This window comes from Cloacibacterium caeni (assembly GCF_907163125.1).
In the GTDB taxonomy this organism is placed as follows: Bacteria; Bacteroidota; Bacteroidia; order Flavobacteriales; family Weeksellaceae; genus Cloacibacterium; species Cloacibacterium caeni_B.
This window is the reverse complement of record NZ_OU015319.1, coordinates 1,672,474-1,903,159: the sequence shown is the minus strand read 5'-3', so window position 1 is coordinate 1,903,159 and position 230,686 is coordinate 1,672,474. Positions and strand designations below refer to the sequence as shown.

Here is a 230,686-nt window from a genome sequence, read left to right as displayed (position 1 = left end):
CCTTCTCATCACGGTTTGGTAGATAATTTTTTCTATGATTACTCCAGAAAAAAAGCCTATGCAATGAATAAAAAAGAAAATGCAGAAGATGGTTCTTGGTACGGCGGAATTCCGCTTTGGAGTTTGGCAGAGCAACAAGGAATGGTTACCGCTTCTCTGCAATGGGTTGGTTCTGCAAGTGACGCTGGAAAAACAAGACCAACTTACTATTATCACTATCACGAAAAATTTTCACCTGAAGAAAAAATTAATAAAGTAGTGAACTGGTTAAAATTGCCAGAAAATGTTCGTCCGCACTTTATTTCACTGTATTTTCCAGAAGTAGATGGAGCAGGTCATCGATTTGGACCAGAATCTCCAGAAGCCGAAAAATCTGTACAATTGGTAGATAACGCCATCGGTAATTTGGTGGAAAAAGTGAATCAATTGGGTTTGAAAAACGTGAATTTCATCTTCGTTTCAGACCATGGAATGATTAAAGTAGATAAAGAAAATCCGCTTTCTATTCCAGAAATGCTTCTCAATAAAGAAAGATTTGATATTTATAATTCTCAAACCTTACTCAGAGTAGTGGTTAAAAATCCTGATGAGGTAAAATCTACATATCGTGAATTGAAAAACTCAAAAACTGAAGATTACCAAGTTTTTTTGACCAAAAAATTTCCTAGAAAACTGCATTATGGAACAAAAGATGACCAATATAACCGCATCGGTCAGATTTTATTAGTTCCGAATGCACCAAAAATATTTTTAGAAAAAGGAAAATCTACTTCTGCAGGAAAACATGGCTACAATCCTAGAAAAACACCAGAAATGAAAGCCACTTTTTACGCTTGGGGAAATGTTTTCAAAAATAATTTAGAAATCGATGAATTTCAGAATGTGAGTGTTTATCCTTTGGTTGCGGAAATTCTCGGTTTAAAAATTTCAGAACCTATTGATGGGAAATTTTCAGAGGTTAAAAAAGCTTTGAAATAGACTATTCAGGAACCCAAACGCTTACATTTCCAGCGGGAACAGTGAAATTTCCCCAGCCATTTTCATCAATTTGAACAGTATGTTCGAATCTTCCTAATGCGTCATAAAAATACTGACCAGTATATTGCGTTCCCATTTCCATAGGTTTTTCGTATTGGTCTTTATTGCTTATCACTACTGCACAACCTTTATGTTCTTCATCACCTTCTCGAGTCCAACCGATGCAATTAGCATCTTCGAAATAATCTCTTTGCATTCCGTAAGCATTAGTTTTTCTCAATTTCAAAAGTTCTTCTATTTGGTCTACTTTTTCTAAGAAAATTTCGTGTTCATTGCCATCACTTCCATAATCTTTGTAAGTGGCTCCAAATAAATCTGGATAGAAAACACAAGGAAAACCTTCTTGTCTCAGCAAAATTAATGCATAAGCAATCGGTTTAAACCAAGGTTCTACAGGAGCTTCTAAAGCTTGCAAAGGTTGAGTGTCATGGTTATCAACCACTGTAACTGATAAATTGGGTTGAGATTGAACCAAAGTGTTGTCGAAAATAGTTCGCAAGTCAAATTCGCTTCCCGATTGTGATGCAGTATGCAAATTATGATGCAAAGAAGCATCAAAAAGGCTCATACAACCTTCGGTTTCTTCAATATATTTTTCTAAAAGTGGCAATTCACCGGGAGCCCAAAATTCTCCTACTGCAAAGAGGTTTTTACCAGTATTGGCGCGTAATAACTGAAGCCATTCTTTATAAAATTCTGGAGATTGATGTTTCACAGCATCTAAACGAACACCTTCAAAACCTACGGTTTCATGATACCATTTTCCCCAATAATTGAGTTCTTCTCTTACATGAGGATTTCGATGTTCGATGTCATTGTACATCAAAAAATCGTAATTTCCTTTTTCATCGCTGGTCATTTCTTCCCAACCATCACCATGTTCGGTAATAATTTGATAAATGAAATCTCCTTCTTCACCTTCGGCAAAATCTACGCCTGTAAAACAAGTGAAATTCCATTCGAAATCCGAATATTTTTTATTTCTTCCCGGAAAAGTGAATTTAGTGTAACTTTCTATTTCAAAAGGCTCAGAAATGAAGTTCTGTCGATTGTTTGGATCTACTTTGTACACTTGAAAACGTTCTTTTTCATCACCGCCAGCTTTGTGATTCAGCACAATATCTACAATTGTTCCAATTCCTTTTTCACGAAGCGCATTGATGGCAGAAATATATTGTTCTTTAGTTCCATATTTGGTGGGAATTCCACCTTTTTGGTCAAATTCTCCCAAATCAAATAAATCATAGGGATCATAACCCACAGAAAATCCGCCACCATTAGCTTTGTAAGCAGGTGGTAACCAAACCATTGTAATGCCAAGTTCTGCTAAATATTCTGCGTTTTGTTGTACTTCTTCCCAAAGTTTTCCATCGCCTTCTGTGTACCAATGGAAATATTGAATCATAGTTCCGTTCATCATTTCTGTTTTTGATATTGCAAAATTAGAACGATGACCAGAAATTAATTTACAGATTTTCAGGGAATTATTTTATAATTATTCTTTTTCGAATTCTTCAAAAGGAATTTTGAGTTGTACAGAAATTTGTTTTTTCTCTTCTGTGTTGAGGTTAGAAAGCGATAAACCTAACAAACGAATCGCTTTATTATAAGGTCTTAGTTCCCAAAGTTTCTGGGCGGTTTCGTAGAAATCTTCAGCGTTTTCATAATATACTTCTTGTGTTTTGCTACGCGTATATTGAGAAAAATCCTTGTATTTTATTTTTAAAGTCAAGGTTTTGCCCTTAATTTCTCTTTTCGAAAGTCTAGATTCTAGTTCTTCGCTTAGTGATTTTAGTTTTTGGTAAAGTTCTTCATCTTCGTTGATGTCATCCCAAAAAGTATGTTCTACACCTACACTTTTTTGAATTCGGTGGGGTTTTACTTCTCCATGATGAATTCCACGAACCACATTGTAATAATAAATTCCAGATTTCCCGAAAAGTCTTGCCAATTCTTCCATAGATTTTGCCTTCAAATCTTTGCCTTTGAAAATCTGTAAACTGTACATTTTATTGGCCGTAACTTTTCCGATTCCGTAGAATTTTTCAATCGGAAGTTCTTCTAAAAAATCTATAATCTGAGTAGGATGAATGGTTTTTTGTCCGTTGGGTTTATTGATATCCGAAGCTACTTTGGCCAAAAATTTATTCACCGAAATTCCTGCAGAAGCAGTGAGCCCTGTTTCTTCAAAAATTTTTTGACGAATTTCTCTTGCTATTTCATTGGCAGATTCTATGTTTTTTTTGTTTTCGGTAACATCTAAATAGGCTTCGTCAAGAGAAAGAGGTTCTACCAAGTCAGTATATTCATGAAAAATTTCTCTGATTTTCTGTGAAATTTCTTTGTAACGATGAAATCTTGGCTTTACAAAAATCAGATGCGGACATTTTTCTTTGGCAATTTTGCTCGACATTGCAGAACGTACGCCAAATTTTCGGGCTTCGTAACTTGCTGCGGCTACCACACCTCTATGTTCACCGCCTACTGCAATGGGTTTTCCTTTAAGTTCAGGATTATCGTGCTGTTCCACAGAAGCGTAAAACGCATCCATATCTACATGTATGATTTTTCTCTGTGGAATTTGCATACACAAAGATAAGGAATTGGGGATTTTAGAAAATTATTATAAAAATGAAACCTTAAAGGATTTTAAATCCTTTAAGGTTTGAAAATATTATAAATATTTTAAGAAAGGTTTTACTTTTTCTATTTGTTTGATATATTTAGTTTGGGAGATAATACTAAAAAAACTAATTAATGTAAGAGTTAATGTTCCAATTATTAATAGTATTATTTGTTTTGTTTCAAAATTAGTTTTCTCCGAAATAATTAATTTTTGAACTTCATCAGAATAGTCGAAAAATTTTGCCGTAAATTGTAATGATAAACCAAGTATTCCTAAGAATAAAAAGGAGCCACCTTGATGAAGTGTTAAAATATAATTGCTATATTTTCTCGCTAGCTGAAATTTTTTAAAATTTTTAATATAAACAAATAAAGGAAATATTGAAAAAGATAAAAATGTTAAAAGGCAAAAGTATTTAAAAATATTTTTATTAAATATCAATGCAGATATAATAATTAAACTGATTGTTAAAATTGTATATTTTGATGCTGAAATAAGATTTTCTATAGCAAGTTGTTGTCTTACATCTCTAATAAATGGATTCGTATCTAATAAGTCTATGCTTCCGTTCCAAGAAAGTGTTAACTCTTCTTTCCAATTTTCTTTGGTTTTCTCAAAAGCCTCCTCAAAACTCAAATTTTCTTCTCTCTGCAAATCAGAAATCTGGGAAACAAAATGGTCATTTACTTCGATGAGAATATCAATCGGCAGTTTTTTTGAGAGCAGATAATTGCGGATTTCTGTGAGTTGAGAATCTGTAAACATTTTATAAATATTTTAAGAAAGGTTTTACTTTTTCGATTTGTTTTAAATAATTTTTTTGAGCTGATAATGAATAAAATACACCAAAAATAATTAAGTAAATTGACATAAAGATGAATGCGATTTCTATGAAAATTGGTTTATCACTTTGGAAGGTGATGATTTTTTGGTATTTCTCTGGATTGTCTATTAACCTTGTATTAATATTCATTAAAGGAGAAAAAATAATTACAAAAATAACAACAGAATGTTGATGTAAAGTGAGAACATACTTTTTATATTTTTTAGCTAATTTGAAATCTTGGGAATTTGAAAAATATTTTATTAAAGTATAAAACGTCAATCCAAATACTATTGACAAGGTTAAATATCCAAAAGTTTCTGCTTTAAAATTGAAAGCAATGATAAAAATTAAAAGGGTAGGAATAGTTGAATATTTTAATGCGAAAAACAAATTAGTCTTGTCAATTTCCTTTTTAGTTTTAACCATAAAATCAGAAATATCCTCAAGATTTAAATTTCCTCTCCAATAAGGTTTCAATTCTTTCTCCCAACTTAATTTTGTTCTTTCAAAAGCTTCCTCAAAACTCAAATTCTCTTCTCTCTGTAAATCTGAAATTTGAGAAACAAAATGATCATTTACTTCTATTAAAATGTCAATAGGCAATTTTTTAGAAAGTAGATAATTACGGATTTCTGAGAGTTGAGAATCTGTAAACATTTTATAAAACAAATTGGTTATATTTTTCAAGTTTTTTTACATTTTTTTCAAGTGAAAGAAAGGCATAAACATAAAATGTAAGAATTATTATTCCAAAAAATAGATTAGAAACAAACATTGCTGTGCTTACTTTTTCATCAGCTCCAAAATTTATAAAATCATAAATAAGATGTTTGGTATTTTTTGGATAATGCATCATTTGATCTAAAGAAAAACCAATAACAAATGAAAGCAAAGGATGTATAAAATTATTGATAATCGGATTTTTTCTTCTGTTTTCAAAAAGCAATCTTTGCTGTTTTATGTATAGAGATATCATTCTTAAAGGGTAAATCGCTATTACTATGAATAATAATGACAAGATAAGAAGATAAATATTTTCTGGGAAAAGTTTTGCAGTAATGAATTCTAAAGCAATAAAAGAGAGAACAATATAAAAACTCTTTTTAAAGTTATTAATATTTTGAGTTTTATTGATTTCGTAAATTATTTTTGGGATTTTTTTTGAAGAAAAAAAGTTTTTTCTAACCATAATAAATTCAAAATTCCATCTTGTTTTTACTTTTAAAAAAGCCTCTTCAAAACTCAAATTTTCTTCTCTTTGCAAATCTGAAATTTGAGAAACAAAATGGTCATTTACTTCGATGAGAATATCAATTGGCAGTTTTTTTGAGAGCAGATAATTGCGGATTTCTGATTCTTGTTGTTCGATAATCATGGTTGTTGTTTTTAAATATTAAAAATTGCATTCAGATTAAATAGGTAAGATTTCATTTCTTCTTCTTGTAAGGCTTGTTGTTTTTTGCCTTTTTCGGTTAGCAAATAATATTTTCTATCTCTACCATTTACTTGTTGCATTTCTGAGTAAATAACTCCTTCATTTTCTAATTTGTGTAACAAAGGATAAAGCGCACCTTCTGTCATTTCCAGTTCACCTTTTGTAAGTTCTTTAGCACGTTGCGTCAACTGATAACCATACATTTTTACTTCTGAAGCGAGAAGTTTCAGAATAATATTTTGTAAAGTTCCTTTATATAATGCGTTTTTCTTCATACCTAAATAAATTATGCATTACAAATATATACATAATTTTCTTATGTATGAAAATTTTTTTTAAAAACTTAGAAACAAAAAAAACACCTCGAAAATCGAGGTGCTTCCTATGAAAAATATTTAGATTAGGTATAGTTATCTTTCCTCTTGAGAAGGAAATAGGCTACTTTAAAGGCAACTAATCTAAATGTATTTATTTTTTCCCTTTTTTACTTTAAAGCAAAATTAGGCTAAGACTGCCATTAAGTTTTTACAGAATTTTATAGTAACGTTATAGAATTTTCATAAAAAAACGCTTCAAAAAAACTGAAGCGTAATATTTTAAAAATTCACTGCGAAGCAAAAATTCATTTATTGATAATTTTTCACCAAGCCTTTTACAATTTTAATCACATTTGGCATTGCTTTATTGGCAGCCTGTAAAACCTCTTCGTGAGAAACGGTGAAAGCGATTTCTGGTCCGCCAACATCCGTAATGATAGAAATTCCGAAACAATCCATTCCCATGTGTTTCGCTACAATCACTTCTGGAACGGTACTCATTCCTACTGCATCTCCGCCAATTGCTCTTACCATTCCGTATTCCGCAGGCGTTTCGAAAGTTGGACCTTGAAGTGCAACATAACAACCTTTGTGCACTTTAATTTCTAAATTTTTTGCCACTTCTTCTGCTACAGCAATCATTTTTCGGTTGTAAGGTTCGCTCATATCTACGAATCTTGGTCCCAATTCATCAATGTTTTTACCACGAAGCGGATGTTCTGGCATCATATTGATATGGTCTTCGATAATCATAATATCTGCCACTCTGAAATTAGGATTTACTCCTCCAGAAGCATTAGAAACGATTAAATTCTGAATTCCCAACAATTTAAAAACTCTGAAAGGAAAAGTTACTGTTTCCATAGAATGACCTTCGTAATAGTGAAATCTGCCACTCATCATCAATACTTTTTTGCCTTCTAAAATCCCGTAAATCAATTTTCCACCGTGTCCTACTACTGTAGTTTGCGGGAAATTAGGAATTTCGTGATATTCTAAAGTGTGAATAGCCTCTACTTCTTCTTGTAACTTACCTAAACCAGAACCCAAAACGATGGCGAAATCAGGAGTTTCTTGAATAATATTTTGGATGAATTCGGCGGTTTGTTTAATTTTTTCTAACATAATCTTGAATGATTTGATTAAATTCTTCTGCGCGGTCTATTTCTACATTAATCGGCCAATAATATAATTTTTCTCTTAAATAATCGAAACCTTTTAGGCGAACATAATCTTTTTCTGTGGTTAAAATCAATTTATATTCTCCAAGTTTTTCGTATTCTTTTTTGATGAGAGAAATATCTTCTGTGGTGAAACTATGATGATCCTTGAATCGTAAGTGTTTTACATTGGAACTGTATCTTTTTACTTCTTCCACAAAGGTTTTGGGGTTGGCAATTCCTGTTATGAGGAGAATGTCATAATAACTCATGTTGTTATCTGGAAGTTTCAATTTTGGGTCAAAACAGAAAATTTCTTCATCATAATTGATGGTAGAGAAGAACACTTTTTGGTAATATCTAGGTTTAATTCTAGAAATATAGAATTGTTTTTTTTCTTCGGTAATATTTTCTGGACACTTGGTTACTACAATGATGTCAGCACGTTTTGCGCCACGTCTTGATTCTCTAAGATTTCCTGCAGGTAAAACAAAATCTTTAAAATATGGATCATTATAATCCGTCAAAAGAATATTGAAACCTGGTTTTATTCTACGGTGTTGGTAGCTGTCATCTAATAGAAGTACATCTAAATCCATGTCTTCGATGATTTTTTTTGCCCCAAAAACGCGGTCTTCACAAACGCCGATGACAAATCTGTTTTTAAATCTTTCAAAGAGTTGCATGGCTTCATCACCCACCATTTTAAAATTACTGTCGTAATTTACAATAACATAACCTTTGGTTTTTCTTCCGTAGCCACGAGATAGAACGCCTGTTCTAAAATTTTTAGCAAGAAAATCTGCCAAATACATTACCATAGGTGATTTTCCACTGCCTCCAACAGATAAATTTCCTACGCCAATCATAGGAGTTTTAAATTTCGTAGAAGAAAAAATTCCCCAATCGTACATTCTGTTTCTGAGGGCAGTAACAAAATGATAAACCAAGGAAAAAGGGTAGAGATACCATCTTTTCATGCAATAAATTTTCTTTCTGACGACTGAAATTCGCCATTTAATCAAGGGGCAAATTTACGAAATTTTTAAGGATTTTTTGGGACTATTTCATCTACTTATTAACAATGAGAAGTCTTAGCCTTTTTAAGTTTTAAGAAAAAATTAACTTTCAGCATCTTTTCTTATCTTTGTGCTTACATATACACATTATGATTTTATCAATGACAGGCTTCGGAAGAGCCGAAGGTATTTTTGAAGGAAAAAAAATTAGCATCGAACTCAAATCGCTTAACAGCAAATCATTTGACTTGAATCTTAGAATTCCGCTTCGTTACAAAGAGAAAGAATTCGAAGTAAGAAAATTGTTAAATGACACCATTCTCCGTGGAAAAGTAGATTGCTATATCAATTGCGAAACCATCGATGACTGCAATGATGTAAAAATCAACCAAGACATTGTAAAAGCATACATGAATCAGCTGCGTGAGATTTCTCCCAATGCAGAAGAGTTCGAATATCTGAAAATGGCCATCAGAATGCCTGAAGCAATAAACGGTAAACCTGCAGAATTAAATGAAGAAGAGTGGAAATCTTTGGAAAACTTGATTAAAGAAGCTTTAGCAAAATTTGTAGATTTCAGAAAGACAGAAGGCGCAATTTTACACGAAGAACTGGCTAAAAATCTTAAAAATATTGAAGAAAATCTTCTCAAAGTCATTCCTTACGAAGACGACAGAATGGTAGCGGTAAAAGAACGTTATCAGAATACTTTGAAAGAATTTGAAAACGTAGATGAGACAAGATTCTATCAAGAACTGGCATATTACACCGAAAAATTAGATATTTCCGAAGAAAAAGTACGTTTGACACAGCACTTGAAATATTATCTTGAAGTGATGCAAAACGAAACTTTCAACGGGAAAAAATTAGGATTTATCTCTCAAGAAATCGGCAGAGAAATCAATACTCTTGGTTCAAAAGCCAATCACCACGAAATCCAAAAACTGGTAGTGATGATGAAAGACGATTTAGAAAAAATTAAAGAACAAACGTTAAACGTATTGTAATGATGAGTTATAAGTCATGAGTTATAAGTTGTTTTTTAGTCTCTAAATAACTCATCATTCATAATTCATCACTCATAACTATTAAAAATGAACAAAGTAATTATATTTTCAGCACCTTCAGGAAGTGGAAAAACCACTCTGGTAAAATATTGTTTAGGTGTTTTTCCTGAACTTCAATTTTCCATTTCTGCTACAACCAGAGCATTGAGAGGTGAAGAAATTCATGGGAAAGACTATTTTTTTCTTTCGGTAGAAGAATTTAAAAATCTGATTGCAGAAGATGCTTTTGTAGAATACGAAGAAGTTTATCAAGATAAATTCTATGGAACCTTAAAATCTGAAGTAGAAAGAATTTGGCAAGAAGGAAAAGTGGTCATCTTCGATGTAGATGTAAAAGGTGGCGTAAATCTGAAGAAAATTTTCGGAGAAAATGCCCTTTCTATTTTTATTGCACCACCTTCTATAGACGAATTGGAACGAAGATTGATATCTAGAGCTACAGATGATTTAGAAACCATCAAAACCAGAGTAGCAAAAGCTAAAGAAGAAATGACGTATGCTGAAGAATTTGACCAAATTATCATTAATGATGATTTAGAAACAGCTCAGAAAGAAATTGAGCGAATTGTAAGAAATTTTATTGAAGAATAAAACCAACACCAAATACGATTACATTATGGAGAAAATATTAGATATAGCAAAAAATAACCTTCCAGTAAAAGGATTTTTGGATTTGAAAGATATTCAAATTCCGCAAGGTCAAGATTTAATTGATGCGATTTTAAAGCTCAAAAAAGAAAAAAATGCCGTGATTTTGGCACATTATTATCAGCCAGGAGAAATTCAAGATATTGCAGATTATTTGGGAGATTCTCTACAATTAGCCAGAGCTGCAAAAGATACAGATGCAGATATGATTGCTTTTTGTGGGGTACATTTTATGGCTGAAGCTGCAAAAATCCTTAATCCTACAAAAAAAGTAGTTCTTCCAGATACTTTGGCTGGTTGTTCACTTGCAGATGGTTGCAGTGGAGAAGGTCTTAGAAAAATGCGTGAACAGCATCCTGGAGCTTTGGTGGCAACTTATATCAATTGTAACGCAGAAACCAAGGCAGAATCTGATATTATTGTTACCAGTTCTAATGCAGAAACCATTATCAATGCATTGCCAAAAGATCAACCGATTATTTTCGCACCAGATAAAAATTTGGGAAGATATTTGATGAAGAAGACAGGAAGAGATATGATTTTGTGGGATGGAAGTTGCATTGTTCACGAAGCATTTTCTATGGAAAGAATAGCGAAACAATTGGCAGAAAATCCTGATGCTAAATTAATTGCACACCCAGAATCTGAAACTCCAGTACTAGAATTGGCGCATTTTATTGGTTCTACTTCAGCTTTGCTAAATTATGTAGAAAAAGATGATTGTCAGAAGTTTATCATCGCTACAGAAGAAGGAATTCTTCACGAAATGAAAAAGCGTGCTCCTCATAAAGAATTGATTCCGGCTTTGGTTTTTGACGAAAGTTGCAACTGTTCAGAATGTTTCTTCATGAAGAGAAATACACTAGAAAAGTTGTATTTGTGCATGAAATACGAATTGCCAGAGATTACTATGGACGAAGAACTTCGTTTAAAAGCTTTAAAACCAATCGAAGCTATGCTGGAGTTGAGTAAAACGATTAAGTAATTTGAAAATTTGAAAATGAGATAATTTAAAAATTTTAAAGAATGAACGTTCAGAATTTTTCTGGACGTTTTTCTTTACATTTGTGGATAGTAATCGAAAATCAATAGGAACGGACTTTAGTCCATTTTAGAAAAAACGAAAATCTAATTGGCTTTAGCCAAAATTTATTAAAATGAAAAGTAAAATCCTTTTAGAAGATATTAAAATCTACGCATATCACGGTGTTTTGCCAGAAGAGAAAATTTTGGGAACGTATTACATTGTGAATGCAGAGATTGTAGCAGATATTTCCAAAGCTGCAGAGACCGATAATTTGAATGATACCATTAATTACGCTTTGATTAACGATATTATTCATGCAGAGATGAAAATTTCTTCAGAATTATTAGAACATGTAGCAGGAAGAATTATCAAAAAAATAAAATCAGAATTTCTTCAAGTTCAGAAGGTTAAAGTAAAAATAACCAAAACCAAACCGCCAATGAAAGGCGAAATGAAAGGCGTAAGTGTAGAATTTGAAGAAAATTTTTAAAAAATCTATTTCTAAAATTTTTAAAAATCTGAAAAATCCCTATATTTGCACTCCGAAACACATGGTACTTTGGCCGAGCGGCTAGGCAGTGGTCTGCAACACCATCTACAGCGGTTCGAATCCGCTAGGTACCTCAACAAACAACAACACAAATCCTGAAAATTTAAATTTTCAGGATTTTTTTTATTTATATTCACATAATGCTTAAAATTTTACTTTCTTTATTGGTTATTTTTCCTGTTTTAATGGGTTTTGGTGAGATTTTCCAAAAGTTGTTTGGGAGGATTTGGTCTGGTCTTTCTGCAAAGCTTTTTTCAGGGATGTTTTTACTAGCAATAATTTGGCAAGTATTAGCTTTTTTTGTTCCTTTAAATATTTGGATAGAAAGTATAAGTATCCTAATTGGGGTCTTGTCATTTCTTTACTTTAGAAGTTATAAAGATTTTCTTAATTACAGAAAGGAAGAGATTGTAAAATTTTCGATTCCTAGTCTTATTATAATTTTTGCAGGAACTTATTATCCTTTCATTATTGATCATTTTGGGTATTACGTTCCAAGTATTCACTGGTTAAGAGAGTTTGGTTTAACTAAGGGTTTGGCTAATATTGAGTTGATATATGCGCAAATGTCTGTTTGGCATATATTTCAAGCAGGACTCTCTAATTTTTCAGATGTTTTTCTAAGAATAAATGTCATTTTTTTACTAGTTTTTTTACTTTATATTTTAGAAAAAAAAGCTTGGGCAATGTTGTTTATTTTGCCTGTATTTTTATTTTTTATACAGTCTCCCAACTCAGATTTACCTGCTATTGCATTATCGCTTGTTATTTTAAATGAAGTAATGAGTGGAAATAAAAATGTTAAATTACTTTTTGCTTTTTCTGCTTTTGTTTTTACCATAAAACCTACTATTGTTTGGGTATTGTTATTTGTTGCTATATATTTTTTTAAAAAGGAGAATTTTAAATATGCAGGATTAGGGATTGTGGTTCTCGGGATTTATATTTTTAAGAATATTCTAGTCTTTGGTTATCCTTTTTTTCCTATTCAGATTGGTGATTTAAAACTTTATTGGATGCCACACAGCGAGGTTCTAAAAGAATCTGCTGAGCTTGCAATAATGAAAGCATATGACTTAAAATTTTCTATTTCAGAAATTGAAAAATTTACAGTTTGGGATTATGTTTACAATTGGTTCACAATAAATTCATATAAAAAATATATCCATTTTGCATTTGTTTTGGTGATGCTATCATTCGTTGTGTTTACTTTTATTAAAAAAGATAGATTAACTACTGCTTTATTTGTTTCTATCGTTATAAAAAGTTTTTTAGTGCTAATGTTCTCTGCGCAATACCGTTTTTTCATGGGAGTGTTTTTTGTTTTTTTTCTCATTAATTTCAAATCTATTATCCAAGAAAAAATATCTTATATTGGTTTTTCTTTAGAAATTTTTTTAATAATTATATCATTATCATTTCCCAAATTGTTGCAGAATAATTTTATTTCTTTTAAATCAGGATATTATATGCAAGGCTTTACTCAAAAACAGATATATAGACCAGCTTCTTTTGCGTCTTTTAAATATTCTGAGTTTAAAATAGGTAACCTTAAATTTTACGTACCACATCATCATTTGGCTTATGATACGCCACATCCATCGATTGCTCCATATTCAGTAAAAAAATATTACGAAGCAGGAATTTTTCCGCAAAAAATATCAAAGAACATAAAAGATGGTTTCGTTTGGAAGAAACTGTCAACTAAAGATAAAGAAAAATTGAAGGGAATTATCTCTAAATTTTGATATGAGTTACGTGATACGAGTTCTTATGTTTCAAAAATCTCACAACTCGCAACTCGCAACTCGAACCTTTTCATTAACTTTGCTTTTATGAACAATTTAGGAAATTTTCTCACGCTTTCTACCTTTGGCGAAAGTCACGGAATAGCTTATGGTGGAATCATCACCAATTTTCCAGCAGGAATTGAAATTAATTTTGAAGAAATTCAGCATCAACTTGACCGCAGAAAACCTGGTCAAAGTTCTATCGTTACCCAAAGAAAAGAAAGTGATACTGTACAGTTTCTTTCGGGAACTTTTGAGGGGAAATCTACAGGAACTCCGATTGGATTTGTGATTTATAATGAAAATCAAAAATCGAAAGATTACGAACATATTGCCGCAGCTTACAGACCTTCTCATGCAGATTTTACCTATGATCAAAAATTTGGAATCAGAGATTACAGAGGTGGTGGAAAATCTTCTGCGCGAGAAACTATCAACTGGGTTGCTGCAGGAGCTTTGGCGAAACATATTTTACCCGAAAATGTTGAAATTCATGCTTATGTTTCTTCAGTGGGAGATATTTTTTGCATGAAACCTTATCAGGATTTAGATTTTTCTAAAATTGAAAGCAATGATGTTCGTTGTCCAGATGAAGAAACCGCCGAAAAGATGATTTCTAAAATCAAGGAAATCAAAAAAGAAGGAAATACCATCGGTGGAACCATTACTTGTGTCATCAAAAATCTTCCTGTAGGAATTGGCGAACCTGTTTTTCTAAAATTACAGGCAGAATTGGCAAAAGCGATGATGAATATCAATGCTGCAAAAGGTTTTGAGTACGGAAGCGGTTTTTGTGGAGCAACGATGACCGGAAAAGAGCATAATGATTTGTTCAATGAAGATTTTACTACGAAAACCAATCTTTCTGGAGGAATTCAAGGTGGAATTTCAAACGGAATGGACATTTATTTCCGTGTAGCCTTTAAGCCAATTGCTACGATTCTTAGACCTCAAGAAAGTGTAGATAAAGACGGAAATTTAGTTATTGTAGAAGGAAAAGGAAGACATGATCCTTGTGTTTTGCCAAGAGCAGTTCCCGTAGTGGAAAATTTGGCAGCATTTGTTCTTGCGGACTTATTTTTGATGAATCAGATTAGAAGAATTTGATACGAGTCGCGAGACACGAGTTTTTTACGTACAGTTGTCATTCTGAAAGAATCTAAATTTGGATAAAAATGAATAGAGTATTTGATAAAAATCTTTTTATTCTTGAAGAACTTTTTGGTAAAGAAGAAGTTTCAGTGAAGTTGGATAGATTAAAATATATTTTTGAAAATACAGAAGAAAAATGGGCGGAAAATTTGAAGTTGTTGAAAAATTCCGAAATAAGATATTTGTTAATTTGTGAAGCACCACCTTTTAGCGAAATAAAACCTCCAAAATATTTTTACAACTATCACAATAAAAATTTTAATAAAGAAATATGGAAGACCTTTTATCCAAATGAAATATTTCCAAATGATAAAGAATATTATTTTAATAAATTAGTAGAAGTAGGTTTTTTAATTATTGATACTCTACCTTATTCGATGTTTTTTCAAAATAAGAGGAAGAATAAAAATTATTATAACTTATTAAAAAATTCTTTTGAATGGTTTATTGAAAAATTAAATCAAGAAGAATTGAGGTTGTCGAAAAATTTAAAAATTGCTTTTGGATTTAAAGTAAATGCTGAAAGATTCATTGAATTTACTAAAGGAAACCTGAAATTAAAAAATAATATAACTTTAAATTTTAATAAAGATAACATTGCTTATGATGGTTCAGGAGTTCCTCATGCTAAAGCTCTAAGAAAGATTTTTTTCAATGAGAGTGATTATTCAATTTATAAATATTTCAATGGTGAGGAAGAAAACCCTTATAAATTGGAAAATGATTTTGAGTTGAGTTTTCTAAATCCAAAATCTCTTTTTTGGCATTATGAAAAAAAACATTTTGTAGGTGAAAGAAATGGTGATAATGAAGATTATAAAAATTTTATTGAAGATTTAATACATAATAAATTAAGTGAATATCATAGAAGTGATTATGAATTATGGCAAATGTATTTTGAAAATGCGGTAAAATAATCTCTGTCAAAAAAAACAATCTATATTTAAAATGAAAAATTACTGGCAAAACGCAGTCACTTTTGACGAATATATTAAAGAAACTGAACGCAGAATTGAAGTTCAAAATCCTGAAGACGACCATAATGAATATTATGAATTGGGGCTTCAGAGAATGAACAGAACTTTGAAAACCTATAAAGTAGATGAAGAGCAATTAGAAACGCTGAAATCTAAAAACTTCAATGGTAAAATCCTTATCATCACAGAACCTTGGTGCGGAGATGCAAGTGCAACCGTTCCTGCGGTTTCTAAATTTTTTGAAGGGCATAATGACGTGAGAATTTTCTATCGTGATTCTGATATTTCTTTAATTGACCAATTCCTAACGAACGGAACTCAATCTATTCCTAAAATTTTAATCTTGAATGAAGATTTTTCTCTGAAAAATGTTTGGGGACCAAGACCACAATATGGAACAGAATTGTTGAAAAAATTCAAGGAAAATACAGAAACATATCCTCGTGAAGAGTTTTATAACGATTTACAAGTGTATTACGCTAAAAATAAAGGAAAAGACGCGATTCAAGAAATTTTAGAACTACTGTAGTTAGAAGAGTTCCCCTCTTTTAGAGGGGTGGCTTCGCAAAGCGAAGTCGGGGTGTCAAAATAAATATTATCACATCAACAAATTATCACATCAACACATCAATTTATGAACTTTTTAAGAAAAAACTGGCTCACATTATTGCTTTCGGTGTTTCTTGTTTCTATGTTTTTGTTTCCAGATTTTAGAGCGTTTGTTCAGCGACAAATTTTGATGAAACCTTCTTTAGAAAAAGTAGAAAAAGACGTCACTTTTACAGCTGAGGAAATGAATATTCAACTAAAAGGAGTGAATGTTCCTGATGCGAATTTGGCAGATTTTAAGGACAAAGTCGTTTTCTTAAATTTTTGGGGAAGTTGGTGTCCTCCTTGTAGAGCAGAATATCCGAGTATTCAAAAATTGTACGAAGCCAAAAAAAATAAAGTGGCTTTCGTACTGATTGCCATGCAAGATGAGGAGGAAAAAGTCAAAAAATTCTTAGCAGATAACAATTATACTACGCCGGTTTATTTTGCTACATCGCCACTTTCTGAAAAAATGTTACCAAAAGTATTTCCTACGACTTTTATTTTGGGCAAAAATGGAAGGATTTTGATGAAAGAAGACGCGGCAAAAGATTGGAATTCAGAATCTGTGCATCAGTTTTTAGAATCTGTAAATCCTTAAGAAATATTAAATAAAGTTAAAATCTATTAAAATAGAATAAGCAAAGAGTTTTTAATTTAAATTGGCAAAGATTTTGAAATCTAAATTACAACACCTAAAAACTCAAAATATTAAAATGAAAAAAATAGCATTGCTGTTTCAAGCATTTAAAAAAGACGGATTGCTTTCTAAGTTTCCGAAAATTTTAAAAATGTTTAAAGCGTACAAAAAAGGCGAATTTCAAATGGACCTTAAGAATGTAATCATTCCACTGGCAGCATTTGTATATATCATTTCGCCATTAGATTTTTTACCAGGAATTTTCTTAGATGATTTAGGAATTCTAGCATTGGTTTTACCAATGGTTTTAAAAGAAGTAGACCGATTCATCATTTGGGAAAACGAAAAAAATGCGGTAAAGAAAGATAATAAAGTTATCGATGCAGAAATAATAGAGTAAATAAAATAATTTCATTTGTGTTTTTTTTAATCGTTCCGAGATTTTCTTGGGACGATTTTTTTTGAATAAATTTGCACTATGCAGAAAACACTCATTTCTATCATTGGCTCTACAGGAATTGGCAAGACAAAACTGGCCATAGAAATGGCAAAACATTTCGGTACAGAGATTATTTCTTGTGATTCTAGACAGTTTTTTAAGGAAATGAAAATAGGAACTGCAACTCCTACAGATGAAGAATTAGCACAGGTTAAACATCATTTTATTGGTCATCTTTCGGTTCAAGAATACTATTCCATAGGTCAATATGAAGAAGATGCTTTGGAAAAGATTGAAGAAATTTTTGAGAAAAATGATTTTGCAGTTTTAGTTGGGGGAAGTATGATGTATGAAAAAGCAGTTGTAGAAGGACTGAATGATTTGCCTGAAGCCAACGCTGAAAACCAAGAAAAGTTACAGAAAATTTTGGACGAAGAAGGTTTGGAAAAACTCCAAGAAATTCTCAAAAATCTAGACGAAGAATATTATAATGTAGTTCACAAAGAAAATCCCAGAAGATTATTACGAGCCATAGATGTGATTTGGCAAACAGGCAGAAAATATTCTGAAATTATTGCAGAACCTAAGCATAAAAGAGATTTTAAAGTAATACGAATAGGAATTACCGCACCTAGAGAAATCATGTACGAAAGAATTAATCTTCGAGTAGATAAAATGCTGGAAAATCGGTTGATAGATGAGGTGAAATCTTTGACGGAATATCAAAAACTTGTTCCGCTACAAACCGTAGGTTACACCGAAATTTTTAAATATTTAGAAGGAACTTGGGATTTAGATTTTGCTGTAGAAGAAATCAAGAAAAACTCTCGCAGATATGCAAAACGACAGGAAACTTGGAATAGAAAAGTAGAAAATGTGACTTGGCTTCCGTATGATTATTCAGAAGAGCAGCTTCATGAGATTTTATCGAAGATAGAAAAATAAATTCCGTAATTTTGCAGTCAATAAATTAATGATAAATCAATAGTTATGGCAAATACACCTTCCAATATGCTCGCTTTAGGAACTAGAGCTCCTTTTTTTGAACTCCCAAATCCTTCTCACAGCAACGAAATTCAATCTTTAGAAGATTTAAAAGGAGAAAAAGGAACATTGGTGATTTTCATGTGCAATCACTGTCCGTTTGTGTTACACGTTATCGATAAATTGACGGAATTATACGAAGATTATCATACGCAAGGGATAGAATTTATCGCAATTAATGCGAATGATGTAGAAAAATATCCAGCAGATTCTCCAGAAAAAATGATAGAATTTCAAATCGAAAGAAAATTTGAATTTCCTTATTTGTTTGACGAAAGTCAAGCAGTAGCAAAAGCTTATGACGCAGCTTGTACGCCAGATTTTTATTTCTTTGATGAAAAATTAGACTTGGTTTACCGTGGACAAATGGATGATTCTAGACCAGGAAATCAAAAAGAAATCACAGGTGAAGATTTGATTATCGCTTTTGAAAATCTACTGTCAGGAAATCCACAGGAAGAATTACAAAAACCAAGCATGGGTTGTAATATCAAATGGAAATAATTAAAATTACCTCATAAAAAGCAAAGAGTCAAGCATTAAACTTGACTCTTTTTTATTTTTTAGAAAAACGGATTGTGATTTTTCTCAAAGCCGATTTGTGTTGCGTTTCCGTGACCGCTATACACTTCTGTTTCTTCGGGTAAAGTAAAAAGTTTCGTTCGAATGCTTTCTAACAATTGCTCATGATTTCCTCTGTATAAATCTGTTCTGCCAATGCTTCCTTGGAAAAGCGCATCACCTGAAATAATAAATTTCTGCGCTTCATTGTAGAAGGCTATGCTTCCTGGAGAATGTCCAGGAACATGGAAAATTTCAAAAGAATCTTCGTCTATAAAATATTTTTCGCCTTCGTTTATAAGTTCGATGTCGCCAACAAAAGGTTTGAAGTCAAAGCCATAATTTCTGGCAGACATCGGATTTCTTTCGAGTACATCTTTTTCTTCTTCGTGCATTTTTACTGCAACTTTATAGGTGTCAAAAGCCCATTGTAAGCCTAAAACATGGTCTATGTGAGCGTGAGTCAGTAAAATATTTTGAATAGAAATCTCTTTTTCTTTGATGAAATTTTCTAGAATTTCATTTTCTTTTTCGTTCCAGTTTCCCGGGTCTATAATGACGCCGTTTTTTTGGTCATTAAACAAAACATAAGTGTTTTCTGAAAAAGGATTGAATCGGAAAATATGAATGTGGAGCATGTTTTGAAGTTTAGATTTTAAGTTTTCAAATTTAATCATTTTCAGCGTTTTAATTTTCAATATTTTGGCTCGATTTTCGTTATCTTCGTGATATGAAATTTCTAAAATTTACTTTTTTATTGCTTTCTGTTTTGGTTTTTGGTCAAAAAATTAAAAGTGTTCAGCTTTTTAATCCTCAAACCAATGATGAAACACCTGTAATCAAATTTGGGGAGCAATTGGTTTTGAATTTTGATGATTTAGAAAATAAATCTACCGTTTATCGGTATACATTTAAACATTTTGATAGGAATTGGAAAGATGACGGTTTGTTTTTTACAGAATATGCAAAAGGTCCTGTGAATTCTTACATTCAAGATTTTAGATACTCTTTTAATACGGTTCAAAAGTATACGCACTACACTTTAAAATTCCCGAATGAAAAAACTCAACTGAAAATATCTGGAAATTATGAAATCATCGTTTTTGATGAATCGGTGAATAAACCGCTTTTTAAGAAAAGGTTTTGTGTGGTAGAAAATGGTGCGAATTTGGGAATTAATGTAACCAGATTTGCAGATAGCAAAGCGCCAACTCTTAATCAAAGAATAGAAGTTTCTGCGACTTCTAATCAAGCAAGTTTGTTTTCTAACCTCAATTCCATTAGTCTGAATGTGATTCAAAATAATAATTTTGGACTGGGAATTTATAATCAGAAACCTAATGCAGCGATGGGAAATAAATTGCTTTTTCAGCAGATGAATTTGGTTTTTCCGGGAAATAATGAGTTCTATTATTTTGATAATAAAAATATGAATCAACCTTTTGATATGGTAGCTGCAACGAATAATAATGACGAAGGAAATCATACCTATTTGCATTCGGTTTGGGCTTTTCCGCTTAACTATCAATATCAGCCAGATGTAAACGGAGCGTTTTATTTCAGAAGAAATGATTTAGGAATTGAAAGAAATGCAGATACAGAAGCGGATTATTCTTGGGTGTATTTTTCTTTGGATTCAGAAAAAACAGAAAAGGAAATTTATGTTTTAGGCGCTTTTAATGATTTCATTCCTTCAGAAGAAAATAAAATGTCTTATGATGAAAATGCTAAAAAATACATTGCCAGAATTTATTTGAAACAAGGTTTTTACAATTATATTTTGGCTACCAAAGATGCGAAAGGCTTCATTGATTTAGGTGAGATTAATGGTAATTTTTGGCAAACCGAAAATTTATATCAGGCATTTTTATATTACGCTCCTTTTGATAGAAATTATGACGGTTTAATTGGCTACGGCGAAACCAGAAAAAGATAAATTTGTTTAATTTTCTATATTTTTCTTGACGAAAACAGCGGTGATAAAAACGGTCTCTGTTTCTTTTTCGAACGTATAATGCAAATTAATAGGAAAACTGTCGAGTTCTATGATTCTGATGTTTTCGTAGATGATTTCAGATTGTTCTGGATTTTCAGAAATTTGAATGGCTTTTAGTTTTATTTCTTCCAAGAATTTTTGACCTAATGAAGAATCATCAGATTTATATTTTCTGGCGTAAAGTAAAATATCGTTTTTAGCGATTGATGAAAGTTGTATTTTCATAATGATGCGTAAAGATAATGTTCCAGTTCTTTTATGTTTTCAAAAAAATCTAGTCTACTTTTAGGATTTTCTCTATGAAATTCTAACCTTTCTTTTACTTCGTCTATTTGATAATTGCAAATTCCTGAATTTTTTTTAGGTTCTAGGTTTTCAAAGTAATTTGAAATCATTTCTAAAAACTCAGCAGGAAGTGAGTTGATTTTGCTTTTTAAAGAATCTAAATTATTTTCCATTTTTTATTTATTTTTTTATTGCCCCTTATTTTTAGTCAAAAATATGAATAAAAAACGTAATAAAATAAAAATACCCCTATTTTTTTAGGGGTATTTATTAAAAAATGTATTTATTTTTTATAATTCTTCTTCGCAAAGTTGTTTTACGACTTCTATCCATCTGTCTTCGTCGTTCAGACAAGGAACGTAATGGAAGTTTTCTCCACCTGCGTGTAAAAATTCTTCTTTTCCTTCTACAGAAATCTCTTCTAAGGTCTCTAAACAATCGCTTACAAAAGCTGGACAAACAATCGCTAGGTTTTTTACGCCATTTTTAGGTAGATTTTCTAACGTTTCATCGGTGTAAGGCTCTATCCATTTGTCTTTTCCTAATCTAGATTGGAAAGTAGATTTCACTTGGCTGTCTTCCAAACCTAATTTTTGTCTTACCAATTCGGTGGTTTTCAGACATTGGTGTCTATAACAATATTGATGTGAAGGATGATCTTCTTTGAAGCAACAATCGCCTATTTTGCAAGTTTTGGTAGGGTCTGTTTTGTAAATATGTCTTTCTGGAACTCCGTGATACGAAAACTGAAGCAAATCAAAATTTTCTGGCAATTTTTCTTTAATGCTTTCAGCCAAACAATTGATGTAAAGGTCTCTATTGTAGAAAGGTTTTACATAATTGATTTTGATGTTTGGGAAGAGTTTCGCTTGAACTTCTTTCGCTTTTTCTACTACGGTTTCTGTAGTACTCATCGCATATTGCGGATAAAGAGGGAAAAGAGCTATTTCTTCTACGCCTTTTTCCACCAATTTTCTGATTCCGGTTTCTATGCTTGGTTCAGCGTATCTCATCCCGATTTCTACAGGAATATCCACTAATTTCTGCAATTTTTGTTGAATCTGTTTTGTGATGACAATCAATGGCGAACCTTCATCAGTCCAAACGGTTTTGTAAGCTGCCGCAGACTTTTTAGGACGAGTATTGAGGATAATTCCTTTTACTAAAAGCGCTCTAAAGAACCATGGATAGTCTATCACGCGTTCGTCCATCAAGAATTCATCTAGATATTCTTTTACGTCTTCTACTTTTGTAGATTTCGGCGAACCAAGATTTACGAGGAGTATTCCTTTTTTTATGTTGTTGGTTGTTGGTAGTTGGTTGTTGGTATTCAAAACTTTGATTTTTTTATATTATCGAAAGTTATCAGTGTAAATACTATCAACTGACAACTATCCACTAAAAACTAATTATCCGTTTACAGCTTCTACTTTCTCTACTAAATCTGGCAAGAAATTTTTCAGCACTTGCTCAATTCCTCCCTTTAACGTAGCCGTAGAACTTGGGCAACCGCTGCAAGCACCTTGTAAAAGCATTTTTGCGGTTTTATTTTCTGCATCATATTCTAAAAGTGAGATTTTCCCACCATCGTTTTCTACAGCTGGTGAAACATATTCAGTTAAAATATCAGAAATTTTTTGCTCAACATCTGTATATTCTCTATTGATAATTTTTTCTACAGGACTTTCGTGTTTCTGAGGTTCTTTGTTGGTGATTTTGTGGCCATTTTGTAAAAACTCGGCAATCACATTTCTCACTACAGTCATCACTTCATGCCATTGTACAGAATCATCTTTGGTTACTGCCACGAAATTTTCTGAGACAAAAACTTCTTTTACAAATTTGAATTCATCATAAAGTACTTTTGCTAAAGGAACTTCATCCGCTTCTTCTTTAGATTTTACTTCTACGAAACCATCCAATAATAATCTGTTCCCACCGAATTTCATCACAGCAGGATTCGGAGTCATTTCGGCAAAAATTTCATATCTCTGTTGAGGTTTTTGTCTATAAATTCTAGGATTTGCTAGAAGCTCGTCTTCGATGACGTTTTTAAGACTTTCTGCAATATGCTCCCATTCTACATGGTCTTCTTTAGCAACTGCTACAAAATTAGCAGAGATAAAAACCTTAGAAACAAAAGGATAATTAAAAAGTTCTTGAGCCAATGGAATTTCAGAAATATCAGAAGTTCTATCCAGTTCTAATGAACCTGGAATCAGGGTATAATCAGCTACAAACTTCATTACATTTGGGTTTGCAGTAGGTTCTATAATAATTGTATGCATTTTTTACTTAAATTTGAGAGTACAAAAATAGGGATTAGGTTTTAGGTTTTAAGAATCAGATGTTAGATTTTCTCTATCTATAGAATTTTTTAAAAACATTTTCAATTTTCAACCTATAATTTTCAATTAAAATATGGCTTTAGTAAGAGAACTTTTAGGAAAAACTCCCAAAATCGGGGAAAATACTTTTTTAGCAGAAACTGCAGTCATCATAGGTGATGTAGAAATGGGAAAAGATTGCAGTATTTGGTATAATGCGGTAATCAGAGGAGATGTACACTATATAAAATTAGGTAACAAAGTCAATGTGCAAGATAATGTGATGCTGCATTGTACGTATGAAAAATTTCCTTTAGTGATTGGCAATAATGTTTCTATTGGGCATAACGCTTGTGTTCATGGTTGTACGATTCATGATAATGTATTGATTGGGATGAGCTCTGTTGTAATGGATAATTGTGTGATAGAAAGCAATTCTATTGTAGCTGCTGGTTCTGTAGTTACACAAGGAACTCACATTAGAGCAGGTGAATTATGGGGAGGTGTTCCAGCAAAAAAAATAAAAGACGTTTCGCAAGAACTTATTTCTGGTGAAATAGATAGAATCGCAAATAATTACGTGAAATATTCTTCTTGGTATAAAGAGGAGAAATAGAGTGGTAGAGTTGGAGAATGGTAGAAAAATAGAGAATCTTCATCATACTACAATTTGTTAAAATATTAAAAAAATCGGAACTCGGAACTAAAATGCAAAACTTCACCACGTTTTCCACTGCCAGATTAGTGCTTTCTTTGCCTACGATTTCAGATTTGGAGGACATTATTTTTCATGCCAATTCTACTTCGGAAATTGCAGAAAACACGATTACTTTTCCTTATCCTTATGAAGAAAAGCATGCTCATTTTTGGCTAAAAATGGCTGAAGACGGTTTTGCGAAAAAAGATGCTTACATTTTTGCTATTCGTGAAAAAGAAAATTTAAAACTAATTGGTGCGATTGGTCTTCATGTGGATTTTGCAAATCGAAAAGCAGAAATTGGATATTGGCTCGGGAAATCTTTTTGGAACAAAGGCTATGTTTCTGAAGCATTACAAAGAATTCTACAATTTGGCTTCGAAGAGTTACATCTTAATAAAATTTATGCTTCTCATTTTCCGCACAATCCTGCTTCGGGAAAAGTATTGCAGAAAAGCGGTTTTGAATTTGAAGGAATTTTGAAGCAAGAAGTTCTTAAAAATGGTCAATTTTTAGATTTACACCGATATGCTATTTTTCAAGACAAATATTTAAATTCAGAAAAATAAATTCAAAAGCCTGACTCGTGGAGAATCAGGCTTTTTTTTACTGTATTTTCTTTGTCACAGAGTGCCAACTAAATTTGAACAAAGGATAGAGTAGCGCTATCAGTGCCAAAAGAAGTACAGCGCCGGAACTGGTGAAAATTTTGAAATAAATGCTCAAGGCGTTAATCATGTCATAAAAACTCTTGTTTTGCAATTTTTCAGAAATTTTTTGTAGTCCCATTCCGACTAAACAAACCCAAAATATAACCAATGATAAATTGAAAATCAAAAGACTCCAATTGTATCTTTTCCAATTTAAAAAATGCGGCGCCATATCATCTACAATTAAAGTGATTGAAGCTAATAACAGTAAAGTATTGATGCCAATTGTAGAACCCATTGCATGCGCCACTGTAATATGTGTTCCGTGCGTATAGAAATTTATAGCAGGGATAGATATAGAAATAGAAAGAACCAAGTTGAGCAAAATCCAAATTTCCGCATAAGTAAGAATTTTAAACGAAAGCTTGTGATTTTGGTGGTTCGCTTTTAGATAAGTTTTTCTAAAAGAGTAAATAATATTCGCCAAAATAAGCAATTCTGTCATACTGATACTGTAAGCAATCAGTTTCACCGTTGGCGAAGCAGGAACAATGTAAGTATGATGTCCCCAGTTGAACATGAGATTCGTTAAGCCAAGAAAATAAAAGAAAAATGCAATTTTAGATTGATTGATTTTTTGGTCTCCAGAGATTTTTTCCATAGCAAACATAGCGGTTCCGTAGACCAGCATATTCCAAGAACCTACCATAGAACCCATTGCTTTCCATTGAATGGTTACATCTCGAATGATATTGTCATTAAAAAATGATAATTGCCAAAGTTGAGCTTCTATTGTAGTAATCAAAAAGAAAATTAAACCTGTACTCCAACTCCAAATGTAAACAGGAACGGTCTTGTAATTGGGTTTTACCGTCATGAAGAAATTATACATGAAAATCAACCAAGAACTCACAATCAAAATCACGATATATGGCGGGAATTCTAAATATTCTCTTCCTCCGAATTTTCCTAGTACAAAGAAAACCGTTACCAAAACTAGTATTAAAATTTGTAAAGCGATTTGTAATTTTGCCAGTTTTTCAGAATAAATTTTTCTACCCGAAACTTCTGGTAAATAATAATAAATAATTCCTGTTGCTGCTGTAAAAATCCAGTTGATAGAAAGATAAGTATGAAGCGGTCTCATTTTTTGGAAAGACAATGTATCTTTCAATAAATTAGGATAAAGATGTTGTAATCCTCCCAAGATCCCAAAAACAAGTCCTAAGAAAAGCGAAAAAATGGCAATGATAATAAACCAGCTTCCGATGATGTTATTTTTCAGTTTCATTTGGTGTAGTGTTTTTATAAGAAAAAGCATTTGCGTCTACATATTTTAAATAATCTACCAATGCTTCTGTTTGTTCTTTACTGAAATGAAAATTAGGCATTCTGGTTCCGCCTCCATTTTCTATAAAAGCTTTTACGTAGGCTTCTCCACGAGTTTTATCTGAAATAGCAGTAGTAAGTTCTGGACCTAAATAACCTCCTAAACCAAAAATCTGATGGCAAGATTGACAATTGTACTCTTGATATATTTTTTTACCCAATTGTTGTTGGGTAGTCATTACGGTTCCGTAGTCTGTTGCGCCTGTATAAATCCAAGAAGAATAAGTGGCAAACGCAAAAAAGAGCGTTAAAAAAATCCATATCTTTTTCATATGTAGATATTTATTGTTTTTTTAGAGGTCATATGCAATCGCTTAATCATTATTAGAATTGGTGTTTTCTAATCATGGCGATTTCATAAGATTTTTCTTAAAAATTCTGGTGCAAAGTTAATTTCTTGGTCAATATCTTTTTTATGATTTATGTCATCTATTAACTTGATAGTTTTTATATATCGTTAAATCTTTCTCCATTTTTTACATCAATAATTTTAAAAAATTAGATTTAAAATATTCAGAATGCTAAATTCTCAAATCATCACATCTTGATTTTTTTTTCACTATTTTTGAGCCTAGAATGAATAACCAACTTTTTGACCTCGTAGAAAACACTTCACGAAATATTTTCCTCACAGGAAAAGCAGGAACCGGTAAAACCACTTTTCTGAATAATTTCGTTAAAAAAACTCGTAAAAAACACATTGTAGTGGCGCCTACTGGAATCGCTGCTATCAATGCTGGTGGTGTTACCATTCATTCTATGTTCGGGTTTCCACTCAGAACTTTTATCCCAACTTTAGACCGAATTAATGAAAATCTGGCGATGAATATTCCAGATTTAATGCAGCATTTTAAGTACAGAAAAGATAAACTAAAATTGCTAAGAGAAGTAGAAGTCATCATTGTGGATGAGGTTTCTATGCTAAGAGCTGATGTGTTGGATATGATGGATTTTTCGCTGCGCCATATTCGCAGAAATCAAGAAAAATTCGGAGGTGTTCAGATGCTTTTTATTGGTGATTTGTACCAACTTCCGCCTGTGGTAAGAGACGAAAATGAATACATTATGAAGCAATTTTATGCTTCGCCATTTTTTTTCGATGCTTTTGTTTTAAAAAACACCAATCTTCTCACGGTGGAATTGACCGAAGTTTTCAGACAAAAAGATGAAGATTTTCTAGAAATTTTAAATGAAATCAGAGACGGAAATCTTTCTAGGGAACATTACGAAAAACTTCACGAAAGATACATTCCAGATTTTGAACCAAAAGAAGAAGCCTACGTTTATCTCACTTCTCACAATAGAATTGCAGATGATATTAACACGAAAAAGCTCAATGAATTAGGTGGAAAAACGTATCAGTTTAAAGCTAAAATTGTTGGTGATTTCAAGGAATCTCAATTTCCAAATGAAGAAGTTCTAGAGCTCAAAGTAGGCGCGCAAGTCATGTTCATCAGAAATGACGCTACTCAAGAAAAAAAATATTTCAACGGAAAATTAGCAGAGGTGCTAGACTTGTCTGCTGATGAAATTTGGGTGAGAATAGATGGAGATGATGAAGATTATAAACTGAAAAAAGAAAACTGGGAACAGAAAAAATACTCTCTCGATGCAGAAAAAAACATCGAAGAAGAAGTGTTAGGAAGTTTCGAGCAGTATCCCATTCGTTTAGCTTGGGCGGTAACGATTCATAAATCTCAAGGACTTACTTTTGACCGATTAATTGTAGATGCTGGGAAATCTTTCGCTTCTGGTCAGGTTTACGTGGCACTTTCGCGCTGTAGAACTTTAGAAGGAATTGTTTTGAAATCTAAAATTTCTAGCGATGTGATTTTCAGCGACAGAAGAGTGGCTGAATTTCAAGATGCGACTCATGCAAATGACCGATTAGAAGAAATTTTGCATGCCGAAAAATACGATTACAGCATCAGAAAAGTGCTTCGTTATTTAGATATTTCTTGGGCTAAAGAATCTTTGGAAACTTGGAATAAGGCTTCTAAAGAAAGCAAATTTGTAGACAAAGAAAAAACTCAAAATTTATATTTTCTCATCAAAAAATCGGTCGAAAATCTCACGGATATTTACCTGAAATTTGAAAAATTTATTTGGCCAAAAACCAGAAAATTCATTCAAACGCAAGAAAATTGGGAAGAAATAGAAACCAAATCATCTGGAGCGGTAAATTTCTTTTTTACCAAGGTAAATGAAGAGATTTTTAAACCATTTAGAGAATTTTATGCCGAAACAAAAGGCGTAAAAGGAATGAAAAAATACAATGAAGACACGCGACTTTTTCTGGATGATTTAGAAGATTATTTGAACGATTTAAAGCAGGTTCACTTGTTAGAGAAACCTCTTTTTGACGAAAAAAATGACGAAAAAATTTCGGTGAAAATTGCCAAAGTTCCTTCTCATTTTTTATCTTATCAATTATTTGAACAGGGAAAAACGCTTAACGAAATTGCTTTGTCAAAGGGAGTTCTAGTGTCTACTATTTTTTCACACATGGCAAAAATTGCAGAACAGGGAGTTCTGGATTTTGAAGATATGAAAAGAATTTATCCTATCGAAAAAATAGAAACATTCAAGAAAGTTTTTGATGAAAATCCTCAAGAAGAATTGAAAGATTGGCTAAAAGTTTTACCAAAAGATTTTGAATTTCACGAAATCAGATTGCTTTGGAATTTCTTTTTGAAGAAGCAAAATTAATTTAGAATTTCCTGTAATTCCAGCCAACGCATCTCGTATTCTTCTAGTTTTTCAGAGACTTTTTCCAGCTCTGCAGAAAGTGTCGCGATTTTCTCATAATGAGCTTGATTATTGAGTTTTTCTAGAATTTCAGCACGTTTTTTTTCTAATTCAGGCATTTCTTTTTCTATCGTTTCCAGTTCGCGCTGTTCTTTGAAAGAGAGTTTCTTTTTTGGTTGCTGGTTGTTGGTTGTTGGTTGTTGGTTTGTCACACTGAGCGGAGTCGAAGTGTCAGACTTTGGACTTCCAATTTCAGTCTTTTTCCATTCTCTATATTCCGAAAAATTCCCTACAAAATCTTTGATTTTCCCATCGCCTTCAAACGCCAAAACATGGTCTACAATTCTATCCATAAAATAACGGTCGTGAGAAACAATGATGAGACAACCTGCGAAATTCTGTAAAAAGTTTTCCAAAACCGTCAATGTTGGCAAGTCTAAATCATTGGTAGGTTCATCAAAAATCAAGAAGTTAGGATTCTGATACAACACATACATTAAGTGCAATCTTCGTTTTTCGCCACCAGAAAGTTTAGAAATCGGCGAATATTGCGTTTGGTCGTCAAACAAGAAAATTCTTAAAAACTGCGATGCAGAAATGGTTCTTCCGTTCGCTAATGGGAAATTTTCAGAAATATTTTTGATAAAATCAATCACTCTTTCTTCTTCATTATATTGAAGCCCTTTTTGCGAAAAATAACCAAATTTTATGGTTTCTCCCGTTTCTATTTCGCCAGAATCTTTGGGTTCTAAACCTTGAATAATATTGAGAAGTGTAGATTTTCCTGCTCCATTTTTTCCTACAATTCCTACTTTTTCGCCTCGTTGAAATGAATATGAAAAATCTTTGAGCAAAACCAAATCTCCATAACTTTTATTGATATTTTTGAGTTCCAAAATCTTTTTTCCCAATCTTTTCATCTCAAAATCGAGTTCCAGAGATTGCTTTTTGGTATTGGTTTTCGCAACTTTTTCGGTGTCGTAGAACGCATCAATTCTAGATTTTGATTTGGTGGTTCTCGCTTTTGGTTGACGGCGCATCCATTCTAATTCTTTTCGGTAAAGATTGTTGGCTTTGTCAATCGTAGCGTTCAGATTATCTTCTCGAATCATCTTGTTTTCCAGATAAGTTGCGTAACTTCCGTTATGAACATACAGATTTTGGTCTTCCATTTCCCAAACGGTGTCGCAAACAGAATCCAGAAAATAACGGTCGTGCGTTACCAAAAGCAAAGTAATCATGGCTTTAGAAAGATAATTTTCTAACCATTCTACCATTTCTACGTCTAGGTGATTGGTAGGTTCGTCCATAATCAGCAAGACGTGTCTGTGTTCTGCTCTGGTTTCGGTGAGAAGTTTTGCAAGGGCAACTCTTTTGATTTGTCCTCCAGAAAGCGTTCCCATTTTCGCCTCTAAATTGGTGATTTTTAGCTGCGAAAGAATTTGTTTCATTTCGGTTTCTAAATCCCAAGCTTTGTGAATTTCCATTTCTGCCAAAGCTTTTTCTATGAATTTTTGGTCAGTAGAATGAAGCGATTTGTGATAATTTTTAAGCGCTTGAATAGGCTTAGAATCTAGTGTCATCATGAATTCTTCCACAGTAAGTTGAGATTCAAACTCAATTTCTTGGTCGAACAAAACTACCTGAACATCTTTATTAATCACTACTTCGCCAGAATCTGCAATTTCTTTTCCTAAAAGGATTTTCAAAAGCGTAGATTTTCCAGTGCCGTTTTTGGCGACAATCGCAATTTTGTCTCCTTCATTAATATGGAAAGAAATATTCTTAAAAAGCGTTTTGATGCCGTAAGATTTGGTCAGATTTTCTGCGGAAACGTAGTTCATTAGATTGCTGGATGATGGATGTTAGATGATGGATGTTTTTTCTGTTGCGAAAGTACAAAAAATGAAATGGGAATAAATTTTATTGTGGAAAGATTTATTTTTTCTTCAAAGCTTCTCCTTCGAAAACAATTCCTTCCCAGCCAAATTTCATGAAATTTCTAATATTTTGGTGGTCTGTTCCTTCTGGATTTTTCAAAACGTCTTCTCTGTAAAACTCGCTAAATAATAAAAGCGTCTCTTCTTTAGAAAGTTGGTTGATTTTGGCAAAACTGAAAACCTTGCAAGAACCATTGTTTTGATTGGCTTCGTTTACCGTATTCCCGTTAGTGAATTTAGTGGGTGTGAATTCGTAATGCTCATCTATATAAGCAATTACGTTGCTGAAAACCAATTCTTCTGGTGTATTTTTTAATTGTTCTACTATCATTTTATTTTTCTTTAATCAAGTTTTAATTCGCTGAAACTCCAAGAATTTCCGTTGTAAATATTAAGGTCTACTTTTACATTAATTCCTTTTACGATGCCTTTTTCCGTGAATTGCCACATTTTCCATGAGTCTTCTTCCGAAGGAACTAAAACATCATTGTAGTTGGCTAACCAAAGTGGATAATCATCAAATTCGCCTCGCAAATAATCTTTATAATAATGGTAATAGGTGTAAATAATGGGTTTTTCACCGTATTTTTCTTCTATGATTTTGCACCAAACTTTCAAATCTTCTATCAGTTTTTCCTTAGATTTTCTTCTGGGAATTCTTTCGATGTCTAAAACAGGTCGTAAATCTCCGCTTTCTAGATTTACACTTTCTAAGAAATTATTGGCTTGTAAAATCGGGTCTTCGTCTGCACGATAAAAATGATAAGCACCTCTTGTAAGATTATTTTCTTTGGCTAATTCCCAAAAATCATCAAAATGTTTATCTTTTTTTCGGTTTCCCATAGAAGCTCTCATAATCACAAATTCCAACGGGATAGAACCATTAGCTATAGTGAGGCTGTCCCATTTTATGTCTCGTTTGTGCTGATAATGAGAAATGTCGAAACCAAAAATTTTGTCATTATATTCCGTGACTATTTTGTTGATTCTTGCGGTTTCTTCTTCAGAATTTTTTAAATTTTTATGTACAAATTTCTCAAAATACATGGCGTAATAAAATGCCACTTTGTCTCTGAGGTAAAGCCCAGTTCCGAGCAAGGTTAATCCTAAAATAGCCAACAAAATATATCTGCGAAAAAGATAATTTTTTCGTCTGGTTTTATAGATTTTTTTTCTTTTGGTAGCTTTTGGATTGGTTTTTGACATAAGTTTTGCAAAAGTAAAATTTTTAGAAAATAAATTCAGTAATTTTGCCAGAATCTTATGGAAATTAGAGATAAAATAATCGTCATCGGTGGTGGTTTTGCAGGATTGCAATTCGCTAAAAAACTTAATGGCAATCGTACCAAGAAATTGGTGATGATTGACAAAGCGAATCATCATATGTTTCAGCCATTATTTTATCAAGTAGCTTGCGGAAGAATTGAGCCTTCTAATATTTCGTTTCCGTTTAGAAAGATTTTTCAGCGTTCTAAAAATATTCAATTTAGAATGACGGAAGTGAAACAGATTATTCCTTCAGAAAATAAAATTATTACAGAAGACCATGTTTTTCACTATGATAAATTGGTGATTGCAACTGGCTGTAAAACGAATTTCTTTGGAAATCAAAAAATGGAAAATTTGGCTTTTGGGATGAAAAATACTCAGGAAGCGATTTCTATAAGAAACCATGTTTTGCTTACTTTCGAAAAGCTCATCATTGAAAAAAGCAGAAGTGATGATGGCAATTGGAACATCGTAATCGTAGGTTCTGGACCAACTGGTGTGGAATTGGCGGGTGCTTTTGCCGAAATGAAAAGAGAAATCTTGCCGAGAGATTATCCTAGAATGAATTTTGATGATTTAGAAATTATTCTGGTGAGTTCTACCGAAAAACCTTTGGCGGTAATGAGCGAAGAATCTCAAGAAAAATCAGAAAAATATTTGAAAGATTTGGGCGTGAGATTTATCTCAAATGATAGAGTTACGGATTATGATGGTGATAGAGTTTATCTAAGTTCGGGTAATATCATTCCGAGCAATAATGTGATTTGGGCAGCAGGTGTTACTGGTAATATTATTGAAGGATTAACCGAAAATTCCATTAAAAACAACAGGTACATTGTAGACCGATATAATAAAATAGTAGGATTTGATGATATTTATGCGATAGGAGATATTGCCTACATGGAAACCCCAAAATATCCAAATGGTCATCCTCAGGTAGCGAATGTAGCGATTAATCAAGGGAAAAATTTGGCTAAAAATTTCTTAAAAAAATCAGAGAATGAATGGCAACCATACGAATATGATGACAAAGGAAGCATGGCAACCATCGGGAAACATAGAGCAGTAGTAGATTTGCCAAAATTTAAATTTCAAGGGATTTTTGCGTGGTATTTTTGGATGTTTCTTCATTTAATGTTGATTTTAAGTGTGAGAAATAAACTTGCCATTTTCTTCAATTGGATGTGGAGTTACATTAATAGAGATTCTTCGCTTCGCTTAATCATCATCCCGAATAAAAAAAATAAAACCGAACAATGAGAATAGATATTATAAGTGCAGTTCCTGATTTATTAGAAAGTCCTTTCAAAACTTCCATCCTGAAAAGAGCAATGGAAAAAGGTTTGGCAGAAGTTCATTTTCATAATGTTCGTGATTTTGCATTTAACAAACATCGTCAAATAGATGATACTGTGTATGGTGGTGGCGCTGGAATGGTAATGATGTGTGAACCATTAGACTTATGTATTTCTCAGTTGAAATCTGAGAGAGAATATGATGATATTATCTATCTAACTCCAGATGGAGAAACTTTTAACCAAAAAATAGCGAATTCTTACTCGCTGAAGAAAAATTTAATTCTGCTTTGTGGTCATTACAAAGGAATAGACCAAAGAATTAGAGATTTACACATTACCAGAGAAATTTCGATTGGTGATTTTGTGCTAACTGGTGGCGAACTGGCAGCTTGTGTAGTTGCAGATGCTGTTATTCGTCTTTTGCCAGGCGTTTTAAATGATGAACAATCTGCTTTGACGGATAGTTTTCAAGATGATTTGCTTTCTCCACCTATTTATACTAAACCAGAGGTTTACAAAGGAATGCGAGTTCCAGAAGTCCTTTTGAGCGGTAATTTTGGGAAAATTGAAGAATGGAGACATCAGAAAGCAATAGAAATTACCCAGCAGAAAAGACCAGACTTATTAAAAGATTTTTAATCATAATAAATTATTTTTACTAAATTTACAATCCGAAAAATTGAGGCAAGGCTATGGAGAATTTTTTGAAAAAAGAACTTGTCATGTTCTATAATGTAGAAAACTTGTTTTCTCCAGACCCTAAACCAAAACATTTTTTAGATCCTACCATTTCTGGATTAAGGAATTGGGACGAAAGAAAGTATCAGAATAAACTTCGAAAAATTGCCAATGTTTTTAGGCTTATCGAAGAAAAAGAAGAGGTGCTTCCGATGATTGTAGGTTTATGTGAAGTGAATAATGAAGAGGTTTTACAAGACTTAATTCAACAAGAGCCCCTACAAAATTATGATTTTGTTCATTATAATTCTTTAGATGAAAGAGGCGTAGATACAGCGCTTCTGTACGATAAGAGAAAAATAGAATTAGTAGATTCTGAAGCCATTTCTTTTATTTTCGAAGGAGTGAATGAAGAACAAGATGAGTATTATGATACAACCAGAGATGTTCTTTTTTGTAAATTGAAATACAATGATGAATTGCTCAATGTTTTTGTGGCACATCTTCCTTCAAAAAGAGAAAAAGATGTAAACAAACCCAAAAGAGATTACATTCTTCATTCAATTAAAGAAAGAGTTCTTACATTATTAGAAAAAGAAGAACCTGTAATAATTTGTGGAGATTTTAACGATGACCCGATTGAAGAAAATCTAAATAATTTATTATATGACAATGGAGTTGATAAAATCTTAGTGAATCCATACATAGAATTATACAATAATAAAATCTATTCTACGTTTCACTACAACCAAGGACTGTTGTTCGATCAGATTCTATTTTCTAATCATTTCTTTTTGCCTATTTCTTCATTAGCATTTAAAAGTGCTGTAGTCTTTAATTCAGAAAAATTAAGTAATTGGGACAAAAAGTTTAAAGGAAGACCTTTTAGAACTTTTGCAGGGACCAGATATCTTGGTGGGTATAGTGATCATTATCCCGTTTATACAATTTTAGAAACAAAAGACAATTAAATTAAAAATGAAAAGCGTTACAGAAGTAGGTTACAAGCTAGATGCAATAGATAAAAAAATAATCTATATGCTCATGGACAATGCCAAAACATCTTTGGCTCAAATTTCTAAAAACATTGGTATTTCTACCACTGCTGTACATCAGAGAATAAAAAAACTAGAAACCGCAGGCGTAATAGAAAATTCTGTATCTTTTCTTAATCCAAGAAAAATAGGTTACAAAGTAGTTTCTTACATCGGCGTTTACATGGATCAACCAAGTCATTTCCAAGAACTGATTAAATCTCTGAACGAAATTAATGAAATCGTAGAAGCTCATTATACTACAGGAAACTGGACGGTTTTCCTTAAAGTACTTTGTATTGATAATGATCATCTCATGCAAATTTTAAGCAAAATACAGAAGCTAAAAGGCGTTACAAGAACAGAAACTTTCATATCTTTGGAGCAAAGTATTAACAGACAATTAAAAGTGTAACATTATGAAAATCAACACTTATTTAGATTCTACTTATCTAAAAACTCCAGCTCAATCTGGTCTTACCGAAGAACAAACGCTAGAAACGGTAATTAATCTTGCCAAAGAAGCCATCGAAAATGACATTTTTGCAGTAATGATAAGACCTGATTATGTTAAAAAAATGAAGCAATTCCTTACAGAACAAAATTCTAACGTAGTAATCGGTACTGTAATCGGTTTCCACGAAGGAACTTATTCTAAAGAACATAAATTAGCTGAAGCTCAAAAAGCAATCGAAGACGGTGTAGATGAATTAGATTTCGTAATCAATTATGAAGCGTACAAAAATGGTGAAGTAGATGCTGTGAAATCAGAATTTTTAGATTGTACAAAACTTTGCTTAGATAATGGTAAAATTGCAAAATGGATTATTGAAATCGCAGCGCTTACCGATGAGCAAATTGCAGATATTACCAAAAACATCTCAACTTGGGCTGAAGAAAACTTCAAAGCAGAAGATTTACACAGAATATTTGTGAAATCATCTACAGGTTTCTACCAAACTGAAGGCGGAAAACCAAATGGAGCAACTGTAGAAGGAATTAAAATCATGCTAGAAAACGCAGGTTCACTTCCTGTAAAAGCTGCAGGTGGTGTTAGAACGCCAGAAGAAGCAGAATATATGATTAACCTAGGCGTAAAAAGAATAGGAACATCTTCTGCAAAAGCATTAATTAAAAACGAAGAAGTTTCTGGAGGTTACTAATCTTTAGAAATTTCCAAAAATAAAAAACCATCGAACTTCGATGGTTTTTCTTTTTTATGATTAAAAAAATTATTGCTGTTTTACCACTTGCGTTACCTTTTGGGTATTGTCTGATAAAGTGTATTTCATTAAATATTTGCCAGGTTTCAGTTTGTCTAATCTAATTTCGGCGGTATTCATGTTCACCATTGTTTCTGAAACTTGAGTCCCGATAATAGAGTAAAAAGTTACGGATTTTACCTTTAGCATTGGGTTTTTAGCTTTTACAATGATAAAATCTCTTGTAGGATTAGGATAAGCGACTAAAACTCCATCATCAGATTTTTGAGAATCAGAAAGAGGTTCTCTTAATGTTTGTTGAGCTTTTGCTTCGCCCGAAAACATTAATAGACCTACCGAAAATAATATAAAATATAAAGTTCTTTTCATTTTACTTAAAACATTCTTATCTCAAAGAATATACAAATTTATTTAAACGAATTGATATACACAATAGTTATAAATAACTAAATTTGCAGAGTATAAAACAAACTTTGTTCCAAAAATGATAATTTTTTCAAGAAATAGAAGATTACGTACTAACGAAAGCATCAGAAGTCTTGTGAGAGAAACAGTACTCACTACCAATGATTTTGTAATGCCAATGTTCGTAATGGAAGGCGAAAACGCACAAGAAGCTATTCCATCAATGCCGGGAATTTTCCGCAGAACAGTAGACTTAACGGTGAAAGAATGTAAAGAACTTTTTTCACTGGGAGTGAAAGCGGTGAATATCTACATGAAAGTTCCAGAAAATTTAAAAGACAATCTCGGAACCGAAGCTTGGAATCCGCATGGTTTGATGCAAAGAACCATCAGAGAAATTAAAAATGCCATTCCTGAGATGATTGTAATGCCAGATGTTGCATTAGACCCTTATTCAATCTATGGTCACGACGGAATTATTACCAACGGACAAGTAGACAATGATGCTACCAATGAAGCTTTGGCTAGAATGTCGGTTTCACTTGCAGAAGCTGGTGCAGATATTGTAGCGCCAAGTGATATGATGGATGGTAGAGTTGCTGCAATTCGTCAAGCTTTAGAAGAAACGGGTCATACCAGCGTAGGAATTTTGAGCTACGCTGCAAAATACGCAAGTTCATTTTACGGGCCTTTTAGAAGTGCTTTAGATTCTGCTCCAAAAGATTTACAAGAAATCCCGAAAGATAAAAAGACCTACCAAATGGATTTTCATAATTCTAGAGAGGCCTTAAATGAAGTGTACAAAGACATCGAAGAAGGCGCAGATATTATTATGATAAAACCGGGTCTTCCGTATTTAGATATTGTAGCAAAAGTTCGTCAGGAAATAGATTTGCCCATCGCAGTTTATAATGTAAGCGGAGAATACGCAATGTTGAAAGCGGCTGCTCAAAACGGTTGGTTAGATAATGACAAAGCCATTATAGAAAGCCTTACTTGTATTAAAAGAGCTGGTGCAGATATGATTTTCACCTATGCTGCCAAAGAAGCTGCCATTTTATTAAATAATTAGGGCGCCTTAATCCGCCTTCCGTTCCCGCTTTTTTGTTTTTTTGTCATTCTGAGCGAAGTCGAAGAATCAAAAAAAAACAAAAAGAGCTCCACTCAAGTCGGGGCGCAAGTTCAGGATTTTTAGAACCTATTTTTCTAAAAATAACTTACAGTAAAAAAATATAACCAACCCTTTCTGCGTTTTATGCACATACAAAAAACGCAGAAAGGGTTTCGTAATTTGAAAACTTCCATTTTTTTAACTTAAGATTTGCAATTTTAAGACTTCCAACATCCAACATCCAACATCCAACATTTTTCATATCTTTGTCTCTATGATTTTACGTGGCGAAAATTTAATTAAAGAATACGGACCCAAAAAAGTAGTAAAAGGCGTTTCCGTAGAAGTAAAAAAAGGAGAAATTGTAGGTTTACTCGGACCAAATGGTGCAGGAAAAACTACTACTTTCTATATGATTGTGGGATTGGTAAAACCTACTTCTGGCAAAATTACGCTTGACGGAAAAGATATTACCAATGATGCCATGTATAAACGTGCGCAAAAAGGAATTGGTTATTTGGCTCAGGAAGCATCTGTTTTCAGAAAATTGTCAGTAGAAGATAATATTTTAGGCGTTTTGCAACTCACCAATAAATCTAAAGAAGAGCAAATCCGCAGAACCAACGAACTGATTGAAGAATTTTCACTAGAGCACGTTCGTAAAAACCGTGGAGATTTACTTTCTGGTGGTGAAAGACGTAGAACCGAAATTGCACGTTGTCTCGCAACAGACCCAGATTTTATTCTTTTAGACGAACCTTTTGCAGGAGTAGACCCAATTGCTGTGGAGGATATTCAGAAAATTATCAGAAGTTTGGTGAAAAAAGATATCGGGGTTTTGATAACCGACCACAATGTTCAACAAACTTTAGCGATTACCAATAAAACTTACATCATGTTCGAAGGAAACATCCTAAAAGAAGGTGTTCCAGAAGATTTAGCTAATGATCCACAAGTAAGACAAGCTTATTTGGGTGAGAATTTTAGATTTGAAAAATTCTAAACATCCATCATCTAACTTCCAACATCCATCAATTTTATGAAAATATACACCAAAACTGGCGATAAAGGCGAAACTTCTTTATACGGAGGAACTAGAGTTTCTAAAGCTGCTGCAAGAGTAGAATCTTATGGAACTTTAGACGAACTCAATGCGTTCATTGGTTTGGCAAAAGCCGAAATTTCTGATGAAAAAGTATTGAATCAACTGCAGAAAATTCAGTTTGATTTATTTACCGTAGGTTCAGAAGCAGCAACGCCAACAGATAAACTGATTTTAGCCAATGGTAAAAGTCGCTTAGATTTAATGATTTCCGAAAAGGAAATATCAGAATTAGAACTTTGGATGGATGATTTAAATGCAGAATTAGAACCTCTAAAATTCTTCATTTTACCAAGCGGCGGAAAAGCAGCTGCATCTATTCACGTTTGTAGAACAGTTTGCAGAAGAGCAGAACGCGCTATGGTTCATCTCAATGAAACTGAAGAAGTAAGACCAGAACTCATCAAATATCTCAATAGATTGTCTGATTATCTTTTTATTTTGGCAAGATATATTTCTAAAGTTTCTGGAGAAAAAGAAGAATACTGGAATCCTTCGGAAAGATAATCCCGCAGATTACGCAGATTTTTATTTTGCTTTTTATGATCTGCTTAATTTGCCAAATCAGCGAGAAAATATGAACGCACTCCTTTTCATCAACGGAACTCCTCCAGAAAACCTTCCCAAAACGGAAGATTATGATGTGATTGCTTGTAGTGATGGGGCTTTTCATTATTTAAAAGACAAAAATTTCCCGCTAGATAAACTAGATTTTATTTCAGGAGATTTTGATTCTCATGAAGGCAGTGACGAAAATATTTACCACGAAAAATTCATTCATACTCCAGATCAAGATTTTACCGATTTTCAAAAAGCTTTAGATATTCTCAAAAATCATGGTGTACAAAAAGTAGACGTTTACGGAGGAAGCGGTGGTGAACAAGACCACTTTTTAGGAAATCTTCACGTAGCTTTTCTCTTTAAAAATGAAATGGAAATCACTTTTTTTGACGAGTTTTCCAGATATTTTTTCATCCCAAAAAATTTTAAAATTCACGAGGTAGAAGGAAAGATGATTTCGCTTTTACCATTTCCTTTTGTAGAAAAAATTTCGACTAAAGGTCTTAACTGGGAGCTCTTTAACGAAGAATTGAGCTTAACCAAAAGAGTAGGAACCCGAAATTTTGCCCGAGAAAACACTGTAGAAATCACGTATGAAAAAGGTGATGTATTGATTTTTATCGGAAACTAAATTTGTGATTTTTTAACTTAAAAAATTCAATCTTTTTTCGCATTTTTGTAGTCTTAAATTTTTGCAATAAATGAAGATAAAATATGCTGAACTTATTGACCAAACACTTTACTTTCCGCAAGAGGAATTTAAGTATGAGGATCAACAGTTGTACTTTCATGATATTCCTTTGATGGACTTGGTAGAAAAATTCGGAACTCCTTTGAAGTTCAGTTATTTACCAAAGATTTCGCAAAACATTCAGCGCGCAAAAACGTGGTTTAAAGATGCCATCAAAAAGAATGAATATAAAAATTCTTACAGATACTGTTACTGTACCAAATCATCGCATTTTTCTTTCGTATTAGAAGAAGCACTTAAGAATGATATTTCTATTGAAACGTCTTCTGCTTTTGACATGAACATTGTTAAAAATCTATTCGAAACAGGGAAAATTGACAAGACGATAGAAGTGGTTTGTAATGGTTTCAAAACCGATGATTATTTGGCTAAAATTTCAGATTTAATCAATAATGGTTTTGAAAATGTGATTCCTGTTTTAGATAATTACAGAGAATTAGATAAACTGACCGAAAGTATAGATACTACCTTTGACATTGGAATTAGAATTGCTTCGGAAGAAGAGCCGAAATTCGAATTTTATACCAGCAGATTAGGAATTGGGTACAAAGATATTATCCCTTATTACAGCCAAAAAATTGCAGAACACCCGAATGCAAGGTTGAAAATGCTTCACTTTTTCATCAATACCGGAATTAAAGATACTGCGTATTATTGGAACGAGCTTTTCAAATGTTTGAGAGTATATGCAAGATTGAAAAAAATTGCTCCTGAAGTAGATTCACTAAATATTGGTGGAGGTTTCCCAATTAAAAATTCTCTTCAATTTGATTATGATTATGAATACATGGCAAATGAAATCGTGTATCAAATTAAAAAATTCTGTGAAGAAGAAGGAGTAGAAGAACCAAACATCTATACTGAATTTGGTAGTTTTACCGTAGGTGAAAGTGCTGGGAATTTATACAAAATCATTTCTCAAAAACGCCAAAACGATAGAGAAAAATGGAACATGATAGACTCTTCTTTCATGACTACACTTCCAGATTCTTGGGCAATTTCAAAGCGTTTTATTATGTTTCCGCTGAATCGTTGGGAAGATTCTTATGAAAGAGTTTTCTTGGGCGGATTAACTTGTGATTCAGATGATTATTACAATTCTGAGCAACATGCCAATGCGATTTATTTGCCAGTGTTCAGCGATACCAAGCCTTTGTACATCGGTTTCTTTAACACAGGAGCTTATCAAGAGAGTATTGCTGGTTTTGGTGGTGTTCATCACTGTTTATTGCCTCAGCCGAAACATATTCTCATCCAAAAAGCTAAAAACGGAAAATTACAATACGAAGTATTTTCGGAAGAACAAAAACCTGAAGATGTTCTAAAACTTTTAGGTTATAAATAAAAGAAAAGGTTCAGAAATTTCTGAACCTTTTTTATTGCTATTTTCTTTTCAAAATCCAAGAACTCATCTTTTCTAACACTTTCGGAGAAATAGTTTGTTCTATGTCTGCATATTCTGAAAATGCTCCCGTTTTACATTCTTGGAAGAGATGATTAAGACCTTCCATTTCTGCAATTTCAAAGTTTTTGTTTCCTGCTTTTGTTAAAGATTTTTTGATGGCTGCTAAATTATCTTTTGCAGGAACTTGAAAATCTTTACTTCCATTCAATGCTAAAACAGGAATTTTAATTTTAGATAGATAATGATCAGGATTGAATTTGATAAAATATCTGAACCAATTTTTCTTGGTTTGATTTACAGTTTGATTAATTTCTGCATCTGTCATCTTTCCTTTGAAATTTTCTGTCATGAAATTTTTCAAATCTGTTTCATAGTTGTTTCCTTTGTAATTTTTGATGAAATTATATATTTTTTGATTACCGATTTTTGCTTCAGCCAAATCTTTGTCAGACATTCCTGCTAATTTTCCAGCCGATTCATTTTGTTTCAATAATAGTTCATCTAATTGAGTTCCAGGACCTGCCATTAAAACTAAAAATTTCACATTTTTATTTGTAGTTGAAACTATTGGTGCAATCATTCCACCTTCAGAATGACCAATTAAACCAATATTTTTATACCCTTTTTTCACCAAAAAATCAACTGCTGTAGAAATATCGGTTGCATAATTTGCAGAAGTGTCGTCATCTTTTCCCTTGGAAGAACCACCAATTCCTCTGTCATCTAGTCGCAAAGTAGCAATTCCTTTTTTGGCAAAATCATCAGCAATTACAGCAAAAGGTTTGTGTCCGAAAAGTTCTTCGTCGCGGTTTTGTTTTCCAGAACCTGTAATCATTACCAAAATTTTATCAGAATTTTTAAAATTTTTAGGGATTGAAATCGTTCCAGCCAAAGTATTTTTATCGATTGGATTCACGAAAGTTACTTCTTCTGTCTTATAATCAAAAGGTTCTTTTGGAGTTTGTGGACGATTGAAAACGGTTTTGTTTTCGCCAGTTGATTTTACAAAAGTTAGAGGCAATTGCATTCCGCCTTGCGAAAAAGTGCCTTCAATTTTTCCATCTTTTAGAGTTCCTTTGTAAGAAACTCCAAGATTGGTTGCTTCAAATTTTAGTTCATTGTTTACAAATTCGGTTTTAGAAACAGGTAAATCTTTTGCGCCTTGTTTTGGACTGTCTAGAGTAGATTTTAAATTTTCTCCATCTTTATTAACATGCAGAATTAGAGGTAGTTTCATTCCTTGAATATCTAATTCGCCTTGCCAAGGACCTATGATTTCTTGGGCGTAAAAAGTCTGTGCTAATAAAATTAGCACCATAGAAATAAGTGTTTTCATTGTATTAAATTTTTGTGATTATAATTTAAATTGAGGTAAGAATGTTTGACAGATTAAAATTCCGACAAGCAAGACAAAAGCGAAAATAACAATGTGTTGCCATTTTTTAATGTTCGTTGCAGTTTTAAAACCATTGAAAAGCAATACAAAACTGTATATGATGAAAATTAAACTTCCGAAACTGAATACCATTAAGTACATTAGGTCAAAAATGTTAATGTCCAAAACTTTATTTTGGGCAGATGTTTCTGCAATTTGTTTAGAAATTTTGTCAAGTTTAATAAGTTTTGTACCCAATACAATGACGATTACAGGAACTTGAGAAACTAAAACTGCATTTACAATATCAATAATTCTAGTTTTACTATTGAAAATTTTACCCAAAATAAATAGCAAAACAATGGCGTAAATCAAACTGATTATTGTATATAAAGCAATGGAATTAAAACTTAAATCTTTTGCAGGAGAAAAATGCAGTAAACTGTCCATTTTGGTATCGGTGAAATAACAAGCAATGATTAATAATATACTTGCCAAAATACCAATTGCCAATAGTGTTTTTTCTGAAAATTTAGAAAACGGATTGAATAGAGTTTGCCAGTTCATAGTTTATTCTTTTACGATTATGTTTGGATTCATTTTTAATAATTCATTTTTAAATTCATCAAAATTTCTGGGAGAAATCACGATGCTGTTGTTTTGGTAATAAACTTCAACTCTTCCGAAAATACTTGGCGCAGGTGAAGAAAACAAATTTGAAGTTTTTTCAATTTTAGTAATGCTTTGTATGTCAATCTTCAAATTGTGAAAAGGACTTTTGATGTGTAAATATTCATTTTCAAAATAATATTTTATACCAAAGAAAATAATGTTCACAAAAATCATAACAATAACACCAATAGTAATTGCCGAAATTTTATTTTCTGCAATGCCTTTGAATAAAATCCAAAGAAATATAATATTAATCGGGATTAGCAATTCCAATCCAATTTTTACTGCAACTTTTTTCATTTTAAATTTTTAATTTTTTCAATTAAATCATCCATTTTATTTCTCATGGTAGGATAAGAATTTCCTGCTTTAGAAGCCATTTCTTTAATGCTTCCGCTGGTTAGAAAAAAATCAAGAATAAAATCTTGGTCTTCTCTTGAAAGTTTCAAATAAAGCGGAAGTTCATAGTTTCCGTTCACTTCGGTTTCGCAATGGTTGCATTTCATTTGGCTCACATTGAGCGCATTTTCGCAACTCGGACAAATTATTGGAAGTTTCATCTCTTAATATTCTTAATTTGTTTTTTCTAATTAGTAATACAAATATATAAATTACCGCAATATGTTTTTAATAAAATTAAAAATATTTTTAATAAAGTTAAAATTTGTTTTCAAAAATGTGAATTTTAAAAGGTTTTTGATGATGAAAAAAAAATCAAGATTTCATTATCTTTGTCAAAATTATTTATCAATTATGAATACATACCCATGAATTCCAGAAGAGAATGCACAGTTAGAAACATCTAAAGTAATGTTGGTTACTGTTCCTTAAGATGGAACTTCAACTTGGGGAAAAGGTGCAGATAAAGGCCCGGAATTGTTTTTGGACGCTTCAGAAAATATGGAATTGTACGATATAGAAACCGGAACAGAACCTTATTTAGAAGGAGTTTGGATTGCATGAGAAGTTTCAGAAAATTCTACATCTGAAGCAATGACAGAAGCAGTTTATCAAAAAACCAAAGAAATGTTGAAAAATGAATGGAAATTGTTTACACTTTTTGACGGAGAACATTCTGTTTCTATTGGCTCTATAAGAGCAGTAGGAGAAAAATATCCAGATTTAACGGTACTTCAGTTTGATGCGCATACAGATTTGCGTCCAGATTTTCACGGTTCTACTTCAAATCATGCTTGTGCAGTTTTTGAAGCAAGTCAGAAATTAAATTTGGTACAAGTTGGGATTCGTTCTTGCGATTTAGAAGAAATGCAATACGTTCCAAAAGGTCAATGTTTTTGCGCTCACGAAATTGCCACAAATCCTAATTGGATAGATGATGTTTTGGCAATAGTTTCAGGAAATGTTTATATAACAATAGATTTAGATGCTTTTGATCCGAGTTTTGCGCCAAGTACAGGAACTCCAAATGGTATCCAACTTTAGAATTATTGAAAAAAGTATTTGAAAAATGTAATGTTGTTGCTTTTGACATTGTAGAATCAATGGATTCTCCTTACGTGAAACCTACTGCGTTTTTAGCAGCTAAGTTGTACTATAAAATGTTGGTTTACTATCATATCATTTAAGCAAAAAAATAAAAAATTGATTTATTCAAAATAAATTTAAAAAGCATCAGAATTCTGGTGCTTTTTTGTTGGAATCTCATTTGAATTTTTAAAAATTTAATAAAACTTTATAAAAATTGTATAAAGCAGACCTAGTTTTTATCTTTACATTTGGAAACAATAATCATTAAAATCCTCTCATTATGAAAAAAACGATTAAAATCACTGTTTTAGCTTTTGTGTTTTCTTTTGCAGCCATCTCATGTCAAAAATCTGTTTCAGATGCAGAACTGACTACACAATCTACTACAGCTATCTCTGCGTATCCTGAAACTTCCGTTGAGGTAAAAGATGGAGTGGCACATTTAAGCGGAACTTTTGCTGCTCAAGGAGATAAAGATGCTGCCATTGCTGCGATTAAAAATATTAAAGGAGTAAGAGATGTAATGGATATGGCAAGTGTAGAAGCTGCTGATCCTGTAATGGAGACGATTACAGCGATTGACCAAGAAACTCAACAAAAAGTAGCAGATGCTATTAAGGATTTTCCATCGGTAAAAATGGACGTGGTGAATGGCGAAATTACTTTAACTGGAGAAGTTACAGCAGAACAAGCAAGAAAAATTAAAATGTCTGTAGATGCCCTGAAAGTAGGAAAAGTAAATTATGATTATAACGTTAAAAAATAATTATCATGTCATTACAAGATAAATACTCAAAGGTAGTTTCGGCTGCGCAGTCGGCTGAAATTAATGGTTTAAAGGTAGTGGAGCAAGATGGCATTCTTTACATTTCTGGAAATACTTCTACAAGCGCTGCAAAAAATAAAGTTTGGGATGCTTATGGAGAGATAGATGCCTCTTATTCAGCTTCTGATATCAATATAGATATAGAAATTACAGGTTTAGCTAAAGGAACTCCATTAACTGTAGATACAGAAAATTCTAATTTGAACATCAGACAAGAACCTTCTATAGAAGGAGTAATTTTAGGAAAAGCTGCAAAAGGCGAAGTAGTAACTCTAGTAGAACAATCTTCTAGCGATTGGTGGAAAATTAAAACCCAAGACGGAGAAGAAGGTTTCGCTTATTCTAGATATTTAAAAGCTTAATTCCAATTCTCAAAAATATAATTACAGTCCCGATTTTAGACTGCACCCAAAAGTTTAGACAAAATTAAACAATATTTTCAAAGGAAAGAGTTCGGTACTGTACCGGACTCTTTCCTTTGAGATTGAGTCTTATTCTATCATTGTTGTAATAGTGAATGTACTTCACTATTTCCATCTTAAGTTCCTGAATGGAACCAAACTTTCTGGCATAAAACATTTCTGATTTTATCGTTCCAAAAAAGTTTTCTATCACCGCATTGTCCAAACAGTTTCCTTTTCGGGACATACTTTGAATAATACCTTTTTCTTTTAACAAGTTTTGGTAATGTTTCATTTGATATTGCCAACCTTGATCAGAATGTAGAATGATGTTTTGTGTAGATTTTACTTTTCTGAATGATTTCTTTAGCATTCTGATGATTTGGCTAAACACAGGTCTTTCAGATAAGTCAAAACTGACAATTTCACCATTAAATAAATCGATGATTGGAGATAGATAAAGTTTATTACCCGATACATTAAACTCTGTAACATCGGTTGCCCATTTCTGATTAGGAGTGTCCGATTTGAAATTCCTCTGTAGAACATTGGGCGCAATTTTCCCTTGCTCTCCCTTGTAAGATTTATATTTCTTCACTCGGATAATACTCTTTAAACCTAATATTTTCATAAGTCGTAAAACAGTTTTGTGATTAATCAAAATTCCTTTTTCTTTCAAAAGCAAAGTAATTCTTCTATAGCCCAACCTTCCTTTGTGACGATGATAAATCTGCTTAATCATTTCTTTTATTTCCGCATATTTATCTTTCATTTGAAAGCGTTTTTGATAGTAATAAAAACTGCTTCTTGCCATCGATGTACAATGCAGCAGTACTGCTAAATCAAAGTCCTGCCTTAACTCTTCGATGGCTTTGGATTTTTCCTTTCCTGAATTAAGGCGTCTAACTTTTTTAAAATGGCGTTCTCGGCTTCTAAATAATAAATCCTCTCCAACAGTTCTTCCTCCCTTGTTAAGGGCTTGCCTGTTTTCTTTTTTTTTCGCTTGTAATTACTCATGGTTTTAGGTCTTCCCCTGGGTCTGTTTTCTAAACCTAAAATACCATTTTTTTTGTAATTACGCTGCCAACTAAGAATACTGGACTCCGCAGGAATATTAAACCTTCTCGACGCTTCTTTTAAACTTAAATTCTCTTTCTCAATTACTGATAAAATCTTTAATTTAAAATCTTTTGTGTAATGCGTATTGGAAAGCCGAACAAGTCCTGAAACTCCATAAAGTTCATAAAATTTTATCCATTTACGAACCAAGGAACCACAAACTCCAATGCGTTTTCCTAAATCGTCTGTTCCAATATCCCCTTTGTGATATCTCTTTATAGCTTTTAATTTAAAGTCTACTGAATATTTACTTTTCCCCATAAAAAATGCCCCTAAAAAGTGTCTAACTTTTTGGGGGCAGTCCAATTTTTCGGGATTTTTTATTTTGGGCCATCCCGAAAATTTCTCCAAAGTTTTTGCCATTCAAGAAATTTCGGGACCGCGCTATTCGTTACAATCTTTTTAGTGGCGGCAGCAAAGCTGCCGCCACTAAAAAGGATTTCCACTGCTATCGCTTGTCCAGAAATACCGCTTCAAAACAATTACCAATATTTCATTAAAAAAACTATATTTGTATTCTATAGAAAATCAATATATGAAAGGACAAAACAAACTTTTCTTTGCAATTATCATTGCTTTAGTTTTAGGGGTAATTATTGGTGGAGTAGTACACACTCAGTTTCCAGAAAATACAGAATCTTTTTCTAAAAATATAAAACTTCTCGGAACCATTTTCATCAGATTAGTACAGATGATTATCGCACCATTGGTTTTCACTACATTGGTTGTGGGAATCGCGAAAATGGGAGATACTGCAATGATTGGTAGAGTAGGAGGTAAAGCCATGCTATGGTTTATTACTGCTTCTTTGGTTTCGCTCATGTTAGGTTTGGTTTTGGTAAATTGGTTAGAACCTGGTCACGTTACCAAATTGCCTATTCAAGATGCCAATTCTGCTAAAGAAATCTTGGATAACTCTAAAGGATTTTCTCTGGAAGATTTTGTAAAACACGTAGTTCCAAAAAGCGTTTTCGAAGCTTTTGCTACCAATGAAGTTTTACAAATTGTATTATTTTCTATTATGTTTGGTATTGCCCTTTCTCATTTGGGTGATGAATATTCTAAACCTGTAATCAAATTTTTAGATGTTTGTGCACATGCTATTCTAAAAATGGTAGGTTATATCATGTGGTTTGCTCCACTTGGTGTTTTGGGAGCTATTGCAGCAGTTGTTGCCACCAATGGTTTTGAAATTTTCAAAGTTTATGCGATTTATCTTCGAGATTTCTTCTTTGCACTAGCTATTTTATGGTTGATTTTATGTATTGTAGGTTATCTCATTTTAGGAAATAGATTATTCGAATTATTAAGAAGAATAAAAGAACCTTTGCTTATCGCTTTTTCTACCACCAGTTCAGAAGCCGTTTTTCCGAAGTTGGTAACAGAATTAGAGCGTTTTGGTTGTAATAACAGAATAGTATCATTTATTTTACCACTAGGATATTCTTTCAATTTAGATGGAAGCATGATGTACATGACTTTTGCCTCTATTTTCATTGCTCAGATTTATGGAATCGATATGACGGTTGGTCAACAAATTACTATGCTTTTAGTATTAATGCTTACATCGAAAGGAATTGCAGGAGTTCCAAGAGCGAGTTTGGTGATTATTGTAGCGACTTGTTCTATGTTCGGAATTCCGCCAGAAGGAATTGCACTCATTTTACCGATAGACCATTTCTGCGATATGGGAAGAAGTATGACCAATGTTTTAGGAAACGCACTCGCTACTTCAGCCGTTTCTAAATGGGAAGGACAGCTCGATAATCACGGTGGTGAGTTATAAAAATTTAAAAAATATAAAATTAAAAACTTCGGAACTATCTGAAGTTTTTTTTATTGTAAATCAATTCTATCAATTACCATTATTGTTATTTTTATTCATTCCAAATTAATTATTTTTACGTAAATTTGTATCTCAAAAAATTTCAATAAATTATGTTGACGAAAACCAGAGTTCAGGAGTTTCTGAAAGAAATAGAAGTTGATGATTTAGTACAAAACTTCCAAGTAATGGGTGATGATGTGTACATTGATATGATTGCACATTCCCCAGCAATGCACGAAAAGAAGAAGCTGGAAGCAGCGATGAAGCAGGCTTTTGCTACGGAATTTGGTGACCAAGTAGTGCTGAAACTTAAAATCACTTCACCTGAACCTTCGCAAGTTCAACAAAACCAAATCAAAGGAAAAGAAATTCCGGGAATTCAAAATATCATCGCCATAGCTTCTGGTAAAGGTGGTGTAGGAAAATCTACGGTAACTGCAAACTTAGCCGTGACTTTACAAAAAATGGGATTCTCTGTAGGTGTTCTAGATGCAGATATTTACGGACCATCTGTTCCTACCATGTTTGACACCGAAGCAGAAAAACCAATTTCTATAGAAGTAGATGGTAAAAATATGATGAAACCTATTGAAAATTACGGCGTGAAAATGCTTTCCATTGGTTATTTCTCTGGAGCGAATCAAGCAGTAGTTTGGAGAGGACCTATGGCAAGTAAAGCATTGAACCAAATGCTTCGTGATGCAGCTTGGGGAAATCTAGATTTCTTATTGATTGACCTTCCTCCAGGAACAGGAGATATTCACCTTTCGATTATTCAAGAAGTTCCTGTAACGGGTGCTGTAATTGTTTCTACACCGCAACATGTAGCTTTAGCAGATGTGAAAAAAGGAATCGCTATGTTTACGATGGAAAGCATTAATATTCCAGTTTTAGGTTTAATTGAAAATATGGCGTATTTTACACCTGAAGAATTGCCAGAAAATAAATATTACATCTTTGGAAAACAAGGTGCTCAGTTTATGGCAGAAGATTTAGGAATTCCAGTTTTAGGTGAAATTCCTTTAATTCAAAGCATTAGAGAAGCGGGAGACGTTGGTAGACCAGTAGCATTGCAAGAAGGTTCTAAAATTGCAGAAATCTATAAAGAAACTGCACAAAAAATGATAGAAAGTTTAGTAGAAAGAAATAAAAATCTACCACCAACTGAAGCGGTGAAAATTACAACAATGGCAGGTTGTTCGCCTAAGAAATAATTGGATGAATTACAATTTTTGAATACAAATTTTGAATAAATTATGAATAAAGATAAACTCACTCACGAAGAAATAGTAACCAAAGTAATGGAAGCTTTGGAAAGTATTCGTCCGTTTCTAAATAATGATGGTGGTGATATAGAATTGGTAGATGTTATTGACAATAGAGTAATGGTAAAACTGCAAGGAAACTGTTCTGGTTGTCCTATGAGTTTTTCTACCATGAAACTAGGTGTAGAAAATACCATCAAACAATTTGTACCAAGCATCAAAGAAGTGGTGAGTGTAGACTAATCTTTTTACAATAAAATAAACGAAGGCTGCAAATTGCAGCCTTTTGTTTTTGAATATTTCGATTTATTTTTTGCCTAACCCGAGTTCTTTAATTGCCATTTCGCGCATTTCTACTTTTCTTACTTTTCCTGAAATGGTCATTGGGAATTCTTGCACGAATTTCCAGTATTTTGGAACTTTATAATGGGCAATTTGTCCTTTGCAGAAGTTGACAAGTTCTTCTTCGGTTAAAGAAAATCCTTCTCTTACTTTAATCCAAGCCATTACTTCTTCCCCGAATTTTTCACTCGGAACACCAATAACTTGAGCGTCTAAAACATTAGGATATTGATATAAAAAATCTTCAATTTCTTTAGGAGAAATGTTTTCTCCACCTCGTATAATCAAGTCTTTAATTCTTCCAGAAATATGAATGTAGCCTTCTTCGTCCATCATTGCAAGATCGCCAGTATGCATCCATCTTGCGCTATCTAAAACTTGATGGGTTGCTTCTGGATTATCCCAATATTTCAGCATTACAGAGTAACCTCTAGTACAGAGTTCACCATTTTCGCCTCTGTTCACGATTTTACCCGTTTCTGGATTGATGATTTTAATTTCTAAATGGTCATGAATGGTTCCTACTGAGTGAATTTGTTTTTCAAAAGGAGTTCCTATTTTAGTCTGAGTAGAAACCGGCGAAGTTTCCGTCATTCCATAGCAAATGGTCACTTCTTTCATGTTCATTTGGTTTTCTACTCTTTTCATTACTTCTGGCGGACAAACCGCTCCTGCCATCACACCAGTTCTAAGGCTTGAAAGATCATAATTTTTTAAATCTAATTCATGCAAAGTAGCGATAAACATCGTAGGAACGCCATATAGTGAAGTGCACTTTTCTTTTTCTACCACTTCTAGCGTAAGTTTTGGGTCAAAACTATCATTAGGAATCACCATGGTAGAACCGTGAGCGGTACAACATAAATTTCCGATGACCATTCCGAAGCAATGATAAAAAGGAACAGGAATACAAACCCTGTCTTTTTCGGTATAATGAAGCCTGATGCCAATGAAATATCCGTTATTCAAAATGTTATGATGAGAAAGTGTAACTCCTTTTGGGAAACCTGTAGTTCCAGAAGTATATTGAATATTTACAGGGTCGTCAAATTGAATTTGGTTTTCATAATTTTGAAGTTCTTCATCAGAAATGTGAGTCGCACCTTTTAGAAAATCATCCCAGTTTTCATCAAAAAAGACTTCATCTACTAACGTAGAGGTAAATTCTCGAGCATCGTCTACCATTTTTTTATAATTGCTGGTTTTGAAACTCAAAGACGCAAACATATATTTGATTTGAGATTGATTCAATACAAAAATAAGTTCACTGGTTCTGTAAGCAGGATTAATATTAACCAAAATTATCCCAATTCTGGCAGTTGCATATTGCAGTAAAACCCATTCATAACGATTGGGAGACCAAATTCCAACTCTATCACCTGGTTTTGCACCTAGATGTAAAATTGCTTTGGCAACTTGTGAAGTTTGCTCATAAAATTCTTCGTAGGTTGCTCGATAATTTTGGTGTGAGCAAATCAGAGCATCATTTTTAGGAAATCTTTCTACTGTTTTTTTTAGATTTTCGCCAATAGTTTCTCCTAAAAGTGGAATAGAAGAATCGCCGTGAACATAGGATAATTGAGTATTCATTCTTTATATTTTTGTAAGAAAAAAACCTTTCTTTTCAGAAAGGTAGAATAAAGGTATAAAGAATTCTTAAATGATTTTTAAAATGTATATTAATTTAGCAAAAAAAACAATCTTTATTTTGTATTCCAATTCTTTTTAAAATTTTTAATCAAAGAATCTTTCTCTTTTTTATCAAAAATTAATTTAGCAGTTTTTTGACTATTTAAATCAAATTCTAAATTGATTAATTCATCTTCACTGTCTTCAAAATTTTTATTTCCATTGATATCTTTTCTAGCATTGATGATAATCTTATTGGTTTTTGGAATTAATTTCCAATCAACTACATTAAGATTGCTTGGGGAAATTTGTTTTAAATTTTTGCCTTCTTTGTCAGTAATAAAAAGATAAGTTGGATCGCTATAATTTAATTTTTTATCTTGGTTAAAATCCTCTGTAATCATATTATAGAAAATATAATATTTAGAAGAATAATTATCAATTTTTGGAGTATCGGAATCCTCAGAAGAATAATAGCTACTATTATCGTAATTGGTTTCATAATTAAGGATTAACATTTTTTTGTCACTTAACCAATGTTTCTTTCCAGTATTTGTATTGTAGAAAATCATGTTCCAATAAGCATCTCTTTTTCCAGACTCAAAAGAGCCTTTTAATCTAGAATCATCAGTTTCTCCAATTTGTAAAGGGAATATTACAATTCCACTGCTATCAATTTCAAAAGATTCATGAGTTTGAATTTTTAAATTGGAAACTTTTTCCTCTTCTTTATTTTCTTTTCTCTCAAATGTTTCCTGATTTTCTGAACAAGAAATTAAATGTACTAATAAACCTAATATAATTATTTTTTTCATGGTTAAAATGTTTTTATAAATTATCATTTACGAATTTTATCATAAATACTGTGAATTAATCCATCTGCAACAGAAATTTTAGGAACGAAAATTTGTGAAATTTCTGCCCAACCTAATACTTTATTAAAAATCTCAAGCGCTGGAACAATTACATCTGCTCTGTCTTCTCTCAAATTATGTTTTAGCATTCTTTCTTCAACGGTAAGTTCTTTTAAATCTTTATAAAATGTTTTGAGCATATTCGCAGACATTGGTTTTCCATCTTTGGTTTTGCTCATGCTGAAAATTTTGTTGATGTTTCCACCAGAACCAATTGCAACCATAGGTTTTTTGCTCACGATTTTGGTTTTTATTTCAGTCTTCATTTCTTCCCAGTTTTCTTTGGTAACCAAATTATTCAGCAATCTAATCGTACCAATATTGAAAGAATGTTCATATTTCATTTTGCCATTTTCGTAGTATGTTAATTCTGTAGAACCACCACCTACGTCTATGTATAAATATCCAAAATTTTTGTCAAGTCCTTCTGCTACGTGATTTTCGTAGATAAGTGTAGCTTCTTCATCACCAGAAATAATTTCAATCTGTATTCCTGATTCCTTTTTGACCAAATCTATAATTTCTTTGCCATTTTTAGCATCACGCATTGCACTGGTAGCACAAGCTCGGTAATGTTCAACGCCATAAATTTCCATCAATTGAGAGAAAACTTTCATAGATTTAATGACCATTTCCTTTCTTTCTTTGCCAATTTCGCCAGTGGTAAAAACGTCTATTCCCAATCTGAAAGGAATTCTCAGAAGATTCAATTTTACAAATTCTGGTTTGCCTTTTTTAGGTTCTTTTACTTCATTAATGAGCAATCTTGCTGCATTACTCCCGATGTCTATTGCTGCAATTTTCATGTTTTATATTTCTTTTGGGTTGTGGAAGAATAAGAAATTTTTCTCTGCATTTTTAAACTCTTTCCAACTTTCGGCAGAAATTTTAAAAGCTACCACAGAACAAGTTGGCATGTGTTCTATATTTTCATTGGTTAGAGAATTAGCAAAATAAGTTATACCGTTATTGTGAGAAAAAATGGCAACATGATCTAAAGAATCGTTCAGATGTTCTATTACTTCTAGAAATTCTGTAGGCGAAGCATTGTATAATTCTTCTATTTTTTGAATGTTTTTATTTTCATACACTTCAGCAAAATATCTACAAGTAGTCAATGCTCTTTTTGCAGGACTGGTCACAAATGCATCTATGGTTACAGAAATTTCTTTGAGGAATTTCGCCATTTTAGGGGCATCTTTGTGTCCGCGCTCATTCAGTGGTCGGTCAAAATCATCTATGTTGGTTGGCCAATCACTTTTGGCATGTCTTACTAAAAGAAGTGTTTTCATAGGCAGAAAAGTTTCTGAGTTTAAAATTAGCAAAAATTTGAATTTCTACAAGCTGAAAAATTTTAGTAAATTTGCAAACTATGAGTCAAGTAGTTGCTATTGATTACGGAAAAGTGCGTTGCGGAATTGCAGCTACAGATGATATGCAGTTGATTGCTAGCGCATTAACTACTGTAGAAACCAAAAATATTTTTTCTTTTTTAGAAAAATATTTTTCAGAAAATAAAGTTGAAATTTTGGTAATAGGTTTACCTACTGATTTGAAGGGGAATTTATCAGAAATTGAGACTGATATTTTAAAATTTATAGAAAAAGTGAAAGAACTTTTTCCCGAAGTAGAAATTCATCGGTTTGATGAACGTTTTACCTCAAAAATGGCTTCGTTTTTTATCTCTCAAAGTGGGAAAAATAAAAAGCAGAGACAAGAAAAAGCGCTTATTGATAAAGTGAGTGCTACCATAATTTTACAGAATTTTTTAGAACAAAAACAAAGATGATTTTACCAATCAGAGCATACGGAGACACAGTTTTAAGAAAAAAAGCCCATGATATTTCACCAGATTATCCTGAGCTTAAAGAACTTATAGACAATATGTTCGAAACCATGAACGCAGCACATGGAATAGGTCTTGCTGCGCCTCAAATTGGCTTAGATATTCGTCTTTTCATCGTAGATGTAACCCCATTAGCTGATGATGAAGACTATGAAGATATTGCAGATGAATTGCAAGATTTCAAAAAAGTATTCATTAATGCTAGAATTTTAGAAGAAAGCGGTAATGAGTGGAAATTTAATGAAGGTTGTCTTTCGATTCCAGATGTGAGAGAAGATGTAAGCAGAAAAGAAACGATTTTGATAGAATATTTTGACGAAAATTTCGTTAAACATACCGAAACTTTTTCAGATATTAGAGCCAGAGTAATTCAGCATGAGTATGACCATATTGAAGGCGTACTTTTTACGGATAAACTCAGTCCTCTAAAGAAAAAAATCATCAAAGGAAAATTGACTAAAATTACTTCAGGAGATATTCATGTAGGATATAAAATGAGATTTCCTAAGTAACAAACGCTTCAAGTTCGAGACTCATTGAATCACCAAAAATCTTGAACACAACTCTATTGAACTTAAAAAAATAAAAATAAAATGCAGTTAGAAAAAATAATTTCGATTTCTGGGAAACCAGGTTTGTTTACCCTAGTAACGCAATTAAGATCAGGTTTTATCGTAGAAGATATTTCTACAGGAAAAAAAGCAAGCATTTCTAATACTTCTCAAGTAAGTTTATTAGACAATATTGCGATTTATACTTTTGACCAAGAAGTTCCACTTTTTGAAGTAATGAAAAACATTGCTGAAAAATTTGACTATAAAGAAGCGATTAATCACAAATCTTCTGATAATGAATTGAAAGCATTCATGTCTTCAGTTTTACCAAACTATGACGTAGATAGAGTTTATGGTTCAGATATCAAGAAATTGGTACAATGGTATAACTTATTGCAAAAAGCAGGATATATTAAGCCAGAAGCTTTTGTAAAAGCAGAAGAACCAGCAGTAGAAGACGCTGAAATAGTAGAAGAAAAATCTGTAGAAAAGAAAGCAGCAGCTAAAAAAGCGGCTCCAAAAGTAGAAAAACCAGCTGCGCCAAAAGCGAAAGCATCTTCATCTGCTAAAACTACCGTAAAATCTACGCAAAGAAAACAAGGGTAATCTCACTTTTTGCTTTTAGCAATAAGTAATTTGCATAGCTTTGTCAAAGTTCCGAACTTTGACAAAGTTTTTTTTATCACATAATCTCATCTACACATCATCATGAATTCCAAAGAACAAAAACTAGAAGCTTTCTCTAAATTACTCGATATAATGGACGATTTGAGAGAAAAATGTCCTTGGGATAAAAAGCAAGACTTGCAATCTTTGAGACATTTGACGCTAGAAGAAGTCTACGAACTTTCTGATGCTTTGCTCGAAGAAAATCTTACAGAAATTAAGAAAGAATTGGGTGATGTTTTGTTGCATTTGGTTTTTTATGCTAAAATTGGTTCCGAAAAGAAGAGTTTTGATATTGCAGATGTGATTAATTCACTTAACGAGAAACTCATTTTCCGTCATCCTCACATTTATGGAAATATAGAAGTGAAAGACGAAGAAGAAGTGAAGCAAAATTGGGAAAAACTTAAGCTAAAAGAAGGAAACAAGTCTATTTTAGCAGGAGTTCCGAAAAGTTTGCCACCGATTATTAAAGCTTATAGAATTCAGGAAAAAGTAAAAGGAATTGGTTTTGAATTTGCTTCTGCCGAAGATGCTTGGAAAAAAGTAGATGAAGAACTAGCCGAATTTCATGCCGAAACCAATCCAGAAAAAAAGGAACAAGAATTAGGAGATGTTTTCTTTTCGCTGATTAATTATGCTAGAATTTCTGGGCTTAATGCGGATTCTGCTTTGGAACGAACCAATCTTAAATTCATCAAGCGTTTCCAAACGCTAGAAAAATTGGCTTTAGAAAAGAATCTTAACCTTGCAGAAATGCCTTTAGAAGAAATGGATATTCTTTGGGAAGAAGCCAAGAAAACGGTTTAATTATTTCGCATAAGATTCTACGCTGGTGATCAAATACCAAATGAGAATCAAGGTGAAAACAATCAATATAATGGTTGAAAGCCCGATTAAAAAAGAATTATTTTTAAATGAATCTTCATTAATTTGTTTTTCAGTTTTTTTATAAAGGAAGTATCCAAAAATGGAAATTATAAGTCCAAAAACGACCAGTAAAATCCCAATTTCTGCCGAATAACTTTTGCTGTGAATGATGTTTTGGTTTCCAAATATCAGTGAAAATTGTTTCAAAAAAAGAGAGAATTTTACCACTACAAAACCGAACGCCATTACTCCAATTCCCGTTCTTAACCATGCTAAAAAAGTTCTTTCATTAGCAAGATGGTCATTAAGATTTTTAGGTTTTTCGGGTTGCATAACCAATTTTTCTTGACAAGTTAGCTATTATTTTTTGATTGAAAATAAATTGGCAGAAGATTTCTTCTGCCAATTCTACATTTTTCTTATTTTAAAATCTCCACTTCAATTACTGAGTTGTTGAAGATTTTTTGGAAAGCTTTAGTATAATCAGATTTTTCTGCTTTGTAAGGATTTTCTAAAAATTTCTGAGGATTTACGGCAAATAATGGATAAGCTGTACTCTGCACTTGAATTTGGATTTTGTGACCTTTTTTGAAAGTGTGTAATACATCTTGAAGGTTAAAAACCACTTCTGTTTCTTGATTAGGAACCAATGCTTCTGGTTTTTCAAAAGAATTTCTAAATCTCGCCGGCATAATTTCGCTTCTTACCATTTGGTGATAATTTCCGTAGATTACGCCCGGTTTTTCTTTCATTCCTTTTTCGTCTGCAGGATAAATATCAATCAGTTTCACGAAGAAATCTGCATCTGTTCCTGTAGTCGCTATTTTTAATTTTACTTTAATTTCTCCAGCTAAAGTAAGGTCTTCTGCAAGGATTTCTGTAGTGAAAGAAGCTACATCTGGTCTATTTTCAGCAAATCTTTGGTCTTCACTCATGTAATTTCTAGGCGTAAAACCATTGAATTCTTTCAAATTAGTACTGCTCGGAACTGGTTTGTTTGGGTCAGAATAATATTCTGTGAAAGAAGCAGAACTTGGAGATTCTGAGCTAAATTGTCCGTTTTCTCTTAAATAAAAAGCAGTTTTTTGAGCATTTTTCGGTGGCCATTCTGCAAATTGTTTCCATTCTTTTTTCCCAGTATCAAACATATAGGCTTCAGGAAGTTCAGTTGCAGATTTAGTATTCTTTAAATGATGATTAAAGAACGGAGTTTCTATATTTTTTTGATAAAAAGTAGCAATGCTATCCCCGAAATATACTTCATTATGAAAATGTTTTCCCATTTCATAAGACCAACCACCATGAGAAAAAGGCCCCATTACAATAGAGTTTTTAGCTTTAGGATTGTTTTTTTCGATGGTTTTATAAATGTGAAGCGGACCTCTTAAATCTTCTGCATCAAACCAACCGCCAACTGTCATTACCGCGTGTTTTATGTTTTTGAGATGAGGTAAAAGGTCTCTTTTTTTCCAAAAATCATCATAATTAGGATGGTCTACAATTTCATTGATGAAAAAATTATCTCTTCCGTAATATTTGTCAATGCCTTCTTTTAACGTTCCCATTTCATTGAAGAAAAGTGAACCATCTTCAGATTTTGCACCTAATTTTTTGCTTTGTTCTGTATACCAAGCAGAATTCTCAGGTTTAGATTTTTGTACTCCAAAAACAGGGAAAGTTCTAAAATATCCCATCATAAAAGCACCATTGTGATGAAAATCGTCAAACCAAAAATCAGAAATTGGAGCTTGAGGAGAAGAAGCTTTCAATGCGGGATGATTTGCTAAAGCGCCAACTGCAGCATAAAAACCAGGATACGAAGTTCCGTATTGACCTACATTTCCGTTATTGTTTTCAATATTTTTGATGAGCCAATCAATCGTGTCATAAGTATCAGTACTTTCGTCTACGTCTTTTTTGGTTTTATGGTCTACTTGAGGTGTCATGTTGGTAAATGTACCTTCGCTCATGTATCTTCCGCGAACGTCTTGATAGACGAAAATATATTTATCGTTTTGTAAAAATTTATTCGGACCAAGGCTTCTTTTATACTGATCTTCACCATAAGGTGCTACAGAATAGCAGGTTCTCTGCATTAAAAAAGGATATTTGTTTTTAGGAGAAATATCTTTTGGAATGTAGATGGAGGTGAATAATTTTACACCATCTCTCATGGTGATATACACTTCTTTTTTGGTGTAATTGTCTTTTACAAAAGTGTTTTGAGCAGAAAGCCAAACAATACTAAAAATTGCTAAAAGCGCAAGTATTTTCTTCATAAGCCAAATAAATTTAAACAAAAATAATAATTAATCGTTATTATGATTGCTAAAACTGAATTTTATTTTAAAAAGATGAATTCTTTACCCTCAAAAAATGAAAAAGAGTAAGAAAATCTAGATTTTTTCCCAAATTATGACGTCTTTCTGTAATTCCAAACTGCCCAAGAGTTAAAGAAAACGGCCATTCCTAAAATGGAGATAAACTGTGGAATTAAATCTTTGAATCCAGAATTTTTGAGCATAATTAATCGAATCACTTCTATTAAATACGTAAGCGGATTAAGAAGCGTCAGTTTTTGAGACCATTCTGGCATGCTTTCAATGGGCGTGTATAAACCGCTCATCATTATAAAAATCATCATGAAGAAAAATATGGTAAACATCGCCTGTTGCTGCGTTTCACTATAGGTGGAAATCAATAAGCCGAATCCTAAAATGGCTAAAAGATAAACTCCCACAAAGAAATAAAGTAGTGGTAAACTCCCATAAATTTCTATTCCATAGACAAATCTGGAAACCAAAAGTCCCATGGTAAAAGCTACATTTGCCAAAATCCAAAAGGGAATAAGTTTCCCTAGGATGAAAGTAGATTTTTTGATGGGCGAAACATTAATTTGTTCAATTGTGCCAATTTCTTTCTCAGAGACAATGTTTAGCGCAGAAAGCATTCCGCCAACTAGCGTCACAAGAAATGCCAAAATACCTGGAACCAGAGCCAATCTGTAGTTGTAAAATCTATTGAACCAAAGGGTAGCATTAACTTCTAGACCTGCATTTTTTTGAAATTCTACCAATTGTGGGGAGAGTTTCGTTTGGATATTTTGGTTATAATCTTGTAAAATTTGTGCTAGATAACTTCCTCCCAAACCCGCTTTAGTGCCGTTTATTGCATTAATAGCAACCAATACTTTTTGTTGATTTTCCCTCACTAAATTTTGTTCAAATTTTGGTGGAATTTCTAGAATAATATCTGATTTTTCGCTTTCTATGGTTTCAAAAGCTTTTTGGTAGTCTTCGCCGTAATATTGTAATTTGAAATAGTTACTTGCGGTAATTTTTTGAATTAATTCCCTTGAAAAACTAGAGTGGTTATGGTCTACTACAGATAGATTGATGTTTTTTATCTCATAACTTGCAGCTAAAGGCAAGATAATGAGCTGCATCATCGGCGCAACAAAAATAATGGCCAATATAGATTTGTTCCGAAAAATTTGTCGGAATTCTTTACGAAGTAAGAAGAGTAGCTGTTTCATAATTTTTCAATTTTGCGATGCATGTGAATCATCATTCTAACCTTATTTTAAATTTTTTCACAGCAATCGTGAAAAGAACCATCATCATTCCTGTTAAAATTAAAAGGGATTTCCAGATTACGGCGAGTCCTGTTCCTTTGATCATAATATTTTTAATCATGATATAATACCATTTTGCAGGTATAATATTAGACATCACTTGTAGTGGAATGGGCATATTTTCGATAGGAAACATAAATCCGCTCAACATGAGTGTGGGAAGCATAGTTCCCATCATCGAAAAAAGCATAGCTTGTTGTTGAGTTTTTGAAAAAATAGAAATTAAAATCCCGATAAGTAAATTGGTGATGATGAAAATAGTACTCACAAAGAATAGCAAAATAATGCTTCCTTTTATGGGTAAATCCAGTAAAAAATAACTTAAAAGTAGAATTACTCCAAGAATTCCCATCGCCAAAATAAAGTAAGGAATTGCCTTAGAAATAATAATAAATTGGGGTTTCATAGGCGAAACCAATAGGATTTCCATCGTTCCAGTTTCTTTTTCTTTTACGATGGCAATTGCAGTCATCATTACGCAAACAATCAATAAAACGAGTGCAACAACTCCCGGAACGAAATTAGGCGCTCCTTTAAGTTGAGGATTATAGAGCATTCTAATTTCTGGAGAAACAGAAAACGTTTGCAACGTTTCTTTTTGTTGATTTTGATAAAAGTCTAGGACAATATTTTGGAAATAATTGGCGATTTGGTTTCCTAGGTTTACATCTGTTCCGTCAACTAAAATCTGCAATTTTGCTTTTTTCCCTTGCGTTAAATTTTCTGAGAAATCAGAAGGAATGACGAGGAGTAGCTTTGTTTTTCCGTCTTTAAAAGCGTTTTCAAAGTCTTTGTTAGAAGTCAGATTTTTTTCAATGTCAAAATATTGATTTTCATGAATTTTAGAAACCAATTGTGCTGAGATGATGCTTTTATCTTGGTCAAAAACAGCTGCTTTGGTGTTTTTAATCTCCGTAGAAAGTGCAAAACCGAACAGCAATACTTGTATAATTGGCATTGCGAGAAGTATGAGCAAAGTTCTTCGATCACGCAGAAGGTGATAAAATTCTTTTCGTATAAAAGGGAATAACTGTTTCATTTTTTATTTTGTCATTCTGAATGAAGCGAAGCGTAATGAAGAATCTCTTATTTAAACAGATTCTTCACTTCATTACATTACGTTCAGAATGACAAGTGTTTATTTTATTTATTAATTTTTAATTCTTCATTAATCAGCACTTCTTTTTGCGCCTCTGGCTAATTGATAAAATACTTCGTCCATTGTTCTGGCTTGAAAACTTTTTTTCAAATTTTCAGGAGAGTCAATTGCTGCAATTTTTCCGTCAACCATGATGGAAACTCGGTTGCAATATTCGGCTTCGTCCATATAATGCGTAGTGACAAAAATGGTAATTCCTTGTTCTGAAGCATCATAAATTAAGTCCCAAAATTGTCTTCTGGTAATAGGGTCTACACCACCAGTTGGTTCGTCTAGAAAAACAATTTCTGGCTGATGAAAAATAGCGACTGAAAAAGCCAGTTTCTGTTTCCAACCCAGCGGAAGTTCGGATACCATTTTGTTTTTTTCTTGTTCTAAACCTAATTTCTCAATGAGTTCTTTGCTTTTTTGTTTGATTTCCTTCATGCTTAATCCATAGATTCCGCCAAAGAATTCTAAATTTTCTAAAATGGATAAATTTTCATACAAAGAAAACTTTTGACTCATGTATCCAATATTTTTTTTGATTTCTTCAGTGTTTTTGTAGACATCAAATCCAGCAACCATCGCTTTACCAGAAGTGGGTGTGGAAAGTCCACAAAACATCCGCATTGCAGTGGTTTTTCCCGCTCCATTTGCACCTAGAAATCCGAAAATCTCTCCTTTTTTTACTTCAAAGGAAATATGGTCTACCGCAGTGAAATCTCCAAATGTTTTGGTGATTTGTTCGGCTTGTATGGCGATTTCTTTATTCATGATTTGAGAGTTCATTTTGTCATTCTGAATGGAGCGTAGCGTAATGAAGAATCTATTCTATTTCTTTATTTAAAAATTTCCAATCAGGATTAAAGTCTTTTATCAAATTTTCTTTTTTTAATCTTGTCCAACCTTTGAGTTGTTTTTCTCTTGCTATTGCAATTTCAACATCTTGAAAATGTTCATAATAAACTAAAAAGAAACATTTGTATTTTGAAGTAAAATGTTTAATCATAGCATCGGGATTTTGATGCCAATACAATCTTGCTTTCAAATCATTTGTAAAACCGATGTATAAAACGGTTTTATTAAGATTTGTAAGTATATAAACATAATAATTATGTGTTCATAAAGTTTTCATTTATTTCATTTAACAGATTCTTCACTTCATTCGTTCCTCATTTCGTTCAGAATGACATACAGCAATTTATTGTGATAATAGTAATATAAAACTATCTTCTATGGTAGCTTCTATTTTGTTGATTTCAATTTTGTTAAATCTTTTTTCTTGTAAAAATTTCTCAAGAGTTTCCTTTTTAAAATCTTTTTCTTTTTTAATCACCACATGTACAAATTCGCCAAAGGCATATGTATTTTTAGTGGTTTCGTATTCTTTGAGGATTTTGATGAGAGCAGGAATATTTTCGGTTTTTACTTCGTATAAATCTTCAGGGAAGCTATTGCAAATGTTTTGAGGAGTGTCAATTTTTAAAATTTTCCCGTTTTGCATGAGAGCAACTCTGTCACAGAGTGTGGCTTCATCCATGTAAGGAGTTGCTACCACGATGGTGATGCCTTGTTGTTTTAAGCGTTTCAGCATCTCCCAAAATTCTTTTCTCGAAACTGGGTCAACTCCTGTTGTAGGTTCATCTAGAAATAAAACTTTTGGCTTGTGAATCAGAGCACAAGAAAGCGCTAATTTCTGTTTCATTCCGCCAGAAAGTTTCCCTGCTTTTCGGTCTTTAAATGGTTCAATCTGCTGATAAATATCTTTGATTAAATCGTAATTTTCTTGAATACTTGTATTGAACACACTAGCGAAAAATTCTAGATTTTCTTCTACAGTTAAATCTTGATACAGAGAAAATTTTCCTGGCATATAACCAAGAATCTGTCGGATTTTTTTGTAGTCTTTAACCACATCAAGTCCTTCAATTTCTGCAGAACCAGAATCTGGATGTAGAAGAGTAGTTAACATTCGGAAAATAGAGGTTTTGCCACTTCCATCAGGACCAATCAACCCGAAAATTTCTCCATTTTCTACCGAAAAGGAAATGTTATCTACTGCCAGAATTTTCTGATTTTTTTCGCCGTAAGACTTTGATATGTTTTCTACTTTAATCATTGTTTTTAACGCAAAGTGCGCAAAGATTTTTTTTACAACTTTGAAAATATTTTTTAAGTTCGCAAAGAATCATCAAAGATGATTTGCAAAGTCTACAAATTTTTTTAATTCACTATTCACAGTGAAGCAAATTCACTATTCATAATTAAAGTTTCACTTCTCCGTACATTCCAATTTTTAGGAAACCATCATTTTTAACATGTATTTTGGTAGCGTATACTAGATTGGCTCTTTCATCTTTGGTTTGAATGGTTTTGGGAGTGAATTCAGATTTTTGTGAAATCCAGTAGATTTTTCCGTTCATTTCTTTGGTTTCGCCATTTCCTGCGTCAACTAAAATTTTTACATTTTGTCCGACTTTTACTTTTGCCAATTGGTCTCCTGTAATGTAAGCTCTGAGAGTCATTTCATCTAAATTTGCCATTTTATAAATTGGTTTTCCGATGGTGGCAAACTCACCTTTATTCATGTATTTTGTAAGTACAATTCCTTTAATGGGCGAAGAAATAACATTATGTTTTAGTTGTTCATCTATTTGCAAAACTTTCTTCTCGGTAGGATTTTTTTCACTTAAAATAGCTCTATTCTGAATTTTTACTTGTTCTAGTGTAGAAGAAATCTGTTGTTTCAAAATTTCTGATTGTGATTTTGCCGTTGCAATTTGTTTTTGAATCACCACAATATTTCCGTTTAAATCATCTAATTGTTTGCGCGTTGCAGCATCTGATTTTACGAGATTTGCGGTTCTGTTTCTTTCTCTCACTGCATTGTTTAATTGTTCATTCAGCACAGCAGTTTGAGCATTTTGTGTAGCCAACTGAGATTGCAGAACTGCAATTTGAGGTGCTGCATCATTGGTTTTTTGTTCGATGGCATTGATAGAAGCCAAAACCTGTTCTTTTTGTAATTCTACGCCTTTTCCGTCAATAAGACCTATGTTTTGATTGGCTTTTAATGCATCTCCTTCATTGATATTGATTTCAAGAATTTTTCCTGTAGCTTCCGCTGTAACGATGATTTCATCTGCTTCGAAAGTTCCAGAAGCATCATAATCTTGGTCTGCTCTTTTGCAAGAGAAAATGGTCAAAACTAGGAGAGGAAGAATATATTTTTTCATTTTTTATTTTTTGTAAAGTTGTAGAATCGTGAAGTTGTTAAGAAGTTTTATTTTCCCTTTCCATTTTCAATTATTTAGTTGAGCTTTCAAATTATATTGGGTCAATAAATATTGAATTTCGTGGGTAATTTTTGTGAGGATTGCTTGTTCTTCGGCGGTTACTTCTCGCAGATAATCATTGGTATTGATTACGCCGTTTTCTAATTGGGCAAGACTAGCTGTTTTGATATTTTTTCTAAGTTCAATCAGTTCATTGTCTTTGTCGATTAAATTTTGAATCTTTTCAAGGTCATTTCTTTGTTGAATTTCAATAAAATTTTGGTTAAACAAGAAGTTTTCTCTTTGGATTTCGATTTCTTGTGACTGATTTTCTAACAAAGCCAAATCGTTTTTCTGAGTGTAAAATCCAGAAATTGGGATGTTAAGTCTAATTCCACCAATATAGAAGAGGTCAAACTCATTTTTCAGCATATTGAATCCCGGTTTTCCGTATCCACCTTGGAAAAATGCTCCTAATTTTGGAGTGTTTTTAGTGTTGATGATTTTTCTTTGCGTTTCTAGTAGTTGTTTCTGTACATCAAAAAGTTTTAGTTCTGAACGGTTATTATTCTTACTTAATAGAATTTTTTCAGGAGTTTCTAATTGAGTATTTTCGTCGATATTTTTCTTGATGAAGTAAGAAAGCATTTGCACGAAATTTTGCTTTATGGCTTGAAGTTCAATTTCTTTTTGTTCAATTTTCACCAATTCTGCTTTTAAAACATCTAAATTACTTCTGAAAATAGCGCCATTTTTCAATTGAGCTTCTGCTTTTTTGATGCCTTCTTTGATGTCAAGTTTTGTGAATTGCAGTTGAGTCCATTGTTTATTGGTTTGAAGAATCCCAAAATAGAGTTGATTAATTCTCTCTTTCAGTTTGTCTAATTCCACTTCAGTTTGTATGGTTTGAACTTCGGACTGTATTTTTGCTAAATTTTTCTGATTTCTAATATTTCCACCATCGTAAATGGTTTGTGAAACGTCTGCAAAAACTTTGTATTGGTCTTTGCTGAGAGGTTCTACATTCACGTTTGGCAATTTCACGGGAAATTGAGTCACATCATTTTGGTAAGTAGCTTGCGCCGTAATGTTTACTTGAGGAAGCCAGCCTTTTAGGGCGTTTTCTGTAGTGTATTGCTCTGTTTTTTTAATCAATTCTTGCTTTTTGATTAAAGGATAATTTTCTCGCGCCAATTGATAACATTGCTCTAAAGTCAATGTTTCTTGAGCAGAAAATAATCCTGCAAAAAGCAAAAAAAATACAATTTTTATTTTCATTGGAATTATTTTATTAAAAGAAAATTACTGTCTTCAAGAGCATATACTTTATGTTTTATATTTTCAGGAATGTTATAATAAGTTCCCGATTTTAGTTCCACTTTTTTTCCGTTTTCATCACTATAAACGGCGTATCCTTTTACACAAACTAAGAGTGCAGGAACTTTGGTAGTATGTTCTGCCAATTGCTGATTTTTTAGAATTTGTAGTGAGATTACTTTTCCTTCTTTAGTAAGAAAAGCGACTTGTGTAGAAACAGGTTTTTGACTGTTATTAAGTTCTGAAAGAGATTTTGCGGATTCCATAGTCGTATTTTTTTGTGGAGTACAAGAAATAGTAGCCAAGGCTAAAATGATGAATAAAATATTTTTCATGATGTTTTATTGATTAAGTAAAGTTTTAATCCAAATAGGAACAAGCCTTTTTCTTTCTTCAACAAATTGTTGAAATTCAGTTTCATTCATTAAATCAAAAGTGTTAAAAACAGGTTTGGTAATGAAAGGGAAAATAGTCATACTCAAGAGATTGATTAAGAAATGAGAAGGATTCAGTTCGGGTTTTCTCTCTTTAATTTGTTTTAAAATCACAGAGTTTTTAAAAATTTTATTGACAGGAATAATGCTTTTTACTTCTGAGTTTTTTTTCTGCATTTCACTCAAAACAAAAAGTGGGAGATTAGGGTTTTTAGAAAGAATTTCAAAATATTTATTACTTACCAAATCTATTTTTTCTTCTAAATTGGTTTTTTCATTGGTGAGAATTGGAACAATTTGGCCAAAAAGCAATACCATTTTCACCTTCATTACTTGCTCAAAAAGTTTTTCCTTGCTTCTGAAATAATAGTTAAGTAATGCTAAATTTATACCTGCTTCTTCTGCAATATCACGGGTTCTGGTTCCTGCAAAGCCTTTTTCTGTAAAGACTTTAGAAGCGGAAAGCAAGATTTTTTCTTCTGTGGTTAGTTCTTTTTCAATCATTTAAATGAATTTGATGAAACAAAGTTAAATTAAATTTTTGATTTAAACAAATTATTTAATCATTTGATTAAATAATTTTTTTGTTAGCGCGAGCATTTCGACAAGCTCAATGTAAACTTCACGAGCGTCGATTGTTTTCAAAGTAGAGAACGCTCACAAAAATTCCCCTGTAATTGCGAGGAACGAAGCAATCTAAGGTGGCGAAATTTTCGTAGAAAATTTTGACGGGGTAGTTTAGAAAAGTGAAAAGAAAAACTGTCCGTGAATTTTAGCCACGATGGAAATGGAAATCCCGCAACAAGCGTTGGCAATTGCTTTGGCGTGAGGAATTGTAATGAACAGCGTGTCTGCAAGTGAAAGAATTTCCACATTTCTGCTCCTAAAAAAACGCAACTCATTGCTGAATTGCGTTGCTTTTATTTATATTCTTCCCACCACTTAGGATAAATTTTTTCATCATCTTGCCAAAAAATTTTCTCACCAATTTTTGGAGTGATTACTCGTAAATTTTCTTTATTGAGTTCGTGGAGTTTTTCCATAGGTTCATACCAAGAATGAAGTGCTAGTTTGAATTTAGAATTATGAACTGCAATCATTCTGTCGGCATTTAAATCTTTCATCGCCTGTAATTGTTCACCAGGAAGCATGTGAATGTATTTCCAAGCAGCGTTATATTGTCCGGTTTCTAGAATGGCTAAATCTAATTTTCCATACTTTTCTCCAATTTTTTTGAAGTGATTGTCGTAACCAGAATCTCCGCCGATATAAATTTTAGAATTTGGTGTTTCTAAAACAAAACTTGCCCAAATTGCTTGGTCTCTTTTGAATCCTCTACCAGAAAAATGTCTGGCTGGTTCTGCATTAATTTTAAAACCGTTTCCTAAGTTAGAACTTTCGAACCAATCTAATTCTATAATTTTGGATGGTTCATAATCCCAAGATTCTAAATGCGCGCCAGTTCCTAAACCGGTAATGACTTGTTTTACTTTTGAACGAATTTTAGTAACCGTTTCGTAGTCCAAATGATCCCAATGATCGTGGGTAATCACCAAATAGTCTAATTCAGGAATATCATTTGCGGTGTAAATATCCGTTCCGTCAAAAGCTTTATTGGTGATTTTTAAAGGAGAAACGCTACCGCTGAAAACAGGATCAACTAATATTTTTTTGCCCTCGATTTGTAGAAAATAAGAGGAATGTCCCATCCAAACGTAGATGTTTTCGTTTGGTTTTAAATTTTTTAAATCCGTTTTGGTGAAATGTAATTTCTTTTTTGGACTTGCATTTTCAACTTTAGAAAAGAAAAAATTGAAAAGAACTTGTGTCATAGAAGTTCCTTCTGCCAATTGTGGAGTAGGATTGAGGTTTTGGAATTTAGCGTTTTTGTAATGAGGTGATTTTAGAATTCTTTCTAATCTTTTTCCAGAAGGTAACTCTCCAAATTGTTTGCCTTGCATAAAAAGATAAGTTCCTATTGCAATAGCTGCAATGAGTATAGTAAATGTTATTATCATTTTTTTTAAGAATTTCATATAAATATTGATAAGCTAGAGTTTTTTATTTACTTTAATATTAATAAAATAAAAACAAAAACACAACTCATTTCTGAATTGTGTTTATTTTATGATTAAGACTTGCCAATTAAAGTCCGAATTGTACTTTGAAAAGGTCTGGATAAATACCTATTGCAAGAATTGCTACAATAATGAAAACTGCAATAATATTATACGTAATGCTTACTTTTTCTGAACTTTTAAATGTAGTTTCTGTATGGAAAAACATTGAAATAATCAGTTTTAAATAATAAGCGATACTTAGTGCAGAACCAATGACAGCAATCAAAACTAGGAAAGCAGCTCCATTCATCGCTTGAGCAAAAATGTTAAATTTCGCTACGAATCCAGCAGTTAATGGAATTCCTGCCATTGATAATAATGAAACCGCAGTTACAACTGCTAATAAAGGTTCAGATTTTGCCAAACCTTTGAAGGCTTCAAATGAAGTTTCTCTTTTTAGTTTTTCTACCCAAATTAAAGTCATAAATACTCCAACTGTAGCGAGTGAATATGCGAATAAGTAAAATGCTAAATTATATACAGATAAGCTGTTTGCTCCGAAGAAAATTAAACCTAAATAACCTGCATGAGAAACAGAAGAATAAGCCAACATTCTCTTAGCATTGGTTTGTGCTAATCCCATTGCATTGGCTAATAAAAGCGTGATGATGACTAAAACACCAAGAATGTTAATCCATTCTTTGATGCTTCCTGAAAAAGCAAGATTCATAACTTTGAAGAAGGCAAAGAATGCAGCAATTTTTACTACAGAAGCCATGAATGCTGTAATCAATGATGGAGCACCTTGGTAAACATCTGGACTCCACATGTGAAAAGGAGCTAGAGAAACCTTAAATGCCATTGCTACCAACATTAACATAATTCCCATTACAAACATTAAGTCTTTAGGATTTGCAACGCTGAAAGTATTGATTACATGAACATCAAAACTACCTGTGCTTCCATAAATTAATGCAATTCCGAAAAGAAGGAATCCTGTAGCAAATGCTCCCATTAAGAAATACTTAATTGAAGCTTCGTTTGAGCGTAAATCAGTCTTGTTGCTTCCAGCCATTACATATAGCGGAATAGATAAGATTTCGATTCCTAAGAATAGCGTTACTAAATTTGTAAAACTGAAAAGAATTACTGCTCCAATTAATGAAAATAACATTAAAGAATATAATTCTGATTGGTGACTACGGTGATTGTTAAATGCAAAACCTCCTAAGAAGAAAATTAACAATGTAACCACTAAAGAAATTTTGGTAAATAAAGCCGCATTTTCATTAAAATCAAACATAGATTTGTATTGATTAAAAAATGCTAACTCAGGAGAGAAGCTTACACAAAGTGCAACCAAAAGTCCCAAAATTCCGATATATCTTGCAAATTTTCCTTGATTATAAACACCAGAAAATAATGCTAATACTGCCGTAAGGAATAAAACTACTAAAACACTCATTATTTATAGATTTGAGATTTAAGATTTGAGATTTGAGATTCTCAAAAAACAAATTCTAAAATTTATTATTTTTTTAACCCTTAATAGAAGAGTAGATAAACTTCAACGAACTATTCACCATTTCTAAAACACCGCTTGGGAAAACTCCTAATACAATTACCACTACAGCCAAACTTGCCAATACTACAAATTCTACATTAGAAATGTCTTTTAAGGTACTTACCACTCTTTCATCACCGGTTCCAAACATGGCTTTTCCATACATTCTAAGCAAATAAACTGCGGCTAGAATAATAGTAAGACCTGCAAAAACGACTACCACTTTATCATAATCAAAAATAGATTTTAATAAAATAAATTCGCCGATGAATCCATTCGTTAATGGAACTCCCATAGAACCAAGTAATAAAATCATGAAAAGCGTAGCAAATTTAGGAGCCGCTTTAGCATAACCTCCCATTTGTCTGATGTCTCTTGTTTTGAATTGTTTGATTAAAATATCTGCACAGTAGAATAAACCTACCACATTAATACCGTGTGCAAAAGTTTGAACCAAAGCTCCTTGTGCTCCTTCGAAAGTGAAATTTCCTTGAGCAGTAAGAATAGCAGAAGCAAAAATACCTGCCACCATTAGTCCAACGTGTGAAAGCGATGAATAAGCGATAATTTTCTTAATATCATGGTGTACAATCGCAATAAGCGCTCCGTAAACCACTCCAAGAATAGAAAGAATCATCACTACTTGTCCAGAAGTTCCGAGTAAAGCAGTTGGCGCAATTGGTAATAAATATCTTAAAACACCATAAATCGCCATTTTAAGCATGATACCAGAAAGTAGCATCGTTCCTTGAGTAGGAGAGAAGGTGTAAGTGTCTGGTTGCCAATTGTGAAGTGGGAAAATCGGTAATTTTACAGCAAAAGCTAAGAAAATTAACCAGAAAACCACTACTTGTTGTACTTCGTTTAAGTTAGCGTTGTATAAATCTGTTAGTTCAAAAGATGCAGCATGGTTGTATACATAAATTAAACCAATGAACATAAATAATGAACCTACAAAAGTATATACGAAAAACTTGGTGGTAACTTTAATTCTCTTTTCTTCGTCTCCCCAAAGTCCTGCGATGAACCAAATTGGGATAAGCGTTACTTCCCAGAAAACGTAGAATAATAATCCGTCTAGAGCGGTGAAAACGCCTACTAAACCAAACTGCATTAATAGAATTAACGCATAGAAATTATTATTGTATTTCTTGTTTTCATTGAAAGAAGAAAGAATAATTAATGGAACTAATATGTTTGTTAATAATAACAAAAGCATACTCATTCCGTCTACACCGAAGTGTAATGTGCTTTTAATATAGGATGACCACGGTTTTATAATCTCAAATTGTAATGGAGAGTCTACCGTAGGTACATTATTAAATAGTGATAGCATGTAGAATGTTAAAAACATCTGCACGAAAGCAATTCCTACTGCTAAATATTTGCTATTAGAGTTTCTAAACGCAAAAACTAATCCTGAACCAATTAAAGGTAAAAGTAACAGTGCTTCTAACATTTGCTATTGTAATAAAAAGTTAACAATTAAAATTAAACCGATTGCCAAAGACATAATGAGAACATAATTTTCTACATTACCGTTTTGGAATTTTTTAAACGCTCTTCCAGAATCTACTGCTCCGAAACCTACAAAATTGAAGAATCTATCCATCAGTTTATCAAACATTCTGGTGCCTTTTCCAAGACCTTCTACAGGTTTCACTACCGTAGCATTGTAAAGTTCGTCTATTAATAATTTTTTAGCTGAAAGTCTTTCCCAGCCTTTATAATTTTCTTCTGGTTGAGCCATTTTGTTTTTAGTAACATAGATATTTCTTACGATGAAGAATACCGCTGCTACCATTACTAAGGTAATCGCCAAAAGAATCATTTCAATATTAAATGGAACTTCTGCATGTTTCGCTCCATATACGTAAAGTGGTTCTAACCAATGTGCTAAATTTTGATATTCTCCATGACCTATGAAATGAGGTAAATTAATAAAACCTCCAACCACTGATAATACAGCTAATACTACTAATGGTAAAGTCATAGAGATAGGACTTTCGTGTAAATGATGTTTTTGTTCTTCTGTTCCTCTGAAATTTCCGAAGAAAGTTAAGAATAACAATCTAAACATATAAATTCCAGTTAATGCAGCACTGAACAATGTTAAGCCCCAAATTATTGGAGATTTTGCCCAAAGTGCAACTAAAATTTCGTCTTTAGAAATCATACCAGACAATGGCGGAATTCCAGCAATGGCTAATGTTCCGATTAAGAAAGTCCAATACGTTACAGGAATTTTAGATTTTAAGCCTCCCATAAATCTCATATCTTGTTCTCCACTCATGGCGTGAATTACCGAACCAGCTCCTAAGAATAACAATGCTTTGAAGAAAGCGTGCGTCATTAAGTGGAACATAGCAGAAGTATAAGCTTCTACACCTAGTGCTATAAACATAAGACCTAACTGAGAAACAGTAGAATATGCTAACACTTTTTTGATATCATTTTGTCTTAAACCGATGAATGCTGCAATTAATGAAGTTGCAAGACCTATTACAAGAATAAAGTCTAAAGTACTCGGTGAAAGATGATATAAGAAGTTAGAACGTACAACTAAATAAATACCAGCCGTAACCATGGTTGCCGCGTGAATTAACGCTGAAACCGGAGTAGGACCAGCCATCGCATCTGGTAGCCATGTAAATAAAGGAATCTGTGCAGATTTACCCATAGCTCCAATGAATAAACTAAGCGTGATAAACATAATCACTACTCCGTCAAATTCAAATTTTGAAGCGTTTTGTGCTACAGAAAGATAATCTAGTGCATTGGTTTGTGAAGCGATTAGGAAAATACCAATCAATAAACCAAGGTCACCAATTCTGTTCATAATGAAAGCTTTTCTAGCAGCTTTCCCATATTCTGTATTTTCGTACCAGAAACCAATCAGTAAGTAAGAACAAAGACCTACACCTTCCCAACCGATGAAAAGAATAAGGTAATTGCTTCCCATTACCAAAAGAAGCATGGAGAAAATAAATAAATTCAGATAAGTGAAAAACTTGTAGAAACCTTTGTCATGGCTCATGTAACCAATAGAGTACAAGTGAATCAAAGAACCAATTCCTGTAACAATCATCATCATCATTAATGATAATTGGTCTATTTGGAACCCGAAATTCACTTGAATTCCACCAATGGTGAACCATTCAAATGCTTTTACAATAACTGGTGTTCCTTCTGCAGGAAAACCTATAAAAATACTTACAGAAATTAGAAAAGCCGCGAATACTACTAAAGTAGCTAATCCGCCAACCAAAGCTTTTGGTAAGCGCTTTCCGAATAATCCGTTGATTACAAATCCAATTAAAGGAAGTAAAACGATTGTGTATACTAAATTTTCCATCTGCATTATCCTTTTAATTTGTTAAAAATACTTACATCTACATTTCTGGTATTTCTATACATCATAGTGATAATCGCTAGACCTACTGCAACTTCTGCAGCAGCCACTACCATGATAAAGAATACCAAAATTTGTCCGTGTCCATCTCCTTTATAAGCAGAAAATGCAGCCAAAAGTAGATTTACAGAATTAAGCATTAATTCTACACATCCTAAAATGATGATGGCATTTTTACGAACGAGAACTCCTAAAACTCCTAAACAAAACAATGTAGTACTTAAAATAATGTACCAATTGAGCGGTATGTTTTGTAAAAATGAATTGACTTCCATAATTCTATAAATCTTTTTTACCAATTAATACTGCGCTTACAATACCTGCTAAAATCAGGATAGAAGCGAGTTCGAATGGTAATACATATTCGTTAAACAATAATTTTCCAAGGTTTTTAGTCAAACCGATGCTGTTATCAATATTTTGAACAACATTCGATTGAGAAAGACCTTTATAAGCTCCTAACATTCCTACGAAAAGGATTCCGGCAGAAAAAATACCGATAAATTTCGTAAGGTTTTGTTTTTTGCTTTCGTCTTTAGCATTAAGATTAAGCATCATTAATACATAAAGGAATAACACCATGATGGCTCCTGTATACACGATAATTTGTACAATTCCTAAGAACTGCGCATTCAGTAAAACATATAATGCGGCAATGCTAAAGAAAGTAACAATTAATGATAAAATTGCATACAAAGGATTTCTTGCAAATACAAAGTAAACAGCACTTGCAACCGCTACTAAAGCGATAAAAAAGAATAAGAACTGTTCCATTTATTTAAGAGCTTTTTTTTGTGATTCTGTTTGTCTTTCAGAAATATCTATTCTGTTTTCCATGCTTTCTACCAAAAGATCTTTGCCGTAGATAAATGAGCCTCTGTTTTGTTCTGGTTTTACAATTCTATCGGTAAGATAAATTGCAGATTTAGGACAAGCTTCTTCGCATAATCCACAGAAGATACATCTTAGCATATTGATTTCATATACTTCGGCATATTTTTCTTCTCTGTAAAGATGTTTTTGCTCTTTGGTACGTTCTCCCGCAGTCATGGTAATGGCTTCAGCTGGACAAGCTACCGCACATAATCCACAAGCAGTACATCTTTCTCTGCCTTCATCATCACGCTTCAGAACGTGTAAGCCACGATAAATTTTAGAAAATTCTCTTTGCTCTTCAGGATAGCTTACCGTAGGTAGTTTCCCAGTAAGAGTCATTATCGCATGTTTGCCGGTAATTCCCATTCCTTTGATGATTGCAGGGAGATAAATTTTCTCTGCAAAAGTCATCTTTTTGTTAGAAGCTACCTTTGATCTATTGGTTAGTTTCATATAAATTAGATTTGAGATGTGAGATTTGAGATGAGATTTTTCTCTACTCAAACTTTATCTTAAATTTTTAATTTTTTTATAATTTCAAATTTCAAATAATCAATTTCAAATGATTAAATCCATTGATAATGTTGGTTCAAAAGAACTAAAGCTCCAGTTACCAACAAGTTTACTAATGCAAGCGGAATTAATGATTTCCAGCCAAGGTGCATTAATTGGTCATATCTAAATCTTGGTAAAGTCCATCTAATCCACATAAAGGTAAGGATTACGGCAATGGTTTTAGCCAAGAATGCTAAAATACTTGCAATTCCAGCCGCGTTTTCTCCCCAGTTTTCACCAATCCATGCTAATCCAGGGAAATTGTAACTTCCTAAGAAAAGGGTAGTGATTAATGCTGAAGAAATAAATAAGTTTACATATTCACCGAATAAGAAAAGTCCTAGTTTCATCGCAGAATATTCTGTGTGGAAACCTCCTACTAATTCTGTTTCACATTCTGGTAAATCAAAAGGAGCTCTATTGGTTTCTGCTAATGCTGCTACAAAGAAGATGATAAATGCTAATGGTTGGAAGAAGATATTCCATTTCATACCATACCATCCACTTTGAGATTCTGCAATTACCTTAAGGTCTAGAGAACTGTTCATCATGATGATCGCTAATAGAGATAATCCCATTGCTAATTCGTAAGAAATCATTTGAGATGAAGCTCTAATTGCTCCGATTAATGAATATTTATTGTTAGAAGCCCAGCCTCCAATCATAATTCCGTAAACACCGATAGAAACCATTCCCATTAAGTAGAGAACGCCTACATCTAGATTGGCTACTTGTAAATCAAAAGATTCTCCACCAATATTTAGAGATTTTCCCCAAGGAATTACAGCTCCGGTAATAAGTGAAATAAACATTACTAAACCAGGCCCGAAGAAAAATAAGAATTTTTCTGCTTTTTCTGGGATAAAGTCTTCTTTGAAGAAGAATTTTCCACCGTCAGCTAATGGTTGAAGTAAACCGAATTTCCAGCTTCTGTTGGGACCAATTCTGTCTTGCATAATGGCAGCCACTTTTCTCTCTGCCCAAGTAGAGTAGGCTGCTACAGCCATAGAAAGGGCGAAAAGTGATACTACAAGTATTGTTTTGAAAAGTATTAAATCCATTTCTTTATGAGATTTTAGATTTTAGATTTTAGATTTTAGATTTTGAGAATCTTTAACCATTCATCTTTCTCCAAATTATTCTAAATTATCTTTTTTGCTAATTTCTTTAGCGTTTTCATATTCTAATTTTTCCACTTCAGCATCTTCTGGTTTCTGATAGTGGTTAAGAGAAATTACAGAATGTCTGCTGATGTGTCTTGGTCCTTCTATGTTCCAGTGTTTTACATCTTTTTTCTCGAATCTACATTCGTTGCAGATAAATTCTTCTACTTCTCCGTATTGATCTTTTCTGGCAGTTACTCTTACGATTTCGTCTCCTTTCATCCAAAGAACTGCTTTACCAGAACATTTAGAACAAGTACAAGTTGCGTCTACTGGTTTTGTAAACCAAACTCTGCTTGCAAATCTTGCAGTTCTATCTGTTAATGCTCCTACTGGACAAACGTCTATCACGTTTCCAATAAAATCATTATCTAAAGCTTTATTAAGATAAGTAGAGATTTCTGCATGTTCACCTCTGAAAAGAATTCCGTGTTCACGAGTATTCGTCAATTGATTAGCCACCAAAACGCATCTTGCACACAAGATACATCTGTTCATGTTTAGCTTAATGTTTGGTCCTAAATCATCAGCATCATATGTATTTTTTTCAAAATCATTTCTGGTTTGCTGAAGACCATGTTCGTAACCTAAATCTTGAAGGTGACATTCACCAGCTTGGTCACAAATAGGACAATCTAGTGGGTGATTGAGTAATAGGAATTCGGTAACGGCTTTTCTTGCTTCTTGCGTTTTTTCAGAAGTAAGGTTTTTCACTTCCATACCGTCCATTACTGTAGTTCTACAGCTTGCTACCAATTTTGGCATAGGACGAGGATCTGCTTCAGAGCCTTTAGAAACTTCTACTAAGCAAGTTCTACATCTACCGCCACTGTTTTCTAATTTGCTGTAATAACACATTGCTGGAGGTACAGATTTTCCACCAATCTGGCGCGCTGCGTTTAGAATGGTAGTTCCTGGTTCTACTTCCGTAGTTTGTCCGTCAATGGTTACTTTAAATTTTTTAATTTCTTCGCTCATTTCTATGTATTATGAATTAAGCTTTAGCTTTATTAATGTCTAATATTATTGTTTTTCAACTACCGGAAGTGGATCTGCATAATGTGCAATTCCATAATTTCTGGTTAAGCATTCTGGATTATTGATATGCCATTCGAATTCATCTCTAAAATGACGAATTGCTGCTGCTACAGGCCAAGCTGCGGCATCACCTAATGGACAAATGGTATTTCCTTCAATTTTTCTCTGAATATCCCATAGCAAGTCGATATCTTTCATTTCGCCTTGTCCTGATTCTATTTTTTTCAGAATTTTATACATCCATCCTGTTCCTTCACGGCAAGGTGTACATTGTCCGCAACTTTCGTGGTTGTAGAAATGTGCTAAGGTCATGGTATGTTTTACCACACATTGGTCTTCATCTAAAACAATGAAACCACCAGAACCCATCATAGTTCCTGTAGCGAAACCGCCATCAGAAAGAGATTCGTAGTTCATGTATCTTGGTTCGCCAGAAGCTGTTTTAAGCAATAAATTTGCTGGAACAATTGGAACTGAAGAACCTCCAGGAATACATGCTTTTAATTTTTTACCGTTCGGAATTCCTCCACAATATTCATCAGAGTAGATAAATTCTTCTACAGTGATGGTCATATCTATTTCGTAAACTCCTGGTTTATTGATGTTTCCACAAGCGGAAATTAATTTAGTACCTGTAGAACGACCTACGCCAATTTTAGCGTATTCTGCTCCTGTAATGTCTATAATTGGAACTACTGCAGCGATGGTTTCTACGTTATTTACCACAGTTGGACATTGCCAAAGACCTTTTACCGCAGGGAAAGGTGGTTTTAATCTAGGATTTCCACGTTTTCCTTCTAGTGATTCTAGAAGTGCAGTTTCTTCTCCACAGATATAAGCACCAGCTCCTCTTTGAACATAAATTTCTAAATCGAAACCACTGCCTAAAATATTTTTACCAAGGAAACCTGCTTTTTTAGCTTCGTCAATAGCTTGTTCTAAAATATCTGGAATCCATGCATATTCTCCTCTGATGTAGATGTAAGAAGTGTTAGAACCTAGTGCATAAGATGCTATAATCATTCCTTCAATCAAAAGATGAGGAAGAAACTCCATCAAATATCTGTCTTTAAAAGTTCCAGGTTCTGATTCGTCTGCATTTACGACCAAATATCTAGGCACACCTTCTGGTTTTGCTAAGAAGCTCCATTTCATTCCTGTAGGGAAACCAGCACCACCACGACCTCTAAGACCAGAAGTTTTTACTTCTTCTACAATTTGGTCCGGAGTCATTTTCAATGCTTTTTCTACAGATTGGTAACCACCATGTTCTCTGTAAGTATCAAAATATCTGATACCTTCTATGTGTGCGTTTTTAAGTAAAAGTTTTTTACTCATAACTGTTATTTATTAATCAAGAGCGATTTGTCCTTGTCTGCAAAGCTCAAGGATTTCGTCTACTTTTTCTTTAGTTAAATTTTCGTGATAGAATTTTCCAAGTTGCATCATTGGTGCATAACCGCAAGCTCCAAGACATTCTGCAGGTTTTAGAGTAAATAAACCATCTGCAGTAGTTTCGCCAGCTTTGATGCCTAATTTTTCTTTGATATAATTTACGATATCATCACTTCCTCTTAACATACAAGGTCCTGTAACGCAAACTTCTAAAACGTATTTTCCTACAGGTTGTATATTAAACATGGTGTAGAAAGTAGCTACTTCATACACTTCTATTGGAGTAATTTCTAAAACACTTGCTACATAATCCATCACAGGAACGTCTAACCAACCTCCAAATTCTTTCTGCGCTAAGTGAAGCACAGGAATTAATGCAGATTTTTGTTTTCCTTCTGGATATCTTGCAATGATTTGTTTTACTTTTTCTAAAGTTTCTGGTTTAAAAGCAATTGTTTCGCTCACTTCTTTAAAATTTTAAATTTTAAATTCTGAATTTTAGATTTTAAATTTTAAATATCTTTAATTCAAATAATTAACTATGGATTTTTTAGATTAATAATTTTAAATTTATAATCTAAAATTTATATCTTTTTATCCGTCTAATTCTCCAGCAATCACGTTCATGCTACTCATCGTAACGATTGCATCAGAGATTACGGCACCTTTAATCATTTCTGGATACGCTTGGTAATAAATAAAACAAGGTCTTCTAAAGTGCAATCTGTATGGAGTTCTACCGCCATCACTTACTAAATAGAAACCAAGTTCACCGTTTCCACCCTCTACAGAATGATAAACTTCACCAGCAGGAATATCAGTTTCGCCCATCACGATTTTGAAATGATAGATTAATGCTTCCATATTATTGTACACTTCTGCTTTTTCTGGTAAGAAAAATTCTGGTACATCTGCATGGAAATCTCCTTCTGGTAAATTATTATAAGCTTGGTTAATGATTTTCAAACTTTCCCAAATTTCCTGTTGACGAACCATGAATCTATCATAAGTATCTCCTGCAGTACCAATAGGAATATTGAAATCAAAATCTTGGTATGATGAATAAGGACTTGCGACTCTCACGTCATAATCTACACCAGCAGCTCTTAAGTTAGGGCCTACAAAACTGTAGTTTAAGGCACGTTCTGCACTGATAGGACCAGCACCGATGGTTCTGTCCATGAAGATTCTGTTTCTTTCTACTAAATTTGAAAATTCTTGGAATCTTGCAGGGAAAGTTTTTAAGAAATCTTTTAATAATTCGTGGAATTTAGGAGTGAAATCTCTGTCGAAGCCACCAATTCTACCCATGTTTGTAGTCATTCTAGCGCCACAAACTTGTTCATAGATATCGTAAATTCTTTCTCTGTCTTGGAAAACGTAGGTGAAACCAGTTAAAGCCCCAGTATCTACTGCAATTACGGAGTTACAAACCAAGTGGTCAGCAATACGAGCCAATTCCATCATTATAACACGCATGTAATCTACTCTTTTTGGCATTTCAATCCCTAGAAGTTTTTCTACTGTCATGTGCCAACCAATGTTATTGATAGGTGCAGAACAATAATTTAAACGGTCTGTAAGAGTGGTAATTTGCGTAAAATTTCTACGTTCAGCAATTTTTTCAAAAGCTCTGTGAATATAACCTACGGTTTGTTCAGAATGAAGAATTCTCTCACCATCCATGGTTAAGACATTTTGGAAAATTCCGTGTGTAGCAGGGTGAGTAGGACCAAGGTTCAGTGTATATAATTGACCATCTATTTGCTCTTGAGCATCGTATTGGTTAAGTATATTGGATAGTTGATTGTCTTTCATAATAATTTAGATTTCAGAATTTTTATCTACCGAACATAGAGTCGTCTTTGTCAGTTCTTGTTCCATCTTCTAGCGCATATTCTTTTAGAAGAGGGTGATAACCTAGTTCTTCCATGTTTAGAATAACTCTTAAATCTGGGTGACCTTTAAACGTAATTCCGTAGAAATCATATGTTTCTCTTTCCATCCAATTGGCTCCTGAATACAAGTCTGTAATAGAATCTACCTCGGCGTTATCTTTTGGGAAAAAGCTTTTGATTCTTATTCTAAAATTTTCTTGTAAATTATGAAGGTGATAGATTACTCCAAGTTCCTTCTCCTTATGGTCTGGATAATGAATGCCACAAATGTCTGTAAGGAACATAAAATTAAGAGAAGACTCTTTAAGGTGATGAATCACTTTTTTAAGCTCTTCTTTTTTTACTTCTACAGTTAGAAATCCATAAGGTTCAGACGAAGAAATCAATGCTTCTGGAAATTCTCTATTGATGGCTTCTAAAACAAATTCGCTTGTCATATTATTAATTTGAAAATTTGAAATCGAGGTAAATTACATCGCCTTCAAAAATTTGTTTCTATTATTGTTTCAAATTTATTTTTGATAAACGCAAGACTTGAAATTCAAATCTTTACATTTTCAAATTACTTAATTCCGTAGCTTTCTAATAAAGCTTTGTATTCTGGTAAGTCTCTTCTTCTTAAGCTTTCGTTTTCTGCCAAAGCTTGTACTTGCATGTAACCTTCTAGAATTTGTTCTGGTCTTGGTGGGCATCCTGGAACATATACATCTACAGGAATAATTTTATCAATTCCTTGTAAAACAGAATAAGTATCAAAAATACCACCGCTACTTGCACAAGCACCTACAGCAACTACCCATCTTGGTTCTGCCATCTGTGTATAAACTTGTTTAAGAACTGGAGCTAATTTTTTAGAAATAGTACCACAAACCAGTAGGATATCTGCTTGTCTTGGCGAGAAACTCATTCTCTCTGCCCCGAATCTAGATAAATCATAGTTAGGAGCCATAGTTGCCATAAATTCGATACCACAACAAGAAGTAGCAAATGGTAATGGCCAAAGCGAAAACTTACGCGCCATACCAATAATATCGCTTAATTTTCCTGCGAAAAAACCTTCACCTTCAATTCCTGGAGGCGCTGGTGCATTAGTATTGATTACAGGTTTATTATCTGACATTTTTAATTTTTTTAAAGTTTTTTTTGAAAAATCTTACTCTAATGTGTAAAACACTTTAGCGGCATAAATTTACTTATTCCAATCTAAAGCTCCACGTTTTAGTACATAGAAAAATCCTATGAAGAAGATTGCTATAAAAGTAGTTACAGCAAGGAATCCTTCAAATCCTAATTCTTTAAAATTTACAGCGTAAGGATAGAAAAAAACAATTTCTATGTCGAATAAAACGAATAAAATAGCGGTAAGAAAATATTTTACAGAAAACGGAGTTCTTGCATTTCCTTCTACTTCAATTCCACACTCGAAAGTGTCATCTTTAGTAGCTCCAGAAGTGTGTCTTTTAGGACCCCAATTGTGTGATGCGTATAAAGTAAATAACACAAAACCTAAACCTACTGCCGCCTGAATAAGAACAGGGATATAATTATCAGGTAAATTCATCTCTATTAAGTATTTCTAACTGGCAAATTTACGAAATATAAATAGAAACGAGAAGTATTTTTAAACACTTTTCTTTCTAAAAAAAGGTTTTCTCTAATTTAGAATTAATAAAAATAACTACTTGTTCTTGAGGTTTTTTAAAACCTTAAACGCAATGAATGCAATGTACCCAAAAAGAAAACTCGCAAACAAAATATTAATAATAGCATTAGTTTTCTCATCTTTTACTTGGAAAAACTGATTGTACATCACATACATGATGATAATGCCAATGTAATAATAAAGTTGAGTTTTCATTTTTAAATTTTTAAAATTCTAAAGTGTAAGTTCTTCTTCTCTTGTGGTTTACAGGATTGTAATCTTGCCAAAGTAATTGGATGTTTTTGTTCTCTTCTAACTCTGGATTGGTCTCTAAAAATTTCACCCCTTTTTTCTTAAAAGTTTTCCAGATTTCTTTAAAAATAATAGCGGTAACTCCTCTTCTTTGGTATTCTGGATGAATTCCTATCAAATAAAAGTTAGCTCTTTCGTTTTTTCTGCCAGCGTTTAGTAAATGATACCATCCGAATGGTAATAAACTACCATTGGCTTTTTGCAAAGCTCTGGAATATGAAGGCATGGTAATCGCAAAAGAAATCAACTTGTCATCCTTGTCAGTTATGCAGATAATGTAGTCTTTATCTATAAAGCCGAAGTATTTTTCTTTGTAATGCAAGATTTGCTCGTCGGTAATAGGAGTGTAAGTAGAAAGATTTTTGTATGTTTCGTCTAGTAACTTAAACATCGGTTCTACTAAAGGAAGAATTTCTTCTTTAGAATTGAATTTTAAGGTTTTTAGTTGATATTTTTCTGCGATGAGTTGGCTGAATTTTTCAACTTTATCTGGTAAAACATCAGGGAACATAATTTCGAATTCTACCCATTCTTTTTCTTTCACCAATCCCAATTTTTCTAAATGTTTTGGATAATAGCTGAAATTGTAAATCCCAATCATCGTTGCCAATCTGTCAAACCCGAAAGTGAGCATTCCTGCCTTGTCTAGATTGGTAAAACCCATCGGTCCTTCTATTTTTTTGATGTTTTTTTCTTTAGCATAAGCTATAGCCGTGTCAATAAGTGCTTTAGAAACGGCTTCATCATCTATAAAATCTAACCACCCGAATCTTACTTTTTCTATGCCGAGTTCTTGGGCTTCATTGTGATTAATCATCACCGCAATTCTTCCTACGATTTCATTGTCTCTGTAAGCCAAAAATTGCTTAGCTTCGGAATAGGCAAGAGCAGGGTTTTCTTCTTTGTTCCAAATGCTTTTCTCATCTTTGATTAAAGATGGTACATAATTTTGATTATTTTTGTACAGATTCATCGGGAATTTGATAAAATCTGATAATTGTTTTTCGGTAGTAACTTGAATGATTTTTACTTCAGACATGTTTAGATAATTAGAAAAACAAAGATAGTGTAAAAGATGACAATGCCCAAGTTTGGCACAGTTTTTACTTCAAAAAGAATAAACAAAAAAAACAAAATAAAAATATGACAGGTTATTATTTAATTTTAGGAGTGTTAATGCTCGTGAGTTGGTTGGTTTCGGCTAGATTGAAGTCGAAATTTCAACATTATTCCAAAGTCCATCTCAGAAATGGAATGTCTGGGAAAGAAATTGCCGAAAAAATGCTTCGCGATAATGGAATTCATGATGTGCAAGTGATTTCTGTTCCTGGTCAATTAACGGATCATTATAATCCAGTAAATAAAACAGTAAATCTTTCTGAAGGAGTTTACATGCAGAGAAATGCAGCAGCAGCAGCGGTTGCAGCTCACGAATGTGGTCATGCTGTACAACATGCAGTTGGTTACTCTATGTTGCAACTTCGTTCTAAATTGGTTCCGTTGGTAAATATTAGTTCTACGCTTTCTCAGTTTGTAATTTTTGCAGGGATTTCTGTGATGATTGCTTCCAGAAGCATTCAGAATCCTCAAGGAAATACTACAGTTTTAGCGATTGGTGTTTTACTTTTTGCGGTAACTACACTTTTTGCGTTCATTACTTTACCAGTAGAGTATGATGCGAGTAAAAGAGCGTTAGCTTGGTTAGAAAATTCTGGAACATTAGGCAGAGAAGAACATGCTGCGGCTGAAGATTCTCTAAAATGGGCGGCGAGAACTTATGTTGTGGCAGCGCTAGGTTCATTAGCACAATTGCTTTATTGGGCGTCAATGCTTTTCGGAGGAAGAAGAGAGTAATCTTATTCTAAAAATTTAAAATTTACATATTGAATCTCGGACAAAAGTTCCGAGATTTTTTCTTTTTCGGACAAATTGAGCCTTGCTGTTATCATACAATCTTCTTGTGTATCGAAATTCAAGACTTTCGCATCAAATTTATTGAGAAGAGAAAAAATAATGTTTTGTTGAGAAAATTTAAAATGAATTTCGAGTTCGGTTTCTAATTCTTTGGTGATAATTTCGGCGTGTTCCAAAGTATATTTGGTGCTTTCTTTGTAGGTTTTTACCAAGCCAGAAACGCCTAATTTGGTTCCGCCATAATAACGAATGATTACCACTAAAATATTGGTAAGATTGTGAGCGAGAAGTTGATTGTAAATAGGTAAACCAGCACTTCCTGAAGGCTCTCCGTCATCATTTGCGCGGTAATTTTCACCATGAATTCCTATTCTGAAAGCATAACAATGGTGCGTAGCTTTTGGATGTTCTTCTTTTAAGCTTTCTAAAGCAATTTTGAGTTCCTTTTCGTTATTGACAGGAAATGCAAAGCCGATAAATTTGCTCCCTTTTTCTTTGAGCAAAATATCTCGAACTTCAGATTTTATGGTGGTGAAATTGTATTGCATTACAGATTTCTATAAATAGAAACTACATTATCTCTCATTGTCTTTTCTTGAGTCAGTTTTCCATTAAATTTAGGAGCTTTTGTGCCATTTTCTAATAGGATATTTTCGTTTTTAATGATAATGGCTTCATCCCAAAGATTTTGGTCAATAAAAGTTTGTAAAGTTCTGCTTCCACCTTCTACTAAAACCGATTGAATCTGATTTTCGTAAAGTTTCTGCATTAATTCTTCCATGAAATTTTCTTTAGAAATTTTAATGAATTTTACATTTTCTTCTTCTGTCTCTTTTTCTTGATTGAAAACCAAAGTAGTAGCTTCATCATTATAAATTTTAAAATTTCTGGGAACTTTTAAATCAAAATCAATCAATATTCTCACAGGATTTCTGCCTTCCACTAATCTGGTTGTTAAGCTAGGATTGTCATTCAAAGCAGTTTGAGTTCCTACTAAAATAGCATGCTCCTCGCTTCTGATTTGATGTACAAATTGAGAATCCAATTCGTTGGATATTTTTGTAGGTTTAAAATCTTGGTCTATAAAACCGTCTTTACTTTCTGCCCATTTCAGAATCAAATAAGGACGCTTTTTCTCATGGAAAGTGAAAAACCTTTTGTTTAAATCTCTGCATTCTTCTTCCAAAATTCCAGAAACGGTTTCTATTCCTGCATCCATAAGGATTTTTTTGCCTTTTCCGCTTACTTTATCATGGCTGTCCATTGCACCAATCACTACTTTCTTAAAACCAATTTCTTTTAATTTTAATGAACAAGGTGGCGTTTTTCCGAAATGTGCACAAGGTTCTAGAGAAACATAAATCGTAGACTCTGGTAAAAGTTCTGGATTTTGTACAGAATTAATCGCATTGATTTCTGCATGAGGTTCACCCGCTTTTTGGTGAAAACCTTCTCCGATGATGACATCGTTATGAACAATTACAGCGCCAACTAAAGGATTTGGATATGTTTTTCCAGTCGCTTTTTTGGCGAGTTCTATACAGCGTTTTATGTAAGTTTCGTGATTCATTTTATTTGAAAAAAAATTCCGAAAAAAATTCCGGAATTAGTTTGTTTTTAGAGTTACAGAAGGAATGGTCATGGTGATGATTCCTTCTAAAAGTTTATTTCTTTTTTTACCTATTGATTTTTGAAAACCTTTAGCATCTTCAGTAGATTTTTCTTTGTAGGCAATAATCATAAATGTGCTTTCTTCGCCTAACAGAGTGTTTCTAAATCTATAGATGTTATAATCTGCCAATTCTTGTTCTGGAACTTCCGTTTTTTTATCTTTTGGAACATTGGTGGTGATAAAATCTACTACGAATTCGGTTCCATTAGGATTTTCGGTAACATTGTAAGTGCAATATTTATCCGTTTCGGCTCTTCGGTCGAGTTCTTCTGTTTTTTGATAAGTAGCTTCTTTAGCGTCTATATTTTTATTGAAAAAATAAATGGTAATGACCGCAGAAGCATCTTCTATTCTTTCGTCTTCTAAAATGTATTCTTGTACAAATTGGACTTTAGATTTTTGTTGTGCAGAAGCCAATACATATTTACTTTCGTTAAAGGTAATTTCTGGCACACCAATTAAGTCTTCGGTGTTTTGTGAATAAAAAATCCCCGAAAATAGTAAAAGTACAACAATCGAAAACAGTTTACGAATCATCTTATTCTCCCGAAATAATGTGGTGAAGGCTTTGTTTCAACATTTCTAACTGAGCTTTCTTGTCATCAATTTTATCAAAAGTATCTTTCAATAAAGGATTATCACGAGATACTTTGCCAAAGAAGCCTAAGTTGTTTTCTAATTTTACAATTTCTGCTTCTAAATCAGCTACTTGATTTTTAATTTTTCTAGCTTTATCAGTTAATTGAGATTCAGTAAGACCTTCTTCTTTCAAATCAAATTCATTGATTTTGTTCAGTCTTAATTTCTCTCTCATCGTTTTATTAAACTCTGTATTGATAGCCATTTTATCTCTTGGTACCTTTCCGATGTTGTTCCAAGCAGTTTTAATGTTTTCAATTTTTTCTATGCTTCCTTCTTCGTCGCCAATTTCTTTTAATTCATCTAAAAGCGCGCGTTTTTGTTTGTGATTTTCTTTCCAATCGTCTGTTACAGCATTGTTTTTAGTTCTGTAATTGTTAAAAAACGTGTTACAAGCTTCACGGAAATCATCCCAAACTTTATTGGTCATACTTCTAGGAACGTGACCTATTTTTTTCCAGTCTTCTTGTAATTTTTTGAACAATGGAACTGCAATTTCCCAATCTTCAGAATTCATATTATCCTGAGCGGTTTGTATAAGCTTCAGTTTTTCTTCTAAATTAGTATGCTGAGAGTTTTTGAGTCCTTTGTAGAATTCATTTTTCTTAGCATTGAAAGCTCTAAGCGCTAATTTGAATTCGTTCCAGTTTTGGTTAGAAATTTTTCTAGGAACGCTTCCTAATTTTAAGAAATCTGCTCTTAAACTTTCTACGGTGTTTATGGCGTTTTGCCAGTAATTATGATTCGGAGCTTTATCTGGAGAAGTCAGTTTTTTAATCGTTTCTATGATTTGATTTTTCTTCTCAAGAGTAGCTTGCTGTTCACCTTCGATTACGGTTAATAATTCTGATTTTCTTTCGTGAATTTTGTTCGAAATTTCTTTGAATTCTTCCCAAGTTTTATCACGGAATTCTTCAGCAACTGGTTCTGCTTCTTCTTTCCAAAGTTTGTGCAAAAACTGTAATTCGTTTAATGCTTTTTGTACTACAGGTTCGTTTTGTAATTCTTTGGCTCTGGCAATAATATGCTGTCTTTTTTCTAGATTATGTGCATATTCTTGCTCTCTGTATTCTTTATTTAAGTCTAACATTTGATAGAAATTATTCAAATGGTAGAAATAATTATTGTTAAGATTTTTGAATTCTGATTTTGCTACTTGTCCAGCGTTGCTCCATTCTTCTTTAATTTCTCTGATGGCGCGGAAAAGATTGGTGTTAGGTTCAGAATGCGTGTAAAGATTTTTTAATTTTTCTATGATTGAGATTCTCTTTTCGAGATTGTCTTTTTGCTCAGATTCTTGTTTTCTGTGGAAAACATCATATTTTTCTTTGAAAATATTGCTCAGTGCAGAAACTTTTGATTGAAGAGGATGTTCATAATGTGCATCTGCTTCTTTTTGGTCTTCACTTTCTAGGTTTATTTTGTGAAGAAGCATTTCTTTTACTGCATTAAATTTTTTATGATTAGCTCCTGCATCTTCAGCATTAATCAGTGCTTCTAACTTGGTCATTAATTCACCCGAAGTCATTTTTTCATGTTCGTGGTGTTCTACCATATCATGAGTTTCTTCTTCATGAACTTCTGAATCATGGCTTTCTTGAGGAGCAACAGATTGATTAGCAGTTTCTTCGTTTGGATTTACAATGTTCTCTTGAGCTTCAGAATTAGGGTTATCTGTAATCATAGCAAATTAATTTTAAAAGTAATATGCTTTTTCAAACACTTTTTTTGAATGTTTGAACGCATTTCGGCACTAAATTAAGGGTTTTTTATGAAATATGCAATTTTTTTGAAAGCGATAATTGTGCTCACTTTTAAAAAAATACATCAGTCTAAATCTTTGATGGCTCAGAAGTGTTTACAGTTTTTCATTCCAAATTTCCCAAGCTTTTTCGGCTTGTTGTTCTAGCATGAAATAACCGTTAATGGTTTTTGCGCCTTTTTCGGCAGCGTTTTTTAGAAATTTAGAAAGAGTAGGATTGTAAATTAAATCGATAACGAGATGATTTTCGGTAATAAATTCAAATGGGAAGACAAGGGTTTCTTCTACATTAGGAAAAGTTCCTACAGGTGTACATTGTATGATGATGAGGTTTTCTAAAACTTGATTTTCAGTGAGATTCTGATAATTAATTTCTGTAGTTCTAGAAACGGTAATAAACGGAATATTATTCTTTTTTAACACAAATTGAACGGCTTTTGCAGCACCACCATTTCCTAAAACGATGGCAGATTTTTGGTGTGGCTTCTTGTGCAGAAGAAGTGTTTTTTCAAATCCAAATGCATCAGTATTAAACCCTTTTGTTTTTCCGTTCTTGATGGAAATACAATTGATGGCGCCAATTTCTTTGGCTTCTTCGCTCAGTTCGTCTAAATAAGGAATAATTTGTTCTTTGTATGGAATAGTCACATTAAGTCCTACAAGATTTTCAGTTTGAAAAATAGTAGCAATATTCTGAAGATTTTCGATGTCAAATACTTCATAGGAATGGTTTTTCAAGAAAAGTTTTTGAAATTTCTGTTCGAAATATTTTTTTGAAAACGAGTAGGAAATATTTCTTCCTACCAAACCTAATTTTACTGATTTTTCCATAGTTCAAAGGTAATAAAAAAGGCTGGAAATGTTTCCAGCCTTGCAATGATTTGTATCAAGTTTATTCTACTACAAATTTCTGAGCATTATCATCAAATTTTGCAAAATAAATTCCTTTTGGTAAGTTTTTAAGAACTAAGTAATTTTTATTCAAAAAGGGTTTTTCTGCCACTTGAACTAAAACCCCGCTCGTGTTGTAAATCTCTACTTTTTTAATTTTACTTAAATTTTCACTTTTAACAAAAAGCATGTTGTTCTTAATAGGATTCGGATAAATGCTGAATTTGTTAGATTTTATTTCTGAGGTAGCTAAATCGTTATAGCAAGTCCAACTTAAATCATCAAAAGCCACTCTGTTAGAGGTTGTGCTATTATTTTGTATACTAATCGTTACATTTCCTGAAACATTGATGTTTGAAATGGTAGTGGTAGTTACAGTGTCTGAGTATGGGATTGTTCCTTTTTCAACACCATTAATAAATAATTTAAAACTTCCATTTGTTCCAGAGAATTTAAGTTGTGTAGTTACTGTTAAACTTCCTATTCCTCCTGAAATAGGTGAAGAACTTAATTTGCCATTTCTTAACGTAATTGCTTTATTATTAATTGTTTGGTCGGATCTAGAATCCGTTGCTGTCCATGTAATTCCAGCGCTGGTCCAATTTATGGTTTCATAGGCATTAGGAGTTCCGCTAATTTCCTCGAAATTTTCTGTGCCACAAGTGGTATTATTGTTATTTCCACCGCCACCAGTATTTTCTGTGGTAGTTCCAGTAGCAGTATTACTTTGATTGGATGTATTTCCTGCAGCGTCTTTGGCTTTTATATAAAATGTATATGTTGTAGACGGATTAAGGCCAGTCACGGTTGCACTATTAGTAGCTGATGAAGTTTTAAGCGTTCCGTCTAGATAAATATCATATGTCGCTACAATTATATTATCCGTAGAAGCGGTCCAAGATAAAGATATTGTGCTAGAAGTACTTCCCGTAACGGCTAGGTTTGTTGGTGTGGTTGGTGCTACTGTATCAGGAGTTGTTGTTCCCCATATTAAAGCTACATATTCTGGGTGGTCTATAAATGGGTTTCTATTTCCTTGATAAGTATAAGCTGCATTGTTTCTGTCAATTTCTCTTTGAGAGACTGGGTCATTTGTGTGCCATTCTTTTAGAACCGCCAATTCCCAAGCTTCTACACCTGGAAATGCGGTATTAGTGAGAATATCATTGTCGCTAAAAGTTGACAGTTTAGATTCATATCTTGTTGCAAAATATAAAATCATCCTTGCGACGTCTCCCTTAAATTCATCAATGGGTTCAAAAACAGTTCCACTATAATTAGGTGATGCGCTGGTTCCTCTTTTAGAGCCGTTTGCTGAAACAAAATTGGCAGTTCCCACTTTTCCAAAAGGAAAATTACTTCTATTTCCGTTTACTTTTCCATCAGTTGGTACAATGTGATGAATGTCCGAAACCATTGGAGATGCAGAATTGAAATATCCTTGTGGAAAAACGTGCTCTCTATTATAGCAGTCTCCTTCTACTTTATAACTACCACATTGTTTAGAGCCATGTTGATAGACATAAGGGTCTTTTCCGCTAGGATTTTCTGAATAAATGTCTAATACAGAGCCGTCTTTTTCGTAGTAATTATCTGAATCCGTTGATGGATATCCGTTGTATAGGTTATCATAAGACTTCGTCTGGTGACCATTTGTAATGATTTGGCTTAATTTTGTTTTAAGAGCAGCTCCAGTTAAACCAGCTGTTCCGTCATAGTAACCTGTAGGTATCTGTGCGAAAATGTTTGCAGCAGAAAATAATAATCCTACAATTAGTAAAGTTTTAATCTTCATAATGTTAAAGTAATAAAAAGGGACACAAAGTTATAATAATTATCAATAAGATAATTAATTATTTTCAATAATGTTCTCTTTATTAATTTTTGAGAAGATCCAAGAAACAGAAATTCCGAAGAAAAGTCCTATTAAAGCCACATAGAAATAATTAGGCCAGAAAATTTTTACAGGGAAAGGTAATGTTTCAGTAGCTTTGAAAATGCCAGTTTGTATTTGAATGACACAAATAATAGTCCCCAAAATCAAGCCCGAGATCACTCCAAACAATACAATAAGTAGACCAGTGTTGAAATAAGTCTTTCGTAAATCACTAATTGTAAAACCTAAAGAAATCAATGATTTAGCTTGGTCTTTTTTATCCAATTGAAGAATAATAATAGCACCAGCAAGGTTAAACGTAGTAATAAAAATCACCAAAGCAAAGATGAGGTAAATCATCAGTTTTTCGGTGTTAATCATTTTCCAGAAGGCAGCGTTTTCTTCTGCTTTTGTTTTTATGGTAACTTGATTGCCGAGTTTATTTTGTAAATCTTCTTTTATAGCATTTGCTTTTTCAGGATTTTTCAGTTTTATGGCAATCTCGTAAGCTGAGTTTTTAGGCAAGTTCAGTAACTCCGAAGTCAGTTCAAGCGGAGCGATAATATAATTGTTCAGCTGGTCATTTCCAGGGAAAATTCCAGTAACATAAATATCTCTTTTATTGAAAATATCTTCTTCTTTATTGATGATTCCTTTGCCAGGTTTTGGCATGAAAAGAGTTGCTACGTTTACATCATTAGCTACGGGAATTGCCAATCTGTTGTTCAGTTGAGCTTCCATAATCACTTCATTGATAAATTTAAATGAAGGATAACTTCCGTAGAAAATATTTTTGTCAATAGGGTTTACTTTTACATAAGCCGAGTCTACGCCTCTTATGTAAGCTATTTCGCCCGTATTGTTATAGTCTATGTACACTTTTTCTTCAATCAATTTAGAAAAATGACTGATTTCGTTTTCAGATTTTAGGGTAGAAGTTACTTTTTGAATATTAGGGATAACTTTTCCTTGAGCGCTTTTCAGTGTAAGATCAGCATGTAGATTAGAAATAAAATCTTTGTTGAGGTCTTCTAATCCAGAAAAAACCGAAATAATAATAAACATGGCGGCTACCGCTACCATCATAGCAAAAGCAGCCAATCCTGTAATAAAACTTACAGCTTGGCTTCCTTTTTTAGCAATGAGATATCTTCTCGCGATATAAAAAGCGGTATTTCCTTTGGCCATTTTTTATAAAATAGGATTGTCTCCCAGACCTTTTAGTTCTTTTTCTATACGTTCTACATCATCTAGTGTAGTGTCTAAATAGAAATTAAGTTCAGGAATAATTCGCACTTGTTTTGCCATTTTCTGACCAATAAAATTTCTGTAGAAAGACTTATTTTCGTCTATCTCCTTCATGATTGGCGTTCTAAATTCTTGCGGAAAGATGCTCAAATAAATTTTAGCAATGCTTAAATCTGCCGTTACCTTTACATCAGAAACGGTGATTAGAAAATTTTGTTTGCTCTCTGAAGCGAGTTTTCTAAAAAGTTCAGCAAAATCTTCTTGAATAATCTGTGCTACTTTTCTTTGTCTGTTACTTTCATTCATGTTGCAAATTTAGTATTTTTGTTTGAGATTTTGGGCGTGTCCTTTTCTTTTTGCCAAACGCAAGGTCTTGACCATAAAAAGAAAAGGTCGGTATTCGGCTCACACTTTTTTCTAAATTTTTTATCAAAACCTATGCCCTTGCAATAAAAATTTAGAAAAAGAGTTCCGCCTACTCCCTCACGCAAACTAAGATTTTAATAGAAATTAAGTAAACAATTACCACATCATCATGAAAATAGAACACTTAGGAATCGCCATTAAAAGTCTAGAAACTTCAGACAATCTTTTTGCAAAACTTCTTGGGAAAAGCAATTACAAACAAGAATCGGTAGAAAGAGAAGGTGTAACTACCTCTTTTTATCAATTAGGAGAAAGCAAAATAGAACTTTTGGAAGCCACCAATCCAGAAAGTCCAATTGCTAAATTTATCGACAAAAAAGGAGAAGGAATTCACCATATTGCTTTCGGAGTAGAAGATATTAGAGCAGAAATAGAAAGATTAAAAGCAGAAGGTTTTGTTTTTATTTCCGAAGAACCAAAAGATGGCGCAGATAATAAGTTGGTGGTTTTCTTGCATCCTAAATCTACAAATGGAGTTTTGGTGGAATTGTGTCAAGAAAAACCGTAAATTTTTTTTTGAATTTTCCGAAAAAATCTTACATTTGCACACCCAATTGAAATAAAGATATTTTATCATAAATATTTGGCCTTGTAACTCAGTTGGTTAGAGTAGCTGACTCATAATCAGCAAGTCCTTGGTTCGAGCCCAAGCTGGGCCACAAAATCCTCAGAATTTCTGAGGATTTTGTTTTTTATGTGAAAATTTTTTCAATCTTAATTGTAATTAAATCTGTTACAATTAAAAATTTACATATTTTTGCATCAGAAATGAACAATACTCGATTTTCCACAGCGCTTCATATTATGACTATTCTTGGTAGTAAACCAGAAGAATGGCATACTTCTGATTGGTTAGCTGGAAGCATCAATGTAAATCCTGTAATCGTAAGAAAAGAAATATCTGTGCTTAGAGAAGCAGGTTTGGTAGAAAGTAAAAAGGGTAAAGAAGGCGGTACTAGATTAGGAAAAAATATTGATCAAATTACAATTGCTGAAATTTACAATGCCGTAAAAAACTCAGAGGTTTTAGGTAAAAAAAATCAACATCCTAATCCGCAATGTGAAGTGGGGAAGGTGATTAATCAGAATTTGGATCTTCTTTTTTCTGAAACAGATGAGGTAGTGCTGAATTTCTTAAAAGAAAAATCTTTGAAAAATTTTATAGAACAATTCAAATAAAATTTTTTAAGCATAAATGTAACAAAAATTATTACAATTTAAATTATAGAAAAATGAAAAAAGTCGCAGTCATTGGTGCAACAGGTTTTGTAGGCACTCAAGTAGTAAAAGAATTAGCAAATAGAGGATATTTTGTAAATGCTTTGGCTAGAAATACTTCTAAAATCGAAGAATCAGAAAATGTAAAAGCTATAGCTGTAGATGTTTACAATACTTCTGAATTATCAGAAATCCTAAAAGGAAATGACGCTGTGATTAGCGCATTTAATCCAGGTTGGACGAATCCTAATATTTTCGAAGATTTCTTAAAAGGAGCGACTAGCATAGAAAAAGCGGTAGAAGAATCTGGCGTAAAAAGATTTATTACCGTAGGTGGAGCAGGAAGTTTATATATTGCTGAAAACCTTCAATTAATAGATACTCCAGAATTTCCAGCGGAAATTAAACCAGGCGCAGAAGCAGCCAGACAATATTTAGAAATTATTAAAAAGAATGAGAATCTAGATTGGACTTTCTTTTCTCCAGCCATAGAAATGCATCAAGGAACAGCAGGTGTAAGAAAAGGAACCTATAGAACTGCACTAGAAAATCCGGTTTTTGATGAAAGCGGAAGAAGTATCCTTTCTGTAGAAGATGTAGCGGTAGCTTTGGTAGATGAATTAGAAAATAATCAGTTTGTGAGACAAAGATTTACAGCGGCTTATTAATCCATTAATATTTGAAACTGACTCATTAGAGTCAGTTTTTTTTATTGGTATTCGTCTCTTATTTCTTTACTTTTTGCAAAGCAAACTGGCGAAGAATTTTCATTGATGATGATTTCCTTCTTTTCCTTGGAATTCTTTTTTGTAGACTTCTCTTTAGCTTTTTTAGGAACTTTGTCTTTTTTCATAGCTCAAAAATTTCACTAAAGTTAAATAAAAAAAGCATCCAATCAAGTGGATGCTTTCTTCAAATTTTATATTTCAATTTTATAAATTTAGAAATAATTTAGGGTTTACAGGCGTGTTGTTTTTATGAACTTCGTAATGTAAATGCGGGCCAGTGCTTCTTCCAGAATTGCCAGATTGTGCAATTACTTCTCCTGCTTTTACATTTTGGTTGGCTTTTACATTAATTTTAGAAAGGTGAGCGTAAAGCGTTGCTAAACCATTGCCATGACTGATGATTACACAGTTTCCGTAACCACTTTTCTGACCTGCAAAAATCACTTTTCCAGTAGCAGTACACATTACATCACTTCCGTAACTTACACCATAATCTATTCCTTTGTGGAATTGCATTTGGTCTTTTTCAGCAGGAGCAGCGTTTTTTGATGCTACGTTAACGTTACTTTTGTTGATTACATTTCCAGCGCTGTCTTTTTCTATTTTTTCAGATGAAATAGCAAGAGGTCTTGCAGAAGCGAGTAGGATTTTCTTAGACGGAATAGGATTTTTTCTCATCCCGAAATTAGAAGAAAGAAAACCGTTATTTATTGGGTGACCAACTGGAACTTGCTGTAAACGTTTTTCTAATTCTACAAGATATTCAGAATATCTAGAACTCTGATTGGACAGATAAACCGAACTAGATAAGCTGTCTCTAGATAGAGCTTCTATACTTAGATTAGAGGCGTTTTTTGCCTTTAAATAATTGTTGATTGTTCTTACTGTATTGTCTACAGCGGCTAAATCATTTTTTAATTTAAAGAAATCTAAGCTGTCTTTTTGGGTGTTAATTTTTACTAAATTGACTTGATAGTTTTTGTCATCTTTTTCTGAATATAATTTTGCAATAACAAAACTTTGCAGAAGGATAACGAAAAGAAGAGCGCCCATGAATAGCTGAACATTCTTCTTTTTTATAAAAAATTTCTTCATTACTTTTTTCTCAGTTTTTCAATTTTTAGCGACGCCAAAATTAATTAAAATATTTTAAATCAATGTTTTTGCACATCCAAAAACGATGAATTATGATAAAAATTATGCCAAAGTATTGTTAATAAAAGTATAAATTTGTTAAAAATAATGGATTATTATTGCTTTTATTATACTTGAAACTCAGTAGGTAAAGTCAATCTGTGAAATCTATTTTTGTTAATATGATTTTTTTAAGGTTTAGCTTCTCACTATAATTTGTATCTTTGTTTTTCTACCAAATTTTTTAAAATGGCTAAAAAGAAAGGCAAAACATTGCCAACTGTTGGGGTTGTAGGAAGCGGCAGTTTCGCTACGGCAATTGTAAAAATGCTATTAGAAAATGCGAAATTGGTGCATTGGTGCGTAAGAAATGAGTTTGTAAAAGGAGCTCTAGAATTGCGCGGTCATAATCCTAATTACCTTACTGCGGTTGCTTTTGATGTAAAAAAACTGAAAATCACTACAGGTATTAATGAGTTGGTTTCTGCGTGTGATATCGTAGTTTTGGCAACTCCTTCTATCTATCTTGCAGATGCAATAGAAAAAATGACTTGCGATTACGAAGGAAAATTATTCGTTTCTGCAATCAAAGGGATTATTCCTAAACATAATGATGTAGTAGCACATTATTTAAGAGATGTTTTTAAAATTGGTTTCAGAAGTCAAGCGGTAATTGCAGGACCTTGTCATGCAGAAGAAGTAGCGATGGAAAGATTGTCTTATCTTACCATTGCAGCAGCAGAAAAAGAACATATTGATGCGCTTAGAGAACTTTTTACTTCGGATTATATTAAGGTAAGCTGTTCCAAAGATATTCTAGGAAATGAATACAGTGCTATTCTTAAAAATATTTATGCTATTGCAGCAGGAATTGCAAGTGGATTAGGTTATGGTGATAACTTTAATGCGGTTTTGGTTTCTAATGCAATTAGAGAAATGGAATTGTTTTTAGATGCAGTTTATCCAGAGCATAGAGAAGTGAATGATAGTGCATATTTAGGAGATTTATTGGTAACTGCTTATTCTCTTTTTTCTAGAAATAGAAACTTAGGAAATCTTATCGGTAAAGGATACACTGTGAAATCTGCGGTACAATCTATGAGCATGGTTGCAGAAGGATATTACGCCACTCGTGGGATTTACGAAATTGCTTACGAAAAGAAACTCAAAACGCCAATCATCAACACAGTTTTCAGTATTTTATATGAAGGAAAAGATGCCGAAAAACAATTTAAAAAATTAACGGAAAAATTAACGTAAAATTAATGGTGCTAAAGCCTTATCGCTTTTTTCAAAATTCATTAACTTTACCACACTTTCTAATTTTCATACAATGACAACTAAATACGAACAAATTTCTAGTTCACTTTTTATCAAAAATCGTAAAAAGTTTGTAGAAAAAATGCAGCCTAATTCTTTGGCTATTTTTAATTCTAATGATATTTATCCAATAAGTTCAGACTCTACGATGCCTTTTGCGCAGCACAGAGATATTTTTTATCTGAGCGGAGTAGACCAAGAGGAGAGCATTTTGTTGATTTTTCCTGATGCTTACAATGAAGAGCACCGCGAAATTCTTTTCTTAAGAGAAACGAATGAACATATCGCTGTTTGGGAAGGCGAAAAATTAACCAAAGAAAAAGCAACTGAAGTTTCTGGAGTGAAAACGGTATTTTGGCTATCAGATTTTGATAGAATTTTCTACAATCTGATGAACGAAGCCGAAAATATTTATCTCAATAGAAATGAGCATTATAGAGCTGTTTTAGAAGTGCAAACTCGTGAAGACAGATTCATCGAAAGAGTAAAAAGAGAGTTCCCGCTTCATGAAATTTTAAGAAGTAATCCTATTCTTCAGCATTTGAGAAGTATCAAAGAGCCAGAAGAAATAGAATTATTACAAAAAGCATGTAACATCACCGAAAAAGGAGTGAGAAGATTGCTTTCTTTCGTGAAACCTGGAGTTTGGGAATACGAAATTGAAGCAGAACTCATGCACGAATTTTTGAGAAATAGAAGTAAAGGTTTTGCGTATACACCAATTATTGCAAGTGGCGAAAACGCAAATGTACTGCACTATATTGCCAATAATATGCAATGTAAAGATGGAGATGTAATTTTACTAGATGTAGGTGCAGAATATGCCAATTATTCATCTGACCTTACCAGAATGATTCCTGTGAATGGTAAATTTACGGCGAGACAAAAAGAGATTTATAATGCAGTATTAGACATGAAAAACTTTGCAACCTCTCTATTAGTTCCTGGAAATAATTGGTATGATTATCATAAAGAATGTGGAGAATTCTACACGTCTAAATTCTTAGAATTAGGACTTCTTGACAAAGCTGATATTCAAAACCAAGATAAAAATTGGCCAGCTTACAAAAAATACATGATGCACGGAACATCTCACCATTTAGGTCTTGATACACATGATTACGGAATTTTAAAAGATAAATTTGTGGAAAATATGGTGTTTACTGTAGAGCCGGGGATTTATCTTCCTGCAGAAGGTTTTGGTGTGAGAATAGAAGATGATATGGTGATTCAGAATTCTGGACCTGCTTTTAATCTGATGAAAAACATTCCGATTGAAGTAGAGGAAATAGAAGAATTGATGAATTCTTAAAAAATAAAAAGGTGTTTCTAAGTCAGAAACACCTTTTTTTATGATTTAAAGAAGTTAATTAAATCCATGTAGTTTTTTTGATTTACGCCATGTCCGTTCATATATTCTCTAAAAGTGAAGAATGCGCCCAGTTCATATAAGAAATCTGCTGCTTTTCTTCCCCATTCTAATGGGATTACAGCATCTTCAGTTCCATGAGAAATAAAAAATCTAAGATGCTGAATTTCTTTTTTGCCTTTAATGTTTTTAAGGATTTTAGGTTCAGGATAAGCACTTAAACAAGCTATTTTCTGAAAATATTCTGGATAAGTAAGCGTCATGGCATACGTAAGAATTCCGCCTTGCGAAAATCCCATCATATTCGTTTTCCCTTCTAATTGATAATGATGTTTAATGTTATCAATAGATTTCATAATCGCTTTCATAGAATCTACCGCCTGTTCTACATCTATAAATTTTTCAGCATCGTTAAAATCAATGTCATACCAAGAAAAACCATTATAATCGGTCATTTTTGGAGCTCTATAACTCACGATAATCCAATCTTCTGGCAAATCATGACGAAAAGAAAATAAATCTTCTTCATTACTTCCATAACCATGAATCATCACCAAAAGTTGAGAATTTGGCGTAATATTTTCGGGTTCTCTTACGATAAATTGTAAATCCATATTGCAAAGATAATTTTTTAAAATTTGATAAGGAGCAAGACGTTTTGTAAATTCTTTCAAACGCAGTCCAGCTTTTCGCTACAATCTTTTTTCAAGAAAAAAAAGGATTTCCGCTGCAATCTGGGCTAGAAGTTTGCTTCCGTTTCTTTTCACTTTACCAATATTTTGCCAAATAAAAAAAACTGACACAAGGTCAGTTTTATAAATTATCAAAATTATTTTTTTAGATGAATGAAGATGGAAATTGCGTTCCTACGGAACGAAAAATCACCAAATTATCGCATCATCACATCATCAAATCACCAAATTATCGCATCATCAAATTATCACATCAACATCCCCACTTTCACCATACAAGCTTTCATTTTTTGGTAAGTTCTTTCAATGTCATGGTCTAAACCAATTGAAAATCTAATCAATCCATCAGAAAGTCCCATGGAAATTCTTTCTTCTTCAGGAATTTCAGATGAGGTAGAACTTCCGCTGCAAGAGAATAATGTTTTATAAAAACCTAAACTTACGGCAAGGTAGCCTAAGTTTTCCTGTTGCATCATTTCCATCAATTCATTGGCTTTGTCTACGGTTCCAGCGTCTAAAGTTAATAAACCACCAAAACCATATTCTTGGTGCGTCATAGATTTCATAAGTTCATGATTTCTGTGAGATTTTAAACCAGGATAATTTACTTTCAGACCATCTTTTTCGAATTTTTCAGCGAGATACATTGCATTTTCGCTGTGTTTTTTCATTCTGATGTGCAAAGTTCTTAGGTTTTTCAAAATACTTGCCGAACGAAAACTGTCCATAGTTGGACCGAGAAGCATACAACTTCCGTTATTTACATTTTTAGTATCGTCTATAAATTGTTGAGAAGCGCAATAAACGCCGCCAACTGTATCGCTGCTTCCGTTGATGAATTTCGTTAAACTGTGAATCACAATATCTGCACCTAAATGTATTGGCGAAATCTGCAACGGAGAAAACGTATTGTCTACAATTAATTTTAAATTATGTTTTTTACAAATTTCAGACAGTTTTCTCAAGTCTGCTACTTCTAATAATGGATTGCTCACGCTTTCGCAATAAATCACCTTCGTATTAGGTTTGATGGCGTTTTCTATCGCTTCAAAATTATTAATGTCTACAAAACTTGTCTCAATGTTAAAAGGAGGCAGGAAGTTTTTCAAAAACGCGTAAGTTCCGCCATAAATCGTTCTGGCTGAAACAATGTGGTCGCCACTTTTACAGATTTGAAGTAGAGTAGAAGTAATTGCGCCCATTCCAGATGCGGTAACATTCGCTGCTTCTGTTCCTTCCATTTTTGCTAAAGCTTGAGCTAAGTATAAATTCATCGGAGATGAATGTCTGGAGTACAAATAGCAACCTTCTGCATTGCCTTCGAAAGTATCAAACATGGTTTTTGCAGATAAAAAAGTATAAGTAGAACTGTCAGAAATTGAAGGATTTACCCCACCGAATTCCCCAAAATATTGTAAGTCTTGAATGGCATTTGCTGCATCGAAATTTTCCATAATATTGAATGTTAATGTAAGAAATTTTCCGTCCTTTAGGATTGAGGAAAAGAAAATTTCTAGTAATAAAATTCTAAAAATTCCAACTTTTTTACAATAATTTTTTTTAATTATAGAAAATAAATCTACTTAAATTTAAATTAATAGAAAAATTTATGATTATATTTGATTTTTGCAAACTTTTGCCAAAAAATAATCTATGGAACTGGACTCAATTGATAAAAAATTGCTCTACTTTCTTCAGGAAGATAGCAAACAAACGACTAAAGAATTGTCTCACAAGTTAGATTTGTCTGTGACGGCGGTTTATGAGCGCATCAAAAAATTAGAAAAGCAAGGCGTTATTTCTAAATATGTGGCGCTGATTGATAAACATAAAGTGGAGAAAAACTTCATCGTGCTCTGTCATGTGAAATTAACGCAACACAAGAAAGAATACGTGTTACAGTTTGAAAAAGAAATTATGACTTTGCCAGAAGTCACAGAATGTTTCCACGTGAGTGGCGATTACGATTATATCTTAAAAATCTGTGTAAAAAACATGGAAGAATACCGAGATTTTATGGTTAAAAAACTCACAACTTTACAACACATCGGTTCTACACACAGTTCTTTTATGATTGCAGAAGTGAAAAATACTACAACGATTGAGGTGTAAAGAAACCTTCAAGGATTCAAAATCCTTGAAGGTTTGGTTAGATAAAAAAAACACGCAAATGGACTGCCCCCAAAAAGTTAGACACTTTTTAGGGGCATTTTTTATGGGGAAAAGTAAATATTCAGTAGACTTTAAATTAAAAGCTATAAAGAGATATCACAAAGGGGATATTGGAACAGACGATTTAGGAAAACGCATTGGAGTTTGTGGTTCCTTGGTTCGTAAATGGATAAAATTTTATGAACTTTATGGAGTTTCAGGACTTGTTCGGCTTTCCAATACGCATTACACAAAAGATTTTAAATTAAAGATTTTATCAGTAATTGAGAAAGAGAATTTAAGTTTAAAAGAAGCGTCGAGAAGGTTTAATATTCCTGCGGAGTCCAGTATTCTTAGTTGGCAGCGAAATTACAAAAAAAATGGTATTTTAGGTTTAGAAAACAGACCCAGAGGAAGACCTAAAACCATGAGTAATTACAAGCGAAAAAAAAAGAAAACAGGCAAGCCCTTAACAAGGGAGGAAGAACTGTTGGAGAGGATTTATTATTTAGAAGCCGAGAACGCCATTTTAAAAAAGTTAGACGCCTTAATTCAGGAAAGGAAAAATCCAAAGCCATCGAAGAGTTAAGGCAGGACTTTGATTTAGCAGTACTGCTGCATTGTACATCGATGGCAAGAAGCAGTTTTTATTACTATCAAAAACGCTTTCAAATGAAAGATAAATATGCGGAAATAAAAGAAATGATTAAGCAGATTTATCATCGTCATAAAGGAAGGTTGGGCTATAGAAGAATTACTTTGCTTTTGAAAGAAAAAGGAATTTTGATTAATCACAAAACTGTTTTACGACTTATGAAAATATTAGGTTTAAAGAGTATTATCCGAGTGAAGAAATATAAATCTTACAAGGGAGAGCAAGGGAAAATTGCGCCCAATGTTCTACAGAGGAATTTCAAATCGGACACTCCTAATCAGAAATGGGCAACCGATGTTACAGAGTTTAATGTATCGGGTAATAAACTTTACCTATCTCCAATCATCGATTTATTTAATGGTGAAATTGTCAGTTTTGACTTATCTGAAAGACCTGTGTTTAGCCAAATCATCAGAATGCTAAAGAAATCATTCAGAAAAGTAAAATCTACACAAAACATCATTCTACATTCTGATCAAGGTTGGCAATATCAAATGAAACATTACCAAAACTTGTTAAAAGAAAAAGGTATTATTCAAAGTATGTCCCGAAAAGGAAACTGTTTGGACAATGCGGTGATAGAAAACTTTTTTGGAACGATAAAATCAGAAATGTTTTATACCAGAAAGTTTGGTTCCATTCAAGAACTTAAGATGGAAATAGTGAAGTACATTCACTATTACAACAATGATAGAATAAGACTCAATCTCAAAGGAAAGAGTCCGGTACAGTACCGAACTCTTTCCTTTGAAAATATTGTTTAATTTTGTCTAAACTTTTGGGTGCAGTCTAAAATCTGCGTGTTTTCTATTTTGTAAATTTTAGATTTCTCTTTTTGGAGTGGCCATCACTCGGTTCATTTTAATCCAACCTAATTTTTCTAAGAGCAACATAATCATGTACGTAACATCTATTTCGTGCCATCTTACACCACCGAAATTAGCTCTTCCGCCGAATTTATGATGATTGTTGTGATAACCTTCGCCAAGCATTAACCAATCAAAACGGAATAAATTTTTAGAAGTGTCGTTCACTTTGAAATTTACATAACCGTAAATGTGACCAAACCAATTGATAATCATTCCGTGAATTGGAGCCATTAAAATAGCCACAGGTAATAATAACCAATGCCACCAATATTCAGAAAAAATAATAAAGAAAACGGTGTAGAAAGCTCCCCAACCAATTCTTGAGTACCATGAACTAGCAAACTTATCGAATGATTTCCACTGAGGAACGTTTTTCGTAAATTTTTCTTCGATGGCAATTTTTTGTTTGTTGATTTGTTGATAAACATTTTTCGTTCTCCACATCATAGCCAGTGGATTAGGGTCGTATTTTGGAGAATGCGGGTCTTTTTCTGTATCGGCAAAAGCATGGTGCATTCTGTGCATTACACCGTAACCATACGCTGAAAGATAATTAGAACCTTGGGTAATCCAAGTAAGAATAAAACACAATTTTTCACCAAACTTAGACATAGTGTAGGTTTGATGTGCTGCGTAACGATGGAGGAAAAAAGTTTGAAAAAATAGTCCTGAATACCATAGGACGATGATGAAAATAATAATAACCATTAATAAGAATTTATAAAGGCACAAATGTAGACATTTGAAAAATGAATGATAAGAAAAAAAACGCTCTAGAGCGTGTTTTTATAATTTATTTAACTATGTATAGCGTTGTAAATTTTATTTTAGACTGCTTTTACAATAAAATATTGTTTTTTCCCTTTTTGAAGGAGTAAAAATTTGCCGTCAATTAAATCTTTTTCGGCAGCTACGAAATCGTCTTTTACTTTTTCTTTGTTTACAGAAATAGCATTTCCTTGTAATTCGCGTTTTGCTTCGCCTTTAGACTTTAGGAAACCAGATTTTTCTGATAATAAATCGATAATGTTACTTCCTAAAACGTCTGATTTAGCTACTTCAGCTTGAGGAACTCCATCAAAAATCTGTAAGAATAATTCTTCATCTAAGCTTACCAAATCTTCTGCAGTGCTTCTGCCGAAAAGGATTTCAGAAGCTTTTAATGCTTTTTCGTATTCTGCTTTTCCATGAACCCAAATCGTAACTTCTTCGGCTAATTTTTTCTGCAATTTTCTTTCGTGTGGAGCAGTTTGGTGCTCTTCAACCAAAGATTCTATTTCTTCTTTTGGTAAAAAAGTATAGTATTTAATGAATCTTTCAGCATCAACATCAGAAGAATTCAACCAAAATTGGTAAAATTTATACGGAGAAGTTCTTTTGGCGTCTAACCAATAATTTTCTCCCGCTTCAGATTTTCCGAATTTAGAACCATCAGCTTTTGTAATCAACGGAACGGTTAATGCAAAGGCTTCACCTTGTGCTTTTCTACGGATTAATTCTGTACCTGTGGTGATGTTTCCCCATTGGTCAGAACCACCCATTTGTAGTTTTACACCATTATTTTTGTATAAATGTAAGAAGTCGTAACCTTGTAATAATTGGTAGGTAAATTCTGTAAAACTCATTCCGTCAACTCCAGCTTCGCCAGAGAAACGTTTTTTCACAGAATCTTTCGCCATCATATAATTTACGGTAAGATGTTTGCCGATATCACGCACGAAATCCAGAAACGTAAAGGTTTTCATCCAATCGTAATTGTTTACCAATTCCGCTTTGTTCGGTTCATTTCCTTCAAAATTTAAAAATCTAGAAAGTTGACCTTTTATGCAATCTACATAATGATTAAGCGTAGCTTCGTCTAACAAATTTCTCTCTGAAGATTTACCAGAAGGGTCGCCAATCATACCTGTTGCACCACCAACTAGAGCAATCGGTTTGTGACCGTGTTGCTGAAAATGCGCCAAAACTTTTATCGGAATTAAACTTCCAATGTGAAGTGAATCTGCGGTAGGATCAAAACCAATATAAGCAGTCGTCATTTCCTTATTCAGTTGTTCATCAGTTCCTGGCATCATATCAGCGTATAAACCGCGCCATTTTAGTTCTTCAATAAAAGCGTTCATTTTCTTAAAAATTTTGAATGGCAAAGATAGGAAATTTGTAGGAAGTAGGAAGCAGGAAGCTGCAAGTTTTTGAGGAGCATACGTTTCTGTGTTTTTTCACTTTCAGGCACGCTTTCCGCACTCGCTTTTTAAAAATTTTTACCTCTCTAACTCTCCTAAAGGAGAAAACCGAAAATTTTTAAAAGAGCTCAAACAATGCTTCAATCGTGGCTAAAATTCATGGGCGGTTTTTCTTTTCACTTTTCTTAAAGTTTGTTTATTCAAACCTTCAAGGATTTAAAATCCTTGAAGGTTTATTTACTTTGGAAACAATCGACGCTCGTGAAGTTTATATTGAGCTTGTCGAAATGCTCGCGCCATAAATCTTATAGACAAAATCTAATCATTTTTTACTTGGCTCTTTTTATTTGGCTCTTACAAAATCCTTATCTTTGCATTTGCAATGGAAAAACCAGAACTTTTACAACTCATCTTTTTGGCCAAAGAAAAAAATCAGAAAGCTCAGACTAAACTGATTAATCTATTTTGGACAGACGTTTTTTCATTTATCATGAAAAAAGTGCATGACGAAAATGCAGCAGATGAACTCACCGTTTCTGTTTTTTCTAAAGTATTGGCGAAATTAGATTTGTATGATGAGAATTTCCAGTTTAAAACGTGGGTTCTCACCATTGCACAAAACTCAATTATCGATTATTGGCGCAAGAAAAGTAGAGATGTAGAAGACGAAACCGAAAATCTTGACGAAGTAAAAAATCAGTTTGAGAAGTCACCAGAAGAAATTATGATTTCTGAACAAGAAGAAAAAAAGATTTTTGATACGGTTGCCAAAATGGATCACAATTATCAAAAAATTATCCATTTAAGATTTTTTGAAGAAAAAAGCATCAAAGAAATTGCAGAAGAACTCAATCTTTCTGTTGCCAATACTAAAGTAAGAATTATGAGAGCCAAAAAAGTTTTGGCAGAATTGTTAAACGAAAATGAGTAAAATCTCTCGCTGATTATACCAGATTGAGCAGATGAAAATCAGCCGAATCATCTAAATCTGTGAGAAAAATTTTAGATATTTATGGAAAATCAAATTCAAGATACCACTACCAATAAACCAAAATGGATTCGTGTAAAACTTCCTACAGGAAAAAATTACAGAGAACTCAGAACTTTGGTTGATAAATATAAACTGAACACCATTTGTCAAAGTGGTTCTTGTCCTAACATGGGCGAATGTTGGGGAGAAGGAACCGCCACTTTTATGATTTTGGGAAATATATGTACCAGAAGTTGTGGATTTTGTGGTGTAAAAACAGGAAAACCTCTTGATGTAAACTGGGATGAACCCGAAAAAGTAGCACGTTCAATCAAATTAATGAAAATTAAACATGCGGTTTTAACTTCTGTAGACCGAGATGATTTGAAAGATATGGGTTCTATAATTTGGGCAGAAACAGTAAATGCAGTGCGCAGAATTTCTCCGGGAACTACTATGGAAACCTTAATTCCAGATTTTCAAGGGATTCATAAACACATCGATAGATTGGTAGAAGTAGCGCCAGAAGTGATTTCTCACAACATGGAGACTGTAAAAAGATTAACCAGAGAAGTGAGAATTCAGGCGAAGTACGAGCGTTCTTTAGAAGTATTAAGATATTTAAAAGAAGCTGGACAAAACCGTACCAAAACAGGAATTATGCTCGGTTTGGGTGAAACCAAAGAAGAAGTTTTTGAAACCATTCAAGATGTGAGAAATGCGAATGTAGATGTGATTACGATTGGGCAATATCTTCAGCCAACCAAAAAACATTTGCCAGTAAAACGTTTTGTAGAGCTAGAAGAATTCGAAGAATACAGAATTTTTGCAGAACAGTTAGGTTTCCGTCATGTGGAAAGTTCGCCTTTGGTGAGAAGTTCTTATCATGCAGAAAAACATATTCATTAATTGAGTTACGGGATTCGAGTTATGAGATTCGCATTTGGTAACTCGGAACTCGGAACTCGAAACTCGAAATTTTTATGAAAAACGCTGTCCTTATTACGATAGGAAACGAGGTTCTGTCTGGAACTACAGTAGATACTAACTCTAATTTTATTGCAAAAGAATTATCAAAAATTGGGATTTCTGTTTCGCAGATTTTTACCATTTCAGATGAAATAGAAATTATTAAAAATACATTACAATCTGCCTTTCAATTGACTGATTTGGTGATTACAACAGGCGGACTTGGCCCGACTAAAGATGATAAAACCAAGAAAGCTTTTTGTGAATTTTTCAATGATGAAATCGTTTATGATGAAGAAACTTTTCAGCATCTGAAAACCAGATTAGAACGCATTGGAAGGTTAGAAATCATCGAAAGAAACAGAGAACAAGCCATGATTCTTTCAAAAGCTAAAGTTTTCCAAAATCACAACGGAACTGCACCGAGTTTGATGGTAGAAGATAACGGCAAAATAGCGATTTGTCTTCCTGGTGTTCCTTATGAAGTGAAACCTTTGGTGAAAGACCAAATTATTCCTTACTTACAAAAAGAATTTGAATCTAATTTTTTAAAAATTAGAACCGTTTCTGTGGTGAATTACCCAGAAAGTTTATTGTCTGATGCTTTGGAAGAATGGGAACTGAATTTACCTGAAAATTTTTCACTTTCTTATTTGCCAATCGCCAATAGAGTGAAGTTGAAATTAACGGCTTCAGGAAAGGATTTAGAAGTTTTAGAAAATCAATTAGAAGAAGAAATTTCTAAAATTAGACCATTGCTGAAAGCACATATTATTTCTGAAAATGGCGACAAAATAGAAGAAATTTTACATGATTTTTTAATTTCTAGAAACTTGACGATTTCTACCGCCGAAAGTTGTACTGGTGGAGAATTATCACACTTAATTACAAGTGTTTCTGGAAGTTCTAATTACTTTTTAGGGGGAATTTGCACCTATCAGACACAGAAAAAAACGGAGATTTTAGGTGTTTCAGAAGATTTAATCAAAGAGAAAACGGTAGTTTCAGCAGAAGTTGCGCAAGCGATGAGTTTGGGTTGTCAGCAATTATTTAAAACAGATATTGCACTTTCTACCACTGGAGTTGCAGGACCAAATTCAGATGACTTCAATTCAGAAATTGGGACTGTTTTTTATTCGATTAGAGTAAAAGATTTTGAAAAAACGTTCAGATTGTATCTTCCTCATTTAGAGCGCAAAGATTTCATGAATTTTGTTTCGCAGAAAGTTTTGCAGGATTTAATTCAGATTTTAATTCAAGAAAATCTTTAAAAATCACCTTTCTCATGTAATAAAATGGCGCAAACAGTTGTTATATCTTTAAAATAATGTAGAATGAAATCGCCATAATGAAAAAAATCAAACATCAATGAATGTTCAGCGATTGCATAAGACCTTTAAAAAACAATAAATATCTACTTATGAAAAAAATAATTTTTAGTTTCCTAGTTCTTTTGGTTCAGGTAGCTTATTCGCAAACTTCCAAAAATTTTGGAGATTTCAGCGCAGTAAAGGTTTATGATAGAATTAATGTAACCCTTGTAAAATCCAATGAAAATAAAATTCAGGTAAAAGGTGATGATCCAGATGTGGAAATTGTCAATAAAAATGGGGAACTCAAAATCAGAATGATTCCTACTAAGCTTATGCAAGGCGACAAATCTGAAGTGACTGTTTTTTATGAAGATATAAACGAAATTCAAGCGAGTCAAGGTTCTAAAATCACTTCTGATGGAACTATAGACACCAAAATGCTCAGCATTACTTCAAATGAAGGTTCTACGCTAAATTTACAAGTAGATGTGAATTTATTAAATTCTAAAGCCAATTCTGGTGGTGTCATTAATGTGTCTGGAACTGCCGAAATTCAAGATATTTTGGTGAATTCTGGTGCACAATTTTACGGAAGAGATTTAGATTCAGAAACCGTTACCATCACTGCAAATGCAGGTGGGTTTGCAGAAGTAAATGCCTCTAAAATCCTTAATGCCACTACTAGAGCAGGAGGAAATATAGACGTCTATGGTTCTCCCAAAGACAGAAATACCAAAAATGTTTTAGGCGGAAAGATCACTTTCAAATAAATAAATCGAAGCCAGAGTTTTAAACTTTGGCTTTTTTGATTTTAAAACGTAACAATTTCTTATAAATTTGTACTTATTCATCATTAATTAATCATACAGAAATGAAAAAAATATCAATCGCTGTGTTGGCTTTTTCAGGAATGCTCATTTTAGAATCTTGTGGCACTCAGAAACAAGCAACTACAGAACCTACACCTGCTCCAATTGAAGAATTAAAACCAGCAGAACTTCCAGAAAACGGAATTGCCATTGAACTGATGGACAAATCTGTTCGTCCGCAAGACGATTTTTACAACTATGTAAACGGAACTTGGATGAAGACTGCTCAGATTCCTGCGGATAAAGCAAGCTGGGGAAGTTTCAATGAATTAAGAGAGAAAACTGACCTTAATTCTCTTAAAATTTTAGACAATTTATTGAAAGAAACTTACGCTAAAGGAACTGAAGGTCAAAAAATTCAGGATATTTATGCTACTTACATGGATATGGATAAGCGTAATGCAGACGGAATTGCTCCTATTAAAGGTGATTTAGCGAAAATTGACGCCATTAAAACCATGGCAGATTTACAAAAATATTTAGTAGAAGCTACCAAAACTGGAGATAATCCATTTTATGGATGGGGAGTTTACGCAGACCTTAAAAATTCTACGGATAATGCAGTTTACATGGGAGATGTAAACCTTGGTTTAGGAAGAGATTATTATCAAAAAGATAATGAAGAAAACACCAAAACCATCGGTCAATACAAAGATTATTTAACCAAATTATACACGGTTTTAGGTTATAAAAATCCAGAAGTTGCAGCTCAAAAAGTAGTTGACTTTGAAAAAACTGCCGCTCAAACTTTAATCCCTAATGAAAAAATTAGAGATGCTAATCTTCAATACAATCCGAAGACGTTGTCAGAGTTAAAATCTTTAGTGAAAAATGTAGATTTACCATCTTATCTTAAAAACGCTGGTGTAAATACAGACAGAGTAATCATCGGTGAATTAGAGTATTATAAAAATTTAGATAAATTTTTGAATGCTAAAAATTTACCTTTCATCAAAGATTTCTTAAAAGTGAAATTATTGAACGGAAGCGCTTCTGTTTTAGATCAAAAATTGGACGATTTACAGTTTGATTTCTACGGAAGAACTTTGAGCGGACAAAAAGAACAACGTGCTATGAACAAACGTGCACTTTCTACGATAAATGGTGTTCTTGGTGAAGCTTTCGGGAAATTATATGTAGATAAATATTTCTCTGCCGAAGCAAAAGCAGAAATGGTAACTTTAATTGATTATCTTAAAAAATCTTACGTTCAGCATATTTCTAATCTTTCTTGGATGAGTGATGAAACCAAAACAAAAGCATTAGATAAATTATCAAAATTCACCGTAAAAGTAGGTTATCCAGATGAGTGGAAAGACTATTCTAAATTACAAGTACTTTCTAAAAATGAAGGAGGAACATTATACGGAAATCTTAAAAACGTAGCAGATTGGGCTTATCAAAAAGAATTAGATAAAGTAGGCAAGAAAGTTGACAAAAAAGAGTGGGGAATGACTCCTCAAACGGTAAATGCTTACTACAACCCAGTAAATAACGAAATCGTTTTTCCAGCTGCTATTTTACAAGCGCCTTTCTTTGATTTCAAAGCTGATCCTGCCGTGAATTTTGGAGGAATCGGAGCAGTAATTGGTCACGAAATTTCTCACGGATTTGATGATTCAGGAGCAATGTTCGATGGAGATGGAAACCTTAAAAATTGGTGGACTGATGCTGATAAAAAGAACTTTGAAGAAGCGACTAAAAAATTAGCAGAACAATACAGCAAATATGAACCTGTAAAAGGAACTTTCGTAAACGGTTTATTTACCAATGGCGAAAATATTGCAGATTTAGGTGGAGTTGCCATTGCTTATGACGCATTACAAATGTATCTTAAAGACAAAGGAAATCCAGGATTAATCAGTGGTTACAACCAAGACCAAAGATTTTTCTTAAGTTGGGGAACCATCTGGAGAACTAAATCTACAGAAAAATACATGATTAATCAGGTGAAAACAGATCCGCATTCACCAGGTTTATACAGAGCTTTTGGTCCGTTGGTAAATGTAGAAGCATTCTACAACGCTTTCGAAGTGAAAGAAGGCGACCAACATTATAAAAAACCAGAAGAAAGAATCAAAATCTGGTAAGAAACCAAATTTTTCTCAACATAAAAACCTCAAAACCACAGAATTTTCTGTGGTTTTTTATTATTTATGAAGTCTATTGAAACAAATTCAAATTTTTATCAACTAATCATAATAAAACTGATGATTTTATTAAATTTGAACAATTAATAATGAACTATATATGAAATTGCCGTACTGAAAAAAATAAAAACATCAAAGAATGTTCAGCGATTGCATATGACCTTTAAAAAATAATAAATAACTTCATATGAAAAAGGTACCTTTTCTAGTGATGGCTGCAGCTGCTGTGCTTACAGTAAGTTCATGTGCATCACAAAAACAATTACCAGAAAACGGAATTGCTCTTCAATTTATGGATACTTCAGTTCGTCCACAAGATGATTTCTTCACTTATGTAAACGGAAACTGGGTAAAAACGGTAGAAATTCCTTCGGATAAAGCAAGTTGGGGAAGTTTTAATGAACTTCGTGAGAAAACAGACGAAAACTCTTTAGCCATTTTGAATAATATTTTGACAGAGAAATATGCAGAAGGAACAGAAGGCAAAAAAATTCAAGATTTGTACTCTTCTTTCATGAATTGGGACAAGAGAAATGCAGACGGAATTAACCCAATTAAAGCAGATTTAGCAAAAATTGACGCGATAAAAACGGTAGCAGATTTACAAAAATATTTAGTAGAAGCTACACCAAATGGAGATAATATTTTCTACATGTGGAGAGTAGGAGCAGACCTTAAAGCGTCTAATGATAATGCAATTTATCTTGGCGGTCCAGCTTTAGGTTTAGGAAAAGATTACTATCAAAAAGAAAACGAAGCCAATACCAAAACTCTTGCAGAATACACCAAATATGTTTCGAGCATGTTGACAGTTTTGGGGTATCAAAATGCAAATGAAACTGCAGCTAAAATTGTAGATTTAGAAAAGAGATTGGCTAAAACTTTATTAACCAACGAAGAAGGAAGAGATGCCAATAAGCGTTACAATCCTAAAACTGTTTCAGAACTTTCTGGTTTGGTTAAAAATGTAGATTTAGCAGGATATTTAAATCAAGTTGGCGTAAAAACCGATAGAGTAATTCTTGGTGAACTAGGATATTTTAAAAACTTTGATGCTTTCGTAAACGAAGCGAATCTTCCATTGTTAAAAGATTACATGAAATACCACATGCTTTCTGGAAACGCTGGCGTTTTAGACAAAAAATTAGACGATATGCGTTTTGATTTTTACGGAAAATTCCTTCAAGGTCAAAAAGAACAACGTGCTATGAACAAGCGTGGACTGGAAGTAGTCAATGGTATTTTGGGTGAAGCTTTCGGCAAATTATATGTAGAAAAATATTTCCCTGCAGAAGCAAAAGAAGAAATGGTAACTATGGTAGATTATCTTAAAAAAGCTTACCATGACCACATCTCAAACCTTGATTGGATGAGTGATGAGACTAAAGTGAAAGCATTGGATAAATTATCAAAATTCAAAGTGAAAATCGCTTATCCGGATCAGTGGGAAGATTATTCTAAATTAACGGTAAGTCCAGATTCTTATTTCCAAAACAGACAAAACATCACGACTTGGAATTATGAGAAAAATTTAGAAAAAATTGGTAAAAAAGTAGATAAAACAAAATGGGGAATGACTCCTCAAACCGTAAACGCATATTACAGTGCTTCTAATAACGAAATTGTTTTCCCTGCTGGAATTTTACAAGCGCCATTCTTTAACTTCAAAGCAGATCCTGCAGTAAATTTCGGAGGAATTGGAGCGGTAATCGGTCACGAAATTTCTCACGGATTTGACGATGGTGGTTCTAGATTTGACGGAGATGGAAATCTTAACAATTGGTGGACAGACGAAGACAGAAAGAAATTTGAGGCCGCTACCGCTAAGTTAGATGCTCAATATTCTGCTTACGAACCGGTAAAAGGAAGTTTCGTAAACGGTAAATTTACCATGGGCGAAAATATTGCAGATTTAGGTGGTGTAAATATCGCTTTTGATGCACTTCAAATGTACCTTAAAGACAAAGGAAACCCAGGCAAAATAAGTGGATTTGACCAAAATCAAAGATTTTTCTTAAGTTGGGCAACAGTTTGGAGAACCAAAGGAACGGAGAAATTCTACATCAACCAAGTGAAAACAGATTCGCATTCTCCAGGAATGTACAGAGCATTTGGTCCACTAGTAAACACAGAAGCTTGGTATAAAGCATTTGGCGTAAAAGAAGGCGACAAACATTACAAAAAACCAGAAGACAGAATTAAAATCTGGTAAAAGTATAAAGTAGGGATTGAGTAGCTTCATCCTGCTTTCGCTACTCGCTTTTTTCTGCGGCGGCGAAGCCGCCGCAGAAAAAGAGCTCAAACATACCGCTCAATCAGGGCTATAAAACCACCGAAATTTCGGTGGTTTTTTGTTCCCCTCTTTTAGAGGGGTGGCAAAATTTGACAAAATTTTGACGGGGTGTTGCTTCATATTTTTATAAATTTACAACTATGAAATTTACTGTAGAAAAAAATATCGTTTTAGAAAATCTTGCAACCAAATCTTTTTTGGTAGATGCTTTTGTTCCAAAAAAAGAAGAGAAATTACCACTCGTAATTTTTGCTCATGGTTACAAAGGTTATAAAGATTGGGGCGCTTGGAATTTGATGGCGGAAAAGTTTGCTAAAAACGGATTTTATTTCGTGAAATTTAACTTTTCTCATAACGGAACTTCGCCTGAGAATCCAAATGATTTTGCAGATTTAGAAAGTTTCGCACAGAATAATTATTCTAAGGAATTGAGCGATTTAAATTTCGTAATAGAGCATTTTAGCAAAGATAATCGAGTAGAAGCAGAACATATTACTTTAATCGGACATTCTAGAGGTGGTGGAATCTCTATCATTGCTGCCTCTGAAAATTCTAAAATCAAAAACCTCATCACTTTGGCAAGTGTAGACACATTGAATAGATTTCCTGTTGGCGAAAAATTAGAAGAATGGAAAAATCAAGGTGTTTACTACAATTACAACAGCCGAACCAAGCAACAAATGCCTCATCATATTCAGTTTTTAGAAGATTACTTAGCAAATGAAGATAGATTTTCTGTAGAAAAAGCTGTTAAAAATTTTAAAGGAAATTTCTTAATTATTCACGGTTCAGAAGATGAAGCAGTTCCGTTTTCAGCTGCCGAAAATTTACATTCTTGGGCAGGAAAGTCAGAATTAATTCTGGTGGAAAAAGGCAACCATACTTTTGGAGCCAAAGAACCTTGGTTAGATTTTAAATTACCCACTTTGCTAAATGCTGTGGTGAATGATTGTATCAAATTTTTGAAATAAAAAACTTCGCCAAAGTTTTAAACTTTGGCGAAGTTAGATTAATTTTTTAAAATGGCATTTTTTTCAATGTCTTTAATTATTTTCTTCAAATTCTTTTTAGATAAAGTCTCTGAAGTATAATGAAAACTTGGCCCTTTTGTTTTTTCTTCGCGAGTTTGTAAAGAACTTGCTTTTTGCAAATAAATCTTTTTCATTTTTTTGATGTCATAAACTTCTATGATTGCAAAAGCTTCATTACTTGCATATCTTGTTTGTTCAGTAGGCTCTATTAATGAAAGATTATTCCTCACTTTTTTAGTATAAATGTTTACTAAATAATCAAAATCTGTAGCGTTTTTGAGTTGTTCAATTTCTTCTATTTCAGGGGAAAAAGATATTTTACCAGCTATTAAATTTTCGCTTCTTGCCTTTTCTAAAGTGTATGCGTTTCCTTTTGATAATTCATTGAATTTTTCAAAAATTTTCTTATTCAGTTCATCTCTATCATAAGAATTTAAATCTGTATAGATATTATTGATGAGCCATTTTTTATTTTGTTCAAAAACTAAATTTCTGCTATATCCATTATAATCTTGTTTAATATTTACAATACAACTTTGTAATAATAAAATCGTAAGTAATGCTACTATTTTTTTCATAATTTTTATTGAGTTAAAACTTTCCAAGCTTCCTCTATTTCGCCTTCTAAAAGCAGGTTTTGAGCTTCTAGATGTAAATTTTCATCTGCGAAGAAATTTCCTTCTGGGAGTTGTTCTACATTCGCCAACATTCCTAAATCATTTCCTGTAAAAACTTTGGAATGTTTAATTTCTGAAGGCAATTGATCAAAGCCAATTCCTTTGGTAACCAATGGTTTTGGAACTTCGAATAAAGTTTCTGGAGTTGTTCTTCCGTACCAGTTTCCGCCTAGTCTAGAAACCAAATCTAGTTTTTTCTGATCTAGGTTTCCTTCTTCATTTAAAAACTCTTCTCTGATATGAATTTTTAAAACTTCGCAGATGACTAAATTTCCAGCGCCACCTTCGTTTCCAAGAGGTTTTACCTCGATGACTTTGCATTCAAAATTCACGGGTGATTCTGTAATGAGTGGTGGTTTTACTAATTCTGCTGGTTTTTTAGTTAATCCAGATTTAATAAATTCATCTACACTCGTTTCATATTCTGTAGACGAAAGGGAAACTTGCTGAACCATATCAAAATTCACGTTTCCAATCACCACTTCTGGAACTTCTAGCACATTATGAAGTGTGTCTTTTGTAGAATTATCTCGAACTCTTCTTGCTGGAGAAAAAATTAAAATTGGTGGATTAGAACTGAATAAATTAAAAAAACTAAACGGCGAAAGATTCACATTTCCGTTTTTGTCTATGGTAGAAGCCAGTGCGATAGGTCGCGGAGAAACAGCCGTTTGCAAAATCATTTGCACTTGCATTGGTGATAATTCTGATGGATTGATTGTTTTCATTTTATATTAAAGCGATGAAAGTTATAAATGTTATACAAGTTATGAAAGTTTTTACTTTTTATTGATTAATGATTTTTTGAGATTAGTCAGCATTATTCTAATGAAAATTATTTGTTTTTTTATTTCATCATTTAAAGTGATATATTTTAATTTTTCAGCAATTTCTAATTGAGTTTCAAGCTCTGAAAGTGAGCCTTGAGAAATACTAAGAAATCTAAAGAATTCTTGATTTGATTCTCTACCAGCTCCTTCTGCAATATTAGAAGGAATAGAAATGGCTGCTCTTTTTATTTGATTAGTAAGTATAAATTTTTCTTCATCTGGAAATTGTTCTAAAAGTTTATAGATTTCTACAACAAAATCCATGGATTCTTGCCAAACTTTTAAGTCTTTATGTGAATTTATTTTTGACATATATTATTCTAAAATCTCTACTTTTTAACTTTTATAACCATATCACTTTCATAACTTACTTAGCTGGCAAAACTTTTCCTCTTACTTCTCCAAAACCTACTCTTATTCCGTTTTTTTCAGAGAAACCTCTCATAATGATGGTGTCGTGGTCTTCTATAAATTTTCTTTCAGTTCCATCTGAAAGTTTTAGCGGGTTTTGTCCGCGCCAAGTCAATTCTAGCATTGAACCAAAACTATTCGGTTCACTTCCAGAAATCGTTCCTGAAGCATATAAATCGCCAACTTCCACATTACAACCATTGATGGTGTGATGTGCCAATTGTTGCGTCATATTCCAGTACATGTATTTGTAATTGCTTTTGCAGATGAGGTTTTCTTCGCCGTTTTCTGGTTGTAAATACACTTCTAAGTTGATATCGAAATTTTTATCTCCTTCAAATTTCAGATAATCTAAAACTTCAGGTTCTTGTTTTGGTGATGCAGTTCTAAAGGGTTCTAAAGCTTCTAAGGTTACCACCCAAGGTGAAATAGACGAACAGAAATTTTTCCCTAAAAATGGACCAAGAGGAACATATTCCCAACTCTGAATGTCTCTAGCACTCCAATCGTTAAAAATCACCATTCCAAATATTGCATCTTCGGCTTCTTGAGTAGAGATACTTTCGCCAATTTCTGTATTTTTATTCAATACAAAAGCCATTTCTAGCTCAAAATCTAATTGTTTTGAAGCACCAAAAATTGGTTTTTCTGCATCTGCAGGTTTCATTTGACCTTTTGGTCTGTGAAAATTAATTCCCGAAACCACGATAGAAGAAGCACGACCGTGATAACCTACCGGTAAATGTTTCCAATTCGGGAGCAATGCATTTGCAGGGTCACGAAACATTTTTCCCACATTGGTAGCGTGTTCTATACTGCTGTAAAAATCAGTATAATTCTGTACGTGAAGTGGCATCATCATTTGTACTTTATCTAAATCATAGAAACATTCTTCTATGGTTTTTTCGTCATGAGACAGCGATGAACCTTCTAATAAAAGTTCCTGAATTTTTAAACGAACAGCATTGGTTACCGGTTTTCCGAGTTCTATAAATTCATTGAGCGTGTATGCTTCGAAAACGTTTTCATTTAACCCTTCTATTTCGTCAAAAAATCCGTAATCGTATAAAGTAGCAAGGTCTATCACCAAATCGCCAATTCTGGTACAACAAGCGATGTATTCTCTGTTAAAAACCGCTACACCAAAAGGAATATTATGAATAGAAAAATCTGAATTTTGAGGATAATTTATAAAAGATTTCATGTCTTAAAATTTGTTTTAAAGATATAAAAAAGCCCGAAAACAAAAGAATTTCGGGCAATATTTATGATTTGAAATAAATTCAAAAAGTTTTAAAAGTATATTTTTTTATAGGTTGCCTCTTCTGGCTTGTTCTCTTTCTAAGGCTTCAAATAATGCTTTGAAATTACCAGCTCCGAAGCTTTGCGCACCATGTCTTTCTATAATTTCGTAGAAAAGAGTAGGGCGGTCTTCTACAGGTTTTGTAAAAATTTGTAAAAGATAACCTTCTTCGTCACAGTCGATTAGAATTCCTAAATCTTGAAGTTTTTTAATGTCTTCGTGTATTGTTCCCACTCTTTCTGGAACCATTTCGTAGTAAGCTTCTGGTGGTGCTGAAAGGAATTCTACTCCTCTCGCTTTCAATTCTGTTACCGTTTTTATGATGTCTTTAGTCGCTACTGCAATGTGCTGAACTCCTTCTCCTTCGTAGAAATCTAGATATTCTTCTACCTGAGATTTTTTCTTTCCTTCTGCTGGTTCATTAATAGGGAATTTAGCAAATCCGTTTCCGTTGCTCATTACTTTTGACATGAGTGCAGAATATTCGGTGTTAATTTGCTTATCGTCAAAACTTAAAATATTCACAAATCCCATTACTTCTTCATACCATTTTACCACAGGAATCATTCTGTCCCAACCTACATTTCCTACGCAATGGTCTACATAAAGCAATCCACAATCCGAAGGGTTATAATCAGATTCCCATTTTTCGTATCCTGGCATAAATGGCCCGTCGTAATTTTTTCTTTCGATGAACATGTGAACGGTTTCGCCGTAGGTATAAATTCCTGCCATTTTTACTTCCCCGAATTCATCTTTTAGCGTTTTGGGCTCCAAGTAAGGTTTTGCACCACGATTTGTGGTTTCTTCAAATGCTTTATAGGCATCATCTACCCAAAGTGCAAGAATTTTTACTCCATCACCATGTTTTTTTTGGTGTTCACAAATTGGTGAATCCGAAGATAAACCAGAGGTAAGAACCAATCTTATTTTTCCTTGTTGCACTACATAAGAAGCTCTATCTCTTACGCCAGTTTCTGGCCCTGCATAAGCTACGCTCTGAAAACCGAAAGCAGTTTTGTAATAATGGGCTGCTTGCTTAGCATTTCCTACATAAAATTCTATATAATCTGTTCCATTTATTGGAAGAAAATTCTCTGCCTGCGCTATTTTTTCGGCAAAAGTAAGTGTGCTCATTTTTCTCTTTTTATTTGGAGTTTGTTATGTGCCAAATTACAAATATTGTGTGATGCGCACAAAAAAATTGTCAACATTCGATAATAAATTAGAAGCTGTAGGTAATGTTTAATCCTAAACTTGTGTTTTTTGTGTTGTAGAAATGATAAGTTTGAACACTAGGTGAAATAGAAACTGATTTTTTATAATTTTTTTCGGCAGAAATATATAGAGGAATGGAGCCAATAATAGAAATAATACCTAAAGAAGCAATGGAGTAACCAGTAACTTCGTTTTTAGAAAATACTAGATTTGCAGCTTCTGATTCTTGTTTTGAAATGATGAAACCTGTAAAAAGTAAAACACCTCCCGTTACAGAAAGTATGGTTGCATTCCTTTTTTGCTTTTTATACTTGTTAAAATAAATATCAGAAACTATCTTTTCATTTTCTTTTTGTTGGGAATAAAATTTTATGGAACAAACCAAAAAAATTAAAAGAAATAAGTTTTTCATAGCATTAAATTTTCATCAAAGTTATGCTGTTATAAACTCAAAAAAATTGATTCAAATCAAGATTCCAAATTTTTCTTACATCTGCAATATGTTTCTGGAGTAATCTGCAAATAAGAAGCAATTACCTTGTCTGTTAATCTAGTTTCTAATTCTGAATTTTCTTTTAAAAAGATTTCAGTTTTTTCTTTGGGTGAAAAAGAGGTAAGGAATTCTATTCTTTTGATTTGAAAATTCTGAAATTCTTCTAAAATTTTTACATATAAAGATTGTGCATTGGCAGAAATAGAAGTTATTTTTTCAAAATTTTCTTTAGAAATAGCAAAAACGATAGTGTTCTCTAATGCTTGAATGGTTGCTGGTGAAGCAATTCTTTCTTGAAAACTGAGCAGAATAGTACAGAATTTATTTTCGGAAACAATCAGTCGAGTAAATTCGCTTCCATTAGCATTCACATGAAAAGTTCTGAGCAATCCTTTGTCAATAAAATATAGATAATTGCAGATTTCTCCAGCATTTAAAATAATTTCATTTTTTTGATATTCTTTAATTTCAAAATATTTAGAGATTAAACTTTCTTCTTCCAAACAGAGTGTAACCGAAGAATTAATAAATTTTAGTAAAGAATCAATGGAGTTATTCATGGTGTTTTTTGAGTATTTAAATTTATAAAATTTTTATGACTCATAAATAAACCTATCAAAAAGATAGGTTCTAAAAGTTTACAATGCGTGTGATTTAAATCGTTCGAAGCAGAATTTATCAAGCATTTCTCTGTCATCAGGATGGGCAATGTCTATGAGTAGTTTTGCACGCTGTCTCATGTTTTTTCCGTAGAGATAAGCTACTCCATATTCTGTTACTACATAGTGAATATGACCTCTGGTTGTTACTACACCAGCTCCTTCTTTTAGGTAAGGAACAATTCTAGGAATTCCTTTTTTGGTTCTAGAAGTAAGGGCAATAATAGGTTTTCCACCTTCAGAAAGTGCAGCTCCACGAATAAAATCCATTTGTCCGCCAATTCCTGAATATTGATAAGTGCCAATAGAATCTGCACAAACTTGACCTGTTAAATCTACTTCTATAGCAGAATTGATGGCTACTAATTTTTTGTTTCTTCTAATGATAGAAGGATTGTTTACATGAGTCACATCCATAAACTGGAATGAAGGATTGTTGTCTATGAAATCGTATAATTTTTTTGTCCCAAAACAAAATGCAGTAATGGTTTTGTTGAGATGTGTTCCTTTATATTTATTGTTTACTACGTCATTCGCAACTAAATCTATGATTCCGTCACTAATCATTTCCGTGTGTACACCTAAATCTTTGTGATTGTGTAGTGAACTTAGAACCGCATCTGGAATCGTGCCAATTCCCATTTGAAGCGTAGATTTATCTTCTACCATTTCGGCAATGTATTTTCCGATGGTTCTTTCATCATCAGAAACTTTCGCAGCGTAATCTACTGTTAATAAATCGGTTTCATGCCAAACCATTTTATCAATTCTTTTTACATGAAGCATAGAATCTCCTAGTGTTCTTGGCATTTTAGGATTTACCTGTGCAATTACATATTTTGCAGAATCTACGGCACTTCTCGCTACGTCTACAGAAGTTCCCAGGGAACAATAACCGTGCTGATCTGGTGGTGAAACCTGAATAATGGCTACATCTAACGGAAGAATATTATTTTTAAATAAAATAGGGATTTCACTCAAAAAAACGGGAACAAAATCTCCTCTGTCACTATTTACCGCTTCTCTTACTGGTGCCGAAACAAAAAGTGAGTTGATGTAAAAACTGTCTCTATATTCTGGTTTTGCGATTTCTACTTCACCTTGAACGGTAATAGAAACCACCTCTACATCTCTTAATCTATGGGCTTGTTTTGCTAATTCCGAAATCAAATAATTAGGTGTGCAAGCACTCCCGTGAAAAAATATTCTTTGGTTGCTCTGGACAAGTGATAAGGCTTCTTCTGCCGTGACGTAATTATACATAATATAATCGTTTTTATGTTTCTAAACTTTTCAATTTTCTCTGTTTCCCAAAGTTACATTTTTATGAAGAATGTACAAGATGAGATTTATCAAATAAAGTTCTGATTTTTTGATAATATTGACCTGTTTTTGTGCTAAAGTGCATAAAAATAGGAATTTTTAACCCATAAAATTTTTAAATGTTTATTCGGGTTTTTACTCTTGACTTCTGTCGTGTAAATAATTTTCTTCAGTATCTAACCAACTGGTAGCGTAAGATTTATCTTCCACTTTCATCGCTTCTTCTGTAATTTTCAGTGGTCTGAAAGGATCTATCATTACCGCATATTCTTCGGTAAATTTTTTGCCAATGCTTCTTTCCATCGCACCAGGATGAGGTCCGTGAACAATTCCGCCAGGATGAAGCGTAAAATCCATTAAGTCAATGTGATTTCGGCTCATAAAATCTCCTTCAGTGTAGAAAAGAACCTCGTCTGAATCTATATTGGAGTGGTTATATGGTGCAGGAATCGCTTGAGGATGATAATCGTACATTCTCGCCACAAAAGAACAAATTACAAAATTATGCGCTTCAAAATTCTGATGAATGGGTGGTGGTAAATGTACTCTTCCCGTAATCGGTTCAAAATTTTTGATATTGAATTTATAAGGGTAGAAATAACCGTCCCAACCTACCACATCAAAAGGATGCGTAGCGTAAATAAAATCCCAAATCAGGTTTTCTTTTTTTACTTTAATGAGAAATTCTCCTTTTTCGTCTTTGGGTTCTACAAAAGTGGGTGCGATAATATCTCTTTCGCAAAAAGGGGAATGTTCCAGCAATTGCCCGAACTCATTTCTGTATCTTTTTGGCGTATAAATCGGGGAGTGTGCTTCTAAAAAGAAAAAGACATTTTCTTTAGTTTCTAACTCTACTTGATAAATCGTTCCTCTTGGAATGATAAGATAATCTCCTTTTTCGAAGTCTAAATTCCCTACAAAGGTTTTCAGTGTGCCTTTTCCTTCATGTACGAAAAGCAGTTCGTCACATTCTGCATTTTTATAAAAATAATCAGTAGATTTTTTAGGCTTTGCCAAGCCCATTTTTAAATCGTTGTTTAACAACAAAACTTTTCTACTTTCTAAATAATCATTTTCTGGAGTGATTTGTACACCTTTAAACATTCGCGGCGTGATGTTTCGGTCTACTGCAATTTTTGGAGTAACATCTTTTGGTGTTCCAATAGATTTAATCTGTGTAGGTCTGTAAATATGATACAGTAACGAAGAGATTCCGTGAAAACCTTCAGTCCCAAAAAGCTGTTCGTAATAGAAATTCCCTTCCTCGGATTTAAAAATGGTATGTCTTTTTTGCGGAATTTTTCCTAATGTGGTGTATCTCATTTCTACTGGTGTTCTGATTTTTCCAAATATAATAAAATTTAGAAATCTCACTCCATAAAAAACTCCCGATAGATTTCGGGAGGAGAAATGGTATTAGTTCAGTCGAAAAATTTAAGTGTTGATATAGTGGGTAAGATTTTCGATGACGTCTTTTTGGTGCAATAAAACTTCGTCTAGAAGGTCTTTTACAGAAATTAGACCGATGAGTGTTTCATTTTCTACCACAGGCAAATATCTCACATTGAGTTGAGTCATGATTTCCATACATTTTTCGATGGGGTCATTTTTAGAAAGTTTTGGGAGGTCTGTTCTCATAATTTCTTTTACCGGAAGTTGCTTAGAACTTTTGTTGAGGAGAACAACTTGGCGTGCGTAATTTCTCTCCGAAAGAATGCCGAGATATCGTGTTCCATCCATTACAATAACAGAGCCTATGTTTTTGTCTGCCATTAATTTTAAAGCTTCGAAAACGGTTTTTTCAGGTTCGATGATGGCGAGTTCTCTTGATTTTCTATCAAGAATGTGTTTTATAGTTCTCATATTCATGTGGTTTTAGTGTGTTTCTAAAATTAATAAAATATTTTGAATATGAAATAGTTAGAGAAAAAAAATCTAAAATTTTTGAGAAAATATTTCGCTACAATGTACTTAAAATGATGGAAAATTATCTGCTATTGCGATGTACATAGCTTATTTTAACTTTTTGTAAAACGCAAAGATGTTTTAATGATTTATTTGCAATTTTAAGTGAGGAAAGTATACAAATCAATTCGTTTTTTAAGTGTAGACTTAATCCAATTCGCTAGCGAATTTTATCTTTGCTTGCTTAATTTTTTTACTTTAAAGTTTTAAAAACTTTGCGTTTTAAAAGGATGAAGGATTGATTTTTATTTAAGTCAAAGAAATTCCGCCAAGATTTCCGCTGCTCATCATCAGGAAAGCAGCATTTGATTTTTCTAGATTTTGCCAAAAATTTTTCAAATCATCCGCATTGGTAAAAACCTGTAAATTTTCCTTCCCGAAAGATTCTTTAATCAATTCAGGCGAAATAGGAGTCATATTTTTAATTTTCAAAGCTTCCAAATCATAAAAAACCACCGCTTTATCAAGTTGGGCTAAAGTATTTTTGTATTGAGGCAAAAACGCGGGATTCAGAGAAGAGTAGGTGTGAAGTTCTAGAAAACCTACTTTGTTCATATTGGGAAATTGTTCTGCAAAAGCGTCTACCGATGCTTTCACTTTGCTTGGTGCGTGTGCAAAATCTCTGTACAAAATCACATCATCATTTCTTTTTACCTTTTCTAAACGTTTTGATGCGCCAGAGAAACTCATCATAGCTTCGTAGAAATCTTCGTCTAAAATGCCCAATTGATTGCAAATAAGCCTTGCTCCTTCTAAATTCAGTAAATTGTGCTTTCCGAAAATTTTAAGCGGAATTTGCCCCATTTCTGTCTCTACTGAAGTTTTACCGTTTTTGGTTTCGTAGTTGGGCGTTTTGTAAGGCATTTTTCTGAAATAATTCTCCGCTTCGTCTACCAGTTTTACTAAGTTTTCATCTTCTTCATTGTACACTAAAATTCCACCAGAAGTAATATTTTTAATGAAATTTCTAAAAGCGTCTACATATTCTTCTTCCGTTTTAAAAACATTGATATGATCCCAAGAAATTCCTGAAATCAAAGCGATATTCGGATGATAATGCAAGAATTTCGGACGAGAATCTATCGGCGAAGAAAGATATTCGTCTCCTTCCAAGATGATAAAATCATTTTCTGAAGAAATTTTAACCATGCAGTCAAAACCATCTAACGGTGCTCCAACCATAAAATCTGTGTCGAAATGATGGTATTGCAACGTATGAAGAACCATCGAAGTAATGGTGGTTTTACCGTGAGAACCTGCAATCACCACTCTGGTTTTTTCTTTGCTCTGTTCGTATAGAAATTCTGGATAAGAGTAAATTTTAATGCCCAATTCTTGAGCTTTCAAGAGTTCAGGATTCTCTTTTTTGGCGTGCATTCCTAGAATAACTGCGTCTAGATTTTCAGAAATTTTCTCAGGAAACCAACCTAAACCTTCAGGAAGAAGTCCGTTTTTTTGCAATTGAGAAAGAGAAGGTTCAAAAATAGCATCATCTGAACCTGTGATTTGGTAACCTTTATTTTTGAGAGCTATGGCAAGATTGTGCATCGCAGCACCGCCAATCGCAATGAAATGAATGTTCATATTTCAATTAAAATTAAAAAGAGCCAAGTAAAAAGAGCCAAGTAAAATTTAATAAAATAAGTTTACTCGTCTTTTTTCTCTTGTTTTTTGCGCTCCTGATATTCTTTGTCGTAATCGTGTAACACGTTATGCTCAGGAGTTTGCTCGATGGCGTGCATAATTTTGTTAAGAATATCTTCCGCTTTTTCGTTGTCGTAATCTATATCTAGTGGCGCTTTGAACTGCATAGTAGGTTCTACACCTGTCACTTTTACTCTCAATCCTTTTTTGTCAAATGCTCTTCGGAATCCATTGATTTTGATAGGAATAACGATACAACGCTGCTGCTGAACGAGTTTAGCTGTTCCTTTTCTACCTTGTGCAAAAGCAGAAGTAGTACCTTGCGGAAAAGAAATTACCCAACCATTATCTAGCGCTTTCAGAATATTTTCTACTTCTCTTAAATCTACCATTCTGTTCACATTTTTTCCTTCGGCGCGCCAAGTTCTTTTTACGGTAATTGCTCCAGCCAATTTAAAAATTCTTGCCAAAATCCCTTTATTCATGGTTTCTTCTGCGGCTACGTAGTAAAAATCTACTTTTGGATTCAGCAGGTAGACAGGATTTTTGATGGTGTTCATGTATCCATTATTCACGGCACAGAAAACGTGGTACATTGCTGCTACATCAGCAAAATACGTTTGGTGATTAGATACGAACAATACATTGTTTTTCGGGAGGTTTACCAAATGCTCGGTTCCTGTAATTTTCAGTTTGTTGAACCCATTAAATCTTCTGTAGGAAATCATTCCCAAGATGAAGATGATAAATCTCTTTAAAAAGTAAATATTCCCGAAAGAATCTGTAAAAATGCTTTTCTTCGCCATTTTTCAAGCAGCTTGAAGCCAAATTTTATTAAACACAAATGATTTTTCTGCGCTATTAATTTTTAACCGAAAAAGTGACAAAAGCTATATTTGTTTTAAAGTTTCCTAAAATGAAAAAGATTAAACAATACTTTTTCTTCTTTTGAAAGACTTATTTTCAAGCTTTTCTTTTGTGGCTTTTGTGGTTTAAAAATTTTTTGATAATGAATTAAACATCAAAATGCAGATTGCAAATTTAAACATTTTTTAGCAACTCGTTCAATTCACTCAAAATCATAGAAGTGGCACCCCAAATTTTATGGTTTTGGAAATCAAAATAAGGAACTTTATATCCATTGGTTCGTGGCAATTCCATGGTTAAAGGTGGTTTTGGCAAATCTCGAATCACAGAAAGTGGAACTTCTAGAATTTCTTGAACTTCGGTTTGTTGGTGATTAAAATCTGGCCAAGATTCGGAGTAAGACAGAAAAGCATACACGAAAAAATTACTTGGCGGAATATAAATAGGAGAGAGTTCTCTCACGATTTTGATTTGTGAAGTGGTAACGCCTATTTCTTCCCAAGTTTCACGGATGGCGGTTTCTGCAAAATCTGCATCGGTGTCATCTTTTTTACCACCAGGAAGCGAAATTTGCCCAGAATGTCTGTCATTCTCATTGTGGGTTCTGTGGATGAGCGGAAAGTGCCATTCTCCGTTTTTGGGATAGAGTAAAATATTAACGGCGGCGTATTTAGGATTTTTGGCCAAAATTTCTTCTTGCGTGAGCAGAGAACGATAAGGTGGCGCATAATCTTTTTGCGCATCAAAACCGCCCAACTCTGCGTCTTGCAACTGCTGTAATAGTATTTCTAAAGAATTTTGCATTGCTCAAAAATAGGGAATTTTTAGCAGAGCTTGTTTTAAAGGATTGTTAAATATTGATAAGATTTTCCTCGAATCAAGTTAGGGTCTGAGTTGAGTTTCCTTTTACATTTGTTCGTGGTTTGTTCGTGATTTTGGGTACTTTTCCGAGGCTGATTCGAAGGAAACACGAAGAAACCACGAACAAACCCCAAACTTGACTGCTCTTTTACCCGAATTAGAGTAGAAGTTCTTTTATAGAAAAACCTCTGCGAAAGCAGAGGTTTTTGGGTTTTTTATTGAAAGTCACGGATTATAAATCTGGGAGATTGGTGATATTTTATATTATAAGTTTCTTTTAAAAAAAAAGGAAAATTTTAGGGGAAAATCGTTTATTAGTTATGAAAGATTTAGCAAATGGATTTAAAGATAAGCATGATATTAAATTTGAAGGTAAAATTTTTATGATTATAAATTTTTTTTTAGAAAAAAGGAAAATTTTATGGGAAAATCGTTTATTAGTTATGAGAGATTTAGCAAATGGATTTATAGATAACCATGATATTAAATTTGAGGGCTAAATTTTTATGATTATAAAATTTTTTTTTAAGAAAAAGGGAAAATTTTATGGGAAAATCGTTTATTATTTATGAGAGATTTAGCAAATGGATTTATAGATAAATATGATATTAAATTTGAAGACAAAATTTTTGTGATTATAATTTTTTTTTAAAAAAAAGGGAAAATTTTAGGAAAAACTCGTTTATTATATGTAAGGAAATTTAAACGAATAGAAATATTCGTAGGGATGCTAAAAAGCATTCAGGATTGGCAATAAAAAATCCCGAGGTTCGAGCTCAGGATTTTAGTATAAAGTTTAACTGTAATTTCTTAAAACCAAGTCATGGTAAATAAAAGAAAAAAAATTAACAAAATTCAAGTTATTGAACTTCTATTAAAAGTAGTTAAATTCATTTGGCTTGTTTACAGTGATAACGGATTCTCTTAGAATTTATTATCATAAACATCTCCTGTTCTTGCAGGAGGTGTTGTTTCTTTTGCAAATATATGTAAAATTTTATATATCTGTTTTTTTATTTTTTTTTGGTTTTTCTTTGGCGAATAAATCTGCGGTATATTTTTCGTAGAGTTCGAATAGAAACTCCATGCGTTTAGCTTCTGTAGAGAAGTTTTGTTTGCTGTAAGCTGCATCTACTGCTTTATCTAGTTCATTGTGCGCTTTTACTAAAGCAGGTGGCATAGTAAGAGGATGATATAAATCTGCTAATGAACTATTGGGAAAAGACGCTCTTACGTCTAAAACATTTTGTGCTTTTTCTTCTATGAGCTGAACTTGTTTTTCAGTTGGATTTTCTGGCCATGGATAATTGTTGTACACAATATCTTTGGAATATCTGTAACGACTTTCTAATCTACCACAAGTCGTTTTAACCCAAGACATGTGCATTGTAGACATTAAAACTCCGAAATGGAAAAGATTACTGTTTGGAATAATTAGACAACTATTATGTGCAATATTTTCTTTCGAAAAAAAACCAATAGGTATATATTTTCTATTTTCTGAAGAATGTGCAGGAATTAGAATAAAATCTAAATTTTTAGGTTGAGTAATTTGAGCAAAAAGATGTGGAATTTGAGCTAATTGAGGTCTTGAAGAAATTTCTCTAATTTTTCTTACATTATTTACTCTTTCTAAAACAAATTTTAAGTTTTTAAGTTCACTAGGTTCAATATTTTCCAGCCAAAGGCACCATCTTTTCTTGCTATTTAAAAATTCATGAGCAGAAATCAACTCTTTAAAATATTTTATTGAGTTTGGTTCTTTAAAAATAAATTCATTTTTTTCTTCATTAGAAAAAAGTAATTGTCCACCATCTGCTGGCATATTTCCAAAATTCATTTCAGGAACATTACATATAGGATTAGATTTTTTATCTATAAATATATCTTTTGCATCTACTAAATAAGGATTGATATTTTTGGCTTTTATTTCGTGCGGTTCACCTTTTATATCTTCGTATTCAAATATTCTTTTCACAGGAGTATCAAAATTGGCAAAACCAATAATTACACAGTATACTGCTGCATTTCCTTTGGCTTCATTGCTCCATCTAAAAGTACGATGTGCAAAATGAATTTTAATATCATACTTATTTAACATTATATTCCAAAGAATAGCTGTTTGTAAACCCTGTACTATGGAATTAGTAGAAACAAAAGCGGCTTTAATTTGGGTGTTTTGAATATATTTTGCAGCTTTCAGATACCAACCAGTCACATAATCTAACTCGCCTATATTTTTTGAATTTTCAAAAACCCTGATTAAACTTTCTTTTTGGATTTTATTCATTATTCTCGAACCAATAAACGGAGGATTTCCAATGATGTAAGAAAGTTCATTTTTAGAAACTACATTTTCCCAATCGGTTTCTAATGCGTCTGCGTGAACAATTTTTGCAGATTTTTTAAGTGGTAAACGCGCAAAGTATTGTCCGAATTCATTGCTAATGAGCATGTTCATTTGATGGTCTATGAGCCACATTGCTACTTCAGCTATTCTAGCAGGGAATTCTTCGTATTCTATTCCGCACATCATATCTACATCTAGCCAAATAATATCACTTACATCTAAAACGCCTTGTCCGTTTTTATAAGTAGCACGTAGAATTTCTAATTCCAGCAAACGCAGTTCTCTGTAAGTAATTACCAAGAAATTACCACAACCACAAGCTGGATCTAGAAATTTTAATTGGCTAATTTTTTTGTGAAATTCTGGGAGTTTATTTTTATTGTTTTTAATATTTTCAAATTCTGCCCAAAGTTCATCTAAAAAGAGCGGTTTTATGAGTTTTAGAATATTGGTTTCGCTGGTATAATGCGCTCCTAAGTTTCTTCGTTCTTTAGGGTTCATTACACTTTGGAACATAGAACCAAAAATTGCAGGTGAAATTTTACTCCAATCTATGTAACAACAATCTAGTAAGGCCAGCCTCATTTTGGTATCAAAACTAGCCATAGGTAGAATTTCTTCAAATAATTTTCCGTTTACGTAAGGGAATTCATTAAGTTGTTCGTCTAGATTTTTAAATCTTTTGTCTAGAGGTGTATTGAGAACCTGAAATAGTTCTTGTAATTTAGAAGCTAAATCACTGCCATCTTCGGCGGTTCTTTGTTCGATATAATCTTGAAACTGTTGTTTATTGAAAATAGTAGTGTCTTCTGCAAAAAGACAAAATAAAATCCTTACCAGATATACTTCAAGAGGATGTCCTTCATAACCTATTTCTTCTAATCTGTCATGAAGTTTTCCCATTAATTCTGCCGCTTTTATGTTGGCAGGGTCTTGTTCTTTATAGGTTTTCTTTTGGTAGCCTAATAAATAACCAAAACTTTGTACATGGTTTACCAATTCGTCTAGTGTAAATTCTAGAGTAGTTTGTTCTTCGGTATCGTATAACCTAAAAATGTAAAAATCACAAACTAAAACGTATTTTGGGAGTTCATTTTGTTTTAGACCATGGGTGTAATCAATGGCTTGTTGAAAAGCTTTGTCTAGGTTTTTTCCACGACTTTTCATTTCTATTAGAATAGTTCCTTTCCAGAGCAAGTCAATATAACCGTCTGTATCAGAAAGTTTTTTTACTTTGTGCTCAAAAGTTCCTATTTTTTTTCTAGTAATCCCGAAAACATCGAAAAAAGCGTCTAAAAATGGTTTAGCATCTGCTTCTTCATTGGTTGTGTTTTTCCATTCTTTAGAGAATCTTAATGCTCTGTCTTTTATTTCATTCCAACTTAATGCCATTCTATTTTCTGTTAGTTATTGTTTTTTTCGGTTATCTGTTACTTAAAAATCCATTGGTTTTAGAATTTTGTGCAGTAAACATTACACAATTATCAAAGATAGGTATTTCCAATAATTTAAAAAATATTTCAACACAGCAATTACGGAAAACCGTAATTTGCTAAAAATCATGTAAATCATTTAAAACACCCCGTCTTTAACAAGTTAAAGACACCCCTCTAAAAGAGGGCAACCTGCGTATGTTTTAATGGTGAGCAGTTTATTAACAAAAAAATCGCTGCATTACTGCAACGATTTTATAATTTTTTAGAAATTTTCTTACTCTCTAACTCTCCTAAAGGAGAGCACCGAAAATTTCATTTGTTATTACTCATTAATTCGAGTAGCTTACGAGTTCTTTTTTGTCTGCATCATAGAGTCTGTACTCCAGATATTTAAAAGAATCTCTTGGGATAATGGTAACCCATTTTTTGTACTTGATAAACCATTTCATTTGTTGGCTCATCAATCCTTTTGTAAGATATGCTTCTACAAACGGATGCGTGTGTAGATATAATTTGCCCTTGTTTTTGGTAAAGAAATCTTTGATGGTTTCTTCCATGCGTTCTACCACAAAAATAGGAGCCAAGATTTCGCCGTCTTTGTTCGGGTTTTCTTCTTTGGTGTCTATTTGTTTTTCTGGTCTTACACGTTGTCTGGTGATTTGTATTAAACCAAATTTACTCGGCGGTAGGATTTTGTGCTTTGCTTTGTCGCGTTTCATTTCTTCGCGCAAGTGTTCGTACAGTTCTTTTCTGTGGTCAGGATTTGGCATGTCTATAAAATCTACCACAATAATTCCACCCATGTCTCGCAGTCTGAGTTGTCTTGCAATTTCTGTAGCCGCCATTTTGTTCACGTTTAGGGCGTGTTCTTTATTGGCAGTGCCAGAAGAAATGTTGTTCCCCGAGTTCACGTCTACTACGTGCAGTGCTTCTGTGTGTTCTATCACGAGGTAAGCACCTTTAGAACTTGGGATGTTTACGTGTTTTCCAAAAGATTGTTTCAGCTGTTTTTCTACATTGTAATATTCCAGAAGTGGAATGTGAGAATCATAAAATTGTACAATGTTTTTTCGTTCTGGAGCAATGACTTCAAGATAATTTTTCATATCGTTTACCATTTGTTCATCGTCACAAATGATAGAAACGAAATCTTGATTGAAATTGTCTCTCAAAATAGCCGAAGCTTTGTCTTCTTCACTAAGAACTTTGGCAGGAGTTTTATTTTTTTGGATATTTTTGAAGCAAACGTTCCATTTATCAACCAATTGGTTCATGTCATTATGGAGTTCTGCAACTTTTTTTCCTTCTGCTACAGTTCTGATGATTACACCGAAACCTTCAGGCTTTATGCTTTCGATAAGCGTTTTGAGCCTTGCTTTTTCTTCGGCGCTTTTAACTTTTTTAGAGATAGAAACCTTATTATCAAAAGGGATGAGTACTAGAAATCTACCCGTTAATGAAATCTGGGTAGAAATTCTGGGGCCTTTTGTAGAAATAGGTTCCTTGGTAATTTGCAATAAAACTTCGTCTTGAGGAGCCATCACTTTGTCTACAGTGCCGTGCTTGTCTATTTCTGGCTGAATTTGGAAGTTTTTGAGCGAAGAAGTTTGTTGTCTTTTGGATACCGTATCCTGTAAAAACTTGCGATAGGTAAGATACTGCGGACCGAGATCCTGATAATGCAAAAAAGCATCTTTCTCGTAACCTATATTTACGAAAGCAGCATTGAGATTAGGAGCTAATTTTTTAATTTTTCCCACAAAGATATCGCCTACTACAAAATCTGTATTCTGCTGTATCTCGTGGAGCTCGAATAATCTACCGTCTTCAATAAGGGCAATTTTAGAAGCATCATCTTCATAAGAGATTATTAATTCTTTCTTCATTTTCTAAAATTTCTTTTTAAAGTTTTTAATTAAAACAAAAATATAGTTAGTGCTCATTATAAAGATAAAAACACCAACTATATTATATTGTATCTAAACAGAAAAGATTATTTTTTCTTATGTCTGTTTGCTCTTCTTCTTTTCTTTCTTTTGTGGGTAGCCACCTTGTGTCTTTTTCTTTTCTTTCCGCTTGGCATAGTTAGAAATTTTTAAAAGTTAATATTTGAATTTTTTTTTGAACCTAATTTATAAATTATTTTACAGCAACCTTAGTTTTAACTTTTTCTACGAAAGTTTTAGAAGGTTTAAAAGCTGGGATGTTGTGAGCAGGAATGTTGATAGCTGTATTTTTAGAAATATTTCTACCTGTTTTTGCTGCTCTGGTTTTGATTACAAAAGAACCGAAACCTCTTAAATATACGTTATCTCCATTATACATAGAAGTTCTGATTTCTTGCATAAAAGCTTCGATAACTTTTTGTGTATCATTTTTTTCTATTCCTAATTTGCTTGAGATGGTGTTTACCAATTCTGCCTTTGTCATTTCCTTTTTTGTTTTTATTTTTGGTGTGCAAATATAAAAAATATTTTTTGAAAAAGAAGAACAAATATGCTGATTTTCTAAACATTGGTTTAAAACTCTTGAAATGGTATGATTTGAATGCGAGAGATTTACCTTGGCGAAAAACGAAGAATCCTTATCACATTTGGGTCTGCGAAATCGTTTTACAGCAGACTAGAGTAGAGCAAGGCAAGAATCATTACCTGAATTTTGTAGAAAGATTTCCTACGGTAGAATCATTATCCAGTGCAGAAATAGACGAAGTTTTACTCTATTGGAAAGGTTTAGGCTATTATTCACGAGCGATTAATCTGCATAAAGCAGCACAACAAGTAATGGAAGATTTCGGAGGAGCGTTTCCAGAATCATTTTCTGAAATTTTAAAACTAAAAGGTGTGGGGAAATATACTGCAGCTGCGGTTTCCAGCATTTGTTTTGATGAAAAAGTTCCTGCCATTGATGGGAATTTCTACCGAGTGTTGAGCAGAGTTTTTGCGGATGATTTTGATGTTTCCTCACCGAAAGCGTATGCTTATTTCTATGAATTGGCTTTACTCATCATGCCTGAAGAAAATCCAGGGAACTTTAATCAAGCCATTATGGATTTGGGTTCAGAAATTTGTAAGCCTAAAAATCCACAATGTCAAGTTTGTCCGATTCAGGAAAATTGTTTGGCCTACGAAACAGGAAAAGTGCTGGAATTTCCTGTGAAATCTAAAAAAGTAAAAGCGGTAGATTTAAAACTACACTATTATTATATAATGTATGAGGATAAATTCCTCATCAAACAGCGAGATGATTCCTTTATTTGGAAGAAATTATATGATTTTCCCGAAAGCATTTCTCAGGAATTGGAAGATTTTGTAGTAGAGGAAAAAACAGTGCATCATAAACTTACGCATAAGAATCTGGAAATCAGTATTTCTAAAGTGATTTTGCAGGATAAAAAAGTTTTTGAAAACTACGCTCAGAAGCATCAATTGCAAATTACAGATTACGAAAGTTCTCATCAGAAGTCTTTTCCTAAACCTTTAGAAAATTATTTGAAGAAAACGTTTGAAGATTAAATTTCTGCATTAAAATTACATATCTTTGTTTAAAAAAATCATGAAAAATTTATATTTTTTAGTTTTTATTTTAAGTTTTCCTTTTGTGAAATCTCAAAATTTTTACATTGATGTGAATAGTTTTAGAGATCATTTAAAATCTAACAATTTAAAATCAAAACCACAATTGATAATTCCTGTTAAAGATAATTCTGTTGAAATTTTTAGCATTACAGAGAATGACTTAATTAGAAATAGAGTTGATAATGTTTTTACTTTTGATGGAGTTTCTAAAAGTGGTGCGATATTGAAATTGACTTCTATAAATGATAAACTTTATGGTTTAATTTTAAAAAATGGTGAGTTACAAGTTTTTGAACCTACTAATGAAAATAGTAACTACTATAGTTATATCAATTCTAAAGAATTAGAAGAAAATTTTTTTAATTGTTCTGTTGATGGGGCTGTGTCAGATAAATTATCAACAGTAAAAATAGATAAATTATCAAAAAATAGTAGTTTTCCAAGTACACAATTTAGAAGAACATACAGATTAGCTATTGCTTCTACTCCTTCTTTTACCAATAATTTTGATAGTGTTGATACTGCACTTAATAGAATAATATTATTAGTAAATGGTCTAAATGCTATATATGAAAGTGAACTTAACATAAGTTTTGTTTTGAGTGATGAAACGCTAAATAAAAAATTACTTTTTACAGACGTAGCAAATAATCCTTTTAATTCTAACTGTAGCCTAGATGCTAATTGTGCTCAGAATGGTTTTAGAATAATGAATGATAACGGTTATTTTAAATATAATCAATATGATTTAGGTCATGTTTTAAATACTATAAATACAGTCGGAATAGAAAGTGGAACTGCAGCTTTATCCTCTGTCTGTAATGATAGTGTTAAAGGATCTTCATGGAGTAATTGGTCTCTAGGGACAAGTACTTACTTTGGGCTTGTTGTTTTAGCTCATGAGATAGGACATATGTTCTCTGCTACACACAGTTTCAATGCTTCTGGAGGGAATTCATATGACTCAAATTCTTGTTCTAATGCATGGCGTTTAGAAACGGCTGTAGAACCAGGTAGTGGCATTACAATAATGTCTTATAATGGAACATGTTCTAGTCCTAATCAAGATATAAAAACAGGTATGAAATTGTATTTTCATTCTAAAAATTTAGAACTAATCTTTAATTTTTTAGAAAATATAAGCAAATGTGATGTGAAATCTCCTATTGTGAATAATCTACCAACTGTTTTTGCGGGTGAAGATATAGTTATTCCTAAAAATACGCCGTTCACATTAAATGGAACTGCTGTAGATGTAGACAATGATATTCAATCTTATACATGGGAACAAATAGATGTAGCTACAATAAGAGATAAAGGTGCGTTTGCCGATTTATATGCAAGTAATTATGGGGTAAAAGCCGTAAATAGTTTTACAGCTCCTCTATTTGTGCCTAAAAGAAGCTCTACAGAATCTGAAAGAAATTTTCCTTCAACATCTCTTTTGGTTAAAAGTGATGATCGTTTGAGTGGAGAAGCACTGCCTTTAGTACCTAGAGATTTGAATTTTAGATTTTTAGTAAAAGATTTAAAAGGATTTAATTATGATGATATTAAAGTAAAGGTGTCTGATTATGGGCCATTGAGTATTAGTTATATGATTACACAGCTAAATGATTATTCTAAAGTAAATATAACTTGGGCAGTAAACAATACAAATCTTTTGGTAGACAAAGTAGATATTTTGTTGAGTTTTGATGATGGATTATCATTTCCTATTTTACTAGCAAAAGATACTCCTAATGATGGTAATGAGGTGGTTTTTATTCCTAATTTTCCTTCATTTGCTTTTGCAAATGTTAAAATATTAGCAAAGATTAATGATAATGCTAGTTTTTTTACAGTAACATATTTTGGGTTCCAAATAAAAGATAGTTGTAATAATCCTTCAGTTTTTTTAGATGTTAAAAATAATTATAGTGTTTCATTAGATAAGAATGATGAAAAATTAGATTTTAAATTACCAAGTAACCCAGATTATATTAGTAAACTACTAGATAATACCACATTTTTAAAAGAAAATTATACTTCGTTTGAAAATTCTTCTTATTATATTAATAAATCTCTTACCGATAAAACTCCTTATCTTTATAAAGCAAGTGAAATGAAAGGATATTATAAAATAAGACCATTAAATTCTGGCATCTATACTATAAATAATCTATTTAGTACAGGATTAACTATACACTCTGGTTATCCAATGAGTGCAGGGAATTTTGTGGGTTCAAATTCTTATCTAAGTGGGAATTCTCTTGCTAATGTAGGCACATTAAGTGTGTATTTAGATAAAGATGTTACATACTATTTTAGAATAGCCAACAAAGATTTTACGTATTATCAACCTCAATATTCTCCTAATAAAAATTTGCTGCAAATAAATTTTGGATATCCACATAATTATGGTAACTACAATTATACATATACTTATATTGCTATTGATAAACTAAGTAATAAAATCGTAAGTTACAGTAATACCGCTAATTTTAAAAATTTACCAATAGGAGAGTACACTGTTTGTTGTTTATCATTTTTAACAACATATAATCCTGATAATTTTATAAATCTAAATTTAGATGAATTATATAATATTAGTCCATGTATTCAAAAAAGTTTTAACAGTTTTGATTTAAAAGTAAATGAAAATCTTTCTGTTTCAGAAAATGATAATAAAAGTTTTAAATTATATCCTAATCCCGTTAAGGATATTTTAATATATGATAGTGGAAAATCAATTGAGAAGTTGGAAATTTATGATATAGCAGGAGCAATGAAAAAAATTAAAATAATAGATTATAATAAATTAGATGTTTCAAATTTATCTAAAGGTGTCTATATTTTAAAAGTATATTTTAAAAATAATATTTCTCAAACGCATAAGTTTATTAAAGAATAAGTAAATTCTCTTAAAATTCTTACTTTTGCAGAATGTTTAAAAAATTAGCAGTCATTTTGTTAGCGTTTTCTGCATTGGCTTGTAGTGAAGAAGCAAAACCTAAACCCAAAGGAGAATTGCGTCTAGAATATCCACAGCCTCATTATCAAGCATTTACTAATCCATGTGCTTATACTTTTGAATATTCAGATTTTGCTGCAATAGCAGATGCTAAACAAGCATGTTGGTATAATTTGCGTTATCCCAAAATGAAAGCCAATGTTTTCATTACGTATTTTCCGGTGAAAAATGATTTTGATGCGCATGTAAAAGAAGTAGAAAAAATGGTTTATGGACATACCATTAAAGCTTCAGCTATCGAAACCAAGTCTTTTTCTTATCCAGAGAAAAAAGTGTATGGAAATGTGTATGAATTAAAAGGAGAAAGTGCTTCTAATATTCAGATTTTTATTACAGATAGCACCAGACATTTTGTAACCGCGAATTTATATTTCAATACAAGACCAAAACCAGATTCACTCGCACCAGCAGTAGATTATATTAAAAAAGATTTGCTACACATGATTGATACTTTCCAGTGGAAGTAGTTTGAGTTGGAGAGTTGGAGAGAAAAAATAATATATAAAAAACAATAAATAATATCTACATATGAAATTATTAGCAGTAGGAACTGTAGCATTTGATGCCATAGAAACGCCTTTTGGTAAAACTGATAAAATTTTAGGAGGAGCAGCGACTTACATAGGTTTAGCCGCTTCTGTAATGAAAACAGACGTGAGTTTGGTTTCTGTAATTGGTGGAGATTTTCCACAGCATTACTTGGATATGATGACTTCTAAAGGAATCAATATCGATGGAGTGGAAATGATTAAGGATGGGAAGACGTTTTTCTGGAGTGGGAAATACCATAACGACCTTAATTCTAGAGATACTTTGGCTACAGAACTGAATGTTCTAGAAAATTTCGACCCGAAAATTCCAGAATCTGCAAAAGATGCTGAAGTTTTACTTTTAGGAAATCTGCATCCTGCTGTACAATTAGCTGTGTTAGATAGAATGGAAAAACGTCCACAATTGGTGATTTTAGATACCATGAATTTCTGGATGGATCTTACTTGGGATTTATTATTGGAAGTAATTGCTAAAACAGACGTTATTACGATTAATGATGAAGAAGCGCGTCAACTTTCTGGAGAATATTCTCTGGTAAAAGCAGCGCAAAAAATCCACGATATGGGACCAGAATTCGTGATTATCAAAAAAGGAGAACACGGAGCATTGTTATTTAATGATGGTAAAATCTTTGCAATTCCAGCATTACCATTAGAAGAAGTTTTTGATCCAACTGGAGCGGGAGATACTTTCGCAGGAGGTTTTGCAGCGTATTTAACAAAAAACCAAGAATTTACTTTCGAAGAAATGAAATCTGCATTAATTGTAGGTTCTGCAATGGCAAGTTTCACGGTAGAAAAATTCGGAACTCAGCGTTTAGAAGAAGTTACCGAAGCCGAAATGATTGGCAGAATAAAACAATTTAAAGAACTCACAACTTTCGAAGTGAAACTTTAAAAACGTTTTGAGAACGCAGATTACCATGAATTTTCAACTTTTATTAAACTCAAAGTTTATAAAATTGAAATAAAGTACGAAGAGAGCAAAGTTAGATTCGCTAGCGAATTGATAAAGCGAACACTTAAAACGAATTTATTCGTATTCTTTGCTCACTAATATTGTTCATAGGATTAATAGAATCTTTGCGTTGCATAAAATTTAGATTGCAAAATAATTTTAAGAAATAATTAACTCCCTTTTAAATTTTATTTGAAAGGGATTTTTTTTAGCTTTGAGGCTGTAAATTTTTGGAAAGATGAATGTTAGGATTTCCAAAAGCAAATGAAAATTGAAGAAAACATGAAAAAAACGTTAAGTTTAGTCCTCTTTTTAGCTTTTTTAAGCTATCAATCACAGTATCTTATTATAGGAAAAGACAGTATTTCTGCAGAAAAATTTAAAACAGAAAATAAATATGGTTTAGAAAATTCTGGCATAGAAAATACCGTGAAAACGTATGTAGATTTTAAGTTGCTCCAGAATTTTGCTTTAGAAAAAAGAGCAGATACTTTGGGTTATTTCAAGAAAACAATGGCCGAAAAAGAGCAAGAACTTAGAGAAGAGCGCTTTTATCCTAAAGAAATCATGCAATCTTCGCTTCAGCAATATTTTTCATCCAACTTAATTGAAAAGAAAATTCAGGTTTTCTATGTAGAAAAAATAGCTGACGATAAAAATGATTATAATCAAATTTACAATGACGTAAAATCGGGTAAAATTACCTTAGAAAAAGCGATTATAGATTACACCAAGAAGAAACCAGAGCCATTTTTTGTAAAATCTGGCAATGTAGATGTAGAACTAAATAGGCAACTAGAACTTTTGCAGCCTGGTCAGTTTACGCAATTGGTGAATAGCGCTACAGTTGCGGCTTTTGCGAAGTTGGTAGACAGAAGACCTTCATTAGGTTATATTATTTTTGGAATGATTTCTTATCCTAAAAATGAGGAATCAGAAAAAATGAAATCTCAAATTTTTGAAGCGCTGAAATCTGGAAAAAAATTCGAGGAAGTAGCACAATTGTACGGTTCTACCGAAACCGAAAAGAAAAATGCAGGCGTAGTAATGGGTTCTCCTGTTTTGCCAGATGTAGTTTATGAAGCTTTCAAAAATAAAAAGCAAGGAGAATACACCGAACCTATTTTAATTGGAGAAAAATATTTTGTTTTCAATCTTTATTCGGTGGTTCCTTATCAAAGTTCAGAAAAATACAATCCTATGTTCATTAGAGACATGATGGATTCGCCTTTTGCTGATGTAGCTTATAATAAATTGATAGAATCTTTGGTTAAATCTACAGATTACAAGGAGTTTCCAGATTTCAAAAAAATTAAGAAATCATATCAAGATTATTTGGCTTTTAAAAATGATAAAGCGGTTTTGTATCAATTCAATAAAGATGTTTTCACTTTTGGTGATTTGAAAACGCTGTTGTCTGAAAATTTTAAAAATGCAGATAAATTAACGAAAGAACAATGGTCTGCTTTCCTTGATTCTAAAAGAGGAAATGATGTTTTTGCCGTTTATTCTAGAGATTTTGTCAAAAAGCCAGAAATTAAAGAGCAATTGTTAAAAACTCAACAAAACTTATTGGCAGATTTTCTTTTCAGTGAGTGGATTGAAAAGGAACTTACCAACAAGCCAGAATTATTGGATGATTATTTCAAAAAAAATCAACAAAAGTATATTTGGGAAAAAAGAGCTGATGCAAGAGTGGCGATTTTAACCGATTTAAGCATAGAAAAAGACATCACCAAAGAAATTAAAGATGCTAAAAATTGGGACGCTCTTAATAAAAAATATTACGGAAAGCTGAATGATAAACAGCAACTCATGGTGCATTTCGAAAAAGGTGAAATGTCTGAAAATGCAGAAGTTTTCCAAGTGAATAAAGTTCCATTCGAAAAAGGGATTCAAAAAGTGAAACTGGGAGAGAGATTACTCATCATCGCTATTGATGGAATTTTACCGAGTTCACCGATGACCAAAGAAGAAGCCATCGAGGAATTAAGAGCAGATGTAAGAGAGGATATTTTAGCAAAAACGATTGCAGAACAACGCCAGAAAACAAAAATTGTAATAGAACCAAGTTTTAATGCTGAACTTGAGAAGAATTTTAAGAAATAATTATAATAAAAATTATAGGAAATCTCGCAGAGAATCATAATTTTGCAAATCAGTTAAAAATTTAACAATGATTAAAAACATGAAATATTTATTTGCATTGAGTTTTTTGGTAACCCTCATTTCTTTTAATGCAAATGCACAAGTGAAAAAAGGAGATTTGGTAGATGGAATTTCTGCAGTGGTAGGAGACGAAATCGTATTAGAATCTGATATTTTAGAACAACAAAATTACGCTATTCAACAAGGGGCTGCACAAACCAATAAATGCGAATTTATGGAGCAGATTTTGAGCAATAAACTTTTGATTTATAAAGCGAAAAAAGATACTCTTATTCAAGACAGAACTGCTGCGATTAGAGCACAAGCTGGGGATAAATACAATCAGATTTTATCTCAGTTCCCTTCAGAAAGAGCCATGTTAGATGCTTATAAATTCCGTTCTTCTTACGAAATGAAAAACGTGATTGAGAAAATGGATGTTGATAACTATTATGGTCAAGCTAAATATGCGCTAATCACAGATAAAGTAAACATCACGCCTAATGAAGTAACCGATTTTTATAACGCTTTCAAATACCAATTGCCACAAGTAAAAGATGAGGTAGTTCTTTCTAAAATTGTAATGTTTCCTAAACTTACAGATGCGCACAAACAAGAAATCATTGATAAACTTAAAAAAATAAAACAAGATATCTTAAACGGAGAAACTTTCGAAAATAAAGCGAGAATCTATTCTGATGACCCAGGTTCAGCTGCAAATGGTGGTTTGTATACCAACATCGGAAGAGGGAAAATGGTGAAAATTTTCGAAGCTACTGCGCTTAATCTTCAAGAAGGAGAAATTTCTGATCCTGTAGAATCTGAATTTGGTTTCCATATCATTCAATTGGTGAAAAAGTCTGGTAAATTGTACGATGCAAGACATATTCTTTTAAAAGCAGAGCCAAATGCTGAAGAAATTGCCACTGCAAAAGCAGAAATGGAACAAATTAGAAAAGATATCCTTGAAGGAAAAACTACTTTCAAAGATGCTGCTTACAAACATTCTGATGATAAAAACACCAAGTTTAATGCAGGGGTAATTCCAGCAGAAGACGGTTCAGACAGACAAGAAAAAATTAATCTTCCAGCAACTGTTGCTTATCAAATTGCAGGGGTAAATAAAGGAGATTTAACAGAAGTTTTCATGGATGAACTCAATCAAAAAAAAGCCGTAGTATTAATGAAAGTGAATGACATAATTCCTGAACATTCTCTAGATATTGCTACAGATTTCGAAAGAATTAAAAGTTTTGCCCTAAACAAAAAGAAAAATGAAGTTTTAGAAAAATGGGTAAAAGAAAATCTAGCAGATACTTTTATCTCATTAGACAATCGTTACAAAGATTGCCAGTTTAAAACCGATTGGAACAAAGCAGCAATCGTAAAATAATTTTAAAAATTTCCCACTATATCAATCCCGAAACTTTTCGGGATTTTTTATTTTAAATGGATTTAGATTTTAAGAATAAAAATAGAAGTCTTGATTTTGGGTTCTTTTCATCAAGGAAAAGAACATAATTAATTTTTAAAAATCTTATCTTTAAACAAAAAAATTCATGAACAGAGTTACTCAACTTTTTAATATTAAATATCCCATCATTCAAGGAGGAATGATTTGGCATTCTGGCTATAAATTGGCTGCTGCGGTTTCTAATGCTGGTGGATTGGGTTTAATCGGCGCAGGAAGCATGTATCCAGATGTTTTGAGAGAGCATATTCAGAAATGTAAACTCGCTACGGATAAACCTTTTGGCGTTAATGTTCCGATGTTGTACCCTAATATTGAAGAGATTATCCAGATAATTTTAGAAGAAAAAGTACCTATCGTTTTTACATCGGCGGGAAATCCGAAAACGTATACTGAAATTCTAAAAAAAGAAGGAAGAAAAGTTGCGCATGTAGTATCTTCTGTGAAATTTGCAAAAAAATGTCAAGACGCAGGAGTAGATGCAGTTGTAGCAGAAGGTTTTGAAGCGGGTGGACATAACGGAAGAGAAGAAACTACTACACTTTCTCTGATTCCTAATGTTCGTAGAAATATAGAAATTCCGCTCATTGCAGCAGGAGGAATTGCAGTAGGAAGCCAAATGAAAGCAGCGATGATTCTCGGAGCTGATGGTGTTCAAATCGGTTCTAGATTTGCCGCAACCGTAGAAGCAAGTGCTCATGAAAAATGGAAACAAAAAATTGTAGAAACTCAGGAAGGAGATACGCAATTGACTTTAAAAGAATTGGCGCCAGTTCGTTTGGTGAAAAATAAATTTTTCTATGAATTAGAAGAAATTTATAAAGAAGGAAAGGATATTAAAGCTTTGCAGGAAAAACTTGGGAAGCGAAGAGCGAAACGAGGAATGTTCGAAGGAGATTTAGAAGAAGGTGAGTTAGAAATTGGGCAGTCTTCTGCTTTAATCGATGAAATTCTAACGGTAGAACAAGTTTTTCAGAAATTATTGAAAGAGTTTAAGCGGGCGGATTTTTCTAAATTTTAAAAATTTTGATAGAAACAAAAAACGCTTTCAGGGTTTTAAACCCTAAAAGCGTTCGTCAAAACAAAGCCAGCGCTCCCAATTTGGGAGCGCTGGTTGTACAAAAAAATATGAAAACTCTGATTTATTATTTTTTATAATGCTCTAATGCAGCATGTAATTGCATAAAACCACCACCGTTATAGATGTTCTCTAAGCCATTCTGAGCTAGAAATTGGCAAGCTTGTCCGCTTCTTCCTCCACTTCTGCAGAAAATGATTTTTGGGCCTTTCATTTCCTTGATTTCGTCTAATCTTAAAGGAACAGTTGCTAAAGGTATATTTACAGCGCCTTCTATTGCGCCGTCCATCTGTAATTCTTCTGGTTGTCTTACGTCTATTAAGTGATATTCACCTGAATTTAAAATTTCTTCAAAAGTCATTTTTTATTTTTTTAATTATTATTCATTCATTTTTACAGGGCAAAAATAGAAAAAAACTTAACTTCGCACTGTAATTTATGTTACAGACTAAAAATCATACCAAAATAGTTGAATAAAATCGCAAAGTCGATAGAAGAATTTATAAAAATAAAATCTTTTTAAGTCACTAGAAAATCATTGATTTTCCCAAATAAAACAAACGAAGTTTGTTAAAACTTTGCGTCTTAAAACGTAAAAATAAAAAAAATATATTTGCGCCTTTGCGTTAAAAATTAATGAATTATTCTCAACTGATTAAGCAAAAAGCCGAAAAATTCGGGTTTCAATCTTGTGGAATTTCTAAAGCAGAATTTCTGGAAGAGGAAGCACCACGTCTTGAAACTTGGCTTAATAAAGGCTATCACGGCGAAATGAAATACATGGAAAATCATTTTGACAAAAGGTTGAATCCTGCACTTTTGGTAGATGGTGCAAAATCAGTCATTTCGCTCTCATATAATTATTTTCCTAAAGTAAAAATAGATGAAATCAATAATTTTAAAATTTCTAAATATGCTTACGGAGAAGATTACCATGAAGTGATTAAAGATATTTTAAAAAATATGGTGGCGGAACTTCAGGAAGAGATTGGTGAGTTTGGTTTCAGGGTTTTTGTAGATTCTGCTCCTGTTTTAGAAAAAGCTTGGGCTAGAAAATCTGGTTTAGGTTGGGTAGGAAAAAATGCGAATCTGATTACCAAAAAGCATGGTTCTTTCTATTTTTTAGCCGAAATTATTTGTGATTTAGAGCTAGAGTATGATTTGGCGGTTACAGATCATTGTGGGAGTTGTAGAGCGTGTATAGATGCTTGTCCTACTCAAGCTATTGTTTCGGATAGAATTGTAGATGGCAGCAAGTGTATTTCTTATGCTACAATTGAGTTGAAAAACCAAATTCCAGATTATTTTAACGGAAAAATGGATGATTGGATGTTTGGCTGTGATGTTTGCCAAGACGTTTGTCCGTGGAACCGATTTTCTGCACCTACTTTACAAGAGAAATTTGCGCCTAATTTCCAAAAACTAAATTTTAGAAAAAACGAATGGAAGGAACTTACTCAAGAACTCTTTTCTGAAATTTTTAAAAAATCTGCGGTCAAAAGAACTAAGTTTTCTGGATTGATGCGTAATATTTCCTTTCTGCCAAAAGAAAATTGATTTTTTGAAGAGAGCGTTTCTCAGTCAAAAAATCAATTCTTATAATTTTTATGAATTTCATAATAAAATTAGCTTTATATCTGATTATTATCATAAAATATGATATTGATATATATTAAATTAATAAAGAAACTAAAAGACCTTTAAGGATTATTTGAAAATTACCAATAAATACTGAATTATTGCCAAAAAAAAGAGAACTCTGTTGAAGAGTTCTCTTTTTGTACCCAGTGCCGGAATCGAACCGGCACATCTTTCGATACTAGAGTTTGAGTCTAGCGCGTCTACCAATTCCGCCAACTGGGCATTAAAAATTGGTGGTGCAAATATAAAATAATTTTAATGTAAAAAAAGAAAATTTTAAGAAAATATTTTCTTAAAATTCTATTTCTAGCCCATCATGTGCAGGATGAATGTTTATAGGTGTCATCGCTTCTATCTCGTCATGGAAGCCAAATCTATTACTGATATGAGTGAGATATGTAGTTTTGGGTTGTAGTTTTTCTACCAATTCTAGAATTTCTGGTAATATATAATGAGCAACATGTGGTTCATCTTTTCTTAAGCAGTTAATAATAAGAACATCTAAATTTTTCAATTTTTCTTGTTCTTCTTCCGAAATGAAACTGGCATCTGTAATATAAGCAAGGTTTTTGAACTTATAACCTAGAATTGGTAACTTATAATGTATTACTTGAATTGGAGTAATCTCTGTGTTTTCTATAATAAATGGTTCGTTTCCTATTTCTTTGATTTCAAAACTCGGAGCGCCTGGATATTTATCTTCTGTAAAAGCATACTTAAATCTATTTTGAATCTCTTTTCCTACTCTTGGTAAGCAATAAATAGAAATATCTTTTCTTTTTTGGAAAATAATTGGGCGTAAATCATCCAATCCTATAATATGGTCATTATGTTCATGTGTAATTAATAAGGCGTCTACATTGCTTTCTTGGTTGGTGAGCATTTGTTGACGAAAATCTGGACCACAATCAATGAGAATCTTTTTCCCTTCATCATCCGTAATCATAACAGATGACCTTAGTCTTTTGTCTTTAGGATTAGTAGATAAACAAACAGGATGAGTAGATCCAATCACGGGAATGCCTTGTGAAGTACCAGTTCCTAGAAATTTCAACTTCATTTTTGGGTTTTTGTGAGATTTTGGTAAATTTACGCAAAATTTTATTCATGTCTGTAATTAAGCAATATCTTACTCCCAAGCAAAAGGCTTTAGCCATCAATTTAGATCCTAATATATATGGAACTTTTGCGGAAATTGGTGCGGGACAAGAGACGGTTCGTCATTTCTTTAGAGCAGGAGCTGCTTCTCAAACGATTGCAAAAGCAATGTCTGCTTATGATAAGGATTACAGTGATGCTATTTATGGTAAAGAAGAAAAAAATAGATATGTAACCCAAAATAGACTAAAAAAAATGCTTCGTCATGAAGTAGGTCTTATCCAAGAGCGTTTAGATAAAGAAGAAAATGCACATCGTAAATTTTTCTCTTTTGCAAATACAGTAACTACCATTAATTATCAAAAAACCTTTTTGGGTCACGGTTGGGTAGGAATCATGTTTCAGGCGCAACCTGGTCAAGAGTACAGCGAAATTGTATTGCATGTAAAATTTAAAGAAAATGATGCTACGCTTCAGCAAGAAACGCTGGGAAATCTTGGGGTAAACTTGGTTTATGGAGCATTTCATCTATATGACAATCCTAGAAGATTAATCAAAAGTTTGTATGATGATATTTCGGTGGATAAAATTGAAATAGACATGATTGATTTTCAGGGACCTGCTTTTCCTTATGTGGATAATCGATTGATGAGTCTTCAGTTGATTAAAAATTCAATGACTGAAGCGGTAATCTTCAATTCTGAAGGGAAAAACATGCTTCCAGCGGATTTATTGTATAGAAAAGATGTTTTTGCGGTAAGAGGAAGTTTCAGACCGGTAACTTTGGTGAATGTAGATATGTTCGAAAACGGTCTTAAAATGTTCCTCAATGAAACAGAAGGAAAACCAGAAGACACCGTTATTCTTTTCGAAATTACCGTTTCTAATCTTAAAGCTTCCGGAAATCTAGACGAAAGAGATTTCTTAGATAGAGTAGATGTTTTGGCGAAATTGGGTTATACCGTGATGATTTCTAATTTCTCAGAATATTATAGATTAGTAGACTATTTCACTTCTTATAATGTAAGATATACCGGAATTGCGATGGGTGTAAATAATTTATTGATGGTTTTTGATGAAGATTATTACAAACATCTTTCTGGTGGAATTTTAGAAGCGTTCGGTAAGTTCTTCAAAAAAGATATGAGAGTATATCTGTATCCTTATAAAGATCCTAAAACGCATGAATTGCTCACATCAGAAAACTTAAAAGTGAATGACAATCTTAAAGAATTGTATAAATATTTTAAACATAACAGAAGAATTGTAGATATTAAGGATTATAATCCAGAGCATTCTGAAATTTATTCTAGAGAAATTTTGCAGAAAATTTCGAATAGTGAATTAGGCTGGGAAGAGCAATTACCAGATGGAGTGGCGGCAATGATTAAAGAAAGAGGAATGTTCGGTTACAAAGAAGATATTACATTCGAAGAATATTAAAAATTTAAAAATTATGGAAATTAAAAAAAGACTTTCATCTATTATTGAAAGCCCAAGTCACAATACTACCGAAAAATTAGAAAAAATCTGTCATCTTCTAGACCAGGAGTTTGATTATTTTAATTGGACTGGTTTTTATTTTAAAAATGGCGATAAAGAAGAATTGGTTTTAGGGCCTTATGTTGGTGCAGCTACAGATCATACTGTGATTCCTTTTGGAAAGGGAATTTGTGGACAAGTTGCCGTATCAAACGAAACTTTTGTAGTGCCAGATGTTTGGGAACAAGATAATTATTTGGCTTGTTCGCTAGAAACCAAAGCAGAAATTGTAGTTCCTATCATTAAAGATGGTGTGAATATTGGTCAAATAGATATAGATTCTCACAAAAAAGACCCTTTTACAGATGAGGATAGAGCATTGCTAGAATGGTTGTGTGCGGAATTGGCAAAGATTTTATAAAATTCTATCAATAGAAAATTATTCAGAAGCAGGAGTAGTCATATTCCTGCTTCTTAGTTCAGTAATCATGTTTTTGATGACATTTGCGGTGCCTATTTTTATAGAATTTTCTGCACTGCCCAATAATCTGCCACTTCCTTTGTAAGTATCATAAGAATTTTCTATCACCAGTTCGCCGTCATTATTGTACATTTTCATACTCACAATGACTTGATTAGAAAAAACATATTTCCCAAGACCCACTTTAAAATATTTTACCTTCGGAACGATGGCGATTTCAGCACCGTTATTTAGGCAAGATTCTTTAATCATATTCACATCTACGCTGTCATATTTAATATTAGCATTATTGATGTGCATGATTTTGTAATTGCCGTAATTTTTCAATTCGTCAGAAACAGCACTGTAAATAACATTATTGGTGGGTTCTTTTATTTCTTCGAAATTAGGATAAACTTCTGGGTCGAAATAGACAATTCTATCTACGTGTTTTAGCTTAATAGAATGGTTAAGCTTCACCAAGGTGCTTCCTAAATTTTTGCAACTTATGATGATAAGGCTTGCCGCTAAACCACAGAATAGAATTTTTTTCATATCAAAAAGATGATGCAAATTTACGCAGAATTTCAGTAAGTTATTTATAAAATTTAAGAATTTGTTAACATTATTACGGGAATGTCTTTAGAATCTAAGAATAAATTTTTCGGTTTAAAAATAAAGTTGTACTTTTGCACCTCGTTACATAATAATCATTAAATAATATTGGCATGTACTTAACATCAGAAAAAAAATCAGAAATCTTCGCTAAACACGGAGGAAACGCTGCAAACACAGGTTCTGCAGAAGGGCAAATCGCTTTATTCACATTCAGAATTAACCATTTGTCTGGTCACTTAAAGAAAAACCACAAAGATTATGCTACTGAGAAATCTCTAGTTAAATTAGTAGGTAAAAGAAAAAGATTGTTAGATTATCTTAAGAAAACTGAAATTTCTCGTTATAGAGCAATTATTGCTGAACTAGGAATCAGAAAATAATCAGATACAAGAAAATTTTAGAAGCAACTCAATTTTGAGTTGCTTTTTTATTTATATTTGAATACTAAATTAAAAAAAATGGACATTCGTTTAGAAAAACTAGAGCTCATGAAATTGCTTTTACAGACAGAAAGTGAATCTGTTTTAAAAAAGGTGAGAGAAGCTTTCAAAAACGAGGAACAGGGTTATATTTCTCAGGAGCAATATGATATTGTAGCAGAAAGAAGAGCAGAATATTTAAGCGGAGAAGGAAAATACTTTAGTTTTGATGAGGTAAAAAAAAGAATCCAAGAGAAAACCAAATAATCTCATGAAATATAAATTAATATTCAGAGATAAAGCAGTTTTTGAAATGGAAGATGCTTATGAATATTATGAATCTAAATCCAAAGATTTAGGAAAGAAATTTCTCCTTGTTCTGCAAAAATATTTTGATAAAATAGAGCAAAATCCAAAACATTTTTCATGTAGATTTAATGAAATAAGAGAAGCATACATCGTAAAATTTCCTTTTGTAATCTTATTTGAAATTCATCATGAGGAAATAATTATTTATTCCATTTTTCATACCAGTAGAAATCCAGAAGAGAAAATGTAACATGCAATTCAATTTTGAGTTGCTTTTTTGTTATAACTTTTTTAAATTCCGTATCTTTGCCATCGAAAATTTAAAAAGTTTAAATAGTAACGCAATCAATACGGATTGCACAAGACAGTAAATTTTATGAATGCTCCAGAAGCAATTATTGAAAAATTTCAATTGAAAGACGGGAGAGAAGTCTCCATTGAAACAGGAAGATTAGCAAAACAAGCTAATGGTTCTGTAGTAGTAAAATGTGGCGGAACAATGCTTTTAGCAACAGTTGTAGCTAACAAAGACGCAAATCCAGGGGTAGATTTCTTGCCTCTTACAGTAGATTACAGAGAAAAATTCTACGCGGGTGGTAAAATCCCAGGAAATTTCTTTAGAAGAGAAACTAAACCTTCTGATGATGAGGTTCTTACCATGAGATTAGTAGACAGAGTACTTCGTCCGCTTTTCCCAGAAGATTTCCACGCAGAAGTTCAAGTAATGATTTCCCTAATTTCTTACGATGAGCAAACAATGCCAGAAGCTTTAGCTGGTTTAGCCGCTTCAGCAGCAATTGCTATTACAGATATTCCTTTCAACGGGCCAATGTCTGAAGTAAGAGTAATAAGAATAGACGGTGAACTTTCTATCAACCCAAGTATCGAAAATCTTAAAAAAGCAGATTTAGATATTATGGTGGGTGCTACCAAAGATTCTATCGTAATGGTAGAAGGTGAAATGAAAGAAATTTCTGAAGCAGAAATGCTAGAAGCGATTAAATATGCTCACGAAGAAATTAAAGTTCAAATCGAAGCCCAAGAAAGATTAGCAGCGAGAATTCCTGCATCTCAAACCAAAAGAGAATACAGCCACGAAACGCACAACGAAGAAATTCGTGAGAAAGTTTGGGCAGAATGTTATGATAAAGTTTACAACGTAGCAAAAACTCCTTCTGCAAAAGAAGAAAGACACGAAAAATTTGCTGCAGTTTTAGAAGAATTCCTTTCTCAATATTCAGAAGAAGAAAGAGCAGACGTAGAACCATTTGCTAAAATTTACTACCACGATGTAGAAAAAGAAGCAATGCGTCAAATGATTCTAAACGAAGGAATCAGATTAGATGGTAGAGATCCTAAAACGATTCGTCCGATTTGGTCAGAAATCGATTATTTACCAGGAGCTCACGGTTCTGCAATCTTTACCAGAGGTGAAACGCAATCTCTTACAGCCGTAACTTTAGGTTCTGTAAAAGATGCCAACATGGTAGATTCTGTTGCGATTAATTATGACGAAAAATTCTTCTTACATTATAATTTCCCACCATTCTCAACTGGTGAAGCAAGACCTCTAAGAGGAACTTCAAGAAGAGAAGTTGGTCACGGAAACTTAGCTCAAAGAGCTTTAGCAGGAATGATTCCTCACGAAAATCCTTATACCATCAGAGTAGTTTCAGATATTTTAGAATCTAACGGTTCTTCTTCTATGGCTACTGTTTGTGCAGGAACTCTTGCATTAATGGATGCTGGTGTACAAATTACAAAACCAGTTTCTGGTATTGCAATGGGATTAATTACTGATCCTAAATCTGGTAAATTCACTGTACTTTCTGATATTTTAGGAGACGAAGATCACTTGGGTGATATGGACTTCAAAGTAACAGGTTCTGCAGACGGAATTACCGCTTGTCAAATGGATATCAAAATCCAAGGTTTAACCATGGATATCATGGAAACCGCATTAAACCAAGCAAGAGAAGGTAGATTACATATTTTAGGAGAAATCCTTAAAACCATCGATAAACCAAGAGCAGATGTGAAACCTCACGCTCCGAAAATGGAAATTTTAGAAATTTCTAAAGATTTCATCGGTGCGGTAATTGGACCTGGTGGTAAAATTATCCAACAGCTTCAAAAAGATACAGATACTGTAATCTCTATTGAAGAAATGGGCGAAATTGGTAGAATTGAAATCTCTGGAACTGACCGTGAGAAAATCAATGCTGCAATTGCTAGAATAAACGAAATTACTTTCGTGCCAGTTGTAGGTACTGTTTACAAAGGTAAAGTAGTAAAAGTAATGGATTTCGGTGCATTTGTGGCGATTGCTAAAGGAACCGAAGGTTTACTACACATCTCAGAAATCGAATGGAAGAGATTAGATAAAGTTCCTTATGCTGAAGGTGATGAAGTAGAAGTGAAATTTATGGGTTATGATGATCGTAAGAAAATGAGACTTTCGAGAAAAGTTCTTTTACCAAGACCACCAAGACCAGAACAAAAGCCTAGAACTGAAGGAGACGCTCCAAAACCAGAAGGAGAACAACCAACAGAACAAGCATAAAAATAGAAACTCTCGCAATTTTGCGGGAGTTTTTTTCTCACGTCTCCTTCACACTATAATATTCTAAAAGTCTATGGAGAAATTTTTTAAATCGTAGTTTTATAGTTCTCATATTTTTACTTTTTAGATGTTCAAAAATAGGGCTATCCTTTTTGTGATTCAATTACACTTTTGTGTGATTTTTTGGGGAATTTTTTAGAAAAATCTAAAAATGTTTTTCTGAGTGTATTCATAGATTGTCATTTTTATTTAGATTGTATTGATATTATTTAGTTAAATCTCTCAAAACATAAAAAATATTCTCATTTTTTGGTGGCTGATAAATCTCAAGCGTAAAATTTTCATGGTTTAGTCAATTTCTTGTATTTTTGAGAATAAACAAATTAAAAAATATGAGCTTTCCTACAGACATAGAAATAGCGCAATCGGCAGATATTAAACATATTAGAGAAATTGCAGAAAAAATCGGTATCGACCGAGAAGATTTAGAGTATTACGGGAAATACAAAGCGAAAATCCCTTTAAAATACATCAACGAAGAAAATATCAAGAAATCAAAATTGATTTTGGTTTCAGCGATTAATCCTACTCCAGCTGGTGAAGGAAAAACCACTGTTTCTGTAGGTTTGTGTGACGGATTGAACAAAATCGGTAAAAAAGCCATCGCAGTTTTGCGTGAGCCAAGTTTAGGTCCAGTTTTTGGGATAAAAGGTGGAGCAGCAGGTGGTGGTTACGCACAAGTTATTCCGATGGTAGATATTAATCTGCATTTTACAGGAGATTTTTCGGCGGTAGAAAAAGCCAATAATTTACTTTCTGCGCTGATTGATAATAATCTTCAAGATAAAAAAAGAAGCCTCAATATAGACCCTAGAACCATCGTTTGGAAGCGTGTAATGGATATGAATGATAGAAGTCTTCGTCATATTGTAGTGGGTTTGGGCGGTTCTAATAACGGAATTACGCGTGAAGAAGGTTTCAATATTACACCCGCATCAGAAGTGATGGCAATTCTTTGTCTTTCTAAAGATTTCGAAGATTTAAAAAACAGATTAGGAAATATTTTCGTAGGCTATACTTTTGATAAAAAACCAATTTACGCCAGAGATTTAAATGCTCAAGGAGCAATGGCGATTTTATTAAAAGACGCCATTCGTCCGAATTTAGTACAAACTTTAGAAGGAAATCCTGCGATTCTTCATGGTGGCCCTTTCGCGAATATTGCGCAAGGAACCAATACGATTATCGCTACTAAAATGGGACTTTCTTTAGCAGATTTTGTGGTAACAGAAGCCGGATTCGGAGCAGATTTAGGCGCAGAAAAATTCATGCACATCAAAGGATATTATGGAAATTTAAAACCAGATGCTTATGTTTTGGTGGCTACCATCAGAGCTTTAAGATATCACGGTGGTGCTAAAAAGGGCGAATACGAAAAACCGAATCTTGCAGCAGTAGAAAAAGGCATTGAAAACCTTAAAAAACATATCGAAAACGGCTTTAAATGGCAATTAAAACCAATTGTAGCGATTAATCATTTTGCCACAGATTCAGAAGAAGAAATCAATTTTGTAAAAGCAGAATGCGAAAAGTTAGGGGTGAAAGCCATTCTCGCAGATGAATTTACGATGGGAGGAGAAGGCATGAAAGCACTCGCAGAAGAAGTAGCGAGCTGTGCATTTAACTGCGGTAATAATTTTAAACCTTTATACAGTGTAGAAGATTCTGTGGAGCACAAAATCGAAAAAATTGCCAAAGAAGTTTATGGTGCTGACAGCGCTGTATTTTCTCAGAAAGCTAAAAATCAGTTAAAGTCCATTTATGAACTTGGACTGGATAAGCTACCGATTTGTATGGCAAAAACTCAAAAATCTTTATCGGATGATGAGAAAAAAATTGGAAGGCCAATTGGTTTCAAAGTGACTGTTCGTGAATTTGAATTTGCAGCAGGAGCAGGATTCATTATTCCAATTTTAGGAGATATGATGAGAATGCCTGGTTTGCCAAGTATTCCGGCAGCAGAAGGAATGAATATAGATAAAGATGGTGTCATTACTGGATTAAGTTAATCTTTAGACCATATAAAATAACAAACCGACTTTTTATAAAGTCGGCTTTTTTTTGAAATTCTGTAAATATTTATGGAAATTCTATAAAATATTTTTCATGGATTTGTAGAATCTTTGTATCAACAAAAAGCACCAATCACAAAATATAAAAACAAAATTATGAAAAATGTAAGATCAAAAATATTCACTGCGATTTTAGCTTATGTAGCTCCGATTGCGATTAATTATTTGATGAATAGATTTCTGAACAAGAAATCTAAACCGCAAGTAAAATCTACGCTATAACACTATAGTTTCAACATAAATCAGTTTTCTCAATTATTTAATTTTTTAGCTCTCGAGATGTTAAGTTAACTTTCGGGAGCTTTTTAGTGATAAAACTCAGATGTTTATTATTTGAATATTTCAGATAAAAACTGTAACTTTATGAAATGAAAGATAATAACTTATAAAATGTAGGTGGCTTTCTTTAAAGCCTCAATTTTATAACTATTTTCATAATTTTTAAGTTTTTATGTTAGACTTCGCTTGAGCCATTCAAGCGAAGTTTTTTATTGATAGAAGAAATTAAATATAGAAATTGAAATTTCTTAACATACATCAATGACTTCGTATCAGAAATAAGACTACTTTTGTCTCATTAAAAAAATAAAAAGATTATGATTAAAAAAATTGCATTATCATTAGTACTAGTATCAGGACTAGCTTTTGGACAAGCTAAAAAAGTAGTTTCTTCTGACGTTCATTGGTGGGGTTATAAGTTAGCTAAAACTGAAGCGTCTTCTCACGATGGAACTGTAACCGTGAAAAACGGAACTGTAGTTTTAAAGAAAAACGCTCTAGTTGGTGGTACTTTTGTATTAGATATGACTTCTATTAACGCTACTGATTTACAAGGTGAATATCAACAAAAATTAAACGGTCACCTTAAAAATGGCGATTTCTTCGAAGTTGATAAATATCCTACTGCTACTTTCAAAATCACTTCTGTGAAAAAAGGAGCTAATGGTAAAAGCGTAGTTTCAGGAAATCTTACTGCTAAAGGAAAAACTAATGCAGTTTCTTTCCCAGCTAAAATTTCAGTTAAAAACGGTGTAGTAACTTTAGAATCTGATAAATTTACTATCGATAGACAAAAATGGGACATAGCTTATAAATCTACTATGCAAGATGTAGTAGTAAAAGACGATATAGATTTGGTTGTTAAACTAACAGCGAAATAGTTTTTTTCAATTGTGTTTTTAGAGAATCCTAAAGAAAATTTCTTTAGGATTTTTTGTTTTTAATCTGTAAATTTATACAGAATTACTAAGCTAATAATCGCATGAAATTATATGTCATCAGTGGATTGGGAGCAGATGGAAGTATTTTTGAATACATTCAGTTTCCTAAAAAGTTTACCGAAATTATCTACATCGATTGGTTAATTCCTAATTACAACGAAAGTTTTGAAAACTATGTCAATAGAATGGCCGAAAAAGTAGATGTCAGCGAAAAATTCTGTTTATTGGGTTATTCTTTTGGAGGAATTATGGTGCAAGAAATTCACAAACTGAAACCCGCAGAAAAAGTAGTAATTCTGGGAAGTATAAAGTCTGATAAAGAAATGTCTATCACCTTTCATTTGGCAAAAAGTTCTAGAATTTTTGCGAAACTTCCCGAAAGTTATTTCTCCGAAAAAACCATAAAATCTTATGCCTTTTTCAGAAAATTATTTGACCCAAATAATCCTAAACTTTGGCAATATTTCAAGGTGCAAAATCCTACATATTTGAAATGGAGTATCAATAAAATCTTAGAATGGAAACATGAAGAAGATTCAAACGTAATCCAAATTTTAGCAGATAAAGACATTGTTTTTCCAGTAAAAAATTCTAAACCCAATTATGTCATAAAAGGCGGAACACACCTTTTTCCAGTGACTAAAGCCAAGGAAGTTTCTAAAATTTTAGAAGAAGTTTTCAGCGAATGATTATTTTTGGTTTTTCTGAGCTTTTTGTTTTTCCTTTTCCAATTTTTTAAAATAACCTCTGAAGAAAATATTATGCTTCAGCGCTTCCAGATTTTGGTTCAGTGAAACACTTGCCTGGTTAAGATTATTCATTGTAGAATCTATATTTTTCACCAAATTGGCATCGTTAGAAAGGTAATTGATGGCGCCTTTTCCGTTTTTAGCATTGCTGATGGTTTCGTTTAGATTTTCTACAGTTTTATTGATGTTTTGAGAAGATTCATCGAGATGAGTAAGTGCTCTTCGCATTTTATTGGCTACAGCAGAATCTTTAAGCACCGCAACGATGTTTTCTTTATCATTAATTCCTGCAAGAATTTTATTCACTTCATTAATGGTTCTCGTGGTTTCGTAGCTGGTTTTCTTAATGTTGGCAATGCTATTTTTAAGGTCAGAGATTCCATATTTCACATCTTGACTTAAGGTTTTGTCATTCAGTAACATACTTAGCGTTCCTGTTCCGTTATTGATTTTTTCAGAAACTTCTAGAATATTAGCCGTAATTTGTTCAGCATTGTTATTGGTTTTGTTAAGGGTTTTGAGTAAATCTTCTGTTGTGAGCCTTTCTTCGGCTTTTAGAATGTCACCAGATTTAGCAAGTGCCGCTTTTTCAGAATTTGGAGTGATATTGACAATCATATTTCCTACCAAACCATCAGAAGCAATACTTGCCACTGCATTTTTTTTGATGAATTTCATCGCACTTTTGTCGATATTCATTTCTACATTGATGAGCGTATCGTTGATGATTTCTATCTTTTTAACATAGCCCACATTAATTCCAGAAAAACGGACATTATTCCCTTCTTGTAAGCCATTTACATTTTCGAAATGTGCTTTTAAGGTTTCGGTTTCACCAAAAAATTGCTGTCTGTTTCCGATAAAATAAACAGCCATAATAAAAATAATGGTTCCGAGGATAACAAATATTCCGAGTCTTAATTTTTGAGCAACTGATTTTTCCATGTTTTTAAAAAACTTATTTAAAAAATGCTTTTACTTTTGGGTCTTGTGAAGTGGAAAGTTCGGCAAATGTTCCTTCTGCATAATTTTTTCCGTCAATCAGTAAAATCATTCTATTAGCAATAACTCTAGCACAGTCTACATCATGCGTAATGATGATAGACGAGGTTTTATATTTTTCTTGCACCGATTTCATGAGCAAGATAATTTCTTTAGAAGTAATAGGGTCTAAACCGGTGGTTGGTTCATCATAAATGATGATTTTTGGTTTCAGAATAAGTGTTCTGGCAAGAGCAACTCTTCTTTTCATACCGCCTGAAAGTTCATTCGGCATTAAATCAATTACATTTTTGAGTCCCACATTTTGCAGCGCTTCTTCTACCAAAGGCAAAGTGTCTTTTACATTTCCAAACTTTGAAATATGTCTTCTGAGCGGAAACTCTAGATTTTCTCTCACCGTCATAGAATCATAAAGCGCACTTCCTTGAAATAAAAATCCAATGTCTGCTCTTATTTCGTCTAAAGCTTTCAGAGAAAGATGCTCTAATTTTTGGCTCATAATTTCTATCGTTCCACTGTCTGGAATTTCTAAACCAATCAAACATTTTATCATCACCGATTTTCCAGAACCAGATTTTCCCATAATCACCAGATTTTCTCCTTTATAAAGATTAAGGTTAAATCCGTCCAAAACTACATTGTCTCCATATTTTTTATAGAGATTTTCAATTTTGATTATCGGTTCATGTGCAGCATTAGGATTCATCTTATTCTATAAAAATATTGGTAATTAATACAGCGATAAAATCGATAACAAACAATAACATGGAGGAGTAAACCACCGCAGAATTGGCGGCAATTCCTACACCTCGTGTTCCTGATTTACATTGGTATCCTTTGAAACAACCTACCATTCCTATGGCAAAACCAAAGAAAAAAGTCTTGATGGTTGCAGGAAGCAAATCACTAAATTCTATATTGTCAAAAACTTGATTAAAATATTGTAAAAAAGAAACATCGCCTTTCAGATTTTCTACCAAATAAGACCCGAAAATTGCGATGAAATCACTGTAAAAAACCAAAATCGGTAGCATAGCAGTCGTCGCAAGAATTCTAGTCACCACCAAATATTTAAAAGGATTGGTTCCAGAAACTTCCATAGCGTCTATTTGTTCGGTTACGCGCATAGAACCTATTTCTGCACCTATTCCAGAGCCTATTTTTCCTGCACAAATCAGCCCAGTAATAATCGGCCCGATTTCTCTAATAATGGAAATACTCACCATGGAAGGCATCCAAGAAACAGCACCAAATTCCATTAAAGTAGGGCGGGTTTGTAAAGTAAAAACCAAACCGATGATAAATCCCGTAACAGAAACTAGAAAAAGTGAGCGGTTACCAATGCTGTAACATTGTTTCAGGAATTCTTGAAAATCATAAGGTTTTTTATAAAATTCTTTTAAAAATCTTATGCTGAAATAGCTCATTTCGCCTATCTCTACGATGAAGTTTTTTAAAGATTGTACTATTTGATAAAAAACTTTCATAATAAACATTTAAACTTCTATCAAATTTACTGAAATTTTTTGATTTATCCTTAAAATTCCTGTTAATTATTTGATAACAAAAAAAAAACCGCAGTCATTTTTTATGACAGCGGAAAACTTTTTATTTTGCGACTTGTTTTTTTGGTGATTATTTTTTTCTTTTAAAATCTTCGTCTTTCATAACCATTTTATAAGCGAGCCATAATCCGAAAACCGATGCAATGATGAAAAAAAACATCGCTATAGAAATTCCAAAAATTTGAAAATTAGGAACTCTCATCAATAGAGATGAGCCAATAATTAATGCAGCAATAATAAGTGCGATGGAAATTCTATTGGCTACTTTTTGGAAGGCATCGGTAAATCGTTCTTCATCTATCGCATCTATTTTGAGCTGAAACTGGTTCTGAGCCAAATTTTCGGTGATTTTATTAAGTCTTTCCGGAAGATTTTCGGCTAATTTTTTGGTTTCTATCAATTGAGCAAAGAAATTTTCTGGTTTGGCTTCGTGAGCCATTTTTTTAACCATCATTTTCTCCAAAATCTGCTTCATGTTTTCAGCCAAATCATATTGAGGAGCGAGAACCGCTACAATTTGGTCTAAATTCAATAAAATTTTTCCAAGAATATTCAGTTCTACCGCAATTCTGATTCCTTTTTCTGCGGCAATTTTATTCATTCTGATGAGCATTTTTCCCGTTTGCATTTCTGCGGCATTTCTGTTCTGAGAATCCAGTACAATTCGGTTAATTTCTTTTTTGAAACCAATAATATCTGCGTTTTTATCATCTTGACTGATTTCTAGAAGCACTTTAGAAACTTCTTCACCATTGTATTTGCTAATAGCGATGAGCAATTTCAAGATTTGTTCCTGCAAATTCGGGCTGAATTTCGCCACCATTCCTAAATCCATTAAGGCAATTTTTCGGTCTTTGGTCAGGTGTACATTTCCAGGATGCGGATCTGCATGCGCAAAACCATCAAAAATAATTTGTTGAAGATAAGCTTTTACCAATTCATCAATGAGCACCGAAAAATCGATTTCCGTTTTTTGAATTCCATGAACAGAAGTGATTTTTTGACCTTCCACGAAATCCATCGTCAAAATTTTAGAAGTAGAGTAGTCTAAAACAGGTTGAGGAATCACAATATGCTCAAATTTTTCTAGATTTTTGCCCAGAGCAATCAGATTTTGAGCTTCTCTGTTGTAATCTAGTTCGTGAATGAGAATATGTCTCATCTCGTCTAGAACATCGTCTATTCCGTATTTTTTGGCGGTTTTAGAATGTTTTACAGCAAGGTCTGATAATTCTTTCAAGGTGTCTAAATCTTCGATGAAATTTTTACGAATTCCCGGTCTTTGAATTTTCACCGCTACTTCTTTTCCAGAGCGCAAAACCGCTTTGTGAACCTGTCCAATACTTGCTGAAGCCAAAGGTTGGGTTTCAAAACTCAAAAAAGCTTTGGAAATTTTTGTATCTAATTCCTCTTCCACTATTTTTTGGATTTCTGAATACGGAATTTCCTCTACATCATCTTGTAGAGAAGCCAATGCCAATAAATAAGGTTCTGGCAATAAATCTGGTCTTGTAGAAAGAGTTTGCCCGATTTTTACATAAGTCGGCCCCATATTTTTGAGGTCTTCTACCAATTCTTCTGGCGAAGTGTAGCGATTAGACTCTTCAGAAAGTTCCTGATCTTCTGCCAATTCATCAAGTGCTTTGTCTGAAGCAGCCGATAAAATATCGCTGTTTCTATATTTGAGTACCAAAGAAATAAATTTCTGGTATTTTTTTAGATTTTCGGGAATAATTTTCATAGGAAATGAGTTGTTTTTTCAAGAGCAAATTAATTGAGAATAAGTGGCTTATCTGTTACAAAATTTGAAGGGGTATTTTCAAAATTTTAAGGATGAATAATTTTTTATGGTTTGCCTAATAATTTTATCTTTGTAAAAATCATTTATCAATAATCAATATGGAGAGTATTTCGGTTTTTGAAATCATAAAAGTAGGAATTGGGCCATCTTCGTCTCATACGATGGGACCTTGGAATGCAGCGGAAATGTTTCTGTGTGAAATCAGAAGAAATCATCAGATTTCAGAGGTGGCAGAAGTGTATGTAGAGTTTTTTGGCTCGCTTGCCAAAACAGGAATTGGTCACGGAACAGATATTGCCGGAATGCTGGGTTTAAGCGGAGAAAATTTTAAAAAAATAGATACCGATAAAATAGATGCTAAAATAGCCGAAATCAAAAATTCTGGGAAATTGATTTTAGGTGCTGAAAAAGAAATTCCTTTTATTTATGGAAAACATTTGGTGCTGAATATGCAAAAATCTTTAGATTTTCACCCAAATGGAATGATTTTCAAAGCGGTTTTTAACAACGGCGAAATTTTAGAAAATGACTACTATTCTGTTGGTGGCGGTTTTGTGGCGACTCAAGAAGATAATTCTATAGAAAGTCATTGTATCAGAACACCTTATCCTTGTCATAAAGGCGAAGATATTTCTAAATATTGTGAAAAATTAGGAGTACAGAGACTTTCTGATTTGGTATACATCAATGAAGAAGCTTGGAGAACCAAAGAAGAAACGAGAAGTGAAGCACTTTACATTTGGCAACAAATTAAAGAATGCATTTACAAAGGCGTTAATAAAGAAGGTGTTTTACCGGGTGGACTTAATGTAACGAGAAGAGCTGCTGATTTCAATCGAAAATTATTAGGCGAAGACGTTATTTACAAAAATATAAACGAATGGTTTGCTGCGGTAAAAAATTCTCCTAAAGATTTCAATCAAATTACCCGTTGGATTTCATGTTTTGCATTGGCTGTAAACGAAGAAAATGCCAGTTTTGGTAGAATTATCACGGCACCTACGAATGGAGCGAGTGGTGTAATTCCTGCGGTGCTCATGTATTCTCAAACCTTTACAGAATTTAACTCAGAAGAAGATATCATCAGATTTATTTTAGTAGCGGGAGAAATCGGTACGCTTTTCAAGAAAAATGCAACCATTTCTGCAGCGATGGGAGGTTGCCAAGCAGAAATCGGTGTTTCTTCGGCGATGGCGGCAGCTGGTTTGACAGAAATTTCGGGCGGAACTCCAGCTCAAGTAATGATGGCAGCAGAAATTGCGATGGAACATCACCTTGGTCTCACTTGCGACCCAATTGGTGGATTGGTGCAGATTCCGTGTATTGAGAGAAATTCTATGGGTGCTATGAAAGCGATTACCGCTTGTCATATCGCGCTAGAAAGCGATCCTTCTAAAGCCAGAGTTTCTCTGGATGATGTCATTAAATCCATGTGGGAAACTGCACTAGACATGAATTCTAAGTACAAGGAAACTTCTGAAGGTGGTTTAGCAGTTGCCGTGAACGTGGCAGAATGTTAATGAAATTTTGAGGAAGATAACCTCCATTTATTTTCTAAAAATTCTTAACTTGTGCCGTTGAATTTTTATCAATGGCTACCATTATCAAACCCAATATTGCTCCCGAATTGCTCTCACAACTCGACACGAAATTCGAGGAAGAGAAGCAAGTTATCGTGCATTGTGGTTTTCAGAATAATTATTTGATTGGAAATCTCGTAAGAATTTGGCGCACCACGTTCTTGGTGGATAAATTTACGGGGCACCGAAGCCAACTTTTATTCTGGGAAAATATCTCGATGTTTCCTTACTGGACGGAAGTTCCGCCTGTGAAAGAATATTGGTTTACCCTTATTTTTTCTGGATTGCCTAAAGATTGCAAACTCTTTGATTTCGTAGAAGAAATTCCGCAAGAAGGAGGTTTTTTGGTGACTGATATTGATAGAAATGAAAGCGATGTTTATACTATAAAATTAATTTAAATGAAGAAGATTTACCTACTTTTACTCTTAGTTTCAAGTTTTGCCTTTGGTCAAGGTCTTAAAAATAAAACCGATAAAAAACAATTTCCTGTCGAAATTCTAGAAATCGAAACCTTTCAAAAAGAACTTAATAAAGAATACAAAACAGAAGAAGAAACACCTTTGCGTGGTTCTAATTTCAAGAAATTCAAGTCTCATCCGTTTTTTCCTATTGATTTAACTTATCGTGTAAAAGCGAAATTGGTAAAAACCGAAAACGCGGTTCCTTTTGAAATTCCTACTTCGTCTGGAAGAACCAAAAAATACAGAGAATTCGGGAAAGCATATTTCACGCTGAATGGAGCAGAACAGGTTTTGACGGTTTATCAAAGTTTAGCCTTGTTAGATGACCCAGAATATCAGGATTATTTATTTTTGCCTTTCAAAGATGAAACCAACGGAAAAGATACGTATGGTGGTGGAAGATATTTGGATTTAAGAATTCCTCAAAATGATGAATTGATTATTGATTTCAATAAAGCGTATCATCCGTTATGTGCTTATAACGCTACGGATTACAGTTGCCCAATTGTTCCTCAGCATAACTGGTTGCAATTACCTATCGAAGCAGGCGTGAAATACCAAAATATTTGGTTTGAGCATTAGATTCTAGATGTGAGATACTAGATACAAGACATGAGATGTGAGCATCTCAAAAAATTGCATAAACTAAAAATTCAAAATTTATTTTCCTCTATTCAAAGAAAGCAAATTTTGAATTTTTTTATCAAATATTTTGAGTAAAGTAATTTTGCAAAAATCGTTAATGCTTAATGTTTTTAAAACGCAAAGATTCTGAATAATAAAAACTAATATTTAAGAAAGCAAAGCTAAAATTCGCAAGCGAATTGAAAAAGCGAAAGCTTAAAAACGAATTTATTCGTCAACTTTGCTCGCTTAAAGCATGAAAAATTTGTTAAAAATCTTTGCGCTCATTGCGAAAAACCTTTGCGACATTGCGTGAAAAAATCTATCTAACCACCGCATTAATTTTATCCCAAAGTGCAGCATCAAAACCAGACAATGCAAAATTAGGATTCTGCGGATCCGAAGCATCGCCCATTCTGATGACCACCATATTTTTACTCGGAATTACATAAATTCTTTGATCTTCGGCGCCCATCGCTGCATACATATCTGCAGGAGCATTAGGAACTAAAGCAGTGGGATAAACCGTTTGCGAGCCCGGAACCATGTATTTAGATTTTCCATTGAGCCACCAAAGATAACCGTAAGAAGGATTGATATTTTGAGAAGTAGAAATGGCTTCGTTCAGATAAGTTTCATTGATGATTTGTTCGTTTTTCCATTTTCCTTTGTTCAGGAAAAGCAGTCCAAATCTCGCCATACTTCTGGTATTGCTATGATAAATGGTGAAAATAGCCCCGAAATTCCAGAAACCATCCATCCCGATTTTATTTTTCAGTTTGGCGTTAAAATACGTTTCAAAATCTTGATTGCTCGCTTTACCAATCACATTTATCAAAAGCTGAAAAACATTGCTGTAAGACCATCTGCTTCCTGCATCTGCTAAATATGTAAGATTGGGTTTTATCACGAGGTTGCTCTCGTCATTAAGACCAGAAGTCATGGTGAGTAAATGTCTCGGCGTGATGAGGTTTTCTTTTTCCAGAGGTTCGCTTGTCCAGCCGTTTCCTAAATATTGAGAAACTTTATTGTTGATGTTCAGTAAACCTTCTTGTTGAGCAATTCCTGTGGTGGTAGAAACCAGCGTTTTTCCTGCGCTGTTCCATTGCCAAGTTGCAGTAGCATTGTGTCCGTTGAAATATTCTTCCATCACAATTCTACCGTTTACGAGAATCATAAAAGATTTAGAATGTTTTTCTGCCAAGAAATCTTTAAGCGGTTGCACTGCACTTTGGTTCCAACCGAGACTGGCAATAGATTTGGTTTCCCAATTGCTGTCTGTATTATTAGGGAAATACATCGTTTCTGTGGGAGTTGGCGTAGGTTCATCTTCACTACTGCTGCAACCAAAAAACGGGAGTAACACTAAAAACGGTAAAATTCTCAAAGTTTTCATCAACTGGTTTTAGCTCTTTGATGGAGATTTGGCGGGAAGGTTAAATTTTTAGAAATATAATTTTTTACACATAGTTTGTCATTGACTCCGTCGAATCTTCGATTTCCGTAGGAATCTTTACATAGAAAAAAATTAATACTCCGAAGTCAGAGAATTCGGAAAAGTTGTTTTCTAATTATAAAATGTTCCTATAACTAAAATTAAAATTGCTATTATGAAGGAAAGACAAGAAAAAATAAATGATAAATCAACAAAACATTTCCACAAGTTAAAATTTTTAGAAATTTTAGATTGTTTCATATAAAATATTTTTCTGCTTTTACTCTCGCTTATACCATATGCTTCTTTGTAAATATTTCTTACATTTTCTAAACCTTCGTTATAGGTTTTGTGTAAAAACTCACCAACTTCATAATATCTAGCTTTTAAGTCATTAATAGCTTTTATTTTTTCAGTCGAGTTAAGCTTTTCGTATACTTCAAAATGATTAGAATAATCTAAATCATAGTCTAATTTAAATTTATCAATAAGTTCTGAAAAATTTATATCATTAGGAAGTTTGTTAGGATTAATTTCTGGGAAATCTGAATTAGATAATGATAGTTTTACGTAGTTTTCAATTCTTTGGGAAAGTATTAAAAAACGGAAAATAGAATAACGATTAAAAATGCCAAAAATTAACGTGCAAACAAAAAAAACTAATACACATTTAACATTTTCATATGAAATTGCTAATTTTAGTTTTTCTAAATTTGAGATCATTAATCCAATTCCAGTTATTGCAAAACTAACAATCCATATGATGAAACTCTCAATATTTGAAATGTTTGTTTGGAAATTCTTTCTTGAAGTTTCTAAATTATTATATTCAATTTCTCTTATTAATTCAAATGGATTTTTCATAGATAAGTTTTAATAGCGAAAAAAACATTAAAAAAGCATTTTGTTTTCATTATTACTTTATTTTACTTACAAATAGTAAAAACTTTCCAATTAAAGTCAAAATGATTAAAACTAAAAATATATATACCATTCTTTGATTACTTTTAAAATACCACCAAGAAGGATTTTCTATTTTATAAGTTATGTAATCGTTCTTAATTTTTTCATTAATTAAATTAAGCTCTTTAACATTTTGATTGTATTTTTTTAATAACTCATTATGTTTATTGATTTTTTTTGTTGGTTTTTCTCCATTTTTAATTTTTGAATTGATTTCAAGTTCTAATTTAGTGATAGTTAAAAACAATTCTCTAATACTATTTTCATATACGGTTTTTTGGGGAATTGAGATGTAAGACTTATATATAAGAGTATCATCAATAAGTTCAAAATTTCCAGATTTTAGCTCAGCCATTAATATTCCTTTGGAATAAATTATTTTATTTATCTCATTCGGATGATATTTACTACTTATTGAAATTGAATCATTAATAATCTTGTTAGGATTTTCATCAATTTGTTTAAATTCTCTATAAAAGAAAAATAAAGTAAATATTGATAATATTAAAGATGGATAAAATAATAGACTACCTACAATTTTATATATTCTATTTATTTTGTCATTATTTGGAATTTTATTTGAGTAAAATGAAATAAAAAAACCCAGAATAGGAGTTAAGAAGAATGATAATAAAAAAGAGTAACTAAAACCAATCTTTTTTTCTATTCCTATATTGTATGCTATAGTGATACAAAAAATAGCATAAACTAAAAAAAAAAGTATTTCCATAAATTTTACATTTATTATTTAATGAAAAATATAGGTTTCAAAAAATTAAAGATTATTTTTCAACCAATTTGAGCATTCAGAATTAAATCCATGCCATGCAGCTTCTCCGTTCAATCCAACAACTAATAATTCATCATTTACATCAATAAAATTTGTTAGATAGTCTCTAATTGATATTGATGTAGAGGTGGATTTAATTATGAAAGCACTGTCTAAACAATGCCACCAATCTCCTAATTCTTTTATTTTTTCAATTAATGTAGAATAATCTTGGCCTGACTTGTTTAAATCATAGCCAATTAAATAAGTTTTTGTCATAGTATTAGTTTTATTATTAAAAATTTATATATGTTTTCAAAAAAATTAAATTTGTACTAAATTAAAAAATAAAATCCATACTACATTACGGAAAAACATAAAATGCTAAAAATCATCTAAATTTTTCTAAACACCCCGTCAAAATCATAGATTTTGACACCCCTCTAAAAGAGGGGAACCAAACTAAGAACATTATTTTATCATTTACCACAGCGTTTGTCATTCTGAAAGAATCTCTACATATAGTTGCGTTAAATTTAGACTGACTTTGTCGAACCACTTCGTTAGGTTTCTTACGGAAATCGAAGATTAGACGCAGTCAATGACAAAGTCTATGTTAGAAAGTTTTGAAAAGTAATTAAGAAAACATAAAATTAAAATCTAACCTAGATTTATTTTGTTGAATCACTGTGTAAGGTTTGCAGTGGAAATCTTTTAAATAGGTGACTGAGCGGAGTCGAAGTCACCTATTTAAGCAAGACTGAAAGTCTAAAGATACAAAAGCGTCTTGCTCCTAAACCTTCGCTAAAAACTCCTCGAAAATAGGAGAGATAGAAACGGTTCCGTCTGGTTGAATTTTATCCAGTTTTACCATTTCTATTTGGTTGATAGAACTTGCGTCAAAAGGTTTCTGAACGCGTACATAATTTTCGGTGAAGCCAAACATTTTTCCGTCTTTTTCTTCGTGTTCCCAAAGTACAGGCAAGGTTTTCCCTAGTTGTGTTTGGTAAAATGCCATTTTCTTTTTCTCAGAAAGAATTCGGAGCATTTTGTTGCGTTTTTTACGTTCAGCAATCGGTACAACACCTTCCATTTCTACGGCTTCGGTATTTTCTCTTTCAGAATACGTAAAAACGTGTAAATAACTGATTGGTAATTCGTTAATGAAATTATAAGTTTCTAAAAATTTCTCTTCGGTTTCTCCCGGAAATCCTACAATTACATCTACACCAATCGCAGCATCGGGCATTACTTCTCTAATTTTAGAAACTCTGTCGCTGTACAATTTGGAGAGGTATCTTCGCTTCATTTTTTTGAGCAAATCATCGCTTCCACTTTGCAACGGAATATGAAAATGCGGTACAAAACTCTTGCTTTCAGCTACCAAATCTATGGTTTCGTCTTTCAATAAATTCGGTTCGATAGAAGAAATTCTAATTCTTTCAATTCCCTCTACTTTATTGAGTTCTTTCACCAAATCTAAGAAAGTATGTTCGTGTTTTTTATTGCCAAATTCGCCTTTTCCGTAATCGCCAATATTTACACCTGTCAAAACAATTTCTTTGATGTCTTTTTCGGCAATTTCTTTGGCATTTTTCACTACGTTTTCTACGGTGTCACTTCTAGAAATTCCTCTAGCTAAAGGAATCGTGCAATAGGTACATTTATAATCGCAACCGTCTTGAACCTTCAAAAAAGCTCTGGTTCTGTCGCCAATAGAATAACTTCCGATGAAAAAATCTGCTTCTTCTATTTCGCAAGAGTGAACTTCGGCGTGATGTTCTGTCTTTTCTAAATCTTCGAGGTAACTTAGAATATTGAATTTTTCTTTGGCGCCCAAAACCAAATCTACGCCTTCAATGGCAGAAATTTCTTCGGGTTTTAGTTGGGCATAGCAACCTACAATCACCACCAAACCATCTGGATTGGCTTTCATCGCGCGTTTTACGTGAAGTTTACATTCCTTGTCTGCATTATCGGTTACAGAACAAGTATTGATGATATAAACATTCGCAGCATCGTCAAAACTTACTTTTTGGTAACCCGCACCAGTCAATTGTCTGGCGATAGTAGAGGTTTCCGCAAAGTTCAGTTTACAGCCTAGCGTGTGAAAAGCAGCGGTTTTTGTAGTGAAATTTTCCATAATAAATTGGGTGCAAATTTACGGAAAAAATATTTAGAATGAACTGAACAGAGCTTGAGAAGAAATTTTATCAAAATTAATTTCCCCGTCCCTAAAAGGTGTAATTTTGATAAAATTTTCAAGATATTTTTCCAACCTTTAGGGTGGGGAAAAGAAAAATTTCTTGGAAATGTTTTTTCATACAAAATCTAAAAACTATAAATTTCCGAGTTTAGTGGCAATTAAAGTCGAGTCAAGTTCGGGTTTTGTTCGGAAAAAGTACCCGTTTTCCGAAGCTGATTCGAGCTTGATTCGAACATGATTCGAACAAAAGTGGTTTTTGGGGCAAATTTTTCGATGTAACGAGGCTTTAAAACATAAAAAATCCACAAATTCTAGAACTTGTGGATTTTTGGAAAGATAAGTTTGAGTTTATATGGTTTTGTGTTTATAGTTGATAAATTTTTTCAAAAGCTTCTTCTGGTAAATTCCAAGTGCAAGATGGTGCTTTGTCATTAAGAACCGCCCATTTCTTATGTTCTAAGTCGAAAATTCTAACTCCACTTAGGTTCAGTTGGTTGGTTTTGTAAATATGTAAACTTACAGATAGCGTAGGTTTATTGTTCACGATACTGTGAATTCCGCCCATTTCTTCGGCGAAAGAAATACCTTCTATTGCTACACCAGCGCCTTCATATTCTATAAAATCTTTGGTTTCTTTGTAATACACTTCGGTTAATTCACCTTTTAGGACTTTTATTTTTCCCTCGTAGTTTTTGTGGTCATGAATCGCTGTTTTATTTTCAGCGCCCCATAACATGAGAATTGCTACAGCATTTTCATTGTTAAAAACAGGGAATCTTTTATACGTTTTGGCAGGAACATCTAGTTCGTTGATTTTGAAAACTTGGTTGTATTCTTCGAAACTGAATTCGAATAGGTTTTCTACAACGGTATTAAAGTCTGCCGAGACATTTTGTAAGTCTTCTAAAGTTTGGGCTAGGGGTTTATTCATTGTTCTTTCCATAATTTTTACTTGCATGATTTTCAGTTGGTAAAATTATTAAAAACTGTGTTTTATGACACCGATTTTGAGATGATTTACATCATGCAAGATTGCTGATTTTATAAAAGAATTTATGATTTTTATCAAATTTTCTATTCTTAACATACATTCCGCTTCAGTTTTCTAAAAAAATAATATCTTTGCACCTGATTTTAAAGAAACGATAAAAATGGATTTTAAAAATTATCAGATGCCTTATAGCATCAACCCGAATTACAGCAAGAAAGTTGCGTATTTTTCGATGGAATTTGCCATTGATCAAGCATTGAAAATATACAGTGGAGGTTTAGGATTTTTGGCTGGTTCTCACATGAGAAGTGTTTATAATCTGAAGCAAGACACTGTCGGAATCGGTATTTTGTGGAAATTTGGTTATTATGACCAAGCTAGAAATCACGATCAAACGCTTAATCCAGTTTGGACTAAGAAAATGTACAGCTTCTTGGAAGATACAGGAATTAAATTCCAAATTGACATTCACGATGCACCAGTTTGGGTAAAAGTAATGTACCTGAACCCAGAAACGTTTAAAACTGCACCTATCTTTTTACTTTCTACAGATGTGCCAGAAAATGACCACGTTTCTAAAACCATCTGCCACAGATTATACGATGCGAATGAATCTACAAAATTGGCTCAATACATCCTTCTAGGAAAAGGAGGAGCTAAACTTTTAGACGAATTAAACCTAGAAAGAGAAGTATATCACTTAAACGAACCGCACGGTTTACCAGCAGCATTCTATTTGTTGAAAAAATTCGGTGGAGATTTAGAAAAAGTAAAAGAAAGATTGGTTTTCACTACGCACACTCCAGAAGAAGCAGGAAACGAAAAACACAATGTACACACTTGTCACCAAATGTCTTATTTCTCTGGCTTAAGCTTAGAAGAAGTAAAGAAAATTGAAGGACAAGATAACGACCAATTTAACCACTCATTGTGTGCTTTGAGAATGGCAAGAATTGCGAATGGAGTTTCTCAGTTACACGGTGTAGTTTCTAACGAAATGTGGGGTAAATATCCAGGTATCTGCGAAATTAAAGCCATTACCAATGCACAAGATTTCAAATATTGGGCAGATAAACCACTCTATAACGCTAGAGAAGAAAGAGAAGACGAAGAATTCGATTTCAGAAAAAAATATCTTAAAAAGAGAACTTTCAGAATTGTAGCAGACCAATGTGGTAAATTGTTTAATCCGCACGTATTTACAATGGTTTGGGCAAGAAGATTTGCAGGATACAAAAGAGCAGATTTATTGCTTCAAGATAAAGAAAGATTCAGAAAATTATTGGAAAACAAAAAATATCCAGTGCAAATTATCTTTGCAGGAAAACCTTATCCAGTAGATTTTGCAGCGATTTCTACTTTTAACAACTTGGTTGAAGAAAGTAAAAATCATAAAAACATGGCGGTTCTTACAGGGTATGAATTGTCATTAAGTAAATCTCTAAAACAAGGTTCTGATGTTTGGTTAATCAACCCAAGAGTTCTTAGAGAAGCTTCTGGTACTTCTGGTATGACGGCTTCTATGAACGCTTCTGTAAACCTTTCTACAGATGATGGTTGGATTCCAGAATTTGCAAAAAATGGTGTGAACTCTTTTGTGGTTCCAAAAGCAGATTATGCAAATATGAGCGTTTTCGATGTAGACAATTATGATATGAACCAATTGTATGACATCTTAGAAAACCAAATTTTACCAATGTACTACGAAAGACCAGATGAATGGAGACAAGTAGTGAAAAATGCAATGGATGATGTAAAAGAGCAGTTCAATTCTGATAGAATGGCTGATGAATATTACAAAATTATGTATAATAATTAATCCATATATTAATATTTTTTACGTCTGGGGCGCTTCCAAAGGAAGCGCCCCAGATTTTATTAATACTATAATCATTTAGTATTAGAAAAAATAATTTATCTTGTAACTATAAATTCAGTTTTCATAAACTGACTTATCAGCGTATGTATTTTCATTTGTAGTTAGTGTGATCACTTTATAAAAACCTAAAATAAATGACTACCAGAAGAAAATTTTTGAAAAATGCAGGAATTTTATCTGCAATCTTGGCTTTGAATCCTTTAAAAGCTGAAGAAATTCTTCCGAAAAAAAAATCAGAAAACCAGTCGTGCTTTCGACTTGGAGATTTGGTATTCAAGCCAATGAAGAAGCGTGGAAAGTTCTTTCTCAAGGAGGAAAAGCTCTGGATGCTGTAGAAAAAGGAGTAAGGTTGGTAGAAGACGACCCGAATGAAAGAAGCGTAGGTTACGGAGGAAGACCAGACAGAGACGGAAGAGTTACGCTAGACGCGTGTATTATGGATGAAAAAGCGAATATTGGTTCGGTGGCATCTTTAGAACATATCAAAAATCCAATTTCTGTAGCCAGAGCCGTGATGGAAAAAACGCCTCACGTCATGTTAGTTGGCGATGGAGCCTTGCAATTTGCGGTTTCTCAAGGTTTTGAAAAAATGAATTTACTCACACCAGAATCTGAAAAAGAATGGAAAGATTGGCTCAAAACATCAGAATATAAACCTGTGGTAAATATAGAAAACCATGACACAATTGGTATGATAGCACTTGATGAACACGGAAATCTTTCTGGAGCGTGCACAACTTCTGGAATGGCGTTTAAAATGCATGGTAGAGTTGGGGATTCGCCCATAATTGGAGCGGGGCTTTTTGTAGATAATGAAGTGGGCGCTGCAACTGCAACTGGTCATGGTGAAGAAGTGATTAGAACTTGCGGTTCACATTTGGTGGTAGAGTTAATGCGACAAGGAAAATCTCCTCAACAAGCGTGTGAAGAAGCAGTGAAGAGAATTTATAAGAATTTCGTGAATCAAAACCGAAATGTGAAAGATACTCAGATTGGTTTTATTGCCATCAACAAATTTGGTGAAACAGGTGCGTTTTGTTTGCAAAAAGGGTTCAATTACGCGGTTCACACTCAAGAAAGCAATGTCTTAATGGATGCCAAAAGCTTAATTTAAAATTGATTAAACGCAAAGGTTTTTTAATATCTAAAACTTTTTAAGTAAGCAAAGTTTTATTCGCAAGCGAATTGAAAGAGCTTGAAAATATTTTTTATATTTAAGATGAGAAATTAAACAAGAGCTTAATAAAATCAACTCGTTGATAAGAACTTTGTTCACTTAACATTTAAATAAATTTCGTAAAACATTACATTTAAAGTTTATTTAATTTTTTAAACGCAAAGATTTTTTAACATCTAAAACTCTTTAAGCAAGCAAAGTTTTATTCGCAAGCGAATTGAAAGAGCTTGAAAATATTTTTTATATTTAAGATGAGAATCTATTGCAGAAGCTTAATAAAATCAACTCGTTGATAAGAACTTTGCTCACTTAACATTTAAATAAATTTCGTAAAACCTTACATTTAAAGTTTATTTAATTTTTAAACGCAAAGGTTTTTTTAAGATCTAAAACTTTTTAAGCAAGCAAAGTTTTATTCGCAAGCGAATTGAAAGAGCTTGAAAATATTTTTTTTTATATTTAAGATGAGAAATTAAACAAGAGCTTAATAAAATCAACTCGTTGATAAGAACTTTGCTCACTTAATATTTAAATAATTTTCGTAAGACTTTGCGTTTAAAGTTTATTTAATTTTTAAACGCAAAGGTTTTTTTAATGTCTAAAACTTTTTAAGCAAGCAAAGTTTTATTCGCAAGCGAATTGAAAGAGCTTGAAAATATTTTTTATATTTAAGATGAGAATCTATTCAGGAACTTAATAAAATCAACTCGTTGATAAGAATTTTGCTCACTTAATATTTAAATAATTTCGTAAAACCTTACATTTAAGTTTATTTAATTTTTAAACGCAAAGGTTTTTTTAATGTCTAAAACTTTTTAAGCAAGCAAAGTTTTATTCGCAAGCGAATTGAAAGAGCTTGAAAATATTTTTTATATTTAAGATGAGAATTTATGCAGGAACTTAATAAAATCAACTCGTTGATAAGAATTTTGCTCACTTAATATTTAAATAAATTTCGTAAGACTTTGCGTTTAAAAAATAAAAACTAATAACACCTATGACAGAAAATGAAATTTCCTATAAAATAATTGGCGCAGCATTAGAAGTGCACAAAAACCTCGGAGTTGGACTATTAGAAAGTGCTTATGAAACTGCACTTGTGTATGAACTTCAAAAATTAGGTTTAAAGGTAAAGCAACAATACGCACTTGCTCTTAATTATAAAGAAATTGAAATAGACAATGCTTATAGAATTGATATTTTAGTTGAAGAAAAAGTGATTGTAGAAGTGAAATCAGTATTAGAATTAAATCCTATTCATTTTGCGCAAACCAATACTTATTTGAAATTTACAGGTTTAAAATTGGGATTATTAATCAATTTTAAAACTCAGTTATTAAAAGATGGAATTCACAGAATCGTAAACAAATTGTAAAATGTTAGAAATAGCTTGTTTTAATAAAGAATCTGCTGTTATCGCAGCAAAAGCTGGAGCAGATAGAATAGAGTTTTGTGCAGATTTTCATTTGGGCGGAACCACTCCTGATTTAGAAGATTTCAAAAATTTAAAAAAGGAAATAGATGTACCTATTTACGTGATGATTCGTCCGAGAGGTGGAGATTTTTTCTATTCAGACGAAGGCTTCAGTTTGATGAAACACCAATTGCAAAATTTTTATAACGCTGGAGCAGATGGTTTTGTTTTTGGAATTTTAGACCAAAATGATGAGGTAAACGAAGAGCAATGCAAGGAACTTGTCCAATTTGCAAAAGGAAAACCATGTACTTTTCATCGTGCTTTTGATAGAACTAAAAATCTAGAAAAATCACTGGAAAAGCTTATCAATTGTGGTTTTTCTACCGTTTTGACGTCTGGTGGAAAATCTAATGTAGAAGAAGGCAAAGAAATGCTCCAAAAATTAGTGGGAATTTCAGCGGGAAGAATAGACATTTTATGCGGAGGTGGTTTACGTTCTTCTAACCTTGTTGAGATTAAAAATTTCACTCATGCCAAGAGCTTTCATTCGTCTGCAATTCTAGAAGGAGAGGTTGCGGATTTCCACGAAATAACAAGACTAAAATCATGTTTTTAGGGCGTTTTCTATGAGGTTTAAATTGCTGAAAATCCGTACTTTTAGGGGAATTTTTTTCAAAGCAATTTTATTAAAATTAAACAACACAATATTTAAAATTTTCACACTATGAAATTTCCGCTTTATTTACCACAAATCGAAAATCCAGCAAACAATAACCTTTCAATTCTAGCAGCAGATGTAGGTGGAACCAAAACCAATATTGCACAATTTGTTTCGCAAAATGGCAAAATGGTTCTTCAGTTAGAAGAAACGTATACCACCAATCATCATAATTCTTTGACAGAAATTATTCTAGATTTTATCAAAAAAAATAATTTCGAGAAGCCAGACAGAATTTCTATTGGAGCTGCAGGTCCTGTAGTAAACGGAATTTGCCACACTACCAATATAAAATTTAAAATAGATGTAACAGAACTCAGTAGAGACCTACAAATAGATAAAGTCTATCTCATTAATGATTTAGAAGCTACGGCTTTTGGAATGACAGAAGTAGATGACGAGTTTATCATTACCATGAGAAACGGAAATCCTTCTATTGGTGGTCATATTGCTATTTTGGCTCCAGGAACAGGTTTAGGCGAAGCTTGTCTTTTCTGGGACGGAAAACATTTAAGACCAATGCCTTCTGAAGGTGGTCACAGTGAATTTGCGCCGAGAACAGATGTAGAATTTGAATTGGTGAAATTTTTACAAAAAACCTATGGCGAAATCATCGTTTGGGAAAGATTGGTTTCTGGACCAGCTATTTACAAAATCTACGAATTTTTGAGAGATGTAAAAGGCTACGAAGAACAAGCTTGGCTTACCCAAAAATTAGCAGAAGCTAAAGATAAATCTGCCGTAATCAGTGAAACTGCAATGTCTGGATTATGTACCACTTGCGTTTTGGCAATGGAAATGCTGGTAGATTTTATGGCGAGAAGAGCCAATAATATGGTGCTGAATTATAAAGCAACAGGTGGATTAATTTTAGCAGGTGGAATTCCGCCAAGAATTTATAACTTTATCAACAAAGATAAAATAGAAGAAAGCTTCTTAAAATGTGACGAAATGGAACCGCTTTTAGCTGGAATTCCTATTTATTTAAACCTAAATAGCAAAACAGCATTATATGGAGCAGCATATTATGGAGCTTTTTCTGAATAATAACATTTAGAAAAATTTAAAAATTAAGGAATGAAGAAATTGTTTTTAACATTAGGTTTCTTGGGAATGATGCATTTTGGCTTTGCTCAAGAAATTACTCTAGAAAAAATCTATTCGGGTTACTACCGCGGCAAAAACATTGCAGGAATCGCTTCTCTTAAAAATGGAGAGAACTATGCCGTAATCGAAAGAGGCGGTATTGCAAAATATTCTTACAAAACCACTGAAAAAGTGGGCAATATTGTAGACGGAAGTTTTGAGAGTTATATTTTTTCTGATGATGAATCAAAAATTCTTTTGCAAAAAGAATCTGAGCCTATTTATAGACATTCATTTTTAGGGAAATTTGATGTTAAAGACCTTACTTCAGGAAAAATAATCAGTCTGAACAACGGAAATTTCGTTCAAGAGCCTAAATTTTCACCTAATGGAAAATTGGTGGCTTTTATTTCAGACAATAATTTATTTTATCAAGATTTAGAATCAGGAAAAATCACCCAAATTACCAATGATGGTAAGAAAAATTCAGTGATTAATGGATTGGGAGATTGGGTGTATGAAGAAGAATTCGGGCATGCAGATTTCTATCAGTGGAACAAAGGAAGTGATGCCATCATTTTTGTAAGATTTGATGAATCGCAAGTTCCAGAGATGAACATGCAGATGTATAATAAATCGCTTTATCCTACAGATTACCGTTTTAAATATCCAAAAGCGGGAGAAAAAAATTCAGAAGTTTCTGCGCATTTATATCAGGTAAATTCTGGTAAAACCGTCCATTTAGATTTGGCAGGTTTCGAGAACTATTACATTCCTCAAGTTTTCAGTACTGCTAAAAATGATGAGGTAGCGATTGCCACTTCCAACAGACATCAGAATAAAGTAGAAATTTTAAAAATTAATACTGCTTCTGGAACCGTTTCTAAATTATTAACCGAAACAGACCCAGCTTGGATTGATACCGATAATCTTACGTTAGAATTTTTAGAGGACAATTCATTTTTATGGGCTTCAGAGAGAAGTGGTTTCAGACATCTGTATTGGTATGATGCAAAAGGAAAACTGAACAAGCAAGTAACCAAAGGAAACTGGGAAATCACTGATTATTATGGTTTTAACCCAAAAACGAAAGAAGTTTTCTTACAAACAACCGAGAAAGGAAGCATCAATAAAGTAGTTTCTAAATTTAATATTTCATCAGGGAAATCTGTATTACTTTCTCAAGCGGAAGGAAATAACAGAGCAGATTTTTCTAAAAATTTCCAATATTTTATTGAGACCAATTCTACTGCTAAAAAACCATTTACCTATACTTTAAAAGATGGAAACGGGAAATTTGTGAAAGAATTGCAGAATAATGATGCACTTTTAAGCAAATTAAATGCGGATAATTTGGTTACCAAAGAATTTATGATGATTCCGAATGAAGCAGGAGACCAAATGAATGCTTACATCATGAAACCAAAGGATTTTGACCCAAATAAAAAATATCCACTTTTCATGTTCCAATATTCAGGACCGGGTTCTCAGCAAGTTTCTAATTCTTGGGACGGTGGAAACGGACTTTGGTTCAATCATTTGGTTCAAAAAGGATATATCGTAGTTTGTGTAGACGGTCGCGGAACAGGTTATAGAGGAACAAAATACAAAAAAGTAACCTATAAAAATCTAGGAAAATACGAAATAGAAGACCAAATTGCTGCTGCAAAATGGTTAGGAAATCAATCTTATATTGACAAGTCTAGAATTGGTATTTTTGGGTGGAGTTATGGTGGTTATATGGCAAGCTTAGCCATGACAAAAGGTGCAGATGTTTTCAAAGCAGGAATTGCGGTAGCACCAGTTACCAATTGGAGATATTATGACAGCATTTACACCGAAAGATTCTTGCAAACACCACAAGAAAATCCTGAAGGTTACGACCAGAATTCGCCTACAACTTTTGCGAAATTACTAAAAGGCAAATTCCTTCTCATTCACGGAACAGCTGATGACAACGTACATTTCCAAAATTCTATGGAATTTTCTGAAGCGTTAATTCAAAACAATAAGCAGTTTGAATTTATGGCGTATCCAGATAAAAATCACGGAATTTATGGCGGAAACACAAGACCTCAATTGTATAAAAAAATGACTGATTTTATTTTAGAGAATTTGTAAAATAGTCAGAAACTCAATATTAAGCGGACTTTAGTCCGCTTTTTTTATGAAAATTCCATTAGATTTAGCCAAAACTTATTAAATTTTCGAATTTTAGTAGCTATGAAAGCTTCTATTATCTATAATTGTGATAAGGAAAATTGTATGATTTACTTCTTGATAAATTAAAGAATTATTTTCGTCTATTTTGCATTTTCTGAAATTTAGAAGTTTAGATTTTGGACAAATTTCTTTGTGTGATTTTAACCTTTCAATCAGTTCGTTAAAATTATTTTCAAATCTTTCAATTTCTTTTATTGTCCAGTTTTCTAGTAAATAATCTAAAACTTTTAAATAGTTTTCTAGAGTTTCTTTAGACCAAACAATTTTCATTTAAATGGCTTTTGATTGAAGGTAATTTCTAATTTTTTGTTTGGCTTCTTCATGCGAAATGATGTTCCCATTTTCTATATCTGAAATTCCTTTTTCAATAGATTTTTTTTGAGTTTCAGATAATTGATTTGCCCAATCTTTATCTAAGTATTTCTCCTTCAAGAAATCAATATAATCATTCACATTTCCTAAAAGTTCTTTGGGAAGTGTCTTTAGATTTCTTTCTAAATCTTTTATTGTGATTTCCATTTTTTTAGAATTTATTTTTATCAAAGTTAGAAAAATTTTTCATTCCATTTAAAAAACTTATTTTTGGGAAAAATAAATTTTATGAACAATAAACATCCAAAAGGTTTACCGTATTTGTTCTTCACAGAAATGTGGGAAAGATTCGGCTACTATTTAATTTTAGGAATTTTTGTATTATATCTTATTGAGCCAGAAGGAATGAGAGGAGGATTAGGTCTTCCTGATAAAATGGCAGATGATATCTTCGGGACTTATATTGCTCTTACTTATCTTACTCCATTTATCGGTGGTTTCTTGGCAGATAGAGTTCTAGGATACGTGAAATCTATTTATTTGGGTGGTATTTTGATGGCTGCAGGTTACATTGGGATGGGCGTTTTCAAAGATTTACCACTTTTTTATACTTCTTTAGGATTAATTATTGTGGGGAATGGTTTCTTTAAGCCTACTATTTCTACACTTTTAGGAAATCTTTATTCAGACGAAAAATATAAAGCCAATAAAGATTCTGGTTATAACATTTTCTACATGGGAATTAATATCGGAGCTTTCATCTGTAATATTATTGCAGCATTTATGCGTAATAAATTCGGTTGGGGAGAAGCGTTTATAACAGCAGGAATCGGGATGTTGGTTGGTTTAGTTGTCTTTACCGTAGGAATGAAACATTACAGACAGGCTGCAGAAATGAAGCCAGTACAGGAAGGAGATACCAAACTTTCTGAAATTTTGGTTAAAGTATTCTTACCTGCAATTATTGCAGGAGCAATCGGTTGGTTCTTACCAGGAGAAATTTTCGGAAGTGATAGTACAGATGCGTTTATTTTTGCATGTATTCCTGTTATTTATTTTTATGTTTCTCTTTATTTCAAAGCGAATCAGAAAGAAAAACCTGCAATTGGAGCATTATTGTCTATCTTTTTAATTTCGATGTTTTTCTGGGCGGTTTTCAAGCAAAACGGAACCGCTTTAACACGTTGGGCAAACTATTATACCGATAGAAGTGTTCCTGCAGGTGTAGAAAAACCTTTGGAAGATATTTATATGGTTGATGGAAAAGACTTCAAAGACAAGGAAGTTTCTGTGTATGATGACCAATATCAAACCCAAAAAGGAGAAGACGGTAAGACGTTAAAAACTCAAGGGAAAGATATCTATTTCAGAAATATTAAGCCTGAACAAAAAGCGCAATTAGAGCAAAATCCTTCCCAGAAAGTATTCTTATACAATACAGAATTATTCCAATCCATTAATCCATTTTGGGTAATTGCGTTAACGCCAGTAATTGTAGCATTCTGGGCAATGCTCAGAAGAAAAGGAAAAGAACCTTTAACTCCAACTAAAATTGTTTTGGGATTATTTATCTCAGCACTTTCTTGTTTGGTGATGGTTCTTGCAGTTTATGCTGGTGACAATGGAGCCGTAAAAGTTTCACCGTGGTGGTTAGTAGCAAGTTATGGAGTGATTACGGTTGGGGAATTATGTTTATCACCGATGGGACTTTCTTTCGTGTCAAAACTTTCGCCAGCGAGAATCACCGCTTTAATGATGGGTGGTTTCTTCTTGGCCAATTCAGTAGGAAACAAACTTTCAGGAATTTTGGCAAGTACTTGGTACAGCTATGACAATAAGATGAATTATTTCTTGGTGAATTTTGCTTTACTCATCTTTGCGACTCTACTAGGAGCATCTATGCTAAAGCGTTTGAATAAAATTATGAAAGACCAAGGTCACTAATTAAGAAGATATAAGTCAGTACTTTTAGTGCTGACTTTTTTATTGACTAAACCAAAAAAAAACTATATTTGCTAGTCTTAACAAAAAATTAACAATAAAAATATGGATACAGCACAACAAAAAGGACATCCTAAAGGACTATACCTTTTATTCATGACTGAAATGTGGGAACGTTTCTCTTACTACGGTATGAGAGCAATTTTTATCTTATACATGACGAAAATGCTTCTTATGCCAGATTCTGACGCTTCTAATATCTACGGTAGTTATACAGGTTTGGTATACTTAACACCACTTTTGGGAGGTTATCTTTCTGATAGATTTTTAGGAAACAGAAGAAGTATAGAAATTGGAGGTATATTAATGGCTCTTGGTCAGTTTGCGATGTTTTTTAGTGCTTCAGCTTCAGGTGGTGCTGCTATTTCATTAATGTGGGTAGGTCTTACTTTACTCATCATTGGAAACGGTTTCTTTAAACCAAATATTTCTACAATGGTAGGTCAGTTGTATCCAAAAGGAGACAGAAGAGTAGATGCTGCATTTACCATTTTCTACATGGGAATTAACTTAGGAGCGTTCTTTTCACCATTAATTTGTGGAACTTTAGCTGAAAAAATAGACTTCAAATGGGGCTTTTTAGCAGCTGGAATCGGGATGATTATTGGTTTGATCACTTTCGTAGCTCAAAAAAATAAACTTTTAGTAGATGCAGACAATAACCCTATTGGAATGCCTACACAGAAATTTGGCGTAAAACAAATAGGAATTGTAATCGCAGCTACCGCTTTGATTTTCTTCTTAATGAACTTCAAAACGATGTTCAATAGCGAGTTAGATATTATTGGATATTTAATTTACGGAGCGATGATTGCAATGCCGCTTATTATTTTAACAGATAAATCCCTTACAAAAGACGAAAGAGACAGAATTATGGTGATCTTCATTCTGGCGTTTTTCGTGATTTTCTTCTGGGGAGCATTTGAACAGGCAGGAGCTTCGCTTACTATTTTTGCAGACAGACAAACAGATAGAACTTTATTCGGTTGGGAAATGCCAGCTTCTTATTTCCAATCTGTAAATCCATTAGCAATTATCCTTTTAGCACCATTATTTTCTTCACTTTGGTTAAGATTAGGAAACAGAGGATTAGAACCTACTTCTCCTAAAAAAATGGCGATTGGTTTATCTTTAGTAGCTCTTGGTTATGTAGTAATCGCATTTGCAGTTTACGGTTTAGGAGCAATGGACAAAGTATCTATGTTCTGGTTAATCGGTCTTTATGTGATTCACACGATGGGAGAACTTTGTTTGTCACCAATTGGATTATCAATGGTTTCTAAACTTTCACCTGCTAGATTTTCATCATTATTGATGGGAACTTGGTTCCTAGCGAATGCAGCAGCGAATAAATTTGCAGGAACACTTTCAGCATTAATTCCTGGAGGTGGAGAAGCTGGAGAAGACGCTGCTACTACTTCTTTCTTAGGTTTCCAAATTGCTAATTTATTTGATTTCTTCTTAGTATTCATTGTAATGTGTGGAGTTGCAGCAGCAGTTCTATTCGTGATGAGTAGATGGTTAGAAAAGAAAATGCACGGCGTAAATTAAAATTATCATAAAACTCACTAAAACCTCTGCAATGTCAGAGGTTTTTTTTATTTTCGTACTACTTTGTCAAAGTTTAAAAATCTTTGACAAAGTTTTTAACAAGAAATACAATTAAAATGAATTTAACTCTCGAACAAATTCAAGATTTTAAAGGCAAATATCCTCGCCAGATTTGGTCACTCTTTTTCTCTGAAATGTGGGAACGTTTCTGCTTCTACGGAATGCGCGGAATGCTTGTGTTCTTCATGATTTCTCAACTCAATTTCGGAGACGAACAAGCCAATCTTCAATATGGAGCTACTCAAGCTTTTGTATATGCTTTTACTTTTGTGGGCGGACTTTTTGCAGATAAAATCCTTGGTTTTAGAAAATCTTTATTTTGGGGAGGTTTACTGATGATTGTTGGGAGTATTATTTTATCTATAGATCCACATCAGTTTTTCTTTTTAGGAATTGCTTTTACGGTAATTGGAACAGGTTTTTTTAAACCCAATATTTCTACTATGGTAGGAAAACTTTATAAAGCGGGAGATTCTAGAACAGATGCAGGTTTCTCACTTTTTTATGCAGGAATCAACTTAGGCGCTTTATTGGGTGGTTATTTCTGTATCGCTATTGGTAAAGGCGAAATGTTTTCTAGTTTTATTCCAGAAGATAAAAGATGGAACGTAGCTTTCAGTTTGGCAGCTATTGTTATGGTGGTAAGTTTGGTGAATTTTATCTTTACTCAAAGAAGATTAGGACCAATTGGTTTACAGCCTCAAACATTAAATGCAGATGGAACTTTTTCACCTATGGCAAAATGGAAAGAATATGGAGTTTATGTCCTTTCTTTGGTTTTTGTACCTATAATTATGACGATGGTTTCTATAACCGAATACACAGATTTGTTTATGTATATTGTAGGTCCATTGACGCTCATTTATCTATTCTATGAAATGACAAAGGTTACACCTGCCGAAAGAAAAAAACTTTGGGCAGCTTTGGTTTTTATTATTTTCTCTATTCTTTTCTGGGGAATTTATGAGCAGAGTGGAGGTTCTTTGAGCATTTTTGCTGCGAATAATCTGAACAAAGACTTACTAGGATTAGATCCGAATGGAGTGAACAATTCTGGAGGTGCATTTTTCATTATTTTCTTAGCACCAATTATTGGTTTATTATGGATTTGGTTAAGTGAAAGAAAACTGGAACCCAATACTTTAATCAAATTCGGATTAGGATTTATCTTTTTAGGATTAGGATATTACGTACTTTTTGCGACTAAATTTTTCGCGAATCTTCAAGGGATAACTTCTCTCAATATTTTCACAATTGCTTTATTGATCATTACTTTTGGCGAATTATGCTTATCGCCAATTGGTTTGTCTATTATGACGAAACTTTCTACTGAAAAGTTACAAGGAATGATGATGGGAATGTGGTTTTTGGCTTCAGCTTACGGACAATATGTTGCAGGAATTATTGGTGCAAACATGGCTTCAGCAAAGGAAGGTGCAACCAACTATGAAAAACTAATTACTTACACAGAAGGATATAAAGATTTAGGAATCTATGCTTTAGTAGCTGGTTTGGTACTGATTTTGATATCTCCTTTTGTGAAAAAATTAATGCAAGAGGTTCATTAACTACATAAAAACTACTTTATGAAAACTACTTTATCGATGTTATTTCTTTGGGTGTTCAGTTTTTCCTTTTCACAAGTGAATTGGATGACGATGGAACAAGCGTTAACTGCTCAAAAAACCAATCCAAAAAAGATTCTCATCGATTTTTATGCAGATTGGTGTGGACCGTGTAAATTGATGGATAAACAGACCTATTCACATCCTATTATTTCGAAATACATCAATGAAAATTTTTATGCTGTAAAATTCAACGCAGAAGGCAATCAGACGGTTAATTTTTACGACAGAGTTTTTACCAATCCAGATTTTGCTAACAAGGCAGAAAGCAAAAATGCAATGCACCAGTTCGCGAAGTTTATGAATGTCAATGGATATCCAGCTCTGGTATTTTTAGACGAAAATGCTCAACCCATTACCAATTTGATGGGATATTTCTCTGCCAAAGAATTAGAGCCTTATATCACTATGTTTTCTAAAGGCGAATATAAAAACATCAAAACCCGTGAACAATGGGAAAATTATCAAAAGAAGTTTAAATCAAAGATTAAAGAGTAATTCGAGTTATGATTTTTGAAAAATATTTGCGAGGAATGAAATAATGAAGTAATTCACAGGATTTATGAATATTTTTATCAATAGGAACGGACTTTAGTCCGTTTTAGAAATCATAAAAACAATTTGGCTTTAGCCAAAACATAATAAAAAAGACTTTCATTATTGAAGGTCTTTCTTTTTTAGTTTTAAACAAATTCTCTTAAATTCACATCATAAAAATTCAAATCTCAAAACATTGAATATATAAATCCTACGATGTCGTATTCTGTACAAAAAACCAAATAAAAATAAAACTTTTAAACTGTAAATTTACAAGTATTAATATAAGTGGATATCTAAATCATATTTTTTGAATTAATTATTATATAACACTCATAAAACATTAAATTACTTTTGCAATAGTTTTATCTAGGGAAACTTGAGCAGGGTATTTTGTTTTTTTTAGAAATCATACATTAATGTAAGATAGATATCATACTGATTAAATGTTCTACCAGTGCTGTATTGATTTTTGTTATAAACGGAGGTAGCAGAAATTTTAAAGGGCTTGAAGTTCTTTTCGTATCCTAATCCCGCAAAAAATGTTTTGTTGGTAATAAAATCTTGTGCAAGGTCTATGTTTCTACTGTCTGGAGCGTTACCAAAACCAGTCACTACAGAAAAATTATCTCTTTTTTCATTGAAAAAGTTACGCCACTGTAGCATGTTAGAATAGTAAGTATTTCCTTGGCTGAAGCTGATGAAATTTCTGAGACTGATTCTGTTGTGGTCGGTTTCTTTTGTGATTCCTAAAATGGGTGTTACCAAATCAAAGTTTTCTGCAGCTAAAAACTTAGTTCCTGTTTCTAATTCCCAGCCTTTTCCTAGATTAGTGTAAAATGAGTAGAACAGTTCATAATTAGGAAATAGTTTTTGGTCAGATACACTTGCTCCGATAAATGAATAATGGTTTTTACCATGTTTTGCGTAGACTTCTACGTCATATTTTAAGCTGGTGATTTCTACTCTAGATTTTAGGTTTACTCTACCTATAAAGGTTAATTTTTGGTTTTTAGTTTTTCTCATGTAGTGCAGAGAAGTAGTGCTCATGGTAGAAATTCCACCACTATAAATGCTTTGTACTTGGGAGAGACCTACTTGATTAAGTGGTGCTTTTAAAGAATCTGTTGGATTTTCTTTGATTACAGATTGTTTAATTTTTATAGAATCACTGTGATTTTGAGCAAAGATAAAACCGCTAAAAATAATTGCTAAAAAAGTTACGCTTTTTTTCTTCCAAAGTTGTTCCATAATTTTAATTTGTTTTGTTAAAGCCTTTTCTTGTCATCACTCCCCATTTCTTTTTCTTGCCTGTAAGTTCATCATAATATCCTTTTAAACTGCAATATACTATAATAGGATGATATATAAATGGTTCTAATATTGCCATTGCAGAGATGCCAAGCGTTACAAAACCATTCTTATAATAGTTAAATACCTTTCGATCTAAAAAAACAGCGGAGAAGCTTAATCCTATATAAAAACTTATGACTGCTATTATAAGGTAAAGAATATTCATAAATGCTACAGGGTCATAGAAATAATTGTAAATTAAAACAAAAATGCCTATGAATTCTACAAATGGAGACAAAAATTCAAAGAATAAATTATAAGGAAAAATAATAAATCCCATTCTTCCATATTTAGGGTTAAGGAATACTTTTTTATTCTTTTTCAATATTTGAAACAAGCCTCTAGACCATCTTATACGTTGTCTTACAAGTATTTTTAATGTTTCTGGACCTTCTGTCCAGCAAAGAGTTCTGGGGACACTTCTTACACAATAAGGCTGATTGGTCTCTTGCATGTAACCTACCATCCTAAAAACTAAGTCCATGTCTTCGCCCAAAGAATTTTTATCATAACCCCCAATTTTTAATACAATTTCTTTGTCAAACAAACCTAAACCTCCAGAAATATTAGGAACTGCATTCAAATAAGACCATGCCATTTTTCCCAGTACAAAAGAACGGATGTATTCTAATTCCTGAAACCTTACCAATATATTTTTAGGAACGCCTACATTTTCCATAGTACCTCTGTTTACAAAGCTAGAATTAGACATTCTTAGAGTAGCTCCTACTCCTATACATCTTTTTTTCTCATTAAGTACTACATCCATCATAATGAGTAAAGTATCAAAATCCAAAACGCAATCTACATCTATATTTAAAAAATAGTCGTATTTAGCGATATTAAGTCCTGCATTGATGGCGTCGGCTTTACCACCACCATTAAATTTATCAATCACTACGAGATTTTTGTAGGCCATATCTGTAGAGCGATAGATACCTCTAATGGGCGAAGATTGTACTATTGTTTCAAAAATATATTTGGTCTCTTCTAGTTTAAATTCTTTAATCAATTTGTCTAATGTATCATCGCTACTTCCGTCATTTACTACTACAAGTTCGAATTTATGATAATTGATAGAAAGTAATGAGTGTACATTATCTATAATGGTTACAGATTCGTTATAAGCTCCAGTTATCATACTTATTCCAGGAGCATGATTCATTAAAGCCAGTTTTTTGCTCTGAGAAAATTTTCTTTTGAAAAGGTATTTTTTTATTGCTAGAAATGATAGTAAATTGGTCAAAAATAGGCTCAAGAACATTCCTATAGCAGCAGCTCTCATAGAAGAGTTGTAAAAATCAGAAAATTCTATTCCTTTATAATAATCTAATGCTGTATATAAAATGTCTTCCATTATAAAATTTTTTGTTCGTTAGGAACTGTTTTTTCAAGCTCATAACGATATATTTTATTTTCTAAAATAGATTCTGAAGCTGTAGCTCTTGATAAAGCAATTAAAATAGCCTTTCTAAAGTTGGTGTGGAATTCTGTTTTAAGTAATTCTTCTAAAAAGTGAATTACTTTTTCATTTTTATATCCCATGTATCCAAGACTTTTAATAATTTCTGTTTTACATTTCATATCATCCTCTTCAATATAAAGATCCATCAAAACATCAATAGACTGTTTTTGATTTAGAATACCAAGCGTTCTAATCATTTTACGTCTCATTTTGGTGTGGTCTATCTTAATCATGCTATGGATAGGCTCAATAGCAGTCTCTTGATGATAGTAAGCAACCAAATCTAATGATAAGTTTATTATTGAATTTTCATATTTGGGATTAATCCATTTGCCGAAATCGGCTTTAGGCGCAAGAGGCCTATTAGTGATTAATTGAAAATATTCTAATTGCTGCCATGGTGTGAAAGGTTCTGTTGTAAAATCAAAAAAATCATAAATGTCATCACTGTCATAAATATTGAGGGTATAAGCGTTGGCAAGTTCTCGTATGTCAGAATTTTTATGCTTTTGTAACTTTTTGATTTTTGTTCGGTTGACAACAATTTTAAATCTATTAAGACGATCTAATGCTTCTAAAACCCTTGTAGCGAAAATACTGTCTAAATCTTTTATATCTTTTACATGCAGTCCTAAAGATTTATAAACATCAGTAAGAGTAGCAAATTCGGTGCCCTTTAAAAATATCGTGTATTCTTTTAAAACTTTTATAAATATAGTTCTGATTCTTCGGTTTTTTTGAACTTTTAATTTTTTTAAAATTTTTATTTTTTCTGTGTTTTCGTAATTTTCTAAAAGAATAATTTCGCTAAGAATTTCGCTGAAAATATTTCTTAGTTTTTTATTGTTATTGCTATTGATTAATACAGGAATGTTATAGATAAATACGAGAAACATTCCAATATTAATTACAATAATATTGAATAAGAAAAAATCTAATAGATAGGTAGGTATATTATGAAGTAAATTTCCCAAGATTTTTTTCTTTAGTTATTAATTCTGATAATTTTCCTAGTCTACAAATCATTTCCATAGGAGTAAATGGTTTTTCAATCATGTCATCTATTCCCATTTTGTAGAGTCTTAAAATGTTTTCTGGAGTAAAATTGTCAGATAAAATTACAATTTTGGTGTCTTTTAAATGTGCATTAGATTTAATAAAAGTAATAAGTTCGAATCCAGAATAGTATTGTAAGTGAATATTTGAAATTATTATGTCAAATTTTTCTTCAGACAAAAAAGTAAATGCTTCTTTTCCGTTAGAAGCTAACTTTAGATCATAACCTTCTTTTGTGAGAATGTGTAAAATTAGGTTTCTTATTATCTCATTCTTTTCCGTAACCAATATTTTCATTTCGTTGTGTTTGTTGTTTTGCTATTTGTAGCTAAAAAGGATAAACTTAATTATTTTTTTTAATTATGAAAAAAATCAATTACTCTTTTTATTTTATTAAACCCTTTAATTGGGTACAAAATTATGAATTAATAATTAAATATTATAAAGGCTTTTGATGACATAAATCAAAAAACATAATTCTATAGTAGATTTGCGGATTTTTTAATTTTTTCCCTATTTAAATTATTGATTTATTTTATAATGAATATTTTTTTATTTAAATTTATTTTATTTAGCTTTTGTTTTAAATTATTGATATATAAATTTATTTATTAATTTTATAATGATAGATAGCATAAATTTACTTTTTATTGAGTTATTTTAATTTAAAAATTTTAATCAATTTAAAAGTCAATGACAAATTTACCGTTCTAATAATAGACGTAAGAAAATGTTGATGACCAGGATATTCGAAACTGAAAATCTTTTGTAATACAGGGTTTCCAATCGTTAAAAAAAGTAAAGTGAAAGGACTGATATATAAGAGATGATACTTTATCTGTTCATTCAGAATTTGTATTTCGGAAAAATGCCTTATTATAGAGATTTTAAATTGGTATAATTTTGGGTTTTAATTTTTTGTTCCCTTAAAAAATTTTATCTTCGTAGCTCAATTTTTAAATGATAATGAAAAAAATTATACCGTTCCTTTTCTTGTTGATTTCTACAACACTTTTTTCTCAAGATGGAATAAAATTCGGAAAACAGTCTTTTGCTAAAACATTAGAACAAGCCAAAAAAGAAAATAAACTCATTTTTTTAGATGCTTTTGCTTCATGGTGTGGTCCGTGTAAATTGTTAGACAAAAATGTATTTCCTAAAAAAGAAGTGGGCGATTATTTCAATGCCAATTTCCTGAATCTTCACATTGACATGGAAAAAGGGGAAGGAATAGAAATTGCAAAAAAATACAGCATTTATTCTTATCCTACATTGCTATTCATAGACGGAGACGGAAAAGTGGTGTATAAAGCTGCAGGTTACATGAGTCCACAAGAACTCATCAGTATTGCCAAAGAAGCCTTGAATCCAGAAAATACTTTAGAAAATAAAATAGCGAAGTTTGAAGCGGGAGAAAAAGACCCAGAATTTTTGATGGGACTGATTAAAAACACGTATTCATCAGATTTTTCTTTGGCACAAAAAGTAGCTACCCGTTATTTCCAAACGAGAACGGACGCTACTTATTCTAAAGAAGAAGCAGGAATGTTGTTGTTTTTTACCAAAACCATAGATGATGATTTGTATAAAATCTTCACGGCAAAAAAGGCAGAACTTTCACAGCAAATTCCAGAAAGTTATTTGGCGGAATATGATAAGCAACTCAAATTGAACACGGTTTTACAAAAATCTTTCGATGCCAATACACAAAGTATTAATGAACAAGTTTTTTTAGCAGAAGGAACAAAAATTTATGGTGAAAAAGAAGCAAATCAACTTTTGAATAAAATCAATATGGATTTGTTTTTTACTCAAAAAAAATACGATGATTATGCTAAATCAGCTTTGAATTATTATCAAAATCCAAAAGATTTTGCCACTGACGAACTCAATAATGTCGCTTGGAATTTTTATCTCTATGTTGCAGATAAAACTTTGTTGACTCAAGTGACGCAATTGTGTTTAGAAGGACTAAAAAAAGAAGAAAATAGCCAGAATACAGATACTTTAGCCAATATTTATTATAAATTGGGAGATAATAAAAATGCTAAACTTTGGGCAAAAAAATCTATCGAAATTGCTAAAGCAAAAGGAGATGAATATGCATCAACTGAAGAATTATTAAAAAAGATAAATTAAACACAAATGCTTTTAAAAAATTACTATTTTCTCATACTCTTTAGTATTGGAATAAATGTTAGTGCGCAAACGTATGTTAAAGTCAATGGTTTTACCCTTCCTGCACTGATGTTAAACGCAGGAATAGAAACGAAACTTACGGATAAAACTACTTTTCAAGCAGATGTTTTTGTTTCCCCTTGGAAATCACTTTTCGGAAATAGAATGCTTTTTGCTATAGGTACCTTAGAATATCGTTATTATTTTACCGAAAGTTTTAAAAATTGGTATGTGGCTGCTAATACAGGAGTGTCGATTTATAAAATGCAAAAGTATAACCATCTTAATTTGGGAATTCATCAAGAAGGATATTCTATACTTTTAGGCGGAACTGTAGGTTATGTAGTAAAAGTGAATGATAAAATAAACTTAGATATATTTTTAGGTGGTGGCAATGCACAATCTAAATATAGATCTTATTATAATGCTTTCCCAGACATAAGAGCAGACAAAGAAGAAGGAGCTTCTATTAACGGAAGTGGAGAATGGATTCCTTATAAGGGTGGCGTAATGATTTCTTATCAAATTAAATAATATGGAAATAAAAAGTGTTAAATTTTTAGTGGTTTTGGTGATTACGTTCGTCATCGTGTTTTTGATGAATTACATCGGGAATACACAACCAGACAAATTACAAAGCGCTTTACTAAATGGACTTGGCGGAATGGTGGGACTTACCATCGGGATGATGATTTATAACCGAAGTAAAAATGACCAATCTGGCCCGCAACATTTCGATTAAATTAAGTCCAAAAAACTTCTTTGCTGTATCGTAAAATCATCAGCATTACGATAATTAAAAATACAATTCTGATAAATCCATTGCCTTTTTTAAAGGCAATTTTTGTTCCTAGAAAGTTTCCTAAAACATTGAAAATGGCCATTAAGATGGCTATTTCTAACAAATAATTTCCGTGTCTCACGAAAACCAAAAGCGCTGAAATATTGGTGATGCAGTTCACCACTTTAGCATAAGCAGAAGCCGAAAGAAAATCAAATCCTAAAATCACCACGAAAGCCAAAACAAAAAAACTTCCTGTTCCCGGTCCGAAAAATCCATCGTAGAAACCAATTACCGCTCCAATCACTGCTCCGAAGATCATTTTTTTAGCGGTGCTTAAATCTTTGGTCGCGACATTTCCTAAATCTTTTTTGATGAAAGTATAAATCGCAATCGCAATCAGAATAATTAAAATTAAAGGTTTTAATGCTTCAGAATCCAAGTAACTCACTGTTCTCGCTCCCAAAAATGAAAACAGGAAGGAAAAAAGCGAGATAGAAAGCAAAACTTTCCAGTTGAAGCGAATTCTTTTGGCATATTGTACCGCTGCAATGCTGGTTCCAGAAAGCGCTGCGATTTTATTGGTTCCAAAAAGTGAAGGCAATGCTAATTGAGGAAACTGAATCAACAAAGCGGGCAATTGTATCAAACCACCACCGCCAACTATTGCATCTAAAAACCCCGCAATAAAGGCAAATGCAGCTAAAAAGAATAGTGTATAAAGACTGTAATCAGAGAAAAAATCCATTTACAATTAACTAGTTTTCGTAGAGAATATATTTGCGACGGATTTTCTCGAAGTTTTCTAAATCTTTTTGCCAAGATTTTTTAATTTCTGCTTCTGGAGTTCCCGAAATAATTTGTTTGCGAAATTCATCTGTTCCTGCCAAAGTATCAAACCAAAGGTTTTTTAAGAAGAAATCTTGAGTTTTTTTGTCAAAATTTTGATATGCATCGATCACGAAACTTAAATCTAATTTTCCTTTAATTTCTGGGAATTGACGTAAATCTTTCCCGTAGCACAATTTACCATATAAGAATGGATCTTTTGCACCTGAAGTGGGTTTAGGAGTGAAAGAAAATTCCTGATTTTTTAACCAAGGACTTCCATACACTTGAAAAGGAGAATCTGTTCCTCTTCCTACTGAAACCTGCGTTCCTTCGAAGAAACAAAGGCTAGGATAGAGATTGATAGATTGATCATTCGGTAAATTAGGCGAAGGTTTTTCTGAAATTGGATATCTTTTGTTTTTATGATAATTCAGCATTGGGATGAGTGTATATTTTACCTGCACTGCATTTTTCATCCATTTTTCACCATTCACCATTTTTCCGTATTCGCCAATCGTTAATCCATAGACTACAGGAACTTTGTGTAATCCTACGAAACTCGTCCATTTTTCCTTCAAAACTGGTCCGTCTGTATAACCATCATGAGGATTCGGGCGGTCTAGAACAATGATTTCTTTGCCATTTTCTGCGGCAGCTTCCATTACGTAAGTGAGTGTAGAAATGTACGTGTAAAATCTTACGCCCACATCTTGAATGTCAAAAAGCACAATATCTACGCCTTGTAATTGTTCAGATTTTGGTTTTTTATTGTCGCCATATAGTGAAATAATCGGTAAACCTGTTTTGGTATCAATTCCGTTTTTTACATGTTCACCAGCATCTGCAGTTCCACGGAAACCGTGTTCTGGTGCGAAAATATGTTTGATTTTGATATTATTTTGAACCAAAAAATCTACCAAATGCGTTTTGTCTGCCAATAAACTGGTTTGATTGGCAACTATTGCAACAGTTTTATTTTTCAGAAGAGGCAAATAGAGTTCTGGTCTGTCTGCAGCGTTTTTGAAACAATTTTCTTCTTTATTTTTTGGTTTTTCTAAGGCAATTTCTACCGTTTTTACAGGTTCTGGAGTGGGATTTGCATTGTTTTTTTGAGTGCTACAACTTTGTAACCCAAAAATCATTAGCATAATAAGAACTAAATCTTTAATTTTGACACTTAAATTCATTTGATTTTGAAATTTCCAATATATTTTTCTAAAAAAATAGCGTTCTCCAAAGATAACAAAAATAATCTTTCACGCGTGATTGTCTTTATCGGAAGGCTTTCTGTAGCGCTGGGAATTATTGTTTCATTGGTGACGGTTTCTACGGGTTTAGGCTCCAAAAAAGCCATTAAAAATCGTATGGCAGATTTTGTGGGACATATTTCTGTGAAATCTACCAAAAGCAATTCCTCTTATAATTCTTCGGTGCTTCACCAAGAAGGATTAAATGTAAATGGAATTCAAAATCTTCCTGATGTTTCTAATACGCAATCTTATGCTACGGTTTCTGGGATTCTGAGAACTGAAGAAAACTTTGCGGGGGTTATTCTAAAAGGAGTTGCCAAAGATTTTGATGCAGAACGTTTTCAGAATTTTATGGTAGCTGGAGAAGTTCCAAAATTTACCGAAGAAGGCTATAACAACCAAGTTATTCTCTCTGATAAAATTGCCAATGATTTGCATTTGAAACCCAAAGACAGTATCGTTGCTATTTTTTCTAAAGAAGACCAACAACCCATTTATAGAAAATTTGAAATTTCTGGAATTTACAAGACAGACATCAAAATGATAGATGATTTGTTTATCATCGGCGATATTAATCACGTGAGAAAAATTCAGGATATGGCAAAAACTGATGTGGGAGGAATAGATATTTTCTTGAAAGACAGTGATAATATAGATGCCATTTATCCAAAAATTGAAAAGCTAATAGGTTACAAAAATTACGCAGAAAAAGCGACAGATAAATATCCACAAATCGTAGATTGGATTAATATTTTTGATACCAACATCGGACTGATTATCACGATTATGCTGATTGTTGTAGTCATTAATATCATTATGGTTTTGCTTATTCTCATTATTGAGCGCACCAATTCTATTGGGATGCTCAAAACATTAGGCGCAACCAACGGACAAATTCGAGCGATTTTCATCAACTATACTTTGCTGATTATGATTCCTGGATTGATTATGGGGAATGTAATAGGTTTAGGATTTTTGGTGCTTCAAAAAATCTTTGGATTTATCAAACTTAATCCTGAGAATTACTATGTAAGCACGGTTCCTGTAGATTTAAACCCTGTCTACATTTTGGGAATTTCTGTTGGGATTTTGGCGATTTCTGCATTCGCTCTTATTTTGCCAAGTTATCTGATTTCTAAAATTTCTCCTGTAAAAGCGATTAAGTATAATTAATTATTTTCTAAAATTTAATCAACAGTTAAAGGTCAGGTTTTAATTTTTTGGTCATTTTCTAAAAATAAAAATCGTATTTTTGCGGCTCAGATTTTTACAATGAACTACGCAAAAAATATTTTAGAAACGATAGGAAATACGCCACTGGTAAAGCTAAACAAAGTTTTAGGAGAAGATTTTCCTGCATTGGTTTTAGCAAAAGTAGAAACCTTCAATCCTGGGAATTCTGTAAAAGACAGAATGGCACTGAAAATGATTGAAGATGCTGAAAAAGACGGTCGTCTGAAACCGGGAGGAACCATCATCGAAGGAACTTCTGGAAATACAGGAATGGGATTGGCTTTAGCAGCTATTATCAAAGGTTACAAGTGTATTTTCGTAACCAATTCTAAACAATCAAAAGAAAAAGCAGATATTTTACGTGCTTTAGGTGCAGAAGTGGTGATTTGTCCTACTGATGTAAAACCTACCGATCCGCGTTCTTACTACCAAACTGCAAAAAGATTAACTGAAGAAACTGAAAACGCTTGGTACGTAAACCAATACGATAATCTTTCTAACAGAGCAGCGCATTATGAATCTACTGCACCAGAAATTTGGGAACAAACCGAAGGGAAGTTGACTCATTTTGTAGTAGGAGCAGGAACAGGAGGTACGATTACAGGTTGTGGAACTTTTTTCAAAGAAAAAAGTAAAGACATCAAAGTAATTGGTGTAGATACTTATGGTTCTATTTTGAAAGAAATTCATGAAACGGGCGAAATTCACTTAGAAAATGCTTACACTTATATTACAGAAGGAATTGGCGAAGATATTTTACCTGAAAACTATGACATGTCTGTGATAGACCATTTTGAGAAAGTTACCGATAAAGATGGCGCGATCTATGCAAGAAAATTAGCTAAAGAAGAAGGGATTTTCTGTGGTTATTCTGCAGGAAGTGCGATTGCTGCGATTAAGCAAATGCAAGATCAATTTACCAAAGATGATATCATAGTAGTTTTACTTCATGACCACGGTTCTAGATATGTAGGGAAAATCTACAATGATGATTGGATGAGAGAAATGGGTTGGCTAGATTAATACAAAAAAATCTATTCAAAATAAATAAAATCGGGAAGAGCAATCTTCCCGATTTTTTATATCAAATCAAAATTAATTTCCACAATTTCATTTGGCGAAAGAATGATAGCGTCATAATCTGCCTGTGAAATAAACTGAGGAAAAAGCTATTTTTTATTAATTCAGACACTATCCCAAAAAGTGTGTAAGTTAAAAAGTTAAGGCTTGGATTTTATAATCTGAGCCTTTTGTCAAAAATAAGCATAAATTGGTTTAAAACAATACCCCAATTTTGGATTGGCATTGACCATTTTTTGGTAGCTTCCTTTAAAGCAAGAAAAACCGACTTCAAGACTGCATCATCCGTAGGGAAAGACATTTTGTTTTTGGTATATTTTCTGATTTTTCCATTGAGATTTTCAATTAAATTAGTAGTGTAAATAATTTTACGGATTTCCAAAGGAAAGTCAAAAAATACAGTCAGTTCGTCCCAATTATCTCTCCACGATTTTATCGCATAAGCATATTTGGATTCCCATTTTTCTGCAAAATCATTCAGAGCGGCTTCTGCCGCTTGTTTATTTGGAGCATTATAGATGTGCTTCATATCGGCAGTAAAGTCTTTTCTGTCTTTCCAAACCACGTATTTACAGGCGTTTCTAATTTGATGAACTACACAGATTTGGGTTTGAGATTCAGGAAAAATTGAGCGAATAGTCTGGGTAAATCCATTCAAATTATCGGTAGCTGTAATTAAAATATCTTCTACACCACGAGCTTTTAAATCGGTTAAAACATTCATCCAAAAACTAGAACTTTCGTTTTTTCCGAGCCACATTCCGAGAACTTCTTTCTTGCCATCACGGTTTAAACCTACCGCTAAATAGATGGTTTTATTGATGACTTTTGAGTTTTCACGAACTTTAAAGACAATTCCATCCATCCAAACAATGAGATAAAGGTCTTCTAATGGTCTATTCTGCCAACTCACTACTTCGCTTGCAACTGCATCAGTAATCCTAGAAATGGTAGAAGTAGAGACTTCAAAATCATACATCTCACGAATTTGCTCCTCAATATCGCTCACGCTCATTCCTTTAGCATAAAAGGAGATAATGATATTTTCTAAACCTTCTATAATATTGTGTCTTTTAGGAACTAGAGCTGGTTCAAAACTACTTTCTCTATCTCTGGGAATTTTTATTTCAGATTCACCAAATGAGGATTTTATCTTTTTGGTTCCGTGTCCGTTACGATAGTTTCCAGTGGTGGTTTTTTCGTGTTTCTCGTTGTCGAGATGAGCATCAAGTTCGGCTTCGAGCATGTGTTCTACAGCTCGTTTGTGCATTTGTTTAAAGAATGAGGTTAAATCTTCTCCATTCTTAAAGGATTTGTAGAAATCCTTGTTGTTTAATAAGTCTTCTTTGTCAATCATAACTATGTAAATATATAAAATAGTAAAAAGTTATTTCCGAAAAATTTTTTGAGCTTTTATTGCTCAAAATTTTTCAGAATAACTTTTCAACTTACACAGTTAATGAAATACTACCTTAATTCATGCAATTTCCATTTCCAAAACCATTTCCTCTTCCTCTATTTCCTCTACCTTTTCCTTGATTTTGGCATTGCATACCATTTTGCATACCACATTGTTCATGTTCTGCATTGATGATTTTTTCGTAATCATTTTTAGAAATATACTGAGGAACGTACTTAGCGTTTCTCATTTCTAAATTACGTGAAAAAGCTCTCAAATGATTTCTAGAAGCACATTCTAGAAATTTGTAAACATTGGCGATGTCTTGATTTTGAGTTTCTTTGGTTAATCTTTGCAAGTCGTAAATATCTACATCTTCTATCGTTGCTCCAGCTTTTAAAGCTTCAATTTCTGAAACTTTTCCTTTTGCAGTAAGGTCATTGTATAATTTTTGAAGATTTTGATTTTTAAATTTTCCTTCGGGAAGAATTTCGTAAGAAATTTTATTTTGGTCTAAAAGTTCTTGTACTTTTTGCATATGCACTTTTTCACTTTCTTTGATATTGGCAAAAGGTCTAGTTTCCCATTTTGAATAAAAAAAAGTGTACACATCACGCGCTAATTTTTCTTCTTCTAGCATGAAGAGGAGAGAAGAAGCATCTGTTTCTTTTGTATTTTTAGAAGTGTAATTGGTAAAAATTACCATTCCGAAAATCGCAAGAATAACTAAGGTGAAAGATTTGGTTTTCATTTCTGTGAGATTTTTATATTAGACAAAAATTACAACAGAAAGTTAAGTAGAATTTTGATTAAAATGAATGTAAAGTACTGTTAATCAATAAAAATTACCATTATTGGATGAAAAATTACAACTGAACGTTATAGTGTTAATGAGAAATTTTAAAACTTCTATTGATTTAAATCTTATTCATTAAATCAACCAATTTCTGAGTCAAATTTTTTCTAGAAAATTGCTCAATGTTTTCAGCGTTTTGGTTCAGCGTTCCCAATTTCCAATTTTGGTAAGATTCTAAAAAGAATTTCTTTAGATTTTCTTTTTCATCATAGCCAAAATGTTTTCCAGCTTTGGTTTCGTTCAAGATTTTTTCTACATCAGCATCTTTTGGACCGAAAGAAAGAATCGTTTTTCCCGTTGCCAAATACTCGAAAATTTTTCCTGGAATAATCCCTTTTGAAGATTCTTGTGGGAAATTCGTCATCAATAAAATTGTTGAATCCTGCATGTGTTTTAGCGCAACATCGTGCGTTTGATAACCCAAATTGGTTAAGTTATTTTTAAGAGCTGAACTTACTATTTTTTGTAAAATTTTATCATCTAATCTTCCTACAAACTTCAACTCAAAATCGTTTTTGAAGTCTGCATTTTCTTCAACCAAATCATTTAAAGTTTCCCATAAAATTTCAGGATTTCTGAGTTGTTCTAAAATACCGATGTAACTTAATGTGAATTTTTCTGTAAAATCGTTAAGTTGTGAGGTCGTTAAGTCGTTTTTATTATCAACCGATTCTACAACTTCACGAATCTGTGACTTTACTTCAGAGTCAAACCCATTCGTAATGCAGAAAGCATTTGCGCTTTTTTTTCTGAAATTTTCAGCATCGGTATAACTTGTTGCCAAAGTAACATCTGCATTTTTAAACACTTCAGATTCTAATTTTCTATGCTTTTTATCGGCAATTTTAGTCAGTTTCAAGTATTTGTAATACGAAATTTCAGTCCATGGATCACGGAAATCTGCAATCCATTTTAAGTCTGGGAATTTCTTCTTTAAACTTAATCCAATCAAGTGCAAAGAATGTGGTGGACCAGTTGTTACCAAAACATCATAGTGATTGACTTTCAAGTATTTTTCTAAAAATTCTACGGAAGGTTTTACCCAAAAAACACGCGCATCTGGAATAAAGAAATTGCCGCGAACAAAAATCGAAAGTTTGGCTTTCCATGATTGATTTTCGCCGACATCAAATTGTCCCGCTTTGAATTTTTTATTGTCTTTCCCAAATTTTTCTGCAAATTGGTACGGTTCCCAAATTTTGGTTTTAATCATTTTGAGATTCTTCGGAACATCTTTTTTTAATGTTTCATCAACAATCGGATAACTAGGGTTTTCTGGAATAAAAACGGTAGGTTCCCAACCGAAATCAGGCAAATATTTTACAAATTTTAACCAACGCTGAACTCCCGGTCCGCCAGCTGGAGGCCAGTAATAAGAGATGATGAGTATTTTTTTTTGTTTCAAGTTTATAATTTTTAAACCGCAAAAGCGACAAAAGATTTTCTATGTATTATAAGTTTTTCAAAAGTAAAAAAAGATTTTACATTAATTCATCGTAATATTTATTAATATATGTTTCTTGTCCATGATGATAAAGATTTTTAACATTAAAATTTACTAAAATTCCTTTCGGTACTTTAAGTAAATTCATGTAATTCAAAACTTGAAATTTATGAACATCTAAAATGTGAGAGACAGATTTTAACTCTAAAACGATTAAATCTTCAATCAGAAAATCACATTTAAAATCACAATCTAATTTCTTTTCTTTATAAAAAACAGGAATTTGAAATTCTGACTTGAAATTTAAATTTCTTAATTTGAATTCTTCTTCTAAAGCTTTGTGATAAACAACTTCTGCTAAACCTGCACCTAAAATTTTATGAACCTCAATACAAGCTCCATTAATTTTATATGTTAAATCGGTAAGATATTGTTGCGTAATCATTAACTCTTTTTTTACTTTTTAATGGCTATTTTTTCAATTATTTCTTTTGTCGCTTTTGCGGTTTAATAAAAATATCCCCACCAAAGAAAGCAATACAAACAAACCAAAAGCAACTAAGGAAATGGTTTTTCCTTTGGCTATTACTTCTGGTTCGAATATCATTTTTACCGTATGAGTTCCTGCTGGAACGTAAACGGCTCTCAATAAATAATCAGCTTTGATGTATGGAACTTCTTTTCCGTCTACAAACATTTTCCAGCCTTTTGGATAATAAATTTCAGAAAAAACAGCCAATTGTGGCGTTTTAGACTGTGTTTTATATTCTAGTTCGTCTGCTTGATATTTTGTTAAATTTACAAAAGCAGTAGAATCAGTCGCTAAAGTTTTTCCTTCAAAATATTTTTTATCATCATTCGAAATAACCGCTGTTTTTTTAGAATCTATATTTCCTATTTCATCTACTTCTTCATTCGGAGTATTCACAAATTTCACATCAGAAACCAGCCAAGCATTTCCATTCGCATTCGGATTGATCTGAACTTGAGGTTTCTCCAATGTTCCGCCAACTACATATTTGGTGTTCAATAAATTGAGAATTTGCGGGATTTGAGCAGACTTCACACTGTCTTCAGCATAGAAATAATGATTGATTAAATCGTCATATCTTCTTAATTTCACAGCGTGATAACCACCTACAGAAGCTTTGTAATAAGAAGTATTGGTTTCATTAAAAGGCCCTAGAAGTTGGTTGAAAATTCTATAATGGGTTTTATCTTTTTCGGTAATTTCTTCTAAAGTTTTATTCATATTCGCTCGAGAAAGCAAATCATTTAAAAGTGGATTATCACCTGCTTTTCCAGCTAAATAATCTGAATTTTCGGTCACAAATGGAGTTTGTGCAAAAGCTTTATCTACAAAATTATCGCTGTTTAAATAGCGTTTGTTCACAGACCATAAATCAAATAAACTTACCAATCCTATAATGATTAAAGCAATGTTTTGAGATAATTTTTTCTTCAATGCAAAATATAGTGCTAAAGCAGTGATAGAAACATAAATCATGGCTTTAATAGCATCGATTCTAAACATCGTGAAGCGTTCGCCAACCAAATAATCTAATAAATATGAAGGCAAATAAGCAGTTTCGTTTGAAGTAGCAAATCCGAGTAAGCTTTTCCCAAAAATAACCAATAATAGAGTAATTCCAAGAACTGCAGAACTTCCGTAAACTAAAACTTTTTGTTTGTATTCATAAGTAAGTTTTTCGTCATTGAAAAATCTGTATAATCCAAGGATTGCAATCAGTGGAAATAATAATTCTACTACAACTAATATAGAACTTGGTGCTCTAAATTTGTCGTAAAACGGAACGAATTTTATGAATAATTCAGAAAGCGGCATGAAATTACTTCCCCAAGCTAAAAGCACAGAAAGTACAGACGCGCCTAAAATCCAATAACGGTATTTTTTCCACCCGAAGAAAAATCCTAAAATGGCTAAAAATACCACAATAGCTCCTTGATAAGCCGGTCCAGAAGTTCCTGGTTGGTTTCCCCAATACGTTAAACTTCCTCCAAATCCTTTAGAAATTTGGTCATATTCTTCTTGAGAGGTTACATTTTCTTGTACCAATTCCTGAACTTTTTTCATCATTTCTTCTGAGCCTTCTTCATCGCTTGCTCCTCCCATTACTCTTGGAATGAATAAGTTCAAGGTTTCTAGTTTTCCATAGCTCCAGTTCAGAATTTCTTGTTTTTTCATTCCGTCATTATCTGCTGCATTGTGTTCAGATTTCAGAATTTGTTTTCCACGAACGGTTTCTTTTACATATTCAGAATTGGCAAGAAGTCTCTGACTGTTCATTCCAATTCCCAGAATCATCGCCAAAGCCAAAATTCCTGAAGAAATGAAGAAATGTTTCCATGGTGTTTTTCCTGTAGCTGCTCTTACCAATTCAGACAAGAATAAAAATCCTAATGCCAAGAAAAGGTAATACGTCATTTGTGGATGGTTTGCAGCAATTTGCAATCCCATGAAAAGTGCTGTGACAATAAAGCCAAGAATATATTTTTTACGAATATAGACGAGTAAAATTCCCGCTAAAAGTGGTGCGAAATAAGTTAAAGTGGCAACTTTACCATTATGACCAGCTGCGATGATGATGTAGAAATACGTGGAAAGTCCAAAAAAAGTGGCGCCTAACAAAGCGTATTTCCAATTTTTAGTCGCAACATAACCGAGTAAGAAAAATCCAGCAAAAAGCAGAAAAATAAAATTCGCAGGTTTTGGCAAAAAGTTCAGCGTGTCATCTATTTTTTTGATGATATCACCTCTAAACTGTGAACCTGATTGATAAGTAGGCATTCCGCCAAACATCGCATCACTCCAATAGGTTTCTTTGCCATTTTCGGCTCTGTAGTCTAGTAGTTCTTTTGCGCCACCTTTGTATTGTACAATGTCATGTTGCAAAAGTTGTTTCCCAGAAATGATAGGACTGTTGTAAACTAAAGCTAAAACTACAAAAATCGCCAATGAAATGACGATGTAAAGAATGTTTTTATTTTTCAGCATATTTTGCAAAAATTTATCTTTTGTTGTTTGTTTCGGAAAAACTCCGGTTGTATGATTTAGGTCGTTACTCTACCTTTTTTCTTTTTCCTCTACTTCTTCATATTCCACAGTTTCTGCATCCCATTTTACTTGTTCTTTAGTAGGTTTTGCAGGTTTGGGTGAAACGTTTTCTCTGTTTCTGGGATTAAGACTAGGGAAATTTTTATAAAATTGATTAAAGAATATCCTTTTCAAAATATTCCAAACAAAGAATATAATGATGGTTGCTAAAACTAATTCGAATAAATATTTAACCAGTGCCATTTTTTAAAATTTATAACTAGGATTGATTGTAACTAAAGAGTTGGTCTTTTTAGACATGCTTTGAGATTGTTTTCCGTCGCTCAAACTTTCTTTTTCCGTAGTGTTCATTTGGATTTTAGAGCCTAGAATCCAACCAGAGTTGGCGTCTATTTTTATGGTTCCCGTTTGTACACCTTCTATGCTTACAGAATGCGTCATTCCGTTTTTAGACTGTGTTTTTGCTTTTCTAGGAATTCCACCTTTTACAGTAATTTCTGCAATTCCGTCTTCTACTTTTGCTAGGGTATAAGTGGTATTTATTTTCACGCTTCCATCTGGAGTTACATTGTCAGACTGTGTCCATGTTCCGCCTAATTTTACGCCTTTTGCTGGAAGAATATTTAGGTTTTTTCCAAATTGTTCTTTTAAAAACTTCTCGTTGAAACTTAATTTAAATCCTTCCATGAAATTTTTAAGTTGAGCAGCATCTTTAATCACCGAAGCAGCCGCATCATTGGTTTTTTTATAAACGGGTTCAAAACCTTTAATAGAAAGAATTTTCCCAGTTTTGTCCATGGTAATTTTTAATTTATTACCTGTTTGTGCTTTTTGTACCGCCCACATAAATTTTTGTTGAGCATCTTCAGGAGCGTTTCCTTTCGTGTCTATCGCTTGGGTTTTTCCTTGAGAAGTTGCAGACATTCTTTTCCCAACAAGCGTCATAGAAATTTCGTAGTTTCCTTTTGCATCGATATTATCTACGGTAAACGTCATTTCGTCTGTAGATTCATTCGTTCCAGAAATGTTTTGTTTCCCGTCAGAAAGCGTTTGCACATCTCTTTGGTAAGTGCTGAAAGGATACGTTTTTCCTTTTTCTAATTTAAAATTTGCATGGTAAACACCTAGAGAATCTTTGATGGCAGGATTTTCTACTTTTGCCGTTTCTTTATCTTCCACAGGAACTTCTATAGTGATGGTTTTTCCAGTTTTTGGGTCAACTTTGGTTACGGTTTTTGTTTCTTTTTGACAAGAAACGATTGCTATTGAAAGCAGCGCAATTGCTGTAATTTTTTTCATTGATTTTAATTATTTTGTATCATTTGAAGCAAGAATCTTGCCTTTTTATTCACTTTAAGTCCTGCTTTCGCGACTCGCTTTTTTGTTTTTTTATCTTATTGATCAGAGTGGAAACATCTGAAAAAAACAAAAAGAGCTCAAACACATCGCTCAAACCCAACGAAGTGGTTCGACGATTTTAAGGAGTCAATCAGGGCTATTATTCATGTTTCAGTTTTTCGTTTGATTATTTACCAATTTTAAGTAAAAAACATTCGGTTCCTACGGAACCGCCTTTTTTATTGTCAATTATATTTCTACACATATTGCGTTCCTACGGAACGCCTAAAAATACTCTCCAACTCTACAATTCTCCCACCATTTTCTGTCTCACCGCTTCATAAAGAATCGCTCCACAAGCTACAGAAACGTTCAGAGATTGTGTTTTTCCAGTGATTGGCAATTTTATTTTTTCATCAGCATGATGCATTACTTCTTTCGAGATTCCTGTTTCTTCATTTCCCATTACGATGGCGCAAGGTTCTGAAAAATGAGCGTCATAAATCATTTTTTCTGCCTTTTCAGTGGCTGCAAAAACGGTAACTCCTGATTGCTGAAGAAAATCTACTACGTGAGCCAGATTATTTTCTTTACAAATTTTTACGTTGTAAAGCGCTCCAGCCGAAGTTTTGATGGCATCAGAATTGATAGGAGCAGCTCCTTTGTCTGGAATTACAATTGCGTCTATTCCTACACATTCTGCAGTTCTGGCGATCGCTCCGAAATTTCTAACATCAGTTAAACGGTCTAAAATCAATAAAAAAGGAATTTTTCCTTCTTCAAAAATTTGTGGCAACAAATCCTCGATTTTATAAAACGGAATTTCTGAGATAAATGCGACTACTCCTTGGTGATTTTTTCTCGTAAAACGATTCAGTTTTTCAATTGGAACCGTGTTGGGTCTGATGTTGTATTTTTTTAGTAATTTTTTTAATTCTGAATAAATCTCACCTTGCAAACCACCTTGTACAAAAATTTTGTCAATGGTTTTTCCAGCTTCTATCGCTTCCATTACAGGTCTCAAACCGAAAATGAAATCTTCTTTTTCATTTTTAGATTCGTGTTCCGAGTTTCTATTGTCAAAACGAGGTTTTCTATCGAAATTTTTTGGCCCAAAACTTCTCCTCTCGCCTGAGTTATATTTTTTATTAAATTCTCCCAATTTTTTGATTTTTAAATTTGAATTCTATTTGTGTCGTTCCTACGGAACTCAAAATGATATTTTTCTACTGTATTCTACAAACTTTTTGCTCTCACAGAGCAAGATTTAAATTTTGCCTTTACCTTTACCTAAAACTGTTCTCCAGCTAAAGCACGTTTTTGAGCCATTGCATATCCAAAATGTAAACTTTCGTGCATATTGTTGAAAATGATTGCATCCTGAATATTTTTTAAATCAATTCCAAAACTTGTAGAATAAGCGGTGTAATCTGGGAAAAAATCATCGTCATAATCTTTCATCAGAATTTTAGAAGTTTCGATAAGTAGGAAACCTAAATCTTCCACTTCAGATTCAGAAACATCCAGATTAGGAAGAGTGCCTTTTTTGTAAGTATCTACCCAATATTTGTCTATTCTAAAAGGATTTCCGCTTAAATAATAACACAAAAGTTGCTGAGTAGCTACGCAATGTGCAATATTCCAATAAATATTATTGTTAAAGCCATCTGGAATGGTCAACAAGTCTTTGTGAGACGTATTTTGTAGAATATTCAGAAGGTTTTTTCTTACTGCTCTATGATTTTGAAAATGAGTATTCATTTAAAATTGATTTTAATCTCCAAAAATACTGAAATTGAACGGAAGATGGAAGTTGGAAGATGGAAGTTTTTTATAAAATATTCTTAAAGTTTTTTTGTTGTTTTAATTTATTGAAAATCAATATTTTAATGATTATTTTTGTGCGGAAAAAGATTGTCAATTTTTTAACTTCTGACTTCTGACTTCCGACTTCCATCTTTTTTTAACAAACTTTAACCAAAATTTGGCATTAATTGTGTTGCCAATTCCTTGAAAATCGTGAAATTTACAGTCTAATTTTTCAAAAAATTATGCAAGAACTTAATCAAGCCGAAGATATTAAACAACTCACCGAAAAAGTAAAAGAACAGAACGTTTACTTTTCACTTTTGAAAAAGGAAATTAACAGAGCAATTATCGGACAAGAATACATGGTAGACAGACTTTTAATAGGTCTATTAGGAAATGGTCACGTTTTGCTGGAAGGTGTTCCTGGTTTGGCAAAAACTTTAGCCATCAAAACCCTTTCAGAAGCGGTTCATGGAGCGTTTTCTAGAATTCAGTTTACGCCAGATTTATTGCCAGCAGACGTTATCGGTACGCAGATTTATAATGTGAAAGAAAACGATTTTTCCATCAAAAAAGGTCCTGTTTTTGCAAATTTTGTTTTGGCAGATGAAATCAACCGTGCTCCTGCAAAAGTGCAATCTGCACTTTTGGAAGTAATGCAAGAAAAACAAGTTACCATTGGTGATGAAACCATGAAATTACCAACACCTTTTTTGGTTTTAGCGACGCAAAACCCAATTGACCAAGAAGGAACTTATCTTTTGCCAGAAGCACAAACCGACCGTTTTATGCTGAAATGCAAAATTGATTATCCAGAATTTGAGGAAGAAAGACAAGTCATGAGAATGGTTTCTACTTCGGATATTCCTCAAATAAAACCAGTGATTTCTTTGGAACAAATAGTGGAAGCCAAGAAAATCATTAATCAAATTTATCTAGACGAAAAAATTGAGAAATATATTCTCGATATGGTTTTTGCAACCAGATTTCCAGAGAAATATGGACTTTCTGAACTGAAAAATTACATCAGTTTTGGGGCGTCTCCTAGAGCTTCTATCAATTTAGCGATTGCTTCACGAGCATTTGCATTTTTGAAAGGAAGAGCTTTTGTAATTCCTGAAGATGTAAAAGCGATTGCGAAAGATGTTTTGCGTCACAGAATTGGTCTCAGCTTCGAAGCGGAAGCAGAAGATGTAGATGCAGACGCAATTGTTGATAAAATTTTGGGAAAAGTTCAAGCGCCGTAATTTAGTTGTCAGTTAATAGTTGTCGGTTGATTGTAATTTCTGACAACTATCAACCGATAACCAACAACCATATTATGCAAATAAAAGATATTGTAAAAAAAGTAAAACAAATAGAAATCCGTACTCGAAAGAGAACGGAAAATACTTTGATGGGGCAATATCACAGTGCTTTTAAAGGTCAAGGAATGGCTTTTGCGGAAGTTCGTCCTTATCAATTTGGAGATGATATTCGCAGAATTGATTGGAACAAAACCGCACGTTTCAAAGAACCTTATGTGAAGGTAATGGAAGAAGAACGTGAACTCACGATGATGATTTTGGTAGACATTTCTGCCTCTATGAATTATGGAACAAAAATTCAACTGAAACGTGAATTGGTGGCAGAAATTTCGGCAAGTTTAGGGTTTTCGGCGGCAGGAAATAATGATAAAGTGGGACTTATTTTGTTTGCGGATAAAGTCTATAAAGTCATTCCGCCACAGAAAGGCAGAAAACATATTTTAGCGATAATTTCCACGATTTTGACCGCAGATTATGTGCAGGCAGAAACCAATATAGATGCTGCTTTAGAATACATGATGCATGTTTTTAAAAAGAAATCTCTAGCGTTTCTTTTTTCTGATTTTGCAGATGAATTTGACGAAAAATTATTGAAAATTGCATCCAAAAAACATCAATTATTAGGTTTGAGAGTTTTTGACGAAAAAGACAATGAAATTCCAGATGTAGGTTATGCTTTTTTCAGAGATATAGAAACAGGAAAACAAATTTGGGTGAATACGTCTAACCAAAGATGGCGTTACAATTATGCAGAAGCTCAAAAACAAAAAATAAGACACCTGAGAGAAGCTTTTGAGAAAAGTTCTGCCAGTTTTGTAGAAGTAAAAGCAGAGGAAGATTATACCAAAATTTTGTATAATTATTTTCAAAAAAAATAGAAAATAGCAATTAATGAAGAAAAATTTTTTAAAAATTTTCAATCAATATATAGACAGACAACTCGATAAAGTTTCGCCAAATCTTAAAAGGTTTAAATGGCCTTTTGTTGCTTTTGGAGTGATTAAAAAATTGGCTTTGTTGTTTGTTTTTGTTGCTCAATGTTTTTCTGCACAGACGCTTTCTTCTAATTTATCTAAAGAAAAAATTGCGCTAGGCGAAAAAGCAACCTTTCGAGTAACCATCAATGGTTTAGAAGGAAAAGATGTGATTTCTAAACCTAAAAATGAACTCTTGCCTTTTCATTTAGAAGAAACTAAAGACGAAATCAATAAAACATACGATCAATACACCAGAACTGTAGAATTTCAGGTTTTTGAGGAAGGGAAATTTACCATTCCAGAACTTGAGTTTTCGATAAATGGAGCAGAAACCATCAAAACGATTCCCTATGAAATCACGGTTTATAATCCTGTGAATGCAGATGATCAAATCAACGATATTATGAACAATAAGCAAGTTGATTTGGGTTTTAGTGATTATTGGGAAATGTATAAATGGTATATTTTAGGAGGTTTGGTCATTTTTACTTCCCTATTTTTATTTTTAAGTTTCTTCAAAAATGGGGTTTTCAGAAATTCTGGAAAAGAGAAAAGTCCAATTCATAAAACATTACAGGATCTGAAAAATCTAGAAAAGAAAAAATACGCAGAAAAAGGGAATTACAGAATGTTTTATGTAGAATTGATAGACATAACCAGAGCGTTTTTGGTAAAACAATATCATATTCCTGCAGATGTTTTGTTGACCGATGACTTAATCGATGTGATGAAACATACCAATAAAATTTCGCCAGACAATGAAAAAATAGTGGAGGAGGTTTTTCTGAGAGGAGATTTGGTGAAATTTGCCAAAATCATTCCAAATCAAGAATTAATGGAGCGTGATTTTTTAGATATTTATGAATTTGTAGAGCGTTCGGTTACAGATATTGAAGCAGAACATTTAAGAGAAGTGCATTAAGATGAATTTTCAGATAGATAGTCCATATTTTTTATTGCTTTTTATGCTTTTTATTCCGCTTTTGATAAGGGATTTTAGCAAGAAGAAAAATTCGGGGATTAATGTTCCGACTACTCGAAATATGTCTGTAGCAGGAAGTTTTTCTTGGGTTCAAAAATTTTTACAATTTTCTAAATACATCATTCTTTCTGCGCTGATTATTGCTTTGGCAAGGCCTAGAACTTACACCATTTTTAGCGATAGAGACGAAACCAAAGGCATTGATATTTTCCTAGCGATTGACATTTCGCCCAGTATGTTGGCTCAAGATTTAGAGCCTGATAGAATTACTGCTTTGAAAAAAATTGCGACGGATTTTGTCAAAAAAAGGGAAGGTGATAGAATAGGAATTGTGGAATATTGGGGAGAAGGAATTACAAAAGTTCCGCTCACTTCTGACCATCAAGTGGTTTTGGATGAAATTAGAGACATGAGTCCGAGTGAAGAACTTACGGGAACAGCGATTGGAGAAGGACTTTCTGTAGCGGTAAATCATTTGAAAGACAGTAAATCAAAGTCTAAAATCATTATTTTAATGACTGATGGAGTAAATACGGTTCCGAATGCGATGCCACCACAATTTGCAGGTGAATTGGCAAAATCCTACGGAATTAAAGTGTACACGATAGGAATCGGAACGAATGGTTTTGCACTATTTCCGCAGATTACATCTTTTGGAATACAATTTTTCGAACAAGAAGTGCAGATTGATGAAGCTACGCTTTCTGAAATTGCGACTTTAACAGGTGGAAAATATTACAGAGCCACTTCTAATACGAGTTTAGAAAATGTATATAACGAGATTAACTCTTTAGAAAAATCGAAAATTAAAACCAATAAAATTTACAATTACGAAGAATATTTCAGAGTTTTTCTTTGGATTGCCTTGGTGTTTTTATTGATAGATGCAGTTTTAAGATGGAGAATTTTTAGGATTTTTAATTAAAAAATAGAAATGAATTTTAGTCTAGGAAATATTTGGTATTTACTTTTGTTATTGCTTTTACCGGTAATAGCGTTGCTTCTTTTTGGTTTCAAAAAATGGAAATCAGAAAGGAGAAATATTTTTGCTGAAGCTCAATTTCAAGAAGATTTATTTCCGAAAGATTATCAATTTTCTAAATTTTTCCCAGTTTTATATTTGTTGGCTTTTGTTTTTTTGATTTTAGCAATGGTAGATTTTCTGGGAGGAAAAGAAGAGATGAAAATCCAACAAAAAGTAAATTCTGTGATTTTTTTGCTAGATGTTTCTAACTCTATGAACGCGCAAGATGTGCAACCTTCTCGATTAGAACAAGCCAAAAACATTTTGATCAATACCATACAAAATTTGGGTGATGACAAAGTCGGAATCGTAGTTTTTGCAGGAGATGCACAATCTATAATGCCTTTGACTACAGATTATTCTGCCGCCGAAACGTATATTGGAGCGATAGAAACCACTACGATTGGGAAACAAGGGACAGATTTTCTAAAAGCAGTAGAAGTAGCCACAGAAAAATTTAAAAATGTTCCGAAAGGTGCTAGAAAAATCGTATTAATTAGCGATGGCGAAGACAATGAAGGAAATGACAAAGCGGCGATAGATGAAGCATTGAGACAAGGAATAACCATCAATTCTGTAGGAATAGGAAAAGACGATGGAGCGCCAATTCCTATTTATGAATTTGGGCAATTAATGGGCTATAAAACCGATATTCTCGGCGAGACGATTATTACCAAAAGACAAACAGAAGCATTGATGTCTCTCGCTTTTGATACCAACGGAGAATATGTAGACGGTAATGATATGGAAGCAGCAGTCAATAAAATTGTTTTGCAACTCAGAAACCAAAAAGGAGCTTCGGAAACATTGGTAAATACACAATCTGCGGTTCATTATTATCAGTGGTTTTTGGGCGTTTCGCTTTTTATATTTGTGATTATTTTTCTTTTTAATCCTAAAAAAGATTTCAATTTTTAAAAATGAAAACTTTAGAAAACGCAAAACCTTGAATTTTAGTCTCAAAAAACTACTTTTTTATCAATTATTTAACATTTCTAAGATTTAATTTTAACAATTAAAGCGATATTTTTGTACCAACAAATGTTGAGAAAGTTTTTTGTACATATTAGCTTAATTTTTCTTGGTCTCGTTACTGTTAAGGCTCAAGAAAGTTTAAACACCCTAATCTTCAGAGGAAACCGAAGCTTCGACAAACAAAAGTATGGCGAAGCTATTTCCACATTTTCGGAAGCGGTGAAAAAAAATGAAAAAGATTTTGGTGCGCATTATAATTTGGGCAATTCTTTGTATAAAATAAAAAAGTACGACGAAGCGATTGCCGAATATCAAAAAGCACAAAAAAACACCAACAATAAAGATGAAAAAGCTGCTTCTTATTACAACGAAGGAAATGCTCATCTTCAAAATGGTGATGGTGAAAAAGCAGTTAATGCTTATAAAAATGCACTGAAGTATGATCCAGATAATGAAGCGATTTTAAAAAATTTACAAATTGCCAAGAAGAAGCAAAAGCAAAAAGACAATAAACAAAATCAACAAAACCAACAGCAAAATCAACAAAATAACCAAAATAAAAACCAAGATAATAATCAAAATCAGCAAGGAGACCAAAATCAAGAAAATAAAAATAACAATACTAAAAATCAACCGAACGGTAATATAGGTGACCAAAATAAAGGGAAAGGAAATCAAGGAGCGGAAAAGCAAAACCAAAAAAACGAACCGCAAAATCCTAATGACCCGAATAAAATTCCTAAAGATTTGCAAAAATTGATTCTACAAAGAAGTGCAAATCAAGAAAGAGAAACCGCTAAAAAGTTACTCAATAAAAATGGTTACTATTCACCAGAAAGCAATACAAAAGACTGGTAATTAATGCAAAAAATTCTCAACATATTATTTTTTGTAATGTCTGCAATTTCTTACGGACAAGTTACCGTTTTGACTGATGTCAACACCAAAGAACCGAAGCAAAATGAACCCGTTGTTCTCACCATTGTACAAGAAGTGGTAGGCGAAAACATGGAACAGCAGAGTCCGCTTCGTCTTCCTGATTTATCAAAATTCGATATTGTAGGAAGTGCTTCCGAACAAAATACTTTCATTGACCAAAAAAGAGGAATTAGAGTAAACCAAATCATTTATCAATTATATCTTCAGCCAAAAGTTACGGGAAAAGTGAAAATTGGCTCGGCTTTACTTACCGTAAATGGTAAAATTTATAAATCAGAACCTTTTGACATTTTGGTGAAAGAAACGTCACGAGCAGAAACCGAATATCTTTCTAAAGATGTGTATCTGAATGTAGAAGTTCAAGACAAGGAAGTTTATGAAAATCAGCCAACTGTAGCGGTTTTGAGAGCTTATAGCAAGAATTATGATAACTTCAGAAAGTTAGAGAATATAAAATTTCCGCAGCAAAATAATGCGAGAATTAAGCCTATCAGTTACAAAAAACAAGACATAGAAAATATAAATGGCGAAATGGCTTCGCAAGTGATTGCTATGTTTATTATTTTCCCAGAAGAAGCTGGTAATGTAGAAATAGAGCCAGTTTCGGCAATGGTGAAAACGCCAGAAATCAGTAAAATTATTTCGAATAAGGTTAAAATTAATGTAAAAACTTTGCCGAAAGATTCTCCAGAGAATTTTAAAAATGCGGTAGGGAAATTTCAGGTTTCCATTAAAGAAATTGCAAAAACAGAACCTCTGGAAGTAAACAAACCGATTGACGTTTTGGTGAAAATTTCAGGTTTAGGAAATTTAGACGAAGATAAATTGCCGAAATTAATAGAATCTAAAGATTACACTTTTTTCAAACCTCAGATTATAAGCAAATTATCTACCAATAAAGAAGGAGTGAAAGGTTCAATTACTGCAAAATATGTGGTGATTCCTAAACATGAAGGTAAAATCAATATTTCTACTGAACCGTTTTCGTTTTTTAATCCAGAACTGAATCAGTACATTGATTTGGGGGTGAAAAGTATTGTGTTGAATGTCCTAAATTCAGCTCAAATTGCGGCACAGAAATCAACGATTGACATTGTAGATGATTATACTGCTAATGTTTTAAACAGTGTTCCTTTACCTGTTATCGAAAAAGAAAAACACACACAGTCTTACCGTTTTAATTTTAAAAATTTATTCTCTGGTTTGGCAGTGCTTGTAATGGGAACTTTCCTTTTCTTCTTGTGGATTAGACCTAAGAAAAAAGCTCTAGTTACTGTAGAAAATAAACCAATAACTACGATTAGAGAAGAAGAAGAAAAAATTAAAAATCTTCTAAAACCAGGCTTTGAAGCGAATTTAGAATATCTGAAAATACTCATTTCTAATAGAGACTATTCAGCATTTTTTGCTACTTATGAAGAATTGCAACAAGATGCAGAACAGCATATTCAGCAAAAATTTGGAATGGGATTGAAAGCATTTTTAGAAAATTACAAAGGTTCTCAGTTCACCGAAGATTTCAGAAATTTAGAACAACAAATTTCAATAGAAAAATACTCGCCTATTCATGACGACTCTCATTTAGAAGAGCTTTACAACTCTATAACTGCGATGTATTCTGAAATTATGGAATAATAAAAGTATTTCATACTTTTGTGAAAATAATAAAAAAATCACACTATGTTAGAATCGTTTTCTTTTAAAGAAACCTTGACTTGTTTTATGGTTTTGTTTGCAGTAATTGATATTTTAGGCTCTGTTCCTATTATTGTTTCTCTTAGAAAGCAATTCGGGCATATTGATGCAGAAAGAGCATCGATTGTTTCTGGAGCATTGATGATTGTTTTTCTTTTTGTAGGAAAAGAAATGCTAAAATTCATCGGGATAGACGTGAATTCGTTTGCGATTGCGGGAGCTTTGGTTATTTTTATTATTGCTTTGGAAATGATTTTGGGAATAGAAATTCACAAAGTAGAAAACGTGAAGGCTGCTTCTATCGTTCCGATTGCGTTTCCTTTAGTAGCCGGAGCTGGAACATTGACGACTACCTTATCACTTCGTGCAGAATTTCATGTAGTGAATATAATTTTAGGGATTTTGCTCAATACCATTTTGGTTTACATCGTTCTAAAATCTGCCAATTTCTTAGAAGAAAAAATAGGAGATGCTACGCTGATGATTTTCAAAAAAGTTTTTGGAATTATCCTTTTAGCGATTTCTATTAAATTATTTACCGCTAACTTTGCGCAGTTATTTTCTACTTACGTACAATTTTAAAATTATCAACATTAAATCATAAATCTCATACCAATGACAACGTTTTACAAAGTTTTTTTAGTGCTTTTTATTATATTTTTAGGAGTTAATCTTTATGCAATCGACTGGAATTTAGGTTTTATGCATTCAGAAAACAATAAATTCTTATTCTCTATAGTCGCATCTATTATAGGAATTTTAGTTACTCTGGTTATGAACACTTGGAAAAAACTTTCGCAGAAAAATAGTTAATGAAAAATCCGCTTCTATAGACTGCACCCAAAAGTTTAGACAAAATTAAACAATATTTTCAAAGGAAAGAGTTCGGTACTGTACCGGACTCTTTCCTTTGAGATTGAGTCTTATTCTATCATTGTTGTAATAGTGAATGTACTTCACTATTTCCATCTTAAGTTCCTGAATGGAACCAAACTTTCTGGCATAAAACATTTCTGATTTTATCGTTCCAAAAAAGTTTTCTATCACCGCATTGTCCAAACAGTTTCCTTTTCGGGACATACTTTGAATAATACCTTTTTCTTTTAACAAGTTTTGGTAATGTTTCATTTGATATTGCCAACCTTGATCAGAATGTAGAATGATGTTTTGTGTAGATTTTACTTTTCTGAATGATTTCTTTAGCATTCTGATGATTTGGCTAAACACAGGTCTTTCAGATAAGTCAAAACTGACAATTTCACCATTAAATAAATCGATGATTGGAGATAGATAAAGTTTATTACCCGATACATTAAACTCTGTAACATCGGTTGCCCATTTCTGATTAGGAGTGTCCGATTTGAAATTCCTCTGTAGAACATTGGGCGCAATTTTCCCTTGCTCTCCCTTGTAAGATTTATATTTCTTCACTCGGATAATACTCTTTAAACCTAATATTTTCATAAGTCGTAAAACAGTTTTGTGATTAATCAAAATTCCTTTTTCTTTCAAAAGCAAAGTAATTCTTCTATAGCCCAACCTTCCTTTGTGACGATGATAAATCTGCTTAATCATTTCTTTTATTTCCGCATATTTATCTTTCATTTGAAAGCGTTTTTGATAGTAATAAAAACTGCTTCTTGCCATCGATGTACAATGCAGTAGTACTGCTAAATCAAAGTCCTGCCTTAACTCTTCGATGGCTTTGGATTTTTCCTTTCCTGAATTAAGGCGTCTAACTTTTTTAAAATGGCGTTCTCGGCTTCTAAATAATAAATCCTCTCCAACAGTTCTTCCTCCCTTGTTAAGGGTTTGCCTGTTTTCTTTTTTTTTCGCTTGTAATTACTCATGGTTTTAGGTCTTCCTTTGGGTCTGTTTTCTAAACCTAAAATACCATTTTTTTTGTAATTACGCTGCCAACTAAGAATACTGGACTCCGCAGGAATATTAAACCTTCTCGACGCTTCTTTTAAACTTAAATTCTCTTTCTCAATTACTGATAAAATCTTTAATTTAAAATCTTTTGTGTAATGCGTATTGGAAAGCCGAACAAGTCCTGAAACGCCATAAAGTTCATAAAATTTTATCCATTTACGAACCAAGGAACCACAAACTCCAATACGTTTTCCTAAATCGTCTGTTCCAATATCCCCTTTGTGATATCTCTTTATAGCTTTTAATTTAAAGTCTACTGAATATTTACTTTTCCCCATAAAAAATGCCCCTAAAAAGTGTCTAACTTTTTGGGGGCAGTCCACTAGAAGCGGATTTTTTTATTGTAAATGATGAAGAATAGCTTGAGATTTTAGTTCGGTTTCTCGCCATTCTTTTTCTGGCGAAGAAAGTGCCGTAATTCCGCCACCAGCAAAAGCGATTACTTGATTTTTGTAAATTTTTGCACATCTAAGATTCACAAAGTAATAAATTTCTTCCTCGGTTTCTATTTTAATGTAACCTGCGTAAAATTCACGGTTATATTGTTCGATTTCTATAATTTTTTCTTTGCAAAATTCCTTCGGAATTCCACAGACTGCAGGAGTAGGGTGTAGTTCTTCAATTAATTCTTCAAGTCTATTATCTTCAATTTTAGCAGTGAAATCAGTTCTGAGATGCTTAATATTCCCCGAAATATGATTGTAAGTTTCAGACTCTTCGACCTCGCTCAGAGTGACATATTTTTTTAAAATTTCAGAAATATAATGGGTAACAGGTTTCTGCTCTTCGATTTCTTTTTCGCTCCATTCTTCATCTACTGGAAGTGTTCCTGCCAAACTCATGGTGAAAAATTCATGTGTTTTTTTATTGAATTTTCCCAAAATTTCAGGAGTTGCACCTATCCAAATTTCTTCATCAGTAATGAGAAGATAACAAAGCGTATTTGGGTATTTTTTGCAAAGCAGTTGGTATGTTTCTTCTAAATTGATGGAAGAAATTTCTTTAGCAATAGGTCTAGAAATAACAAGTTTTGGTAAGTTATTCTGCTTGATGATTTCAATCGCTTTTTCTAATTTTTGGAGATATTCTTCATGCTGAGGAATATTTAGTTCAGCATTAATATCAGGAAAATTTTCTACCTCAAAAAAAGAAGATTTGAGTTCTTCTGAAGTACAAACTTCTAGATTTTTTGCTTTTAAATGGATGGTTTTCCCATTGGTGAAAGGAAAAAAAGAAGCCACATTTCTTGCAGCTTCATGATGATTTATCAGGATAAATTTTTCGTCAAAAGGTAATCTGAAAATAGCTTTCATTACTTTTCTATTTTTCGGTTAATTACCATGTTCGTCATCGTAGAATGACACAGTAAACTTCCGTTTTCGTCTTTTATTTCTATTTCCAGAAAATGGAGGGTTTGTCCTTTTCTAATCATTCTAGCCGTTCCAGTAATGGTTCCTTCGGTTTTGCTTTTCAGGTGATTAGAATTGATATTGGTTCCTACAGCAGCTTTTCCTTCGTGAGCTACCAAAATATTAGAAAGACATGAGCCTAAACTTTCTGCAAATGCAATATTAGCACCACCATGCAATAAACCTAATGGTTGATGAACTCTAGAATTTACGGGCATAGTTCCTACCAAATAATCGTCTCCCAAATCGGTGAAAACGATTTCTAAAGTTTCCATTAAAGTGTTTTTATTCCAAAGGTTGAGCTGTGCTAATTTTTCTTCGTTGGTCATCATAAAAATTCAACTTTTAGATTAGTAGATTTTTGGATTCCACTTTTCTGGATATTTTGGAGTGATTTTTTTGTAATATTCTTGTAATTCTTCCATGATGCTTTCGTAGCTTCTGGTCTGAATGTCTTCTACTGAAATTTGTTTTCCTAAATGAATACTTTTGGTTTTAAAATCTCCAGCAGCAATAACGATAGGAACGTTTGATTCTTTTGCCATGTGATAGAATCCTTTTCTCCATTTGTTAACAAAACTTCTGGTTCCTTCTGGTGTAATTACTAAGCTGAAATCATCTTTTGCAAATTCATTTTTTACAAAATTTACCAAGTCATTTCTTTGGCTTCTATCGATTCCAACTCCTCCCAATGCTTTTACGATAAAACCGTACCAAGCCTTTGTGTGAGCATCTTTTATGATAACTTTTAGTTTCTTGTCTAGAACCCAATAAGCTAGATTTCCTAAAATGTATTCATCATTGGCAGTGTGTGGAGCTACGACTAAAATGCAACGGTCTAAATTGCTTGCGGGACCTTCTAACACAATCTTCCAACCCCAAACCCAAAGGATAAACTTTGCAATAATTTTCTTAATAAATTTCATATATTTCTCTTTAAAAAACAAAACAAGTAACCCTAGCAAAAAGGTTACTTGCAAATATAATTATTTTATAGATTATAATCTTTCTAAAATAGACTGCTGATGAACTCCATTATTTTCATCACGATTTCTAAGACAAATTGTATCATAATTTCAAGTGTTTTTTGTTTGTTTTATGTGAGTTTCATTCACTTAGCGAAGTTATTAATTATTTTTAATTTTAAAATATTTTAAATGTTAAAATTTTATAAAATATCGTTCTCTTCGGCTACTTAGTTTCTAGTGTAGGGTTGCGGAAGTTTCTGTTGTTATCATCAGCAACCCAACTAAACTAGAACTATTTATTTCTTGGTGTTAATTTCTATTTTAGAATCACCATCTTTAATTGAAATATTAAGGTTTTTTAAATTTTCTAAATCTTTTAGACTGTTAATATTTTTGATGTCTTTTTCTAAAATGCTGTCTGCAACTTTTTTAGGATATTTTTTTCCGTTTATAATTACACTGTCAGCATTTTCAGAATCGTATTCTATCGTAGTTCCGTTGATATTGATTTTATTTTTTTCGATAACGATATCTCCATTTTTATTGTTGTTATTTTCATCGTCATCATCTATTCCGTTTGCATTAAGGTCACCGTTTACATTCAGATGTTCGTTTCCTTTTGCAACTTTCATGTCTTTCGGAACTACCAATTCATAATCTACACTGTAATGTCTGAATCTGTATTGGTAAGGATAACTTACGAAATTTGGCAATAAAATTTTGTTGCCTACCACTTCTACAGGAACATTAAGTTCTAGAGGTTTGTTGTAACCTTCCGCATATTTTTTGATGATGAGGTACGGCTGAGTAATATTAGCATTTCTTACGACTTCTACGTTTGGATAATCTTCTTCGAAAACCATTTTCTTGTCAGAGAAAATATCATCATCATAAGCAGTATAATTCGCTGGAATGTTTACTTGTTTTTTGTCAATGATAAGGCTATCAGTTGGCTGAACATTGATAGAAATATTTTCGGTTTCTTCTTTGTCGCCTTTATAAGACATATCTATTTTTGCCATGTTTACTCCGAAATAAGTTCCTAAAAGCACAATTGCTAAGAATAAACCACCCAATACATATCCTAAATTTCTTAATTTAGTTTTAGGAGATAATAATTTGATGCTGATTAAGCTGAAAAGAACCGCAGGAAATAATGTTCCTAATACAATCAGAGAAGAAAGGATATATTTCATTCCGCCATCGTCAAATAAGAAGTTCATTTTGCTTACACCAGGAAAATCTGGATTTCCAAATAAATTGAAAAAGAAGAATAAACCGATGATTGCTCCAAGTGCTAAGAAAGCGAAAATAGCACCGAAAAGAACTCTTAAAACGTTTAGCAATCCGCTACCAGCAGAAGTTACTACAGGTTTAGCTTCATTGTACATTTCACCCACTTTTGCAGTAGATTCATTGGCAAATTTTACGATATTGCTAGATTCTTCTTTTAAGTTGTCAAAATTCAAGGGTTTACCTTTCATTTTAAGAAAATCTGCTGCCGTTTCTGCTTTTGGAAGGATAATCCAAAAAACTACATATAAGAAAATGATAAGACTAGTAGAGATTCCAGCGGTGAACAATCCTAAAAATGCTACACCAAACCAAATTACTCTCATCCAAGTTACATCCATCCCGAAATAGGCAGCCAGACCAGAGCAAACACCTGCTAATTTCATATTTTCTGGATCACGGAACAGTTGTTTTTGCTGTGCCGAAGAAAATGAAGGTCTTGATTTTTTATTGGCAGTTTTATCAGAAAAATAAGCTTCTTCTTGCTCTTCTATAACTTCTGGTTTACCAATTTGGGCAATTACTTTTTCTATATCATCATCATTTACCACTTCTCTTTTTCCCATGTTATCTTTTAGAATTTCTACAATTCTAATTTCGATATCATGCATAATTTCGTCTGCTTCTGATTCCTCTAGAGAACTTCTCAGTGCAGCGAGGTAGTCACTCAGTTTTATGTATGCGTGTTCTTCTATTACGAAAGAAAAACCAGCAAGTCCTATTGATAATGTTTTGTTCATAGTTTAGTTTTTATGATGTTTTGGTGATTTGGTTTACAGATTCTGTTAATTCATTCCAAGTATTTTGTAATTCTGCTAAAAAGGTTTTTCCTTTTTCAGTAATTTGGTAGTATTTTCTTGGCGGTCCACTGGTAGATTCTTCCCATCTGTAAGCAAGAAATTCTCCATTTTTCAATCTTGTAAGTAGCGGATAAAGAGTTCCTTCTACTACATCTAGCTTTCCTTTTTTGAGTTCGTCTATTAAATCAGAAACATACATTTCTTTATTATTGATAAGGCTCAAAATACAGAACTCTAGAATTCCTTTTCGCATTTGCGCTTTGGTATTTTCTGTGTTCATGTTTTTTAGTTATTAGTGGTTTTTATAATTTGTTATAACATTCATTTTACGAATTTTTTTCTGTTGAACAAAAATAGGTATTTTTTAGTAATATGCAATGCAAAGTAGTAATGCAAAAAAATATATTACTATTTTCTTTCTTCGAAGTAATGAATCGTTCTCGTTTTTGGTAAAAGTAACCAAAGTAAAAAATAGACGAATACGACCATAAACGTAGAAATTCCCGCCGAAAATATTCCGAAGAATGCCAGTAAGAACCATGCAACTCTTACTAAAGAGACATCTATCCCGAAATATCTTCCAAGTCCTGAACAAACCCCAGCGATTCTTCTATTGTCTCCATCGCGAGTTAGTTTTGCTCTACAACCAGTGTAATATTGGTTTTCGTTTTGTTGATAAGTTTTCATTTTAATGATTTTTGTGATTTTCTTATGCAAAGATATATATAAAATTTAGTATTATGCAATACAAAGTAGTAAAAATTTTCTAGTGATTTAATTAAGTTGCTGATTATCAGGTATAAAAATTTCAAGTGTAAATTTTAATAATTTTTGTTTTTGACAAAAATCACGTTTTCATTGTAACATCTGTTACCGAAATTGGTAAAAACCAACCGTAATTTTGCAGTATCAATTTTGTTTCACTTTAGAAATGAAGTTTTTTAATCCATTAAAGATTTATAGATGAAAATACTAATTGTAGGAGGAGTTGCAGGAGGCGCAACAGCAGCAACCAGATTAAGAAGACTCTCAGAAGAAAACGAAGTCATAATTTTTGAAAAAGGACAATATGTAAGTTTTGCGAATTGCGGTTTGCCTTATCATATCAGCGGAACGATTGACAAGAGAGACGCTCTTTTATTACAAACACCAGAATCTCTTAAAGAAAGATACAACTTAGATGTAAGAGTTCTTACAGAAGTTTTATCTATTTATACAGTCGATAAAAAAGTTTCAGTAAAAAATTTACAAACTGGCGAAATTTACTTAGAAAACTACGACAAACTATTGCTTGCACCAGGTGCAGAACCTATAAAACCACCTTTTGAAGGAATTGATTCTGATAAAATTTTTACACTCAGAAATATTCCTGATATGGATAAAATTGTGGCAAAAACCAAAAATGCACAGAATTTTGTAGTTGTAGGTGGTGGTTTCATTGGTCTTGAAGTAGCAGAAAATCTCATTGAAGCAGGTAAGAATGTGAAGTTGGTAGAACTCGGTAACCAAGTAATGGCACCAGTAGATTTTGATATCGCAAGTTTCGTTCACGAAAAAGCCAAACAAAAAGGGCTTGAATTGTTGTTAAACGTTGGCGTAGAAAAATTCAATGACAAAGGCGAAACCATAGAAGTGTTCTTAAACAATGGAACTTCTTTAGAAACAGATGCGGTAATTCTTGCAATCGGTGTAAAACCCGAAACCAAATTAGCAATAGAAGCGGGTTTGGAAATCGGAGAAACTCGTGGAATTTTGGTGAACGAATTTATGCAAACCTCTAATCCTGATATTTATGCAGTTGGAGACGCAATAGAAGTAGCGCATTACATCAACAATAAAAAAGTGTTGATTCCTTTAGCTTGGCCAGCAAACAGACAAGGTAGAATAGTAGCTGACAATATCGTTCTAGGAAATCAATACAAATATACAGGAAGTTTGGGTTCTTCTATTTTGAAATTTTTCGAACTTTCTGTGGCTTCAACTGGACTCAATGAAAAAACATTAAAACGTTTCGGAATTCCTTATAAAACTGCCATTGTAACTCGCGGTCATCACGCGGGTTATTATCCTGGAGCAAAAAATATGGTTTTAAAACTTATTTTTGATGAAAACGGAAAAATCTTCGGGGCTCAAGCTGTTGGCGAAGCTGGAGTTGATAAAAGAATTGATGTAATTGCAACGGCTATCAAAGGAAATCTCACTGTTTATGATTTACCAGAAATTGAAATTACTTATGCTCCGCCTTTTAACTCTGCGAAAGATCCTGTAAACATAGCTGGTTATGCTGCGGAAAATATTTTGAAAGGGGATTTAGAAATGGTGAATTATGATGAATTTTGGGATTTTGTGAAAGAAAATGATGCGGTAATTTTAGATGTAAGAACTTCCAAAGAATTTTCAGGAGGCGCAATTGAAGGCGCAATAAATATTAACGTAGATGATTTACGAGCAAATCTCGAAAAATTAGATAAGAATAAAATGTATGCCATTTATTGCCAAGTTGGTTTGCGTGGTTATTTAGCCAATAGAATTATGAGAAATAACGGTTTTCGAGCCGTGAACTTAAACGGAGGGTACAATCTTTGGTCAAAAGTTCAATCATAGTAATAGTTTTTTGTTAACAAGAAGGCTTCAATTTTTATTGGAGCCTTTTTTATTTCAATAATTGTTCAATAATAATATGATTTTAATCAGAAATCTCCAAAACATGACAAATGTATGCTTATAAAACTCAAAGTTCTTATGCGTTAATTAATAAATTTGTTAATTGAACTTTTGTGACCAATCTTTTCTAAAAGTCACTTTTTATAAATGTAGATAACATCAAATAAACACATAAAATGAGTTTTATTAAAACGGATTTAACCAAACTTGCAAACCTTAATAAAAGCAAGGGAACTGGTTCTATTAGGAAAAGCAAACCAGAATACGTTGATTTTTTTCCACCTTGTAATAACGCTTGTCCAGCTGGCGAAAATATTCAGGCTTGGCTTTCTCTGGCTCAAGAAGGAAAAATAGAAGACGCTTGGAGAAAATTGACCGAGCAAAATCCTATGGCTGCGATTCATGGGAGAGTTTGTTATCATCCTTGCGAAAATTCTTGCAATAGAAAAGATTTAGATTCTTCGGTGAGTATTCACGCCGTAGAAAGATTCTTAGGAGACGAAGCATTAAAAAATAATTGGCAATTTTATCCTCCGAAAACACTTACCGGTAAGAAAATTATGATTGTAGGTGCAGGTCCTTCTGGACTTTCGGCGGCTTATCATCTTAGAAAATTAGGTCACGAAGTAACGATTTTCGAAGCAGGACCTGTTGCTGGTGGAATGATGAATTTTGGGATTCCTGCGTACAGAATGCCTAGAAATATTCTTCAAGCTGAAATTAAAAGAATTGAAAATTTCGGAGTGAAAATTGTTCTGAATTATAAAGTTCAAGATATTCTCCAAGAAAAAGAAAATGGTGGTTTCGATGCAGTTTTTGTAGCTATTGGAGCGCATTTAGCCAAAAAAGTAAATATTCCTGCTCAAGAAGCGAGTAAAATTTTAGATGCGGTTTCTTTCTTGAAAGAAGCTGATGAAAATAGTGATAATAAACCACTTTTAGGAAGAAGAGTCGCCATTTACGGAGGTGGAAATACCGCAATGGATGCAGCGAGAACTGCTAAAAGATTAGGTGCAGATGAAGCCATGATTATTTACAGAAGAGATCGCGAACATATGCCTGCTCACGAATTTGAAGCAGATGAAGCTTTAAGCGAGGGGGTGAAAATCCATTGGTTGAGCACCATTAAAAATATGGAAACTTCTTCTATCACAGTTGAAAAAATGCAAGTGGTTAATGGAAAAGCCGTCCCAACTGGTGAATACGAAACTTTGGAAGCAGATTCTTTAATTCTAGCTCTCGGACAAGAAGCAGATACCGATTTCTTAAAACATATTGAAGGAATTACCTTCAAAGAGGATGGAACAACCGTTGAGGTAAATGCATCAATGATGACAGGTTATCCTGGAATTTTTGCAGGAGGAGATATGGTTCCTAGTGAAAGAACAGTAACGATTGCTACAGGTCATGGTAAAAAAGCAGCAAGAAATATTGACGCTTGGCTTAGAAATACTACTTACGAAAAACCATCCAACAATCCTTTAGTTACTATCGAAAAACTACAAATTTGGTTCAAAACAGATGCTGAAAAGAAAGCTCAACAACATTTAGAAATTGAGAAAGCAGTAGAAACTTTTGACGAAATTGTAGCAGGTTATACTACTGAAGAAGCAGTTTACGAAGCACAACGTTGTCTTTCTTGCGGTAATTGTTTCGAGTGCGATAGTTGTTACGGAGCGTGTCCGGAAGGTGCGATTTCCAAAAACGGAAAAGGAGAAGGTTACACCATCAATTACGATTTGTGTACAGGTTGTGGCGTTTGCGCAGAACAATGTCCTTGTCACGCTTTAGATATGGTTTTAGAACATTAATCAATTGAAAAAAATGAAAAATCAAAATAAAATTATAGCAACCATCGACGGCAACGAAGCTGCAGCGTACATCGCGTACAGAGTAAACGAAGTTTGCGCCATTTATCCTATTACGCCATCTTCTACTATGGCAGAATTGGCAGACGAATGGGCGTCTAAAGGAATTAAAAATATCTGGGGAAACGTTCCCGAAATTATAGAAATGCAAAGTGAAGGTGGTGCAGCTGGTACAGTTCATGGTTCACTTCAAGCTGGTGCATTAACCACCACTTTTACGGCTTCACAAGGTTTAATGCTGATGCTTCCGAATATGTACAAAATTGCGGGAGAACTTACAAGTGCAGTTTTTCACGTTGCAGCACGTTCTTTAGCAGCACAAGCTTTGTCGATTTTTGGTGACCATCAAGATGTAATGGCAGCCAGAACTACTGGTTTTGCGATGCTTTCTTCTGCAAGTGTTCAAGAAGCACACGATATGGCGCTTATTGCCCAAGCTACCACTTTGAGAGCGAGAATTCCCTTTATTCATTTCTTTGACGGTTTTAGAACTTCTCACGAAGTGAACAAAATTAATCTTTTAAATGACGACCAAATTCGTGCAATGATAGATGATGAATTGGTGATTGCACACAGAAATAGAAGTTTAAATCCTGATAAACCTTTTGTAAGAGGAACTGCTCAGAATCCTGATGTTTATTTCCAAGGAAGAGAAACTTCTAATCCTTATTATGCTAAAATTCCTACCATTTTAAAGGAAGAAATGAAGAAATTCTCTAAAATTTCAGGTAGAAATTATGCTCCTGTAACGTATTTCGGACATCCAGAAGCAGAAAATGTTATCGTAATTATGGGTTCTGGCGTAGAAACCGTGATTCCAACTTCAGAATTTCTGAATAAAAATGGAGAAAGAACAGGTGTTCTGAAAATCTCGTTGTTTAGACCATTCCCAAATGAAGATTTTATTTCGGTTTTACCAAAATCAGTGAAAAAAATTGCTGTTTTAGACAGAACCAAAGAACCTGGAAGCAATGGTGAACCAATGTATCAAGATGTTCTGGTTTGCCTTACAGAAGCACTCACCAATGGAACTTTAGAAAAAATGCCAAAAATTATTGGTGGTAGATACGGACTTTCGTCTAAAGAATTTACACCAGCTATGGTAAAAGCGGTTTATGATAATTTAAAAACCGAAAATTCTAAAAACCATTTTACGGTAGGGATTACAGATGATGTAAGTTTTACTAGTATTAATGTAGATTATAACTTCAAATTAGATGATTCTGGATGGAACCAAGCGCTGTTTTTCGGTTTGGGAGCAGATGGAACAGTAGGAGCAAATAAAAATTCGATTAAGATTATTGGCGAAAACACTGAACTTTCAGCGCAAGGATATTTCGTTTATGATTCTAAAAAATCTGGAGCGAAAACTGTTTCTCACCTTCGTTTTGGGCATGAACCAATTGAAGCGCCTTATTTAATTTCAAAAGCAGATTTCATCGCTTGTCATTTCTTTAAATTTTTAGAAAATGAAGATATGCTCAGTTTTGCTAAAAATGGAGCTAAATTTTTATTGAATTCACCCTATTCTAAAGATGAAGTTTGGGATAAATTGCCTTACCAAGTTCAGCAACAATTGATTGAAAAAAATATTAGATTTTTTGTGATAGATGCCAATGAAGTTGCCGAAAAAACAGGGATGCGAGGCAGAATTAATACCATTATGCAAACTTGTTTTTTCAAACTTTCAGGAGTTTTGCCAGAGGAAGAAGCCATAAAACAAATCAAAAAAGCAATTGAAAAAACGTACATCAAAAAAGGACAAGCTGTTGTAGATAAAAATTTCTTAGCTGTTGATCAAACGTTAGCCAATTTATTCGAAGTTAAAATTCCAAATGCAGTAACCGCCGAAAAAGGAGAGGAGCAAACTGTTGACGAAAATGCGCCAGATTTTGTGAAAAATATCACTTACAAAATGATGATTGGCAAAGGCGATGAATTGCCTGTAAGTGCCATTCCTGCTGATGGAACTTACCCTAATGGAACGACTAAATGGGAAAAACGAAATATTTCTGAAAAAGTAGCCCATTGGAATGCAGATATCTGTATTCAATGTGGTAATTGTAGTTTTGTTTGTCCTCATTCTGTAATTCGTTCTAAATTTTATCACAAAGATTTATTGACCGAAGTTCCAGAAGGTTTCCAATCTGCGCCAATTAATGCAAGAGGTTTCCCTGAAACCAAGTTCACGCTTCAGGTTTATGAAGAAGATTGTACTGGTTGTAAATTATGCTACGAAGCATGTCCAGTAATTGATCAGGAAAACGAAGAATTGCGCGCGATTAATATTTTACCAAAAAATCCAGACCTTAAAAAACATAGAAAAGTGATTTCTTATTTTGAGAAATTGCCAATTCACGATAAAAATATGGTGAATTATTCTACAGTTCACGGCGTACAATTCTTAGAACCGATGTTCGAGTTTTCTGGAGCTTGTGCAGGTTGTGGAGAAACACCTTACATTAAAGTTCTTACTCAACTTTTTGGTGATAGATTAATGGTAGCCAATGCAACGGGTTGTTCATCAATCTACGGAGGAAATTTACCAACTACACCTTGGAGTTCTAATTCTAAAGGAAAAGGACCAGCTTGGAGCAATTCTCTCTTCGAAGATAATGCCGAATTTGGTTTAGGAATGAGACTTTCTGCAGATAAGCAATTGCAAATGGCTCATTATTACGCCGAAAAATTAAAACCAGAGTTGGGCGAAGATTTCATCAATGAAATTCTAAATGCACCTCAAAAATTAGAAAGTCAAATCATCAAACAAAGAGAAAGAGTTGAAATTCTAAAAAATAGATTGCAATTTTCTGAAAATCCAGATGCGAAACACCTCTATTCTCTTGCAGACCACTTGGTTCACCGTGCTGTTTGGCTCATTGGTGGTGATGGTTGGGCTTATGATATCGGAAGTGGAGGTTTAGACCACGCACTTTCTACAGGAAGAAATATCAATGTTTTGGTTTTAGATACTGAGGTTTATAGTAATACGGGTGGACAAAGTTCTAAAGCTACGCCAACTGCAGCTTCTGCAAAATTTGCAACTGCAGGAAAACGTGTTGGCAAAAAAGATTTGGCGATGCAAGCTATTTCTTACGGAAATGTTTATGTAGCAACGGTTGCGATGGGAGCAAATCCTCAACAAACATTATTAGCAATGCGTGAAGCAGAAGCTTATGACGGACCTTCATTAATTTTAGCGTACAGTCATTGTATTGCACACGGAATTGATATGGAAAAAGGTTTGAACCAACAAAAAATGGCTGTAGCAAGTGGTTATTGGCCATTGATTAGATTCAATCCTGTGTTGAGAAAAAATAATAAAAATCCGTTTATCTTAGATTCTATTCGTCCTACAATTCCGTTTGAAGAATATGCGTACAATGAGTTGCGTTACCGAGTTCTAAAACAAACGCAACCACAAGATGCTGAACATTTAATGAAATTAGCTCAGGAAATAGTCGATTTAAGATGGAAAACGTACGAAGATATGGCTTCACTTGGAGCTGAAAACTTCCAACCGACTTTTTAATTGAAAATTGAAAGTTGAAAATTGAAAATGAAAACCTCCCGAATTTGGGAGGTTTTTTGATTTAGAAAAAATAAAAATTCCCACCAATTTCTCGGTGGGGATTTTTTCAACACAAAAGTTTTTATTTAGATAAAAATAATTTGAGTGCCTTCTCCAGCTGCTCTTGCGTAGAAATCACCTACAGTTAAGATGCCTTCCACTTCTGGAGTTAAGTCTTCTTCTTTTAAATCAAACATTTCAAAAGCCAATTTACAAACCCAAAGTCTGCAACCAGAAGCTGATAAAATTTCTAGAAATTCATCAATTGGCGGAATGTCTAATTTTTCCATTTTAGATTTCATCATTTTGGTAGCCAGAGCTTCCATTCCTGGTAAACCGCCTAACATGGTAGGCATGTGCATTGCAGGATTTCCTACTGTAGCCACATGAATGTCTTTTAGTCTGTCCTTAATTACAGCATCTAGTCCGAAGAAAGTAAAGAAAATTTCTGCTTCCATGCCTTCCATTCTCGCGCCGTTTGCCAAAATAAAACCTGCGTAAACACTTTCTAAAGTTCCTTTAGAAATAATTACCATTACTTTTTCTATAGGTTTTAGAGATTTATCTAAATCTGCTAATGGATTTTTTAATAATGTAGTTTCCATATTTTTTATTTTAAATATTAGATTTGAGATATTAGAAGTTAGATATGAGATGAAAGAAATTTTGGTTCAAAAAATTTAAAATTAAAGTGTTTTTTAATCTTGAATCTCACATCTTAAATCTTATAATCTATTTAAATACAAGATTTTGGTTTAGAAATTCCTGCCAATCTACTAGAGATTTTAAGTGGTCCTTTTGGGAACAATTCATAGAATTCTTTAATATCTACTACGCCAGATTTTCCTACGCCTCTTATGGTTAATGCTACATCTTTTTTCTGTTGGTCTCTTAAATATTCTAACACGTCGAAATGTCTGTTTCCTAGTTCTAAACCGTCTTCTTTAGCCATTTCTTTAGCTACTTCGTGATTCCATTGGTTCATGTCTGTAAGGTATCCCTCGTCGTTTACATTGATTGTAAAACCTGCATAAGTTTTTTCCATTTTGATAATATTTTTTTGTTAATTTTTTTTAAATTTTAGAAATTCACCGTTCACAGCCCAGCGAATTCACTATTCACTTTTATACTGTTTCTTTGTCAAATTTCTTTCCTGCTCTGCTCATTGTAGGCGTTACGAAAGGTATTTTTCTAGCAGGAAGAAGCATATTCCAATACACCCATTTGAAAGCCATTTTTCCAAAGTGGTTAAAAGCACTTTCTTCTAATAAATTTAGCGGACCGATTCCAGCGAATGGGAATTTTCCTTTTAATGGTTCTACATCATAATTGAAATCTATCAGTAATGCTTTTCCTTTTCCTGTTTCTATGAAACAATTGGCGTGACCGTCAAATTCTGGATTGAGTGGTTTCCCTTCTATATATTTTAGAATATTTTCAGTAAGAATTTCGGCTTCGAAATGCGCTACAGAACCAGCTTTAGAAGCAGGAACATTCGTTGCATCACCGATTACGAAGATGTTTTCTTTTACTTTACTTTGTAAGGTGTTTTTATCAGTAGGAACGTAGTTTAGATCATCTCCAAAACCTGAACGAAGAATACATTCGTCTCCCATATTGGTTGGAATGGTAACTAATAAGTCAAAATCTACCACTTCGCCACCGTAATCGAACATTTTTCCGTTTTCTCCTTCTATATGTTCTACTGCGAAATCTGGAACAATCTTGATGTTTTTATCTTTTAATAGATATTCTAAAGCTTTGGTGCATTTTTCTTTAGTAAATGCACCAGAAAGTGGAGTAACGTAAGAAATTTCTACTTTGTCTCTCATTCCTTTTTTGGTGAAGTAATCATCTGCTAAAAAAGCAAATTCTAGCGGAGCAACAGGACATTTAATTGGCATTTCAGTAATGTGAACCACTAATTTTCCTCCTGGCCAAGTTTCTAATTTTTTAGCCAAAGCACAACTTCCCTCGAAAGTGTAGAAAT

General features: G+C 32.9%; 225 protein-coding genes, 3 tRNA genes and 3 pseudogenes (2 of these 231 running past the window's edge). 103 read left to right on the top strand and 128 right to left on the bottom strand.

From position 1 onward, the window contains the following. Positions 1-978, top strand: the 3' portion of a protein-coding gene (locus KKQ79_RS08735; protein WP_213189795.1) for an alkaline phosphatase family protein. It extends 300 nt beyond the left edge of the window; only the last 978 of its 1,278 coding nucleotides appear in the window; its start codon lies beyond the left edge, outside the window; its stop codon occupies positions 976-978. A gap of 1 nt (position 979) precedes the next feature. Here KKQ79_RS08735 and KKQ79_RS08730 read toward each other — a convergent pair whose 3' ends face one another. The 8 genes from KKQ79_RS08730 to lpxK form a co-directional block, all read right to left on the bottom strand. Continuing rightward, complete coding sequence (locus KKQ79_RS08730; protein WP_250131222.1) at positions 980-2,458, bottom strand: alpha-amylase; 1,479 nt, start codon at positions 2,456-2,458, stop codon at positions 980-982. 75 nt (positions 2,459-2,533) lie between these two features. Further along, positions 2,534-3,625, bottom strand: a complete 1,092-nt coding sequence (gene dinB, locus KKQ79_RS08725; protein WP_213189794.1) for a DNA polymerase IV — start codon at positions 3,623-3,625, stop codon at positions 2,534-2,536. 87 nt (positions 3,626-3,712) lie between these two features. Beyond that, on the bottom strand, positions 3,713-4,318 hold the full coding sequence (locus KKQ79_RS08720) for a hypothetical protein (protein WP_213189793.1): 606 nt from the start codon (positions 4,316-4,318) through the stop codon (positions 3,713-3,715). A 112-nt stretch (positions 4,319-4,430) separates the two neighbouring features. Then, complete coding sequence (locus tag KKQ79_RS08715) at positions 4,431-5,147, bottom strand: hypothetical protein (protein WP_213189792.1); 717 nt, start codon at positions 5,145-5,147, stop codon at positions 4,431-4,433. 1 nt (position 5,148) lies between these two features. Beyond that, entirely contained in the window at positions 5,149-5,754 is a 606-nt protein-coding gene (locus KKQ79_RS08710) for a hypothetical protein (protein WP_213189791.1), read from the bottom strand. A gap of 122 nt (positions 5,755-5,876) precedes the next feature. Beyond that, the gene (locus KKQ79_RS08705) at positions 5,877-6,200 is read right to left on the bottom strand and encodes a PadR family transcriptional regulator (protein ID WP_069799540.1); all 324 of its coding nucleotides are present in this window, start codon (positions 6,198-6,200) and stop codon (positions 5,877-5,879) included. Positions 6,201-6,551: 351 nt separating this feature from the next. Further along, entirely contained in the window at positions 6,552-7,367 is an 816-nt protein-coding gene (locus KKQ79_RS08700; protein ID WP_213189790.1) for a purine-nucleoside phosphorylase, read from the bottom strand. Next, on the bottom strand, positions 7,351-8,382 hold the full coding sequence (gene lpxK / locus KKQ79_RS08695; protein ID WP_213189789.1) for a tetraacyldisaccharide 4'-kinase: 1,032 nt from the start codon (positions 8,380-8,382) through the stop codon (positions 7,351-7,353). Before lpxK ends, KKQ79_RS08700 begins: the two co-directional genes overlap by 17 nt. 188 nt (positions 8,383-8,570) lie before the next feature. Between lpxK and KKQ79_RS08690 the strand changes: the two genes are divergently transcribed. The 13 genes from KKQ79_RS08690 (at position 8,571) to KKQ79_RS08630 (ending at position 18,850) form a co-directional block, all read left to right on the top strand. Beyond that, complete coding sequence (locus KKQ79_RS08690; RefSeq protein ID WP_250131221.1) at positions 8,571-9,428, top strand: YicC/YloC family endoribonuclease; 858 nt, start codon at positions 8,571-8,573, stop codon at positions 9,426-9,428. A gap of 87 nt (positions 9,429-9,515) precedes the next feature. Beyond that, positions 9,516-10,079: a guanylate kinase gene (gmk, locus tag KKQ79_RS08685; protein ID WP_213189788.1), complete on the top strand. Its 564-nt coding sequence runs from the start codon at positions 9,516-9,518 to the stop codon at positions 10,077-10,079. 25 nt (positions 10,080-10,104) lie between these two features. Next, positions 10,105-11,121 (top strand): quinolinate synthase NadA, encoded by a 1,017-nt coding sequence (nadA, locus tag KKQ79_RS08680; protein ID WP_213189787.1) that lies wholly within the window; start codon positions 10,105-10,107, stop codon positions 11,119-11,121. 172 nt (positions 11,122-11,293) lie between these two features. Continuing rightward, the gene (gene folB / locus KKQ79_RS08675; RefSeq protein ID WP_213189786.1) at positions 11,294-11,653 is read left to right on the top strand and encodes a dihydroneopterin aldolase; all 360 of its coding nucleotides are present in this window, start codon (positions 11,294-11,296) and stop codon (positions 11,651-11,653) included. A 63-nt stretch (positions 11,654-11,716) separates the two neighbouring features. Beyond that, positions 11,717-11,787 (top strand) — tRNA-Cys (locus KKQ79_RS08670). Between the two features lie 66 nt (positions 11,788-11,853). After that, positions 11,854-13,461 (top strand): LIC_10190 family membrane protein, encoded by a 1,608-nt coding sequence (locus tag KKQ79_RS08665; protein WP_213189785.1) that lies wholly within the window; start codon positions 11,854-11,856, stop codon positions 13,459-13,461. Positions 13,462-13,548: 87 nt separating this feature from the next. Next, complete coding sequence (aroC, locus tag KKQ79_RS08660; RefSeq protein ID WP_213189784.1) at positions 13,549-14,610, top strand: chorismate synthase; 1,062 nt, start codon at positions 13,549-13,551, stop codon at positions 14,608-14,610. Positions 14,611-14,813: 203 nt separating this feature from the next. Further along, the gene (locus KKQ79_RS08655; RefSeq protein WP_213189783.1) at positions 14,814-15,572 is read left to right on the top strand and encodes a hypothetical protein; all 759 of its coding nucleotides are present in this window, start codon (positions 14,814-14,816) and stop codon (positions 15,570-15,572) included. A gap of 31 nt (positions 15,573-15,603) precedes the next feature. Next, on the top strand, positions 15,604-16,161 hold the full coding sequence (locus KKQ79_RS08650; RefSeq protein WP_213189782.1) for a thioredoxin family protein: 558 nt from the start codon (positions 15,604-15,606) through the stop codon (positions 16,159-16,161). 105 nt (positions 16,162-16,266) lie between these two features. Then, positions 16,267-16,824 (top strand): TlpA family protein disulfide reductase, encoded by a 558-nt coding sequence (locus KKQ79_RS08645; protein ID WP_213189781.1) that lies wholly within the window; start codon positions 16,267-16,269, stop codon positions 16,822-16,824. A 115-nt stretch (positions 16,825-16,939) separates the two neighbouring features. Further along, positions 16,940-17,263, top strand: coding sequence for a YkvA family protein (locus tag KKQ79_RS08640; protein WP_213189780.1), 324 nt, complete (start codon positions 16,940-16,942; stop codon positions 17,261-17,263). Between the two features lie 78 nt (positions 17,264-17,341). Further along, the gene (gene miaA / locus KKQ79_RS08635; RefSeq protein WP_213189779.1) at positions 17,342-18,247 is read left to right on the top strand and encodes a tRNA (adenosine(37)-N6)-dimethylallyltransferase MiaA; all 906 of its coding nucleotides are present in this window, start codon (positions 17,342-17,344) and stop codon (positions 18,245-18,247) included. A gap of 45 nt (positions 18,248-18,292) precedes the next feature. Beyond that, positions 18,293-18,850 (top strand): thioredoxin family protein, encoded by a 558-nt coding sequence (locus KKQ79_RS08630; RefSeq protein WP_213189778.1) that lies wholly within the window; start codon positions 18,293-18,295, stop codon positions 18,848-18,850. Positions 18,851-18,909: 59 nt separating this feature from the next. On the opposite strand, the gene KKQ79_RS08625 is transcribed toward KKQ79_RS08630, so the two are convergent. Continuing rightward, complete coding sequence (locus KKQ79_RS08625; protein ID WP_213190714.1) at positions 18,910-19,545, bottom strand: MBL fold metallo-hydrolase; 636 nt, start codon at positions 19,543-19,545, stop codon at positions 18,910-18,912. Positions 19,546-19,637: 92 nt separating this feature from the next. On the opposite strand from KKQ79_RS08625, the gene KKQ79_RS08620 reads away from it, so the two are divergent. Continuing rightward, positions 19,638-20,843: a type IX secretion system plug protein gene (locus tag KKQ79_RS08620; protein ID WP_213189777.1), complete on the top strand. Its 1,206-nt coding sequence runs from the start codon at positions 19,638-19,640 to the stop codon at positions 20,841-20,843. A gap of 6 nt (positions 20,844-20,849) precedes the next feature. On the opposite strand, the gene KKQ79_RS08615 is transcribed toward KKQ79_RS08620, so the two are convergent. From KKQ79_RS08615 to KKQ79_RS08600, 4 genes are all read right to left on the bottom strand, one after another. After that, positions 20,850-21,128, bottom strand: a complete 279-nt coding sequence (locus tag KKQ79_RS08615; RefSeq protein ID WP_213189776.1) for a hypothetical protein — start codon at positions 21,126-21,128, stop codon at positions 20,850-20,852. Then, entirely contained in the window at positions 21,125-21,361 is a 237-nt protein-coding gene (locus KKQ79_RS08610; protein ID WP_213189775.1) for a hypothetical protein, read from the bottom strand. The genes KKQ79_RS08615 and KKQ79_RS08610 overlap by 4 nt, the downstream gene beginning before the upstream one ends. Before the next feature lie 117 nt (positions 21,362-21,478). Next, positions 21,479-22,522, bottom strand: coding sequence for a ferrochelatase (gene hemH / locus KKQ79_RS08605; RefSeq protein WP_250131220.1), 1,044 nt, complete (start codon positions 22,520-22,522; stop codon positions 21,479-21,481). Between the two features lie 75 nt (positions 22,523-22,597). Beyond that, positions 22,598-23,476 (bottom strand): NifU family protein, encoded by an 879-nt coding sequence (locus KKQ79_RS08600; RefSeq protein WP_213189774.1) that lies wholly within the window; start codon positions 23,474-23,476, stop codon positions 22,598-22,600. Between the two features lie 133 nt (positions 23,477-23,609). Here KKQ79_RS08600 and KKQ79_RS08595 point away from each other — a divergent pair, with 133 nt between their 5' ends. Both KKQ79_RS08595 and KKQ79_RS08590 read left to right on the top strand, forming a co-directional pair. Beyond that, entirely contained in the window at positions 23,610-24,131 is a 522-nt protein-coding gene (locus KKQ79_RS08595) for a gamma carbonic anhydrase family protein (protein ID WP_213189773.1), read from the top strand. A 92-nt stretch (positions 24,132-24,223) separates the two neighbouring features. Continuing rightward, positions 24,224-24,781 (top strand): GNAT family N-acetyltransferase, encoded by a 558-nt coding sequence (locus tag KKQ79_RS08590; RefSeq protein WP_213189772.1) that lies wholly within the window; start codon positions 24,224-24,226, stop codon positions 24,779-24,781. A 37-nt stretch (positions 24,782-24,818) separates the two neighbouring features. On the opposite strand, the gene KKQ79_RS08585 is transcribed toward KKQ79_RS08590, so the two are convergent. Beyond that, complete coding sequence (locus KKQ79_RS08585) at positions 24,819-26,153, bottom strand: cbb3-type cytochrome c oxidase subunit I (RefSeq protein ID WP_213189771.1); 1,335 nt, start codon at positions 26,151-26,153, stop codon at positions 24,819-24,821. Next, positions 26,137-26,523, bottom strand: a complete 387-nt coding sequence (locus KKQ79_RS08580; protein ID WP_213189770.1) for a c-type cytochrome — start codon at positions 26,521-26,523, stop codon at positions 26,137-26,139. The genes KKQ79_RS08585 and KKQ79_RS08580 overlap by 17 nt, the downstream gene beginning before the upstream one ends. A 304-nt stretch (positions 26,524-26,827) precedes the next feature. On the opposite strand from KKQ79_RS08580, the gene KKQ79_RS08575 reads away from it, so the two are divergent. Further along, positions 26,828-28,960: a helix-turn-helix domain-containing protein gene (locus tag KKQ79_RS08575; protein WP_213189769.1), complete on the top strand. Its 2,133-nt coding sequence runs from the start codon at positions 26,828-26,830 to the stop codon at positions 28,958-28,960. Here KKQ79_RS08575 and KKQ79_RS08570 read toward each other — a convergent pair. The 3 genes from KKQ79_RS08570 to KKQ79_RS08560 all read right to left on the bottom strand — a co-directional run bounded on the left by KKQ79_RS08570 (position 28,957) and on the right by KKQ79_RS08560 (position 32,145). Beyond that, the gene (locus KKQ79_RS08570) at positions 28,957-30,843 is read right to left on the bottom strand and encodes an ABC-F family ATP-binding cassette domain-containing protein (RefSeq protein ID WP_213189768.1); all 1,887 of its coding nucleotides are present in this window, start codon (positions 30,841-30,843) and stop codon (positions 28,957-28,959) included. The genes KKQ79_RS08575 and KKQ79_RS08570 overlap by 4 nt on opposite strands. A gap of 94 nt (positions 30,844-30,937) precedes the next feature. Then, positions 30,938-31,270 carry a HopJ type III effector protein gene (locus KKQ79_RS08565; protein WP_213189767.1) on the bottom strand — a complete coding sequence of 111 codons (333 nt, stop codon included), beginning with the start codon at positions 31,268-31,270 and terminating at the stop codon, positions 30,938-30,940. An 11-nt stretch (positions 31,271-31,281) separates the two neighbouring features. Further along, positions 31,282-32,145 carry a GH25 family lysozyme gene (locus tag KKQ79_RS08560; RefSeq protein WP_213189766.1) on the bottom strand — a complete coding sequence of 288 codons (864 nt, stop codon included), beginning with the start codon at positions 32,143-32,145 and terminating at the stop codon, positions 31,282-31,284. 57 nt (positions 32,146-32,202) lie between these two features. On the opposite strand from KKQ79_RS08560, the gene KKQ79_RS08555 reads away from it, so the two are divergent. The 5 genes from KKQ79_RS08555 to deoC all read left to right on the top strand — a co-directional run bounded on the left by KKQ79_RS08555 (position 32,203) and on the right by deoC (position 36,381). Beyond that, positions 32,203-33,468, top strand: coding sequence for an NAD(P)/FAD-dependent oxidoreductase (locus KKQ79_RS08555; protein ID WP_069799480.1), 1,266 nt, complete (start codon positions 32,203-32,205; stop codon positions 33,466-33,468). After that, a complete protein-coding gene (gene trmD / locus KKQ79_RS08550; protein WP_213189765.1) occupies positions 33,465-34,145 on the top strand; it encodes a tRNA (guanosine(37)-N1)-methyltransferase TrmD in 681 nt (226 codons plus the stop codon). Before KKQ79_RS08555 ends, trmD begins: the two co-directional genes overlap by 4 nt. Before the next feature lie 65 nt (positions 34,146-34,210). Continuing rightward, positions 34,211-35,155: an endonuclease/exonuclease/phosphatase family protein gene (locus tag KKQ79_RS08545; RefSeq protein WP_347813934.1), complete on the top strand. Its 945-nt coding sequence runs from the start codon at positions 34,211-34,213 to the stop codon at positions 35,153-35,155. 7 nt (positions 35,156-35,162) lie between these two features. After that, on the top strand, positions 35,163-35,633 hold the full coding sequence (locus KKQ79_RS08540) for an Lrp/AsnC family transcriptional regulator (protein WP_069799474.1): 471 nt from the start codon (positions 35,163-35,165) through the stop codon (positions 35,631-35,633). A gap of 4 nt (positions 35,634-35,637) precedes the next feature. Further along, a complete protein-coding gene (gene deoC, locus KKQ79_RS08535) occupies positions 35,638-36,381 on the top strand; it encodes a deoxyribose-phosphate aldolase (RefSeq protein WP_213189764.1) in 744 nt (247 codons plus the stop codon). A 69-nt stretch (positions 36,382-36,450) separates the two neighbouring features. On the opposite strand, the gene KKQ79_RS08530 is transcribed toward deoC, so the two are convergent. Then, positions 36,451-36,810, bottom strand: a complete 360-nt coding sequence (locus KKQ79_RS08530) for a T9SS type A sorting domain-containing protein (RefSeq protein WP_104794345.1) — start codon at positions 36,808-36,810, stop codon at positions 36,451-36,453. A 115-nt stretch (positions 36,811-36,925) separates the two neighbouring features. On the opposite strand from KKQ79_RS08530, the gene hemB reads away from it, so the two are divergent. From hemB to KKQ79_RS08505, 5 genes are all read left to right on the top strand, one after another. Next, entirely contained in the window at positions 36,926-37,918 is a 993-nt protein-coding gene (hemB, locus tag KKQ79_RS08525; protein ID WP_213189763.1) for a porphobilinogen synthase, read from the top strand. A 313-nt stretch (positions 37,919-38,231) separates the two neighbouring features. After that, on the top strand, positions 38,232-38,960 hold the full coding sequence (lptB, locus tag KKQ79_RS08520; protein WP_069799466.1) for an LPS export ABC transporter ATP-binding protein: 729 nt from the start codon (positions 38,232-38,234) through the stop codon (positions 38,958-38,960). Between the two features lie 36 nt (positions 38,961-38,996). Next, on the top strand, positions 38,997-39,566 hold the full coding sequence (locus KKQ79_RS08515) for a cob(I)yrinic acid a,c-diamide adenosyltransferase (RefSeq protein WP_213189762.1): 570 nt from the start codon (positions 38,997-38,999) through the stop codon (positions 39,564-39,566). A 70-nt stretch (positions 39,567-39,636) separates the two neighbouring features. Next, entirely contained in the window at positions 39,637-40,251 is a 615-nt protein-coding gene (locus KKQ79_RS08510; protein ID WP_213189761.1) for a thiamine diphosphokinase, read from the top strand. Positions 40,252-40,321: 70 nt separating this feature from the next. After that, positions 40,322-41,716 (top strand): type III PLP-dependent enzyme domain-containing protein, encoded by a 1,395-nt coding sequence (locus KKQ79_RS08505; RefSeq protein WP_213189760.1) that lies wholly within the window; start codon positions 40,322-40,324, stop codon positions 41,714-41,716. Positions 41,717-41,753: 37 nt separating this feature from the next. On the opposite strand, the gene KKQ79_RS08500 is transcribed toward KKQ79_RS08505, so the two are convergent. Genes KKQ79_RS08500 through KKQ79_RS08485 form a run of 4 tightly spaced genes read right to left on the bottom strand, consistent with a single transcriptional unit; the run spans position 41,754 to position 44,383 of the window. Next, complete coding sequence (locus tag KKQ79_RS08500) at positions 41,754-43,112, bottom strand: alpha/beta hydrolase family protein (protein WP_213189759.1); 1,359 nt, start codon at positions 43,110-43,112, stop codon at positions 41,754-41,756. Between the two features lie 18 nt (positions 43,113-43,130). Next, the gene (locus tag KKQ79_RS08495) at positions 43,131-43,718 is read right to left on the bottom strand and encodes a YIP1 family protein (protein ID WP_213189758.1); all 588 of its coding nucleotides are present in this window, start codon (positions 43,716-43,718) and stop codon (positions 43,131-43,133) included. A 3-nt stretch (positions 43,719-43,721) separates the two neighbouring features. Further along, positions 43,722-44,123, bottom strand: a complete 402-nt coding sequence (locus tag KKQ79_RS08490; protein ID WP_213189757.1) for a PH domain-containing protein — start codon at positions 44,121-44,123, stop codon at positions 43,722-43,724. Continuing rightward, complete coding sequence (locus tag KKQ79_RS08485) at positions 44,120-44,383, bottom strand: DUF2089 family protein (RefSeq protein ID WP_213189756.1); 264 nt, start codon at positions 44,381-44,383, stop codon at positions 44,120-44,122. The genes KKQ79_RS08490 and KKQ79_RS08485 overlap by 4 nt, the downstream gene beginning before the upstream one ends. A 250-nt stretch (positions 44,384-44,633) precedes the next feature. Between KKQ79_RS08485 and KKQ79_RS08480 the strand changes: the two are divergent. From KKQ79_RS08480 to KKQ79_RS08470, 3 genes and pseudogenes are all read left to right on the top strand, one after another. Further along, positions 44,634-45,409, top strand: a pseudogene (locus KKQ79_RS08480) (arginase family protein). A gap of 182 nt (positions 45,410-45,591) precedes the next feature. Beyond that, positions 45,592-46,077 (top strand): BON domain-containing protein, encoded by a 486-nt coding sequence (locus tag KKQ79_RS08475; protein ID WP_213189755.1) that lies wholly within the window; start codon positions 45,592-45,594, stop codon positions 46,075-46,077. A 5-nt stretch (positions 46,078-46,082) separates the two neighbouring features. Further along, complete coding sequence (locus KKQ79_RS08470; RefSeq protein ID WP_213189754.1) at positions 46,083-46,499, top strand: SH3 domain-containing protein; 417 nt, start codon at positions 46,083-46,085, stop codon at positions 46,497-46,499. Positions 46,500-46,563: 64 nt separating this feature from the next. Here KKQ79_RS08470 and KKQ79_RS08465 read toward each other — a convergent pair. Then, positions 46,564-47,918, bottom strand: a protein-coding gene (locus tag KKQ79_RS08465; protein ID WP_213190712.1) for an IS3 family transposase whose coding sequence is annotated in 2 segments (ribosomal slippage) — positions 46,564-47,444 and positions 47,444-47,918 — 1,356 coding nt in all. Because the reading frame shifts where the segments join, the coding sequence is not laid out codon by codon here. Between the two features lie 274 nt (positions 47,919-48,192). Between KKQ79_RS08465 and KKQ79_RS08460 the strand changes: the two genes are divergently transcribed. The 3 genes from KKQ79_RS08460 to KKQ79_RS08450 all read left to right on the top strand — a co-directional run bounded on the left by KKQ79_RS08460 (position 48,193) and on the right by KKQ79_RS08450 (position 50,993). Next, positions 48,193-49,443, top strand: coding sequence for a dicarboxylate/amino acid:cation symporter (locus tag KKQ79_RS08460; RefSeq protein ID WP_213189753.1), 1,251 nt, complete (start codon positions 48,193-48,195; stop codon positions 49,441-49,443). A gap of 152 nt (positions 49,444-49,595) precedes the next feature. After that, positions 49,596-50,699: an Mrp/NBP35 family ATP-binding protein gene (locus KKQ79_RS08455; protein ID WP_213189752.1), complete on the top strand. Its 1,104-nt coding sequence runs from the start codon at positions 49,596-49,598 to the stop codon at positions 50,697-50,699. A gap of 42 nt (positions 50,700-50,741) precedes the next feature. Continuing rightward, positions 50,742-50,993, top strand: coding sequence for a NifU family protein (locus KKQ79_RS08450; protein WP_069797210.1), 252 nt, complete (start codon positions 50,742-50,744; stop codon positions 50,991-50,993). A gap of 63 nt (positions 50,994-51,056) precedes the next feature. Here the strand turns inward: KKQ79_RS08450 and KKQ79_RS08445 are convergent, their stop codons facing one another. The 4 genes from KKQ79_RS08445 to KKQ79_RS08430 form a co-directional block, all read right to left on the bottom strand. Then, positions 51,057-52,682 (bottom strand): AMP-binding protein, encoded by a 1,626-nt coding sequence (locus KKQ79_RS08445; protein WP_213189751.1) that lies wholly within the window; start codon positions 52,680-52,682, stop codon positions 51,057-51,059. A 113-nt stretch (positions 52,683-52,795) separates the two neighbouring features. After that, on the bottom strand, positions 52,796-53,536 hold the full coding sequence (locus KKQ79_RS08440; RefSeq protein WP_213189750.1) for a hypothetical protein: 741 nt from the start codon (positions 53,534-53,536) through the stop codon (positions 52,796-52,798). Between the two features lie 23 nt (positions 53,537-53,559). Next, positions 53,560-54,441 (bottom strand): Ppx/GppA phosphatase family protein, encoded by an 882-nt coding sequence (locus KKQ79_RS08435; protein ID WP_213189749.1) that lies wholly within the window; start codon positions 54,439-54,441, stop codon positions 53,560-53,562. A gap of 3 nt (positions 54,442-54,444) precedes the next feature. Then, positions 54,445-54,927 (bottom strand): SixA phosphatase family protein, encoded by a 483-nt coding sequence (locus KKQ79_RS08430; protein WP_213189748.1) that lies wholly within the window; start codon positions 54,925-54,927, stop codon positions 54,445-54,447. Between the two features lie 80 nt (positions 54,928-55,007). Here KKQ79_RS08430 and ruvX point away from each other — a divergent pair, with 80 nt between their 5' ends. The 4 genes from ruvX (at position 55,008) to mazG (ending at position 57,511) form a co-directional block, all read left to right on the top strand. Further along, positions 55,008-55,424, top strand: a complete 417-nt coding sequence (gene ruvX, locus KKQ79_RS08425; protein WP_213189747.1) for a Holliday junction resolvase RuvX — start codon at positions 55,008-55,010, stop codon at positions 55,422-55,424. Then, complete coding sequence (gene def / locus KKQ79_RS08420; protein ID WP_213189746.1) at positions 55,421-55,993, top strand: peptide deformylase; 573 nt, start codon at positions 55,421-55,423, stop codon at positions 55,991-55,993. Before ruvX ends, def begins: the two co-directional genes overlap by 4 nt. An 81-nt stretch (positions 55,994-56,074) precedes the next feature. Continuing rightward, positions 56,075-56,641, top strand: coding sequence for a DUF5606 family protein (locus KKQ79_RS08415; protein WP_213189745.1), 567 nt, complete (start codon positions 56,075-56,077; stop codon positions 56,639-56,641). Between the two features lie 102 nt (positions 56,642-56,743). After that, positions 56,744-57,511, top strand: a complete 768-nt coding sequence (mazG, locus tag KKQ79_RS08410) for a nucleoside triphosphate pyrophosphohydrolase (RefSeq protein ID WP_213189744.1) — start codon at positions 56,744-56,746, stop codon at positions 57,509-57,511. Here the strand turns inward: mazG and KKQ79_RS08405 are convergent, their stop codons facing one another. The 29 genes and pseudogenes from KKQ79_RS08405 to KKQ79_RS08270 all read right to left on the bottom strand — a co-directional run bounded on the left by KKQ79_RS08405 (position 57,512) and on the right by KKQ79_RS08270 (position 84,326). Continuing rightward, positions 57,512-57,904 carry a YidH family protein gene (locus KKQ79_RS08405; RefSeq protein ID WP_213189743.1) on the bottom strand — a complete coding sequence of 131 codons (393 nt, stop codon included), beginning with the start codon at positions 57,902-57,904 and terminating at the stop codon, positions 57,512-57,514. It abuts the gene before it with no gap. Between the two features lie 86 nt (positions 57,905-57,990). Continuing rightward, positions 57,991-59,850: a CocE/NonD family hydrolase gene (locus KKQ79_RS08400; RefSeq protein WP_213189742.1), complete on the bottom strand. Its 1,860-nt coding sequence runs from the start codon at positions 59,848-59,850 to the stop codon at positions 57,991-57,993. A gap of 134 nt (positions 59,851-59,984) precedes the next feature. Then, positions 59,985-61,106 carry an ABC transporter permease gene (locus KKQ79_RS08395; protein ID WP_213189741.1) on the bottom strand — a complete coding sequence of 374 codons (1,122 nt, stop codon included), beginning with the start codon at positions 61,104-61,106 and terminating at the stop codon, positions 59,985-59,987. A 31-nt stretch (positions 61,107-61,137) separates the two neighbouring features. Then, entirely contained in the window at positions 61,138-62,244 is a 1,107-nt protein-coding gene (locus KKQ79_RS08390; RefSeq protein ID WP_213189740.1) for an ABC transporter permease, read from the bottom strand. Between the two features lie 129 nt (positions 62,245-62,373). Beyond that, positions 62,374-63,135, bottom strand: coding sequence for an ABC transporter ATP-binding protein (locus KKQ79_RS08385; RefSeq protein ID WP_250131219.1), 762 nt, complete (start codon positions 63,133-63,135; stop codon positions 62,374-62,376). 37 nt (positions 63,136-63,172) lie between these two features. Continuing rightward, a pseudogene (locus tag KKQ79_RS08380) lies at positions 63,173-63,448 on the bottom strand (GIY-YIG nuclease family protein); the annotation flags it as partial. 99 nt (positions 63,449-63,547) lie between these two features. Beyond that, complete coding sequence (locus tag KKQ79_RS08375; RefSeq protein WP_213189739.1) at positions 63,548-64,465, bottom strand: ABC transporter ATP-binding protein; 918 nt, start codon at positions 64,463-64,465, stop codon at positions 63,548-63,550. Positions 64,466-64,610: 145 nt separating this feature from the next. Further along, entirely contained in the window at positions 64,611-65,582 is a 972-nt protein-coding gene (locus tag KKQ79_RS08370; RefSeq protein ID WP_213189738.1) for an HlyD family secretion protein, read from the bottom strand. Positions 65,583-65,648: 66 nt separating this feature from the next. Then, positions 65,649-66,899 carry a TolC family protein gene (locus tag KKQ79_RS08365; RefSeq protein WP_213189737.1) on the bottom strand — a complete coding sequence of 417 codons (1,251 nt, stop codon included), beginning with the start codon at positions 66,897-66,899 and terminating at the stop codon, positions 65,649-65,651. 5 nt (positions 66,900-66,904) lie between these two features. Beyond that, positions 66,905-67,273 carry a cupin domain-containing protein gene (locus tag KKQ79_RS08360; protein WP_250131218.1) on the bottom strand — a complete coding sequence of 123 codons (369 nt, stop codon included), beginning with the start codon at positions 67,271-67,273 and terminating at the stop codon, positions 66,905-66,907. A 6-nt stretch (positions 67,274-67,279) separates the two neighbouring features. Continuing rightward, positions 67,280-67,876: a TetR/AcrR family transcriptional regulator gene (locus KKQ79_RS08355; protein WP_213189736.1), complete on the bottom strand. Its 597-nt coding sequence runs from the start codon at positions 67,874-67,876 to the stop codon at positions 67,280-67,282. A gap of 234 nt (positions 67,877-68,110) precedes the next feature. Further along, complete coding sequence (locus KKQ79_RS13920) at positions 68,111-68,245, bottom strand: hypothetical protein (RefSeq protein WP_284070060.1); 135 nt, start codon at positions 68,243-68,245, stop codon at positions 68,111-68,113. A 47-nt stretch (positions 68,246-68,292) separates the two neighbouring features. Beyond that, complete coding sequence (locus tag KKQ79_RS08350; protein WP_250131217.1) at positions 68,293-69,390, bottom strand: MBL fold metallo-hydrolase; 1,098 nt, start codon at positions 69,388-69,390, stop codon at positions 68,293-68,295. A gap of 127 nt (positions 69,391-69,517) precedes the next feature. Beyond that, positions 69,518-70,897 (bottom strand): NADH-quinone oxidoreductase subunit N, encoded by a 1,380-nt coding sequence (locus KKQ79_RS08345; RefSeq protein WP_213189734.1) that lies wholly within the window; start codon positions 70,895-70,897, stop codon positions 69,518-69,520. Positions 70,898-70,970: 73 nt separating this feature from the next. Beyond that, positions 70,971-72,455, bottom strand: a complete 1,485-nt coding sequence (locus tag KKQ79_RS08340) for a complex I subunit 4 family protein (RefSeq protein WP_213189733.1) — start codon at positions 72,453-72,455, stop codon at positions 70,971-70,973. Positions 72,456-72,458: 3 nt separating this feature from the next. Beyond that, positions 72,459-74,351 carry an NADH-quinone oxidoreductase subunit L gene (gene nuoL, locus KKQ79_RS08335; RefSeq protein WP_213189732.1) on the bottom strand — a complete coding sequence of 631 codons (1,893 nt, stop codon included), beginning with the start codon at positions 74,349-74,351 and terminating at the stop codon, positions 72,459-72,461. A gap of 5 nt (positions 74,352-74,356) precedes the next feature. Further along, positions 74,357-74,683: an NADH-quinone oxidoreductase subunit NuoK gene (gene nuoK / locus KKQ79_RS08330; protein WP_069797220.1), complete on the bottom strand. Its 327-nt coding sequence runs from the start codon at positions 74,681-74,683 to the stop codon at positions 74,357-74,359. A gap of 4 nt (positions 74,684-74,687) precedes the next feature. Next, a complete protein-coding gene (locus tag KKQ79_RS08325; protein WP_213189731.1) occupies positions 74,688-75,182 on the bottom strand; it encodes an NADH-quinone oxidoreductase subunit J family protein in 495 nt (164 codons plus the stop codon). Next, a complete protein-coding gene (locus KKQ79_RS08320) occupies positions 75,183-75,737 on the bottom strand; it encodes a NuoI/complex I 23 kDa subunit family protein (protein WP_069797219.1) in 555 nt (184 codons plus the stop codon). It abuts the gene before it with no gap. Between the two features lie 113 nt (positions 75,738-75,850). After that, positions 75,851-76,900 (bottom strand): NADH-quinone oxidoreductase subunit NuoH, encoded by a 1,050-nt coding sequence (gene nuoH / locus KKQ79_RS08315; RefSeq protein ID WP_104793255.1) that lies wholly within the window; start codon positions 76,898-76,900, stop codon positions 75,851-75,853. A gap of 75 nt (positions 76,901-76,975) precedes the next feature. Further along, on the bottom strand, positions 76,976-77,980 hold the full coding sequence (locus tag KKQ79_RS08310; protein WP_213189730.1) for an NADH-quinone oxidoreductase subunit G: 1,005 nt from the start codon (positions 77,978-77,980) through the stop codon (positions 76,976-76,978). A gap of 45 nt (positions 77,981-78,025) precedes the next feature. After that, positions 78,026-79,378: an NADH-quinone oxidoreductase subunit NuoF gene (nuoF, locus tag KKQ79_RS08305; protein ID WP_104793257.1), complete on the bottom strand. Its 1,353-nt coding sequence runs from the start codon at positions 79,376-79,378 to the stop codon at positions 78,026-78,028. Positions 79,379-79,390: 12 nt separating this feature from the next. Further along, a complete protein-coding gene (locus KKQ79_RS08300; protein WP_213189729.1) occupies positions 79,391-79,900 on the bottom strand; it encodes an NADH-quinone oxidoreductase subunit NuoE family protein in 510 nt (169 codons plus the stop codon). 129 nt (positions 79,901-80,029) lie between these two features. After that, the gene (locus tag KKQ79_RS08295; RefSeq protein WP_213189728.1) at positions 80,030-81,253 is read right to left on the bottom strand and encodes an NADH-quinone oxidoreductase subunit D; all 1,224 of its coding nucleotides are present in this window, start codon (positions 81,251-81,253) and stop codon (positions 80,030-80,032) included. A 22-nt stretch (positions 81,254-81,275) separates the two neighbouring features. Next, positions 81,276-81,770 (bottom strand): NADH-quinone oxidoreductase subunit C, encoded by a 495-nt coding sequence (locus tag KKQ79_RS08290; protein ID WP_213189727.1) that lies wholly within the window; start codon positions 81,768-81,770, stop codon positions 81,276-81,278. A 125-nt stretch (positions 81,771-81,895) separates the two neighbouring features. Next, entirely contained in the window at positions 81,896-82,453 is a 558-nt protein-coding gene (locus KKQ79_RS08285; RefSeq protein WP_069797184.1) for an NADH-quinone oxidoreductase subunit B, read from the bottom strand. A 69-nt stretch (positions 82,454-82,522) separates the two neighbouring features. After that, positions 82,523-82,894 carry an NADH-quinone oxidoreductase subunit A gene (locus KKQ79_RS08280; RefSeq protein WP_069797183.1) on the bottom strand — a complete coding sequence of 124 codons (372 nt, stop codon included), beginning with the start codon at positions 82,892-82,894 and terminating at the stop codon, positions 82,523-82,525. A gap of 117 nt (positions 82,895-83,011) precedes the next feature. Next, positions 83,012-83,191, bottom strand: coding sequence for a hypothetical protein (locus KKQ79_RS08275; protein WP_069797182.1), 180 nt, complete (start codon positions 83,189-83,191; stop codon positions 83,012-83,014). Positions 83,192-83,201: 10 nt separating this feature from the next. Then, positions 83,202-84,326, bottom strand: a complete 1,125-nt coding sequence (locus KKQ79_RS08270; protein WP_213189726.1) for a GNAT family N-acetyltransferase — start codon at positions 84,324-84,326, stop codon at positions 83,202-83,204. Between the two features lie 104 nt (positions 84,327-84,430). Between KKQ79_RS08270 and KKQ79_RS08265 the strand changes: the two genes are divergently transcribed. Beyond that, positions 84,431-85,141: a zinc metallopeptidase gene (locus KKQ79_RS08265; RefSeq protein WP_213189725.1), complete on the top strand. Its 711-nt coding sequence runs from the start codon at positions 84,431-84,433 to the stop codon at positions 85,139-85,141. A 2-nt stretch (positions 85,142-85,143) separates the two neighbouring features. Here the strand turns inward: KKQ79_RS08265 and KKQ79_RS08260 are convergent, their stop codons facing one another. The 8 genes from KKQ79_RS08260 to rbfA all read right to left on the bottom strand — a co-directional run bounded on the left by KKQ79_RS08260 (position 85,144) and on the right by rbfA (position 93,595). Then, positions 85,144-85,749, bottom strand: a complete 606-nt coding sequence (locus KKQ79_RS08260; protein WP_213189724.1) for an IMPACT family protein — start codon at positions 85,747-85,749, stop codon at positions 85,144-85,146. After that, the gene (gene ribD / locus KKQ79_RS08255; protein WP_213189723.1) at positions 85,749-86,771 is read right to left on the bottom strand and encodes a bifunctional diaminohydroxyphosphoribosylaminopyrimidine deaminase/5-amino-6-(5-phosphoribosylamino)uracil reductase RibD; all 1,023 of its coding nucleotides are present in this window, start codon (positions 86,769-86,771) and stop codon (positions 85,749-85,751) included. The genes KKQ79_RS08260 and ribD overlap by 1 nt, the downstream gene beginning before the upstream one ends. 36 nt (positions 86,772-86,807) lie before the next feature. Next, a complete protein-coding gene (locus KKQ79_RS08250) occupies positions 86,808-87,410 on the bottom strand; it encodes a hypothetical protein (RefSeq protein ID WP_213189722.1) in 603 nt (200 codons plus the stop codon). A 1-nt stretch (position 87,411) separates the two neighbouring features. Beyond that, positions 87,412-89,196 carry a DUF349 domain-containing protein gene (locus KKQ79_RS08245; RefSeq protein WP_213189721.1) on the bottom strand — a complete coding sequence of 595 codons (1,785 nt, stop codon included), beginning with the start codon at positions 89,194-89,196 and terminating at the stop codon, positions 87,412-87,414. Between the two features lie 174 nt (positions 89,197-89,370). Further along, positions 89,371-90,105: a shikimate dehydrogenase family protein gene (locus tag KKQ79_RS08240; RefSeq protein WP_213189720.1), complete on the bottom strand. Its 735-nt coding sequence runs from the start codon at positions 90,103-90,105 to the stop codon at positions 89,371-89,373. Between the two features lie 61 nt (positions 90,106-90,166). After that, complete coding sequence (locus tag KKQ79_RS08235; protein ID WP_213189719.1) at positions 90,167-91,960, bottom strand: endonuclease; 1,794 nt, start codon at positions 91,958-91,960, stop codon at positions 90,167-90,169. A gap of 54 nt (positions 91,961-92,014) precedes the next feature. Further along, entirely contained in the window at positions 92,015-93,229 is a 1,215-nt protein-coding gene (locus tag KKQ79_RS08230; RefSeq protein WP_213189718.1) for an ABC transporter permease, read from the bottom strand. 3 nt (positions 93,230-93,232) lie between these two features. Continuing rightward, a complete protein-coding gene (gene rbfA, locus KKQ79_RS08225; RefSeq protein WP_069797170.1) occupies positions 93,233-93,595 on the bottom strand; it encodes a 30S ribosome-binding factor RbfA in 363 nt (120 codons plus the stop codon). Positions 93,596-93,824: 229 nt separating this feature from the next. On the opposite strand from rbfA, the gene mce reads away from it, so the two are divergent. The 4 genes from mce (at position 93,825) to KKQ79_RS08205 (ending at position 95,601) form a co-directional block, all read left to right on the top strand. Continuing rightward, entirely contained in the window at positions 93,825-94,223 is a 399-nt protein-coding gene (mce, locus tag KKQ79_RS08220; protein ID WP_213189717.1) for a methylmalonyl-CoA epimerase, read from the top strand. A gap of 77 nt (positions 94,224-94,300) precedes the next feature. Beyond that, a tRNA-Ile gene (locus tag KKQ79_RS08215) sits at positions 94,301-94,374 on the top strand. Positions 94,375-94,483: 109 nt separating this feature from the next. Next, on the top strand, positions 94,484-94,894 hold the full coding sequence (locus tag KKQ79_RS08210; RefSeq protein ID WP_213189716.1) for an Rrf2 family transcriptional regulator: 411 nt from the start codon (positions 94,484-94,486) through the stop codon (positions 94,892-94,894). Positions 94,895-94,947: 53 nt separating this feature from the next. Beyond that, positions 94,948-95,601: an NAD(P)-dependent oxidoreductase gene (locus tag KKQ79_RS08205; protein WP_213189715.1), complete on the top strand. Its 654-nt coding sequence runs from the start codon at positions 94,948-94,950 to the stop codon at positions 95,599-95,601. Positions 95,602-95,642: 41 nt separating this feature from the next. On the opposite strand, the gene KKQ79_RS08200 is transcribed toward KKQ79_RS08205, so the two are convergent. Beyond that, positions 95,643-95,786, bottom strand: a complete 144-nt coding sequence (locus KKQ79_RS08200) for a hypothetical protein (RefSeq protein WP_213189714.1) — start codon at positions 95,784-95,786, stop codon at positions 95,643-95,645. Between the two features lie 79 nt (positions 95,787-95,865). Next, positions 95,866-96,756: a M23 family metallopeptidase gene (locus KKQ79_RS08195; RefSeq protein WP_213189713.1), complete on the bottom strand. Its 891-nt coding sequence runs from the start codon at positions 96,754-96,756 to the stop codon at positions 95,866-95,868. A gap of 288 nt (positions 96,757-97,044) precedes the next feature. Here KKQ79_RS08195 and KKQ79_RS08190 point away from each other — a divergent pair, with 288 nt between their 5' ends. Further along, positions 97,045-98,055: an NAD(P)H-dependent glycerol-3-phosphate dehydrogenase gene (locus tag KKQ79_RS08190; protein ID WP_213189712.1), complete on the top strand. Its 1,011-nt coding sequence runs from the start codon at positions 97,045-97,047 to the stop codon at positions 98,053-98,055. A 73-nt stretch (positions 98,056-98,128) separates the two neighbouring features. Beyond that, positions 98,129-99,427 (top strand): aminopeptidase P family protein, encoded by a 1,299-nt coding sequence (locus tag KKQ79_RS08185; protein ID WP_213189711.1) that lies wholly within the window; start codon positions 98,129-98,131, stop codon positions 99,425-99,427. Between the two features lie 38 nt (positions 99,428-99,465). Here the strand turns inward: KKQ79_RS08185 and KKQ79_RS08180 are convergent, their stop codons facing one another. Beyond that, on the bottom strand, positions 99,466-100,098 hold the full coding sequence (locus KKQ79_RS08180) for an alpha/beta hydrolase (protein ID WP_213189710.1): 633 nt from the start codon (positions 100,096-100,098) through the stop codon (positions 99,466-99,468). 326 nt (positions 100,099-100,424) lie between these two features. After that, positions 100,425-101,630, bottom strand: coding sequence for an aminotransferase class I/II-fold pyridoxal phosphate-dependent enzyme (locus tag KKQ79_RS08175; protein ID WP_213189709.1), 1,206 nt, complete (start codon positions 101,628-101,630; stop codon positions 100,425-100,427). A gap of 199 nt (positions 101,631-101,829) precedes the next feature. Between KKQ79_RS08175 and KKQ79_RS08170 the strand changes: the two genes are divergently transcribed. Further along, entirely contained in the window at positions 101,830-102,288 is a 459-nt protein-coding gene (locus KKQ79_RS08170; protein WP_104793278.1) for an Lrp/AsnC family transcriptional regulator, read from the top strand. Positions 102,289-102,391: 103 nt separating this feature from the next. Next, a protein-coding gene (locus KKQ79_RS08165; protein WP_095072675.1) for an IS3 family transposase occupies positions 102,392-103,746 on the top strand; the annotation gives its coding sequence in 2 pieces (ribosomal slippage) (positions 102,392-102,866 and positions 102,866-103,746; 1,356 coding nt in all). Positions 103,747-103,803: 57 nt separating this feature from the next. Here KKQ79_RS08165 and KKQ79_RS08160 read toward each other — a convergent pair. Both KKQ79_RS08160 and tyrS read right to left on the bottom strand, forming a co-directional pair. Then, positions 103,804-104,559 carry an acyl-CoA desaturase gene (locus tag KKQ79_RS08160; protein WP_213189708.1) on the bottom strand — a complete coding sequence of 252 codons (756 nt, stop codon included), beginning with the start codon at positions 104,557-104,559 and terminating at the stop codon, positions 103,804-103,806. A gap of 119 nt (positions 104,560-104,678) precedes the next feature. Next, positions 104,679-105,974, bottom strand: a complete 1,296-nt coding sequence (tyrS, locus tag KKQ79_RS08155; protein ID WP_213189707.1) for a tyrosine--tRNA ligase — start codon at positions 105,972-105,974, stop codon at positions 104,679-104,681. 442 nt (positions 105,975-106,416) lie between these two features. Between tyrS and KKQ79_RS08150 the strand changes: the two genes are divergently transcribed. The 7 genes from KKQ79_RS08150 (at position 106,417) to KKQ79_RS08120 (ending at position 115,569) form a co-directional block, all read left to right on the top strand. Beyond that, positions 106,417-106,965, top strand: coding sequence for an RNA polymerase sigma factor (locus KKQ79_RS08150; RefSeq protein ID WP_213189706.1), 549 nt, complete (start codon positions 106,417-106,419; stop codon positions 106,963-106,965). Between the two features lie 81 nt (positions 106,966-107,046). Beyond that, entirely contained in the window at positions 107,047-107,913 is an 867-nt protein-coding gene (gene lipA, locus KKQ79_RS08145; protein ID WP_069797157.1) for a lipoyl synthase, read from the top strand. 74 nt (positions 107,914-107,987) lie between these two features. Then, positions 107,988-109,244 carry a CinA family nicotinamide mononucleotide deamidase-related protein gene (locus tag KKQ79_RS08140; RefSeq protein ID WP_213189705.1) on the top strand — a complete coding sequence of 419 codons (1,257 nt, stop codon included), beginning with the start codon at positions 107,988-107,990 and terminating at the stop codon, positions 109,242-109,244. Positions 109,245-109,393: 149 nt separating this feature from the next. Then, positions 109,394-110,056 (top strand): head GIN domain-containing protein, encoded by a 663-nt coding sequence (locus KKQ79_RS08135; protein ID WP_213189704.1) that lies wholly within the window; start codon positions 109,394-109,396, stop codon positions 110,054-110,056. Positions 110,057-110,157: 101 nt separating this feature from the next. Further along, positions 110,158-112,245 carry a M13 family metallopeptidase gene (locus KKQ79_RS08130; protein ID WP_213189703.1) on the top strand — a complete coding sequence of 696 codons (2,088 nt, stop codon included), beginning with the start codon at positions 110,158-110,160 and terminating at the stop codon, positions 112,243-112,245. A gap of 271 nt (positions 112,246-112,516) precedes the next feature. Further along, positions 112,517-114,517, top strand: a complete 2,001-nt coding sequence (locus KKQ79_RS08125; RefSeq protein ID WP_430982101.1) for a M13 family metallopeptidase — start codon at positions 112,517-112,519, stop codon at positions 114,515-114,517. Positions 114,518-114,738: 221 nt separating this feature from the next. After that, entirely contained in the window at positions 114,739-115,569 is an 831-nt protein-coding gene (locus KKQ79_RS08120) for an alpha/beta hydrolase family protein (RefSeq protein WP_213189701.1), read from the top strand. 38 nt (positions 115,570-115,607) lie between these two features. Here KKQ79_RS08120 and KKQ79_RS08115 read toward each other — a convergent pair whose 3' ends face one another. From KKQ79_RS08115 to KKQ79_RS08055, 13 genes are all read right to left on the bottom strand, one after another. After that, the gene (locus tag KKQ79_RS08115; protein ID WP_213189700.1) at positions 115,608-116,207 is read right to left on the bottom strand and encodes a hypothetical protein; all 600 of its coding nucleotides are present in this window, start codon (positions 116,205-116,207) and stop codon (positions 115,608-115,610) included. Between the two features lie 5 nt (positions 116,208-116,212). Beyond that, complete coding sequence (locus KKQ79_RS08110; RefSeq protein ID WP_213189699.1) at positions 116,213-117,034, bottom strand: flavin reductase family protein; 822 nt, start codon at positions 117,032-117,034, stop codon at positions 116,213-116,215. 51 nt (positions 117,035-117,085) lie between these two features. After that, positions 117,086-117,448: a four helix bundle protein gene (locus KKQ79_RS08105; RefSeq protein ID WP_213189698.1), complete on the bottom strand. Its 363-nt coding sequence runs from the start codon at positions 117,446-117,448 to the stop codon at positions 117,086-117,088. A 55-nt stretch (positions 117,449-117,503) separates the two neighbouring features. After that, a complete protein-coding gene (gene fahA / locus KKQ79_RS08100; protein WP_213189697.1) occupies positions 117,504-118,751 on the bottom strand; it encodes a fumarylacetoacetase in 1,248 nt (415 codons plus the stop codon). Between the two features lie 105 nt (positions 118,752-118,856). After that, positions 118,857-119,987, bottom strand: coding sequence for a 4-hydroxyphenylpyruvate dioxygenase (gene hppD, locus KKQ79_RS08095; RefSeq protein WP_213189696.1), 1,131 nt, complete (start codon positions 119,985-119,987; stop codon positions 118,857-118,859). A gap of 88 nt (positions 119,988-120,075) precedes the next feature. Then, positions 120,076-120,480: a hypothetical protein gene (locus tag KKQ79_RS08090; protein WP_213189695.1), complete on the bottom strand. Its 405-nt coding sequence runs from the start codon at positions 120,478-120,480 to the stop codon at positions 120,076-120,078. A 56-nt stretch (positions 120,481-120,536) separates the two neighbouring features. Next, a complete protein-coding gene (locus KKQ79_RS08085) occupies positions 120,537-121,121 on the bottom strand; it encodes a Crp/Fnr family transcriptional regulator (protein WP_213189694.1) in 585 nt (194 codons plus the stop codon). Between the two features lie 78 nt (positions 121,122-121,199). Then, positions 121,200-122,483 carry an acetyl-CoA hydrolase/transferase family protein gene (locus KKQ79_RS08080; RefSeq protein ID WP_213189693.1) on the bottom strand — a complete coding sequence of 428 codons (1,284 nt, stop codon included), beginning with the start codon at positions 122,481-122,483 and terminating at the stop codon, positions 121,200-121,202. Between the two features lie 195 nt (positions 122,484-122,678). Beyond that, positions 122,679-123,866 carry a homogentisate 1,2-dioxygenase gene (locus KKQ79_RS08075; RefSeq protein WP_213189692.1) on the bottom strand — a complete coding sequence of 396 codons (1,188 nt, stop codon included), beginning with the start codon at positions 123,864-123,866 and terminating at the stop codon, positions 122,679-122,681. Positions 123,867-123,977: 111 nt separating this feature from the next. Continuing rightward, a complete protein-coding gene (locus tag KKQ79_RS08070) occupies positions 123,978-124,406 on the bottom strand; it encodes a CBS domain-containing protein (protein WP_213189691.1) in 429 nt (142 codons plus the stop codon). Positions 124,407-124,757: 351 nt separating this feature from the next. Further along, complete coding sequence (locus tag KKQ79_RS08065) at positions 124,758-126,092, bottom strand: UDP-N-acetylmuramate--L-alanine ligase (RefSeq protein WP_213189690.1); 1,335 nt, start codon at positions 126,090-126,092, stop codon at positions 124,758-124,760. Positions 126,093-126,154: 62 nt separating this feature from the next. Continuing rightward, on the bottom strand, positions 126,155-126,958 hold the full coding sequence (locus KKQ79_RS08060; protein ID WP_213189689.1) for a lysophospholipid acyltransferase family protein: 804 nt from the start codon (positions 126,956-126,958) through the stop codon (positions 126,155-126,157). A 235-nt stretch (positions 126,959-127,193) separates the two neighbouring features. Beyond that, positions 127,194-127,823, bottom strand: coding sequence for an NUDIX hydrolase (locus KKQ79_RS08055; protein ID WP_213189688.1), 630 nt, complete (start codon positions 127,821-127,823; stop codon positions 127,194-127,196). A 377-nt stretch (positions 127,824-128,200) separates the two neighbouring features. Here KKQ79_RS08055 and KKQ79_RS08050 point away from each other — a divergent pair, with 377 nt between their 5' ends. Next, positions 128,201-128,380, top strand: a complete 180-nt coding sequence (locus KKQ79_RS08050; protein WP_213189687.1) for a hypothetical protein — start codon at positions 128,201-128,203, stop codon at positions 128,378-128,380. A 497-nt stretch (positions 128,381-128,877) separates the two neighbouring features. Here KKQ79_RS08050 and KKQ79_RS08045 read toward each other — a convergent pair whose 3' ends face one another. The 3 genes from KKQ79_RS08045 to KKQ79_RS08035 form a co-directional block, all read right to left on the bottom strand. After that, positions 128,878-131,622 (bottom strand): DNA methyltransferase, encoded by a 2,745-nt coding sequence (locus KKQ79_RS08045; protein WP_213189686.1) that lies wholly within the window; start codon positions 131,620-131,622, stop codon positions 128,878-128,880. A 373-nt stretch (positions 131,623-131,995) separates the two neighbouring features. Continuing rightward, entirely contained in the window at positions 131,996-133,552 is a 1,557-nt protein-coding gene (locus KKQ79_RS08040) for an Rne/Rng family ribonuclease (RefSeq protein WP_213189685.1), read from the bottom strand. 253 nt (positions 133,553-133,805) lie between these two features. After that, complete coding sequence (locus KKQ79_RS08035; protein WP_069797137.1) at positions 133,806-134,096, bottom strand: HU family DNA-binding protein; 291 nt, start codon at positions 134,094-134,096, stop codon at positions 133,806-133,808. A 47-nt stretch (positions 134,097-134,143) separates the two neighbouring features. Here KKQ79_RS08035 and mutY point away from each other — a divergent pair, with 47 nt between their 5' ends. The 7 genes from mutY to KKQ79_RS08000 all read left to right on the top strand — a co-directional run bounded on the left by mutY (position 134,144) and on the right by KKQ79_RS08000 (position 144,406). Next, entirely contained in the window at positions 134,144-135,181 is a 1,038-nt protein-coding gene (gene mutY, locus KKQ79_RS08030) for an A/G-specific adenine glycosylase (protein WP_213189684.1), read from the top strand. Between the two features lie 40 nt (positions 135,182-135,221). Then, positions 135,222-138,137 (top strand): zinc-dependent metalloprotease, encoded by a 2,916-nt coding sequence (locus KKQ79_RS08025; RefSeq protein ID WP_213189683.1) that lies wholly within the window; start codon positions 135,222-135,224, stop codon positions 138,135-138,137. Between the two features lie 32 nt (positions 138,138-138,169). Next, a complete protein-coding gene (gene gldD / locus KKQ79_RS08020; RefSeq protein WP_104793305.1) occupies positions 138,170-138,724 on the top strand; it encodes a gliding motility lipoprotein GldD in 555 nt (184 codons plus the stop codon). A gap of 61 nt (positions 138,725-138,785) precedes the next feature. Then, the gene (locus tag KKQ79_RS08015; protein ID WP_213189682.1) at positions 138,786-139,706 is read left to right on the top strand and encodes a PfkB family carbohydrate kinase; all 921 of its coding nucleotides are present in this window, start codon (positions 138,786-138,788) and stop codon (positions 139,704-139,706) included. A gap of 324 nt (positions 139,707-140,030) precedes the next feature. Then, on the top strand, positions 140,031-141,875 hold the full coding sequence (locus KKQ79_RS08010) for a peptidylprolyl isomerase (protein WP_213189681.1): 1,845 nt from the start codon (positions 140,031-140,033) through the stop codon (positions 141,873-141,875). A 79-nt stretch (positions 141,876-141,954) separates the two neighbouring features. Further along, positions 141,955-143,307, top strand: a complete 1,353-nt coding sequence (locus tag KKQ79_RS08005) for a peptidylprolyl isomerase (protein ID WP_250131216.1) — start codon at positions 141,955-141,957, stop codon at positions 143,305-143,307. A gap of 166 nt (positions 143,308-143,473) precedes the next feature. Beyond that, on the top strand, positions 143,474-144,406 hold the full coding sequence (locus KKQ79_RS08000) for an NAD(P)H-dependent flavin oxidoreductase (protein WP_213189679.1): 933 nt from the start codon (positions 143,474-143,476) through the stop codon (positions 144,404-144,406). A gap of 124 nt (positions 144,407-144,530) precedes the next feature. Here KKQ79_RS08000 and KKQ79_RS07995 read toward each other — a convergent pair whose 3' ends face one another. After that, on the bottom strand, positions 144,531-144,824 hold the full coding sequence (locus tag KKQ79_RS07995; RefSeq protein WP_104793309.1) for a rhodanese-like domain-containing protein: 294 nt from the start codon (positions 144,822-144,824) through the stop codon (positions 144,531-144,533). 275 nt (positions 144,825-145,099) lie between these two features. On the opposite strand from KKQ79_RS07995, the gene queG reads away from it, so the two are divergent. Next, on the top strand, positions 145,100-146,020 hold the full coding sequence (gene queG / locus KKQ79_RS07990; RefSeq protein ID WP_213189678.1) for a tRNA epoxyqueuosine(34) reductase QueG: 921 nt from the start codon (positions 145,100-145,102) through the stop codon (positions 146,018-146,020). A 224-nt stretch (positions 146,021-146,244) separates the two neighbouring features. Here the strand turns inward: queG and KKQ79_RS07985 are convergent. Together KKQ79_RS07985 and KKQ79_RS07980 are read right to left on the bottom strand one after the other, a co-directional pair. Beyond that, positions 146,245-146,326: transfer RNA gene (locus tag KKQ79_RS07985), tRNA-Leu, on the bottom strand. A gap of 70 nt (positions 146,327-146,396) precedes the next feature. Further along, on the bottom strand, positions 146,397-147,164 hold the full coding sequence (locus KKQ79_RS07980) for an MBL fold metallo-hydrolase (protein ID WP_213189677.1): 768 nt from the start codon (positions 147,162-147,164) through the stop codon (positions 146,397-146,399). 47 nt (positions 147,165-147,211) lie between these two features. Here KKQ79_RS07980 and KKQ79_RS07975 point away from each other — a divergent pair, with 47 nt between their 5' ends. Then, complete coding sequence (locus KKQ79_RS07975; RefSeq protein WP_213189676.1) at positions 147,212-148,645, top strand: TonB-dependent receptor; 1,434 nt, start codon at positions 147,212-147,214, stop codon at positions 148,643-148,645. A 13-nt stretch (positions 148,646-148,658) separates the two neighbouring features. Then, on the top strand, positions 148,659-149,105 hold the full coding sequence (locus KKQ79_RS07970) for a GAF domain-containing protein (protein ID WP_409618830.1): 447 nt from the start codon (positions 148,659-148,661) through the stop codon (positions 149,103-149,105). Between the two features lie 18 nt (positions 149,106-149,123). Here the strand turns inward: KKQ79_RS07970 and KKQ79_RS07965 are convergent, their stop codons facing one another. Beyond that, positions 149,124-149,699 (bottom strand): pyruvate decarboxylase, encoded by a 576-nt coding sequence (locus tag KKQ79_RS07965; protein WP_213189675.1) that lies wholly within the window; start codon positions 149,697-149,699, stop codon positions 149,124-149,126. A 173-nt stretch (positions 149,700-149,872) separates the two neighbouring features. Between KKQ79_RS07965 and rpsO the strand changes: the two genes are divergently transcribed. From rpsO to KKQ79_RS07930, 8 genes are all read left to right on the top strand, one after another. Further along, positions 149,873-150,142 carry a 30S ribosomal protein S15 gene (rpsO, locus tag KKQ79_RS07960; RefSeq protein WP_069797122.1) on the top strand — a complete coding sequence of 90 codons (270 nt, stop codon included), beginning with the start codon at positions 149,873-149,875 and terminating at the stop codon, positions 150,140-150,142. A 78-nt stretch (positions 150,143-150,220) separates the two neighbouring features. Beyond that, complete coding sequence (locus KKQ79_RS07955; protein WP_213189674.1) at positions 150,221-150,448, top strand: hypothetical protein; 228 nt, start codon at positions 150,221-150,223, stop codon at positions 150,446-150,448. 4 nt (positions 150,449-150,452) lie between these two features. Beyond that, positions 150,453-150,740, top strand: a complete 288-nt coding sequence (locus KKQ79_RS07950; RefSeq protein ID WP_213189673.1) for a type II toxin-antitoxin system RelE/ParE family toxin — start codon at positions 150,453-150,455, stop codon at positions 150,738-150,740. Between the two features lie 126 nt (positions 150,741-150,866). After that, positions 150,867-153,053 carry a polyribonucleotide nucleotidyltransferase gene (locus KKQ79_RS07945; protein WP_213190708.1) on the top strand — a complete coding sequence of 729 codons (2,187 nt, stop codon included), beginning with the start codon at positions 150,867-150,869 and terminating at the stop codon, positions 153,051-153,053. 392 nt (positions 153,054-153,445) lie between these two features. Further along, a complete protein-coding gene (locus KKQ79_RS07940; protein ID WP_213189672.1) occupies positions 153,446-155,122 on the top strand; it encodes a formate--tetrahydrofolate ligase in 1,677 nt (558 codons plus the stop codon). A 159-nt stretch (positions 155,123-155,281) separates the two neighbouring features. After that, positions 155,282-155,407 (top strand): hypothetical protein, encoded by a 126-nt coding sequence (locus KKQ79_RS13915; protein WP_260199801.1) that lies wholly within the window; start codon positions 155,282-155,284, stop codon positions 155,405-155,407. A gap of 377 nt (positions 155,408-155,784) precedes the next feature. After that, positions 155,785-156,345, top strand: a complete 561-nt coding sequence (locus KKQ79_RS07935) for a YceI family protein (RefSeq protein ID WP_213190707.1) — start codon at positions 155,785-155,787, stop codon at positions 156,343-156,345. A gap of 101 nt (positions 156,346-156,446) precedes the next feature. Continuing rightward, positions 156,447-157,094 (top strand): alpha/beta hydrolase, encoded by a 648-nt coding sequence (locus KKQ79_RS07930; protein WP_213189671.1) that lies wholly within the window; start codon positions 156,447-156,449, stop codon positions 157,092-157,094. On the opposite strand, the gene KKQ79_RS07925 is transcribed toward KKQ79_RS07930, so the two are convergent. The 4 genes from KKQ79_RS07925 to KKQ79_RS07910 all read right to left on the bottom strand — a co-directional run bounded on the left by KKQ79_RS07925 (position 157,095) and on the right by KKQ79_RS07910 (position 161,462). Continuing rightward, positions 157,095-158,099 (bottom strand): MlaD family protein, encoded by a 1,005-nt coding sequence (locus KKQ79_RS07925; RefSeq protein WP_213189670.1) that lies wholly within the window; start codon positions 158,097-158,099, stop codon positions 157,095-157,097. It lies immediately after the preceding gene. Between the two features lie 13 nt (positions 158,100-158,112). Beyond that, on the bottom strand, positions 158,113-158,862 hold the full coding sequence (locus KKQ79_RS07920) for an ABC transporter ATP-binding protein (RefSeq protein ID WP_213189669.1): 750 nt from the start codon (positions 158,860-158,862) through the stop codon (positions 158,113-158,115). 1 nt (position 158,863) lies between these two features. Then, positions 158,864-159,643, bottom strand: coding sequence for an MlaE family ABC transporter permease (locus KKQ79_RS07915; RefSeq protein WP_213189668.1), 780 nt, complete (start codon positions 159,641-159,643; stop codon positions 158,864-158,866). 148 nt (positions 159,644-159,791) lie between these two features. After that, positions 159,792-161,462: an ABC1 kinase family protein gene (locus KKQ79_RS07910; RefSeq protein ID WP_213189667.1), complete on the bottom strand. Its 1,671-nt coding sequence runs from the start codon at positions 161,460-161,462 to the stop codon at positions 159,792-159,794. Positions 161,463-161,620: 158 nt separating this feature from the next. Here KKQ79_RS07910 and KKQ79_RS07905 point away from each other — a divergent pair, with 158 nt between their 5' ends. The 3 genes from KKQ79_RS07905 to KKQ79_RS07895 all read left to right on the top strand — a co-directional run bounded on the left by KKQ79_RS07905 (position 161,621) and on the right by KKQ79_RS07895 (position 164,148). Beyond that, positions 161,621-163,042: an L-serine ammonia-lyase gene (locus tag KKQ79_RS07905; protein WP_213189666.1), complete on the top strand. Its 1,422-nt coding sequence runs from the start codon at positions 161,621-161,623 to the stop codon at positions 163,040-163,042. Between the two features lie 71 nt (positions 163,043-163,113). After that, the gene (locus tag KKQ79_RS07900; RefSeq protein WP_069797112.1) at positions 163,114-163,503 is read left to right on the top strand and encodes a hypothetical protein; all 390 of its coding nucleotides are present in this window, start codon (positions 163,114-163,116) and stop codon (positions 163,501-163,503) included. Next, positions 163,504-164,148 (top strand): DUF1684 domain-containing protein, encoded by a 645-nt coding sequence (locus tag KKQ79_RS07895; protein ID WP_213189665.1) that lies wholly within the window; start codon positions 163,504-163,506, stop codon positions 164,146-164,148. A 364-nt stretch (positions 164,149-164,512) separates the two neighbouring features. Here the strand turns inward: KKQ79_RS07895 and KKQ79_RS07890 are convergent, their stop codons facing one another. From KKQ79_RS07890 to KKQ79_RS07865, 6 genes are all read right to left on the bottom strand, one after another. Then, positions 164,513-165,586, bottom strand: a complete 1,074-nt coding sequence (locus KKQ79_RS07890) for a serine hydrolase domain-containing protein (RefSeq protein ID WP_213189664.1) — start codon at positions 165,584-165,586, stop codon at positions 164,513-164,515. A gap of 171 nt (positions 165,587-165,757) precedes the next feature. Next, entirely contained in the window at positions 165,758-166,489 is a 732-nt protein-coding gene (locus KKQ79_RS07885; RefSeq protein ID WP_213189663.1) for a hypothetical protein, read from the bottom strand. 52 nt (positions 166,490-166,541) lie between these two features. Beyond that, positions 166,542-167,318, bottom strand: coding sequence for a hypothetical protein (locus tag KKQ79_RS07880; RefSeq protein WP_213189662.1), 777 nt, complete (start codon positions 167,316-167,318; stop codon positions 166,542-166,544). Between the two features lie 45 nt (positions 167,319-167,363). Further along, positions 167,364-167,636, bottom strand: coding sequence for a hypothetical protein (locus KKQ79_RS07875; protein ID WP_213189661.1), 273 nt, complete (start codon positions 167,634-167,636; stop codon positions 167,364-167,366). A gap of 514 nt (positions 167,637-168,150) precedes the next feature. After that, complete coding sequence (mtaB, locus tag KKQ79_RS07870; RefSeq protein ID WP_213189660.1) at positions 168,151-169,500, bottom strand: tRNA (N(6)-L-threonylcarbamoyladenosine(37)-C(2))-methylthiotransferase MtaB; 1,350 nt, start codon at positions 169,498-169,500, stop codon at positions 168,151-168,153. Positions 169,501-169,927: 427 nt separating this feature from the next. Continuing rightward, on the bottom strand, positions 169,928-170,494 hold the full coding sequence (locus KKQ79_RS07865) for a cysteine dioxygenase (protein WP_213189659.1): 567 nt from the start codon (positions 170,492-170,494) through the stop codon (positions 169,928-169,930). A gap of 220 nt (positions 170,495-170,714) precedes the next feature. Here KKQ79_RS07865 and glgP point away from each other — a divergent pair, with 220 nt between their 5' ends. The 6 genes and pseudogenes from glgP to KKQ79_RS07835 all read left to right on the top strand — a co-directional run bounded on the left by glgP (position 170,715) and on the right by KKQ79_RS07835 (position 178,952). Further along, positions 170,715-172,373, top strand: coding sequence for an alpha-glucan family phosphorylase (glgP, locus tag KKQ79_RS07860; RefSeq protein WP_213189658.1), 1,659 nt, complete (start codon positions 170,715-170,717; stop codon positions 172,371-172,373). A gap of 194 nt (positions 172,374-172,567) precedes the next feature. After that, a pseudogene (locus tag KKQ79_RS07855) lies at positions 172,568-173,547 on the top strand (isoaspartyl peptidase/L-asparaginase family protein). Positions 173,548-174,607: 1,060 nt separating this feature from the next. After that, complete coding sequence (locus KKQ79_RS07850) at positions 174,608-174,985, top strand: GxxExxY protein (protein WP_213189657.1); 378 nt, start codon at positions 174,608-174,610, stop codon at positions 174,983-174,985. A gap of 1 nt (position 174,986) precedes the next feature. Continuing rightward, on the top strand, positions 174,987-175,643 hold the full coding sequence (locus KKQ79_RS07845; protein ID WP_213189656.1) for a copper homeostasis protein CutC: 657 nt from the start codon (positions 174,987-174,989) through the stop codon (positions 175,641-175,643). Between the two features lie 108 nt (positions 175,644-175,751). Next, positions 175,752-176,792 carry a glucokinase gene (locus KKQ79_RS07840; protein ID WP_213189655.1) on the top strand — a complete coding sequence of 347 codons (1,041 nt, stop codon included), beginning with the start codon at positions 175,752-175,754 and terminating at the stop codon, positions 176,790-176,792. 30 nt (positions 176,793-176,822) lie between these two features. Then, the gene (locus KKQ79_RS07835) at positions 176,823-178,952 is read left to right on the top strand and encodes a S9 family peptidase (protein WP_213189654.1); all 2,130 of its coding nucleotides are present in this window, start codon (positions 176,823-176,825) and stop codon (positions 178,950-178,952) included. A gap of 93 nt (positions 178,953-179,045) precedes the next feature. Here the strand turns inward: KKQ79_RS07835 and KKQ79_RS07830 are convergent, their stop codons facing one another. Both KKQ79_RS07830 and KKQ79_RS07825 read right to left on the bottom strand, forming a co-directional pair. After that, positions 179,046-179,324: a type II toxin-antitoxin system RelE/ParE family toxin gene (locus KKQ79_RS07830; protein WP_213189653.1), complete on the bottom strand. Its 279-nt coding sequence runs from the start codon at positions 179,322-179,324 to the stop codon at positions 179,046-179,048. Then, entirely contained in the window at positions 179,325-179,573 is a 249-nt protein-coding gene (locus tag KKQ79_RS07825) for a DUF2281 domain-containing protein (RefSeq protein ID WP_213189652.1), read from the bottom strand. 81 nt (positions 179,574-179,654) lie between these two features. Between KKQ79_RS07825 and KKQ79_RS07820 the strand changes: the two genes are divergently transcribed. The 4 genes from KKQ79_RS07820 to KKQ79_RS07805 all read left to right on the top strand — a co-directional run bounded on the left by KKQ79_RS07820 (position 179,655) and on the right by KKQ79_RS07805 (position 185,101). Further along, entirely contained in the window at positions 179,655-181,310 is a 1,656-nt protein-coding gene (locus KKQ79_RS07820) for a peptide MFS transporter (protein ID WP_213189651.1), read from the top strand. Between the two features lie 102 nt (positions 181,311-181,412). Beyond that, entirely contained in the window at positions 181,413-182,918 is a 1,506-nt protein-coding gene (locus KKQ79_RS07815; protein ID WP_213189650.1) for a peptide MFS transporter, read from the top strand. 116 nt (positions 182,919-183,034) lie between these two features. Next, positions 183,035-184,546, top strand: a complete 1,512-nt coding sequence (locus KKQ79_RS07810; protein WP_213189649.1) for a peptide MFS transporter — start codon at positions 183,035-183,037, stop codon at positions 184,544-184,546. A gap of 18 nt (positions 184,547-184,564) precedes the next feature. Continuing rightward, the gene (locus KKQ79_RS07805; protein ID WP_213189648.1) at positions 184,565-185,101 is read left to right on the top strand and encodes a thioredoxin family protein; all 537 of its coding nucleotides are present in this window, start codon (positions 184,565-184,567) and stop codon (positions 185,099-185,101) included. Between the two features lie 441 nt (positions 185,102-185,542). On the opposite strand, the gene KKQ79_RS07800 is transcribed toward KKQ79_RS07805, so the two are convergent. Genes KKQ79_RS07800 through KKQ79_RS07785 form a run of 4 tightly spaced genes read right to left on the bottom strand, consistent with a single transcriptional unit; the run spans position 185,543 to position 189,311 of the window. Continuing rightward, positions 185,543-186,391, bottom strand: coding sequence for a YaiO family outer membrane beta-barrel protein (locus KKQ79_RS07800; protein ID WP_213189647.1), 849 nt, complete (start codon positions 186,389-186,391; stop codon positions 185,543-185,545). Positions 186,392-186,395: 4 nt separating this feature from the next. Next, entirely contained in the window at positions 186,396-187,850 is a 1,455-nt protein-coding gene (locus KKQ79_RS07795) for a glycosyltransferase family 2 protein (RefSeq protein ID WP_213189646.1), read from the bottom strand. After that, positions 187,850-188,932 (bottom strand): HEAT repeat domain-containing protein, encoded by a 1,083-nt coding sequence (locus tag KKQ79_RS07790; RefSeq protein ID WP_213189645.1) that lies wholly within the window; start codon positions 188,930-188,932, stop codon positions 187,850-187,852. Before KKQ79_RS07790 ends, KKQ79_RS07795 begins: the two co-directional genes overlap by 1 nt. Continuing rightward, a complete protein-coding gene (locus KKQ79_RS07785; RefSeq protein ID WP_213189644.1) occupies positions 188,913-189,311 on the bottom strand; it encodes a response regulator in 399 nt (132 codons plus the stop codon). Before KKQ79_RS07785 ends, KKQ79_RS07790 begins: the two co-directional genes overlap by 20 nt. 669 nt (positions 189,312-189,980) lie before the next feature. Here KKQ79_RS07785 and KKQ79_RS07780 point away from each other — a divergent pair. Genes KKQ79_RS07780 through KKQ79_RS07770 form a run of 3 tightly spaced genes read left to right on the top strand, consistent with a single transcriptional unit; the run spans position 189,981 to position 191,934 of the window. After that, complete coding sequence (locus tag KKQ79_RS07780) at positions 189,981-191,153, top strand: thioredoxin family protein (protein WP_213189643.1); 1,173 nt, start codon at positions 189,981-189,983, stop codon at positions 191,151-191,153. Positions 191,154-191,159: 6 nt separating this feature from the next. Then, positions 191,160-191,726, top strand: a complete 567-nt coding sequence (locus KKQ79_RS07775; RefSeq protein WP_213189642.1) for a DUF3575 domain-containing protein — start codon at positions 191,160-191,162, stop codon at positions 191,724-191,726. A gap of 1 nt (position 191,727) precedes the next feature. Continuing rightward, entirely contained in the window at positions 191,728-191,934 is a 207-nt protein-coding gene (locus KKQ79_RS07770) for a hypothetical protein (protein WP_213189641.1), read from the top strand. Between the two features lies 1 nt (position 191,935). On the opposite strand, the gene KKQ79_RS07765 is transcribed toward KKQ79_RS07770, so the two are convergent. Together KKQ79_RS07765 and KKQ79_RS07760 are read right to left on the bottom strand one after the other, a co-directional pair. Beyond that, positions 191,936-192,721 (bottom strand): sulfite exporter TauE/SafE family protein, encoded by a 786-nt coding sequence (locus KKQ79_RS07765; protein ID WP_213189640.1) that lies wholly within the window; start codon positions 192,719-192,721, stop codon positions 191,936-191,938. 10 nt (positions 192,722-192,731) lie between these two features. Further along, the gene (locus KKQ79_RS07760) at positions 192,732-193,991 is read right to left on the bottom strand and encodes an exo-beta-N-acetylmuramidase NamZ family protein (RefSeq protein ID WP_213189639.1); all 1,260 of its coding nucleotides are present in this window, start codon (positions 193,989-193,991) and stop codon (positions 192,732-192,734) included. 6 nt (positions 193,992-193,997) lie between these two features. Here KKQ79_RS07760 and KKQ79_RS07755 point away from each other — a divergent pair, with 6 nt between their 5' ends. Next, positions 193,998-195,227, top strand: a complete 1,230-nt coding sequence (locus tag KKQ79_RS07755) for an ABC transporter permease (RefSeq protein ID WP_213189638.1) — start codon at positions 193,998-194,000, stop codon at positions 195,225-195,227. 99 nt (positions 195,228-195,326) lie between these two features. Then, a complete protein-coding gene (locus KKQ79_RS07750; protein WP_213189637.1) occupies positions 195,327-196,310 on the top strand; it encodes a PLP-dependent cysteine synthase family protein in 984 nt (327 codons plus the stop codon). Between the two features lie 211 nt (positions 196,311-196,521). On the opposite strand, the gene KKQ79_RS07745 is transcribed toward KKQ79_RS07750, so the two are convergent. The 9 genes from KKQ79_RS07745 to KKQ79_RS07705 form a co-directional block, all read right to left on the bottom strand. Next, positions 196,522-197,724, bottom strand: coding sequence for an IS256 family transposase (locus tag KKQ79_RS07745; protein WP_213189525.1), 1,203 nt, complete (start codon positions 197,722-197,724; stop codon positions 196,522-196,524). A 115-nt stretch (positions 197,725-197,839) separates the two neighbouring features. Beyond that, positions 197,840-198,517, bottom strand: a complete 678-nt coding sequence (locus tag KKQ79_RS07740) for a DUF2202 domain-containing protein (RefSeq protein WP_213189636.1) — start codon at positions 198,515-198,517, stop codon at positions 197,840-197,842. 166 nt (positions 198,518-198,683) lie between these two features. Continuing rightward, positions 198,684-200,027, bottom strand: a complete 1,344-nt coding sequence (locus tag KKQ79_RS07735) for a glycosyltransferase family protein (RefSeq protein WP_213189635.1) — start codon at positions 200,025-200,027, stop codon at positions 198,684-198,686. 76 nt (positions 200,028-200,103) lie between these two features. Continuing rightward, positions 200,104-200,511 (bottom strand): GxxExxY protein, encoded by a 408-nt coding sequence (locus KKQ79_RS07730; protein WP_213189634.1) that lies wholly within the window; start codon positions 200,509-200,511, stop codon positions 200,104-200,106. A gap of 33 nt (positions 200,512-200,544) precedes the next feature. Continuing rightward, positions 200,545-203,082, bottom strand: a complete 2,538-nt coding sequence (locus tag KKQ79_RS07725; protein ID WP_213189633.1) for a YfhO family protein — start codon at positions 203,080-203,082, stop codon at positions 200,545-200,547. Between the two features lie 69 nt (positions 203,083-203,151). Continuing rightward, a complete protein-coding gene (locus KKQ79_RS07720) occupies positions 203,152-203,385 on the bottom strand; it encodes a hypothetical protein (protein WP_185117730.1) in 234 nt (77 codons plus the stop codon). Between the two features lie 3 nt (positions 203,386-203,388). Next, positions 203,389-204,441 carry a DUF6263 family protein gene (locus KKQ79_RS07715; protein WP_213189632.1) on the bottom strand — a complete coding sequence of 351 codons (1,053 nt, stop codon included), beginning with the start codon at positions 204,439-204,441 and terminating at the stop codon, positions 203,389-203,391. 343 nt (positions 204,442-204,784) lie between these two features. Next, positions 204,785-205,513 carry a 23S rRNA (guanosine(2251)-2'-O)-methyltransferase RlmB gene (rlmB, locus tag KKQ79_RS07710; protein ID WP_262897647.1) on the bottom strand — a complete coding sequence of 243 codons (729 nt, stop codon included), beginning with the start codon at positions 205,511-205,513 and terminating at the stop codon, positions 204,785-204,787. A 257-nt stretch (positions 205,514-205,770) separates the two neighbouring features. Continuing rightward, positions 205,771-206,241 carry a DinB family protein gene (locus KKQ79_RS07705; RefSeq protein WP_069797034.1) on the bottom strand — a complete coding sequence of 157 codons (471 nt, stop codon included), beginning with the start codon at positions 206,239-206,241 and terminating at the stop codon, positions 205,771-205,773. A gap of 290 nt (positions 206,242-206,531) precedes the next feature. Here KKQ79_RS07705 and KKQ79_RS07700 point away from each other — a divergent pair, with 290 nt between their 5' ends. The 9 genes from KKQ79_RS07700 to KKQ79_RS07660 all read left to right on the top strand — a co-directional run bounded on the left by KKQ79_RS07700 (position 206,532) and on the right by KKQ79_RS07660 (position 215,001). Beyond that, on the top strand, positions 206,532-207,536 hold the full coding sequence (locus KKQ79_RS07700) for an AAA family ATPase (RefSeq protein ID WP_213189631.1): 1,005 nt from the start codon (positions 206,532-206,534) through the stop codon (positions 207,534-207,536). A gap of 74 nt (positions 207,537-207,610) precedes the next feature. Beyond that, on the top strand, positions 207,611-208,474 hold the full coding sequence (locus KKQ79_RS07695) for a DUF58 domain-containing protein (RefSeq protein ID WP_213189630.1): 864 nt from the start codon (positions 207,611-207,613) through the stop codon (positions 208,472-208,474). Between the two features lie 121 nt (positions 208,475-208,595). Continuing rightward, a complete protein-coding gene (locus KKQ79_RS07690; protein ID WP_213190704.1) occupies positions 208,596-209,495 on the top strand; it encodes a BatD family protein in 900 nt (299 codons plus the stop codon). Position 209,496: 1 nt separating this feature from the next. Further along, positions 209,497-210,480 carry a VWA domain-containing protein gene (locus KKQ79_RS07685; RefSeq protein WP_213189629.1) on the top strand — a complete coding sequence of 328 codons (984 nt, stop codon included), beginning with the start codon at positions 209,497-209,499 and terminating at the stop codon, positions 210,478-210,480. A gap of 9 nt (positions 210,481-210,489) precedes the next feature. Next, complete coding sequence (locus tag KKQ79_RS07680; RefSeq protein WP_213189628.1) at positions 210,490-211,497, top strand: vWA domain-containing protein; 1,008 nt, start codon at positions 210,490-210,492, stop codon at positions 211,495-211,497. A gap of 123 nt (positions 211,498-211,620) precedes the next feature. Further along, entirely contained in the window at positions 211,621-212,412 is a 792-nt protein-coding gene (locus tag KKQ79_RS07675) for a tetratricopeptide repeat protein (protein ID WP_213189627.1), read from the top strand. A 3-nt stretch (positions 212,413-212,415) separates the two neighbouring features. Further along, on the top strand, positions 212,416-214,128 hold the full coding sequence (locus KKQ79_RS07670) for a BatD family protein (protein ID WP_213189626.1): 1,713 nt from the start codon (positions 212,416-212,418) through the stop codon (positions 214,126-214,128). A gap of 45 nt (positions 214,129-214,173) precedes the next feature. Further along, positions 214,174-214,770, top strand: a complete 597-nt coding sequence (locus KKQ79_RS07665) for a MarC family protein (RefSeq protein WP_104793401.1) — start codon at positions 214,174-214,176, stop codon at positions 214,768-214,770. A gap of 33 nt (positions 214,771-214,803) precedes the next feature. Then, a complete protein-coding gene (locus KKQ79_RS07660) occupies positions 214,804-215,001 on the top strand; it encodes a hypothetical protein (RefSeq protein WP_069797026.1) in 198 nt (65 codons plus the stop codon). A 45-nt stretch (positions 215,002-215,046) separates the two neighbouring features. Here the strand turns inward: KKQ79_RS07660 and KKQ79_RS07655 are convergent. The 7 genes from KKQ79_RS07655 to KKQ79_RS07625 all read right to left on the bottom strand — a co-directional run bounded on the left by KKQ79_RS07655 (position 215,047) and on the right by KKQ79_RS07625 (position 221,280). Further along, a protein-coding gene (locus KKQ79_RS07655; protein ID WP_213190703.1) for an IS3 family transposase occupies positions 215,047-216,401 on the bottom strand; the annotation gives its coding sequence in 2 pieces (ribosomal slippage) (positions 215,047-215,927 and positions 215,927-216,401; 1,356 coding nt in all). 60 nt (positions 216,402-216,461) lie between these two features. Next, positions 216,462-217,436, bottom strand: a complete 975-nt coding sequence (locus KKQ79_RS07650) for a chorismate-binding protein (RefSeq protein WP_213189625.1) — start codon at positions 217,434-217,436, stop codon at positions 216,462-216,464. Continuing rightward, the gene (locus KKQ79_RS07645) at positions 217,436-217,861 is read right to left on the bottom strand and encodes a PaaI family thioesterase (RefSeq protein WP_213190702.1); all 426 of its coding nucleotides are present in this window, start codon (positions 217,859-217,861) and stop codon (positions 217,436-217,438) included. Before KKQ79_RS07645 ends, KKQ79_RS07650 begins: the two co-directional genes overlap by 1 nt. A 21-nt stretch (positions 217,862-217,882) precedes the next feature. After that, positions 217,883-218,449: a 1-acyl-sn-glycerol-3-phosphate acyltransferase gene (locus KKQ79_RS07640; RefSeq protein WP_213190701.1), complete on the bottom strand. Its 567-nt coding sequence runs from the start codon at positions 218,447-218,449 to the stop codon at positions 217,883-217,885. A gap of 347 nt (positions 218,450-218,796) precedes the next feature. After that, positions 218,797-220,533, bottom strand: coding sequence for a PspC domain-containing protein (locus KKQ79_RS07635; protein ID WP_213189624.1), 1,737 nt, complete (start codon positions 220,531-220,533; stop codon positions 218,797-218,799). A 10-nt stretch (positions 220,534-220,543) separates the two neighbouring features. Further along, the gene (locus tag KKQ79_RS07630) at positions 220,544-220,873 is read right to left on the bottom strand and encodes a PadR family transcriptional regulator (RefSeq protein ID WP_069797022.1); all 330 of its coding nucleotides are present in this window, start codon (positions 220,871-220,873) and stop codon (positions 220,544-220,546) included. A gap of 128 nt (positions 220,874-221,001) precedes the next feature. Then, positions 221,002-221,280 carry a PspC domain-containing protein gene (locus KKQ79_RS07625; protein WP_069797021.1) on the bottom strand — a complete coding sequence of 93 codons (279 nt, stop codon included), beginning with the start codon at positions 221,278-221,280 and terminating at the stop codon, positions 221,002-221,004. Between the two features lie 276 nt (positions 221,281-221,556). On the opposite strand from KKQ79_RS07625, the gene KKQ79_RS07620 reads away from it, so the two are divergent. The 3 genes from KKQ79_RS07620 (at position 221,557) to nifJ (ending at position 228,657) form a co-directional block, all read left to right on the top strand. Beyond that, positions 221,557-223,197: an FAD-dependent oxidoreductase gene (locus KKQ79_RS07620; protein ID WP_213189623.1), complete on the top strand. Its 1,641-nt coding sequence runs from the start codon at positions 221,557-221,559 to the stop codon at positions 223,195-223,197. 236 nt (positions 223,198-223,433) lie between these two features. Beyond that, on the top strand, positions 223,434-225,068 hold the full coding sequence (locus KKQ79_RS07615) for an NAD(P)-binding protein (RefSeq protein ID WP_213189622.1): 1,635 nt from the start codon (positions 223,434-223,436) through the stop codon (positions 225,066-225,068). Positions 225,069-225,081: 13 nt separating this feature from the next. Then, a complete protein-coding gene (nifJ, locus tag KKQ79_RS07610; RefSeq protein ID WP_213189621.1) occupies positions 225,082-228,657 on the top strand; it encodes a pyruvate:ferredoxin (flavodoxin) oxidoreductase in 3,576 nt (1,191 codons plus the stop codon). A 125-nt stretch (positions 228,658-228,782) separates the two neighbouring features. Here the strand turns inward: nifJ and KKQ79_RS07605 are convergent, their stop codons facing one another. The 3 genes from KKQ79_RS07605 to sqr all read right to left on the bottom strand — a co-directional run. Beyond that, a complete protein-coding gene (locus tag KKQ79_RS07605; protein ID WP_104793410.1) occupies positions 228,783-229,301 on the bottom strand; it encodes a DsrE/DsrF/DrsH-like family protein in 519 nt (172 codons plus the stop codon). A 131-nt stretch (positions 229,302-229,432) separates the two neighbouring features. After that, positions 229,433-229,741, bottom strand: a complete 309-nt coding sequence (locus KKQ79_RS07600) for a TusE/DsrC/DsvC family sulfur relay protein (RefSeq protein ID WP_069797015.1) — start codon at positions 229,739-229,741, stop codon at positions 229,433-229,435. Positions 229,742-229,820: 79 nt separating this feature from the next. Then, positions 229,821-230,686 carry the 3' portion of a type III sulfide quinone reductase, selenoprotein subtype gene (sqr, locus tag KKQ79_RS07595; protein ID WP_213189620.1) on the bottom strand. Its footprint extends 382 nt past the window's final position, so only the last 866 of its 1,248 coding nucleotides appear in the window; its start codon lies beyond the right edge, outside the window; it ends in the stop codon at positions 229,821-229,823.

Bases quoted from the DNA above. Each gene is read 5' to 3' on its own strand.
- KKQ79_RS08730 (WP_250131222.1), bottom strand. From the start codon at position 2,458: ATGATGAACGGAACTATGATTCAATATTTCCATTGGTACACAGAAGGC.
- dinB (WP_213189794.1), bottom strand. From the start codon at position 3,625: ATGCAAATTCCACAGAGAAAAATCATACATGTAGATATGGATGCGTTT.
- KKQ79_RS08715 (WP_213189792.1), bottom strand. From the start codon at position 5,147: ATGTTTACAGATTCTCAACTCTCAGAAATCCGTAATTATCTACTTTCT.
- KKQ79_RS08705 (WP_069799540.1), bottom strand. From the start codon at position 6,200: ATGAAGAAAAACGCATTATATAAAGGAACTTTACAAAATATTATTCTG.
- KKQ79_RS08700 (WP_213189790.1), bottom strand. From the start codon at position 7,367: ATGTTAGAAAAAATTAAACAAACCGCCGAATTCATCCAAAATATTATT.
- lpxK (WP_213189789.1), bottom strand. From the start codon at position 8,382: ATGAAAAGATGGTATCTCTACCCTTTTTCCTTGGTTTATCATTTTGTT.
- KKQ79_RS08690 (WP_250131221.1), top strand. From the start codon at position 8,571: ATGATTTTATCAATGACAGGCTTCGGAAGAGCCGAAGGTATTTTTGAA.
- gmk (WP_213189788.1), top strand. From the start codon at position 9,516: ATGAACAAAGTAATTATATTTTCAGCACCTTCAGGAAGTGGAAAAACC.
- nadA (WP_213189787.1), top strand. From the start codon at position 10,105: ATGGAGAAAATATTAGATATAGCAAAAAATAACCTTCCAGTAAAAGGA.
- folB (WP_213189786.1), top strand. From the start codon at position 11,294: ATGAAAAGTAAAATCCTTTTAGAAGATATTAAAATCTACGCATATCAC.
- KKQ79_RS08665 (WP_213189785.1), top strand. From the start codon at position 11,854: ATGCTTAAAATTTTACTTTCTTTATTGGTTATTTTTCCTGTTTTAATG.
- aroC (WP_213189784.1), top strand. From the start codon at position 13,549: ATGAACAATTTAGGAAATTTTCTCACGCTTTCTACCTTTGGCGAAAGT.
- KKQ79_RS08650 (WP_213189782.1), top strand. From the start codon at position 15,604: ATGAAAAATTACTGGCAAAACGCAGTCACTTTTGACGAATATATTAAA.
- KKQ79_RS08645 (WP_213189781.1), top strand. From the start codon at position 16,267: ATGAACTTTTTAAGAAAAAACTGGCTCACATTATTGCTTTCGGTGTTT.
- KKQ79_RS08640 (WP_213189780.1), top strand. From the start codon at position 16,940: ATGAAAAAAATAGCATTGCTGTTTCAAGCATTTAAAAAAGACGGATTG.
- miaA (WP_213189779.1), top strand. From the start codon at position 17,342: ATGCAGAAAACACTCATTTCTATCATTGGCTCTACAGGAATTGGCAAG.
- KKQ79_RS08630 (WP_213189778.1), top strand. From the start codon at position 18,293: ATGGCAAATACACCTTCCAATATGCTCGCTTTAGGAACTAGAGCTCCT.
- KKQ79_RS08625 (WP_213190714.1), bottom strand. From the start codon at position 19,545: ATGCTCCACATTCATATTTTCCGATTCAATCCTTTTTCAGAAAACACT.
- KKQ79_RS08620 (WP_213189777.1), top strand. From the start codon at position 19,638: ATGAAATTTCTAAAATTTACTTTTTTATTGCTTTCTGTTTTGGTTTTT.
- KKQ79_RS08615 (WP_213189776.1), bottom strand. From the start codon at position 21,128: ATGAAAATACAACTTTCATCAATCGCTAAAAACGATATTTTACTTTAC.
- KKQ79_RS08610 (WP_213189775.1), bottom strand. From the start codon at position 21,361: ATGGAAAATAATTTAGATTCTTTAAAAAGCAAAATCAACTCACTTCCT.
- KKQ79_RS08600 (WP_213189774.1), bottom strand. From the start codon at position 23,476: ATGCATACAATTATTATAGAACCTACTGCAAACCCAAATGTAATGAAG.
- KKQ79_RS08595 (WP_213189773.1), top strand. From the start codon at position 23,610: ATGGCTTTAGTAAGAGAACTTTTAGGAAAAACTCCCAAAATCGGGGAA.
- KKQ79_RS08590 (WP_213189772.1), top strand. From the start codon at position 24,224: ATGCAAAACTTCACCACGTTTTCCACTGCCAGATTAGTGCTTTCTTTG.
- KKQ79_RS08585 (WP_213189771.1), bottom strand. From the start codon at position 26,153: ATGAAACTGAAAAATAACATCATCGGAAGCTGGTTTATTATCATTGCC.
- KKQ79_RS08580 (WP_213189770.1), bottom strand. From the start codon at position 26,523: ATGAAAAAGATATGGATTTTTTTAACGCTCTTTTTTGCGTTTGCCACT.
- KKQ79_RS08575 (WP_213189769.1), top strand. From the start codon at position 26,828: ATGAATAACCAACTTTTTGACCTCGTAGAAAACACTTCACGAAATATT.
- KKQ79_RS08570 (WP_213189768.1), bottom strand. From the start codon at position 30,843: ATGAACTACGTTTCCGCAGAAAATCTGACCAAATCTTACGGCATCAAA.
- KKQ79_RS08565 (WP_213189767.1), bottom strand. From the start codon at position 31,270: ATGATAGTAGAACAATTAAAAAATACACCAGAAGAATTGGTTTTCAGC.
- KKQ79_RS08560 (WP_213189766.1), bottom strand. From the start codon at position 32,145: ATGTCAAAAACCAATCCAAAAGCTACCAAAAGAAAAAAAATCTATAAA.
- KKQ79_RS08555 (WP_069799480.1), top strand. From the start codon at position 32,203: ATGGAAATTAGAGATAAAATAATCGTCATCGGTGGTGGTTTTGCAGGA.
- trmD (WP_213189765.1), top strand. From the start codon at position 33,465: ATGAGAATAGATATTATAAGTGCAGTTCCTGATTTATTAGAAAGTCCT.
- KKQ79_RS08540 (WP_069799474.1), top strand. From the start codon at position 35,163: ATGAAAAGCGTTACAGAAGTAGGTTACAAGCTAGATGCAATAGATAAA.
- deoC (WP_213189764.1), top strand. From the start codon at position 35,638: ATGAAAATCAACACTTATTTAGATTCTACTTATCTAAAAACTCCAGCT.
- KKQ79_RS08530 (WP_104794345.1), bottom strand. From the start codon at position 36,810: ATGAAAAGAACTTTATATTTTATATTATTTTCGGTAGGTCTATTAATG.
- hemB (WP_213189763.1), top strand. From the start codon at position 36,926: ATGATAATTTTTTCAAGAAATAGAAGATTACGTACTAACGAAAGCATC.
- lptB (WP_069799466.1), top strand. From the start codon at position 38,232: ATGATTTTACGTGGCGAAAATTTAATTAAAGAATACGGACCCAAAAAA.
- KKQ79_RS08515 (WP_213189762.1), top strand. From the start codon at position 38,997: ATGAAAATATACACCAAAACTGGCGATAAAGGCGAAACTTCTTTATAC.
- KKQ79_RS08510 (WP_213189761.1), top strand. From the start codon at position 39,637: ATGAACGCACTCCTTTTCATCAACGGAACTCCTCCAGAAAACCTTCCC.
- KKQ79_RS08505 (WP_213189760.1), top strand. From the start codon at position 40,322: ATGAAGATAAAATATGCTGAACTTATTGACCAAACACTTTACTTTCCG.
- KKQ79_RS08500 (WP_213189759.1), bottom strand. From the start codon at position 43,112: ATGAAAACACTTATTTCTATGGTGCTAATTTTATTAGCACAGACTTTT.
- KKQ79_RS08495 (WP_213189758.1), bottom strand. From the start codon at position 43,718: ATGAACTGGCAAACTCTATTCAATCCGTTTTCTAAATTTTCAGAAAAA.
- KKQ79_RS08490 (WP_213189757.1), bottom strand. From the start codon at position 44,123: ATGAAAAAAGTTGCAGTAAAAATTGGATTGGAATTGCTAATCCCGATT.
- KKQ79_RS08485 (WP_213189756.1), bottom strand. From the start codon at position 44,383: ATGAAACTTCCAATAATTTGTCCGAGTTGCGAAAATGCGCTCAATGTG.
- KKQ79_RS08475 (WP_213189755.1), top strand. From the start codon at position 45,592: ATGAAAAAAACGATTAAAATCACTGTTTTAGCTTTTGTGTTTTCTTTT.
- KKQ79_RS08470 (WP_213189754.1), top strand. From the start codon at position 46,083: ATGTCATTACAAGATAAATACTCAAAGGTAGTTTCGGCTGCGCAGTCG.
- KKQ79_RS08460 (WP_213189753.1), top strand. From the start codon at position 48,193: ATGAAAGGACAAAACAAACTTTTCTTTGCAATTATCATTGCTTTAGTT.
- KKQ79_RS08455 (WP_213189752.1), top strand. From the start codon at position 49,596: ATGTTGACGAAAACCAGAGTTCAGGAGTTTCTGAAAGAAATAGAAGTT.
- KKQ79_RS08450 (WP_069797210.1), top strand. From the start codon at position 50,742: ATGAATAAAGATAAACTCACTCACGAAGAAATAGTAACCAAAGTAATG.
- KKQ79_RS08445 (WP_213189751.1), bottom strand. From the start codon at position 52,682: ATGAATACTCAATTATCCTATGTTCACGGCGATTCTTCTATTCCACTT.
- KKQ79_RS08440 (WP_213189750.1), bottom strand. From the start codon at position 53,536: ATGAAAAAAATAATTATATTAGGTTTATTAGTACATTTAATTTCTTGT.
- KKQ79_RS08435 (WP_213189749.1), bottom strand. From the start codon at position 54,441: ATGAAAATTGCAGCAATAGACATCGGGAGTAATGCAGCAAGATTGCTC.
- KKQ79_RS08430 (WP_213189748.1), bottom strand. From the start codon at position 54,927: ATGAAAACACTTCTTTTAGTAAGACATGCCAAAAGTGATTGGCCAACC.
- ruvX (WP_213189747.1), top strand. From the start codon at position 55,008: ATGAGTCAAGTAGTTGCTATTGATTACGGAAAAGTGCGTTGCGGAATT.
- def (WP_213189746.1), top strand. From the start codon at position 55,421: ATGATTTTACCAATCAGAGCATACGGAGACACAGTTTTAAGAAAAAAA.
- KKQ79_RS08415 (WP_213189745.1), top strand. From the start codon at position 56,075: ATGCAGTTAGAAAAAATAATTTCGATTTCTGGGAAACCAGGTTTGTTT.
- mazG (WP_213189744.1), top strand. From the start codon at position 56,744: ATGAATTCCAAAGAACAAAAACTAGAAGCTTTCTCTAAATTACTCGAT.
- KKQ79_RS08405 (WP_213189743.1), bottom strand. From the start codon at position 57,904: ATGCAACCCGAAAAACCTAAAAATCTTAATGACCATCTTGCTAATGAA.
- KKQ79_RS08400 (WP_213189742.1), bottom strand. From the start codon at position 59,850: ATGAAGAAAATACTTGCGCTTTTAGCAATTTTTAGTATTGTTTGGCTT.
- KKQ79_RS08395 (WP_213189741.1), bottom strand. From the start codon at position 61,106: ATGAAACAGCTACTCTTCTTACTTCGTAAAGAATTCCGACAAATTTTT.
- KKQ79_RS08390 (WP_213189740.1), bottom strand. From the start codon at position 62,244: ATGAAACAGTTATTCCCTTTTATACGAAAAGAATTTTATCACCTTCTG.
- KKQ79_RS08385 (WP_250131219.1), bottom strand. From the start codon at position 63,135: ATGAACTCTCAAATCATGAATAAAGAAATCGCCATACAAGCCGAACAA.
- KKQ79_RS08375 (WP_213189739.1), bottom strand. From the start codon at position 64,465: ATGATTAAAGTAGAAAACATATCAAAGTCTTACGGCGAAAAAAATCAG.
- KKQ79_RS08370 (WP_213189738.1), bottom strand. From the start codon at position 65,582: ATGAAAAAATATATTCTTCCTCTCCTAGTTTTGACCATTTTCTCTTGC.
- KKQ79_RS08365 (WP_213189737.1), bottom strand. From the start codon at position 66,899: ATGAAAATAAAAATTGTATTTTTTTTGCTTTTTGCAGGATTATTTTCT.
- KKQ79_RS08360 (WP_250131218.1), bottom strand. From the start codon at position 67,273: ATGAAAAATATTTTATTCATCATTTTAGCCTTGGCTACTATTTCTTGT.
- KKQ79_RS08355 (WP_213189736.1), bottom strand. From the start codon at position 67,876: ATGATTGAAAAAGAACTAACCACAGAAGAAAAAATCTTGCTTTCCGCT.
- KKQ79_RS08350 (WP_250131217.1), bottom strand. From the start codon at position 69,390: ATGATAATAACATTTACTATACTCATTGCAGCTATTGCAATAGGAACT.
- KKQ79_RS08345 (WP_213189734.1), bottom strand. From the start codon at position 70,897: ATGAGTGTTTTAGTAGTTTTATTCCTTACGGCAGTATTAGCATTATTT.
- KKQ79_RS08340 (WP_213189733.1), bottom strand. From the start codon at position 72,455: ATGTTAGAAGCACTGTTACTTTTACCTTTAATTGGTTCAGGATTAGTT.
- nuoL (WP_213189732.1), bottom strand. From the start codon at position 74,351: ATGGAAAATTTAGTATACACAATCGTTTTACTTCCTTTAATTGGATTT.
- nuoK (WP_069797220.1), bottom strand. From the start codon at position 74,683: ATGGAAGTCAATTCATTTTTACAAAACATACCGCTCAATTGGTACATT.
- KKQ79_RS08325 (WP_213189731.1), bottom strand. From the start codon at position 75,182: ATGGAACAGTTCTTATTCTTTTTTATCGCTTTAGTAGCGGTTGCAAGT.
- KKQ79_RS08320 (WP_069797219.1), bottom strand. From the start codon at position 75,737: ATGAAACTAACCAATAGATCAAAGGTAGCTTCTAACAAAAAGATGACT.
- nuoH (WP_104793255.1), bottom strand. From the start codon at position 76,900: ATGGATTTAATACTTTTCAAAACAATACTTGTAGTATCACTTTTCGCC.
- KKQ79_RS08310 (WP_213189730.1), bottom strand. From the start codon at position 77,980: ATGAGCGAAGAAATTAAAAAATTTAAAGTAACCATTGACGGACAAACT.
- nuoF (WP_104793257.1), bottom strand. From the start codon at position 79,378: ATGAGTAAAAAACTTTTACTTAAAAACGCACACATAGAAGGTATCAGA.
- KKQ79_RS08295 (WP_213189728.1), bottom strand. From the start codon at position 81,253: ATGAAAGACAATCAACTATCCAATATACTTAACCAATACGATGCTCAA.
- KKQ79_RS08290 (WP_213189727.1), bottom strand. From the start codon at position 81,770: ATGACAAGCGAATTTGTTTTAGAAGCCATCAATAGAGAATTTCCAGAA.
- KKQ79_RS08285 (WP_069797184.1), bottom strand. From the start codon at position 82,453: ATGTCAGATAATAAACCTGTAATCAATACTAATGCACCAGCGCCTCCA.
- KKQ79_RS08280 (WP_069797183.1), bottom strand. From the start codon at position 82,894: ATGAATTTACCTGATAATTATATCCCTGTTCTTATTCAGGCGGCAGTA.
- KKQ79_RS08275 (WP_069797182.1), bottom strand. From the start codon at position 83,191: ATGAAAACTCAACTTTATTATTACATTGGCATTATCATCATGTATGTG.
- KKQ79_RS08270 (WP_213189726.1), bottom strand. From the start codon at position 84,326: ATGTCTGAAGTAAAAATCATTCAAGTTACTACCGAAAAACAATTATCA.
- KKQ79_RS08265 (WP_213189725.1), top strand. From the start codon at position 84,431: ATGACAGGTTATTATTTAATTTTAGGAGTGTTAATGCTCGTGAGTTGG.
- KKQ79_RS08260 (WP_213189724.1), bottom strand. From the start codon at position 85,749: ATGCAATACAATTTCACCACCATAAAATCTGAAGTTCGAGATATTTTG.
- ribD (WP_213189723.1), bottom strand. From the start codon at position 86,771: ATGAATCACGAAACTTACATAAAACGCTGTATAGAACTCGCCAAAAAA.
- KKQ79_RS08250 (WP_213189722.1), bottom strand. From the start codon at position 87,410: ATGATTCGTAAACTGTTTTCGATTGTTGTACTTTTACTATTTTCGGGG.
- KKQ79_RS08245 (WP_213189721.1), bottom strand. From the start codon at position 89,196: ATGATTACAGATAACCCTAATTCTGAAGCTCAAGAGAACATTGTAAAT.
- KKQ79_RS08240 (WP_213189720.1), bottom strand. From the start codon at position 90,105: ATGGAAAAATCAGTAAAATTAGGTTTGGTAGGAAGAAATATTTCCTAC.
- KKQ79_RS08235 (WP_213189719.1), bottom strand. From the start codon at position 91,960: ATGAAGATTAAAACTTTACTAATTGTAGGATTATTATTTTCTGCTGCA.
- KKQ79_RS08230 (WP_213189718.1), bottom strand. From the start codon at position 93,229: ATGGCCAAAGGAAATACCGCTTTTTATATCGCGAGAAGATATCTCATT.
- rbfA (WP_069797170.1), bottom strand. From the start codon at position 93,595: ATGAATGAAAGTAACAGACAAAGAAAAGTAGCACAGATTATTCAAGAA.
- mce (WP_213189717.1), top strand. From the start codon at position 93,825: ATGAAAATAGAACACTTAGGAATCGCCATTAAAAGTCTAGAAACTTCA.
- KKQ79_RS08210 (WP_213189716.1), top strand. From the start codon at position 94,484: ATGAACAATACTCGATTTTCCACAGCGCTTCATATTATGACTATTCTT.
- KKQ79_RS08205 (WP_213189715.1), top strand. From the start codon at position 94,948: ATGAAAAAAGTCGCAGTCATTGGTGCAACAGGTTTTGTAGGCACTCAA.
- KKQ79_RS08200 (WP_213189714.1), bottom strand. From the start codon at position 95,786: ATGAAAAAAGACAAAGTTCCTAAAAAAGCTAAAGAGAAGTCTACAAAA.
- KKQ79_RS08195 (WP_213189713.1), bottom strand. From the start codon at position 96,756: ATGAAGAAATTTTTTATAAAAAAGAAGAATGTTCAGCTATTCATGGGC.
- KKQ79_RS08190 (WP_213189712.1), top strand. From the start codon at position 97,045: ATGGCTAAAAAGAAAGGCAAAACATTGCCAACTGTTGGGGTTGTAGGA.
- KKQ79_RS08185 (WP_213189711.1), top strand. From the start codon at position 98,129: ATGACAACTAAATACGAACAAATTTCTAGTTCACTTTTTATCAAAAAT.
- KKQ79_RS08180 (WP_213189710.1), bottom strand. From the start codon at position 100,098: ATGGATTTACAATTTATCGTAAGAGAACCCGAAAATATTACGCCAAAT.
- KKQ79_RS08175 (WP_213189709.1), bottom strand. From the start codon at position 101,630: ATGGAAAATTTCGATGCAGCAAATGCCATTCAAGACTTACAATATTTT.
- KKQ79_RS08170 (WP_104793278.1), top strand. From the start codon at position 101,830: ATGGAACTGGACTCAATTGATAAAAAATTGCTCTACTTTCTTCAGGAA.
- KKQ79_RS08160 (WP_213189708.1), bottom strand. From the start codon at position 104,559: ATGGTTATTATTATTTTCATCATCGTCCTATGGTATTCAGGACTATTT.
- tyrS (WP_213189707.1), bottom strand. From the start codon at position 105,974: ATGAACGCTTTTATTGAAGAACTAAAATGGCGCGGTTTATACGCTGAT.
- KKQ79_RS08150 (WP_213189706.1), top strand. From the start codon at position 106,417: ATGGAAAAACCAGAACTTTTACAACTCATCTTTTTGGCCAAAGAAAAA.
- lipA (WP_069797157.1), top strand. From the start codon at position 107,047: ATGGAAAATCAAATTCAAGATACCACTACCAATAAACCAAAATGGATT.
- KKQ79_RS08140 (WP_213189705.1), top strand. From the start codon at position 107,988: ATGAAAAACGCTGTCCTTATTACGATAGGAAACGAGGTTCTGTCTGGA.
- KKQ79_RS08135 (WP_213189704.1), top strand. From the start codon at position 109,394: ATGAAAAAAATAATTTTTAGTTTCCTAGTTCTTTTGGTTCAGGTAGCT.
- KKQ79_RS08130 (WP_213189703.1), top strand. From the start codon at position 110,158: ATGAAAAAAATATCAATCGCTGTGTTGGCTTTTTCAGGAATGCTCATT.
- KKQ79_RS08125 (WP_430982101.1), top strand. From the start codon at position 112,517: ATGGCTGCAGCTGCTGTGCTTACAGTAAGTTCATGTGCATCACAAAAA.
- KKQ79_RS08120 (WP_213189701.1), top strand. From the start codon at position 114,739: ATGAAATTTACTGTAGAAAAAAATATCGTTTTAGAAAATCTTGCAACC.
- KKQ79_RS08115 (WP_213189700.1), bottom strand. From the start codon at position 116,207: ATGAAAAAAATAGTAGCATTACTTACGATTTTATTATTACAAAGTTGT.
- KKQ79_RS08110 (WP_213189699.1), bottom strand. From the start codon at position 117,034: ATGAAAACAATCAATCCATCAGAATTATCACCAATGCAAGTGCAAATG.
- KKQ79_RS08105 (WP_213189698.1), bottom strand. From the start codon at position 117,448: ATGTCAAAAATAAATTCACATAAAGACTTAAAAGTTTGGCAAGAATCC.
- fahA (WP_213189697.1), bottom strand. From the start codon at position 118,751: ATGAAATCTTTTATAAATTATCCTCAAAATTCAGATTTTTCTATTCAT.
- hppD (WP_213189696.1), bottom strand. From the start codon at position 119,987: ATGAGCACACTTACTTTTGCCGAAAAAATAGCGCAGGCAGAGAATTTT.
- KKQ79_RS08090 (WP_213189695.1), bottom strand. From the start codon at position 120,480: ATGAAAAACTTATTTCTTTTAATTTTTTTGGTTTGTTCCATAAAATTT.
- KKQ79_RS08085 (WP_213189694.1), bottom strand. From the start codon at position 121,121: ATGAATAACTCCATTGATTCTTTACTAAAATTTATTAATTCTTCGGTT.
- KKQ79_RS08080 (WP_213189693.1), bottom strand. From the start codon at position 122,483: ATGTATAATTACGTCACGGCAGAAGAAGCCTTATCACTTGTCCAGAGC.
- KKQ79_RS08075 (WP_213189692.1), bottom strand. From the start codon at position 123,866: ATGAGATACACCACATTAGGAAAAATTCCGCAAAAAAGACATACCATT.
- KKQ79_RS08070 (WP_213189691.1), bottom strand. From the start codon at position 124,406: ATGAGAACTATAAAACACATTCTTGATAGAAAATCAAGAGAACTCGCC.
- KKQ79_RS08065 (WP_213189690.1), bottom strand. From the start codon at position 126,092: ATGAACATTCATTTCATTGCGATTGGCGGTGCTGCGATGCACAATCTT.
- KKQ79_RS08060 (WP_213189689.1), bottom strand. From the start codon at position 126,958: ATGGCGAAGAAAAGCATTTTTACAGATTCTTTCGGGAATATTTACTTT.
- KKQ79_RS08055 (WP_213189688.1), bottom strand. From the start codon at position 127,823: ATGCAAAATTCTTTAGAAATACTATTACAGCAGTTGCAAGACGCAGAG.
- KKQ79_RS08050 (WP_213189687.1), top strand. From the start codon at position 128,201: ATGAAAGATTTAGCAAATGGATTTAAAGATAAGCATGATATTAAATTT.
- KKQ79_RS08045 (WP_213189686.1), bottom strand. From the start codon at position 131,622: ATGGCATTAAGTTGGAATGAAATAAAAGACAGAGCATTAAGATTCTCT.
- KKQ79_RS08040 (WP_213189685.1), bottom strand. From the start codon at position 133,552: ATGAAGAAAGAATTAATAATCTCTTATGAAGATGATGCTTCTAAAATT.
- KKQ79_RS08035 (WP_069797137.1), bottom strand. From the start codon at position 134,096: ATGACAAAGGCAGAATTGGTAAACACCATCTCAAGCAAATTAGGAATA.
- KKQ79_RS08025 (WP_213189683.1), top strand. From the start codon at position 135,222: ATGAAAAATTTATATTTTTTAGTTTTTATTTTAAGTTTTCCTTTTGTG.
- gldD (WP_104793305.1), top strand. From the start codon at position 138,170: ATGTTTAAAAAATTAGCAGTCATTTTGTTAGCGTTTTCTGCATTGGCT.
- KKQ79_RS08015 (WP_213189682.1), top strand. From the start codon at position 138,786: ATGAAATTATTAGCAGTAGGAACTGTAGCATTTGATGCCATAGAAACG.
- KKQ79_RS08010 (WP_213189681.1), top strand. From the start codon at position 140,031: ATGAAAATTGAAGAAAACATGAAAAAAACGTTAAGTTTAGTCCTCTTT.
- KKQ79_RS08005 (WP_250131216.1), top strand. From the start codon at position 141,955: ATGAAATATTTATTTGCATTGAGTTTTTTGGTAACCCTCATTTCTTTT.
- KKQ79_RS08000 (WP_213189679.1), top strand. From the start codon at position 143,474: ATGAACAGAGTTACTCAACTTTTTAATATTAAATATCCCATCATTCAA.
- KKQ79_RS07995 (WP_104793309.1), bottom strand. From the start codon at position 144,824: ATGACTTTTGAAGAAATTTTAAATTCAGGTGAATATCACTTAATAGAC.
- queG (WP_213189678.1), top strand. From the start codon at position 145,100: ATGAATTATTCTCAACTGATTAAGCAAAAAGCCGAAAAATTCGGGTTT.
- KKQ79_RS07980 (WP_213189677.1), bottom strand. From the start codon at position 147,164: ATGAAGTTGAAATTTCTAGGAACTGGTACTTCACAAGGCATTCCCGTG.
- KKQ79_RS07975 (WP_213189676.1), top strand. From the start codon at position 147,212: ATGTCTGTAATTAAGCAATATCTTACTCCCAAGCAAAAGGCTTTAGCC.
- KKQ79_RS07970 (WP_409618830.1), top strand. From the start codon at position 148,659: ATGGAAATTAAAAAAAGACTTTCATCTATTATTGAAAGCCCAAGTCAC.
- KKQ79_RS07965 (WP_213189675.1), bottom strand. From the start codon at position 149,699: ATGAAAAAAATTCTATTCTGTGGTTTAGCGGCAAGCCTTATCATCATA.
- rpsO (WP_069797122.1), top strand. From the start codon at position 149,873: ATGTACTTAACATCAGAAAAAAAATCAGAAATCTTCGCTAAACACGGA.
- KKQ79_RS07955 (WP_213189674.1), top strand. From the start codon at position 150,221: ATGGACATTCGTTTAGAAAAACTAGAGCTCATGAAATTGCTTTTACAG.
- KKQ79_RS07950 (WP_213189673.1), top strand. From the start codon at position 150,453: ATGAAATATAAATTAATATTCAGAGATAAAGCAGTTTTTGAAATGGAA.
- KKQ79_RS07945 (WP_213190708.1), top strand. From the start codon at position 150,867: ATGAATGCTCCAGAAGCAATTATTGAAAAATTTCAATTGAAAGACGGG.
- KKQ79_RS07940 (WP_213189672.1), top strand. From the start codon at position 153,446: ATGAGCTTTCCTACAGACATAGAAATAGCGCAATCGGCAGATATTAAA.
- KKQ79_RS13915 (WP_260199801.1), top strand. From the start codon at position 155,282: ATGAAAAATGTAAGATCAAAAATATTCACTGCGATTTTAGCTTATGTA.
- KKQ79_RS07930 (WP_213189671.1), top strand. From the start codon at position 156,447: ATGAAATTATATGTCATCAGTGGATTGGGAGCAGATGGAAGTATTTTT.
- KKQ79_RS07925 (WP_213189670.1), bottom strand. From the start codon at position 158,099: ATGGAAAAATCAGTTGCTCAAAAATTAAGACTCGGAATATTTGTTATC.
- KKQ79_RS07920 (WP_213189669.1), bottom strand. From the start codon at position 158,862: ATGAATCCTAATGCTGCACATGAACCGATAATCAAAATTGAAAATCTC.
- KKQ79_RS07915 (WP_213189668.1), bottom strand. From the start codon at position 159,643: ATGAAAGTTTTTTATCAAATAGTACAATCTTTAAAAAACTTCATCGTA.
- KKQ79_RS07910 (WP_213189667.1), bottom strand. From the start codon at position 161,462: ATGAAAATTATTCCCGAAAATCTAAAAAAATACCAGAAATTTATTTCT.
- KKQ79_RS07905 (WP_213189666.1), top strand. From the start codon at position 161,621: ATGGAGAGTATTTCGGTTTTTGAAATCATAAAAGTAGGAATTGGGCCA.
- KKQ79_RS07900 (WP_069797112.1), top strand. From the start codon at position 163,114: ATGGCTACCATTATCAAACCCAATATTGCTCCCGAATTGCTCTCACAA.
- KKQ79_RS07895 (WP_213189665.1), top strand. From the start codon at position 163,504: ATGAAGAAGATTTACCTACTTTTACTCTTAGTTTCAAGTTTTGCCTTT.
- KKQ79_RS07890 (WP_213189664.1), bottom strand. From the start codon at position 165,586: ATGAAAACTTTGAGAATTTTACCGTTTTTAGTGTTACTCCCGTTTTTT.
- KKQ79_RS07885 (WP_213189663.1), bottom strand. From the start codon at position 166,489: ATGAAAAATCCATTTGAATTAATAAGAGAAATTGAATATAATAATTTA.
- KKQ79_RS07880 (WP_213189662.1), bottom strand. From the start codon at position 167,318: ATGGAAATACTTTTTTTTTTAGTTTATGCTATTTTTTGTATCACTATA.
- KKQ79_RS07875 (WP_213189661.1), bottom strand. From the start codon at position 167,636: ATGACAAAAACTTATTTAATTGGCTATGATTTAAACAAGTCAGGCCAA.
- mtaB (WP_213189660.1), bottom strand. From the start codon at position 169,500: ATGGAAAATTTCACTACAAAAACCGCTGCTTTTCACACGCTAGGCTGT.
- KKQ79_RS07865 (WP_213189659.1), bottom strand. From the start codon at position 170,494: ATGAATAAACCCCTAGCCCAAACTTTAGAAGACTTACAAAATGTCTCG.
- glgP (WP_213189658.1), top strand. From the start codon at position 170,715: ATGGATTTTAAAAATTATCAGATGCCTTATAGCATCAACCCGAATTAC.
- KKQ79_RS07850 (WP_213189657.1), top strand. From the start codon at position 174,608: ATGACAGAAAATGAAATTTCCTATAAAATAATTGGCGCAGCATTAGAA.
- KKQ79_RS07845 (WP_213189656.1), top strand. From the start codon at position 174,987: ATGTTAGAAATAGCTTGTTTTAATAAAGAATCTGCTGTTATCGCAGCA.
- KKQ79_RS07840 (WP_213189655.1), top strand. From the start codon at position 175,752: ATGAAATTTCCGCTTTATTTACCACAAATCGAAAATCCAGCAAACAAT.
- KKQ79_RS07835 (WP_213189654.1), top strand. From the start codon at position 176,823: ATGAAGAAATTGTTTTTAACATTAGGTTTCTTGGGAATGATGCATTTT.
- KKQ79_RS07830 (WP_213189653.1), bottom strand. From the start codon at position 179,324: ATGAAAATTGTTTGGTCTAAAGAAACTCTAGAAAACTATTTAAAAGTT.
- KKQ79_RS07825 (WP_213189652.1), bottom strand. From the start codon at position 179,573: ATGGAAATCACAATAAAAGATTTAGAAAGAAATCTAAAGACACTTCCC.
- KKQ79_RS07820 (WP_213189651.1), top strand. From the start codon at position 179,655: ATGAACAATAAACATCCAAAAGGTTTACCGTATTTGTTCTTCACAGAA.
- KKQ79_RS07815 (WP_213189650.1), top strand. From the start codon at position 181,413: ATGGATACAGCACAACAAAAAGGACATCCTAAAGGACTATACCTTTTA.
- KKQ79_RS07810 (WP_213189649.1), top strand. From the start codon at position 183,035: ATGAATTTAACTCTCGAACAAATTCAAGATTTTAAAGGCAAATATCCT.
- KKQ79_RS07805 (WP_213189648.1), top strand. From the start codon at position 184,565: ATGAAAACTACTTTATCGATGTTATTTCTTTGGGTGTTCAGTTTTTCC.
- KKQ79_RS07800 (WP_213189647.1), bottom strand. From the start codon at position 186,391: ATGGAACAACTTTGGAAGAAAAAAAGCGTAACTTTTTTAGCAATTATT.
- KKQ79_RS07795 (WP_213189646.1), bottom strand. From the start codon at position 187,850: ATGGAAGACATTTTATATACAGCATTAGATTATTATAAAGGAATAGAA.
- KKQ79_RS07785 (WP_213189644.1), bottom strand. From the start codon at position 189,311: ATGAAAATATTGGTTACGGAAAAGAATGAGATAATAAGAAACCTAATT.
- KKQ79_RS07780 (WP_213189643.1), top strand. From the start codon at position 189,981: ATGAAAAAAATTATACCGTTCCTTTTCTTGTTGATTTCTACAACACTT.
- KKQ79_RS07775 (WP_213189642.1), top strand. From the start codon at position 191,160: ATGCTTTTAAAAAATTACTATTTTCTCATACTCTTTAGTATTGGAATA.
- KKQ79_RS07770 (WP_213189641.1), top strand. From the start codon at position 191,728: ATGGAAATAAAAAGTGTTAAATTTTTAGTGGTTTTGGTGATTACGTTC.
- KKQ79_RS07765 (WP_213189640.1), bottom strand. From the start codon at position 192,721: ATGGATTTTTTCTCTGATTACAGTCTTTATACACTATTCTTTTTAGCT.
- KKQ79_RS07760 (WP_213189639.1), bottom strand. From the start codon at position 193,991: ATGAATTTAAGTGTCAAAATTAAAGATTTAGTTCTTATTATGCTAATG.
- KKQ79_RS07750 (WP_213189637.1), top strand. From the start codon at position 195,327: ATGAACTACGCAAAAAATATTTTAGAAACGATAGGAAATACGCCACTG.
- KKQ79_RS07745 (WP_213189525.1), bottom strand. From the start codon at position 197,724: ATGATTGACAAAGAAGACTTATTAAACAACAAGGATTTCTACAAATCC.
- KKQ79_RS07740 (WP_213189636.1), bottom strand. From the start codon at position 198,517: ATGAAAACCAAATCTTTCACCTTAGTTATTCTTGCGATTTTCGGAATG.
- KKQ79_RS07730 (WP_213189634.1), bottom strand. From the start codon at position 200,511: ATGATTACGCAACAATATCTTACCGATTTAACATATAAAATTAATGGA.
- KKQ79_RS07725 (WP_213189633.1), bottom strand. From the start codon at position 203,082: ATGCTGAAAAATAAAAACATTCTTTACATCGTCATTTCATTGGCGATT.
- KKQ79_RS07720 (WP_185117730.1), bottom strand. From the start codon at position 203,385: ATGGCACTGGTTAAATATTTATTCGAATTAGTTTTAGCAACCATCATT.
- KKQ79_RS07715 (WP_213189632.1), bottom strand. From the start codon at position 204,441: ATGAAAAAAATTACAGCAATTGCGCTGCTTTCAATAGCAATCGTTTCT.
- KKQ79_RS07705 (WP_069797034.1), bottom strand. From the start codon at position 206,241: ATGAATACTCATTTTCAAAATCATAGAGCAGTAAGAAAAAACCTTCTG.
- KKQ79_RS07700 (WP_213189631.1), top strand. From the start codon at position 206,532: ATGCAAGAACTTAATCAAGCCGAAGATATTAAACAACTCACCGAAAAA.
- KKQ79_RS07695 (WP_213189630.1), top strand. From the start codon at position 207,611: ATGCAAATAAAAGATATTGTAAAAAAAGTAAAACAAATAGAAATCCGT.
- KKQ79_RS07685 (WP_213189629.1), top strand. From the start codon at position 209,497: ATGAATTTTCAGATAGATAGTCCATATTTTTTATTGCTTTTTATGCTT.
- KKQ79_RS07680 (WP_213189628.1), top strand. From the start codon at position 210,490: ATGAATTTTAGTCTAGGAAATATTTGGTATTTACTTTTGTTATTGCTT.
- KKQ79_RS07675 (WP_213189627.1), top strand. From the start codon at position 211,621: ATGTTGAGAAAGTTTTTTGTACATATTAGCTTAATTTTTCTTGGTCTC.
- KKQ79_RS07670 (WP_213189626.1), top strand. From the start codon at position 212,416: ATGCAAAAAATTCTCAACATATTATTTTTTGTAATGTCTGCAATTTCT.
- KKQ79_RS07665 (WP_104793401.1), top strand. From the start codon at position 214,174: ATGTTAGAATCGTTTTCTTTTAAAGAAACCTTGACTTGTTTTATGGTT.
- KKQ79_RS07660 (WP_069797026.1), top strand. From the start codon at position 214,804: ATGACAACGTTTTACAAAGTTTTTTTAGTGCTTTTTATTATATTTTTA.
- KKQ79_RS07650 (WP_213189625.1), bottom strand. From the start codon at position 217,436: ATGAAAGCTATTTTCAGATTACCTTTTGACGAAAAATTTATCCTGATA.
- KKQ79_RS07645 (WP_213190702.1), bottom strand. From the start codon at position 217,861: ATGACCAACGAAGAAAAATTAGCACAGCTCAACCTTTGGAATAAAAAC.
- KKQ79_RS07635 (WP_213189624.1), bottom strand. From the start codon at position 220,533: ATGAACAAAACATTATCAATAGGACTTGCTGGTTTTTCTTTCGTAATA.
- KKQ79_RS07630 (WP_069797022.1), bottom strand. From the start codon at position 220,873: ATGAACACAGAAAATACCAAAGCGCAAATGCGAAAAGGAATTCTAGAG.
- KKQ79_RS07625 (WP_069797021.1), bottom strand. From the start codon at position 221,280: ATGAAAACTTATCAACAAAACGAAAACCAATATTACACTGGTTGTAGA.
- KKQ79_RS07620 (WP_213189623.1), top strand. From the start codon at position 221,557: ATGAAAATACTAATTGTAGGAGGAGTTGCAGGAGGCGCAACAGCAGCA.
- KKQ79_RS07615 (WP_213189622.1), top strand. From the start codon at position 223,434: ATGAGTTTTATTAAAACGGATTTAACCAAACTTGCAAACCTTAATAAA.
- nifJ (WP_213189621.1), top strand. From the start codon at position 225,082: ATGAAAAATCAAAATAAAATTATAGCAACCATCGACGGCAACGAAGCT.
- KKQ79_RS07605 (WP_104793410.1), bottom strand. From the start codon at position 229,301: ATGGAAACTACATTATTAAAAAATCCATTAGCAGATTTAGATAAATCT.
- KKQ79_RS07600 (WP_069797015.1), bottom strand. From the start codon at position 229,741: ATGGAAAAAACTTATGCAGGTTTTACAATCAATGTAAACGACGAGGGA.